The 230,686-nt window shown below is 39.0% G+C and carries 224 protein-coding genes, 1 tRNA gene, 6 pseudogenes, 5 riboswitches and 3 other annotated features (1 of these 239 cut by a window edge); of the genes and pseudogenes, 128 read left to right on the top strand and 103 right to left on the bottom strand.

What is annotated here, in order from left to right; genetic code table 11:
• The 3 genes from glmS to A4245_RS06110 all read left to right on the top strand — a co-directional run.
• Positions 1-1,683, top strand: partial view of a glutamine--fructose-6-phosphate transaminase (isomerizing) gene (glmS, locus tag A4245_RS06115; RefSeq protein ID WP_067726714.1) — the 3' portion only. Its footprint begins 120 nt before the window's first position; the window shows 1,683 of its 1,803 coding nt (coding positions 121-1,803); its start codon lies off the left edge, out of view; the stop codon is at positions 1,681-1,683.
• Between the two features lie 401 nt (positions 1,684-2,084).
• Complete coding sequence (locus A4245_RS20935) at positions 2,085-2,213, top strand: putative holin-like toxin (RefSeq protein WP_407668359.1); 129 nt, start codon at positions 2,085-2,087, stop codon at positions 2,211-2,213.
• Between the two features lie 639 nt (positions 2,214-2,852).
• Positions 2,853-3,866, top strand: coding sequence for a serine hydrolase domain-containing protein (locus tag A4245_RS06110; RefSeq protein WP_067726712.1), 1,014 nt, complete (start codon positions 2,853-2,855; stop codon positions 3,864-3,866).
• A 111-nt stretch (positions 3,867-3,977) separates the two neighbouring features.
• Here the strand turns inward: A4245_RS06110 and A4245_RS06105 are convergent, their stop codons facing one another.
• Positions 3,978-5,813: a LamG-like jellyroll fold domain-containing protein gene (locus A4245_RS06105; protein ID WP_234402359.1), complete on the bottom strand. Its 1,836-nt coding sequence runs from the start codon at positions 5,811-5,813 to the stop codon at positions 3,978-3,980.
• 297 nt (positions 5,814-6,110) lie between these two features.
• Between A4245_RS06105 and A4245_RS06100 the strand changes: the two genes are divergently transcribed.
• Positions 6,111-7,046, top strand: coding sequence for a nucleoside hydrolase (locus A4245_RS06100; protein ID WP_067726710.1), 936 nt, complete (start codon positions 6,111-6,113; stop codon positions 7,044-7,046).
• Positions 7,047-7,127: 81 nt separating this feature from the next.
• On the opposite strand, the gene A4245_RS06095 is transcribed toward A4245_RS06100, so the two are convergent.
• On the bottom strand, positions 7,128-7,475 hold the full coding sequence (locus tag A4245_RS06095; RefSeq protein WP_067726708.1) for a winged helix-turn-helix transcriptional regulator: 348 nt from the start codon (positions 7,473-7,475) through the stop codon (positions 7,128-7,130).
• A 173-nt stretch (positions 7,476-7,648) separates the two neighbouring features.
• On the opposite strand from A4245_RS06095, the gene A4245_RS06090 reads away from it, so the two are divergent.
• On the top strand, positions 7,649-8,707 hold the full coding sequence (locus A4245_RS06090; RefSeq protein ID WP_067726706.1) for an LLM class flavin-dependent oxidoreductase: 1,059 nt from the start codon (positions 7,649-7,651) through the stop codon (positions 8,705-8,707).
• A 12-nt stretch (positions 8,708-8,719) separates the two neighbouring features.
• Positions 8,720-9,286, top strand: a complete 567-nt coding sequence (locus tag A4245_RS06085; RefSeq protein ID WP_067726704.1) for an NADPH-dependent FMN reductase — start codon at positions 8,720-8,722, stop codon at positions 9,284-9,286.
• 266 nt (positions 9,287-9,552) lie between these two features.
• On the opposite strand, the gene A4245_RS06080 is transcribed toward A4245_RS06085, so the two are convergent.
• Positions 9,553-10,278 carry a TspO/MBR family protein gene (locus tag A4245_RS06080; protein ID WP_067726702.1) on the bottom strand — a complete coding sequence of 242 codons (726 nt, stop codon included), beginning with the start codon at positions 10,276-10,278 and terminating at the stop codon, positions 9,553-9,555.
• Between the two features lie 290 nt (positions 10,279-10,568).
• On the opposite strand from A4245_RS06080, the gene A4245_RS06075 reads away from it, so the two are divergent.
• The 4 genes from A4245_RS06075 to arsC all read left to right on the top strand — a co-directional run bounded on the left by A4245_RS06075 (position 10,569) and on the right by arsC (position 13,608).
• The gene (locus tag A4245_RS06075) at positions 10,569-11,414 is read left to right on the top strand and encodes a DUF72 domain-containing protein (protein WP_067726700.1); all 846 of its coding nucleotides are present in this window, start codon (positions 10,569-10,571) and stop codon (positions 11,412-11,414) included.
• Positions 11,415-11,513: 99 nt separating this feature from the next.
• Complete coding sequence (locus A4245_RS06070) at positions 11,514-11,858, top strand: ArsR/SmtB family transcription factor (RefSeq protein WP_067726698.1); 345 nt, start codon at positions 11,514-11,516, stop codon at positions 11,856-11,858.
• Positions 11,859-11,888: 30 nt separating this feature from the next.
• A complete protein-coding gene (locus A4245_RS06065) occupies positions 11,889-13,172 on the top strand; it encodes an arsenic transporter (protein ID WP_067726771.1) in 1,284 nt (427 codons plus the stop codon).
• A 16-nt stretch (positions 13,173-13,188) separates the two neighbouring features.
• Positions 13,189-13,608 carry an arsenate reductase (thioredoxin) gene (gene arsC, locus A4245_RS06060; protein ID WP_067726696.1) on the top strand — a complete coding sequence of 140 codons (420 nt, stop codon included), beginning with the start codon at positions 13,189-13,191 and terminating at the stop codon, positions 13,606-13,608.
• 75 nt (positions 13,609-13,683) lie between these two features.
• On the opposite strand, the gene A4245_RS06055 is transcribed toward arsC, so the two are convergent.
• On the bottom strand, positions 13,684-14,034 hold the full coding sequence (locus A4245_RS06055) for a DnaJ family domain-containing protein (protein WP_067726692.1): 351 nt from the start codon (positions 14,032-14,034) through the stop codon (positions 13,684-13,686).
• Between the two features lie 112 nt (positions 14,035-14,146).
• Positions 14,147-14,569 carry a YugN family protein gene (locus A4245_RS06050; RefSeq protein ID WP_067726690.1) on the bottom strand — a complete coding sequence of 141 codons (423 nt, stop codon included), beginning with the start codon at positions 14,567-14,569 and terminating at the stop codon, positions 14,147-14,149.
• Between the two features lie 321 nt (positions 14,570-14,890).
• Between A4245_RS06050 and A4245_RS06045 the strand changes: the two genes are divergently transcribed.
• Entirely contained in the window at positions 14,891-15,502 is a 612-nt protein-coding gene (locus tag A4245_RS06045) for a class I SAM-dependent methyltransferase (RefSeq protein WP_067726688.1), read from the top strand.
• 61 nt (positions 15,503-15,563) lie between these two features.
• On the opposite strand, the gene A4245_RS06040 is transcribed toward A4245_RS06045, so the two are convergent.
• Positions 15,564-17,060, bottom strand: a complete 1,497-nt coding sequence (locus A4245_RS06040) for a BCCT family transporter (RefSeq protein WP_067726687.1) — start codon at positions 17,058-17,060, stop codon at positions 15,564-15,566.
• Between the two features lie 386 nt (positions 17,061-17,446).
• Complete coding sequence (locus A4245_RS06035; RefSeq protein ID WP_067726685.1) at positions 17,447-18,388, bottom strand: ketopantoate reductase family protein; 942 nt, start codon at positions 18,386-18,388, stop codon at positions 17,447-17,449.
• A 289-nt stretch (positions 18,389-18,677) separates the two neighbouring features.
• Here A4245_RS06035 and A4245_RS06030 point away from each other — a divergent pair, with 289 nt between their 5' ends.
• The 3 genes from A4245_RS06030 to A4245_RS06020 all read left to right on the top strand — a co-directional run bounded on the left by A4245_RS06030 (position 18,678) and on the right by A4245_RS06020 (position 22,219).
• On the top strand, positions 18,678-19,433 hold the full coding sequence (locus A4245_RS06030) for a GNAT family N-acetyltransferase (RefSeq protein WP_234402358.1): 756 nt from the start codon (positions 18,678-18,680) through the stop codon (positions 19,431-19,433).
• Positions 19,434-19,713: 280 nt separating this feature from the next.
• Positions 19,714-20,079 (top strand): ArsR/SmtB family transcription factor, encoded by a 366-nt coding sequence (locus tag A4245_RS06025; protein WP_067726682.1) that lies wholly within the window; start codon positions 19,714-19,716, stop codon positions 20,077-20,079.
• Positions 20,072-22,219 carry a heavy metal translocating P-type ATPase gene (locus A4245_RS06020; protein ID WP_067726680.1) on the top strand — a complete coding sequence of 716 codons (2,148 nt, stop codon included), beginning with the start codon at positions 20,072-20,074 and terminating at the stop codon, positions 22,217-22,219. Before A4245_RS06025 ends, A4245_RS06020 begins: the two co-directional genes overlap by 8 nt.
• A gap of 251 nt (positions 22,220-22,470) precedes the next feature.
• On the opposite strand, the gene pulA is transcribed toward A4245_RS06020, so the two are convergent.
• Positions 22,471-24,633: a type I pullulanase gene (gene pulA, locus A4245_RS06015; RefSeq protein ID WP_067726678.1), complete on the bottom strand. Its 2,163-nt coding sequence runs from the start codon at positions 24,631-24,633 to the stop codon at positions 22,471-22,473.
• A 333-nt stretch (positions 24,634-24,966) separates the two neighbouring features.
• On the opposite strand from pulA, the gene glgB reads away from it, so the two are divergent.
• The 5 genes from glgB (at position 24,967) to A4245_RS05990 (ending at position 33,087) form a co-directional block, all read left to right on the top strand.
• Positions 24,967-26,880, top strand: a complete 1,914-nt coding sequence (gene glgB, locus A4245_RS06010; RefSeq protein ID WP_067726676.1) for a 1,4-alpha-glucan branching protein GlgB — start codon at positions 24,967-24,969, stop codon at positions 26,878-26,880.
• The gene (locus A4245_RS06005; protein ID WP_084268699.1) at positions 26,880-28,034 is read left to right on the top strand and encodes a glucose-1-phosphate adenylyltransferase; all 1,155 of its coding nucleotides are present in this window, start codon (positions 26,880-26,882) and stop codon (positions 28,032-28,034) included. Before glgB ends, A4245_RS06005 begins: the two co-directional genes overlap by 1 nt.
• Positions 28,034-29,140, top strand: a complete 1,107-nt coding sequence (glgD, locus tag A4245_RS06000) for a glucose-1-phosphate adenylyltransferase subunit GlgD (protein ID WP_067726672.1) — start codon at positions 28,034-28,036, stop codon at positions 29,138-29,140. Before A4245_RS06005 ends, glgD begins: the two co-directional genes overlap by 1 nt.
• Before the next feature lie 71 nt (positions 29,141-29,211).
• Positions 29,212-30,642 (top strand): glycogen synthase GlgA, encoded by a 1,431-nt coding sequence (glgA, locus tag A4245_RS05995; protein WP_067726670.1) that lies wholly within the window; start codon positions 29,212-29,214, stop codon positions 30,640-30,642.
• A 36-nt stretch (positions 30,643-30,678) separates the two neighbouring features.
• The gene (locus A4245_RS05990; RefSeq protein ID WP_067726766.1) at positions 30,679-33,087 is read left to right on the top strand and encodes a glycogen/starch/alpha-glucan phosphorylase; all 2,409 of its coding nucleotides are present in this window, start codon (positions 30,679-30,681) and stop codon (positions 33,085-33,087) included.
• 122 nt (positions 33,088-33,209) lie between these two features.
• Here A4245_RS05990 and A4245_RS05985 read toward each other — a convergent pair whose 3' ends face one another.
• The 4 genes from A4245_RS05985 to A4245_RS05970 form a co-directional block, all read right to left on the bottom strand.
• A complete protein-coding gene (locus tag A4245_RS05985; protein ID WP_067726668.1) occupies positions 33,210-34,352 on the bottom strand; it encodes an alpha-hydroxy-acid oxidizing protein in 1,143 nt (380 codons plus the stop codon).
• 426 nt (positions 34,353-34,778) lie between these two features.
• Positions 34,779-35,441, bottom strand: coding sequence for a methionine ABC transporter permease (locus A4245_RS05980; RefSeq protein ID WP_067726666.1), 663 nt, complete (start codon positions 35,439-35,441; stop codon positions 34,779-34,781).
• A 1-nt stretch (position 35,442) separates the two neighbouring features.
• The gene (locus A4245_RS05975) at positions 35,443-36,459 is read right to left on the bottom strand and encodes a methionine ABC transporter ATP-binding protein (RefSeq protein WP_067726664.1); all 1,017 of its coding nucleotides are present in this window, start codon (positions 36,457-36,459) and stop codon (positions 35,443-35,445) included.
• Between the two features lie 343 nt (positions 36,460-36,802).
• A riboswitch (SAM riboswitch) is annotated at positions 36,803-36,911 on the bottom strand.
• 68 nt (positions 36,912-36,979) lie between these two features.
• A complete protein-coding gene (locus A4245_RS05970; protein ID WP_199860652.1) occupies positions 36,980-38,143 on the bottom strand; it encodes a pyridoxal phosphate-dependent aminotransferase in 1,164 nt (387 codons plus the stop codon).
• A 284-nt stretch (positions 38,144-38,427) separates the two neighbouring features.
• Here A4245_RS05970 and brnQ point away from each other — a divergent pair, with 284 nt between their 5' ends.
• Positions 38,428-39,786 (top strand): branched-chain amino acid transport system II carrier protein, encoded by a 1,359-nt coding sequence (gene brnQ / locus A4245_RS05965; RefSeq protein WP_067726660.1) that lies wholly within the window; start codon positions 38,428-38,430, stop codon positions 39,784-39,786.
• Positions 39,787-40,683: 897 nt separating this feature from the next.
• Here brnQ and A4245_RS05960 read toward each other — a convergent pair.
• The 5 genes from A4245_RS05960 to A4245_RS05940 all read right to left on the bottom strand — a co-directional run bounded on the left by A4245_RS05960 (position 40,684) and on the right by A4245_RS05940 (position 44,904).
• Positions 40,684-41,328 (bottom strand): GntR family transcriptional regulator, encoded by a 645-nt coding sequence (locus A4245_RS05960; protein ID WP_067726658.1) that lies wholly within the window; start codon positions 41,326-41,328, stop codon positions 40,684-40,686.
• A gap of 318 nt (positions 41,329-41,646) precedes the next feature.
• The gene (locus A4245_RS05955; RefSeq protein ID WP_067726656.1) at positions 41,647-42,210 is read right to left on the bottom strand and encodes a 5' nucleotidase, NT5C type; all 564 of its coding nucleotides are present in this window, start codon (positions 42,208-42,210) and stop codon (positions 41,647-41,649) included.
• 17 nt (positions 42,211-42,227) lie between these two features.
• Positions 42,228-43,325: a bifunctional diaminohydroxyphosphoribosylaminopyrimidine deaminase/5-amino-6-(5-phosphoribosylamino)uracil reductase RibD gene (gene ribD, locus A4245_RS05950; RefSeq protein WP_067726764.1), complete on the bottom strand. Its 1,098-nt coding sequence runs from the start codon at positions 43,323-43,325 to the stop codon at positions 42,228-42,230.
• Positions 43,318-44,073, bottom strand: coding sequence for a GTP cyclohydrolase II (locus tag A4245_RS05945; protein ID WP_067726654.1), 756 nt, complete (start codon positions 44,071-44,073; stop codon positions 43,318-43,320). The genes ribD and A4245_RS05945 overlap by 8 nt, the downstream gene beginning before the upstream one ends.
• A 243-nt stretch (positions 44,074-44,316) precedes the next feature.
• A complete protein-coding gene (locus A4245_RS05940; RefSeq protein WP_067726652.1) occupies positions 44,317-44,904 on the bottom strand; it encodes a TetR/AcrR family transcriptional regulator in 588 nt (195 codons plus the stop codon).
• Positions 44,905-45,057: 153 nt separating this feature from the next.
• Here A4245_RS05940 and A4245_RS05935 point away from each other — a divergent pair, with 153 nt between their 5' ends.
• Together A4245_RS05935 and A4245_RS05930 are read left to right on the top strand one after the other, a co-directional pair.
• On the top strand, positions 45,058-45,975 hold the full coding sequence (locus A4245_RS05935) for an ABC transporter ATP-binding protein (protein WP_067726650.1): 918 nt from the start codon (positions 45,058-45,060) through the stop codon (positions 45,973-45,975).
• Positions 45,975-47,576 carry an ABC transporter permease gene (locus A4245_RS05930; protein WP_067726648.1) on the top strand — a complete coding sequence of 534 codons (1,602 nt, stop codon included), beginning with the start codon at positions 45,975-45,977 and terminating at the stop codon, positions 47,574-47,576. Before A4245_RS05935 ends, A4245_RS05930 begins: the two co-directional genes overlap by 1 nt.
• Before the next feature lie 107 nt (positions 47,577-47,683).
• On the opposite strand, the gene A4245_RS05925 is transcribed toward A4245_RS05930, so the two are convergent.
• Positions 47,684-49,297 (bottom strand): catalase, encoded by a 1,614-nt coding sequence (locus A4245_RS05925; protein WP_067726646.1) that lies wholly within the window; start codon positions 49,295-49,297, stop codon positions 47,684-47,686.
• A gap of 231 nt (positions 49,298-49,528) precedes the next feature.
• Here A4245_RS05925 and yfkAB point away from each other — a divergent pair, with 231 nt between their 5' ends.
• Entirely contained in the window at positions 49,529-50,656 is a 1,128-nt protein-coding gene (yfkAB, locus tag A4245_RS05920; RefSeq protein WP_067726644.1) for a radical SAM/CxCxxxxC motif protein YfkAB, read from the top strand.
• A 140-nt stretch (positions 50,657-50,796) separates the two neighbouring features.
• Positions 50,797-51,705 (top strand): homoserine O-acetyltransferase MetA, encoded by a 909-nt coding sequence (gene metA / locus A4245_RS05915; protein ID WP_067726642.1) that lies wholly within the window; start codon positions 50,797-50,799, stop codon positions 51,703-51,705.
• A 393-nt stretch (positions 51,706-52,098) separates the two neighbouring features.
• On the opposite strand, the gene A4245_RS05910 is transcribed toward metA, so the two are convergent.
• Positions 52,099-52,887, bottom strand: a complete 789-nt coding sequence (locus tag A4245_RS05910; protein WP_067726640.1) for a DUF3891 family protein — start codon at positions 52,885-52,887, stop codon at positions 52,099-52,101.
• A gap of 111 nt (positions 52,888-52,998) precedes the next feature.
• Entirely contained in the window at positions 52,999-53,484 is a 486-nt protein-coding gene (locus tag A4245_RS05905) for a QueT transporter family protein (protein ID WP_067726638.1), read from the bottom strand.
• Between the two features lie 7 nt (positions 53,485-53,491).
• Positions 53,492-53,536, bottom strand: a riboswitch (PreQ1 riboswitch).
• 165 nt (positions 53,537-53,701) lie between these two features.
• On the opposite strand from A4245_RS05905, the gene A4245_RS05900 reads away from it, so the two are divergent.
• The 3 genes from A4245_RS05900 to A4245_RS05890 all read left to right on the top strand — a co-directional run bounded on the left by A4245_RS05900 (position 53,702) and on the right by A4245_RS05890 (position 56,727).
• The gene (locus A4245_RS05900; RefSeq protein WP_067726636.1) at positions 53,702-54,562 is read left to right on the top strand and encodes a VOC family protein; all 861 of its coding nucleotides are present in this window, start codon (positions 53,702-53,704) and stop codon (positions 54,560-54,562) included.
• A 15-nt stretch (positions 54,563-54,577) separates the two neighbouring features.
• Positions 54,578-55,663: an LLM class flavin-dependent oxidoreductase gene (locus tag A4245_RS05895; RefSeq protein WP_067726634.1), complete on the top strand. Its 1,086-nt coding sequence runs from the start codon at positions 54,578-54,580 to the stop codon at positions 55,661-55,663.
• Positions 55,664-55,773: 110 nt separating this feature from the next.
• Positions 55,774-56,727: a calcium/sodium antiporter gene (locus tag A4245_RS05890; RefSeq protein ID WP_067726632.1), complete on the top strand. Its 954-nt coding sequence runs from the start codon at positions 55,774-55,776 to the stop codon at positions 56,725-56,727.
• Positions 56,728-56,771: 44 nt separating this feature from the next.
• Here the strand turns inward: A4245_RS05890 and A4245_RS05885 are convergent, their stop codons facing one another.
• The 6 genes from A4245_RS05885 to A4245_RS05860 all read right to left on the bottom strand — a co-directional run bounded on the left by A4245_RS05885 (position 56,772) and on the right by A4245_RS05860 (position 61,219).
• Entirely contained in the window at positions 56,772-57,371 is a 600-nt protein-coding gene (locus A4245_RS05885) for an alpha/beta hydrolase (protein ID WP_067726630.1), read from the bottom strand.
• A gap of 20 nt (positions 57,372-57,391) precedes the next feature.
• On the bottom strand, positions 57,392-58,000 hold the full coding sequence (locus A4245_RS05880; RefSeq protein ID WP_067726628.1) for a flavin reductase family protein: 609 nt from the start codon (positions 57,998-58,000) through the stop codon (positions 57,392-57,394).
• Between the two features lie 62 nt (positions 58,001-58,062).
• The gene (locus tag A4245_RS05875) at positions 58,063-58,491 is read right to left on the bottom strand and encodes a MarR family winged helix-turn-helix transcriptional regulator (protein ID WP_067726627.1); all 429 of its coding nucleotides are present in this window, start codon (positions 58,489-58,491) and stop codon (positions 58,063-58,065) included.
• Between the two features lie 201 nt (positions 58,492-58,692).
• Positions 58,693-59,625 carry an aldo/keto reductase gene (locus A4245_RS05870; protein WP_067726625.1) on the bottom strand — a complete coding sequence of 311 codons (933 nt, stop codon included), beginning with the start codon at positions 59,623-59,625 and terminating at the stop codon, positions 58,693-58,695.
• A gap of 104 nt (positions 59,626-59,729) precedes the next feature.
• Positions 59,730-60,491 carry an ABC transporter permease gene (locus tag A4245_RS05865; protein ID WP_067726623.1) on the bottom strand — a complete coding sequence of 254 codons (762 nt, stop codon included), beginning with the start codon at positions 60,489-60,491 and terminating at the stop codon, positions 59,730-59,732.
• Positions 60,488-61,219, bottom strand: a complete 732-nt coding sequence (locus A4245_RS05860) for an ABC transporter ATP-binding protein (RefSeq protein ID WP_067726621.1) — start codon at positions 61,217-61,219, stop codon at positions 60,488-60,490. The genes A4245_RS05865 and A4245_RS05860 overlap by 4 nt, the downstream gene beginning before the upstream one ends.
• Before the next feature lie 284 nt (positions 61,220-61,503).
• On the opposite strand from A4245_RS05860, the gene A4245_RS05855 reads away from it, so the two are divergent.
• The 5 genes from A4245_RS05855 to A4245_RS05835 all read left to right on the top strand — a co-directional run bounded on the left by A4245_RS05855 (position 61,504) and on the right by A4245_RS05835 (position 65,951).
• Positions 61,504-61,836, top strand: coding sequence for a PadR family transcriptional regulator (locus A4245_RS05855; protein WP_067726619.1), 333 nt, complete (start codon positions 61,504-61,506; stop codon positions 61,834-61,836).
• Complete coding sequence (locus tag A4245_RS05850) at positions 61,833-62,462, top strand: HAAS signaling domain-containing protein (protein WP_067726617.1); 630 nt, start codon at positions 61,833-61,835, stop codon at positions 62,460-62,462. The genes A4245_RS05855 and A4245_RS05850 overlap by 4 nt, the downstream gene beginning before the upstream one ends.
• 110 nt (positions 62,463-62,572) lie before the next feature.
• Positions 62,573-64,042: a DUF4153 domain-containing protein gene (locus A4245_RS05845; RefSeq protein ID WP_067726615.1), complete on the top strand. Its 1,470-nt coding sequence runs from the start codon at positions 62,573-62,575 to the stop codon at positions 64,040-64,042.
• 16 nt (positions 64,043-64,058) lie between these two features.
• On the top strand, positions 64,059-64,766 hold the full coding sequence (locus A4245_RS05840; protein WP_067726613.1) for an isoprenyl transferase: 708 nt from the start codon (positions 64,059-64,061) through the stop codon (positions 64,764-64,766).
• A 282-nt stretch (positions 64,767-65,048) separates the two neighbouring features.
• Positions 65,049-65,951, top strand: coding sequence for a macrolide 2'-phosphotransferase (locus A4245_RS05835; RefSeq protein ID WP_067726610.1), 903 nt, complete (start codon positions 65,049-65,051; stop codon positions 65,949-65,951).
• Between the two features lie 184 nt (positions 65,952-66,135).
• On the opposite strand, the gene A4245_RS05830 is transcribed toward A4245_RS05835, so the two are convergent.
• A complete protein-coding gene (locus tag A4245_RS05830; protein WP_067726609.1) occupies positions 66,136-66,588 on the bottom strand; it encodes a YaiI/YqxD family protein in 453 nt (150 codons plus the stop codon).
• A 459-nt stretch (positions 66,589-67,047) separates the two neighbouring features.
• On the bottom strand, positions 67,048-67,326 hold the full coding sequence (locus A4245_RS05825) for a DUF4183 domain-containing protein (protein WP_067726607.1): 279 nt from the start codon (positions 67,324-67,326) through the stop codon (positions 67,048-67,050).
• A 372-nt stretch (positions 67,327-67,698) separates the two neighbouring features.
• Here A4245_RS05825 and A4245_RS05820 point away from each other — a divergent pair, with 372 nt between their 5' ends.
• The 5 genes from A4245_RS05820 (at position 67,699) to A4245_RS05800 (ending at position 72,187) form a co-directional block, all read left to right on the top strand.
• Entirely contained in the window at positions 67,699-68,061 is a 363-nt protein-coding gene (locus A4245_RS05820; protein ID WP_067726605.1) for a DUF4183 domain-containing protein, read from the top strand.
• Between the two features lie 586 nt (positions 68,062-68,647).
• Positions 68,648-68,871: riboswitch (cobalamin riboswitch) on the top strand.
• Between the two features lie 480 nt (positions 68,872-69,351).
• Positions 69,352-69,783 carry an acyl-CoA thioesterase gene (locus tag A4245_RS05815; RefSeq protein ID WP_067726762.1) on the top strand — a complete coding sequence of 144 codons (432 nt, stop codon included), beginning with the start codon at positions 69,352-69,354 and terminating at the stop codon, positions 69,781-69,783.
• A gap of 160 nt (positions 69,784-69,943) precedes the next feature.
• Complete coding sequence (locus tag A4245_RS05810) at positions 69,944-70,237, top strand: DUF3219 family protein (RefSeq protein ID WP_067726602.1); 294 nt, start codon at positions 69,944-69,946, stop codon at positions 70,235-70,237.
• A gap of 125 nt (positions 70,238-70,362) precedes the next feature.
• On the top strand, positions 70,363-70,929 hold the full coding sequence (locus A4245_RS05805; protein WP_067726600.1) for a GNAT family N-acetyltransferase: 567 nt from the start codon (positions 70,363-70,365) through the stop codon (positions 70,927-70,929).
• 61 nt (positions 70,930-70,990) lie between these two features.
• A complete protein-coding gene (locus A4245_RS05800; RefSeq protein WP_067726598.1) occupies positions 70,991-72,187 on the top strand; it encodes a class I SAM-dependent rRNA methyltransferase in 1,197 nt (398 codons plus the stop codon).
• 67 nt (positions 72,188-72,254) lie between these two features.
• Here the strand turns inward: A4245_RS05800 and A4245_RS05795 are convergent, their stop codons facing one another.
• Positions 72,255-73,178: a DsbA family protein gene (locus A4245_RS05795; protein WP_067726596.1), complete on the bottom strand. Its 924-nt coding sequence runs from the start codon at positions 73,176-73,178 to the stop codon at positions 72,255-72,257.
• A gap of 28 nt (positions 73,179-73,206) precedes the next feature.
• Positions 73,207-73,527 carry a winged helix-turn-helix transcriptional regulator gene (locus A4245_RS05790; protein ID WP_067726595.1) on the bottom strand — a complete coding sequence of 107 codons (321 nt, stop codon included), beginning with the start codon at positions 73,525-73,527 and terminating at the stop codon, positions 73,207-73,209.
• A gap of 172 nt (positions 73,528-73,699) precedes the next feature.
• On the opposite strand from A4245_RS05790, the gene argF reads away from it, so the two are divergent.
• Entirely contained in the window at positions 73,700-74,665 is a 966-nt protein-coding gene (gene argF, locus A4245_RS05785; protein WP_067726593.1) for an ornithine carbamoyltransferase, read from the top strand.
• 267 nt (positions 74,666-74,932) lie between these two features.
• Here the strand turns inward: argF and thrB are convergent, their stop codons facing one another.
• Genes thrB through A4245_RS05770 form a run of 3 tightly spaced genes read right to left on the bottom strand, consistent with a single transcriptional unit; the run spans position 74,933 to position 78,170 of the window.
• Positions 74,933-75,814, bottom strand: coding sequence for a homoserine kinase (thrB, locus tag A4245_RS05780; protein WP_067726591.1), 882 nt, complete (start codon positions 75,812-75,814; stop codon positions 74,933-74,935).
• The gene (gene thrC, locus A4245_RS05775) at positions 75,811-76,872 is read right to left on the bottom strand and encodes a threonine synthase (RefSeq protein WP_067726589.1); all 1,062 of its coding nucleotides are present in this window, start codon (positions 76,870-76,872) and stop codon (positions 75,811-75,813) included. Before thrC ends, thrB begins: the two co-directional genes overlap by 4 nt.
• Complete coding sequence (locus tag A4245_RS05770; protein ID WP_067726587.1) at positions 76,869-78,170, bottom strand: homoserine dehydrogenase; 1,302 nt, start codon at positions 78,168-78,170, stop codon at positions 76,869-76,871. Before A4245_RS05770 ends, thrC begins: the two co-directional genes overlap by 4 nt.
• A 196-nt stretch (positions 78,171-78,366) precedes the next feature.
• Between A4245_RS05770 and A4245_RS20320 the strand changes: the two genes are divergently transcribed.
• Complete coding sequence (locus tag A4245_RS20320) at positions 78,367-78,525, top strand: hypothetical protein (protein ID WP_199860650.1); 159 nt, start codon at positions 78,367-78,369, stop codon at positions 78,523-78,525.
• A 62-nt stretch (positions 78,526-78,587) separates the two neighbouring features.
• On the opposite strand, the gene A4245_RS05765 is transcribed toward A4245_RS20320, so the two are convergent.
• Positions 78,588-79,778 carry an MFS transporter gene (locus A4245_RS05765; RefSeq protein WP_067726585.1) on the bottom strand — a complete coding sequence of 397 codons (1,191 nt, stop codon included), beginning with the start codon at positions 79,776-79,778 and terminating at the stop codon, positions 78,588-78,590.
• A gap of 218 nt (positions 79,779-79,996) precedes the next feature.
• Between A4245_RS05765 and A4245_RS05760 the strand changes: the two genes are divergently transcribed.
• Complete coding sequence (locus A4245_RS05760) at positions 79,997-80,815, top strand: squalene/phytoene synthase family protein (RefSeq protein ID WP_067726582.1); 819 nt, start codon at positions 79,997-79,999, stop codon at positions 80,813-80,815.
• A 208-nt stretch (positions 80,816-81,023) separates the two neighbouring features.
• Here A4245_RS05760 and A4245_RS05755 read toward each other — a convergent pair whose 3' ends face one another.
• The 5 genes and pseudogenes from A4245_RS05755 to A4245_RS19620 all read right to left on the bottom strand — a co-directional run.
• Positions 81,024-81,239, bottom strand: a complete 216-nt coding sequence (locus A4245_RS05755) for a hypothetical protein (RefSeq protein WP_067726580.1) — start codon at positions 81,237-81,239, stop codon at positions 81,024-81,026.
• 144 nt (positions 81,240-81,383) lie between these two features.
• Positions 81,384-81,563, bottom strand: a complete 180-nt coding sequence (locus A4245_RS05750) for a hypothetical protein (protein ID WP_067726578.1) — start codon at positions 81,561-81,563, stop codon at positions 81,384-81,386.
• A 137-nt stretch (positions 81,564-81,700) separates the two neighbouring features.
• Complete coding sequence (locus A4245_RS05745) at positions 81,701-82,441, bottom strand: class I SAM-dependent methyltransferase (RefSeq protein WP_067726576.1); 741 nt, start codon at positions 82,439-82,441, stop codon at positions 81,701-81,703.
• Positions 82,442-82,631: 190 nt separating this feature from the next.
• Positions 82,632-82,832 (bottom strand): annotated as a pseudogene (locus A4245_RS19625) (mercury(II) reductase); the annotation flags it as partial.
• A 69-nt stretch (positions 82,833-82,901) separates the two neighbouring features.
• Positions 82,902-82,976 (bottom strand): annotated as a pseudogene (locus tag A4245_RS19620) (MerR family DNA-binding transcriptional regulator); the annotation flags it as partial.
• A 204-nt stretch (positions 82,977-83,180) separates the two neighbouring features.
• Between A4245_RS19620 and A4245_RS05740 the strand changes: the two are divergent.
• Together A4245_RS05740 and A4245_RS05735 are read left to right on the top strand one after the other, a co-directional pair.
• Positions 83,181-83,984, top strand: a complete 804-nt coding sequence (locus A4245_RS05740; protein ID WP_067726574.1) for an STAS domain-containing protein — start codon at positions 83,181-83,183, stop codon at positions 83,982-83,984.
• A 229-nt stretch (positions 83,985-84,213) separates the two neighbouring features.
• Positions 84,214-85,767, top strand: a complete 1,554-nt coding sequence (locus A4245_RS05735) for a BCCT family transporter (protein WP_067726572.1) — start codon at positions 84,214-84,216, stop codon at positions 85,765-85,767.
• A gap of 154 nt (positions 85,768-85,921) precedes the next feature.
• On the opposite strand, the gene A4245_RS05730 is transcribed toward A4245_RS05735, so the two are convergent.
• The 8 genes from A4245_RS05730 to A4245_RS05695 form a co-directional block, all read right to left on the bottom strand.
• Positions 85,922-86,122: a hypothetical protein gene (locus A4245_RS05730; protein WP_067726570.1), complete on the bottom strand. Its 201-nt coding sequence runs from the start codon at positions 86,120-86,122 to the stop codon at positions 85,922-85,924.
• 67 nt (positions 86,123-86,189) lie between these two features.
• Positions 86,190-86,750, bottom strand: coding sequence for a hypothetical protein (locus A4245_RS05725; RefSeq protein ID WP_067726568.1), 561 nt, complete (start codon positions 86,748-86,750; stop codon positions 86,190-86,192).
• A 478-nt stretch (positions 86,751-87,228) separates the two neighbouring features.
• Positions 87,229-87,852 (bottom strand): thiamine phosphate synthase, encoded by a 624-nt coding sequence (gene thiE, locus A4245_RS05720; protein ID WP_067726566.1) that lies wholly within the window; start codon positions 87,850-87,852, stop codon positions 87,229-87,231.
• A gap of 3 nt (positions 87,853-87,855) precedes the next feature.
• Positions 87,856-88,623: a hydroxyethylthiazole kinase gene (gene thiM, locus A4245_RS05715; RefSeq protein WP_067726564.1), complete on the bottom strand. Its 768-nt coding sequence runs from the start codon at positions 88,621-88,623 to the stop codon at positions 87,856-87,858.
• Positions 88,607-89,425, bottom strand: a complete 819-nt coding sequence (gene thiD / locus A4245_RS05710; protein ID WP_067726562.1) for a bifunctional hydroxymethylpyrimidine kinase/phosphomethylpyrimidine kinase — start codon at positions 89,423-89,425, stop codon at positions 88,607-88,609. Before thiD (A4245_RS05710) ends, thiM begins: the two co-directional genes overlap by 17 nt.
• A complete protein-coding gene (gene tenA / locus A4245_RS05705; protein ID WP_067726560.1) occupies positions 89,422-90,105 on the bottom strand; it encodes a thiaminase II in 684 nt (227 codons plus the stop codon). Before tenA ends, thiD (A4245_RS05710) begins: the two co-directional genes overlap by 4 nt.
• 14 nt (positions 90,106-90,119) lie before the next feature.
• Positions 90,120-90,605 (bottom strand): energy coupling factor transporter S component ThiW, encoded by a 486-nt coding sequence (thiW, locus tag A4245_RS05700; protein WP_067726559.1) that lies wholly within the window; start codon positions 90,603-90,605, stop codon positions 90,120-90,122.
• An 84-nt stretch (positions 90,606-90,689) separates the two neighbouring features.
• A riboswitch (TPP riboswitch) is annotated at positions 90,690-90,805 on the bottom strand.
• Positions 90,806-91,180: 375 nt separating this feature from the next.
• Positions 91,181-91,253 (bottom strand) — tRNA-Ala (locus tag A4245_RS05695).
• 371 nt (positions 91,254-91,624) lie between these two features.
• On the opposite strand from A4245_RS05695, the gene A4245_RS05690 reads away from it, so the two are divergent.
• The 3 genes from A4245_RS05690 (at position 91,625) to A4245_RS20755 (ending at position 96,022) form a co-directional block, all read left to right on the top strand.
• The gene (locus tag A4245_RS05690) at positions 91,625-95,347 is read left to right on the top strand and encodes a 5'-nucleotidase C-terminal domain-containing protein (protein WP_067726557.1); all 3,723 of its coding nucleotides are present in this window, start codon (positions 91,625-91,627) and stop codon (positions 95,345-95,347) included.
• A 249-nt stretch (positions 95,348-95,596) separates the two neighbouring features.
• Positions 95,597-95,722 carry a hypothetical protein gene (locus A4245_RS20760; RefSeq protein WP_267886900.1) on the top strand — a complete coding sequence of 42 codons (126 nt, stop codon included), beginning with the start codon at positions 95,597-95,599 and terminating at the stop codon, positions 95,720-95,722.
• Positions 95,723-95,893: 171 nt separating this feature from the next.
• Positions 95,894-96,022, top strand: coding sequence for a hypothetical protein (locus tag A4245_RS20755; protein ID WP_267886899.1), 129 nt, complete (start codon positions 95,894-95,896; stop codon positions 96,020-96,022).
• Positions 96,023-96,741: 719 nt separating this feature from the next.
• On the opposite strand, the gene A4245_RS05685 is transcribed toward A4245_RS20755, so the two are convergent.
• The gene (locus tag A4245_RS05685; protein ID WP_067726554.1) at positions 96,742-97,386 is read right to left on the bottom strand and encodes a GntR family transcriptional regulator; all 645 of its coding nucleotides are present in this window, start codon (positions 97,384-97,386) and stop codon (positions 96,742-96,744) included.
• A 310-nt stretch (positions 97,387-97,696) separates the two neighbouring features.
• On the opposite strand from A4245_RS05685, the gene A4245_RS05680 reads away from it, so the two are divergent.
• From A4245_RS05680 to A4245_RS05625, 11 genes and pseudogenes are all read left to right on the top strand, one after another.
• Positions 97,697-98,386, top strand: coding sequence for a CoA transferase subunit A (locus A4245_RS05680; protein WP_084268697.1), 690 nt, complete (start codon positions 97,697-97,699; stop codon positions 98,384-98,386).
• The gene (locus A4245_RS05675; RefSeq protein ID WP_067726552.1) at positions 98,386-99,057 is read left to right on the top strand and encodes a 3-oxoacid CoA-transferase subunit B; all 672 of its coding nucleotides are present in this window, start codon (positions 98,386-98,388) and stop codon (positions 99,055-99,057) included. The genes A4245_RS05680 and A4245_RS05675 overlap by 1 nt, the downstream gene beginning before the upstream one ends.
• 60 nt (positions 99,058-99,117) lie before the next feature.
• Complete coding sequence (locus A4245_RS05670; RefSeq protein ID WP_067726550.1) at positions 99,118-99,966, top strand: 3-hydroxyacyl-CoA dehydrogenase; 849 nt, start codon at positions 99,118-99,120, stop codon at positions 99,964-99,966.
• A gap of 25 nt (positions 99,967-99,991) precedes the next feature.
• On the top strand, positions 99,992-100,768 hold the full coding sequence (locus A4245_RS05665; RefSeq protein ID WP_067726547.1) for an enoyl-CoA hydratase/isomerase family protein: 777 nt from the start codon (positions 99,992-99,994) through the stop codon (positions 100,766-100,768).
• A 17-nt stretch (positions 100,769-100,785) separates the two neighbouring features.
• Positions 100,786-102,713: pseudogene (locus tag A4245_RS20930) on the top strand (TRAP transporter permease).
• Positions 102,714-102,723: 10 nt separating this feature from the next.
• Positions 102,724-103,710 carry a TAXI family TRAP transporter solute-binding subunit gene (locus tag A4245_RS05650; protein WP_067726541.1) on the top strand — a complete coding sequence of 329 codons (987 nt, stop codon included), beginning with the start codon at positions 102,724-102,726 and terminating at the stop codon, positions 103,708-103,710.
• A gap of 17 nt (positions 103,711-103,727) precedes the next feature.
• Positions 103,728-104,516, top strand: a complete 789-nt coding sequence (locus A4245_RS05645) for an enoyl-CoA hydratase/isomerase family protein (RefSeq protein ID WP_067726539.1) — start codon at positions 103,728-103,730, stop codon at positions 104,514-104,516.
• Positions 104,517-104,540: 24 nt separating this feature from the next.
• Positions 104,541-105,731 carry a thiolase family protein gene (locus A4245_RS05640; protein WP_067726537.1) on the top strand — a complete coding sequence of 397 codons (1,191 nt, stop codon included), beginning with the start codon at positions 104,541-104,543 and terminating at the stop codon, positions 105,729-105,731.
• A 24-nt stretch (positions 105,732-105,755) separates the two neighbouring features.
• Positions 105,756-106,175 (top strand): PaaI family thioesterase, encoded by a 420-nt coding sequence (locus A4245_RS05635; RefSeq protein ID WP_067726535.1) that lies wholly within the window; start codon positions 105,756-105,758, stop codon positions 106,173-106,175.
• Positions 106,176-106,274: 99 nt separating this feature from the next.
• Positions 106,275-107,039 carry an SDR family oxidoreductase gene (locus A4245_RS05630; RefSeq protein WP_067726533.1) on the top strand — a complete coding sequence of 255 codons (765 nt, stop codon included), beginning with the start codon at positions 106,275-106,277 and terminating at the stop codon, positions 107,037-107,039.
• Between the two features lie 210 nt (positions 107,040-107,249).
• Positions 107,250-108,398 carry an acyl-CoA dehydrogenase family protein gene (locus tag A4245_RS05625; protein ID WP_067726531.1) on the top strand — a complete coding sequence of 383 codons (1,149 nt, stop codon included), beginning with the start codon at positions 107,250-107,252 and terminating at the stop codon, positions 108,396-108,398.
• 666 nt (positions 108,399-109,064) lie between these two features.
• On the opposite strand, the gene A4245_RS20560 is transcribed toward A4245_RS05625, so the two are convergent.
• The 3 genes from A4245_RS20560 to A4245_RS05610 form a co-directional block, all read right to left on the bottom strand.
• Complete coding sequence (locus A4245_RS20560; RefSeq protein ID WP_234402362.1) at positions 109,065-109,223, bottom strand: hypothetical protein; 159 nt, start codon at positions 109,221-109,223, stop codon at positions 109,065-109,067.
• A gap of 354 nt (positions 109,224-109,577) precedes the next feature.
• Entirely contained in the window at positions 109,578-110,429 is an 852-nt protein-coding gene (locus A4245_RS05615; RefSeq protein WP_084268694.1) for a 3-hydroxyacyl-CoA dehydrogenase, read from the bottom strand.
• A gap of 343 nt (positions 110,430-110,772) precedes the next feature.
• Positions 110,773-111,327 (bottom strand): OsmC family protein, encoded by a 555-nt coding sequence (locus A4245_RS05610; protein WP_067726525.1) that lies wholly within the window; start codon positions 111,325-111,327, stop codon positions 110,773-110,775.
• A 597-nt stretch (positions 111,328-111,924) separates the two neighbouring features.
• Here A4245_RS05610 and A4245_RS05605 point away from each other — a divergent pair.
• From A4245_RS05605 to A4245_RS05585, 5 genes are all read left to right on the top strand, one after another.
• The gene (locus tag A4245_RS05605; protein ID WP_067726523.1) at positions 111,925-113,115 is read left to right on the top strand and encodes a CaiB/BaiF CoA transferase family protein; all 1,191 of its coding nucleotides are present in this window, start codon (positions 111,925-111,927) and stop codon (positions 113,113-113,115) included.
• A gap of 15 nt (positions 113,116-113,130) precedes the next feature.
• The gene (locus A4245_RS05600) at positions 113,131-113,889 is read left to right on the top strand and encodes an enoyl-CoA hydratase-related protein (RefSeq protein WP_067726521.1); all 759 of its coding nucleotides are present in this window, start codon (positions 113,131-113,133) and stop codon (positions 113,887-113,889) included.
• 188 nt (positions 113,890-114,077) lie between these two features.
• Positions 114,078-115,076: a tripartite tricarboxylate transporter substrate binding protein gene (locus tag A4245_RS05595; RefSeq protein WP_067726519.1), complete on the top strand. Its 999-nt coding sequence runs from the start codon at positions 114,078-114,080 to the stop codon at positions 115,074-115,076.
• An 80-nt stretch (positions 115,077-115,156) separates the two neighbouring features.
• Positions 115,157-115,603 (top strand): tripartite tricarboxylate transporter TctB family protein, encoded by a 447-nt coding sequence (locus tag A4245_RS05590; RefSeq protein ID WP_067726517.1) that lies wholly within the window; start codon positions 115,157-115,159, stop codon positions 115,601-115,603.
• 14 nt (positions 115,604-115,617) lie between these two features.
• Positions 115,618-117,105 carry a tripartite tricarboxylate transporter permease gene (locus tag A4245_RS05585; protein WP_067726515.1) on the top strand — a complete coding sequence of 496 codons (1,488 nt, stop codon included), beginning with the start codon at positions 115,618-115,620 and terminating at the stop codon, positions 117,103-117,105.
• A 443-nt stretch (positions 117,106-117,548) separates the two neighbouring features.
• Here A4245_RS05585 and A4245_RS05580 read toward each other — a convergent pair whose 3' ends face one another.
• Positions 117,549-118,496 carry a LysR family transcriptional regulator gene (locus tag A4245_RS05580; protein WP_067726512.1) on the bottom strand — a complete coding sequence of 316 codons (948 nt, stop codon included), beginning with the start codon at positions 118,494-118,496 and terminating at the stop codon, positions 117,549-117,551.
• Between the two features lie 568 nt (positions 118,497-119,064).
• Between A4245_RS05580 and A4245_RS05575 the strand changes: the two genes are divergently transcribed.
• The 3 genes from A4245_RS05575 (at position 119,065) to istB (ending at position 123,419) form a co-directional block, all read left to right on the top strand.
• Positions 119,065-120,447 (top strand): TRAP transporter large permease subunit, encoded by a 1,383-nt coding sequence (locus tag A4245_RS05575; protein WP_067726511.1) that lies wholly within the window; start codon positions 119,065-119,067, stop codon positions 120,445-120,447.
• Between the two features lie 642 nt (positions 120,448-121,089).
• Positions 121,090-122,658 carry an IS21 family transposase gene (gene istA / locus A4245_RS05570; protein WP_067726509.1) on the top strand — a complete coding sequence of 523 codons (1,569 nt, stop codon included), beginning with the start codon at positions 121,090-121,092 and terminating at the stop codon, positions 122,656-122,658.
• Positions 122,655-123,419: an IS21-like element helper ATPase IstB gene (gene istB, locus A4245_RS05565; RefSeq protein ID WP_067726507.1), complete on the top strand. Its 765-nt coding sequence runs from the start codon at positions 122,655-122,657 to the stop codon at positions 123,417-123,419. The genes istA and istB overlap by 4 nt, the downstream gene beginning before the upstream one ends.
• Before the next feature lie 261 nt (positions 123,420-123,680).
• Here istB and A4245_RS19615 read toward each other — a convergent pair whose 3' ends face one another.
• The 3 genes and pseudogenes from A4245_RS19615 to A4245_RS05555 form a co-directional block, all read right to left on the bottom strand.
• Complete coding sequence (locus tag A4245_RS19615) at positions 123,681-123,944, bottom strand: flavin reductase family protein (RefSeq protein ID WP_324609841.1); 264 nt, start codon at positions 123,942-123,944, stop codon at positions 123,681-123,683.
• A gap of 27 nt (positions 123,945-123,971) precedes the next feature.
• Positions 123,972-124,564: pseudogene (locus tag A4245_RS20555) on the bottom strand (SDR family NAD(P)-dependent oxidoreductase).
• Positions 124,565-124,669: 105 nt separating this feature from the next.
• A pseudogene (locus A4245_RS05555) lies at positions 124,670-125,134 on the bottom strand (SDR family oxidoreductase); the annotation flags it as partial.
• Positions 125,135-125,307: 173 nt separating this feature from the next.
• Here A4245_RS05555 and A4245_RS05550 point away from each other — a divergent pair.
• Together A4245_RS05550 and panF are read left to right on the top strand one after the other, a co-directional pair.
• Positions 125,308-125,586: a YhdT family protein gene (locus A4245_RS05550; RefSeq protein ID WP_067726501.1), complete on the top strand. Its 279-nt coding sequence runs from the start codon at positions 125,308-125,310 to the stop codon at positions 125,584-125,586.
• A 6-nt stretch (positions 125,587-125,592) separates the two neighbouring features.
• On the top strand, positions 125,593-127,035 hold the full coding sequence (gene panF, locus A4245_RS05545; protein WP_067726758.1) for a sodium/pantothenate symporter: 1,443 nt from the start codon (positions 125,593-125,595) through the stop codon (positions 127,033-127,035).
• 726 nt (positions 127,036-127,761) lie between these two features.
• Here panF and A4245_RS05540 read toward each other — a convergent pair.
• From A4245_RS05540 to A4245_RS05515, 7 genes are all read right to left on the bottom strand, one after another.
• Positions 127,762-128,907, bottom strand: a complete 1,146-nt coding sequence (locus tag A4245_RS05540) for a conserved virulence factor C family protein (RefSeq protein ID WP_067726498.1) — start codon at positions 128,905-128,907, stop codon at positions 127,762-127,764.
• Between the two features lie 22 nt (positions 128,908-128,929).
• On the bottom strand, positions 128,930-129,454 hold the full coding sequence (locus tag A4245_RS05535) for a type 1 glutamine amidotransferase domain-containing protein (RefSeq protein ID WP_067726497.1): 525 nt from the start codon (positions 129,452-129,454) through the stop codon (positions 128,930-128,932).
• Between the two features lie 128 nt (positions 129,455-129,582).
• The gene (locus A4245_RS05530; protein ID WP_067726495.1) at positions 129,583-129,828 is read right to left on the bottom strand and encodes a DNA alkylation repair protein; all 246 of its coding nucleotides are present in this window, start codon (positions 129,826-129,828) and stop codon (positions 129,583-129,585) included.
• Positions 129,829-129,942: 114 nt separating this feature from the next.
• The gene (locus A4245_RS05525) at positions 129,943-130,398 is read right to left on the bottom strand and encodes a YueI family protein (RefSeq protein ID WP_067726493.1); all 456 of its coding nucleotides are present in this window, start codon (positions 130,396-130,398) and stop codon (positions 129,943-129,945) included.
• A 120-nt stretch (positions 130,399-130,518) separates the two neighbouring features.
• Positions 130,519-130,689: a YfhD family protein gene (locus tag A4245_RS19600; RefSeq protein ID WP_084268690.1), complete on the bottom strand. Its 171-nt coding sequence runs from the start codon at positions 130,687-130,689 to the stop codon at positions 130,519-130,521.
• Positions 130,690-130,763: 74 nt separating this feature from the next.
• On the bottom strand, positions 130,764-131,558 hold the full coding sequence (locus tag A4245_RS05520; RefSeq protein ID WP_067726492.1) for a TIGR00266 family protein: 795 nt from the start codon (positions 131,556-131,558) through the stop codon (positions 130,764-130,766).
• A gap of 129 nt (positions 131,559-131,687) precedes the next feature.
• Entirely contained in the window at positions 131,688-132,311 is a 624-nt protein-coding gene (locus tag A4245_RS05515; protein WP_067726491.1) for a spore coat protein, read from the bottom strand.
• 155 nt (positions 132,312-132,466) lie between these two features.
• Here A4245_RS05515 and A4245_RS05510 point away from each other — a divergent pair, with 155 nt between their 5' ends.
• The 3 genes from A4245_RS05510 to A4245_RS05500 all read left to right on the top strand — a co-directional run bounded on the left by A4245_RS05510 (position 132,467) and on the right by A4245_RS05500 (position 135,171).
• Positions 132,467-132,736: a hypothetical protein gene (locus A4245_RS05510; protein WP_067726490.1), complete on the top strand. Its 270-nt coding sequence runs from the start codon at positions 132,467-132,469 to the stop codon at positions 132,734-132,736.
• Between the two features lie 3 nt (positions 132,737-132,739).
• Positions 132,740-134,095 (top strand): tripartite tricarboxylate transporter permease, encoded by a 1,356-nt coding sequence (locus A4245_RS05505; protein ID WP_067726489.1) that lies wholly within the window; start codon positions 132,740-132,742, stop codon positions 134,093-134,095.
• Between the two features lie 128 nt (positions 134,096-134,223).
• Positions 134,224-135,171 (top strand): MBL fold metallo-hydrolase, encoded by a 948-nt coding sequence (locus A4245_RS05500; protein WP_067726488.1) that lies wholly within the window; start codon positions 134,224-134,226, stop codon positions 135,169-135,171.
• Between the two features lie 422 nt (positions 135,172-135,593).
• On the opposite strand, the gene A4245_RS05495 is transcribed toward A4245_RS05500, so the two are convergent.
• Positions 135,594-136,355 carry an exodeoxyribonuclease III gene (locus A4245_RS05495; RefSeq protein WP_067726487.1) on the bottom strand — a complete coding sequence of 254 codons (762 nt, stop codon included), beginning with the start codon at positions 136,353-136,355 and terminating at the stop codon, positions 135,594-135,596.
• Between the two features lie 316 nt (positions 136,356-136,671).
• On the opposite strand from A4245_RS05495, the gene A4245_RS05490 reads away from it, so the two are divergent.
• The 4 genes from A4245_RS05490 to A4245_RS05475 are packed head-to-tail and all read left to right on the top strand — an operon-like array spanning position 136,672 to position 139,804.
• A complete protein-coding gene (locus A4245_RS05490) occupies positions 136,672-137,073 on the top strand; it encodes a GntR family transcriptional regulator (protein WP_067726486.1) in 402 nt (133 codons plus the stop codon).
• Positions 137,060-137,749 carry an ABC transporter ATP-binding protein gene (locus tag A4245_RS05485; protein WP_067726484.1) on the top strand — a complete coding sequence of 230 codons (690 nt, stop codon included), beginning with the start codon at positions 137,060-137,062 and terminating at the stop codon, positions 137,747-137,749. The genes A4245_RS05490 and A4245_RS05485 overlap by 14 nt, the downstream gene beginning before the upstream one ends.
• Entirely contained in the window at positions 137,746-138,582 is an 837-nt protein-coding gene (locus tag A4245_RS05480) for a hypothetical protein (protein WP_067726482.1), read from the top strand. Before A4245_RS05485 ends, A4245_RS05480 begins: the two co-directional genes overlap by 4 nt.
• 10 nt (positions 138,583-138,592) lie before the next feature.
• On the top strand, positions 138,593-139,804 hold the full coding sequence (locus A4245_RS05475; protein ID WP_067726480.1) for a Kelch repeat-containing protein: 1,212 nt from the start codon (positions 138,593-138,595) through the stop codon (positions 139,802-139,804).
• A 258-nt stretch (positions 139,805-140,062) separates the two neighbouring features.
• Here the strand turns inward: A4245_RS05475 and A4245_RS05470 are convergent, their stop codons facing one another.
• Positions 140,063-140,398: a thioredoxin family protein gene (locus A4245_RS05470; RefSeq protein WP_067726479.1), complete on the bottom strand. Its 336-nt coding sequence runs from the start codon at positions 140,396-140,398 to the stop codon at positions 140,063-140,065.
• A 128-nt stretch (positions 140,399-140,526) separates the two neighbouring features.
• On the opposite strand from A4245_RS05470, the gene A4245_RS05465 reads away from it, so the two are divergent.
• Positions 140,527-140,742, top strand: coding sequence for a hypothetical protein (locus A4245_RS05465; RefSeq protein WP_067726477.1), 216 nt, complete (start codon positions 140,527-140,529; stop codon positions 140,740-140,742).
• A 376-nt stretch (positions 140,743-141,118) separates the two neighbouring features.
• Here the strand turns inward: A4245_RS05465 and lipA are convergent, their stop codons facing one another.
• The 9 genes from lipA to trpE form a co-directional block, all read right to left on the bottom strand.
• A complete protein-coding gene (gene lipA, locus A4245_RS05460) occupies positions 141,119-142,063 on the bottom strand; it encodes a lipoyl synthase (RefSeq protein WP_067726475.1) in 945 nt (314 codons plus the stop codon).
• Complete coding sequence (locus tag A4245_RS05455) at positions 142,047-142,898, bottom strand: lipoate--protein ligase family protein (protein ID WP_407668356.1); 852 nt, start codon at positions 142,896-142,898, stop codon at positions 142,047-142,049. The genes lipA and A4245_RS05455 overlap by 17 nt, the downstream gene beginning before the upstream one ends.
• Positions 142,899-142,992: 94 nt before the next feature.
• Positions 142,993-143,099: riboswitch (TPP riboswitch) on the bottom strand.
• Between the two features lie 114 nt (positions 143,100-143,213).
• On the bottom strand, positions 143,214-144,005 hold the full coding sequence (gene trpA, locus A4245_RS05450) for a tryptophan synthase subunit alpha (RefSeq protein ID WP_067726471.1): 792 nt from the start codon (positions 144,003-144,005) through the stop codon (positions 143,214-143,216).
• The gene (trpB, locus tag A4245_RS05445; RefSeq protein WP_067726469.1) at positions 144,005-145,204 is read right to left on the bottom strand and encodes a tryptophan synthase subunit beta; all 1,200 of its coding nucleotides are present in this window, start codon (positions 145,202-145,204) and stop codon (positions 144,005-144,007) included. Before trpB ends, trpA begins: the two co-directional genes overlap by 1 nt.
• On the bottom strand, positions 145,201-145,821 hold the full coding sequence (locus A4245_RS05440; RefSeq protein ID WP_067726467.1) for a phosphoribosylanthranilate isomerase: 621 nt from the start codon (positions 145,819-145,821) through the stop codon (positions 145,201-145,203). Before A4245_RS05440 ends, trpB begins: the two co-directional genes overlap by 4 nt.
• A complete protein-coding gene (trpC, locus tag A4245_RS05435) occupies positions 145,822-146,607 on the bottom strand; it encodes an indole-3-glycerol phosphate synthase TrpC (protein WP_067726465.1) in 786 nt (261 codons plus the stop codon). It lies immediately after the preceding gene.
• A complete protein-coding gene (gene trpD, locus A4245_RS05430) occupies positions 146,608-147,633 on the bottom strand; it encodes an anthranilate phosphoribosyltransferase (protein WP_067726463.1) in 1,026 nt (341 codons plus the stop codon).
• Positions 147,617-148,219: an anthranilate synthase component II gene (locus A4245_RS05425; protein WP_067726461.1), complete on the bottom strand. Its 603-nt coding sequence runs from the start codon at positions 148,217-148,219 to the stop codon at positions 147,617-147,619. Before A4245_RS05425 ends, trpD begins: the two co-directional genes overlap by 17 nt.
• Positions 148,203-149,663, bottom strand: a complete 1,461-nt coding sequence (gene trpE / locus A4245_RS05420; RefSeq protein WP_407668362.1) for an anthranilate synthase component I — start codon at positions 149,661-149,663, stop codon at positions 148,203-148,205. Before trpE ends, A4245_RS05425 begins: the two co-directional genes overlap by 17 nt.
• Before the next feature lie 12 nt (positions 149,664-149,675).
• Positions 149,676-149,946 (bottom strand) — a binding site (T-box leader).
• Between the two features lie 39 nt (positions 149,947-149,985).
• Positions 149,986-150,234: a binding site (T-box leader), on the bottom strand.
• Positions 150,235-150,759: 525 nt separating this feature from the next.
• Here trpE and A4245_RS20750 point away from each other — a divergent pair.
• Together A4245_RS20750 and A4245_RS05415 are read left to right on the top strand one after the other, a co-directional pair.
• Positions 150,760-150,891, top strand: a complete 132-nt coding sequence (locus A4245_RS20750; RefSeq protein ID WP_267886898.1) for a hypothetical protein — start codon at positions 150,760-150,762, stop codon at positions 150,889-150,891.
• Between the two features lie 314 nt (positions 150,892-151,205).
• Positions 151,206-151,403, top strand: a complete 198-nt coding sequence (locus tag A4245_RS05415) for an SHOCT domain-containing protein (protein WP_067726457.1) — start codon at positions 151,206-151,208, stop codon at positions 151,401-151,403.
• Between the two features lie 37 nt (positions 151,404-151,440).
• On the opposite strand, the gene A4245_RS05410 is transcribed toward A4245_RS05415, so the two are convergent.
• Positions 151,441-151,989, bottom strand: coding sequence for a nitroreductase family protein (locus tag A4245_RS05410; protein ID WP_067726455.1), 549 nt, complete (start codon positions 151,987-151,989; stop codon positions 151,441-151,443).
• A gap of 222 nt (positions 151,990-152,211) precedes the next feature.
• Here A4245_RS05410 and A4245_RS05405 point away from each other — a divergent pair, with 222 nt between their 5' ends.
• From A4245_RS05405 to A4245_RS05395, 3 genes are all read left to right on the top strand, one after another.
• Entirely contained in the window at positions 152,212-152,916 is a 705-nt protein-coding gene (locus A4245_RS05405) for a metallophosphoesterase (protein WP_067726453.1), read from the top strand.
• Positions 152,917-153,148: 232 nt separating this feature from the next.
• Positions 153,149-153,601, top strand: coding sequence for a DUF2269 domain-containing protein (locus A4245_RS05400; protein WP_084268702.1), 453 nt, complete (start codon positions 153,149-153,151; stop codon positions 153,599-153,601).
• Between the two features lie 220 nt (positions 153,602-153,821).
• Positions 153,822-154,349 (top strand): HD domain-containing protein, encoded by a 528-nt coding sequence (locus tag A4245_RS05395; RefSeq protein ID WP_067726449.1) that lies wholly within the window; start codon positions 153,822-153,824, stop codon positions 154,347-154,349.
• Positions 154,350-154,396: 47 nt separating this feature from the next.
• Here the strand turns inward: A4245_RS05395 and A4245_RS05390 are convergent, their stop codons facing one another.
• Complete coding sequence (locus A4245_RS05390) at positions 154,397-154,939, bottom strand: hypothetical protein (protein ID WP_199860649.1); 543 nt, start codon at positions 154,937-154,939, stop codon at positions 154,397-154,399.
• A gap of 179 nt (positions 154,940-155,118) precedes the next feature.
• The gene (locus tag A4245_RS05385; protein ID WP_067726445.1) at positions 155,119-156,177 is read right to left on the bottom strand and encodes a D-alanyl-D-alanine carboxypeptidase family protein; all 1,059 of its coding nucleotides are present in this window, start codon (positions 156,175-156,177) and stop codon (positions 155,119-155,121) included.
• Between the two features lie 227 nt (positions 156,178-156,404).
• On the opposite strand from A4245_RS05385, the gene A4245_RS05380 reads away from it, so the two are divergent.
• The gene (locus A4245_RS05380; protein ID WP_084268688.1) at positions 156,405-157,607 is read left to right on the top strand and encodes an MFS transporter; all 1,203 of its coding nucleotides are present in this window, start codon (positions 156,405-156,407) and stop codon (positions 157,605-157,607) included.
• 78 nt (positions 157,608-157,685) lie between these two features.
• On the opposite strand, the gene pepT is transcribed toward A4245_RS05380, so the two are convergent.
• Positions 157,686-158,915, bottom strand: a complete 1,230-nt coding sequence (gene pepT / locus A4245_RS05375; RefSeq protein ID WP_067726443.1) for a peptidase T — start codon at positions 158,913-158,915, stop codon at positions 157,686-157,688.
• Between the two features lie 619 nt (positions 158,916-159,534).
• Here pepT and A4245_RS20845 point away from each other — a divergent pair.
• Both A4245_RS20845 and A4245_RS05365 read left to right on the top strand, forming a co-directional pair.
• Complete coding sequence (locus tag A4245_RS20845; protein WP_084268687.1) at positions 159,535-160,878, top strand: GNAT family N-acetyltransferase; 1,344 nt, start codon at positions 159,535-159,537, stop codon at positions 160,876-160,878.
• Position 160,879: 1 nt separating this feature from the next.
• Entirely contained in the window at positions 160,880-161,449 is a 570-nt protein-coding gene (locus A4245_RS05365; protein WP_067726441.1) for a DNA-3-methyladenine glycosylase I, read from the top strand.
• A 359-nt stretch (positions 161,450-161,808) separates the two neighbouring features.
• Here A4245_RS05365 and A4245_RS05360 read toward each other — a convergent pair whose 3' ends face one another.
• From A4245_RS05360 to A4245_RS05350, 3 genes are all read right to left on the bottom strand, one after another.
• Positions 161,809-162,531, bottom strand: coding sequence for an NADPH-dependent F420 reductase (locus tag A4245_RS05360; protein ID WP_067726439.1), 723 nt, complete (start codon positions 162,529-162,531; stop codon positions 161,809-161,811).
• 315 nt (positions 162,532-162,846) lie between these two features.
• A complete protein-coding gene (locus A4245_RS05355) occupies positions 162,847-163,617 on the bottom strand; it encodes an SDR family NAD(P)-dependent oxidoreductase (protein WP_067726437.1) in 771 nt (256 codons plus the stop codon).
• A gap of 116 nt (positions 163,618-163,733) precedes the next feature.
• Positions 163,734-164,492: an SDR family NAD(P)-dependent oxidoreductase gene (locus tag A4245_RS05350; protein ID WP_067726435.1), complete on the bottom strand. Its 759-nt coding sequence runs from the start codon at positions 164,490-164,492 to the stop codon at positions 163,734-163,736.
• A 191-nt stretch (positions 164,493-164,683) separates the two neighbouring features.
• On the opposite strand from A4245_RS05350, the gene A4245_RS05345 reads away from it, so the two are divergent.
• The 5 genes and pseudogenes from A4245_RS05345 to A4245_RS05330 all read left to right on the top strand — a co-directional run bounded on the left by A4245_RS05345 (position 164,684) and on the right by A4245_RS05330 (position 167,482).
• Positions 164,684-165,298 carry a TetR/AcrR family transcriptional regulator gene (locus tag A4245_RS05345; protein WP_067726433.1) on the top strand — a complete coding sequence of 205 codons (615 nt, stop codon included), beginning with the start codon at positions 164,684-164,686 and terminating at the stop codon, positions 165,296-165,298.
• A gap of 225 nt (positions 165,299-165,523) precedes the next feature.
• A pseudogene (locus A4245_RS20540) lies at positions 165,524-165,940 on the top strand (GNAT family N-acetyltransferase).
• A 151-nt stretch (positions 165,941-166,091) separates the two neighbouring features.
• A complete protein-coding gene (locus A4245_RS05340; protein ID WP_067726431.1) occupies positions 166,092-166,433 on the top strand; it encodes a hypothetical protein in 342 nt (113 codons plus the stop codon).
• A gap of 235 nt (positions 166,434-166,668) precedes the next feature.
• Positions 166,669-166,929 (top strand): hypothetical protein, encoded by a 261-nt coding sequence (locus A4245_RS05335; protein ID WP_157087665.1) that lies wholly within the window; start codon positions 166,669-166,671, stop codon positions 166,927-166,929.
• Between the two features lie 76 nt (positions 166,930-167,005).
• Positions 167,006-167,482 (top strand): GNAT family N-acetyltransferase, encoded by a 477-nt coding sequence (locus A4245_RS05330; protein WP_067726427.1) that lies wholly within the window; start codon positions 167,006-167,008, stop codon positions 167,480-167,482.
• A 133-nt stretch (positions 167,483-167,615) separates the two neighbouring features.
• Here the strand turns inward: A4245_RS05330 and A4245_RS05325 are convergent, their stop codons facing one another.
• Positions 167,616-168,155, bottom strand: coding sequence for an HD domain-containing protein (locus tag A4245_RS05325; RefSeq protein WP_084268686.1), 540 nt, complete (start codon positions 168,153-168,155; stop codon positions 167,616-167,618).
• Between the two features lie 169 nt (positions 168,156-168,324).
• Between A4245_RS05325 and fni the strand changes: the two genes are divergently transcribed.
• The 10 genes from fni (at position 168,325) to A4245_RS05275 (ending at position 177,958) form a co-directional block, all read left to right on the top strand.
• Positions 168,325-169,380, top strand: coding sequence for a type 2 isopentenyl-diphosphate Delta-isomerase (fni, locus tag A4245_RS05320; RefSeq protein ID WP_067726424.1), 1,056 nt, complete (start codon positions 168,325-168,327; stop codon positions 169,378-169,380).
• A gap of 103 nt (positions 169,381-169,483) precedes the next feature.
• Positions 169,484-169,939: a DUF2188 domain-containing protein gene (locus A4245_RS05315; RefSeq protein ID WP_067726422.1), complete on the top strand. Its 456-nt coding sequence runs from the start codon at positions 169,484-169,486 to the stop codon at positions 169,937-169,939.
• Between the two features lie 210 nt (positions 169,940-170,149).
• On the top strand, positions 170,150-170,869 hold the full coding sequence (locus A4245_RS05310) for a DsbA family oxidoreductase (protein ID WP_067726420.1): 720 nt from the start codon (positions 170,150-170,152) through the stop codon (positions 170,867-170,869).
• Between the two features lie 458 nt (positions 170,870-171,327).
• Complete coding sequence (locus A4245_RS05305; protein ID WP_067726418.1) at positions 171,328-172,281, top strand: ABC transporter permease; 954 nt, start codon at positions 171,328-171,330, stop codon at positions 172,279-172,281.
• Complete coding sequence (locus tag A4245_RS05300; RefSeq protein ID WP_067726416.1) at positions 172,271-173,221, top strand: iron chelate uptake ABC transporter family permease subunit; 951 nt, start codon at positions 172,271-172,273, stop codon at positions 173,219-173,221. The genes A4245_RS05305 and A4245_RS05300 overlap by 11 nt, the downstream gene beginning before the upstream one ends.
• Positions 173,215-173,970, top strand: coding sequence for an iron ABC transporter ATP-binding protein (locus tag A4245_RS05295; RefSeq protein WP_067726414.1), 756 nt, complete (start codon positions 173,215-173,217; stop codon positions 173,968-173,970). The genes A4245_RS05300 and A4245_RS05295 overlap by 7 nt, the downstream gene beginning before the upstream one ends.
• Before the next feature lie 355 nt (positions 173,971-174,325).
• Positions 174,326-175,279: a siderophore ABC transporter substrate-binding protein gene (locus A4245_RS05290; RefSeq protein ID WP_067726412.1), complete on the top strand. Its 954-nt coding sequence runs from the start codon at positions 174,326-174,328 to the stop codon at positions 175,277-175,279.
• Between the two features lie 234 nt (positions 175,280-175,513).
• The gene (locus tag A4245_RS05285; RefSeq protein WP_067726410.1) at positions 175,514-176,230 is read left to right on the top strand and encodes a SurA N-terminal domain-containing protein; all 717 of its coding nucleotides are present in this window, start codon (positions 175,514-175,516) and stop codon (positions 176,228-176,230) included.
• 421 nt (positions 176,231-176,651) lie between these two features.
• Positions 176,652-177,284: a DapH/DapD/GlmU-related protein gene (locus tag A4245_RS05280; protein WP_067726408.1), complete on the top strand. Its 633-nt coding sequence runs from the start codon at positions 176,652-176,654 to the stop codon at positions 177,282-177,284.
• 125 nt (positions 177,285-177,409) lie between these two features.
• On the top strand, positions 177,410-177,958 hold the full coding sequence (locus A4245_RS05275) for a 5' nucleotidase, NT5C type (protein WP_067726406.1): 549 nt from the start codon (positions 177,410-177,412) through the stop codon (positions 177,956-177,958).
• A 66-nt stretch (positions 177,959-178,024) separates the two neighbouring features.
• Here A4245_RS05275 and hisC read toward each other — a convergent pair whose 3' ends face one another.
• From hisC to hisZ, 9 genes are all read right to left on the bottom strand, one after another.
• Positions 178,025-179,080: a histidinol-phosphate transaminase gene (gene hisC / locus A4245_RS05270; RefSeq protein ID WP_067726404.1), complete on the bottom strand. Its 1,056-nt coding sequence runs from the start codon at positions 179,078-179,080 to the stop codon at positions 178,025-178,027.
• The gene (gene hisIE, locus A4245_RS05265; protein WP_067726402.1) at positions 179,073-179,714 is read right to left on the bottom strand and encodes a bifunctional phosphoribosyl-AMP cyclohydrolase/phosphoribosyl-ATP diphosphatase HisIE; all 642 of its coding nucleotides are present in this window, start codon (positions 179,712-179,714) and stop codon (positions 179,073-179,075) included. Before hisIE ends, hisC begins: the two co-directional genes overlap by 8 nt.
• Positions 179,705-180,475 (bottom strand): imidazole glycerol phosphate synthase subunit HisF, encoded by a 771-nt coding sequence (hisF, locus tag A4245_RS05260; protein ID WP_067726400.1) that lies wholly within the window; start codon positions 180,473-180,475, stop codon positions 179,705-179,707. The genes hisIE and hisF overlap by 10 nt, the downstream gene beginning before the upstream one ends.
• Positions 180,465-181,187, bottom strand: a complete 723-nt coding sequence (hisA, locus tag A4245_RS05255; protein ID WP_067726398.1) for a 1-(5-phosphoribosyl)-5-[(5-phosphoribosylamino)methylideneamino]imidazole-4-carboxamide isomerase — start codon at positions 181,185-181,187, stop codon at positions 180,465-180,467. Before hisA ends, hisF begins: the two co-directional genes overlap by 11 nt.
• Positions 181,184-181,789, bottom strand: a complete 606-nt coding sequence (gene hisH / locus A4245_RS05250) for an imidazole glycerol phosphate synthase subunit HisH (RefSeq protein ID WP_067726396.1) — start codon at positions 181,787-181,789, stop codon at positions 181,184-181,186. Before hisH ends, hisA begins: the two co-directional genes overlap by 4 nt.
• An 83-nt stretch (positions 181,790-181,872) precedes the next feature.
• Positions 181,873-182,457: an imidazoleglycerol-phosphate dehydratase HisB gene (gene hisB / locus A4245_RS05245; protein WP_067726394.1), complete on the bottom strand. Its 585-nt coding sequence runs from the start codon at positions 182,455-182,457 to the stop codon at positions 181,873-181,875.
• Entirely contained in the window at positions 182,450-183,736 is a 1,287-nt protein-coding gene (gene hisD / locus A4245_RS05240) for a histidinol dehydrogenase (RefSeq protein ID WP_067726392.1), read from the bottom strand. Before hisD ends, hisB begins: the two co-directional genes overlap by 8 nt.
• Before the next feature lie 6 nt (positions 183,737-183,742).
• Positions 183,743-184,369, bottom strand: coding sequence for an ATP phosphoribosyltransferase (hisG, locus tag A4245_RS05235; protein ID WP_067726390.1), 627 nt, complete (start codon positions 184,367-184,369; stop codon positions 183,743-183,745).
• Positions 184,370-185,620 (bottom strand): ATP phosphoribosyltransferase regulatory subunit, encoded by a 1,251-nt coding sequence (hisZ, locus tag A4245_RS05230; RefSeq protein WP_067726388.1) that lies wholly within the window; start codon positions 185,618-185,620, stop codon positions 184,370-184,372. It abuts the gene before it with no gap.
• A gap of 112 nt (positions 185,621-185,732) precedes the next feature.
• Here hisZ and A4245_RS05225 point away from each other — a divergent pair, with 112 nt between their 5' ends.
• The 4 genes from A4245_RS05225 (at position 185,733) to murB (ending at position 188,919) form a co-directional block, all read left to right on the top strand.
• Positions 185,733-186,533, top strand: coding sequence for a histidinol-phosphatase HisJ family protein (locus A4245_RS05225; RefSeq protein WP_067726386.1), 801 nt, complete (start codon positions 185,733-185,735; stop codon positions 186,531-186,533).
• A gap of 105 nt (positions 186,534-186,638) precedes the next feature.
• Positions 186,639-187,037 carry a YbaN family protein gene (locus A4245_RS05220; protein ID WP_067726384.1) on the top strand — a complete coding sequence of 133 codons (399 nt, stop codon included), beginning with the start codon at positions 186,639-186,641 and terminating at the stop codon, positions 187,035-187,037.
• A complete protein-coding gene (locus A4245_RS05215; RefSeq protein WP_084268685.1) occupies positions 187,034-187,846 on the top strand; it encodes an alpha/beta fold hydrolase in 813 nt (270 codons plus the stop codon). Before A4245_RS05220 ends, A4245_RS05215 begins: the two co-directional genes overlap by 4 nt.
• Before the next feature lie 170 nt (positions 187,847-188,016).
• Positions 188,017-188,919 (top strand): UDP-N-acetylmuramate dehydrogenase, encoded by a 903-nt coding sequence (gene murB, locus A4245_RS05210; RefSeq protein WP_407668361.1) that lies wholly within the window; start codon positions 188,017-188,019, stop codon positions 188,917-188,919.
• A gap of 177 nt (positions 188,920-189,096) precedes the next feature.
• On the opposite strand, the gene ehuA is transcribed toward murB, so the two are convergent.
• From ehuA to ehuB, 4 genes are all read right to left on the bottom strand, one after another.
• Positions 189,097-189,867 (bottom strand): ectoine/hydroxyectoine ABC transporter ATP-binding protein EhuA, encoded by a 771-nt coding sequence (gene ehuA / locus A4245_RS05205; protein WP_067726380.1) that lies wholly within the window; start codon positions 189,865-189,867, stop codon positions 189,097-189,099.
• Positions 189,867-190,586 (bottom strand): ectoine/hydroxyectoine ABC transporter permease subunit EhuD, encoded by a 720-nt coding sequence (ehuD, locus tag A4245_RS05200; protein ID WP_067726378.1) that lies wholly within the window; start codon positions 190,584-190,586, stop codon positions 189,867-189,869. The genes ehuA and ehuD overlap by 1 nt, the downstream gene beginning before the upstream one ends.
• Positions 190,586-191,245, bottom strand: coding sequence for an amino acid ABC transporter permease (locus A4245_RS05195; RefSeq protein WP_084268701.1), 660 nt, complete (start codon positions 191,243-191,245; stop codon positions 190,586-190,588). The genes ehuD and A4245_RS05195 overlap by 1 nt, the downstream gene beginning before the upstream one ends.
• Positions 191,246-191,420: 175 nt before the next feature.
• Positions 191,421-192,299, bottom strand: a complete 879-nt coding sequence (ehuB, locus tag A4245_RS05190) for an ectoine/hydroxyectoine ABC transporter substrate-binding protein EhuB (protein WP_067726376.1) — start codon at positions 192,297-192,299, stop codon at positions 191,421-191,423.
• 409 nt (positions 192,300-192,708) lie between these two features.
• On the opposite strand from ehuB, the gene ytzI reads away from it, so the two are divergent.
• Positions 192,709-192,873, top strand: a complete 165-nt coding sequence (gene ytzI / locus A4245_RS19585) for a YtzI protein (protein WP_084268684.1) — start codon at positions 192,709-192,711, stop codon at positions 192,871-192,873.
• Positions 192,874-192,919: 46 nt separating this feature from the next.
• On the opposite strand, the gene A4245_RS05185 is transcribed toward ytzI, so the two are convergent.
• Together A4245_RS05185 and A4245_RS05180 are read right to left on the bottom strand one after the other, a co-directional pair.
• Positions 192,920-193,897: a ring-cleaving dioxygenase gene (locus A4245_RS05185; protein WP_067726374.1), complete on the bottom strand. Its 978-nt coding sequence runs from the start codon at positions 193,895-193,897 to the stop codon at positions 192,920-192,922.
• Between the two features lie 92 nt (positions 193,898-193,989).
• Positions 193,990-194,559: a M15 family metallopeptidase gene (locus A4245_RS05180; protein WP_067726372.1), complete on the bottom strand. Its 570-nt coding sequence runs from the start codon at positions 194,557-194,559 to the stop codon at positions 193,990-193,992.
• A gap of 187 nt (positions 194,560-194,746) precedes the next feature.
• On the opposite strand from A4245_RS05180, the gene A4245_RS05175 reads away from it, so the two are divergent.
• From A4245_RS05175 to proS, 8 genes are all read left to right on the top strand, one after another.
• Positions 194,747-196,336 carry an ABC transporter substrate-binding protein gene (locus A4245_RS05175; protein ID WP_067726369.1) on the top strand — a complete coding sequence of 530 codons (1,590 nt, stop codon included), beginning with the start codon at positions 194,747-194,749 and terminating at the stop codon, positions 196,334-196,336.
• 21 nt (positions 196,337-196,357) lie between these two features.
• On the top strand, positions 196,358-197,347 hold the full coding sequence (locus A4245_RS05170) for an ABC transporter permease (RefSeq protein ID WP_067726367.1): 990 nt from the start codon (positions 196,358-196,360) through the stop codon (positions 197,345-197,347).
• A gap of 17 nt (positions 197,348-197,364) precedes the next feature.
• The gene (locus A4245_RS05165; RefSeq protein ID WP_234402356.1) at positions 197,365-198,183 is read left to right on the top strand and encodes an ABC transporter permease; all 819 of its coding nucleotides are present in this window, start codon (positions 197,365-197,367) and stop codon (positions 198,181-198,183) included.
• 16 nt (positions 198,184-198,199) lie between these two features.
• Complete coding sequence (locus A4245_RS19580) at positions 198,200-199,651, top strand: ABC transporter ATP-binding protein (RefSeq protein ID WP_084268683.1); 1,452 nt, start codon at positions 198,200-198,202, stop codon at positions 199,649-199,651.
• A 94-nt stretch (positions 199,652-199,745) separates the two neighbouring features.
• Positions 199,746-200,231, top strand: a complete 486-nt coding sequence (locus A4245_RS05155) for a DUF456 domain-containing protein (protein WP_067726363.1) — start codon at positions 199,746-199,748, stop codon at positions 200,229-200,231.
• Between the two features lie 27 nt (positions 200,232-200,258).
• Complete coding sequence (gene thiD / locus A4245_RS05150; protein ID WP_067726361.1) at positions 200,259-201,089, top strand: bifunctional hydroxymethylpyrimidine kinase/phosphomethylpyrimidine kinase; 831 nt, start codon at positions 200,259-200,261, stop codon at positions 201,087-201,089.
• A 15-nt stretch (positions 201,090-201,104) separates the two neighbouring features.
• On the top strand, positions 201,105-201,656 hold the full coding sequence (locus tag A4245_RS05145; protein ID WP_067726359.1) for a cysteine hydrolase family protein: 552 nt from the start codon (positions 201,105-201,107) through the stop codon (positions 201,654-201,656).
• 108 nt (positions 201,657-201,764) lie between these two features.
• Positions 201,765-201,989, top strand: a binding site (T-box leader).
• An 84-nt stretch (positions 201,990-202,073) separates the two neighbouring features.
• Complete coding sequence (gene proS, locus A4245_RS05140) at positions 202,074-203,513, top strand: proline--tRNA ligase (protein WP_067726357.1); 1,440 nt, start codon at positions 202,074-202,076, stop codon at positions 203,511-203,513.
• 604 nt (positions 203,514-204,117) lie between these two features.
• Here proS and A4245_RS05135 read toward each other — a convergent pair.
• Positions 204,118-204,597 (bottom strand): glutathione peroxidase, encoded by a 480-nt coding sequence (locus A4245_RS05135; protein WP_067726355.1) that lies wholly within the window; start codon positions 204,595-204,597, stop codon positions 204,118-204,120.
• Positions 204,598-204,767: 170 nt separating this feature from the next.
• Here A4245_RS05135 and A4245_RS05130 point away from each other — a divergent pair, with 170 nt between their 5' ends.
• The gene (locus tag A4245_RS05130) at positions 204,768-205,460 is read left to right on the top strand and encodes an N-acetyltransferase (protein WP_067726354.1); all 693 of its coding nucleotides are present in this window, start codon (positions 204,768-204,770) and stop codon (positions 205,458-205,460) included.
• 79 nt (positions 205,461-205,539) lie between these two features.
• Here the strand turns inward: A4245_RS05130 and A4245_RS05125 are convergent, their stop codons facing one another.
• Together A4245_RS05125 and trhO are read right to left on the bottom strand one after the other, a co-directional pair.
• Positions 205,540-205,980, bottom strand: a complete 441-nt coding sequence (locus A4245_RS05125) for a general stress protein (RefSeq protein ID WP_067726352.1) — start codon at positions 205,978-205,980, stop codon at positions 205,540-205,542.
• Positions 205,981-206,193: 213 nt separating this feature from the next.
• A complete protein-coding gene (gene trhO, locus A4245_RS05120; protein WP_067726350.1) occupies positions 206,194-207,165 on the bottom strand; it encodes an oxygen-dependent tRNA uridine(34) hydroxylase TrhO in 972 nt (323 codons plus the stop codon).
• Positions 207,166-207,660: 495 nt separating this feature from the next.
• Between trhO and A4245_RS05115 the strand changes: the two genes are divergently transcribed.
• The 6 genes from A4245_RS05115 (at position 207,661) to A4245_RS05090 (ending at position 210,830) form a co-directional block, all read left to right on the top strand.
• A complete protein-coding gene (locus A4245_RS05115; RefSeq protein WP_067726348.1) occupies positions 207,661-207,864 on the top strand; it encodes a spore coat protein in 204 nt (67 codons plus the stop codon).
• Between the two features lie 123 nt (positions 207,865-207,987).
• Entirely contained in the window at positions 207,988-208,536 is a 549-nt protein-coding gene (locus A4245_RS05110; RefSeq protein WP_067726346.1) for a spore coat protein, read from the top strand.
• Positions 208,537-208,568: 32 nt separating this feature from the next.
• Positions 208,569-209,003, top strand: a complete 435-nt coding sequence (locus A4245_RS05105) for a spore coat protein (protein ID WP_067726344.1) — start codon at positions 208,569-208,571, stop codon at positions 209,001-209,003.
• A gap of 571 nt (positions 209,004-209,574) precedes the next feature.
• Positions 209,575-209,772, top strand: a complete 198-nt coding sequence (locus A4245_RS05100) for a cold shock domain-containing protein (RefSeq protein ID WP_067726342.1) — start codon at positions 209,575-209,577, stop codon at positions 209,770-209,772.
• A gap of 70 nt (positions 209,773-209,842) precedes the next feature.
• Positions 209,843-210,535, top strand: coding sequence for a class I SAM-dependent methyltransferase (locus A4245_RS05095; RefSeq protein WP_067726340.1), 693 nt, complete (start codon positions 209,843-209,845; stop codon positions 210,533-210,535).
• A complete protein-coding gene (locus A4245_RS05090) occupies positions 210,531-210,830 on the top strand; it encodes a hypothetical protein (protein WP_067726748.1) in 300 nt (99 codons plus the stop codon). The genes A4245_RS05095 and A4245_RS05090 overlap by 5 nt, the downstream gene beginning before the upstream one ends.
• A 22-nt stretch (positions 210,831-210,852) precedes the next feature.
• Here A4245_RS05090 and A4245_RS05085 read toward each other — a convergent pair whose 3' ends face one another.
• Positions 210,853-211,731: an NAD(P)-dependent oxidoreductase gene (locus A4245_RS05085; protein ID WP_067726339.1), complete on the bottom strand. Its 879-nt coding sequence runs from the start codon at positions 211,729-211,731 to the stop codon at positions 210,853-210,855.
• Positions 211,732-212,032: 301 nt separating this feature from the next.
• Here A4245_RS05085 and A4245_RS05080 point away from each other — a divergent pair, with 301 nt between their 5' ends.
• Positions 212,033-212,704, top strand: a complete 672-nt coding sequence (locus A4245_RS05080) for a TraR/DksA C4-type zinc finger protein (protein WP_067726336.1) — start codon at positions 212,033-212,035, stop codon at positions 212,702-212,704.
• A 241-nt stretch (positions 212,705-212,945) separates the two neighbouring features.
• On the opposite strand, the gene A4245_RS05075 is transcribed toward A4245_RS05080, so the two are convergent.
• Entirely contained in the window at positions 212,946-214,259 is a 1,314-nt protein-coding gene (locus A4245_RS05075; protein WP_067726334.1) for a S1C family serine protease, read from the bottom strand.
• Between the two features lie 194 nt (positions 214,260-214,453).
• Here A4245_RS05075 and A4245_RS05070 point away from each other — a divergent pair, with 194 nt between their 5' ends.
• The 8 genes from A4245_RS05070 to A4245_RS05030 all read left to right on the top strand — a co-directional run bounded on the left by A4245_RS05070 (position 214,454) and on the right by A4245_RS05030 (position 227,038).
• Positions 214,454-215,140, top strand: coding sequence for a response regulator transcription factor (locus A4245_RS05070; RefSeq protein ID WP_067726332.1), 687 nt, complete (start codon positions 214,454-214,456; stop codon positions 215,138-215,140).
• Positions 215,141-215,142: 2 nt separating this feature from the next.
• Positions 215,143-216,486: a sensor histidine kinase gene (locus tag A4245_RS05065; protein ID WP_067726330.1), complete on the top strand. Its 1,344-nt coding sequence runs from the start codon at positions 215,143-215,145 to the stop codon at positions 216,484-216,486.
• 192 nt (positions 216,487-216,678) lie between these two features.
• Complete coding sequence (typA, locus tag A4245_RS05060; RefSeq protein ID WP_067726328.1) at positions 216,679-218,502, top strand: translational GTPase TypA; 1,824 nt, start codon at positions 216,679-216,681, stop codon at positions 218,500-218,502.
• A gap of 140 nt (positions 218,503-218,642) precedes the next feature.
• A complete protein-coding gene (locus A4245_RS05055; RefSeq protein WP_234402355.1) occupies positions 218,643-219,779 on the top strand; it encodes a PQQ-dependent sugar dehydrogenase in 1,137 nt (378 codons plus the stop codon).
• 1,155 nt (positions 219,780-220,934) lie between these two features.
• Complete coding sequence (treP, locus tag A4245_RS05045; RefSeq protein WP_084268682.1) at positions 220,935-222,878, top strand: PTS system trehalose-specific EIIBC component; 1,944 nt, start codon at positions 220,935-220,937, stop codon at positions 222,876-222,878.
• Positions 222,879-222,908: 30 nt separating this feature from the next.
• The gene (gene treC, locus A4245_RS05040; protein ID WP_067726324.1) at positions 222,909-224,570 is read left to right on the top strand and encodes an alpha,alpha-phosphotrehalase; all 1,662 of its coding nucleotides are present in this window, start codon (positions 222,909-222,911) and stop codon (positions 224,568-224,570) included.
• A 12-nt stretch (positions 224,571-224,582) separates the two neighbouring features.
• Complete coding sequence (gene treR / locus A4245_RS05035; RefSeq protein WP_067726322.1) at positions 224,583-225,299, top strand: trehalose operon repressor; 717 nt, start codon at positions 224,583-224,585, stop codon at positions 225,297-225,299.
• A gap of 50 nt (positions 225,300-225,349) precedes the next feature.
• Positions 225,350-227,038: a glycoside hydrolase family 13 protein gene (locus tag A4245_RS05030; protein WP_067726320.1), complete on the top strand. Its 1,689-nt coding sequence runs from the start codon at positions 225,350-225,352 to the stop codon at positions 227,036-227,038.
• Positions 227,039-227,139: 101 nt separating this feature from the next.
• Here A4245_RS05030 and A4245_RS05025 read toward each other — a convergent pair whose 3' ends face one another.
• Entirely contained in the window at positions 227,140-228,000 is an 861-nt protein-coding gene (locus A4245_RS05025; RefSeq protein WP_067726319.1) for a dimethylarginine dimethylaminohydrolase family protein, read from the bottom strand.
• A 146-nt stretch (positions 228,001-228,146) separates the two neighbouring features.
• Between A4245_RS05025 and A4245_RS05020 the strand changes: the two genes are divergently transcribed.
• On the top strand, positions 228,147-228,878 hold the full coding sequence (locus A4245_RS05020; protein ID WP_067726317.1) for a YqcI/YcgG family protein: 732 nt from the start codon (positions 228,147-228,149) through the stop codon (positions 228,876-228,878).
• A 41-nt stretch (positions 228,879-228,919) separates the two neighbouring features.
• Here A4245_RS05020 and A4245_RS20315 read toward each other — a convergent pair whose 3' ends face one another.
• The gene (locus A4245_RS20315) at positions 228,920-229,096 is read right to left on the bottom strand and encodes a hypothetical protein (protein WP_199860648.1); all 177 of its coding nucleotides are present in this window, start codon (positions 229,094-229,096) and stop codon (positions 228,920-228,922) included.
• A gap of 254 nt (positions 229,097-229,350) precedes the next feature.
• Here A4245_RS20315 and A4245_RS05015 point away from each other — a divergent pair, with 254 nt between their 5' ends.
• Positions 229,351-230,517: a CapA family protein gene (locus A4245_RS05015; protein ID WP_067726315.1), complete on the top strand. Its 1,167-nt coding sequence runs from the start codon at positions 229,351-229,353 to the stop codon at positions 230,515-230,517.
• Positions 230,518-230,686 lie beyond the last annotated feature (169 nt).

The raw sequence follows: 230,686 nt of genomic DNA, 5'->3' as shown, positions 1-230,686 counted from the left end.
GGAGTCAATCTGACAAAAGTAAAGGGTCGTATTGCAGCTCTGCGAGAAAGTGTTGATAAATCTGTACATGCAACAATGGGAATCGGCCACACCCGCTGGGCGACACATGGTGTGCCAAGCATCATTAATGCACATCCTCATCAAAGCGTGTCTGGAAGATTTACGATTGTTCATAATGGTGTTATTGAAAATTACAACGACCTGAAAAAAGAATATCTAAGTGATGTAAATTTCGTTAGTGATACAGATACAGAAGTAATCGTACAGCTGATTGAAAAGCTTTATCAAAAACATCAGGATACAACGGAAGCATTTCGTGAAGTGATGGGTCTATTAAAGGGATCTTATGCAATTGGCCTGATTGATGCGGAAGATCCTGATACGTTGTATGTTTCCAAAAATAAAAGCCCGCTATTAGTAGGCCTAGGCGATGGATTCAACCTAGTTGCAAGTGATGCGATGGCAACGTTGAAGGAAACGGATCAGTATGTGGAAATTTTCGATAAGGAAATTGTACTTGTGAATCGTAATTATGTTGAAGTACAAACACTGGAAGGAACAGCTGTAGAGCGTAAGCCGTACACTGCTGAAATCGATGCGAGTGATACCGAAAAAGGTACGTACCCACACTTTATGCTTAAAGAAATTGATGAACAGCCGATTGTCATGCGTAAAATCATCAATGAATATCAAAATGAGAACAACGAATTGAAGCTTGCTGCGGATATTCGTAAGGCAATGAAAGCAGCAGACCGTATTTATATCATTGCAGCAGGAACAAGCTACCATGCAGGTCTTGTCGGTAAAGAGTTCCTGGAAAAATTAGCAAAAATCCCAGTAGAAGTCCATGTTGCAAGTGAATTTTCATATAATATGCCAATACTGTCAGAAAAACCATTATTTGTGTTCATTTCACAAAGTGGGGAAACTGCTGACAGCAGATCCGTATTGGTGAAAATTAAAAAAATGGGATATCCGGCACTTACAATTACAAATGTGCCAGGATCGACCCTTTCTCGTGAAGCAGATTATACACTGCACTTATATGCAGGACCGGAAATCGCGGTAGCATCAACAAAAGCATATACTGCTCAAATCGCCGTCTTGGCAATTCTGGCAGTCGATACAGCGAACGCAAAGGGTCTTGAGCTGGACTTTGATCCAATGCAAGAGCTTGCAATTGTTGCAAATGCGATGGAAGTATTAACAGATCAGAAAGAGGAATTTGAACAGCTTGCAAGAGATTATTTTGCAACGACACGCAATGCTTTCTTCATTGGCAGAAGCAGCGATTATAATGTTTCCCTTGAAGCGGCACTGAAGCTGAAAGAGATTTCCTATATTCAGGCAGAAGGGTTTGCCGGAGGAGAATTGAAGCATGGTACTATTGCTTTAATTGAAGAAGGGACTCCTGTTATTGCTCTCGCAACACAGGAAAACGTAAACTACTCTATTCGTGGTAACGTACAGGAAGTTGTTGCCCGTGGCGCAAATGCAATGGTTATCAGTCTGAAAGGGCTGGAGCAGGATGACGACGCCTTTGTATTACCACATGTCCATGAATTACTGACACCGCTTGTAAGTGTTATTCCAATGCAATTGCTTTCCTATTATGCAGCATTGCACCGTGGATGTGATGTGGATAAACCACGCAACCTGGCTAAGTCAGTGACAGTTGAATAATATTTTGTTGTGTCATTGAATTAATGTAGCTTTGAAATAAAGTTTGATAAAAACAACCCTTTACGATAGTACGTTCGTATAGGGTTGTTTTTTAAATAGATAAGAAAGTACAAAAAATTGGCTTTACCACAGCGTTTGTCGAACCGACCACTCACGTCCTAAGAAGACCCACGTCAACTAGCATTGTTTAATGTGTCATGAAGAAGAGAAAATCCTAGACCCTGAATTAATTTGAAATTCAAGGTCTGGGATAATGTGCTGATTTCCAATACTAGTTCAATATTTTAAAACTTAATGAGATCTATCCTATCAATCGGAAACCTGATGTAACATGAATTGTTTGTTGGAGACGTTAATTTTGATGAAATGTTATAATGGAAGAACAATAGTTTGATAAACTCATGGGCGGGTTGGCATTCATCTCCGATAGAAAGGAGGTGGTGCCAATGGCAGTATTCGAAGCATTGATGTTAGCTTTAACTTTCGGAATGTTGATTGTAGCTATGCTGTCATTTAACCAAAAAAAATAAGCCCCCCCATTGAGTTGACGGCTCCTGTGGGTGCTTATTTTTTAGACCTATACAGCCAATCCCCCTTGCAGGGAATCATGCTAATGCATCAGATCGTCAGCGCTGTAACGCTGGCGGTCTTTTTATTATTGTATGTTATTACTTTCATTATACCATAAATAATCAGAATTCAAACTATATGCTACCATGACGAGTCTCAGCAAGTAAAGGACAAGTTAACTAAAAGTTGCACATGTCCACAAAACGCATTCTAAAATGGTCAAACTCTTTTATGAAAATTTTATCTGTAAAAAATTGTAGAATCCATTTTGATTGATCTTTTTTCGAAATGGATTCTTTTATTTGCCGTAAAACAACAGTTTAGAGAGTGTTTTAAATCAAATAGAAAAACAAATCTGCATGAGGAGATAAAGTATTAGTTGGTGTTCTATTTAAAGTAACTCATTTTGTTTTTAAAAAGTATCATGTAGTTTATCCTTTATTTTGTATCCATAAAAAATCTTTTGAATAAATACAATTAAACTATCTGTTGTATACTTAAAAGACAATAACCAAATTCTATTATAACTCTGAACTGCTATAATTAAGACCCCATTACTTTCCTGCCTATTCTAAAAATGTCTTTCGAAAGGAGAAAATATGGTTATAGAGAGAAAGTTAAACAGCCAATTTAGCTCTTTAGTATCACAGGTAAAAGAAACTTCTCAAACGGTAGATTGCTCAGGTGCAAGCGTGATGGTTATTCACAACAATAAAATCGTCACGGAGGTTTATTGGGGGAATCATTCAAAAGCTCCTGATGCAAAACCTATTCAGAAAGACTCACAGTTTCATGTAGCTTCTGTTCGAAAAAGCTATATTGGATTTGCGGTTGCATATGCAGTACATTATGGCTACATAGAGTCTATCGACGATGAAGTCACTAAATATCTGTCTGCAGTTAGCACTGATATTTTTAAACAGATAACGATCAGAAACTTGCTAACACATACACACGGTTTAAACACAACAGAGGGAAAACTAATTCGAGAATTTGCACCAGGACAAAGCTGGGCATATCGTGATATAGGCAGTGAGCTATTGTCACAGGTTGTCAAACTGGCTACTGGAAAAACTATTGCTCAAATCCTTAAAGAACAAGTATTTAAACCTTTAGAGTTTAAGGAAACTGGATGGCATGATGAACCAAATGAAAACCTAGTACAAGTTATTAGAGAGCCAGATAATAGATTTTGGTCAACAAGTAAAGGTACGGATGGGAATAAGAAGAATATGTATGTATCTACTAGAGAGCTTGCATATTGGGGATATATCCATTTGAAACAGGGATTTGTAAGTGGAAAACAAGCGATTTCAAAAGACATCCTCAAGATGGCTGCATCCCTTCAGGCACCGAACTTATTGAATAAGGATCTACCTCAAAACGGTTTTTTATGGTTTGTGAAGGACTTGCCTGCAAAGAAAACGGAAATTGGTGAACGTGTACCTAAAGGCTCTTTTCAGATTTTAGGATATACGAATGTTGCCTTATTGGTGATTCCCAAGCATGATATAGTAGCAGTTCGTATGTTGAATAGTTTTGGTTCCACTCCAGGGTATGACTATTTATCGGATATCAGGGAGTTCGGGGATACTGTTATAGAGTGTATTTAATGGGATTTCTTTGAATTTCGCTTTATAATACCCCCTCCTAAGTAGTTTTATAACTTTAAAACGCCCCAGAAAAAATCCAGGGCGTTTTAATCATGCGTTTAATTCCGATTATTATTCACCATAAAAACTGAAACGTTCTTCAAAATTAAAATCAATTTCAAACTGATCATTTTCCGAATTTAAATATTTCACATCGAAATAGGTGCGTTGTGGTTTTGGTAACTTCTCAACCCAAGGAGAATAGGTTTTAAAATTAATTTGATTCTCTTGCTCGTCAAATTCTGCAAAACGCATCCATCCATTTCCTCCAGCAAAGCTGGATTGATAGTCTACAAGTATTTGAATGACGTCATTTCCTGTTGCATTTTGCTTAATGCGCTGCAGTGCACCGTGATGGTGGCCGCTTACTGTCATAAATACTTGGTTATGGTCATCAACCAACTCATCCCAAATAAGATTCCCACGGGCTGTATCCGCTGCTGAATTACCGTCCCCTGAAACGGCAAGTATTTCATGTGATACTAGTATGGTAGGCAAATTAGGATGGTTGTTTAATACCTGTTTTGCCCAATCACTATCTTCTTCAACATGTTTCATATCGACCATCAAAAATAGATAACTATAGTTTCCAGCCTTTATGATACCGTAAGAACTATATCCAGATGGAGAACTTTCTTTAAAATATTCTTTATCAGCAAAGCGTTGCTCACTGTAATAATCCAAGTAAGGGTCATCGATTCCGTAATCGTGGTTGCCAGCAGTAACAAGATAAGGAACCCGATGCCTATCAAGTAAGTCCACACCTTTATCAGAAGCAGTCCATTCATCTAAGCTATTGCTCCTGTCAACCATATCGCCAACAAAAGCTGTCATAGCGATGTGGTGACTATTTTTATTCGTTGCAATCCATTTCATTTGCTCATAAAAGATTTCATCCTGGTAACGAACCGTCTTTTGTGGATCTGGTACAAAAACAAAGTTGTAGTTGTCTTTATCGGTTAATAAAGGGATATCCTCATTGGTTCCATATTCCACATGACTTTCTTGAGGTCCATCAACTAACCAATCTTCCTGATTAAGTGCTTGATCGCTCATTCGAATTTCTTGAATTTTTCCGGCAAATAAGGCATCTATCTCATTTTCCCATTCAGAAGCACCTATATTCCAACCCTTTTCTTGAATCGCGTCAATACCATTCATTACTTCTTCTGTATTACGAAAATCAGTAACACCATTCACATATAACTTTGTATGATTACCATCATTTACTATGGCAACATGATACCAATCTTCTTTACTATCCAATGAGAAAGACCAGTTTGTCTGATTATAATTTAAGTTAGTCGGATGGCTTGTCCATTGCAATTCCTTCAAATTGGAAACAGAAAGTGTGGAAAGAATTTCTTTTTCGCCTTCTGTTTTATTTAAATCTGCAGCTTGTCCTTGCCGAGTTAGAATTCCCATCCAAGAATGTTTTTCAGGCGCAAAGTCTTGAGGCATTTTCATGATAACTTCTATCGTAAATCCATCTTTAAACTTTTCTGAGTTAATGGGAGCATCATCTGTTGTTCTAAAATATCGCCCAACTGGCGCTTGTTTATAGTTTCCAAATTCTATACTTTGGGTAGAATCCTCGTTTGCATAATCATCCTCAGACCATCTAACCATACCTTCAGTTTCCTCAGAGGAAGCATCTCCTACCGTTTCCAGAATTAAATTATTCCCGTTGCCACTAGCATCTTCTATCACCAGATCCCCCGTTTCGATGGAACCTGATTTCACATATTCCTTAGAAAACTTCCAATGTGCTAAAGCTCCTCCAGTTTCACTTGATGCAACATTTTCAACTGATGATGCCTGACTAGTTTGGAGAGGCAACAACATACATAATAGTACAATACTTACAGTGATAGCTACATAGTTTCCTAATCTGTCTTTTTCCAACATTTTTCTCCTCCTTCTCCATCTTTCTGCAAAGTAAAGTATAGAGAAAGAATGTATAGGAAGGATTAATTTAGAAATAATTTTGTATGAATAATTTACGTACAAAATAACCAGGACTTTTTGCGGGGAATCGCAATACTGATAAAGAAAAAAGTTGATGCAAGAGGTTTTCTTTATACCATGCATTATGGCTGAGCATTGCGGGTCATGAAAATTAAAGATAAGAAATTATGAATGAGCTATGAAAATGAAGTATACTAACAAGAGTGTGAATCTACAGCATGAAAGGAAGTGCAGTCAATGGCAACAAAAGTATACCTTAACCATGATGGTGGTGTGGATGATTTAGTTTCGCTGTTCCTGTTATTGCAAATGGAAGATGTGGAGCTGATCGGTGTTGGAGTAATTCCTGCAGATTGTTATTTGGAACCGGCGGTGTCTGCCAGCAGAAAAATTATCGATCGATTTGGTAAGGGGAAGGAAATTGAAGTAGCACCCTCTAATTCACGTGGGAAAAATCCTTTTCCAAAGGACTGGCGAATGCATGCCTTTTTAGTCGATGCCTTGCCGATATTAAATGAATTTTTACCGGTCAAAACGAAAGAGGCAGATTTACCCGCACATCAACATTTGGTCGAATCTTTGCGTAAGAGTGATGAGAAAGTGACCTTATTATTCGTCGGACCGTTAACAGATTTGGCGCGGGCGCTGAAGGAAGCTCCGGATATAGAAGATAAGATTGAAAAACTGGCATGGATGGGTGGTACCTTTTTGGAAAAGGGCAATGTGGAAGAACCCGAGCATGATGGGACCGCTGAGTGGAACGCTTTCTGGGATCCGGAAGCAGTTAAAGTCGTGTGGGACTCCAATATTCGAATTGATTTAGTGGCACTCGAAAGTACAAACATGGTACCTCTTACATTGGATGTCCGTAACAGATGGGCTTCTGAACGAAGAGACTTGGGGATTGATTTCCTTGGTCAATGCTATGCCATGGTTCCACCGCTTGTCCACTTCCAGACAAATTCGACATATTTCCTTTGGGACGTATTGACAACAGCGACGATAGGGAGGGAAGACCTTGTAAAGAAAAAGGAAGTGAGAAGCATCGTTCATGAAGATGGACCAAGTCAAGGGAAAACGGAGAAGTCCGATGATGGACGAGCTGTTCAGCTGGTTTATGAAGCGGACAGGGATCGTTTTTTTAACTATATCACTGATTTAGCGGGACAATAAACGTTAGTTTTTAAAATACAGAACATGTAAGCAGTACTGCTAAAAATCCCTTTAGATTTTTTTGCCTAAAGGGATTTTTAGTTAAAGGCTCTTTTCATTCCTCTTCTTCATTTTATGCAAAGTATGGTTCGTGCCCCATTCGTGCATTGCTTCCAGAATAGGTTCCAAGCTTCTGCCATATTCGGTAATCGAATACTCCACTTTGGGTGGAACCTGGGGATATACAACACGTGCAACAATATCTTCGTCTTCCAGTTCCCGTAATTGTTTTGTCAGCACCTTTTGTGTGATTCCGGGCATGCTGCGTTTAAGCTCACTAAAACGTTTCGTACCTTCTTGCAATAAATGCAGTAAAATAATCGGTTTCCATTTACCGACCAATATACCCAATGCATCCTCTACACGACAAAATTCAGGTATCTTTTCCATTTAACATTCTCCTTAGTATCTTTTTGCATACTAGGTTGCCTTTAAGTGCGTACTTACATAATATCTCATTATATTCTATACTAGCACCAAGAAGATGTTATGGAAAGAAGCAATGGTTGTAACGCAACAAAAAATCAATAATCAAATATAATATAAGTGAGGCTGACAAATATATGGAAAAATATCGTATTGATCCAAGTCAAGGAATGGAATTTGGTCTTTATACACTTGGAGACCACATACCGGATCCCCATACAGGAGAGAGGATTTCCGCAGAGCAGCGCATCCATGAAATCATTGAACTGGCCCAGCTGGCGGAACAGGCCGGGATTGATTTCTTCAGTGTTGGAGAAAGTCATCAGGAATATTTCACTACCCAGGCGCATTCTGTTGTCCTGGCCGCTATTGCTCAAGCAACAGAAAAAATAAAAATAGCCAGTTCTTCAACAATTATTAGTACATCCGATCCTGTACGAGTTTTTGAGGATTTTGCCACCATTGACCTGATTTCAAAAGGGCGGGCGGAACTCATTGCTGGACGTGCTTCACGAATCGGGCTTTTCGATCTGTTAGGCTATAATGTGCGTGACTATGAAGAACTGTTTGAAGAAAAGTTCGAACTGTTGCTGAAGATTGCCAAAGAGGAAGTTGTCAACTGGAGCGGACAGTTCCGTGCACCGTTAAAGAATGCAGAAGTTATTCCTCGTCCAAAAAACGGAACCATTCCAATCTGGCGTGCAGTTGGCGGTCCTCCTGCCAGTGCCATTAAAGCGGGTTATGCAGGGGTTCCAATGTTTATCGCGACTTTGGGCGGGCCTGCTACAAGCTTTAAGTATTCCATTGATGCATATCGTGAGGCCGCAAAGCAAAATGGATTTGACCCATCCGAGCTTCCGATATCAACTGCCGGATTTTTCTATGCTGCGGAAACGACACAACAGGCGCAAAAAGAAATATACCCACATGTTAATCAAGGTTTGCAGCTGATTAACGGAAGAGGCTATCCGAAGCAGCAATTTGCTCAAGGTGCAGATACAAGGGATGTTATGAATGTCGGCAGTACTCAGCAAATCATTGAGAAAATTCTTTACCAGCATGAACAATTTGGACATCAGCGCTATATCGCACAAATGGATTTCGGTGGTGTTCCATTTGATAAATTAAAGAAAAACATTGAGTTGATCGGAACAGAAATTTTACCGGCAATCAAAAAATATACAGCAAAGAACTAGGGAGATGGAAATATGAAAATCGTGGGATTATCTGGTTCGAAGGTCGGTTCGAAAACGAGAACAGCGATGGACTATACAGTTAAGATTATCAAAGATAAGTATCCGGATATTGAGGTGACATTAATCGATTTAGCCGAATATGATGTGCAGTTTAGTGATGGCCGTAACTACCTGGAGTATGAAGGCGACACCGGATATGTTACGAAAACCATTATGGAAGCCGATGCAATAATTATAGGAACCCCTGTATTTCAGGCATCGATACCAGCTACATTGAAAAACATCTTTGACCTGCTGCCCGAGAAGGCATTTTTGGATAAAATTGTCGGCATGTTTGTCACTGCAGGGTCACCAAAGCATTATTTAATGGTCGATCAGCAATTAAAACCGATTCTTTCCTACATGAAGGCCCAACTTGTACAGACATATGTATTTATCGAGGAAAAGGATTTTCATCGGAAAGAAATCGTTAATGATGATGTATTATTCCGTATTGACCGTTTGGTGGAAGATACCGTCGTTTTGACGAAAACATTTACGGAGATTCGTAAAGCTAAAGAAGCTGATTATGGATTTTGATACGCTATGATATTAAGGTATAAGGGGGGATGAGTGCCATACATGGTGCTTGTCCCTTTTTAAACGGGTAAGAAAGTATAAGATTTTGGCAGCATTTAATTCTTACACATAAACGGCCACGGCCAGCTCCAGCGCCTACCCCCCTTGAGGTCTTAAGTAGAAACTACCTGTGGCAAAGAACGCCACTGGTAGTTTCTACTTAAGCTTGTCGGGGGTGATCAAGGCGCTTGCGCTTTTGTTCACGGTCACTCATCCGTCTGTTTTATTTATGAGGTATGTCTTGTCCGAATCCAGTAAAGTACCGATAGAACTGCCAAAAATATCGCTATACTGATTGTGACAATGGCAAGCAGCCATTGATCAGGGAAGTTCATTACAAATATACCGATTATGGCCCAGATGAATACAAGGATAATAACCCAATCCCGCAATAGAAACATTACTGCAAATCCGAGAATGAGAACAATTGCGACAGCCAGATAAGTTAATATCATCTGTACATCCGTGTTGATTTCAATACTTGCTACCAACCAATAAAGTATATTTATTAAGGAAGCCACTGTAATCCAGCCCACATATAATGAAATCGGAGCCAGGAATTTGATGGATTTGTTTTGACTGCGCTGTGCGTGATACAGATATAGAATTGTAAGGAAATGCATGAGTATTATAATCAGGGCAACTCCATCGAGAAGAAAATGCCAGGAAATAATCCATAGAACGTTAAAAAGACAAGTCAGCAGAAATCCCCAATACTGCGAATTGCCCAACTTCTGCATTTTGAGACTGAAACTGAGCAGCCATAAGAAAAGAGCAATATAAATCAGCGTCCATATACTGAATGTATAGCTTGCCGGGGTGAAATAGACCGTATACATATTGGAAATTTCACCTGTTGTGTATCCCTTGAGGGTAAACATATTCGCCATGGCATTTACTGCAATCATGAGGACAAATGCGATGTACATATGGATTTGCTTCATATCTTTCATTTTATCAGCTCCTTATATTTATCAGATATTGTTATCTACCCATAAAGAAAGAAGTATAATCGGTAACGGGGCGCGTAATAAAGAGATTTATCATTTTAAGGAATCGAACAAAAACGATATAATGGAAAGCAACTCGTAGAAATTGATAGATGGTATCCTTCTACAAAGACTTGTTCGGGTTGGGGCTCTGTTAGAGTTGTAAAATAGGAGAACGCACGTATTAATGTACTTGTGAACTACCCTTGATACAGATCGCAATTCTGCACGAATTATTTTCTGGAGGAAATAATATGATTCAAATAGGTTTAACAGGATGGGGGGACCATGATTCTCTGTATCCAGATTATATAAAGCCAAAAGATAAATTAACCGAATACAGCAGTCATTTCCCGGTTGTGGAGGTCGATGCCTCCTTTTATGCCATCCAGCCTGTTCGCAATGCTGAAAAGTGGGTGAAGCAAACACCGGAAAATTTCCGGTTTATCGTAAAAGCTTATCAAGCTATGACGGGACATCAGCGTGGAAATACCCCTTTTGAATCCAAAAAAGAAATGTTCAAGGCGTTCAGGGACTCTTTAAAACCGTACCTGGATGCAAAGAAGCTGGCGATGGTTCTGTTCCAATTCCCACCTTGGTTTGATTGCCGGAAGGAAAATGTAACTTATTTGAGATACTGTAAGAAAATGATGGGGAATATTCCAGTCGCCCTTGAATTCAGGCATCAGTCTTGGTTTGATGCACGTTTTCGCGATGGAACACTTTCTTTTATGAAAGAAGATGGATGGATCCATTCCATTGCAGATGAACCACAGGCCGGAAAGGGATCGATTCCGTTAGTGCCGATTGTGACCAATCCTGATGTGACGTTAATTCGTATGCATGGAAGGAATATTCATGGTTGGAATAAGTCAGGAAATGTTAATTGGCGTGAAGTCCGTTACTTATATAGATATAATCAGCAGGAACTGACAGATTTAAAAAACACCATCACCGAGCTTGCCAAATCGACAAAGGATATTATTGTTTTATTTAACAATAATTCCGGCAAAGAGGCAGCAGTTAATGCGAAGGAGCTCCAAAACATACTAGGTATTGAATATGAAGGTTTGGCTCCAAGGCAGATGGATTTATTTTAGTAGTTGATTTATTAAAGATTTGTAAAAGAAATCTTAGTTGGTTGATTATATAAGCAAATCGTTATATAATTATGAAAGAATAAAAGGTGGTGTTAAGGGATGCTGCAAACTGCGATTGAAATGGATAAAGCAGCGGTAATCTTAAAGTTATTGGGTGATAAAACGAGATTGTCCATGCTGAAAATATTGGATGACAACGACTGTTGTGTTTGCGAATTCGTGGAAATTTTTAAAGCAAGTCAACCATCCATAAGTCAGCACCTTCGTAAATTGAGGGATGTTGGACTGGTTAAGGAAGATCGGAGAGGCCAATGGATATTTTACTCTGTAAACCAAAATAGTGAGTACTATCCATTTATCGGCAAGATTCTCGAGCAATTACCTGATCAGAGTTATAAATTAAAAGAATTGGAAAAACAAGGTACACGAATCACTTGTTGCTAATTGGGGGTAACTATTTTGTCAACAACGCTTATGCTAGCAATTTTAATTTTCTTTGTCACACTTATTTTAGTTATATGGCAGCCTAAAGGATTGTCAATTGGATGGTCTGCCATCGGTGGCGCTCTGGTCGCTCTGGTGGTAGGGGTAGTTGATTTCAGTGATGTTATCGAAGTTACCGATATCGTATGGAACGCAACGCTTGCTTTTGTTGCCATTATTCTTATTTCGTTAATATTAGATGAAATTGGATTGTTTGAATGGGCAGCTTTGCATATGGCAAGAGTTGCGCAAGGTAATGGAATCAAGATGTTTGTCTACATAAGTATTTTGGGTGCGATTGTAGCCGCCTTCTTTGCGAATGATGGGGCTGCACTTATACTGACACCGATTGTACTTGCAATGGTTCGGAATTTAAATTTCTCCGAAAAAATGATTTTCCCATTCATTATGGCGAGTGGGTTTATTGCTGATACAACATCATTACCGTTTGTAGTAAGTAACCTGGTTAATATTGTCTCTGCGGATTTCTTTGGCATTGGTTTTGTGGAATATGCATCGAGAATGATTATTCCAAATCTGTTCGCGCTGACAGCAACAATTGCCGTATTATTGATTTACTTTAGAAAAAGCATTCCGAGGTCCTATGAGGTTTCCAAGTTAAGTCAACCTGTAGATGCAATAAGAGACCCTAAAATGTTTCGTTTATCTTGGTATGTACTCGGCATACTACTTATTGGCTATTTTGTCAGTGAGTTTATTAACTTGCCGGTTTCCATTGTTGCAGGCATTATAGCGATATTCTTCTTGCTGATGGCGAGAAAAAGCAATGCTGTGGACACAAGGGCAGTTATTAAGGGAGCACCATGGAATATTGTATTTTTCTCCCTTGGTATGTATGTCGTTGTTTATGGATTGGGCAATGCGGGGCTTACTAGTGCACTTGCCACCGTTATTCAGGCAGCAGCAGAACAAGGACTTTTCGCAGCGACAATGGCAATGGGATTCATTGCAGCGTTTCTGTCATCGATCATGAATAATATGCCAACAGTTATGATTGACGCCCTGGCCATTGCGGAAACGGATACTTCTGGTGTCATTCGCGAAGCGCTGATTTATGCGAATGTAGTTGGTTCAGACTTAGGACCGAAGATTACGCCAATTGGTTCACTAGCCACATTAGTATGGCTCCATGTCTTATCCAAAAAAGGATTTAAAATTTCATGGGGAACCTATTTTAAAATTGGGATTGTCTTAACTGTTCCGATCCTGTTTATTACACTATTAGGACTCTATTTAACATTAATAATTCTATAAAAGGAGAGATGAATACATGTCTAAAAAAACACTTTACTTTTTATGCACTGGAAATTCCTGCAGAAGCCAAATGGCGGAGGGATGGGCCAAAAAATATCTCGGAGAAGAATGGGAAGTCAGAAGTGCAGGCATTGAAGCACATGGCTTAAATCCCAAAGCTGTAAAAGCGATGGATGAAGCAGGGGTGGATATTTCAGAACAGAAATCGGAAATGATTGATATGGACTATTTGAACAATGCTACATTGGCTGTTACGCTTTGTGGAGATGCTGCAGACAAATGTCCTATGACACCTCCCCACGTAAAACGCGAACATTGGGGATTTGATGATCCGGCAAAAGCAGAAGGCACCGAAGAAGAAGTGTGGGAAGTGTTCAGGCGTGTCCGTGATGAAATTGGCGCCCGGATAAAACAATTTGCAGAAACGGGAAAATAATAAATCACCTTACTGAAATGAGCCGTACACCCTGCGAAGGAATGGATGTACGGCTCATTTGCTTTATAAATTGAATTAAAACAGCTTCCTATAAATCTTCTTTGCATAGGCTGCAAATCTGGAGTTGGTATGCAATTTCCTTTCTTCAATAAACGTATCAAACTGCTTTCTTTTATGTTGATCTCTACTTACATTCCCATCCGTTGCGCTTGTCAGCAAATCATCCTGGGAGATTGAGTCTCTTTTATTTTCAACTTCTTCAGTAATATATCCTGCATTTTTTAATATTCGATAGGCTTGTTTCAGGTCCTGGGGCATACCGGAAAATTCATCTTTTAAATCGAGCGGTTTCCCTTTTCCGGGAAGATTATCGAATTCACCATTTTCGATGGACTCTTTAATCTTTTCTTCAACGAAAATATACATGACACTATCCTCCTTGCCCATATATATAAAAAGAATTACGTCTTAAGGTAACAATTCTTATCAATAAGTATGGGCAAAACTCCGGGGGAAATCAAGAGAATATGGAAATTGGTCAAGACACATTCATCGAAATATATTGCATTACCTGGTCTATGGACCTCTCACCAATTTCTTCCCACTTATTTTTATGTTTTATATTTCCATCCGTATCCAAAGGCTTTTGAAATTGGCTAAATCCTGTAGCTGTAAGGAGCGATGATCCACTTTTGTCCAAACCGACATTAACAACATGTTTGATAACAAAAGGTGTTTGAAACTCGATAACAGCATCGCTATGATCCAGCTGACCGGTAATGACGTGAAAGGGGAGTCGGATATATATTGTCTCGCCTCCTTCGCGTGACAGGATACCATCAAAAAAACCTCTGTCATATTGCCAATTTCCGCATAAGCAATAACCTAAGGACTTCAGACCGGATTGCATTTGGCCAAAGGTTGTTCTTTTTCCCTCAATCTCTGTATGTAGTTCTATCATCCTCTATACACTCCTAAATTAGATTAGTTATTATCCTTCCCAAAAATGGAATATAAATACATTTAAAATAGATGCAAGGGTGCGGTAAAGGATGATAGTAAAAAGGGCTGAGGCATTTAATGGTGGCTCACACCCATTTTCCCATGATATGTTATTTTCTCTTGTTTGGCTGGTTTATAGACAGTTTGCAGCGGGTAGTCAGCTGAGAATGAGTAAGGTCTCCTTCTTGTAAACGCGCGATTATGTTAAAATTGACTTACCATTACAGAATGTGATGGTAATTGATTTTCCGATTCTGAAAAAATTTTAAAGGACGATACGATGAACGAATATAAATTTGATAAATTAATGCACATCCGTACAGGGGCAGAAAAGAAGGTGTCCTATCCGGATTCGGTCCAATACAATCCATATGAACCTACACCGTATGATGCATTGGAAATCCTGTTCCAGCATTATAAATTAGGGGAAAATGATCAAGTAGTTGATTACGGATGTGGTAAAGGTAGGCTGAACTTTTATATCCATTACTTTTTCGGTGTTTCGGCCAAAGGGATAGAAATGGATGAAAACGCCTATCAGAAGGCAATTGATAACCAGCGAAGTTATTTAAAATATACAAACAAAAAAGAGAACACCATTGAATTCTTCTGCTGTCTGGCAGAGGAGTATAGGGTAGAACCAAATGATAATCGTTTCTATTTCTTTAATCCTTTTTCGGTTATCATTTTTAGAAAAGTCATTCATAACATTTTACGCTCTGCAGAAAAAGCTGAAAGGGAAGTGGAATTGATATTGTATTACCCCCATGAAGATTATATTTATTTCCTTGAGAACAATACTTCCTTTGAATTAAAGAAGGAAGTCCCATTACAAGGATTGTATGAGAAAAACCCTGACGAGCGTTTCCTGATTTACCGTTTAGTATTTTAGATGACAGTGTAAAACGCACACATAGGCAATTTAGCCAAAGTGTGCGTTTTAATTAATGGGGTTATTTTTTCCCCCTTGCTATTCTCTTTCTTTCCTGTTGAAGTGCTTTCACCAATGAGAACATCATTAATATTACTACGAACGAAAAGGGGAGCGCTGCAGCAATAATCGTATTTTGCAGTGCTGTCAACCCGCCTACATACAGCAAAATCAAAGCGACTGCAGATTGTGCCACACCCATGATGATTTTTACACCATTTGGGGGTGTCAATGAACCGTGGGTTGTTTGGATTCCAAGTACGAATGTAGCTGAATCTGCGGAAGTAATGAAAAATGTGCTAAGCAGTAATATGGATAAGATAGATAAAATGAATGGGAAAGGTAATTGATCATACATATTAAAGGTAACCAATTCTGTTGAAAATTGGGTTAGGTCAATAACTCCACGCCTTTGAATCTCGCCAGCAGTTGTTCCAAATGTCGCGAACCAAATGGCACTGATGAATGTAGGTATTATCATTACACCAATCATAAATTCCCGAATGGTTCTTCCCCGAGATACACGAGCGATGAACATACCTACAAACGGTGCCCAGGAAATCCACCATGCCCAGTAGAAAATGGTCCACGCATCTACCCAGCCGCGATTATCCCCTTCAAGCGGTGCTGAGCGAAAACTCCATTGTATAAGGTTCTGGATGTACAATCCAAAAGTTTCCGTGAACATATTAAGGATTAGCAGGGTTGGACCTATAAATAGTAAAGAAAAAAATAATAAAATCGCCAGCACCATATTGGTATTCGACAAATATTTAATTCCCTTGCTTAGGCCTGACCAGGATGAAGCTAGAAATAAGACGGTTACCACCGCCACAATAATAAACTGGGAAGCAAAAGTTACATCAACTCCAAAAAGATGATTTAACCCCCCATTAATTTGCATTGCTCCTAACCCAAGGGAGGTTGCAACACCGAATATCGTTGCATATGCTGCAAGCACGTCAATCATAATTCCTAATGGACCCGTCATTCTATCGCCAAATAGTGGCTTTAGCGTCGCTGAAATCAAGCCGCGTTCCCCTTTTCGGAATTGGAAAAAGGCCAATGCGAGAGCAACGACACCATACATAGCCCATCCATGGAAACCCCAGTGGAAATAGGTCAATGAAAGACCTTCCTTAAATGCCAGGTCTGAGCCTTCTTCTGATAGAGGTGCATCTAAAAAACCATGAAATAGAGGCTCGGCAGCACCGTAGAACACAAGGCCAATACCCAGCCCAGCCGAGAATAACATAGCAATCCACGTAGGGGTAGAAAAGTCTGGCCTTTCATTATCTTTTCCCAAGCGAATTTTACCGTAGGGACTGACAATGACAAAAATAGATAGGATGATTAGTGCAACCATCAGCCACATGTAATACCATCCAAAGTTTGACGATATAAAAGCGTTCAGATAGGATGTAGCTTCCTCAAATTGAACTGGCATGAGTGCACCAAGTAATACAAATATAATGACTAGAGCGATTGTGATGTAAAAAACATTAGAAACTTTCTTCAAGTAAATCCCCCCGCTTAGATGTAGTGATACATGTGAGATATATAGTCTCTTAAGTGGATAAAAATGGGAAGCAAAAACTTCCGCAGACAGGATTATGATTTGAATTTTTAATGGAAATTATACTTAAAGAAAGTGGGAGAATAAAAAATTGACATAGGGTTTGCAGGCAGTTAATCCTCCGAGCGAAAACACAAAGAAATGAAAACCATCAAGATTTACTCTTGATAGCCATTAATCTGCCATGGTAAGTGTATCCAGGAATGGACTTAAAATGATCCAAATGACCTGTTCTTTTCAAGGGCCTTCAGATTATACCTTTTGGTGCTGACAACCATTGGGAGATGAAAGGACTCCCAATGATTTAAGTTGCACTTTATATTGGAGCATCATTTTTGAATCGATACTGCTTCTAACTTCGCCATTTTCTCCATAATCAGTATCATTTTATATAACTGGTCGTTAACAGGTGTTGGAATACCGTGTTTTTTTCCAAGTTCACATACTTTACCTGCAAAATATTCAACCTCTGTTTTACGTTTTGCCTCCACATCCTGGAGCATCGATGTCTGACCGTCCGGTGACAGTTTCATTAAGATAGGTCTGTAATGATGCACATCTTCCTCTGTTAAGTTGACTCCGACCCTCTCAGAAATGGCAACAACTTCATACATGGCCTGCTCCATCCAATTATGAAGTGCAGGTATTTCCTGAAAAGATCTATAAGATGCCCGCAACACGGCAGAGGTCTGATTAATCCCTACATTAAACATAAACTTGGCCCAAATTGTGTGCCATATATTTTCTGGTATTTCATAAGGGATTCCTGCCCTTTCCAATAGATCCTTAACCATCAGGACATTTTCGGAAACGGTTTGATTCTTTTCCCCGTAACATATTTTACCGATACTTGAAAAGCGGATTTTATTATTTGTTCTTACTGCGTCAATACCAACACACATACTATAAAGGATATTTGAATTGGCTGTTGCTTCAGAAATCTCCTCTTCACTGGATATACCATTTAACAAGGAAAGAATGATTGTATCCGGACCGATATGATGCCTCATATCTGAAATAGCCTGGGAAAGTTCTGCGTTCTTTACTGCAAAGATAACGAGATCTGCTGGTTCTGCCTCAGTCTGAGGGAGCTTGTAATTAAAATGATATATAGTACCATCTACTTCAAGCCCGGCTGATTGGTATTTGTTGATTCGCTGCTCGTTGGCAACAACTTGTAATGAGTCTCCAAGCAGTGTTTGCAATCTGCTTCCATAGGCTGCACCAATTGCTCCCAAGCCTATTAATGATACATTCTTAATTGTTTTCATAACTAACCTCTCTTATCTTATTTGATGTATTATGTTTAATTATATAAGAAGCGCAATTTTCACACAAATAAAGTAAGATCTAACGTTTAACGGAGTAACTTAGAAAGCCACTAATATCTTCCTTGTCTAAAGGTACGTAGGCCCGCAAAGTGGTTTACGGCCGGCCGTTGGTTGAGGACGTTCCCTAAGTCATGTTCACTCTATGAAACTTGAGTGATAAATAATTACTTAATTCAAAAAAGTTTGGTAAGATATGCTTGGGGAGCAAGCTCCTTAAGGGGGATTACCAGTGAAGATAACATTTGAAAATATCGATATAATGGGACACATTGTAAATGAAAATAATCTGTATAAACATTTTCACTATCCGGAAATGTTAATTCGGCATGACAGTAATTTCATTAAGTTTAAACGGATGCCAACACTGACTGAATTTGAGGAGACCGTTGATTATTTAACAGGTTTTCATAAGAGTAAAGGTCAGAATCACATAAAATTTTACTTGCCTGAAAATAAAAAGCCTTCAACGGAGCTGTCAATTCATTTCAAAGAAAATGAATATGAGATTGGCTTTCTCGAATTATATTCTATTGAGCCCAACCTGTTTCCACATATAGAGAAAAGCCCAGATATCGAAATTGAATCTGTGACAGAAAAAAACCTTGAAACGTTTCTTTCTCTAAAATATGAGCAGGATTTGAAATTCGGTGAAGCGTTCGCAAAGCATAAGAGAAAATTAAGTAAACGTTTGTTTGACGACTCAGGAGTCATGCAAATTATCGCATATTATAAAGGTGAGCCAGCAGGTTCGGTTGATGTAATCATTAAAAAGGAGACGGCTGAAATTGACAGCTTAGATGTGAATGAATCACTTCGCAGAATAGGAATAGGCAGCAGGCTGCAAAAATTCGTGATGGAAGCATTTCATGATAAAACAATAATTCTGGTTGCCGATGGTGAAGATACAGCAAGGGAGATGTATCGTAAACAAAACTACAAATACCATGGATTTAATTATGAGATCCTAAAAATTTTTAATGATTAAGCAAGCCGGATAAACTATGATTTCAGAAACTTAGATTAGATCAAACGTTTATTTGAAAATAATGGCTGCAAATGGCGGATATAGCCTAAAATTCAGGATAGGAAAAGGAAATATAAATGGTTACATGACAATTAAGTCCGGAAAGTAATTAGTAAAAAATAGGGGTTCCAATTCGGAGGAATTCCTTTTTCTTTAAAAATTACTCAAACGATTATTTGATTGTTTGAATATAGTAATATAAAATAATCTTAAAGTTAAAACTAAATTGAGGGTGATTGAATTGGCTAAGGATGTTTGTGAAATAACATGTGTTGATGAAGGAAAAGTGACAGATGTTAAAAATATACTTGAGAAACAAAATCCAATGGAAGTTGCGAAAATATTTAAAGCCTTGTCAGATGAGACAAGGATAAAGATTGCGTACTCACTTTCTATAGAAAATGAACTATGTGTATGTGATATAGCCAATATTATCGGTTCATCTACAGCGACAGCTTCCCATCATTTAAGATTGCTGAAGAATATTGGATTGGCGAAATATCGGAAAGAAGGAAAGCTGGTTTACTATTCTTTGGATGACAATCATGTCAAGGAACTGATTCAAATTGCATTCGCTCATCAAAAGGAGGTGGAAGAAATTGGGTGAACTGGAGAAATGGGAAGATGAAAAAAACGTCTATCGCGTACAGGGATTCTCATGTGCAAATTGTGCAGGTAAATTTGAGAAGAATGTTAAACAAATCCCAGGTGTTCAGGATGCTAAAGTAAATTTTGGCGCTTCAAAGATCTCTGTTTACGGCGCCACCTCAATTGAAGATTTGGAGAAGGCAGGTGCGTTTGAAAACCTAAAAGTAGAGCCTGAAAAAAAACAAAAATCTAATACGGATTCTGAAAAAATAAAATCAAAGGAGTCATTTATAAAGAAACATGGAAATATTCTGTATTCCGTTTTGCTAATTAATATTGGATATCTATCCATGCTCGCAAATGGAGAAGGAAATATTATTACCATTTCCCTGTTTGCTGCAGCGATTGTAATTGGTGGTTACTCGCTTTTCAAGGTTGGTTTGCAGAATTTAATCAGGCTGGATTTTGACATGAAAACACTGATGACTGTAGCTGTTATTGGAGCGGCACTTATTGGGGAGTGGGCAGAAGGGGCAATAGTTGTTATTCTTTTTGCGATCAGTGAGGCACTCGAAAGATTTTCAATGGACCGTGCCAGACAATCAATCCGTTCTTTAATGGATATTGCACCTCATGAGGCGATTGTCAGAAGAAATGGCCAGGAAACGAAAATACACGTGGATGATATTCTAATCGGCGATATTATGATCATTAAACCGGGGCAGAAGATTGCAATGGATGGTATCGTTGTTAATGGATATTCCGCAGTAAACCAAGCAACCATTACAGGTGAATCGGTTCCTGTCGGGAAGGCAATCGATGATGAAGTATTCGCCGGAACACTTAATGAAGAAGGCTTGCTTGAGGTCAGCGTAACTAAATTGGCAGAGGATACGACACTTTCCAAAATTATTCATCTTGTTGAGGAAGCTCAGGCAGAGCGCGCCCCTTCCCAAGCATTTATTGATAAGTTTGCAAAGTATTATACTCCTTTGATTATGATCATTGCAGCATTGGTTGCAATAATTCCTCCACTTGTCTTTGCGGCCAGCTGGGAAACATGGGTTTATCAGGGGTTAGCCGTATTGGTAGTTGGATGTCCATGTGCACTAGTTATTTCCACCCCTGTGTCCATTGTGACAGCGATCGGAAATGCAGCGAAAAATGGGGTGCTTGTTAAAGGCGGCGTTTATCTGGAAGAATTGGGTGCGCTAAAAGCAATTGCCTTTGATAAAACTGGTACACTGACAAAAGGCATTCCGGTTGTCACGGATTTTGAAATAATAAACAACCAGGCTCAGCCGGACCAGGTTTTTTCTACTCTTGCGGCCCTGGAAAATCGTTCACAGCATCCATTGGCATCGGCAATTATTAAAAAGGCTGAACAGGACAATATCAATTATGCCAATATTGTGGTTGAAAATTTTTCTTCGATTACTGGTAAGGGTATTAGAGGGGACATAAATGGAACAACTTATTATATTGGCAGTCCAGGACTCTTTCGTGAACTTGGTGTTGAACACGTTATAGAGGATAAGGTGACCTTATTGCAGGAACAGGGGAAAACTGCGATGGTATTGGGTACTGAAAAAGAAATCATTGCCGTGATAGCAGCAGCAGATGAAGTCCGGGAAACAAGTAAAGAGGTTATTCAAAAGCTGTATCAGCTTGGGATAAAAAAGACAATTATGTTAACGGGTGATAACAACCAAACTGCACAGGCTATAGCACAGTTAGTGGATGTGACAGACGTGGAGTCCGAACTGTTGCCGGAAGGTAAGCTAAACGTTATAAAGAAATTAAGAGCTGACTATGGCCATGTATCCATGATCGGTGATGGTGTCAATGACGCCCCGGCTTTAGCGGCCTCCACAGTCGGAATAGCAATGGGGGGAGCGGGTACGGACACGGCTTTGGAAACTGCAGATGTAGCATTAATGAGCGATGATTTAACGAAACTTCCTTTCGCTGTTAAGTTAAGTCGGAAGGCATTAGCGATTATTAAGCAAAACATCACATTCTCCATTGCCATTAAAGTGATAGCTCTATTACTTGTCATTCCAGGCTGGTTAACCCTTTGGATCGCAATCATAGCCGATATGGGTGCGACCCTGTTGGTGACAGCAAATGGCTTACGACTTCTCAAAGTAAAAGATTAGGAATTGGCATATCAGAATGAAATAGAAATCGGAGAGTACAGCTCCGATTTTCTTTTATGTCCGGCCCCAGCGCCTCCCCTCTTATTAAACAGAAACTATCTGTGGCAAGGCACGCCACAGATAGTTTCTGCTTGGGCAGCAGTACGTGGATCAGTTATATCGACAGGAGTTGTTTGAACAACTCTAAAAGCCATAGGAAAGCCCACTTCCAATTTGGATATTCCTTTGGCAATTAATGAAATGCAGCCAATTTAGAACGCTGTGCCAGTACTTACTACATCTACTTCCTGTGCAGCTGGCTTCCTTGTCTTCTGCAAAACAAGTAGTTCATAGGCATTAATAAATGTAAATTCCCCGGTAATTTCCTGTGCCCCGATTTTTGGAGGGATATTGTTTGTCACCGCTACATTCCACTTTCCTGAGGAAGGGAGGTGAAGATCGAATTTGTTGCTCGTTGGATTAATATAGATGGTAAAATCATTTCTCTCCCCCAATAATGCAAATCCAAATACCGGATGAGGTGCTCCAATAACGTGGAACCTTCTCCGGATTTCCTGTTTTGATGTCATCCGAAAAACATTATATTTTTTCCTTAATGCGATCAGTGCTTTTACAAATTCAATATTGTCTTTTTCCAGCTCACGTTTATTCCAATCCAGTTGATTGATATGATCCCCGGAGATGTAGCTGTTTTCATGCCCTTGCTTGCTTCGGAACCATTCCTGCCCAGCATGGATGAAAGGTACACCTTGGCTCAACAAGACAATTCCGGTAGCCAATTGATGCATTTTTTTTCGTTCCTGCTCATCTATATGCTTATTTGTCAGCTGCAGCCGATCCCATAACGTATGATTATCATGGCATTCAACATAGTTAACGGTCTGGTTTACGTCAGATACGAAGGGATCACCGTATTCTTCCAGTGCAGAACCGGACATCAATTTAGGCATTCTCTCCAGGAAGCGGCCTTCACCATTAATGTAGCCTAAATCTTGGTCATTAAATAGGTTTCCTTTAATGGAATCCCGGAAAAAGTCATTGAAAAAACGAATTCCTTGTAATCGATGGGAATTGAAGCTCGTTGCTTTTACCTCAGAAGGAATTGCTGTCGGTAAATCCCAACCCTCGCCAAGCAGCATGATTGGTGTATCCTCTGTTTTACAGCGGGCTTCAATTTGACGCATTGTCTCGATATCGATTGCTCCCATAAGGTCGAAACGGAACCCGTCTACTTGGTATTCCTGCAGCATAAAGTCTATCGTATCAAGAATGAATTTTCTCGTCATTTTTCTTTCGGTGGCCATATCGTTTCCGACACCGGTTCCGTTACTCAGTTGCCCATTTTGGTGATATCTGAAGTAATATCCAGGTACAAGTTTCTCAAACGGTGATTCTTCCATAATAAATACATGGTTATAAACAACATCAATAATTACGGAAATTCCCTCCCGATGAAAAGCTTGAATCATTGCTTTAAATTCGTTCATTCTCGCCATCGGTTTTTCAGGCAGTACGGAATAACTGCCCTCAGGGACCTGGAAATATAGTGGATCATATCCCCAATTGTACTGTTTCTCCGGTTGGAGTTCATCCACACGGGCAAAGTCGTTAATCGGTAATAACTGTACATGTGTACATCCAAGCTCTTTCAGATACGAGAGGCCTGTGGAGAATCCATTAGGGGTAGCAGTATCTTTTTCTGCAAGTCCAAGAAATTTACCACGGTTCAAAACCCCGCTTTCACGTTGAATGGTTGCATCCCTTACATGCAGTTCATAAATGATTGCATCCTGTAAGTTACTGATGGCAGGACGGTTCCTTGTACTGACTGCCTGATCTGCTCTGGAAAAGTTGACGACAACTCCTTTTTTGCTGTTGGCAAGCATTGATTTTGCATATGGGTCATTTACCAGCTGGGTGACCCCATTTATCGTAATTTCATATTCGTAAGCAAAACCGTGCCAGTCCCCTTCCAAATCGATACGCCAAACCCCTTTTTCAGACTTATCCATCGCATACATTTCTGAATTCAAAACAAGATTTATGGCAGTTGCTGTTGGAGACCAAACGGTAAATATTGTAGAGTCATCGGTACATATTGCTCCAAACTCCATCTCTGGTGCAGCATAATGCTGATCAAACCATTCGGTACGTACAATTGCACGCGGATAAACAGGTATTTCCTGATTACCCCACCGAAGAACTAGCTCTTCTCCAATAGGCAGTTCTTCCTTATTTTCGAGGAGAAATGTACAATCATCCATCTTTTCACGAAAAGAAACCGTAAAGTACTTTTGTTTTTTTTCCAAAAAAAGGACAGGGTCCTCCTTATGGTAAGCAGGTGAGTTATTTATATGATCGATGATGACAGTGAGCAAATGCACGTCATCTATCCAGGCAATATTCTTTTTCATAATGGCTACCCCTCTTCAACTGACGCTTAACTGCTACAGTATATGTTATACCCGCCTTTACGGGTAGTTTACACAAACGATTTAATTTAATTATTTCTTTACCATATTTACCATAATTAAACATAACTATGCTCTAAACCGGATATTATCACAATCGCTTTCAAGGTTCGACAATAAATACTGGATTCCGCAAATAATTGTCGGAGGAATTTTCTGATAACTATGTTGAATTCTTTCATTTTTATATCTATAATAAACTATATTCAAATAAGGGAGTGCGATAGTATATATTTTCTCGGTAACTTGAATATATTTTAAGGAGGGCATCATTTATTGAAATATAACATCTCGGAACAGGATATATATTTATTCCACCAAGGTACGAACTATCAGAGCTATAAAATGCTTGGCTGCCATAAAATGGAATGGGAGGGTGAAAAGGGATACCGATTTGCGGTTTGGGCACCCAATGCACGTGAAGTTCGCCTTGCTGGTGATTTTAATAACTGGAATGGTATTTCCCATCCACTGGAAAAGGTAACCAGTGAAGGAATATGGATCGGCTTTTTTACAGATGTTCCAGGCGATTCCACCTACAAATATGAAATTATGGCTGCAGATCATCGAGTATTGTTAAAAGCAGACCCATATGCACTTCAATCAGAACTTCGACCTAAAACTGCATCGTTGACTCCTACAGAAGATCCCACCTATGAATGGAATGATCAGGAATGGAAGGAAAAGAAAAAAACCTTTCATCCATATTCATCCCCCATATCTATTTATGAAGTACATCTCGGTTCGTGGAAGAAGAAAGACTCAGGGGAATTTTATACATATCTGGAGCTTGCAGATGAACTTGTCCCGTACGTGAAGTCTCTCGGCTATACACATATCGAATTACTGCCTTTGGCTGAACATCCTTTCGATCTTTCATGGGGTTATCAGATAACAGGTTATTATGCTGTTACCTCTCGTTACGGTTCACGTAATGATTTCAAGTATTTCGTTGACCAGTGCCACCGAAATCATATTGGTGTGATAATGGATTGGGTTCCAGGCCACTTTTGCAAGGATGATTTTGCCCTCCGACAGTTTGATGGAGACGCTTTATACGAATATAGAGACCCTCTTAAAGCGGAAAAGAAATCCTGGGGGACATTGGTATTTGATTTTGGCAGGCCAGAGGTTCAGAGTTTCCTTGTATCCAATGCTGTCTTCTGGCTGGAGGAATATCATATTGATGGAATCCGGGTTGATGCCGTAGCAAGTATGCTGTACCTTAATTTTGACAGACAGGATGGGGAGGATAAAATCTATAATTCTTTTGGCGGGGAACAAAATCTTGAAGCATATGCATTTATTCGCAAGTTAAATGAAGTGGTCTTTTCATATCAACCGAATACGCTAATGATGGCCGAGGACAGTTCAGACCTGCCTCTTGTCACAGCACCGACATATTCAGGAGGACTTGGCTTTAATTTTAAATGGAATATGGGCTGGATGAATGACATGTTGAAATATATGGAAGAAGACACTGGTAATCGAAAATGGCACCATAATCTGCTTACCTTCTCATTCATGTATACCTATTCCGAAAATTTTTTGTTACCGCTCTCCCATGACGAGGTTGTTCACGGAAAGAAATCCTTACTGGACAAGATGCCGGGAGACCAATGGCAGCAGTTTGCCAATCTCAGGCTTTTATATGGTTATATGTTTGCCCACCCTGGAAAGAAACTTTTATTTATGGGAGGGGAACTCGCCCAGTACGCAGAGTGGAAGGATAAGGAGCAATTAGACTGGCACTTGCTGGATTATCCACTACACCGGGGAATTTACCATTACATTGGCGAACTGAATCATTTCTATACCGAAAATTCACAACTGTTTGAACTGGATCATGACAACAAAGGTTTTGAATGGATCGATCCTCATCATATCGATCAAAGCATTATTGCCTTCAGAAGGAAGAATAAGCAACCTGACGATGAATTGATAATCGTATGCAATTTTACGCCAAATACTCATTATGAATACAAAGTGGGTGTTCCATTTGCTGGGACATATCGAGAAGTGTTTAACTCTGATTTGGAGGAATTTGGGGGGGCAGGCCAGTTAAATGGCCCTGAACATTCCAGTGTTTCCCAAAAGTGGCATGGATTGCCTCAGCATATAAAAATAACAGTTCCACCGTTAGGCATCACGATCTTCAAATTTAATCAGCTGGATGAGGAGGGTTCATGATGAAAGAATGTGTTGGCATGTTACTAGCAGGAGGAGAAGGTAAGCGCTTAGGTGCGTTAACTCATAACGGAGCAAAGCCGGCGGTGCCATTTGGCGGCAAATATAGAATCATTGACTTTACATTAAGTAATTGCACCAATTCGGGCATCCAAACTTTAGGTGTCTTAACACAATATTCACCCCTTGAATTGAATAAGCATATTGGAAACGGAAAGCCATGGGATATGAATCGACAATACGGCGGGGTGACTGTTCTTTCTCCGTATACGGGTAAAACAGGTGGTGACTGGTATTCGGGTACAGCTGATGCCATTTATCAAAATATCCACTTTATCGATCAATATGATCCGGACTATGTACTGGTCATTTCAGGAGATCATATTTATCAAATGGATTATGAGAAAATGCTTGAACAGCATAAAGAGACGGAGGCAGACGCAACAGTTTCCGTAATTGAAGTCCCTTGGAAAGAAGCATCCAGATTTGGTGTATTGAGTGTATCGGAAAACCACCGAATCTATGAATTTGAAGAAAAGCCCGCAAATCCGCAAAGCAACCTTGCGTCGATGGGCATATATATTTTCACATGGGATAAACTGAAAGCCTATTTATTGGAGGATGCCAATAATAAAGCATCCAGTCATGATTTTGGGAAAGATATCATTCCCTCCATGCTTCAGACTAATTGTAGAATGTTTGCCTATCGTTTTAGTGGCTACTGGAAGGATGTAGGAACACTCCAAAGTTATTGGGAGGCTAATATGGATATTCTCCAAGAAAAGACAGGATCAATCTTGAATGATGAAAATTGGAGAATCTATACAAACGATTCGAACCTTCCACCACAATATGTCAGTCAACATGCTACTGTTACCAATTCTTTAGTAAACTCGGGGTGCTTCATCTACGGGAATGTCGAGAATTCCGTCCTGTTTAAAAATGTGAGAATAGAAAAAGGAAGCACCGTCAGGCAGTCCATCATTCATTCGGAGGCAAGCATTGCAGCAAATTGTATATTGGATCGGGTAATTGTAATGGAAAATACAGTTATTCCAGAAGGCACTATCCTTCAACGAAGTGAAGATGAAGAACCGCTTGTCATTAATGAAGATATATTGGGTGCAATGCTGACGCCTGCAGGGGGTGGAAAATAATGGACAGAATGATGGGACTTATAAACCTGGATCATGAGCACCATGTTTTTAATGAATTGGCCTATTTCCGTAATAATGCTTCGTTGCCATTTGGTGGTCGATACCGAATGATCGATTTTGCCCTTTCCAATATGGTCAATTCAGATATAAACGAAGTTGCGATTTTCGTAAGGAATAAATACCGCTCGCTTTTGGATCATATAGGAACAGGAGAAAACTGGGAGCTTGACCGAAGAAATGGCGGATTGTTTATCCTTCCCCCGGATTGGAATGATCCTTCCGACAGGTCAATTGGAGATCTTCGTTTTTTTCATAATAACCGGGATTACTTCCATCGTGGAAAATCACAATATGTCCTGATTAGTGGCAGCCAATTTATTTCCAATACAGACTATAAAAATGCCTTTAAGTTCCATCTGGAAAGGAAGGCAGATGTTACACTGATCAGCGCTCACGTAGATAAAGTGGAGAGTGAACATTATCCTTATTTCCGGATAGAGGCGGACGAATCGGGATGGGTGATCAATATAACAAATGACCAGAAAAATTCGGAGCTATTTACAGGGGTTTATATTATTAATAAAGCACTGCTCATGGATTTGGTTGACGAATGTATTGCATACAATAAAGATAATTTCTTCGTGTGCGGCATTAAGGAAAAGTTAAAAAATCTAAAGGTGCAAAAATACGATCATGAGGGCTATAGTGCCTTTGTCAATACGATTGAGAGCTTTTACAAACAGAATATGAACCTTTTGCAGGAAGAAAATTATCGCGATTTATTTTTCAATAGAAATTTAGTCCGGACAAAAATATCCAACAATCCACCAGCCAAATATTGTGAAGGATCCTTGGTGAACCATTCCTTGCTGGCAAACGGCTGTGTAGTTGATGGAACAGTTGAAGGAAGTATGCTTTTCCGTGGCGTTAAAGTGAAGTCGGGTGCAACTGTAAAAAATTCCATTATCATGCAAAGGTGTACGATTGAAGAGGGGGTCTATCTGGAGAACGTGATTCTTGATAAGGACGTCCATGTAACCAAAGACCAGATGTTTATTGGGTCTAAAGAAAAACCATATGTTGTAGCCAAAAGGCAAGTTATATAAATCGAATGATACATTCAAAAGATTATTGGTCATCCTGCGTACGCTAATAAATTAAGGAAGGAGAGATATGAATGAATAATATATTATTTGTCGCCTCTGAATGTGCACCATTTATTAAAACAGGGGGGCTTGCAGACGTAGTCGGATCGCTTCCGCAAGCACTTAAACAGTATGAGAAGCAAGAAGTGCGTGTTATTCTGCCACTGTATGATGAAATGGACGAAAATTGGAAGAATAAACTGGAATATATTGGATCATTTGATGTTGAACTTGGCTGGCGCACACAGGAAGCGCATATTTTAACTTTGACATATAATCAGATTATTTATTATTTCATCTCCAACGATTATTACTTTACCAGAAAAGGTATTTATGGTTATTACGATGATGGTGAGAGGTTTGTATTTTTCAGTCAAGCTGTCATTGAAGCGTTAAAGCATCTCGACTTCAAACCGCAGATACTTCATGGACATGACTGGCAGGCGGGGATGGCCATTGCGCTGGCAAATATTTTAAAGCCGATTGACGGGATGAAGACGGTTTTTACTATTCACAATATACAATACCAAGGGGTTATGCCTTTGGATATTTACGAGGATTTCTTCCATATCGGAAGAGAACATATTAGCGGAATGGAATGGAACCGGATGCTTAATTGCCTAAAGAGTGCCCTTTTCCATGCAGATAAAATTACAACAGTCAGCCCAAGCTATGCAGAGGAAATCAAAAATCCCTACTACAGTGAAGGGCTTCATCAAATGCTGGAAAACAGATCGGAAGACTTGGTCGGTGTCATAAATGGAATCGATATACGAGAATATAATCCATCCTCAGACCCATCCCTTTTTGTGAATTATCGCTCTGCACGTTCAAAGAAAAAGGAGAACAGATTAAAGCTGCAGCAAAAGATTGGGCTGCCTTATAAAGAGGAAAGCCCGTTGTATATTATTGTTACCCGTCTTGTCGAACAAAAAGGCTTACACCTTGTCCAACATATAATGGATGAATTCCTGGAGAAGGATGTCCAATTTATTGTATTAGGTACCGGAGATGCTGAATTTGAAGGCTATTTTTCGGCTCTCCAGCATCGTTATCCTGATAAAGCAGCGGCATTAATAACCTTTGATGAAACACTTGCCCGCCAGTTATATGCAAGTGCCGACTTCTTCATTATGCCTTCAAAGTTTGAACCTTGCGGGCTATCACAGCTTATTGCACTGCAATATAAGACCGTGCCCATTGTTAGAGAGACGGGTGGATTGAAAGACACGATTTCCCCTTATAATGTGTTGACGGGTGAGGGGAATGGGTTCAGCTTTGCGAATTATAATGCACATGAGCTTCTGAATGTGCTGGATTATTCTTTGGAAATCTACAACAATCCTGCTGAATGGCAAAAGCTATATAAAAATGTGACAAAAAGCCAGTTCAGTTGGAAAGATTCAGCACATCAATACGTAACAATCTATGAAAGCTTATCAAGAGAATTAGTCTATGGATAAGGGAGGAGTATTTCCTTGACGCAAGTTACAGTCAATATGCTGAAAGAACAGATTCTGAAGAGACTTATTACCGATAAAGGACGCGAAGTTAAGGAAGCAACGTCCAGAGATATTTTTTATGTACTCGCCTCAATTGTAAATGAAGAAGTGAAACAACAATGGTTTCAGACCCGTAAAAAGAGCAAAGACGAGAGATATAAAGAAGTCTATTATTTATCCATGGAATTTTTAATTGGTCGACTGTTGGAAAGCAATCTCTTAAACTGCGGCATGCTCGATGAAGCTAAGGAAGCGTTGGAACAGCTGGGTTTTGACCCTCACGAGGTATTTGAACAGGAGCATGATGCCGGACTGGGGAACGGAGGCCTCGGTAGACTTGCAGCATGCTTCCTCGATTCGTTGGCTTCATTGAACTACCCGGGGCACGGTTTTGGAATCAGATACCGGTATGGTCTCTTTGAACAGAGAATTATTCACGGTAATCAGGTTGAACTTCCAGACTATTGGCTGACAGACCCCTATCCATGGGAAATGAGAAAAGAGGAAGAGTCAGTTGTTATTCAATTCCACGGTGATGTACATATGTTCAAGCGAAATGATGGCACACTTGAATTCGAATACCAAAATACAGATAAAGTAATGGCAGTTCCTTACGATATACCTATAGTGGGATATGAAAACGATACGGTCAATACATTAAGGTTATGGAGTGCGGAATCGATTTTCCAAAATCGTGGCGATACCTTGGAAGAAAATAAGCAATTTTATAGAGATCTGGATCATGAACATTCCATTGAACAAATTTCAGGTTTTTTATATCCGGATGACTCCAGCTATGAGGGAAAGGAACTCCGTCTTAAACAACAGTACTTTCTTGTTTCTGCCAGTATCCAAAATATACTTAAGCATTTTAAGTTGAATCATAAAATGTCCCTAAGCAGATTGGCTGAAAAAGTAGTTATCCAGATAAACGATACCCATCCAAGTCTCGCCATTCCCGAGTTGATGCGAATATTGATGGATGACGAAGGATTCAGCTGGGAAAAAGCCTGGGAAGTGACGACAAGTGTCTTTGCCTATACCAATCACACAACCTTAAGTGAAGCATTGGAAACATGGCCCACAAAAATGATGCAGCATTTACTGCCAAGGATCTTTATGATTATCAATGAAATTAATGAAAGGTTTTGTAAAGGGATTTGGTTGGATGAGGAGGAATTAAGGGAGAAAATTCCGGAGCTTGCAATCATTGCGTATGATCGGGTCCATATGGCAAGATTGGCAATTGTCGGCAGTTTCAGTGTAAATGGTGTTGCACGTATTCACACGGGAATTTTGAAGAAAAAGGAGATGAAAACATTCTATACCCTTTTTCCGGATAAATTCAATAACAAAACAAATGGAATCACCCATCGACGGTGGCTGTTGCAGGCAAATCCCAAATTGGCGAGCTTGGTAACGGATGTTATTGGGCCTCAATGGATTAAACGCCCAAAGAAGCTGATCAGTCTTCTGAAATATTCCAATGACAGTGCATTACTGGAAAGATTCGATCAGGTAAAGCATGAAAATAAGAAACGATTGGCTAACTATATTCATCAGCAAATGGGAATTACAATCGATGAAAAATCGATATTTGATGTACAGATTAAACGGCTTCATGAGTATAAGCGTCAGCTTTTGAATATTTTTCATGTCATCTATCTCTACAATGAATTGAAAGAAAATCCAAATCAGGATATGACACCACGCACCTATATTTTCGGGGCGAAAGCTGCACCGAGCTATCACCTGGCAAAAGAGGTCATTAAATTAATCAATACAGTGGCATCGATTGTGAACTATGATCCAGATGTAAAAGACCGGTTAAAAGTTATTTTTCTGGAAAACTATAATGTCAGTCTCGCGGAAAAGATTATTCCTGCAGCTGATATTAGTGAACAAATCTCAACAGCCAGTAAGGAAGCATCCGGGACAGGGAATATGAAAATGATGATGAATGGGGCCCTGACCCTTGGAACAATGGATGGTGCCAACATAGAAATTCATGATTTAGTCGGCGATCAAAACATGTTTATTTTCGGCTTATCAGCTGAAGAGGTATTGCATTATTATCAGCATGGCGGTTATCATGCAAGGGATATTTATAATACTGACGATCGCGTCAAACGCATTTTGGACCAATTGAATCAAGGGGAATTTGGAATCCATAATATCGAATTTAAAGATATATATTACAATATCCTGTACCATAATGATCCATATTTTGTACTGAAGGACTTTGAAGCTTATCTGGAAACACATGAACTGGCTGAGCGTGCCTACCGTGATCGAATGACCTGGTTGAATATGAGTGTGACAAATATCGCCTACTCCGGGAAATTTTCCAGTGACCAAACGATTCAGGAGTATGCTGCAGATATATGGAAAATAAAACGTGTATAGAAAATAATGCTGTTCCGTTACCGATCGAAAAACATATGTTTACACCAGTAAAAAATGCACCTTTAATTTAGGTGCATTTTTTAGGATATGGGCATCAAAATCTATCTTAATTTAGTAAAGGATCATTCCTTGACTATTTGAATTTCCCTGGTGGCCTTTATATTCACTGCTCCGGATAATGCAAGGGAAACCTTCGTCTCCTGAATGAAATTAGCCAAAACTTTTTCGACACCTTCCTGACCAGCAATGGCCAAGCCATATACATAAGGTCTGCCGTACAGTACTGCATCTGCTCCTAAGGCAAGGGCTTTTACGACATCCGCTCCGCGACGGATTCCACTATCGACCAAGACCGGGACTTGTCCGTTAACTTCTTTAGCAATAGCGGGCAGTGCGTCGATGCTTGAAATTACTCCATCCAATTGACGCCCGCCATGGTTGGATACAATAATTCCATCAATTCCGCTTTCGATTGCAAGCCTGGCATCTTCAGGGTGGAGCACACCTTTTAATAGAATCGGTAAGGACGTTCGCTTCTTCAATTCCTTAACATGCTTCCAGTTTAAAGTGGGATGGTAAATATTATTTAAGATTCCCTGTATGACGGATTCTTCAGATTCATTCTGAAGTGTTGACTGGAAGACTTCATCTGTAATATAGTTCGCTTTTCCATAACCTTCTTTCAACGGAGAGAAGTGATTGCGCATATCTTCTTCCCGCCATCCGAACATAAATGTATCAACAGTCAATACAATTGCTTCATATCCAGCTTTTTCGGCTCGCCTCACCATATTGTAGGAGATGTTTTCGTTATTGGACCAATAAAGCTGGAACCATTTTGGACTGTTTCCGGAAGCTTCAGCAACATCTTCAATGGAGTAGCTGGAAACAGTACTTTGAATAAATGGTATATGATATCTTGCTGCAGCTTTTGCCACTGCAATATCTGCATCCTCGTGTGACAATTTCAACATTCCTACAGGTGCAAGGAGGAAGGGGTGCGGAAATATACGACCAAACAATTCTATACTTGTATCTGCAACTGAAACATCATTTAAGTATTTTGGCACAATAGAATATTTTTTAAAAGAGGACGTGTTTTTTCTAAGTGTTTCTTCACCGCCTGCTCCAGATCTCGTATAGCCAAATGCCGCAGTTGACATATTCTTTTTAGCGGCAGCTTCTAATTCCTCAGCGTTGAATGGAAAAGATTCTGAGGTTACGATACTTTCGATAAATGAATCACTGTTATTTACTGCTGGCAAGAGAATCACACCTTTATGGGAAATTGGTTACCTTTTTAGAAAAAGCTTGGCTGCCTTCTGTATAGTCGGCTGACCTATAGTATTTGAGGACGAGAGCCGAAATGACAACCATCTCAGTTTTCATAATAGTTTGGATCACTTGCTGCAAACAAGCGAAAGCGGACTACCCCCTCGAGGTCGTAAGTAGAAAGTATCTGTGGCAAAAAACGCCACTGATACTTTCTACTTACGCTTGTCGGGGGTGTTCAAGGCGCTTGCGCTTTTGTTCGCAGATAGGAAAGTATAAAACTTCCTATCTGCATAAGTGCAACTAAGGCTGTCACCGAAAGGCTTGGTGACAACCAAGTTTTCTAATGATTTGTAAGGATTATTGCGATATTCCCCTCTATTTTAATGGAAAGCTCATCTGTCATGCCGCCCCACAACTTAGTCTTTTTTCAGTCGCGCTGCGAGTCTGTTTCCTATTGTTTGTATCCCTTGCACGATGATAATCAGAATAAGGACAGTTGCATACATAACATCCACTTCGTATCTTAAATGCCCAAACCGGTATGCCAGATCTCCGACACCACCTGCACCGACAAGTCCGGCCATTGCCGTAGCACCGATTAATCCCACGGTTGCAATGGTCAAACCTAAAACAATGGATGGGCGAGCTTCTCTCAGCATCACGTTCCAAATAATTTGCCTTGTTTTGATTCCCATTGCTTTATATGCTTCAATTACACCATTTTCAACATCTAATAAGGAAGATTCCAGTAATCTGGCGATATATGGTGCTGTGTAAACGACAAGTGGGACAATTACGCCTTTCACTCCTATGGTTGTTCCAACTATAATTTTAGTAAATGGCAAAATAAAGAATAACAAGATGATAAAAGGAATTGACCTTACGATATTGATTAATAAATTTAGTATTTGATAGACAAATTTATTTTCTAATGATTGCCCCGGGCGGGTGAGTACAACTAAAATCCCTAATGGAAAACCAATAATGATAGCGAAAAAGAGAGACACAGTTACCATTTGGAAAGTTTCAATTACGGATTCGCCTATAATAGGCAGCCATTGCTGGATAAACATTTCCATTCTAGTTTCCCTCCAATTCTTCTATACCGACACCTTGATTATCGAGAAACTTCAAGGAGGCATCAATTTGCTCTTTTTCTCCAACCAGATGAATTACCAAGTTCCCTACAATACCATTTTTTAGTTCAATAATATTTGCCGTCAGGATATTGGGCACTACTTGGAATCTCTGGCTTACTTGGGCAAGTAAAGGTTGCCCTGTATTTTCTCCAATAAATGTCAGACGAGTAACAGTACCCTTCAATTTCAATTGAGAGACAAGGGACGGTGATAATTTACGTTGCGAAATTGTGTTTAAAAATTTCTTTGTCGTGTTTTCGCGAGGATTTGTGAAAAGCTGGATGGCTGATCCATGTTCAATAACGTCCCCATGTTCAAGCACATAAACATAGTCGCATATTTTTTGTATAACGTTCATTTCATGTGTAATTAGCAAAATAGTTATCCCAAGTTCTTCATTGATTTTTAATAGAAGTTCCAGTATGGAATCCGTTGTTTCAGGGTCAAGTGCACTTGTCGCCTCATCACTAAGTAATACTTCAGGTTCCTGGGATAATGCTCTTGCGATAGCGACCCGCTGCTTTTGCCCACCTGATAACTGGGCAGGGTAGGTGTCCTGCTTTTCGGATAAATCCACAATCGATAAATATTTCTCTACCCTTTTTTTCACCTCTTGTTTATCATAACCTAAAAGTCTGAGCGGGATGGCTATGTTGTCATACACAGTTGCAGTTTTAAGTAAATTAAAATGTTGAAATATCATCCCGATTTTTTGCCTGGTTTTGCGTAATTTCTCTTGTGGGAGGGAAGTCATTTCAGTACCGTTAATATACACTTTTCCACTTGTCGGTTTTTCCAGTAAATTTACAAGGCGGATCAACGTACTTTTACCTGCACCACTATAACCGATAACGCCGTGGATTTCTCCTTTTTTTACATGGAGATTAACATTATTTACTGCTGTGACATCTCCATTTTTAGAAGGAAACACCTTTGAAATACTTTCCAGTTTAATCATTGTTGTACATTCCTTTCAAAAGGGAATGCTGCTTCAAGAGACAGCATTCTCTTACCTTTATTCAACTAAAACCAATTAAAATTTTTCTTCAATAAATACATTTTTCTCCTCTGATTGATAAGCATTAATAGATTTTCCACAGCTGTTTTCCAATAAAAAATGTATCTTCGCTTAGTAAAGCTCTGGATGTTTCATTTCTGCATGAACTAAGTATGCCCAACCAATAAAACGAATGATAAAATTAGTCCGTATTTATTTCCTGCCTATGTTTATAAATACTTGTGAGGATAATAGAAAAAGCCTCACTTTATAAGAAAGAGAGGCTTGTATTTGCTACAGGCTCCTCTTATCTATCAAAACAAAATGTTTTGCAGGATTTAGCACCATTATGCTTTATGCATAAAGGTTGCCGAGCTTCATCGGGCCAGTCCCTCAGCTACTCATGATAAGAGATCATCTATTTAATTATCAATATTGTTATTAAAACTAACGCAAATAAAAGAATCTGTCAATCCTAACTTTAAAAAACATCTAACTTTTCTATCCGGGATATGGCTTCTATAATCCGTTCTTCATCCACAAGAAGTCCAACCCTTACGTATCCTTCTCCATAAGAACCGAACCCGACACCAGCAGCTACAGCAACATCGGCTTTCTCAAGTAAGTGGTCAGCGAATTCTTCACTTTGAAAACCTTCAGGTACTGGCAGCCATGCGAAAAAGGACCCTTTTGGGGCAGTTACCTCCCATCCTATGCGCTTACACTCGTTAATCAATGTATTACGGCGCCTTTCATATAAGGATACCAGCTCATCTACGCAATCCTGATTTCCTGTTAATGCGATAGTTGCAGCGTGTTGCACGGCCGGGAATATGCTTACAAACAAGTGATCCTGCAGCAGATTAATAGCTTCAATCATTTTTGCGTTTCCAACTGCAAAACCTACACGCCACCCTGCCATATTATACGTTTTGGATAAGGTATACAGTTCAATTCCCACTTCTTTGGCACCTTCAGTCTCCATAAAGCTGATTGGTTTTTCCCCGTCAAAACCAATAGCACCATAGGCAAAGTCATGGACAATGCCTATGTCATGCTTCTTGCCTACACGAACGGTTTCTTCAAAAAATTTAGACGTTGCCACAGCGCCAGTAGGATTATTCGGATAGTTTAAATAAAGTAATTTCGCTTTTTCTTTCTGGTCATTGGTCAACGCTTCATAGTCGGGCAAAAAACCTTTTGCACGGTGTAAAGGCATCGTGTCATAAGTGATATTCGCCAGGGCGGCGCCAGATAAGTAATCGGGATACCCTGGGTCGGGAAGCAATAATAATTCTCCTTCATTCATTAAAGCGAGCGGGAGTTCAACCAAGCCTGCTTTTGTACCGAACAATATCGCGACTTCCAATTCGGGATCGAGTTCGACATTGTATTCCCGTTTGTAGAAATCCGCAGCTGCCTGTTTAAGTTCATTTGTGCCGCGAAAAGGGGAATACTTATGCGTATTTGGATTTTCAACAGCCTCCTGCATTGCTTTCACGATATGTTGTGGTGTAGGCTGGTCCGGGTTTCCTTGCCCCAAATTAATAACATCTCTGCCTTCAGCGATAGCCGCAGCTACCTTTTTCACTAATGTAGCAAAGAATTGAGTAGGTAAATTTTGTAAGCGATTTGAAAAATCCATCATAAAAAACCTCTTTTGCAGTTAAGTAAAATTATTATCTAAATCTTATATTCTTTTAATGTGGATGTCTATAGAAGAAATGATAAGAACTAAATAACTTTGACTAAAATAAGAAAAATCCATCTTTTTACGAAAATTATCTAATAAATGTTCTGTAATATATTGCATTTTATGTTCGGAGGTAGTATTATTATCAACATTGATATATCGCACTATAGCTCTTGGAGAATTCAAAAAATTTAATAATATATATAGGGCTAAGAATAAGAGGGGGGAATTATATCATGAAGAACAAGCTATCATTATCTTCTTATGCAGCAATTGGATTTATGTTGTTCGCATTATTTTTTGGAGCAGGAAACCTGATTTTTCCAGCTCAATTGGGTCAATATTCAGGGGTAAACCTCGGCCCGGCTGCAATTGGATTTCTGATTACGGGAGTAGGACTGCCTTTGCTCGGAATACTGGCGATGGGCTTTTCCGGAAGCAGAAACCTGGAGGATCTGGCTAGTAGAGTTCATCCAATATATGGCATATTTTTTACGGCATTACTCTATCTGACGATTGGACCGTTCTTTGCTGCACCGAGAACGGGAACAGTTGCATTTGAAGTAGGAATTGCACCTTTTGTCAGTGAAGGTTCATTGCAACCGGCACTGCTTATTTTCACAGTTATCTTCTTCGCCATTGCACTTGTTTTCTCACTATATCCGGCTAAAATAGTGGATAATGTAGGGAAATTTTTGGCGCCGGTACTTGTAGTACTGTTGGCAGTTCTGCTGCTTGTCGCTTTGTTTAATCCGATGGGATCCTTGCAATCACCAGAGGAAGCGTATCAGAGTGGTGCGTTTATGACTGGATTTTTAGAAGGTTATAACACTATGGATGCATTGGCTTCCCTTGTGTTCGGTATAATTGTAATCAATGTTATTCGATCAATGGGAATTACGGGAAAAAATGAAATCCTTTCTGCAACAGCAAAATCAGGTTTCATTGCAATTGCACTGCTTGGTATTATTTATGTAGGAATTGCTTACCTTGGTGCAACGAGTACTTCTGCTTTAGGTTTATTTGATACAGGCGGTCCGGTACTTAGTGGCGCTGCGTCCCACTACTTCGGAACATTCGGATCGGTAATGCTTGCTTTAGTGATTATTATAGCTTGTTTGACGACAGCAATTGGATTAATCACAGCGAATGCGGAGTACTTCAATACATTATTTCCAAAATTGAGCTATAAAGTATTAGTTGTGTTTTTCTCAGTATTAACATTTGTCATTGCCAATTTCGGATTGGCCAATATTATCACATTCTCTATACCAGTTTTAATGTTCTTATATCCGCTGGCGATCGTTCTGATGTTACTCACATTTATTTCTCCACTGTTCAATCATGCGAGATTGGTATATGTGACAACTACAGCGGTAACGTTCATCATCGCTGTCTTTGATGGATTAAAAGCATTGTGTGCTTCACTTGGGATTGAATATTTCAACTGGATGAAACCATTCTTGTCCTTCTTTGAAAGTGTTCTTCCATTCTATAATGAAGGGCTAGGCTGGTTGTTGCCGGCAGTCATTGTTATTGTAGTTACTGGGGCAATTGCCAGATGGCAGAATTTAAGTTCTCCACAGGAAGTATAAATTGAAAAAACCGGCTCCCCTCTGTTAAAGAGGAAAGCCGGTTTTTTCATTTGTTTACTCAACTTCCGCACTGATAAATAAGTTCAAAAGTTTGGCTGGTTTTCGGGTTATTGTTGCTTTATAAGCCTCGTATTTTATGTAAACTATGAACAACTATTAGATCTCTAACCTGGTAATGGAAACAAGTAACTTCGGCAACCGCAGCCCGTATACACTTCGCTTTCCACGGGCGGCTGGTGAGCCCCTTCATGCTAGCGCATTTCAGTGTCTCACCTATGCCTTTCCTCCCGTTGGAGTCTCCGTGTATACGGGCTGCTTGTATGGAGTTTTATCAAAAAAATAATTTTGCTCAAGAACAATCAACACGTTTGATTTACTTTCAGTGCATCTAAGCATTTTTAAATAAACGACGTAAATTCATTCGTGATTTTTAAGTATTGGAAGGATAATAATTAGCAGGAATCTTCTAACTAGCTCTGGGAAATACACGGAGACTCCTTGAAAATGCATCCGCATTTTCTGCGTGCGATGTAACGCTGTCGAAGCATTCCTTGTTCTGCGGGAGCAGAGGCATAGGTGAGACAACGCAGCGCTTTAGCGCAAGTTGGCTCACCAGCCGCCTTAGAATGCGCGCAGTGTATTTCCCAGAGCGGTCGCCGTAGTATCTCGCTTCCATTATTCGTGCTAAAGTTCTAACACAATTAGAAGTTACGTCGCATTTTATATCAAATACGACTAGATCCTGACAAAACGAATGCAGAGCGTCCAGAAGTATTCAGGCTGTTTAGACATGACAGTTAATCTGCTATGAACTTAGGCAGTATATCTCCAGATTTCCTAATTATACCAAGGGGAATTTTCCGGTTTTATTCTGCTAAAGCTTTGTTTAGATATTGCTTAAAACTTATTAATGTTCCGTACCCAGTTTTCCTTCATAACAGTTGATAAAGCTTGTACATCCCCGGCCTCCAGTAGGTTGATGATCTCCCAGTGGTCATCGACCGATTTTTCAGTCAATGCAATTGAATTATGGAAAAATTGCCTTCTTACATGTGCCTGTAGCGATTCCAATATTCCGTCTATGTATTTATTATTTGCGGCCGATACTATTATTTTATGGAACTGCTCATCAACTTTTAAAGCGGAATAATAATTCTCAGTTCGGATGGCATCCGAAAAAAGATCATTTGTTTTTTTCAGCTGTTCCAAAATTTCATCTGTCAAATTGGGGATCGCCAATTCTGCAGATAAGGCTTGGATGACGGCTAATGGAGGGAGAAGGTCTTTAATGGAATCCTTTTCCACTTCCGTTACTTGTGTTGCCTTTCCGGGATACATTTTTACAAATCCTTGGGACTCCAGTAATTGTAACGATTCCCGTATGGGTGTTCTGCTGACTCCCAGGGCTTTTGCGAGTTCTGTATCGTTTAGCTTTTCACCTGGCAGTAAAGTACCGTCAATAATCCATTGCTGAAGCTGATTATACGCATTTTCCTTTGCTGATAAACGAATTGGCTTGGAGTGATCAGTTGGTATTGGCAAGACATTCACACCTTCCTGGAAAAATAGTAACTATTGTTAATAAGTATACATGAAAATACGGACTAATGAAATATGTAATATATTGCGGAGGATTTTTGTATTCATCCTTAAAATTAGAAACAACTATTATAAGTTATCGTTTAATATTAAAGTTCCTTTTGTAATTTTTTTACATTCATAAACGCGGTAACATATCTTTTGCCAATGACAACCGTTTTTTTCGGTTAGATAAGTGTAATCCCGCTGTACCAATCTTCCAGGAAAAAGCAAACAGTAAAGAAGGCTATTCCAATAGGTTGGAATAGCCTTCTTATGACCTTATAATATTTCATTTATAAAGTCTGTCCATTCCACAATTCTTGGAATGTCCTTCATGTCTCGATTATAAGCCTGGTCTTTTACATATAATTTAATTGAGCTGTCTGCCAATGTGTGAAGGACAGTGGGTTTATCGTCTACATAATAATCAAGCTGCAGTTTCTGGATGGTATACAGTTTTTCTTCATCACGCATCCCGTAGAAAAAACGTTTATCATTTACTGGAAATCCCCGTTGCTTTAACCATTCCTTTGACCTTTCACCATGTTCTTTTGGTCGGGCTGTAATATAGTAAATTTCGTGGCCCTTTTCTTCAAGTGTCTGCAATGTTTCCACTGCGCCTGGAAATGGGGGGCAGTATGTATAGTAAATCTCCTCAAGGGAGTTATTCCACATTTCCTTTCCTTGTTCCTCAGACATATCAAAAGCTTCATGGATTTCCACGCGCTGGATATTTTTAAATACGTTGATTCCCACATCTCTGTTTAATTTTTTATTATAAATATGGAAAGCATGCTCTCTTAAGTTAATTAATGTATCATCAATATCAAAACCGAATTTCATAAACTTCCCTCATTATCTTAAGAATTGCGATAGCTCGGATATCCGACAAATTTGAAGTCCTGACCGACCCTGCTTATATCTGTATTTGTCAGTTCGATTGCGTCCTTCATCATATCGATTCCTGTGCCTTCAAGGAATGTAGGTGCATCCTTGCCACCGATTAACTTTGGTGCAAAATAAAGCACCACTTTATCTATAAGCCCATGTTCCAGAAAAGAAGCATTAATATTTCCTCCACCTTCAATCAACAGGGAAGAGATGTCTCTTTCACCTAATTGAGAGACCACTTCAACTGGATCGGTATGTTCGCTTCCGCTAGTTTCGATAACGGTAATGTTTAAGGATTCAAGTAACTTTCTTTTTTCTTTATCATAGTTTTGACTGGTAAAAATCAATGTATCTGCCTGCTTGTCCGTAATAACCTGTGCATCTAAAGGGATTTTCAAACTGGAATCCATAATAATGCGGATTGGATGACGGCCATTTGGTATTCTCGTTGTTAATGCAGGGTCATCTTTCAAAACGGTGTTTATCCCTACAAGAATTGCCATATTTTCATTTCTCAGCTGGTGGACATCATGTCTTGCCTCTTCTGAAGTAATCCATTTGCTGTTGAACGTATGGGATGCAACCTTACCATCCAAAGTTACACCGGATTTTAATGTGACGAATGGCTTCTTTTCCACAATAAACTTGTTGAAGACTTCATTTAACTCTATCGATTCGTTCTCCTTAACGCCAGTAATTACTTCAATTCCTGCGTCTCTTAAAATTTTCACACCATTTCCTGCAACAATTGGATTAGGGTCCAGTGTTGCTATGACCACTTTTTTAATCCCAGCCTCTACAATCGCCACAGCACAAGGGCCGGTTCGTCCGTGATGTGAGCATGGTTCCAAGGTTACATAGATTGTCCCGCCTTTTGCCTTCTCTCCAGCCATTTGCAATGCATGAACCTCAGCATGTGGTTCTCCTGCTTTTAAATGTGCACCGACTCCAACAATGCGGTTATGATTGACAATCACGGCACCTACAAGTGGATTAGGATCTGTTTGCCCTTTTACTGCTTGTGCATTTATTAAAGCAAGGTCCATGTAAAAAGCATCGTTAGTCATTGTCACAAGTCCTTTCTTCCTTTAAATGACCTGACTTGATCACTTTCGTTTGCAGATATTTTTCATTGTACTCGGAAACATCTCCCCATAGTGGCGTCCGTCCGGAGACAAGCATGCCGGAATCTTCCAGTGCTTCCAGTTTCTTTGGATTGTTGGTGATTAAGGTTACCGGTTTTGTTCGTAATTGTTTCAGTACGTTAATCGCATCATCGTAGTTTCGGGAGTCATTTACAAACCCGAGACTTTCGTTGGCTTCTACTGTATCATAGCCATTTTCCTGGAGGACATAGGCCATTGCCTTGCTGAACAGGCCGATTCCTCGCCCTTCATGGTTTGCCAGGTAAAACAAGGCGCCCGTACCATGTTCCTTAATTTTTTTCATGGATTCTTTCAGTTGGAAACCACAATCACAACGCTTACTTCCAAATATATCTCCAGTATGGCAAATGGAATGCATGCGTATCAGGGCATCCTCTGCATTCTCGAAATCACCATATACTAAAACACTTGATTGCTGGTATTCGGCCAGGTTGGAGGAAGACAATTTGTCGATAATCTTTTCATAATCCTCAGTTACCTCATCATAATTTAGCCAGCAGTACCACTGGAAGATGGTAGTTTCCCCATATAAGTTAACAGGCAGCTGAATAGGTCCAACTAAATATATCGCACGGTCTTCAGATCTTATCAATTGTATTTTGTTTTTTAATATAGAAAAGACTTTTGATTCCAGATTAATTTGTCCCATCGAATAATCCCCTTTCACTTTCATCTTAGTATAATTAAAAATTGATATATCATCAATTTTATTTTCTCGGAAAAGTGATAATTGTAAAACTCCTGCATACTTTTATGTTGATCGAATTATAAATATGCATTCCTTACATTATTAGTGTAGGCGAAATGTATCGTAAATAAAAGGGGGACTCACATATGGAACAGATGTGGATAGTAAGTGGTAAGATCTGGAACACTTTCTAAAGAGCTCCACTCACTCCTTTTCATTTCCAATAATCCCATAAAATATTAGCTTTGTAATATCTTCTGTCATCGGTAACACCTTTTGATAAATCTCTTTCTTCTGCATTGCTTCCTTTAGCATCTGGATATAAAACAAGATTGCCTCATTTGATATATCATGACGAATATAGCCCTGCTCTCTTCCTACATTGAATAATTCAAGAATTTTTGGAAATATGTCTCTTGCATAGAGTTCCTCAATATAGTTTATACCTGATGAATAATCTTGCATTACATGGTTGTAGAATTCCTCATTTATATGGTTCGCGGCTTCCTTTTTATCGAATATAATTTGCTTTATTTTTTCAGGAAAGGCAATGTCACGATTTAATAGTGCCTCATAGTCTGCCCACACTTTATCTACATAGAATATAAACACTTCATGAACTAAATTATCCTTGCTGCCAAAGTAGTTATAAATCGTGACTTGAGATACATTCGCTTGTTTAGCTATTCCTGCCACAGAAACCCTTTTTATACCATGCTCCATAAAGAGAGATAAGGCGGCATCCATAATATCATTCTTTTTTTGTTCTTTACGTCGCTCGAAACCGTCCATTTCGTTCACCTCATTTATATTCTATTAAAAATTTTGTAATAAGACAATTTAAATAGTTCATAATTTTATTGCAAAAAGATTCTGGTTTATATAATATGAACTATAGAAGGTGTAACATTTCAAAAGTGTTTTTCCAAAATGGGAGGGATATTTGTGAATGTATTAAGAGCAACGAACTTAACAAAGCAGTTTGGAAAGTTTACAGCACTAGATGGCGTGGATCTAGAAGTGAATAAAGGAGAAGTATTCGGATTTATTGGGCCGAATGGTGCCGGTAAATCAACCACTATCCGTATTTTACTCGGTATTTTAAATGCAACGGAGGGAAGGGCAGAGATTTTTGGGAAAGATGTGTGGGGTGATGCGGTGGAAATACATAAACGTGTTGCATATGTTCCTGGTGATATTAATTTATGGCCCAATTTAACAGGCGGTGAAGTGATTGACTTTTTTCTTAACCTTCGAGGCAGCGGTAATCGAAATAGAAGAGAGGAGCTGATCAGCAGATTTAATTTGGACCCAGCAAAAAAATGCAGAACCTATTCAAAGGGGAACAGACAAAAAGTCGCCTTAATAGCCGCTTTTTCCTCTGATGCAGATCTCTATATATTGGATGAACCGACATCTGGACTTGATCCATTAATGGAAAGCATCTTTCAGGAATGTGTTATACAGGCGAAAAATGAGGGGAAAAGTGTGCTGCTTTCCAGTCATATTTTATCAGAGGTCGAAAAACTATGTGATCGGGTTGGAATCATCCGGGAAGGTAAAATGATCGAAACAGGGACACTTAAAGAATTGCGTCATTTAACCCGCACTAATTTTGTTGTCGAGACAAAAGAGCCGATTGTCTCGTTGAATGAATTAAAAGGTGTACATGGAATCCAAAAGGCAGATCAGGCAGTTTCATTTCAAGTGGATACGGAGGAGTTGGATAATGTTTTAAAATTTATTACTTCATACGGAATCATTCGATTGGAAAGTGCACCACCAACCTTGGAGGATTTATTTATGCGTCATTATGAAGGAACGTCTAGAACTTTGGAATCGGGAGCCGGAGGTGCATTATAATGTCTCAGCTGTTTAAAAATGCAGGTAAACTCACCCGCTTTCAATTAAGGCAGGACAGATTTCGGATTCCTGTATGGCTCATCTCGTTATCGGCAGTGACATTCGTGACTGCAATTTCGTTTGTTGACCTATATCAAAATGATGCAGAACGACAAGCTATTGCTGAAACGATGCGTAATCCGGCAATGACAGCGATGGTTGGCCAAGGCTATGGTTTGGACAATTATACGGCTGGGGCAATGATGTCACATCAAATGCTGCTGTTTACTGCAATAATCGTGGCGATAATGAGTATATTGCTTGTTACACGTCATACACGGGCAGATGAAGAGGATGGCCGGACTGAAATAATCCGTTCATTGCCTTCTGGGCGTTTGTCCAATTTAACTTCTACTATCCTTTTAGTAAGCTTTACGAATGTATTGTTGGCATTAATTATAGGATTTGGGAATTATGCCTTAGGTATTGAAAGTATGGATTTGGAAGGATCTATGTTATACGGAGCTGCTTTAGGTGCAACAGGTATTTTTTTCATGGCACTGACAGCAGTATTTGCACAGGTTTCGGAGAGCTCAAGAGGGACGATAGGTCTATCCTTCGCTGTACTGGGCTTGGCATATCTTATTCGTGCCATTGGTGATGTCGGAAATGAAACGTTATCTTGGTTTTCTCCACTTGGGTGGGCTTTGGGGGCGGAGGTTTATGTCAACAATTATTGGTGGCCGATGTTAGTGATGCTGGGCTTTTCGATTCTGCTATGTTTGTTGGCATTCTACTTAAATGCCATGCGCGACTTGGGTTCAGGACTTCTGCCGTCAAGGCCTGGCCGTACACATGCTTCTCTATTTTTGCGTTCTCCATTTGGTCTTGCATTGCGTATCCAGCGGACTGCGATTATTGCTTGGGCAGCAGGGATGTTTGTAATCGGTGTTTCCTATGGCTCCATTTTAGGTGACTTGGAATCCTTTATGGAGGAAATAGAGATAATGGAGCAGATGGTCAACCCGGTAGAGGGATATTCACTGACAGAGCAATTTATAACGATGCTTATGGCGATAATGTCCATGATCAGCACCATACCGGTTATGATGATCATTTTAAAGCTTAAAGGCGAAGAAAATAAGAATCGTACAGAACATGTATATAGCCATGCAGTTTCACGTTCGCGTGTGCTTGGAAGTTACCTCATCCTTTCGGTTGCAGTTAGTTTTATCATGCAGTTTCTCGCTATTTTCGGCCTTTGGGCGGCTGGGTCGGCAGTAATGGATGAAGGTATTTCTTTTGCTGTAATGTTTAATGCTGGAATGGTTTATTTACCCGCTATTTTTGTGCTGATTGGTGCTGCAGTATGTTTTGTCGGAGTTATACCTAAATTATCAGGACTTACTTGGCTTTATTTAATCTATTCCTTTATGGTTGTTTACTTAGGAGATTTGCTTCAATTCCCGGAATGGATGAATAATTTATCTCCGTTTGGTCATATACCACAAATCCCTGTGGAAGAGGTGGACTTCATCCATGTAACGATATTAATAGGCATTGCGATTGGATTAACGGTTGCAGGATTCATTGGGTATAACAGAAGGGATATAACGGGATAGCCTAACATTTCTTCATGAACAGGTTTTTAAGAATCAGCGAGTATGCAACAGTTCAATTGTTTTTTCCGGCATATGATGATAAAAAAGAAGCCTCAATGGGCTTCTTTTTAATATGGGTCAGCGTCATGTCCCTTTTCGACAGCTTCTTTTGTTGCTTCCTCCGCATCATCAGCCCCGAGTGGGTGCATGCTCGATTTGTCCTTCATCATTTTGCTTGCCTCTTGTAATCCTTCACGTAATCTTCGGCCATATTCTTCATCGGCATCCTCTGCGAGCGCTATCATTTTATCCTGAATACGCTGATCACATGTGGAGAGATCGTTAACGAGATTGTTGATTAACTCGTCCTTTTCCCAGTCCTCAAATTCGCGGTAGGTTTGTCCAGCCTGTTTGGTATTGTCATTTCTGTCAATGGATTCACGGACAAGCTTTCCTTCCACATGTGGTGTATGTTCCTTGCCGGTCTGCTCAGCTTCCTTTAGGCCGCCAAGTACGGATGGCTCGTAATTTATATGCGGATTTTGTCCAGGTGCTTTATCATTTTGGTGTCTTAATTGCCCACCTTCCTGGTTTGTTGCAACACGTTTCTTCGCTGCGTTTATTGGTACTTGGAGATAGTTTGCACCTACACGGTAACGCTGTGTATCAGAGTAGGAGAATGTTCTGCCCTGAAGCATTTTATCATCTGAGAAGTCAAGGCCATCAACAAGAACCCCTGTGCCAAATGCGGCCTGTTCGACTTCATTGAAATAGTTTTCAGGGTTTTTGTTCAATACCATTTTTCCTACTGGATGCCAAGGAATCTGGTCTTTTGGCCAGAGCTTTGTATCATCAAGGGGATCGAAGTCCAATTCAGGATGATCGTCGTCACTTAGGATTTGAACAAAAAGCTCCCATTCCGGATAATCTCCGCGTTCGATTGCTTCGTAAAGATCTTCTGTTGCATGGTTAAAGTTTTTGGCCTGAATTTCCTCGGCTTCTTTCATTGTCAGGTTTTTGATGCCCTGTTTAGGTTCCCAGTGGTATTTGACAAGGACAGCTTCTCCTTCACTGTTGACCCATTTGTATGTGTTGACCCCAGAACCCTGCATCATTCGGTAGTTGGCCGGAATTCCCCAAGGGGAGTAAATAAATGTAACCATATGAAAAGACTCAGGGGAATTGGCACAAAAGTCAAAGAAGCGTTCTGAATCCTGAATATTTGTTATCGGGTCTGGCCGGAATGCATGAATCATATCAGGGAATTTCATCGCATCACGGATAAAAAATATTTTTAGATTATTACCGACTAAGTCCCAGTTACCGTCTTCTGTGTAAAATTTTACTGCGAATCCGCGTGGGTCACGTACCGTTTCAGGGGAACCAGCATTGTTTACCACGGTGGAGAAGCGAACAAATACCGGTGTCTGTTTTCCTTTGTCCTGAAAAACTTTAGCCCTTGTATACTTGGAAACTGGTTCGTCACCGACTGTTCCATATGTTTCAAAATAACCATGTGCACCTGCACCACGGGCATGAACAATCCGCTCAGGAACTTTTTCCCTGTCAAAATGACTGATCTTTTCAATAAAATCGTAGTTTTCTAGTGTAGCCGGGCCACGATTCCCGACAGTTCTTATGTTCTGATTATTTGTAACTGGATGTCCCTGCCTTGTCGTTAACGTATCATCATTTTCCAGATTCGTTTGAGAATTATTCTCTTTTGACCGATCTTTTGCCATTTCTTCTCCTCTTTTCTTTTGAGATTTTAGGCTTTAGCCAAATAAAGCCCAACATTATTTATACTTACCCTTATTCAGAAAATTTAATCGGAAATCAAGAAAATAATGGTAATTAATTATTGGATAAACAGCAGGTTATTGAAAAATAAGCAATCATGCTAATTAGATGAGCATAGGTCGATAAAAGTGATAAAATAAGAATCAGGTTCCTAATGAAAAGGAGATTGATTGATGAATATAACGGATAGTTTCCAGGCAATAACACCCAACAATGATCCATGGGAAGCATACATGGATGTAGAACAATATGGGAAGATGACCTTATCTAATATTGAATTTACAACTACATATATGTGCAATATGAGATGTGCTCACTGTGCTGTAGGTTATACTTTGCAGGATATGGATCCGGAGGCACTGCCGATGGAGCTCATTCGGAAAAGACTGGATGAAATTCCAAATCTTCGCACCCTCAGCATCACGGGCGGAGAACCGATGATGAACAAAAAATCAGTAAGGGAATATGTGCTTCCACTGTTAAAATATGCTCATAGCAGGGGAGTAAAGACACAGATTAATTCCAACTTGACACTCCCATATCAACGTTATGAAGAAATTGTTCCCTATCTGGATGTGCTGCATATCTCCCATAACTGGGGTACCGAAGAGGAATTTGCCGAAACGGGATTTGCACTTATGGAAAGGAAACCTTCTGAAGAGAACAGGAAAAAATACTTCCGGCGAATGGTGGAGAACTCCCAGCGTCTTGCTAATGAAGGAGTTATGGTATCTGCTGAAACGATGCTTAATAAACGTACTTTTCCATACCTCGAAAAAATTCATGATCATGTAAATGAGATGGGGTGTGCCAGGCACGAAATTCATCCAATGTATCCCGTTGATTTTGCCAGCAACCTGGAAATACTAAGTCTGGATGAAATGCGCACGGGAATTCAGCGCCTATTGGATCATAGGAATGAAAATATGTGGATGTTGTTTGGTACGCTGCCATTCTATGCTTGCAGTGGTTCAAATGAAGATTTAGAAATTCTGAAACGCCTTTATAAAGAGAAGAATGTGACGGTTAGAAATGATCCGGATGGTCGCTCACGTCTAAATGTTAACATCTTCACCGGTGATATCATTGTAACCGATTTTGCTGATGAGCCATCACTCGGTAACATTCAAACGACATCATTACTGGATTCGTATCAAGCGTGGATGGAAACAAAGACTGCTAAAAGTTTGAACTGTCACTGTCCTGCAGTCAAGTGCTTGGGACCGAATGTGCTTGTTAAGAATGCATATTACCCGGGAGTCGATTTCAGGAAAAGAAGTGCCAGCATAAGTACTTTATAGATATAATACAATTTTTCCATCTTTTTGATTAATCTTTAACAAATTTTAGCTTCCTTCTGCTAAAATGATATTAATCTGAAATCTCAGATTTAGAGAAAAAACTGGTATAATCAGTAAAACATGGAAGGGGGCTTTTGTTAATGCCTATAAGAATACCAGCTAAACTGCCTGCAAAAGAAATTCTTGAACAGGAAAATATTTTTGTGATGGAAGAAGAACGTGCAACTACACAGGATATTCGGCCTCTTAATATATTAATCTTAAATTTAATGCCTGAAAAAGAGAAAACAGAAGCTCAGCTGCTGCGTTTTTTGGGAAATACACCAATACAGGTGAATATATCATTTTTACGACTCACAACCCATGAATCCAAAAACACAAGCAAATATCACTTGGACACTTTTTACAAACCATTTTCCGATGTAAACACAAAAAGATTCGATGGGATGATAATTACAGGTTCTCCTGTTGAACTGCTGTCGTTTGAAGAAGTGGATTATTGGGATGAGTTGAAGGACATCATGGATTGGTCGCAGGAAAATGTGACCTCAACGTTCCATATTTGCTGGGGCGCCCAAGCTGCATTATATCACCGTTACGGCATTGGCAAATACAGATTGCCAGAGAAGTGCTTCGGTGTTTATGAACATGAAGTATTGGCACCGAAAGAAAATCTAGTTCGTGGCTTTGATGATCATTTCCTTGCTCCGCATTCAAGATATACAGATATCGAATTCAAGAAATTAATGAACCACCCCGATCTTCACGTATTGGCTCGTTCGGATCAGGCAGGAGTATTTCTTGCTGCATCCAAGGACGGGAAAAACATTTTTGCAACGGGTCATTTGGAGTACAGTGCAACCACGCTGGCAGAAGAATATCGCCGTGACCGTGAACGGGGAATCGATACAAAGTTGCCGGAAAACTATTTCCCTGATAATGACCCGGAAAAAGCTCCATTATACAGATGGAAAAGCCATTGCAGTCTCATGTTCTCGAATTGGCTGAATTACTATGTATACCAGGCAACTCCATATGAATGGGATTGATTCTAACAGCAGGAAAAAGCTGAGCTTACGTGTAAACCGTAGTTCAGCTTTTTTTGTGTAGGTTGTTTACTGGGACTGCAGTTATTTTCCTCACCAAAAATTAAGTGTTGTTGTTTTGACACAAGATATGTAAACTACGAATTAACTTCCACAGCTCTGAAATGGAAACATGTAACTTCGGCAGCCGCAGCCCGTATACACTTCGCTTTCCGCGGGCGGCTGGTGAGCCCCTTCATGCTAAAGCATTTCAGTGTCTCACCAGCCGCCCGCGAAAAGCGCAGTGTATTTCCCAGAGCGGTCGCCGAAGTAACTTGCTTCCATTATTCGTGCAAAACTCTAACATAAATAATAGTTACGTCGCATTTTAAATCAACTGCGAGTAAACAATAAACCTTATGAAAATAGTCTTTGTTTGCTCTTTGCAGTAAATGTTATTGGGTACTCTTCAAAAGGTGCTTCTTCATAACTATCAATTAACCCTTTTGTCGAAATGGTTTCCTTTGGAATTATCTTCTGTTTCAGGATGACGTTGATTGGTCCATTGAATGGATAGTCATCCAACACGACTGTATTAGCATCATGCCACTTAAGTTGTAATTTTGGTTTACAGAATTCATGGAGGTCTGTATTGGTTGGGATTCCCTTTTTGAAAAAAGAATGTTCAGCGTGTTTTTCTACCCCAGGTTCATTCATGCAGACATACAGGGATAGGTTATCTGCAAGCTGGAGAAGCCCATAATGAAATTCAAACAAACGTTTGTTGAATTTATCCAGCGTATCCACTATTGTTTGTTGCCTCATTTCCTCATATGTTACAAATGCCTGTGCTTCAAGGGAGGTATTGTTCAGTAAAAACCGTTTATAGTGTTCACTGCAAAGCATGGCTGCATAAGGATCCACCTTTTCCACCTCATCAATCCCATGTTTATACAGTATGATTTTAGGCAGGTTTGGAAAGTCAAAAAAGGAAAATGGTCTATTTTCTTTGTCGTTCAGAAAGGGTTGTTTATCAAATTCCTTCCATCCATGATCATGCTGATATGCCGCATACTCGACAGATTGGCGGAGCTCAGAGCCATGGAAATAGTCTTTCTTCCACTGTTTGATTATATCTCCGGAAATCTGCGCGTGGTGATCCTGTTGAATCAATACATAATCATCTTCACGTTCTCTGACAATCATCCAAAGTCATCCTTCCTATCGTTAGAATGTAATCTAAGTATAAGCAAATTTGGCAAAAGGACAAAATAAAAACTTCATCATCCGTTTTATTAAAACGAATGATGAAGCAATTTAAATCAGTTTATTAAATTGTAACCTTTTATTCAAGGCATATATGATAGGGATACCGATTGCCAGTACAGCAAATTCTCCCACAGCTGTTGTAAACCAAGTGAACAGGAATGGAAGCTCCAATGCCAGGTTCAGCTCAAAGGCGACAATAAACATGTTGAATGTGAAAACAAGTGTATTTGCAACAAGCAGTACCCAGATATTTTTAATGTATTTTGCGAGTAATATGATAATTGCCAATGAGATGGCCGAATGGGCTACCCCAAACACTAAATCGTACCAGCCTAAAGGTGAAAATAACAGATTATATAAAAATACACCTAACACAATTCCAAAGAAATAACGTTTATCAAACACGATAAGGTGGTTGAATATTTCTGAAATACGGAATTGAATATTAGTAAAACCAAAGGGTACAATAAGTGCTGATACGGCAATGTACAATGCTGCCAATAAACCATTTATGACAAGTGTTCTTACTTTCATAGTGAATCTCTCCTTAGTTTTTTATCGTGGGATGGTCACGAACCACGTGAAGCAATGCAAATTAATATAATACAAAAACCAGATTTGAGAAAAGCTTTTTCAGTATAGTATACGTCATATAAACAGTTTGACAACCATAATAAAAATTAATATAATACTTACATAAAGTAACTAAGTGTAAACTTGTAATTATAAATTTATTGGAAGGAAGATTAAAATGGAAAAGAAATTTTTTGAGAAGCCGACAATCTATGTTGGTGAGGTTAATATAAATGTTACAAATCTAGAGAAATCCCTAACATTCTATAAGGATTTCATGGGTTTTGAGGTGCTGAAAGCAGAGGAGAGGAAAGTTGTACTGACAGTGGATGGCAATACGCCTTTATTAACTTTGGAACAGCCTGATAATGTCACACCAAAGGCGGCAAGGACGACAGGGCTATATCATTTTGCAATTCTGTTACCTTCTCGAAAAGATTTGTCATCCTTTTTAAAGCATATTATTCAAGCATCAAATGGCCAGATGCGTTTGGGTGCCTCCGATCATTATGTAAGCGAAGCCCTGTATTTTGATGATCCTGATGGAAATGGAATAGAAGTGGCGCATGACAAGGATTCTTCAGAATGGAATTGGAAGGATGGCCAGGTATCGATGGCAACAGTCGCCCTTGATGGAGATGGACTACTTGCTGAAACGGATGAGAGCTGGAAAGGTATGCCCGCCGATACATTAATGGGCCATATTCATCTGCACGTTTCTGATTTGGAATCGGCACGAAAATTTTATGTAGATGGAATCGGTTTCGAGGTAGTCACCGAATTCCCTGGCGCCCTTTTCATTTCGCATAACGGCTATCATCACCATATTGGATTAAACATATGGAATGGAGCTGGTGCACCTGAACCGGAAACAAATAGTGTTGGCTTAAACTGGTTCACACTGAACTTTCCGGATGAAGATACAAGAAGCAAAACAATTGAAAAGCTGAGAGCGATTGGAGCACCAGTGAATGCTGAGAAGGACCATTATGTTACGCAAGACCCTTCAGGAAATAATATTCAGCTAAGAATAAACTAAATGGAGGGAAGATTCATGGAAAGACAGCATAAGAATCCGGCATTTGAAGTTGGCCTCTATACTTTGGGGGATATCCTGACAGATCCACTAACAGGAAAAACAATTTCAGCCAGAAAACGAACGCTTGAAATTATTGAAGCAGCAAAACTCGCGGATGAGGCGGGACTTGATGTATTTGGTGTTGGAGAACACCATCGGCTTGATTATGCGGTATCCTCACCCCAGATGGTTTTATCAGCTATTGCACAGGCAACGGAGAATATAAAGCTTACAACTACGACAACCGTTTTAAATACAGTAGATCCGGTAAGGCTGTTTGAAGATTTTGCAACGCTTGATCTAATCTCTGGTGGGCGTGCTGAAATAATTGCCGGACGTGGAGCATTTGTGGAATCATTTCCGCTTTTCGGTCATGACTTTAATGATTATGATGCATTGTTTGAAGAAAATCTGGAACTCTTAATGAAACTGAATGAAAGCGAAAGAGTAACATGGAATGGGAGATTCAGATCAGCACTGGAAGATGCAGAAGTTGCACCCCGCCCGCTGCAGGAAAAAATTCCTGTTTGGGTCGGAGTTGGAGGAACCCCTTCCAGTGCAGCGAGAGCCGGAAGGTATGGTCTGGGATTAACCATAGCTATGATCGGTGGAACGCATTCCGGGTTTCTTCCATTGATAAATGCCTATCATAATGCCGGACATCTGGCTGGCTTCGATAATCAACTTAAAATCGGTGTGACAGGACATGGGTACATTGCAGAGACAATGGAGAAGGCTAGGAATGAATTTTACCCGTACTATGCCAACTATATGCAAAATATCAGTTTGCAAAGAGGAATGAATGCCAGGCTGAAACGTTCAGATTTTGAACAGATGACAGGGAAAGAAAGTGTTATGTTCATCGGCAGCCCACAGGAAATTATTGAAAAAGTGCTTTATCAGCATGAGCTTTATGGGCATACACGATTTATGCTCCAAACAGATATCGGGGCTATGCCATTTGAAAAAATCGCAAAAACAATTGAACTGCTGGCAACGGAAGTGGCGCCGGTACTGCGTCGTGAAACAGAAAAAAGTACAAAAGAAGCTACCGGAATTTAGATCCGGTAGCTTTTTTAAAACTTTTTTTACCTTTTGTTGAGATTTTTTTGCAATAGAGGGTAAAGTTAAACTAAGCAAGCAAAATATTATATAAAAAGGAAGAAAACATCATGGCGTACATATTATTGATTCTTGGATTTGTTCTATTGATAAAAGGAGCCAATTGGTTTGTTGATGGCTCCTCAAATATCGCAAAGCTGCTCAGAATCTCACCCATCCTAATCGGTCTTACAATTGTCGCATTCGGTACAAGTTCTCCAGAGATTACGGTAAGTATCATCGCCGCTCTTGAAGGAAGTGGGGATGTAGCTCTAGGGAATGTGGTTGGGAGTAATATTTTTAATATAACTCTCGTCGTTGGTTTGGCTGCATTTTTATATCCGCTAGCAGTACAGAATGAAACGGTAAAGAAAGAGATTCCTTTTACATTACTTTCAACCGCTGCATTGCTTATATTAATGGCGGATGTATTTCTTCAAGGAGAAAGGAATAACCTGATTACCCGTGGGGATGGATTGATTTTACTTTTATTCTTTACTATTTTTATGATCTACATTTTTGAAATTGCGCTAAAGGATCGGAAAGCTTCAGAGAAAGAGCCTTTGCCTGAAGGTCTTACATGGGGAAAAAACATTCTGATTTCGTTATTAGGTTTGGCAGCCATTATTTTTGGCGGGGAACTGGTAGTATCCAATGCGACAGAAATAGCCTACTCACTTGGGATGAGTGAAACGTTAGTGGGTCTTACCATTGTAGCAATTGGTACATCGCTTCCAGAACTAGTCACATCCATTTCTGCTGCATTGAAAAAACAAAGTGAAATTGCGCTAGGGAATATAGTTGGCAGCAATATCTTTAATATACTTCTCGTTCTCGGTACTTCATCGGTCATCACACCGCTGGCCTTTGATGGAAAAGTTTTTACGGACTTGTATATGATGGTTATTCTCACGATCATTTTATTGATTTTTTCCAGAACGAATTTCAAAATCGGAAAACGTGAAGGACTTATTCTGGCATTGGCATATGTTGTTTACCTCATCTATGTTATTATCCGAAATTAAAATCCCGATGTGCTACGGATATTTATGTAGCACATCGGGATTATTTAATTTTTATACCACGCTGCTGCCGCTTGCACTTCTGTCATTGTTAATTGGTGACCATGGTTTTCCCAATTAAGTTCCACCTTTGCACCGGCATTCTCCAATAATGTTTTGAGCTCTTCTGACTCCTGTGCAGGACAAATTGGATCATTGGTGCCTGCCCCAATAAATACATTTTTATCTGAGAGATCCGGCAAATCGATTCCTCTTCTGGGTACCATCGGGTGATGCAGCATTGCCCCTTGTAATGCGTCCTTGTAATGGAACATTAAGCTTGCAGCAATATTTGCCCCATTGGAGTAGCCAACTGCAGTGATATGTTTACGGTCAAAATCGTACTTTTCAGCAGCTTCATCCAAAAATTCATTTAACTCTTTTGTTCGGAAGATTAAATCTTCCTCATCAAATACTCCTTCAGCAAGCCTTCTAAAGAAGCGTGGCATGCTATTCTCAAGGACATTACCACGGACGCTCAGAACATTTGCATCCTTATCGATAATCTCTGCTAGCTGCAGAAGATCCTGTTCTGTTCCTCCTGTGCCGTGCAATAATAATAATGTTGGTCTTGATTGATCGTTTCCTTTATTGAAAATATGCTTCATTGTATAATTCCCCTCCCCAGTTATTTAGGTCTTTCCATTGCAAAAATTTCTCCGATTTTAGCATAATTTGTTCCGGCTAATCGGCTGACTGCACCCAGTTTTATTGGATCGATTTTTCCATCATAATAGATTTCCTCATCGATATGAAAACGGACAATTTTGCCGATAATCAGATCGGTACCAACAGAGTCATCCTCTCCCAATTCAATCACCTGTTCCATCGTACACTCCATTCGTACTTTCGCTTCATTTATCCCAGGAACAGAGACGAGTTCACTGTCAACAAGGGATAAGTCGGTCAGCTTTATTTCACTTTCGTTTGGTGATAGGGTGGCAGCTGTTTTGTTGATTTCGGTCACATTACGATCATCTACAATGTGAACTACAAATTCCTTTTTTTCCAGGATGTTTCGTGCTGTATCTTTTTGTTTCCCATCCCTTCGCTGCGCAGAGACAGAAATCATCGGAGGATTGGAAGATACGATATTAAAATAACTGAATGGTGCCGCATTAACTGTTCCATCTTCAGCAAGACTTGTTACAAATGCAATTGGCCTTGGGATGATGCTTCCAATTAATAATTTATAGTTTTCCCGTTCGGTATTACTCTTTGGATCCAATGAAATCATTCGGAACATCCCCTTTGTTAAGAGTGTTGTTAAGTCCTTCTACCGTAATCGGTGATTGGGTTTTAGCGGTCCCCTTTGTTTCCAATCTTTTTGAGCACGTCGATCAGCACCTGTTTGTCCTCTGTGGATACGTCTTCAAAAATTTCTTCAATCACTTTTTGATGCTTAGGAAAAATTTCATCCATTAGCTCTTTTCCCTTATTTGTTAACTGTATATAAACGACACGCCGATCGTCAGGACAATCACTTCTTTCAAGCAGTCCTTTACTTTCCAGTTTATCAATAACATAGGTGATCGATCCTGTGTTGATCAAAACTGCTTCGGATATTTCTCTGATTGTTTGTCTGCCTTTATGGTATAATGCTTCTAGAATAGTGAAATCAGAAGTCCGCATTCCATGGCTGCTAATATCCTTTTTAGTGATTTTCTCCAATGTCTTCGAAGCCTTCATCAGTACGACAAATGCTTTTAATGAAAAATTTTCGCTCACTTTTTTTCCTCCAATCGGGTTTTATATGAATTCACTTATTATGAATTAAATTAGTATTAATTAAATGTAATGGTACAGAATGGTTTCTATGTTGTCAACACATATTGTCTGCTTATTAGAGGGAAATATTTCAATGTGGCTGGTTAAATATGGAAGAATAATATAAGAGCCTGTTCCAAGAAAGGAACAGACTCTTATCTATCAGGAAAATATGCCGCTTATTTCCTGAACTTCAGCAGGACTTAATTCAACATCCAGAGCCTTTAAGTTATTTAACACTTGCCCGGATCGCTTTGCTCCTGGGATAACTACATCAATAGCTTTGCTTGCCAAGTACCATGCGAGTACAACATGAGGTACTTCCGTGTTTTTTGATTCCGCAATGTTTCGCAGTTTTTCAACTTTGGCGAGAGTATTTTCAAATTCCTCCCCTTGCAGATGGGGCATGCCTCTCCGGAAGTCATCAAATGTAGTTTCTTTCGTATACTTTCCGGCTAAAATACCTGAAGCAAAAGGGTAGTATGGAATAAAGGAAATTTTATTTTCAATTGTGTATGGGAAATAGTCATTTTCTGCGTCCCTGTTTATTAGATTATAATGTCCTTGAATCACATCCACATAGCCGTCTTTATTTGCTTCTTGCAATTGTTCCATGGAAAAATTGGAGACACCGACAGCTCTGATTTTTCCCTCATCTTTTAGTTCCTTTAATGCTCCGACCGCTTCATCCTTAGGTGTGCTTTCATCCGGAAAATGGATATAAAACAAATCGATATAGTCTGTTTGCAGTCTCTTTAAGCTTTGCTCGACCGTATGTCTTAGATTAGCGGGGGAGTTATCATGAACAAATTTATCGTTTACTTTCTTCTGTGACCCCTTTGTTGCAAGAATAACTTCATTCCGTTTCCTGGTTTCCTTTAAAACTTCCCCAATTAATTCCTCGGAACGCCCCATCCCATAACCGAAGGCAGTGTCCAAAAAGTTCAGGCCGTTTTCGATCCCTGTGCGGACGAGGTCTTTTCCTGCCGCTTCATCTAGATTAGGATAAAGATTATGACCACCAACAGCGTTAGTTCCAAGACCGATCGGATTTACATGGAGATCAGTGTTTCCCAGCTGTACTTTTTTCGCCATCAAATCGCTCCTTTTCAACTAAACGTATATGGTTCATTTTAGTTATGTTCTACAGGTAAGACAACTAATATATCCTTCGAGACGGCTTCTGCATGTAAATGAAATTACGGTTCCTCTCTGATTTTCAGCATCTGCATTTGCTTGTTAAACAGTGTAGGATAAGACAGGAAACCGAGCATGACACTCGTGACTGAAGCTGTCGTCAGCAGCAGAAACAAAATCAGCAATTGGAATTGAACCGCCTGGACAGGGTCTGCTCCTGCAATGATCTGCCCGCTCATCATGCCCGGAAGCTGGACGAGTCCAATTGTTTTCTGGCTCTCGATTGTCGGAATCATACTCGCTTTAATGGATGTAATCAGGGAAGTGTGAATCGCTTGCTTCGGAGTTCCCCCGAGCGATAAAATCAATTCCGTTTCATCCTGACGTGCTTCAATTTCAGAAGTGAAACGGTTCAGGAAAAGAATGGAAAGCACCATTGAATTTCCTACAACCATTCCACTGATCGGGATGATATATTGGGCAGTGGGCGGGGTTATTTGGAAACCAAGCAAAATACCTTGTGTCAATACTTCAACAAAAACAAACGTACTTATTAGCTTCCAAGTAATTCCCTGAATCGAAGCGCCTTTTTTTCTGGCATTTTGTGTCGCCGCACCGATCATAAGCAATACCATTAGGATGATATATATATAATGCTCAGACTCAAATACAAATGTAAGGATATACCCAACTGCAAGCAATTGTATAATAGAACGAACGGTGGCAATAATCGTATCTTTTTCCAGGCCCAGGTTCAATGTTCTGGATAACAATATGGGAATCAGGACGAAAATGAGCGATAGGGACAATGTTAGAAAACTCATTCGAATTCCCCCTTTACAAAACGTCTGACAATGTCATTTTGAGGGTTGTTGAGCAGAGAGCTGTCCCCAGCTTCAATAAGTTCTCCATTCATTATTACCCATGTATAATCTCCAATTGATAAAGCTTGTTCAAGATTATGTGTGATCCATACGATTGTAACGCTTTTATCTCTGTTCAGCTTCGTAATCAGCTCTTCAACATCTTGTTTGGATACACGGTCCAAACTAGATGTGATTTCATCAAGCAGCAGGATTTTTGGTTTGTTCACCAATGTTCTGGCGATAGATACCTTTTGTCGTTGACCACCGGATAGATCCTTAACATTCCGATATAAAATATCCTCCCCCAAGCTTACGTCTTCCAATAGTTTTTTTGCTTCTTCTTCCGGCAATTGTTCTCCTTTGAGAGTTAGCGGCATGGACAAGTTCTTCATGACAGTGCCACTTAACATTGTCGCACTTTGCAGGGCAAGCCCGACTGTGCGGCGCAGTTCTGTTGGCTCATAGCTGTTGATAGCTTTGCCATCAACGGTGATGTCTCCCGAATCAGGGGAAATCAGCCCATTGCATAACCTGAACAATGTTGTCTTACCAGCTCCGGAAGGGCCTACCAAGGTGGTAATTCTTCCGCTCGGGAAAAAACCTGTTATATCTTTAATGATGGTTAAGTTTTTATCGGAATATGTAACATGGTCAAACTGTAATGCTGCTTTGCTATTGAGTGTCATAGTGTCCTCCCTGTCAGCTTTTTCTAATCATCATTATTTGAATTCTGGTATCGGTATTCTTTATAGAGTTTACCAAATATGTCTAATGCATGTCATAAATAAGCAGTTTTAGAAGGGGGAGCACTCACCTGCTGACGAGACCTTTTCTCAGCCATCTCCACCGCAATGGCCCGTTAATGCCATTGATATGACCTTTTCTAATAATAAAATTTCCAGACCACTTTACATCACCTGTTAATTTAGATATAGTATAGTTACCTAATAATTCTAGGTAGGTGAAAAAAATGTTTAATCGTGAATTGGTGAAAGGAAGTACATCCCTCCTTGTCTTACAGTTATTGAATGAGCGTGATATGTATGGTTATGAGCTCGTAAAAGAAATGGACCGTCGCAGTGATCATAATCTGCAAATGAAAGAAGGCACTCTATATCCTGCCCTTCATAAGATGGAAAAGCAGGAATACATCGAATGCTACTGGCAGAACCAGGAGAAAGGTCCAGCTCGAAAATATTACCGGATCACGGCTCAGGGAAAAGAAATTCTAGCTGAACGTACTTCCGAATGGCATCGCTACGTTCAAGTGATGAACAATTTGATCGGGAGAAATGAGTCATGAGTTTAGCGGAACAATTTCTTCAAGATTTAGATAAAGAGATCGGAAACCATCCGGAAAAGCGGGAAATATTAGCTGAATATGAGCAGCACGTATATGAACTGCTAAATGATGTACCGGTCGATGAAAATGATATATACAAGGAACTGGCCAAAAGAATGGGAACTCCAAGTGAAATTGCTGAAATTTGGCAGCAGGAAGAATCGGTGACACCCAAAAAGACACAGTGGCTGTTTGTGCTGCTGAACATTTCCATTTTTATCGGGGGAATCCTTTTAACACTAAGCTATCATGTTTTTCATTGGGACTGGGCAGAAAGTTTATGGTCAGGATTGACAGATGCGACTTTCATTATAATGCTTGTCTATGCATCATTTTGGGGCCTGTTGGGTTATGAAATAGGCAAAGAATTTGGGCATGGAGGATACAAACTATTAAAAAAAACATTTGTGATTTCACTCTTGCCAAACTTAATTTTAATGTATTTGATTGTATTCAAACTCATCCCTTATGAATGGTTCCAGCCTTTTCTCAGTGTGCCATTTATCATATTATGTATTGCTTTTACAGGAATGCTTTATCCGATCAGCTGGATCGGTTACAGATGGGGAAGGAAGGTTTCCGTATGAAGTGGACTGAGCTTCTCGAGATTCCCTTCAGTCCTAGTGAAAAATATTTTTTTAACTATATACATAGAATTACTAAGTATATAGATTAACAATGCAAAGGTGGAAATAAAATGGAAGCAGTTAGAATGAAACAGAAAGCTGTCTTGTTTTTGTTTGTGTGTTTAGGTTTGGGGGCATTGGCGGAATTAAGTTTCCTGCATGGAAGGATTGGTCTATCATACCTTGTGTTTATGACTGGGTTTTATCTTATTTTTTTTCTGAGATTTCGTCTTTCATATAACCATCGGAGAATAGGCTTACTCTTTATGCTGGCCATATGGATATTGGCAGGAAGTTATTTATTCTACGACAATGTTCTGTTTTATAATCTAAATCTATTTATCCTGCCTTTATTAGTCCTTTTCCATATTGTATTGGTTACAGCTCCGAATAAGCTTAAATGGGCGATGCCAAGCTTTATGAAAATACTTTGGGAAAAGCTGGAGGCGGGAATTAAATATAGTTTCCAATTTTGCGCCGGTTTGTTTGAGAGTCTATTTAAAAATGTGAACATCCAACTAGCACAAACGTTGAAACGAATCTTGGTAGGTCTGGGAATAGGTATTCCATTATTATTGGTTATTACAGGATTATTAATGTCTGCAGATGCGGTTTTTCAGGAGATTGTATTACGCTTGCCGCAAATTATTTTGGAGCTTAATTTTCTGGAGGGAGCATTTCGATTTTTAGTCGTTATCGTCCTGGGATTATTGTTTTTTGGGCTATTCCAAGTGCTGCAGGTAAGGATAAAACCAAAGGAGAATTTCCGTCCTGCCACAAGAACCGAATGGAGCTGGGATAGTATAACGGCGGTAACCACCTTAATTATGCTTAACACTGTCTATGTTTTATTTGCAGTCATTCAGTTCAGATACTTTTTCGGTAATGATCTGCAGAATGGTTTTACCTATGCGGAGTATGCCAGAAGAGGGTTCTTTGAGTTAATGCTCGTTACTATGATTAACTGGAGTCTTATCATGAGCTGCCTGAAATTTGTGCATGCCGGAAGTAAAGGTTTCAAAACGACGTTAAAGATGATGTATTCCTTGTTAATTGTTGTGAGTGGCATTATGCTAATTTCCGCTTATCAGCGTCTGAGCATGTATGAAGCGGCGTTTGGTTTCACGATTGACCGCATTTTAGCACACTCATTCATGATCTTTCTATTGGTGATTTTTGCTTATACATTGATTAAGGTTTGGATTGAGAAGTTAACATTAATGCATTTCTATGTCATCGCGGGATTGATTTTCTATATTGCCTTAAATGCTATTAACATAGAGCAAATCATCGTAGACAACAATATGGAACGCTTTGAAGAGACAGGAGAAATGGATATCTATTATCTGAACTCTCTCTCTTATACGGGTGTTGATGGTTTAATGGAGCTTTACAAGGTAGAACCGGATTATCCAGAGTTAAGAAGGTTATTGCAGCAGAGGCAGCAACAGGTAATGAACGAGCCGGAAATTTCATGGCAATCCTATAATTTTACAAGACAGGAAGTTACCGAGAAGATTAAAGATCTTGACTTAAAATAAAAGGGAGGGATAGCTAATGCATTCATCACCAACACATGTTGCCATAATTATGGATGGAAATGGACGATGGGGCAAAAAAAGAGGATTTAGCCGAAGTAAGGGCCACTATGCTGGTGCACAGGCAATGGAAAAAATCATTGATGCCAGCATCGAATTGGATATCAAAGTCTTGACACTGTATGCATTCTCTTCGGAAAACTGGAGCAGGCCCAAAGATGAAGTCAATTATCTTATGCAATTACCAGTGAGGTTTTTCAAGCAGAAGCTTCCTGAGTTTATGAAAAGAAATATTAAGGTTTTAATTTCCGGCAATACAGCAGCCCTGCCGGAGTCAACAAAAAAAGTGTTCAGCAAGACGGTGGAGGCGACCAAAAATAACAATGGAATTATTGTTAACTTTGCTTTTAATTATGGAGGGAGGGATGATATTTTACAGGCTGTCCATCAAGTGATTGAAGAAGTTCAGAACAAGAAAATAGCTTTGGAAAATGTAAATGAACAGGTGATACAACAATTTCTCTATACAAAAGAACTGCCCGATCCAGATATAGTCATACGCACAGGCGGGGAAAAAAGGGTAAGTAACTTTCTATTATGGCAATGCTCCAAATCACAATTCTATTTCACCGATGTCTATTTCCCCGACTTCACAAAAGAATTACTGCAACAAGCAATAAAGGTGCCTGGCACTTCCCGAAATTTGTCGAATGGGTTGCCAAGGTAATTTAGTGGTATGTAAAGGGCTTTGAGATTAAGATATATGCTGCCAAGATGCGGTGTTGGAATTCTGAAAATCGGGAATGGGTATACAAGCATTTGTGAAAAACCTCTTGCCGCCCTGGAAACTTCTGTGAGGAAAGTGGAATTGCCGACACGAAGTACTTATGTGTGGTGGAACACTTCCTGGAAGAAGCATAGATCTTGAAGGGCCTCACTAAATGGTGGGAGCAAATCAGCAGCTGCTGGAAAAATATCAACAATCTGTAAACAAAGGAAGTGTTTGTAATTGTCTTTATCCCGTGATCAAGTTATTGATATAGCACGGAATCATGGACTGGGCATAAATCTGGATTCGCTGCAGTATAATGATTCCGGACTCGATTTTCAGGTAGTCTTTGCTACCGATGCGGCTGGTGTGCATTGGGTGTTACGTTTTCCAAGACGTAAGGATGTTGTACGTTCAGCAAGAAAGGAAAAAAGGGTTTTGGATTTGGTAGGACCTAAACTCCCTATTGAGGTCCCAAAATGGAGTATCTTCTCAGATGAATTGATTGCTTATAAGCTGTTAACAGGAATCCCGGCAGGAACGATCGACCCGGAAAAAAAGGCTTATGTTTGGGAAATGGATGCAAAAAATGTTCCGGATGATTATCATTCAACGCTTGGTGAAGCGTTGGCTAAATTGCATCAGATCAACCATATTGAAGCAAGGTCAGCAGAGTTGAATGTGCAGACACCGGAAGAAATAAAACGGTCCATGATTGTTAGAATGGAAAAAGTCAAAGCTGAGTTTGGCGTTAGTGGTGAACTATGGGAACGATGGCAAAAGTGGGTGTCGAGTGAGGATTTGTGGCCAAAGCAAACTGTATTTGTACATGGAGACCTGCACCCAGGCCATATATTGATTGATGAAGCGGCTCGTGTCACCGGATTTATTGATTGGACAGAAGCGAAAGTCGATGATCCTGCCAATGACTTCGCAGCCCATTATATGGCTTTTGGTGATCATGCACTAAAACAATTAATAGATGCCTATGGAAGGTCTGGAGGATATATTTGGACCAACATGTTCGAACACATCGTGGAACTAACAGCAGCGTATCCTGTAGCTATAGCAGAATTTGCAATGAAGTCAGATAGAGAAGATATGAAATGGATGGCAAAACAGTCGCTTGGTCTATTGGATTAATATTCTTAGGAGAGGCAACCTTGAAGGGATATTTAATGGAATAGGTTAGTGGATCATTGAAGAAGACAATACACAGTTTATCAGTTAAGAAATGAAATACCCAGTGGCTGAACTGCTGCTGGGTATTTCTATTTCTGTTTAATTTTATTTCCTTAAGTTTACTTGCAAGCTGCAGCAAAAATAATCAGTCAGAAAGCTTCTCGGATAGTATCTTCCTGAAAAGAGCACGAAACTTTTCCTTGTCTTCAAATGTGAATGGCTTTGGTCCCTTCGTACGCTTGCCGCTTTTGCGTGCCATTGCACTTAAATAACGGGTTTGCAAAAGCTGATCAATATTGTCATCGGTATATACAAACCCTTTGTGGTGCAGCACTTCGCATCCCTTCGCCAAACCCAATGATGCCAACCCATAATCCTGTGTCACAATGATATCGGCTTTTTCTGCCAGCTTCATAATACGATAGTCAGCTGCTTCAGCTCCCGTATCTACATAAATGGTTTTTACTCCAGGGGGGTCATCCGTATTGGAAAAATGGGATAGGCTTGTAACCATTATTACTGGTATGTTTGACACTCTAGCCTCGGCCACAATTACTTCCTTAACAGGACAAGCATCCGCATCCACATATATTTTCATTGTAAACCTCCCCCTGATTATCTCAATTGATAGTGATGATAATATCAGGTCTACGTTTTGTCAATATAAATCTTTTATTCCGAAAGAATTAATAATAGAGAGTGCAAAAATGATAAAGTATTCTCAAATCGTGCCTGAATGATTATGATAAACGAGAATATGTACATTTGAAGAAGAGGCCCCTTACCTGTAGGTGCCTGTCATGGGGACAACCAAATTCAGACCGATCATCCGCCAATCAGATATAGAAATCATTCACGAGGCAATCACGCAAAATCCATAACTAAGTATCCGTTAAGTTCCCTCTACCTGCTCATAGGCTTAGCTATTTCCCATATACAACAATCGAGCAATAATGGTGTAATGAAATAAGCCCAATTTCTCTATTTTTATACTTAGGAATTGGGCTTATTAATATTGGAATATCCTTCACGTTATAAATTCAAAACGTTACCCCTTTTAGTTCACAATACATTCTAGCAGGACAGGAACACCAGCATTCTGTAAGTTTCCATCAATAATTGTTAACGTAGTGCCATCAAAAGTTGATTCAGTGTCTAGCTGAAGTATACCATTTAGATAGAGGTTATACGATACAAATGATGTTGGAAAAGCTGTTAGACCAGCATCAGCAGTAGTATCAGCAAAAACAAACGTACGATTATCAACTTCAATTGTACCGTCACCGATGGTCGAAGCGAATCTTTGTGAGTCTATAAAGGGTTTAACAATAGCCATAAAGCCTCACCTCCTTTATTAATAGTAAATGTAAAGATGAAATATTAGTATCAGCATTTTATTCAGGTAAAATATACATTTTTTTCTTCCCTCCTATAAATATAAACGTTAATTATCCCAACCATAAACAAGAGTACTTAGTTATAGACTCGTCATTCTTAACGGTACATATTTCACTTGTTCTCTTTTTCCAAAGCAACTTTCTCCCGTACAAATAAATAAGTGTAGCTTAATCGCATTAAAATCTCATGGGTTTTTAACATTCTTTTTCAACAATATATAGCGGCCTGCGACTTAGGTGTATATCCGCCGTCACGAACAAAAGGCTCCTATCATTAACTATATGAAGTAAGCTGTTAAGGAGGCACATTAATGAAAAACAGAAAAACCCATGTTATTTCTACCACTAAAGTTCATGATTGGGTCAATACCACATCTCATATAAAAATGAACATTAAACTCAATTTTAGAAAGGTATCTAAAGCTGATAATTATATTTACTTTACTTTATCTGATGGAGTCAAATCAGTTTATACGAATGTAGATGAATTAAAAGAGTATGGGGATCGAGGAATTTTAGATCCTGAAACAGTTACTTATATTAATCTTTATGTCAACGGAATTTTACAACCTCAAAATATTTATGAAGTTAAAAAAGGGTTTCTTAAATTTTTATTTGATGTACCATTGAAAAACGTTCCTATTTCCCTCCAATTCATAACTATTTATCAATAATTTTTCAGTTTTCATATCTATTTCTTTCCTATCTTAAAAAATTGGCCTTGAAAGCTTTAAGTCGCATAAATTATATACTGCGTTAATTGGCAATATTTTCCACATAAAGAACTTCTGCACTTTCCCAATTGAACAGATTAACAATGAAGGGTGCTCTGCATTAGGGGGGAGGTTTTATATGAATTAGGACAAAAAATTCCCAAAGTGCTATTACTTTTCCTTTCACCCAGACTATTTACATGCATGCTGTCCGAGGGGGGAGTGCATTCCATATGATTGTCGGTTTGTCATCCCGCTGTTCCCTTATATTGTTTGATGAGTCCGTATTCGAAGGTTTTTAGCGCTTTCAATTGAAGGTAGTATCAACTTACTTGCCTGCCCTTCGTTATCTAATGTGTTATACTGAATAAAATAAATATTATCGCTTTATCCTACATTAACGGACTGTAAGACTTCCCATCAAGTATTTGGAAAGAATTGCAAGTGGGGAATCTACTGTTAATACAAGCCCAATTCCGATTCAAGGGCTTCAGGTCACATTCTTGCTATGCAAAACTCAAGTCAAGGAATGAAAAACCTTCCAATGAGTTAAGTTTCATGTTATGGCGGCCTTCTATTCAAAGTTGAAAAGGGAAGCTGGTGAAAGTCCAGCGCGGTCCCGACACTGTAACGAGGAGAATCCTTCAGGCAGCCACTGTTTTTTATGGAAAAATAAGAAAGCATAGATTTTGGCAGTAATTAACTCTTACACCTAAACAGCCACGTCAAGCTCCGGTTCCTAGAAACTCCTGTCATAAGCAAAGGACATTCCAAGCGCGAAAACCATGCGCTTTCCAGTCCCTTGCTAGCATAGAGTTTCTAAACAGTCACCTACGCTTTTGATCGTCCAGCGAAAGCGGACTACCCCCTCGAGGTCTTAAGAAGAAACTACCTGTAGCAAAGAACGCCTCTGGTAGTTTCTTCTTAAGCTTGTCGGGGGTGATCAAGGCGCTTACGATTTTGTTCACGGAAAGGCAGATAGGATTCGGTGATTCGAAGCCAGGAGACCTGCCATAAGGAAGGACATTTATTCCTACGGGAGATAGGAGGGTGGCCGCGCTAATTTAGATTTATTTTCATTCATCATAATTAGTGACATTCCCGGACATCTTCAATCAGAGAAGGTGTTTTTATTGTATATTAACCAGCCTAGAATCCGCTTATTTCATTCGTGAGAGGTTCAAGAAGGAGAGATTGACATTGGAGAAGATAGCTATAAAAGATACGAAAACAATCCAGACCAGACTGGTAATGCCGCCGGACACTAATCATTTAAATACTATTTTCGGTGGAAAAATACTTGCATATATTGATGAAATTGCTGCCTTAGCCGCAATGAAGCACGCGAATAGTGCAGTAGTCACAGCCTCCATCGATTCGGTTGATTTTCTTTCTTCGGCGAAAGTGGGTGACTCATTAACCTTGGAGGCTTATGTAACGTATACAGGGACAAGTTCCATGGAAGTGTATGTAAAAGTGACCGCACATGATTTAATCAAAAATGAAAAGAAACTTACGACAGAATCATTTCTGACAATGGTTGCAGTAAACGAAAACGGAAAACCTGTTCCAGTACCCGGCGTTTTCCCGGGAAGTGATGAGGAAAAGGTTTTATTTTCTACCGCACCAGCAAGAAAAGAAAATCGTTTAAGACGCAACGCATATAAACAGGAACAATTATAATATTAATGTCTAAAAATGTGTCCGGGTAAACAAATCGGCTGGAAACTGTTAGTATTTAACTTATAGAGGTTGTTCAAAAAGTGGGGTAAAAATGACGCTTCCGAATTTTTTCCCCTTTTTGAACACACACTTACACGAATCATAGTCTGGAGTGATGTAAATGAATATCACCGTAATGATAAATGAGTTAACAATTGATGCCACGGACCTTCATGTTGAATCGGTGAATGTGAATGGAAATGAATTCAAGAAAGTGCGCTTTGATTTTAAAGTGGCAAGTGAGGACTATCACGAGATCACCACATTGCTTTATAAAAATGATTTTAACGTTAAGATTCCCGAAAAAAACATTGAATTTCCTGCTGTCATCAACAATTACTCCACTTCCATCACAAATCTGTATGAGGCAGATGCTGTCGGTGATTTCATACTGGAATTAATTGAAAAGGCCTGACCTCAACCCTATGATGTTTCTTTGCATCATAGGGTTTTGCTTTCTTAAAAAAAATTTTAGGAAGGAATTTGTTATGGTGTTATCGAATTTAATAATAATTCGACATTCTAAAGGGGAGCTTACATATGAATCCGTTTTTACTGGATTTTCCATTTGAGTTTGAGACAGAGCGTTTACTGATAAGGGCACCGAAACCGGGTGATGGAAAAGCGGCAAACGCTGCAATAAAAGCCTCCCTCAATGAGTTACAACCTTGGATGTCCTTTGCTCAGCAAGCACCAAGCGAGGAAGAGACCGAAATAAATATTCGGCAGGCTTACATAAGGTTTTTATCTAGGGAAGGTTTGAGGTTTCATGTCTTTTTGAAGGAAACAGGGGACTTTATTATCTCCACTGGTCTCCATCGAATAGATTGGGACATCAGAAAATTTGAAATAGGGTACTGGGCTGATACACGCTACACAGGGAAAGGTTATGTTACCGAGACAGTCGCCGGTCTGACGGATTTTGCTTTTAATGAACTGAAAGCAAACCGTATCGAAATCCGATGTGATGCCAAAAATATAAAAAGCCGCGCCGTTGCCGAGAGACTGGATTTCGAACTTGAAGGGACTTTAAGACAAGATAGTTTGTCTGCAGATCAAAAGGAATTGAGGGATACCTGCATCTATGCAAAAATCAGAGAGGAATAGTATTGCTTTCGCGTTTGCCAAAAAAATGCGATAATGTAAAAAAACAGGATTGGATGACAATATGACAGAATCAATTGATTTAAAAGTAAAACCGGATTTTATCGGTCATTATAAAAACCACTATCCGTTGATAAACAAGGATGCAGTCATGAATCCAGGAGCTTTGGCGGAGGAAGGGGCCCTCGTCCATCTTGTCGATGGGCAAGGCAACTTTCTTGGGAAAGGCTATCATGGAAAGCAGAACAAGGGACTTGGCTGGGTGCTTTCGTTTAATGAAAAAGAGAAAATTGACGCTGTCTTTTTTAAAAATAAAATTCTGACGGCAATCAATAAGCGTCAATCATATTATAAAGATGAACACACAACTGCATTTCGTCTCTTCAATGGGGAAGGCGATGGGATCGGTGGGCTGACCATCGATTATTTTGATGGTTATTACCTGCTCAGCTGGTATAGTGAAGGAATTTACTCATTTAGGGACAAGGTTATCCGTGTGCTGGATGAGTTAGGTGACTATAAAGGAATATATGAAAAGAAGCGCTTTGATACGAAGGGACAATATATTGACGATGATGACTTTGTAAAGGGGGAGCGCGGTGAGTTTCCTATTCTTATTAAAGAGAATGGGATGAATTATGCCGTTTACTTGAATGATGGAGCAATGGTAGGAATCTTCCTGGATCAGCGAGAGGTCCGAAAGGCTATCCGTGATCAGTATGCAAAGGACAAACATGTGCTGAATACATTTTCATATACTGGTGCATTCTCTGTTGCTGCTTCCCTTGGCGGAGCTGTCAAAACAACCAGTGTCGATCTTGCCAAGCGCAGTAAAAGTAAAACAATCGAACAGTTCAGTGTGAACGGGATTGATTTCGAACAGCAGGATATCATTGTAATGGATGTCTTTGATTACTTCAAATATGCGAAACGGAAAGAATTGAAGTTTGATTTGGTTGTACTCGATCCGCCAAGCTTTGCCCGTTCAAAAAAACATACATTCAGTACGGCAAAAAACTATCCGGATTTGATCAAGGATACACTCGCAATTCTTGAGAAAAACGGAATTATCGTAGCCTCCACAAATAATGCCTCCTTTGGAATGAAAAAATTCAAAGGATTTCTTGACAAAGGCTTTAAGGACATGAAAGTGAAATATAAAATTCTCGAGGAATATTCATTGCCATCTGATTTTCAGGTTGACCGAAACTTTAATCAGGGGAATTATTTGAAGGTAGTTATTTTACAGAAGATAAATTAGCAGAAACCCGCTTTTGAATGAAGCGGGTTTACATATTTTTGGCATCTGCTTACCGTTTATCACTCAATCAAGTTATCGCAAAATAAGTTTCTCCCAGAAGCTCTTTTGATTCATATTTTACATCTGAAAGTTCCTTTTCGACAAAGGTCTCAACATCTTTTTGCTCGATATCATACATGACTTCAATTTCTTTGGAGAATAGCATTTTTTCTTTTCCAAGCAGAATAGGAAGTGTTGGTTGTTGTTTTGGTTGAAGTTCTTCTGTCTCAAGGACCTGTTTTAACCCGTTTATATAGTATTCCAATGAGCGCCCTCCCGTAATTTTTACTCCCTTATTGTCTTCATTTACAAGAATAATTGTAGGAAAACCCCTTACTCCAAGACTTCCGGCAAGTTGCAGATCTTCGTTCAGTAATTGCTTTCCGGCAGGTAATTCGGCTTCTTTGACAATCTTTTCCCCATCCAGGTTTAGATTGTCTACCAGTTTAATCAATACATTCTCATCCGCAATGTTTTCATTGAAGGCAAAGACAGCCTCTCTTGCACGACGCAGAAAAACGGGAGCAAGATTCTCATCGTATTTCTGAATAACTTTAAACACTCGTGATGGTGGATAGGAAGACGCTACTGGATTGTCATGCCATAGGGACCCGTCGATTGGCATCCGTGTTTGTTCTCCTACTTCCCGCCAGTGACCGGCAACATCAGATGGACCGGCGATGCCATTTTTAACATCGGCAAATCCGCCGTCCCATTTCTCGAGCAGTCCACCCATTACAGTATGCACGTTAAAATAATCACCATATTGCTCAAAAAACCTGCGCAGCTGTGGTTCAATAGCCCAGCAGTGGGAACATATCGGGTCTGTCACATAATAGAGATCGACTGACTTCTTTGGTTTGCTGAAATCAATCATTTGCATTCCTTCCTCACCTGCATCACCACAAATACCTGTTTCTGGGTTACAAACCATACGATTGTTATTTACCATTTCACCATTCCCTCTTTCTATTTATTGATTAAATGTCTACTTCCATATTTGTCTGTGCCCATTTTTGAAGGGGCTTAAGACTTTCTGCGAGCGAAATGCCCTTTTCGGTCAATCGATAGGAAATAACTACAGGAGAACCTGTTTCAATGATTTTTTCCACTAGACCAATCTTGGCAAGCTCAGATAGCTTTAAAGAAAGGGCTCGGGGAGTTATCCCGGTCAAATCACGTTTTATTTCTGAAAAATGCGCCTGTTCATTAGCACAAAGTGATAAATAGTGGATAATTTGCCCATTCCATTTTTTCCCTAGAATTTGGAATGAAGCCTCAATATAAGGACAAACTTTCATGCGAAAACACCTCTTGTTAAATATTATATCTGATATAAAAAATATATCAAGTATAAAAATTATACCTTTTATACTTTTTAAAAATTAATGTAAATTTATAAAAAACTATTGTATAATTATACTTTTTAATGCATAATGATTCATACAATCACTTTTAGAGAGGTGTTCATTTATGGTAACGAAGGTAAAAGAAATTGACTTTCAACAACAGGGATTAAAGGGCAGGGACTTTTTGACACTTGCTGATTATACACAAGAAGAAATCAACTACTTAATTGATTTGGCAGATTATATAAAAAAACAGAAACAAGAGGGCAATGCTTTCGAGCCCCTCAAGGGAAAAACCTTAGGAATGATATTCGAGAAATCTTCAACAAGAACGCGTGTCTCTTTTGAGGCAGGTATCTATCAATTGGGTGGTCTGGGAATATTCCTGAGTTCAAAAGATATTCAGATTGGCAGAGGAGAAACGATAGCAGATACTGCTCAAGTGCTTTCTGGTTATTTGGATGGGATTATGATCCGTACTTTTTCCCAGAAAACAGTAGAGGAGCTTGCAGAATTTGCTTCGATTCCAGTAATCAATGGATTGACAGATTTATACCATCCTTGCCAGGTTCTGGCGGATCTGCAGACAATTAAAGAAACAAAAGGAACTCTTAAAGGTGTAAAAGTCGTTTATATCGGTGATGGGAATAATATGGCCCATTCCCTTATGATGGGAGCTGCAATAATGGGAATGGATCTTGTAATTTCTGCGCCAGCTGGGTACCAACCTGATAAGGCAGTTACTGAAAAAGCGATTCAAATAGCCGAGGAGCATCATGCGAAAATCAGTATTGAGGTTGATCCTTCGGTTGCGGTGAAAGATGCCGATGTAATTTATACGGATGTATGGGCTAGTATGGGGCAGGAAGAGGAACAGCTGAAAAGAGAACGGGACTTTGCTGAATATCAGGTAAATGCCACATTATTATCTAAAGCCAAAGACGACGTTACGTTTATGCATTGTTTGCCTGCACATCGTGGAGAAGAAGTATCCGCCGAAGTGATTGATGGAAAACATTCCGTAATTTTTCAGCAGGCAGAAAATCGCCTGCATGCACAAAAAGCACTCATGACTGCATTGATGGGGTAGAATTATATAACTGTTTAAGCCGGCCTAGCCTGGGAAGCCATAATCTAATCGATGGATTTTCATGCTGGGTTAGCAAATAACTGCCGTTAATCATTATCAACGGCAGTTATTTTTTGTATTAAAAATGGACATTAGTAGAGGTGAATCAAGAATAATTGGATTTATCATTTTGTGTTGTTTATCTAAAGGATATGTTAATCTATCATGATTCCGACTAAACAAAAAAACACTTGTAGCTTCAAGTGTTTTTTTAAATACGATTTATTATTATTCTGCAACCAAGCCCTGAACATCTATGTCTAATACTTCTACACGATAGCCAGGCAACTGATCTTTCATCTTTCTTGCAATGGCTTGTCCCTCGCCTTTTGGAACAAGTGAGAGCATTGTTGGTCCGGCTCCACTGATGACCGTCCCATATGCCCCATTATTCTTCGCTTCAGAGCGTATACGGTCATAATTAGGAATAAGTTTGGCACGAAATGGTTCATGAAATTGATCACGTTCCATCATTTTGCCGGCAAGTGCATAGTTTCCGGACAACAATGCAGCGACAACCATATTGCCTATACCACTTGCAATTGCTGCATCATTTCTTGAATAACTGTCAGGTAAAACTTCGCGGGCTTCTTCTGTCTTAAGCTCAACTTCAGGTATATACAAAACTAAATCTACATCCAATGAAGGTATTTGAATCCAATCAATTTCATCTTTGGTTACCGTTGAAATGACCAGACCGCCATATAATGCCGGGGCGATATTATCCGGGTGCCCTTCAATTTCCGTACCATATCGGAGTTTTTGCTCGGAAGTCAAACGAAGACCGCAAGCTTTGTTTGCCAATTCAATACCTGCAAGTATTGCGGAAGCACTGCTGCCAAGTCCACGGGCCAAAGGAATGTCACTCGTTTCGATTACTTTACACTTAGGAAGCTGTTCATTATGGCGTTCTGCCGTTTGTTTTGCTATCTGATAAATGAAATGGTCTTTATGGCTGCAGTTGGAATCGGATGACTGGGAACTGAACTCCCAGTCATCCGATTCTGTTACTTCCAATGTTAAATAAAGATTTACAGCTAATCCCATAGAATCGAATCCCGGTCCGATATTGGCGGAGCTTGCCGGAACGGAAATTTTAAATGGTTTCATTCTTTTACCATCTCTTCAATAAAGCTTATGACAGCTTTTTCATCATTCGGCAGGGAAACGGGGTTAATTTCCATTTGGTCAATAGCAGTCTGCGGATCCTTTAATCCATTACCTGTTAAAACAGCGACAACTTTGCTTCCTTTTTTAATGGTTCCATTGGCGCACTGCTGGATGATCCCTGCAATCGATGCACAAGAGCCTGGTTCGGCGAAAATACCCTCTTTACTTGGCAACATTTTAAATGCATGTAAAATCTCTTCATCAGTAACGGAACCGATCATCCCGCCAGATTCTTCCCTGGCTTTCACAGCAAGACTCCAGCTTGCCGGATTTCCAATGCGTATTGCAGTCGCTACTGTTTCCGGATTATCAATCACTTTATCCTGAACAATTGCTGCTGCACCTTCAGCTTCAAAACCAAACATTTGTGGAAGTCCACTTTGTTTTTGCTCATTATATTCTTTAAAGCCTTTCCAGTAAGCACTGATATTCCCGGCATTTCCAACAGGGATTGCAAGTATGTCTGGTGCTGAGCCCAATTGGTCACAGACTTCGAAGGCAGCTGTTTTTTGGCCTTCCAGACGGTATGGATTCACAGAATTCACCAATGTGACAGGTGTTATCTCGCTTACTTTCTGTACCATTTTCAATGCCTCATCAAAGTTTCCGTCGATTTCTACAATTTCTGCACCATACATCACAGCTTGGGCAAGTTTTCCAAGGGCGACTTTTCCTTTTGGAATAACAATGATTGCCCGTATTCCAGCTCTGGCAGCATATGCGGCTGCAGCGGCAGAAGTGTTCCCTGTTGAAGCGCAGATAACCGATTTGCTTCCTTCTTCGATTGCTTTTGCAACAGCAACGACCATTCCCCTGTCTTTAAAAGAACCGGTTGGGTTAGCGCCTTCCACTTTCCCATATAATTCAATTCCCAATTCCTTTGATAGGTTAGAAAAATGAATTAACGGTGTATTTCCTTCCATCAATGAGAGGGGAGGGGTATTTTCAGTTACAGGTAAATATTGTTCATAATGGTCTAATAGGCCTTGCCAGTTCATGTAACTGCATCTCCTTCGACTTTGTAGTAACTTTTTACTTCCATGACAGCATCAAGCTCATGAAGATTTTCAAGTGCATTGCGGAAGTTTTCAAGTGTTGTATCGTGCGTGATAAAGATAATCTCTGCATATTCGCGCTTTTTGTCAGGTGTTTGCAGAATTCGTTTGAAACTGATGTCCCGCTCATGGAATAGAGAGGAAATCGTCGAGAATACTCCTGCTTCATCTCTTGCAAAGAGTCTCACATAATATTGTGCATGACGTTTTTCCGCAGTTTTCAATGCTTTCTTGAAATGTGGTTCAATCCATTGGTTTCCGGTAACGCCCAGACGGAGATTTTTAATCACAGTAATGAGATCGGAAACGATTGCCGTAGCGGTAGGCAGACTTCCTGCCCCGGGACCGTAGAACATCGTTTCACCGACAGCTTCTCCATACACATAAACGGCATTGAACTCATTTTTGACTGCTGCTAACGGATGACTTTTGGCCAGGAGGGTAGGCTGTACGTTAACCTCCAGCTCATGGTCGTCAAAATTGGCAAATCCAATCAGTTTCATCGTATATCCAAGTTTATCACCATATTGCAGGTCTTCCAATTCAATACCCCTGATTCCTGTTACTTCGACATCCTCAAGATCGACAGAGGTTGAAAAAGCCAGTCTGCCAAGGATAGCCATTTTTCTTGCGGCATCCAGACCGTCCACGTCAGAGGATGGGTCAGCTTCAGCGAAACCGAGTTCCTGCGCCTCTTTCAATGCATCCTCATAACTGACACCTTCACTATCCATTTGCGTTAATATGTAATTTGTTGTTCCGTTTACAATTCCCATTACCTGTTGGATATGATCTGAGGAAAGACCCTCGACAATACCTCTGAGGATTGGGATACCACCGGCAACACTTGCTTCATAGTAAAAGTCGCATTTATTTTGGTTTGCAGCTTCCTGAAGTTCCGGCCCATGCAATGCAACAAGATCCTTATTTGCAGAAACGACATGCTTTTTAGCGGAGAAAGCTTTTAGGATATGCTTCCTTGTCTCGTCAATTCCGCCCATTACCTCGATAATAATATCAATCTCCGGGTCATTTAAAACGTCATCCGGATTGGTTGTCAGAACCGTGCCATTAATTTCCACGTCACGTGCTTTTTCCAGATTGCGAACGAGAACGCTTTTAACTTGAACACTGCAGCCAAGCTGATGTGCAAGTTTATCCTGATGGTTTTCAATTAGCTTAATAACTCCTGAACCAACAACACCTAAGCCTAAAAGTCCTACAGATATTTTATTTTCCAAAAAATCACCTCATATAGCCTTATCAGAAAGACTTCAATTTGTATATTTAATTCATTTAAACATGAAAAACATAGTATGGCAATAGCGAATTTTTGAACAATTACATGAAGCGTTTTCAAAGTGAGAGCGGGATAATGAACAAAAACATGAACGGTACAATAGACTATTATAAATCACGCAATTGGGGGAATCAACAATGAGGGAAGCAGTTTCAGGGGCTGTGTTCATTATATGTCTGGGTCTTGGGTTTACAATCGGTCTATTATTAGGAAATATTGAATTTGGTGGTGCTTTCGGGCTGGGAGCAGGACTGATCAGTATTCTTGTTTTACGGAATTATGAAAAATACAGATGAGAATGGGACCATGGACCAGCTCACTCGAATTGGCCCAAATATGAAGCTATAAGAAAAACCCACTAAAAATCAGTGGATTTTTCTCTCGTCCTTTTCGACAAATTTCGGGAAGTGACAGGCACCCTAATGGATAGGGTTGCGGTGAGGAGGGCGAGAGTGACGATCATTCCTCCTACGAATGCATTTTTCTCAATGCCGACCTGATCGACGACGATACTTCCGACAAATGAACCGACCGCAATACCTAAATGCAGTGATGAATTGTTTAGGCTGATCAAAATATCTGAATTACCTGGAGATGATTCAATCAGATAGCTCTGAATTGGCGGCGTTATAGCCCAGCTCATTGTTCCCCATACGACCATCATAATGAAGAAGAAGGGTATGGAAAATGTAGAAAGTGGTACGGTCAATATGGCGATGATAAAAATGACGATAACTGACAGGATGGTCGGCTTGGAACCGAAATAATCGGAAAAAGTGCCTCCAAGCGCTCCACCACTTACGGCAGCAACACCAAATACAAGGTACACGATACTGACCCACATACCATCAAGTCCCATTGTAACTTTTACAAAAGGAGTCAAATAGGTATAGAGTGTGGAATGACCTGCTAAAACAAGGAAGGTCGTTGCATGGGCCAACAGTATTTTACTACTTTTTAACGTGCTCAGCTGATCCGTAAAGGAAACGGAAACGTTACTCGGACTAATTTTCTTCATAAAGAAGAACACACCAGCTATTGAAAATAATGTTAATACCGAAATGAAAACAAATGGTGCGCGCCATCCAAATGCGTTTCCAAGCATTAAACCAAATGGGATGCCAAGTACAAGTGAGCCGCTGACACCCATGTTCACAATTCCGATAGCACGGCCACGATATTCGGGTGCTACGATTGTTGAAGCCATGGTTACACATAGTACAATCAACAGGGAAGCACTTGCTGCTGAAATGATTCTGCTAATAAATAAAACGCTATATACTGGACTGGTGAAGGCTAGTATATTACTCAGCAGAAAAATAAATAATGTAATTAAGGTCAACCGTTTTCTTTCAATTTTTGCGGTCAAAAATAGTAATATCGGTGAAGCAACAGCGAAAACAAGTGAAAAAACTGTAATTAATATACCAGCCTGCCCCACACTGACATTCAGGTCGATGGCAACCAGATCGAGAATGCCACCTATAATCAACTCGACCATCCCCACGACAAAGGAGACAATCGTTAATAAATATACGCGTTTATCCATATTCCTACGCCTCTCTAATTAAAATCTAACAGTACAATAGTAGACCTAATTCCCGTCTCCGACAAGAAAAAAACGTAATCGCAGTTTATTTTTAGCAAAAAATCGACAATATACGTCAAAAACCGGGAAGTGACAGGCACTAAGATACGAAACGGGAAAAAGGCGGGGGTTTTTGTTATAATTAAATTACCTCAGGAAAGTCTAAAGGAGGAAATTCGTTGAGTAATCAAGCTAAATTGGAAAAAGAAGCCATGCATGTCCTCAAACTAACTAGCAGGACGTTTTATATCCCTATTAAATTGTTGAATTCTTCGTTGAAAAAAACTGTAGGCTCAGCATACCTTTGCATGCGGGCAATTGATGAAATTGAAGATCATGAACAATTGGATTCAAAAGTGAAGCAGCAATTACTGATGGAAACAAGTAATTTATTGAAGACTGATTTTGATTCTGATGCATACGAAAAGCTTATAAAACCTTACCAATCATTGTTGCCAGAAGTTACATTGCGCTTGGGAGACTGGCTCGAATTCTGCCCTTCTGAGATTGTCGGGAAGGTTAAGGAGTCAACCAGTGAGATGGCTGAAGGCATGGCTAAATGGGTGGAAAGGGACTGGGTCGTTCATACGAAAGAAGACTTGGACGAATATACATATTATGTAGCAGGTCTGGTAGGTGTTATGCTGTCTGATATTTGGAAATGGTATGATGGAACAGAAACAGACCGTGAACTGGCAATTGGTTATGGAAGAGGCCTTCAGGCTGTTAATATTCTTCGTAATAAAGATGAAGATGCTGAACGCGGTGTCCGGTTCTTTCCGGATGGATGGACCCGGGAAGACATGTTTGTATATGCTGAAGATAATTTAAACAAAGCTGATCAGTATATGAAACAAATCGACACAAGAAATATTATCTTATTCTGTAAAATCCCATTAGCACTTGCCCATAGAACACTTAAAGCCTTAAAAAGCGGTAAAGAAAAGATGTCCCGTAAAGAGGTTGAAACTACAGTTGATGAAATCATAAATGAGTGAAAATACGTCTATGTACTAGTGACCGGTTCACTTGTGAGGTGCAAAACAGTAAAACGCTTGCTAAATATCACCTGTCACCACATAACTTATACTATTAAATTCATGAAAAAATGGCTCGGAGAATCGAGGAATGTCCAAGCCATTTTTCTTTATAATGTCTGTTGTTAAACTCTTGCACCAAATACCAATAATTCAACTGCGAAGACACTTAATCCTGTTTGTTATTTGATATATTTTCTATTTTTTTTTCTAAATCTTCAATTCTGGATTCCTGTTTCATAAAAACAGTAATAAACACCGCCAGCGGGAATGCAATAAAAATGATTAAAGCCCAACTATTATCCAAGATAAGACCAAGGAAGAAAAACGCTGTAATCCAACAAATAACGACGCAAACCAAAAATGTCCCAATAAATTCTTTCAATCTAAATACCTCATTTCATATTCTTATTCTATTCTAAAGTATATGAATATTCCTGTTGTAACTTCTTATTGAACAACCCGATCCTTTCGTGGAACAAGGATGTGGTTGCCTTATAAAAGGAAAGCACCAGTTAATGCAAAAAAGCTATTCCTCTTCTATCTTTTTTATTGTTATCAGTTTTGACATAACAAAGTGAAGCACTGCAATAGTAAGCAATAGGTCTCTATATGCTTCATCTGTCTTTAGCCAAGATGCAATAATAAAGAAAAATCCAAATGATAATATGAAAAGGGCTAAAACATAATATTCAAGTTTCAGTTCCATTTTAACTTCCCCCCTCTGTTTTTTTCCTATGATACATAATATTGTTATTTTTTGAATCAGAAAAAGACGATTAGTAAAAAAGCCGTTATTAATGGTGAACTCCTTATTGTATTGCACCAGATAGTGAAACGGTTGATTTAACTTAAGCTTCTTGACTTGATAACAATAAAGGATGGTCTTCTTTCTTCATTTACTAACTTAGGCATTTGTACTAATCCAGATGGAATTGCCTGCGGTTCAATAATCTTCTCTAGTATCAATCCATTGTCTATAAGCGTATTCAATAAGGTTGAAATCGTTCGGTGGTATTTAATGACACCATCAATATACCAATGCTGCTCTCTTGTGCCTTCTTCTTGATAGTTGTCTAAAGCCCAATGTAATTTATTTCCCTTGCTATCCTTCACCCAATTTTTCATATCGTTTCGAGCAGTTACAATAGGATGTTCAGTTGAAAATATAAATTCTCCATTTTTATTTAATAAACTTTTGACCTTTACAATCAGTTGTGAATAATCTTCTATATAGTGGACCGCCAAGGAGCTTATAATTAAGTCGAATTTTTGATTATGTAAATCTAAATCTTCTATTGGGGTACATATGTATTCTATTTTCTCATGCCCGTTTTTCTTTTTCGCCTGATCTATCATATTTCTAGAGATATCTACACCCATAACCCTTGATGCACCGTTCACAATACAATACTGTGCAAAATGGCCAGTCCCACATCCTAGATCTAATATAGATTTGTCTTTGAGACTTGAAATCGCTGATTTTATTGCTGGTTGTTCAACAAAATCATTATAGGTTACACCACTTTCACGTAAAGATATATACTCTTTAAAGAAAACAGGATTGTCATAAATATTTTGCTTCAATAGTCTCCCTCCAATTCTTTACAAATTTCCTTCATTGCTCCCTAAATCACTGAATTCAATGCCGCGATTGCTCAACAGTTCCATTCAACACTAACATAATATTCCTAATATTATCAGAAAAAGAATAGACAATCATTAATCTGATTGCCTTGTTCAACTGTTGCACCAGTTTAAGTCATTTTATTCACATTTACCCTGCACAACAAGATAATTTCGAAACATCCTTATCAAATGTAAGAGCAACTAATCTCAATCCTTCTGCCATTTTTAAATAGGGTGCAAGGCTATCTTTTAAATCCTCCACGGTCAATCCAAACTTGACTGCAAGTGTCGCTGCATAAATCACATTACCTGCATTTTCCGATACAATATGAACGCCAAGAATTTTTAACTCGGGCTCTTAAGTCCTTTATCATTGACTCAATACGCTTTAAATCTGCAATTTGTTCTTGAATTTCTATTTCCTTTCGTAATATCTGATCGTCTCTTTATTTACATTGCATTTTTCTGCAAATACACTAATTCTGTAACTCATATTATTCACCTCTCTAATCATAATAAACCGTGTAGCTTAGTACGCGGTCAAGGATAATATTAAATTTCTTCTGTTCATGTGTGTTTTCTGAATGATATCAAATATTCTCATCCCCTTGATGAATCCCTTTTCCAACAATACTTTCATCAATTTTTTAAAATTTGATGTATAATTGAAAAAAGAACTCATTTGGGGTGATACGGTTTGTCGTTAAATATAAACGAAGAAATCAATGAGATTATTGAACACTTAAAGAAAAGAAAACAGCAGTTGGTAAAGGAAGTCTCTGAAGAGTTTAACGAACTGGAAAATATGGAAGAAAATATGGATGAATTATTGACCTTGACTGTAAAAGCTTTTGAAAAGAAGGAAGGAAATGCTGAGGAGCATGCATTAAAGTTTGGCAATAATCTTGGATTGACTTGGTTAGAGGCCAGAGATTTGGATGTAGGCATCAGGCAAGTCTATGAAGTGAGAAGAAGTATATGGAGAAATTTAAAACAAATAATGCTGGAGCTTGAAGTTCATTTGGAAACTTCTCTCATAATTGCAGACATATTCGATGAGATTAATGACAAGATAATACAGGCCTACAGTACTGCGTATATTGCATCTTATAAGGAAAATCTTGATAAAAAAGAGGAAGAGTTTCTTACACTCTCTGCGCCAGTAGTGCCCATTTTGGAGGGAATGGCCATCCTTCCTATAGTTGGAGGGATAGATGAAAGCAGAGCCGAACGATTAATGCGAAATGCTCTATATGAAGCTAATCAGCGTGAATTGGATTATCTTTTTATCGATCTATCTGGTGTTTCTTATATTGATACAATGATTGCCTATCACATCTTTAAAATAGTCGATTCACTGGAATTGATTGGTGTGAAAACGGTGCTATCAGGTATCCGTCCTGAGGTATCCCATACAATGGTGAGTCTTGGTATCGATTTTAAGAAAATAAAAACATACAGCACACTGCAACAAGCTTTGCCTGTATTTATACATCTTTAAAATGTGTTCACGAATTCATTTGTAACATAGGGGGATATTATTTGTAACATTAATGATTAATACTTATAATTGAAAGCTGTGTTATAAAAATGAGCAAGTTGGTGGAGAATCGTCATGTTTATTTGCGATGAAGCAACTCAAATAATTAATTTCCATCCAACGGTCTTTAATGACAAAACGGAACACTAAATTTTAGACACTTGCTCCTGAAAAAATTAGGGGGTAAAGCGTGAATTTGAATCAGAAAAAGCGAATTGATTTGCCGGTATTCATAGTTAGCGGAGGATTTTTACTGGCATTTATTATTCTGTCATTAATTAATAACGAGAGGGTTGGAGAGGTAGTAAACACATTATTTGCCTATTCATCGGACTTATTCGGTGCATATTGGCAGTTGCTTTTGCTTGCTAACTTCTTCATAGGTCTTGGACTTGCTGTATCAAAATATGGGAAGGTAAGACTGGGAAAACAGGAAAAACCGAAATACAGTTACTTTGGCTGGGTTTCCATGATTTTAGTTACATTACTTGCAAGTGGCGGTGTATTCTGGGCTGCTGCTGAACCAATGTATCATTATATGGAGACAGCTCCATTATTTGGCGGCGGGGAATTTAATAATATGAGCGCTGCATTTGCCCAGTCATTCATGCATTGGGGATTTACTGCATGGGCTATATTAGGGACTCTCGCAGTAGTTGTAATGATGTATGTCCATTATGACCGTGGCTTACCGTTGAAGCCAAGAGGGTTACTGTATCCGATATTTGGTGAAAAAATTTACAACAATAGTGTACTTGGTTCAACTGCCGATATTTTTTCCATTATTGCTACGGTTGCTGGTACATTGGGACCGCTGGGCTTTCTGGGACTGCAAATATCTTACGGACTTAATCACTTGTTCAATGTACCGAATACATTGACAGTAAGCATTATTGTTGTAATGGTACTTGCATTGATTGCAGCTGTTTCAGCTGCTACAGGAATAGACCGGGGAATTTACCATTTAAGCAATTGGAATGTTAAATTCACTATTTTATTGGCAGCTATCGTTCTTGTGATAGGACCTACAATGTTCATTATTGATGCATTTGTGGGAGGAACAGGCGTACATTTGCAGAATTTCTTTACCATGAGTATGTACCGAGGAGAAGAGGGGTGGCTATCCTTTTGGACGATCTTTTTCTGGGGATGGTTTATCGGTTATGCGCCTATGCTGATTGTATTTATCAGCAGAATTTCTCGTGGGCGTACCATTCGTGAGTTAATTATTGCAGTTTCTATTGTAGCACCACTTGTTAACAATTTTTGGTTTTCTGTAGTTGGTGGCACAGGAGTGTTTTTCGAAAATAAGAATCCTGGTTCCATATCAAATCCTTTGAATGAAGGTGGCATGCCCGCGGCCGTGATGGCAATTACGGATCAGCTTCCAATGGGGACATTGATGGGGTTAGGTTTTCTGATTGTTTCGATCATATTTGTAGCCACAACTACGGATACAATGTCTTATACGGTCGCAGCTACAATTAACGGTACAGATCATCCCAAACGATGGTTACGCGTTTTTTGGGCATTGATTTTCGGCGCAACAACGATGGTGATTCTTACAATTGGAGAAGACAGTATTACTTCAATACAGAATTCCATCGTCATAACCGCAGTACCGGTATCACTATTATTGTTGCCGCCATTATGGAATGCACCTAGCATAGCTAAGAAAATGGCGTTGGAACAAGGGCTTATCTGGCAACGAGAAATGCGAAAGAAAGAAGATAAGAAATATTAATATTAAAAATGAGCCATCCAGTTTCTTGTTTCAAGTTTAACGCGATTTCCCATAAAAAACACAGGCGTCCCTCTGGCACCTGTGTTTTTAACGTTTTTATGCTGTTGATTGAAATAAATCATTCTAGCCTAACGTGTAGCTCGTATATAAAGCCCTACTTCAAATATTTATTAAACAGCACTTTTAAAGCCAAATAGAGTAAGGCCAAGGCAAAAACGATCACAGCGATAGCTCCTACGGCAACTAAAACATTAATTACTGTTGCCGATAGAAATGTTGCTGCAAGGTTCGTTACAACAATCAAAGCAAAACCTGCCAGAATTGCTGCCAAAAAAACGAAAGCTAACTGATACATACCCATCCCTCCTTTCCTCAGAAAATGAAGAGAAAAGAAGTATCGGTGGTGTTGGTTGAGAATGGTATTAATAACATTGAAAGGACTGGATTCTATCAAGGTCAATACCGAAATACACCCATCTAAAGCCGGTCCATCTGAAGCCGGCTATTGAATTTCTTCCGACGAATGTTGGGTAAAACCAGAATGCATCCCGTCTCAGCCAAATATAGGTAAATCGAAATAAACACCCGCGGATACCACCTGGGTCAACAGCTAAGGCTTGAAAATCTGATTGAGTTGGTGTAAAGCTTGGAGGTGGTGTTGTAGGTGCTCCTGTTTGTTGTCCTCCTCCTGGAAATCCACCAGGTCCACCGGGAAACCCGCCCGGTCCGCCAGGGAATCCACCAGGACCTCCCGGAAACCCGCCCGGTCCACCAGGAAACCCGCCTGGGCTGCCAGGAAACCCGCCTGGGCTGCCAGGAAATCCACCAGGACCTCCCGGAAACCCGCTCGGTCCACCAGGAAACCCGCCTGGACCTCCCGGAAATTGCTGTTGTCCGCCGGTTCCGAATAGTTGACCTAATAAATACCCTGGTAAGCCAAATTGTCGCTCATCATTATCATGTGGTGATTGATGGTAATTCATCTATTAATTTCCTCCCCTACAATCTTATTAGAAAACTTGTCATGCGCCAAGCCTTTTCGGCGTATGCCTTACTTGCTAAAAAATCGTTCCCTTTAATATATGGGGTATTAATCCAGTTGGGTATGGATTTTTACAGAATGGGCGGGAGAAAAATAATATCTTTCTTGTATTAAATCTAAAGTTACACTTCATAGCAATGGGGGATAGGGGATGGTCAGAGTGGAGAATAAGCGAAGTAAACGATTTGACAGGAATGAGTGTACGTACAATTCAACACCGTGACAAGACTGGATTTGCTGACGCTTCACAATGTATGCGTGATGCAAGGGTGTTTTTTGGCGATCAGCAGATGGAAATTTAGAAATCCTTCTATGTAAAAAAAGTGGAAACGGGTTTGGCGACAAAAGAAATTAATCGTACTTGCCTTCAAACCCGTTTCCAAAACGGTTATGGTTATAAAAGATATTTGATTTAATAGTTATAGGCTTACTACGGCTTGTTCAATATCAGGTGCATCCGTGATGGCTGAAATAACAGATACTCCATCTGCCCCAGCTTCAAGTACGTTGGCGGCATTATCTGGCTGTATTCCACCTATTCCTACTATAGGAAGCTCGGGAAAATGTTGTCTTAGTGCAGTAATCCATTCCAAGCCAACTGCAGATTTTGCATCCGATTTTGTATTTGTTGAAAAAACTGGTCCGGCACCAATATAATCAACCAGTTCAATGGGGCTGTTGGCAACTTCATTTCTATTTGATACAGAGAGACCGATGATTTTGTTGGGATACATCCTTCGTAATTCATCTACAGACCGGTCATCTTGTCCGAGATGTATTCCGTCAGCCTCTAAGGGATTAACTAGTTCGATATCATCGTTAACAATGAAAGGAATGTTATGCTCCCTGCAAATGTCCCGTAATTGCTTACCTAATACCAATTTTGCCTTACCAGTTAAAGAACCTTCTCCTTTCTCGCGAAACTGAAAGGCTGTTATTCCGGCCTTGGCTGCTCTTTCCAATATTATTAAAGGATCACGTTTGCAATTTTGGCTGCCCATGATAAAGTATTTACGTAAAATTTGCTTCGTGGATAATGTCATCAGTTATCTCCTCTCAAGCTGATCAATGTTAAGTGAAAGGGCATCGATAAAGCGTGGAATAAAAGTTCCGGGACCAGTCACCTCTTTACTTGAAGCAGCATATTCTGCCGCTAAGCCATAAAATTTTACAGCTGCAAGGGCTTGTTCTTCCACTTTGTCATCAGTCGTAAGACATGCCGTTAGAATGGAACCCAGCAGACATCCTGCACCTGTCACTTTAGTTAAAATAGGATGGCCTGTATCATTACGGATCAAATCGTTTTCTGTGCAAATAATGTCCGTCTTTCCGGTAATTACCGCTGTAGTACCATATACATCCCTGACTTTTCTGGCAATTTCTTCTGTATCTCCATCACCAATAGATTCAACGCCTTTTGTTTCCCATGGAATCTCGACAAGGTGGGCAAGTTCGCCTGCATTCCCCTTAATGGCTGCTGGTTTCACTTTATCTAAAATCTGTTTAACAGCTTTCGTCCGAAATGGAGTTGCTGCTACACCTACCGGATCCAGCACGACAGGTATACCCCTTTCGTTTGCAGTCTTTCCGGCAACGATCATAGCGTTTAAGTCCGGAGCTGTCAATGTGCCTATATTGATTAATACACCATTAGCCAAAGAGGCCATTTCTTGAGCTTCCTCAGTCGCCTTGGCCATGACAGGAGCAGCCCCAAAAGACAAAAGCCCATTTGCCGTAAAATTCATAACGACTTGATTGGTTAAATGATGTATTAACGGAGTTTTTTTTCTGACTTTATTAATTGTTTGATCCATGGTTACCTTCTCCCTCTCGTGTTGCCCAATGGTTAGTCGGACCGTTCCCCGAACCGATGGGAAAGGAATGCTGAATGGCTGCTGTTACAAAATGCTTTGCCCTATCGACCGCATCATATAATGGCAAGCCTTGACTTAAATAGGCAGTAATCGCTGCAGAGTAAGTACATCCAGTGCCATGCGTATTTTTTGTATTGATCCGTTCTGCGGAGAAAGTATGCACTTTTGAACCATCGTATAGAAAATCAATTGCTTCTCCCTGTAAATGACCTCCTTTGACGAGAGCGGCGCCTGCACGATATTTCTCAACAATTAATTCCGCAGCTTGTTTCATATCCTCCACCGTTTCGATCTTTTCCCCAATAAGATATTCAGCTTCAGGGATATTTGGTGTTACAACCGTGGTTAATGGCAAAAGCTGTTCTCGTAAAAAGTCACGTGCGCTTTGTTCTATCAATGGGTCACCGCTAGTCGCCACCATGACAGGGTCCATCACGTAAGGAGCCTTGATCTCGGGTATTTTCCTTGCTGCTATCTTCATCATGTCAATGTTTGCAATCATCCCAGTCTTAAATGCATGGACAGGGATATCTGAAATGACGGAATCAAGCTGCTGCTCAATCATATCAAGCGGAACATGATGAATTGCCTGAACACCAGTTGTATTCTGTGCGACTACGGAGGTTATGACAGACATTCCATAGCTTTTTAACTCCTGAAACGTTTTTAGATCGGCATGGATACCCGCGCCACCGCTTGGGTCTGTGCCGGCAATTGTAAGTGCGCATGATACTTGTTTCATTGATTTGACACCGTCCTTTTTGATGGCCACTCTTCACATGTATAAGCCATTTCCCAGAATGCTAATTCAAGTTGGCAACTTTTGCGGAATGCATCTTTTATTCGCTTTTGTTCTGTCACTGATGCCTCAGCGGCCAAAATATCCAACTGTTTTCGCATTTCCATTGTAGTGCTGTCTGATTTCGCATAAAAGTTAATCCACGTATAGAAAGGGTGGTCAGCGGTCGGGTTAAATTTCTTTACCAATTCCTGACCAATTTCAATATATGTCCATGGACAAGGCAACAATGCGCCTATCGTTTCTGCCAATGTGCCTGTTTGTGCATGGTACATCATATGTTTGACGTAATGGTCGGCAGTTGGGGGAAGTGGGTATCCCTGAAGTTCCTCATAGCCAGCACCAATGTAATCACAGAAATTATGATGTGGATGAATCTCGTCATGTAAAATAAACTGAATGCGTTCATGAAAATAGCGGATATCCTCCCGTTTGGACGATTTTGACAGGGCAACTCCATAAATCTGCATAAAGGCATTTAAATATTCAAAATCAGCCTTCACATAGTGTTCCACTGCTTCATGTGGAAGTTTCCCTTTACCGATACCTTGAACAAATGGATGATCAAATATCATTTGGAAAATATCTTCGTTTTCTTCTCTTAAAACATTTGTAAAAGTCATTGAACAGCCTCCTGTTAAACACGTAGTAGAGTTTCGGTTTTAATTCTTGTAATGATGAACCAGCCTATCAAGCCCCCGGTTATACTACTTGCAAAGAATCCCGGAAGAAAAGCCAATGCACCAACAGAGGTTCCCATAAATACCTGGGCAAAAGGTACGGCGAACAATGATCCGATTATTCCGGATCCGAAAGATTCACCAATGACAGCCGCTGGCTTTTTCCCGACTTTTTTATAAAGATAGCCCGCGAAAAAAGCACCGATCATTCCACCTGGAAAAGCCAATAATGTTCCAAGTCCAAGCATATTCCGAAGCAAGCCAATCATAAAGGCGATTGCTACGGCAGGGCCTGGGCCAAGCATGACAGCAGCCATTACATTGACTGCATGCTGAACAGGATATGCTCTTGCGATACCTGTCGGAAACCACAATAACTGGGCACCGATCGTTCCAATTGCTACAAAAACGGCCATTGTTGTTAACAAACGGGTTCGATTCATAATTTCCTCCTTTTCAATAAAGGAATGCACCAAAAAAGCCAGATCCTTAATGGACCTGGCTTGATAAGCTGAAAATAGAATGGACGTAATGTCCGACTACTTCCCTCCGCTGGTATTAGCCAGATCAGGTCCATAAGAGTCGGAAAGTGTACACATGCTTTCCTCTCAGCCCACACCATTGGGCACCCCTAGTAGTTTTGCGATATGAGATTTGTAGAACTATTGCATTAAGCATATCAAATAAAACCGCTCTTGTCATTGATGATTTCAATAATTTTATAAAGTGCGCCTTGTTATAAATAGACTGGATTGTTAACGGAAAAAAGCCTGGGGAAAGATAGAATCAATTATCTTGCAGACAGGGGATTAATTTTTAAAGCGGGTTTTACAGGGTATTCTGACAGTTAAAGATTAATAAAGGTTTTTAAAAGGTTTATACGAAATTGGACAAACGTTTGATTAAATACTTCAATTGCCACTTTTTGCAGGGATCCATCATTGAGCTGCTGTGTGAAAGGAATAACCTAAAAAAACGCTGTAAACCAATTCCATGGTTTCAGCGTTTTTTCTGTTTATGGAGCATAGCGGGCTCGAACCGCTGACCTCTTCGCTGCCAGCGAAGCGCTCTCCCAGCTGAGCTAATGCCCCGTAACTTTCATTATAGCTGTTTTGATACAACTTTTCAACCTTGATATATTAGATGAATTGTCATAAGTTTTAGCTGTAAACTGCGGAAGTTAGAGTATCAGGGAAAAGGGACAGGTTTATTCTAATACCCTTTTAATCTTGCTTCACTTATACTTTTTCTATCTGAAAAAAAACTACTATAAGCATGTGTTTAGGTATTTTTATCTGTTTTAGGAAATTACTGGGTAATAGGAACTGAATTTACAATATATTTACAAATATTACATAGTATCCATTTTCCTTTTATGCCATATTTAAGTAGGGATTGGTGCGTATTTTGACGTAAAATCTCGTATCAAAACCAAAATACCTTAAACTAAAGGAGGATACCAATGAAGCGTACAGTTTTAAGAAAAACAGTAAGTATGTTCCTAATTGTTGCTTTGGTGTTTTTGAACTTTGCACCTGTATTTTCTTTAACAGCAGCAGCTGAGAGTAATGACGTAACTGCAGAGGATTTATTTATTTCTGAGTATATGGAAGGAAGTTCTCATAACAAGGCGATAGAAATTTATAATGGTACGGGAAGTGAGGTTGAGTTATCAGAGTATTCGTTGGAGCTATACAGTAATGGAGCCTCTTTGGCAAGTCAGACAATGGAGCTTACTGGCACACTACAACATGGTGATGTACTTGTACTGGCAAATAGCGGTGCTGACTCTAAGATACTCGAACAAGCAGATATCCTTAATGATTCTGTGATTAATTTTAATGGAGACGATGCATTTAGTTTATCTAAAAATGACAACGTGATTGACATTCTTGGGGAAATTGGAGAGCAATTGGACCCCGGTGAGGACGTAACTCTAGTACGACAACCATCCATCACAGCGCCTGCTGAAGCGTATGATGAAGGGCAATGGATTGATTATGCGAAAGATACGTTTGCATACTTGGGTAGTCATACGATGGATGGCATTGAGCCGACTGACCCACCAGTGGAACCGGGTGAGCCTGGAGAACCTGGGGACGTGTATTCCATTGATGAAGCCCGTAATTTAAGTGATGGAACAGAAGTTACGGTGGAAGGGGTTGTAACGGCAGATAATGCAGCGATCAGTAATGGTTCGCAGTTCACGGCCTATATTCAGGATGGTACTGGTGGCATTAATCTATTTGCTTACAACCAGGGGGAATTACCTGATCTTACCAAAGGAGATAGAGTACAAGTTGCAGGTGAACTGGATTCCTATAATGGCTTAAAAGAAGTGATTCCAAGTTCTATTGAAATACTGGAAACAGGACAAGCATTGCCAGAACCGACGCAAATTTCACTTGAAGACCTGCAGGATCCTGATGTGGCAGAATCCTATGAGGGGCAGCTCGTTCAGGTGACAGGATTTATCAATAATATTCCAGGCAGCCCGGCCGGCGGTGGGTATAATGTATCCTTGGTCGATGCTGATTTTAATGGAACAATATTGCGTGTAATGGAGAATGCGCTCGACATTAATCAAGTTGAATCTGATTTATGGTATAACATTACAGCAATCGTAAGTCAATATAATGATTACCAGCTGATTCCGACGGAGCAGACTGATTTGCAGGTAGCGGCTGAACAACCGGAACCTCCAACTGCGGCAGGATACTATGAAACTACTGTTGAGAGAGTTACAGATGGAGACACAATCCGGATTGAGACTCCGGTTTTTGGCGAGACGAGAGTACGTTTCCTGAATATGGACACTGCAGAAACCTATGCAGCAAAAAATAATGATCCTGAAAGACAGGAAATAAATGAGAACCAAAAATATTATGGTGATTTGGCGACAGATTATATAAGTGAACTCATCCAGCCGGGAGATGAAATCTATCTGAAAATCGGTGATGAACCGACAGATGATTACGGAAGAATTCTGGCTGAAGTTATTCGTAAAGATGATAATCTGAACATCAATCTGGAAATGGTAGAAGCAGGTTATGCTTCAACATACTTCCTCGCGCCAATTGATGAAGAAGCATATCCGTTGTATCAACAGGCAGTGAAGGAAGCGAAAGATGCGGGATTGGGAATTTGGAATCCGGAAGATCCATTATTGGAGCTGCCGTTTGCATTCCGGGCAAATGATGATCAAAAAGGATTCTTAAGGTATGTTGGAAATTCAGATACGATGGAATATGTGGAACCAAATGATTGGGAAGATGTTCCGGTTGAGAAAAGAATTTTCTTCTCAAGTGCTCAGGAAGCCGAATCGTATGGATATATACCAGTTGAAAATGAAGGAAACCCTGATGAGAATCTGCTTGAATTGCAGATTTTAAGTATGAATGATTTACACGGTAAGATTGATCAGGAGTATAGGTTAGACCCTGATAGTGATGGCAACTCAGATATGTATGGACGTATGGATTATACAACTGCCGCCATTAAAGAAAGGGAGCAGGAAAACCCTGACACATTAATTGTTCACGCGGGTGACATGATTGGAGGAAGTTCGCCTGTATCAGGACTTCTGCAAGATGAGCCGACTGTAGAGATAATGGAAGAGATTGGCTTTGATGTCGGTACTGTCGGAAATCATGAATTTGATGAAGGCGTTGACGAATTACTGCGTATGATAAATGGGGGAGAACACCCAGAAGGTTTGGGTACAGAGGGTTACGATGGGATGAATTTCCCGGTGCTCTGTGCAAACTGTGAATATGAGGATTCTGGTGAAGCATTCTTGCCACCATATGCAATCGAAGAAGTAGATGGCGTGGAAATTGGCTTTATTGGTGTCAATACTGTAGAAACAGTTAATATGGTAATGCCTTCATCCCTTGAGAATGTAGCATTTACAGATGAAGCGGATGCTGTTAATGATGCAGTTGCTGAATTGACTGACCAAGGTGTTGAAGCAATTATCGTTCTTGCCCATATGCCAGCTTATCAATCTGGTGAAACGGCTTCAGGTGCTGCAGCTGATTTGGCATATGCAGTTGATGATGCGGTTGATGTCATATTCGCTGCCCATAACCATGCGGTTAACAACGTAGAGGTTGATAATAAATTGATTGTGCAGGCAGCTGAATATGGTCAGGCATTTGCTGATGTCGATTTGGCAATTGACCGTACAACTGGCGATATCGTGGAAAAAGAAGCTGAAATTGTATTTGTGAAGCAAAGTGATTATACAGCTGACGAAAATGTCGCGGGAATTCTCGCAAAATATGCGGAACAAATTGCGCCAATTATCAATGAAGTAGTTGGGTACAATGCTCAGGATCTTACAGGAAGCTACACAAATGATGGTGATCATGGCCTTGGTAACTTGATAGCGGATGGCATGATTTGGGCCATGGAAGAAGAAGGTATTCAAACGGATTTCGCCATGATGAATGGAGGAGGAATTCGTGATGATTTACTTGCCGGGGAAATTACCTGGGGTGAATTATATAATATTCAGCCATTCGGTAATACATTAATGACAGTTGAAATTACTGGTGCTGACCTATATCCGATCATCAATGAACAGCTGCATCCGGTTTATGGTCCTGATTACAGTATCAGTGGATTCCATTATTCATGGAACAGGGAATTGAACGAAGCAGTAAATATTACATTCCCTGATGGTACGCCAATTGATGAAAATGAAACATATACATTGGTTGTAAACAATTATATGGGAACTTCAGATGGTCCGATCAAAGATCTTGGTCAGAATCCAACAATGGGTCCTGAAGATATCGATGCCACAGTTGCTTTTGTGGAAAGCCTGAACAGCTCAGAAGCGAATCCAATAATTTATGGACCTGAAGGAAGAATCGCGGAAACAGATGAAATACCTGGTGAGGAAGAGCCAGAACCGCAAGTGACAGAGGTTGAGCCAATGCAAAATAATGGTGCTGCTACTGTAGACACAAAGGAACTGGAAGCAGTCGAATATAGTGCACATGTATCGATCACTATTTATAACGAGAAGAAACCGAGATCCTTACTGCTCAATAAAAAACAGGTAGATCTGCTGAAAGACAAAGACACAACATTAACGGTAACAGATCATACTAACTCAGTGACATTTGAAATGGAAGATGTAGAAAGCAAAGTACTGAAGGTTAGTCTGGAAGATTAATAGATAAAGGGTTCAGTTCATTTATGAGCTGGGCCCTTTTACTGTCTTTATTTGGAAGAGAGGGCTTTGAGGGATGTGACGGCGGCTATGTCTGATCACATTATGCTATAAGATAAGATCTTTATTTAGTGCACCTTTAGCATTGCGATTATCTCCATATATATACGAAAAGACAGTTTGTTATGATAGCTGGGTCAACACCGATACTAGCTTCGGTGGGTTCCGGTGAAGGAATGGGGCAGAAAAATAATGCCAAAAGTTAGAATGAAGCGAAAAGCCCTGCAAAAGATGGTTCAAAAAGGAAACAATGGAAATAGCAAAAAGGGGGATCACGAAACAGTTACGATAATCTTTGCCAATAGAGATGTTATATAGGGAATCGGGAGAAAGTAAGAGCAATGCGGGAATACTTGAACAAGGTACAACACATAGACTTCCAACAACAGGAGAATGTCCATCAACCCCAGGCATTCTTAAAAGTCCCAATAATAACAGGAACAGAGTAAGATCTTATCAAATGCCTGCCAATCAGGAGAAAAAACACCTATGGATAAAGCGGTACCCAAGCAGGAGAAACAGAAAGAACATGAAAGCCATAAGTCCGGTGATACACAATATATAGCTAGGGAAATGGTACCGAGCCAATTACTCAATGGGAATCCAACCAGCAATTAAAGGAATAATCGCAAGGAATCCCTGCCAGCATTTGAATAATCGTTACGTTCAGAATGCCCATTCAGATTCTATAAATCAGCAGAAATCCAAATCCAGTTCCTATCAAACTGCTAACAAAAGCATTCGTTCCAAAAAACAAGGGGCTTTGCATCAACGATCGTTTCTGGATTGAAAGAAATAGTGGGAGGAAAGGGATATGTTAAGCGAAATGAAAAAACGCAGGTACAAGCAGCAACTATAGGTATCTAAATTAAATTTATATTGCCTCTCCTTCTCCTTTCCCTCCTGGTGCTTTGCATTATTCTTTCCCCGCTGGATTTTCATTTATATTTGTATACCAGTATATTTATATACAAATTACTTATCTGTAATCAAAATTTGTTTTCTGTCTTGAATAAAATCTTCAATGAATTCCTCTTCTCCATTTTCTAATTGATAATCATTTGAAATTTCTTCAACAGAAAGTGAATACGAATGAGGAGTACAATGAAAAAATAAGAGAGCTGTACGAAGAACTGTCGAACTGTGCGGAAAGAGTATAAGGAAAAAGTTCGAGAGCTTGAATTGAAGGAGAGAGTTATTCGAGAACAAAAGAATCAAAAACAAGAGACATAAGCTAATAAAATCAAAATCAGTGCATAAGCACTGCTCTTTTTACTAACCTAGAATTTAATTAAGTTGGTTCACTCTCTACAATTATACCAATGTATAATTACCATTTACACACTCATTTCTTCTACTATTCTGGTTAATCTTGGAATTACCTTTAATAAATGTTTTCTTGTAATTTGTTCAATTAAATCTGCATCTCGTTTTTTTAACGCATTTAATATGTCCTCATGCTCTTTAATAGATAGTTGCATAGTCTCTTTATTTTGATAATAATTCGGATATCTAGAAGAGAGATCGGTTATTTCATTAATCATTTTAATTAACATTTCGTTATTGCAATATTGGTAAAGTGATTTATGAAAGTAAGTATTCATTTGTAAATATCCTTTGTAATCCTCCTCTTCACAAACTCCTTTTGATTCATCTACTATTAGTTCTAGTTTTTTAATATGGGCATTTGATATGTGGTCAACAGCAAGTCTTGCTGCTAAAGGTTCAAGACTTGAACGAATCTCGAAAATTTGTCGAACCTCATCAGGAGAGAGACTTTTTACAGTAGGCGCAGCGTGGGGGGTTAATGTTAAAAAACCTTCTTGTGCTAGTCTCTGTATAACTTCTCTTACTGGAATTTCACTTACATTGAATTCCCTGGCAATTTGTGCAATTACTAGCCTTGACCCTGGTCGTACGTCTCCTTTTTTGATTTTTTCAAGAAGTTGGAAATAAACCATTTCAGTCTTTGTCATCGCCATTAGAATTTACCTCTCTATATTAGAATAATTTACTTAACTAAACTACAAACCAAAAGCATCTTTACATATTCTGTTCTTAATAAAGTTATTATACTTCTTTTTTTCAATAAAAACAATATGATTACGCTTCCAAATATATCCTTGACAGTAATCATATATGATTATAGAATATAATATATTAAAGTATTAAAATAGTCATACTCTTTAGATGATTGTTTTTTTGAACAAGGGGGGCAGAGTTTTATTGTTGATACGACATTTAAAAATAAAAATAGCTGAAGATAAAAATATAGAAATGGGGGTAAGGTAAGTGAATACTGAGGTAGAGAAAAACATTGCAACGAATGTTCAATTTCTTTCCGCGGGAGAAGCTATAAAAAAAATTCCTGAAAGGGCAACCATTATGGTGGGAGGATTTGGAATAACAGGTATCCCGCAATTCTTGCTGGAAGCTTTAATTGATGAGACCGATGTCCAAGATCTTACTATTATAAGTAATAATATCAACAAAGATACGAATCTCTATCCTTTATTCAAGCAAAATCGTATTAAGAAAGCAATTGGAACTTACTTCACTACTAATAAAGAAGTGGTACAGGCACATAGGGAAGGACGTATAGAGATTGAATTACTTCCACAAGGATCATTTTCAGAAGCTATCCGATTAGGAGGTTCTGGGATTCCTGCTTTCTATACGCCAACTTCAGCTGGTACTGATTTAGCAATAAATAAAGAAACACGTATTTTTAATGGGCGAGAACATGTACTAGAATATTCTTTATTTGCGGATGTGTCCCTCATAAAGGCTTATAAAGCGGATAAGGCTGGAAATCTCATTTATAGGAAATCAGCTCGTAACTTTAATCCAATTATGGCTATGGCTGCCGATCTTACCATTGTTGAAGTCGAGGAAATTGTGGAGATTGGTGAACTTAATCCAGAGTCTATTGTAACACCGTTTGCATTTGTCGATATTGTTGTGCAAAAGGGGGAGATGTAGTGACTCATTCTGTTAAACAATATATTGCTTGGCGTTGCGCCCAAGAATTAAAGTCAGGAATCGTTAACCTTGGAATTGGGATTCCCACTCTAGTAGCAGACTATCTTTCTAGAGGTTCCGTCACCATTCATTCTGAGAATGGAATTCTTGGAGTTGGTCCTGAACCTAGTCCAGAGGAATTTGATATAGACTTGGTGAATGCAGGAAAACAACCAATCACCGTATTGCCACATACATCATATTTTGATAGTTCTTTATCTTTTGCAATGATGCGTGGAGGGCATTTGGATGCTACTGTAATTGGAGCCTTACAAGTATCTGAAAAAGGAGATATTGCTAGTTGGGCTATACCAGGTAAAGATATACTAGGGGTTGGAGGAGCTATGGATTTAGCGATAGGTGCTAAAAGGGTCATAGCTGCAATGACTCATTTAACTCCGAAAGGTGATCCTAAAATTCTCCCACAATGCACATATCCGTTAACTGCTAAGAAAAGAGTGGATACCATTGTCACAGAACATGCTGTATTCAAATTTTATCAAGAGAAACTTTGGCTTGTGGAATTAAATGATGATGTTTCTTTCGAAAAATTAAAAGAAATGACTCCTGCTTCATACGAAATAGCTAAAGATTTAAAAAGGGTTCAAGGGAGGCACACTTTTATTGGTTAGAAAAGTCAAAAAATAAATAATGTTAATGAATTTTTGTTGATAAATGAAAGGAAGGGTATGATGGAAATCAAAAAAATCGCCGTTCTTGGTTCTGGTGTAATGGGGAGAGGGGTTGCTCACGTTACTGCAATGGGGGGATTTGAGACAACTCTCTATGATATTTCAGAGTCCCAGTTAGAGCGCGCAACAAATGAAATTAGAATCAATATGGAAAAAGGGGTTAAGAGAGAGCTTTATAGTAAAGAGGTTAAGGACTTAGCCTTAAGCAATTTGAATAGAACAATTAACTTTGAAGAAGCTGTTTCAGACGCGGACTTTGTCATTGAGGCAGTACCAGAGGATATTAAGTTAAAATGTGAGATTTTTCAAAAGCTAGATGAAATCTGTAAATCTCATGTCATTCTAGCAACCAATACTTCTACTATGAGTCCAACAGAAATCGGGGGAGTCACAAAAAGACCAGACCGTGTCATTGCTATGCATTTCTTCAATCCAGTTTTTAAGATGAAACTAGTTGAAATCATTAGAGGTTTAGAAACAAGCGATGAGACCTATCAGACTACAGAAAAAGTAGCAAAACAAATGGGAAAAGAAACAGTTATGGTCAATGAAGCACCTGGTTTTGTGACTAGCCGCGTAAGTGCATTAGTTGGTAATGAAGCTTTTCGAATGTTAGAGGAAGGGGTAGCTTCCCCGGTAGATATCGATAAAGCTATTAAGCTGGGTCTTAATTATCCAATGGGTCCCTTAGAGTTGGGTGATTTAGTTGGATTAGATACTCGGTTAAAAATCCTAAATTATCTCCATGAAACTTTAGGAGACCGATATCGTCCATCTCCACTCATGATTAAGTATGTGAAAGCGGGAAGACTTGGCCGAAAAGTAGGGAAAGGGGTTTATGACTACTAAAATATGAAATAAAGGGGTTGAGAGAATGAATTTCGAAAACATCATTCTAACTGTTAATGAACATATTGCAACCGTTACCATCAATAGACCAGAAGTAAGGAATGCGTTAAATCAAAGAACTTGGGAAGAACTAGAAAACGCGATTGATCAAATTTCAAATAATGATGAAGTTCTTGTTTGTATTATTACGGGTGCTGGTGAAAAAGCGTTTGTAGCAGGAGCTGATGTTGGCTGGTTAAATAGTAGAATTCCAAATGATATGTTTAAAGGTTCCGCTCAAAACGTATGTAATAAAATCAGTCAGTGCTCAAAACCAGTAATTGCTGCCATTAATGGATATGCATTGGGTGGCGGTTGCGAAATCGCCTTAGCTAGTGATATTCGCTACGCTAGTGATAATGCAAAGTTAGGACAACCTGAAATTAATCTTGGGATTATACCAGGAGCAGGGGGCACACAGAGATTAGCGCAGCTAGTTGGAAGTGGAATTGCGAAAGAACTTATTTTTACTGGAAAACTCATCACAGCTGATGAAGCGAAAGCTATAGGATTAGTGGATAAGGTGGTTAAACAGGAGAAATTAGCGGAAGAGGTCTTAACGTTAGCACAAGACATCGTGTCAAAACCCCCATTGGCTGTCCAAATGGCAAAAAGAGCCATAAATATAGGGTTAGCAACCGATTTAAACACGGGGCTTTCCTATGAGTTAGCAGCACAAGCCGTACTATATGGCACAGAAGATAAGGCCGAAGGAACATCTGCCTTCTTAGAGAAGAGAAAACCTTCATTTTCAGGGAAATAGGAAGGGAGAAATGAAATATGAGTGAAAATGCAACCTATATAGAAAAAGTGACTCAGAAGGAATATAACTTAAAGGGCCTTCCTAAAGTATTAGCTATTGTTATATCCTTAACAGCTATTGCCTTTTCTGTATTTCATTTATACACGGCAGGATTTGGCTCCCTTCCTTCATGGCAGCAAAGAGCTGTTCATGTGAGCTTTGGTTTACTTCTATTATTTATGCTTTTTCCTTTTTCCAAAGTAAAGGGGTTTAAGTTTTATGATTTAATTCCAATCCTTTTAAGCTGCTTCGTATTGTTCTATACGTTATTCGATTACCCTGCAATCGAATATAGGGCTGGCCAGCCTAATATGTTGGATATGATTATTGGAACATTACTGATTGTATTAGTAATTGAAGGCGTGCGTAGAACAAATGGGATTTTAATGTCTATACTTATTTTGTCTTTCCTGTTTTATATATTTCTAGGACCATATTTTCCAGGTTTACTAGGTCACCAAGGTTATAGCTACAAAAAAATGATAGATACCTTATTTATTAGTACATCAGGGATTTTTAGCTCCCCTGTTTATACGAGTTCTACTGTAATCGTGTTGTTTATTGTCTTTGGATCTTTCTTTTTAAAGTCTGGGGCCGGTAAATTTTTCATCGACTTTGCCTTTATCCTAGTTGGAAGAAAACGCGGAGGACCAGCGTTAGCATCCGTTGCATCAAGTGCCATGCTTGGAACGATCACTGGAAATGGTGCTGCCAATGTAGCGATAACAGGAGCCTTTACGATTCCAATGATGAAAAAAATCGGGTACTCTCCAAAATTTGCTGCTGGAGTCGAGTCGGTAGCTTCCCAAGGTGGGCAATTAATGCCACCAATTATGGGAGCTTCTGTCTTTATCATGGCAGAAATGACCGGAATACCATATATAGAGCTTATTGCTTATGCTCTTATCCCTGCCATTCTTTATTTCTTAGTTGCGGGGTCATCGTTTATCTTCAAGCTGGAAAATTGGGGTTGGAAGGGGTTTCTGATGAAGAAATCCCCAGAGTAGCAGAAGTGTTGAAAGGTCTCTATTTCTTTTTGCCTATTGTTTTCATTATAGGATTAATGTTAATGGGGTTTAGTCCTATTAAAGCAGGGTTATATTCCCTCTTTTTGACCATTGGTCTTAGTTATTTGAAGAGAGAAAATTGGATGAGTTGGCGTGATATTCTCGCTTGTCTTGAAAGTGCAGCCAAAAGCTCAATGATTGTTGTCTCAGCTTGTGCGGGTGCCGGTATTATTGTGGGATCGGTTGTATTAACAGGTCTAGGAACACGTTTTTCAAGATTAGCGATTGAAGTATCTGGTGAAAATTTACTGTTACTCCTTATTCTTGTTATGGTAGCTTCAATCATTCTTGGTATGGGGATGTCAACCGTTTCTGCTTATGTCATTCTGGCAGTACTAGCAGCACCAGCTCTGATTGATTTAGGAGTTTCGCCAGTAGCAGCGCATATGTTTGTGTTGTATTATGGCGTAATGTCTGGGCTAACTCCACCAGTGGCGATAACGGCGTATACCGCTGCAGCAATTGCAGGATCACCACCTAATGCAACCGCCTTTACAGCTACAAAAATCGGACTTGGAGGATTTATCGTTCCTTTTATGTTTGTTTACAATGAGTCATTGTTGCTACAAGGAAACACTTCTGACATTGCTTTATCTGTATTCACTTCGATTATCGGAGCATCTGCATTTGTGTTCTTTGTGCAAGGATTCTTAATCAAAAAGATTTCTTTGGTAGAAAGGCTATTGTTCTTAGTAGCATCTATCACTCTTATTATTCCGGGGTTATTAACAGATGTTATTGGAATTGCTTGTTTAGTAACAGGAATACTTTTACAAATATTTACGAGAAATTCTCAAAAAGTAATGGCAGATAGTTTATCTGAAAGAAAATTAGATTGAGGTGGATATTATGACAAAAAATATTTTCATATCTTTAGCCCTGTTATTGAGTGTGTTTTTAGCTTCATGTGGAAGCGAAGGTGCAGGAGGAAGCAGTAATAAAAATATTTCAATTGGTACTGCTCCACTAGGTTCGGGATGGTACAACGTATCTATCACGTTAGCAGATATTTGGATGGACAACATAGATGGATTAAATGTGAATGTGTTAGAAGGCGGCTCTATCGGGAACCTTAGAAGTGTAAATGAAGGTCAAGACATGCACTTAGGATGGGCTTATACTCCAGATTTATTGGATGCAGTCAATCAGCAAGGTGCTTTCGAATCAGAGGAAATATCAAAGGTTAGCACAATTGCATTAAGTTACCCTGTTTATTTAACTTTTGTAACATCAGCAAATAGTGGTATCGAATCAATAGAAGATTTATTGGGTAAAAAAGTCCATGCAGGTGCACAAGGTACGGGTTCAGAATTGGCACTTCAAAGATTGTTAGAGGTTCATGGATTATCTTATGAGAAGATAGAAGAAGCAGGCGGGAAAATTTCGTTTGGAAACTATAATGATGCAGCAACTCAATTACAAGATGGAATTATTGATGTAGCAATCGGTGGAGGAGCACCGGAGATTCCTGCTTTTAAAGAAGTTGAAGCGTTGAATGCTATTAAAATTATCCCAGTAGAACAATCTAAGTTAGAAGAACTTACGGAATTTGGTTATAGAGCAGATCTTCCAATCCCTGCAGGAGTTTATACAGATCAGACTGAAGATATTTCAGCTTTAGCGTACCAAAGTATGATTAATGTCAATAGCGATACTCCTGAGGAAGAAGTCTATGAAATGACTAAATTTATGTGGGAGAATGTTGATACTATTATTAAGGATCATCCATCAAGAGGGGAATACTTTACTCCAGAAATTGCTGTAGAGGGACTAGATAAATCATACTTCCACCCAGGAGCTGTGAAATATTACGAAGAACTTGGCTTGATGGAATAAGTCCATGGAGGAATGCAATGAATTTTAACAAAATTATTTTCCAAGAAATTTCAACTAATACTTGTATGATTACCTTGAACGATGAAAGGTCTTTAAATGCATTGGATTTAGAAATGAGAAGTGAACTTTCAGATGCAATGTCTCGTATCATAAGTGGTTCCTATAATGTGTTAATCCTGAATGGCAACGGCAAGGCCTTTTCTGCTGGAGGAAATATCAATTCAATGACTGGTATTTCCTCAGCCCATGAGGCAAGCAAAAGACTAGATGATTTACATGATTTTATTATGAAACTTCGGGGTTGGAAGGGGATTGTGATTGCTTCAATTCATGGAAACGCTGCAGGGGCAGGTTTAAATCTAGCTTTAAGCTGCGATTATATTATTGCAGAAGAAAATACGAAGCTTACACAAAGCTTTTCAAGAATTGCCCTAGTACCAGACTGTGGCGGATTTTGGCTTTTACCAAGATTAGTTGGACCGATTAAGGCAAAAGAAATGATGCTTCTTGGTAAATCTGTATCAGCTGAAGAGTTTTATGACTTAGGTTTAATCAATGAAATCGTACACTCTGAAGAAAGAATGGAAAAAACTTTGACTATGGCAGAGCATTTTTCAAGTGGACCATCTATTTCCTATCAATATATCAAACAAATGGTTAATGATTCATTTGAGAAGAGTTTTGACCAAACCTTAAAGGAAGAAAAGATTATCCAAGGGATTTGCATGAACTCAGATGATTTCAAAGAAGGAATTGACGCCTTTTTGAATAAGAGAAAACCAGTATTTAATAAACAAAGTAAGTAACTATATAAGGTGGAGGTGTTTTTTGTGGAAAAAGCAGTGATAATTGATGCAATTAGAACCCCTATAGGAAGATATGGAGGGGTTTTAAAAGATGTTCGTCCAGATGACCTCGCAGCACTTGTTATAAAAGAAATTGTTAAACGCAATGATTTTCCAGTTGAGGAGATAGAAGATATCTATATAGGTTGTGCAAACCAAGCAGGTGAAGATAATCGAAATGTGGCAAGAATGGCTTCACTTTTGGCTGGAGTCCCAATATCTGCAGGGGGGGTTACGGTCAATCGTTTATGTGGATCTAGCCTTGAAGCCGTAAATCAAGCAGCTAAAGCCATTATGTGTGGAGAAGGGGATATTTTTATTGCTGGCGGCACAGAAAGTATGACTAGAGCTCCTTTCGTAACATCTAAGCAGACAAAACCGTTCCAAAGAACGGTTGAAACCTATGATACAACAATTGGCTGGAGGTTTATCAATAAGAATTTAGCAGAAATGCACTATCCATATTCCATGATAGAAACTGCTGATAATGTGGCAAAAAAATTTAACATCTCGCGTGAAAGCCAGAATGAATTTGCCTTTAACAGTCAGCAAAAGGCGAAAAAGGCAATGGAAACAGGAAGATTGAAGGATGAAATTGTTTCAGTAACTATATCTAATAAGAAAGAAGAAATTATTGTCAACCAAGACGAACATCCACGTCCTCAAACCACTTTAGAAAAATTGAATTCACTAAAGTCAGTTTATGAGGGTGGTACAGTAACTGCAGGTAATGCAGCTGGAGTAAATGATGGCGCAGCAGCTCTGTTAATCATGAGTGAAAAAAAGGCAAAAGATCTGGGCTTAACCCCTATTGCTTCTATAGAGTCCTTTGCTGTTGCAGGAGTTGATCCTTCTATAATGGGGACTGGACCTATTCCAGCTACAAGAAAGGCTATAGAAAGAGCGGGTATTAAAGTTGGAGATTTAGATTTAATTGAATTGAACGAAGCCTTTGCAGCACAATCACTAGCGTGTATCAAGGAATTGGCTTTGGACATAGAAAAGGTAAATGTAAATGGTGGGTCAATAGCTTTTGGTCATCCATTAGGTGCAAGTGGAGCAAGGATTTTGACCACGCTTCTATATGAAATGAAAAAGCAAGATGCAGAATACGGCTTGGCAACCATGTGTATAGGAGTTGGTCAAGGAATCGCTACAGTTGTAAAAAAATATTAGAGGGTAAGGTAAGGGGAATTAATGTTGGATCTCTATAATAAATCTGATTTACCCATTGAAATAGCTGAAGTAATAAATGAATACGAAAAAGGGCCTCATTGGAAACTGATGGATTTTAAAGTTCAATCAATTGATAAAGGGTCAGTGTCATTAAAATTACCAACTAGAGAGGAATTTAATAATATAAAAGGTACAATACATGGAGGAATTCTTGCAGCACTATTAGATACGACAATGGGAATGACGGCTAAGACTATATTAAAGGGTACACCTATAACTATCCAATTCAATATTCAATTTTTAAAGCCTGGTATAGATGAGCCGTTATATTCTAAATCCAAAGTAATTGATGTTGGAAAAAGTACTTGCTTTTTAGAAGGTCATATCTACAACGAATTAAAGGAACTTATTGCTTATAGTACAGGGACTTTTAAGGTCAACTGATTTTATAACAACACAAAACATATGGGGTTTTTTTAGAATAACTAACGGTTCACACCCTAGTAATCTAAAAAACCCTATTGTTATTAGGAGGGATTTCATATGACGGGAAGATTTGTTGGCAAAGTAGCGTTCATTACTGGTGGTAGTCGTGGTATAGGAAAAGACATCGCCGAAACTTTTGCGGAAGAAGGAGCTAGAGTAGCTATTATTGATATTAATGAAGATGGATTACAGGAATTATCAATAGAGTTTAAGGAAAAGGGATATCAAATTTATACTAAGGAAGCAAATATTGTAAACTACGAAGAAGTGAAAAAAGCGTTGAAGGAGGTTAATTCGAGGTTCGGCTCAATTGATATATTAGTTAATAATGCAGGAATTATTCGTGATAATCTTTTATTTAAAATGACAGAAAATGATTGGCAGCAGGTCATAGATGTACACCTAAAGGGAACGTTTAACACTTCACGTGCAGCCCAAAAGTATATGGTAAAACAAAAATATGGACGAATTATTAACATATCATCAACGTCAGCACTTGGTAATCGTGGTCAATCAAATTATGCAACTGCGAAGGCAGGAATACAAGGTTTTACAAAAACTCTCGCAATAGAATTAGGGAAATATGGAATAACCACAAATTCCGTTGCACCTGGATTTATTGAAACAGAAATGACTAAGGAAACTGCAGAGAGAATCGGTGTCTCATTTGATAAATTTGTAGAATCTAGGATTGTAAATATCCCTGTTGGACGAAGTGGAAAACCCTCTGACGTCTCAAATGCGGTTTCTTTTTTTGCTGATGAGAAATCATCTTTTATTAATGGCCAAATAATTTATGTGGCGGGAGGTCCGAAATCCTAAGTTATTGTAAAGTGCAATTTTTAGTAATTATATTGGAGGAATATCTTATATGATAACAAACGTTTAATAAAATGAAGGTCCCTATACGTTTTATGATATATATATATCAAGAACTTGATAATAGTTTTAGAAAATATTTGATCTAGATAGGGGCCTATTTCTTTTCTATGTTTTGTTTTTTATTAAATGTTTAAAGGGAGACAGGAAATCATGGATTTTAAATTAAATGATGAGATAATCATGCTTAAAAAAAGTATTCAGTCTTTTGTTCAGAATGAAGTTGAGCAGGTTGCGATGCAGATTGAAGAGGAAGATAAAATTCCAGAACGCATTGTTGAAATGTCAAAGGAATTGGGGTTGTTTGGTTTAAGTATCCCTGAAGAATATGGTGGTCTTGGAATTGGCATGGTTGGGAAATGTGCCCTGTATGAAGAAATAGGAGCTACGCATAACGGCTTTACTACATTAATCGGAGCTCATACAGGGATTGGAACAGTTGGAATAGTGGAAATGGGAAACGAAAAACAAAGGAAAAAATATTTACCAGATATGGCTGCAGGGAATAATATTGGTGCCTTTGCTTTAACTGAACCGGAAGCTGGCTCCAATGCAACCAATTTGAAGACAACAGCAGTCAAAAAAGGCGATAAATATATTTTAAACGGGACCAAGCATTATATCTCGAATGCAACCGAAGCAGATATTTTTACAGTTATGGCAGTTACTGATCCTTCGAAAGGCCCAAAGGGGATTAGCTCTTTTATTGTCGAAAAGAATTTCCCTGGATTTCATGTTGGTGCGGTGGAGAAGAAAATGGGTCTACGAGGTTCCCATTCAGCTGAAATTATTTTTGAGGATTGTGAAGTTCCCGCTGAAAATCTTTTAGGAGAAGAAGGTACAGGATACGTAAATGCATTAAAAATCCTTACAAATGGACGTGCAGGTTTAGCAGCAAGAAATTTAGGATCATGCCAAAAACTATTAGATCTTTCTATGTATTATGCGAAGGAAAGAGTACAGTTTAATGTTCCCATCATTAAACATCAAGCAGTAGCCCATATGCTAGCAGAAATGGCAATGGATATTGAAGCGTTAAGATCATTTACATATCGGGTTGCTTGGATGGTCGATCAAGGCCAAAAGCTTATTAAAGAGGCTGCTATGTTAAAGCTCTTTGGCTCAGAAGTTTACAATCGAGTGGCCGATAAAGCGGTACAAATCCATGGGGGGATTGGATATATTGCTGATTATCCGATTGAACGCTTTTATCGTGATGCGAGGATTACACGAATTTACGAAGGAACTTCAGAAATTCAGAAAAATATTATTGCTTCTCAGTTAGAAAAAGAATATAAGTAAGCTAAAATATAGTAAATTAGATTGTTTCAACATCGAACCTCAAGAACTCGACTACTTCAGAAGATCGTTGAAGTAGTGCGCAAAAATATTCAAGCTGTGGCCAATAAAAACCAATTGACTACAGCTTTTTATTTTGCTTTGCATTCTTTTTTTTTTTTTTTCGGGCATTGAACCCTCCAAAAAGAACAGGCTGTCTCTTATGCTTTTATGTAGTGAGATGCGTGTATCTCTTCCTTCTTTGTTCTCCTCAGTATAATGATTGGCTCATGACTTGTGGAAGGGCGTGCGAAAAGGAAACGGAAATCGGTAAAACCAAGTTGGCTAAGCCGGACTAGAAAAGCAAGATACGCTTTTCAAATCCAGCTAAGTCATTGGGTTTCACCCGGTTTCCTACGTGTTTCACCAAAAGCATGTTCAACCCTATGCTTTTCTTGCAAGTCGGCTAAAAATCAAGCCGACCCTTCCCACTGCGTTTTCGCCAACATTCGGTGGTGTTCAAACAAAGAAAGGAAGTGATTTTCATGGAAAAAATCTATGAGATAGTAAAAATCAAGCAAGTTGTTAAAGAGGCAGAATTGAACCAGGTGAATGTGATTCGTTCACCGGAGGATGGAGCTGACGTTTCCAGAAACTACATCGGTGATGATGACCGAGAGGTGTCCATAGTTATCTATAGGCTGAATCTGGCTGACTTTCTGTATTTGGCTCAAGTAAAAGCCTGTTTCCTGCATGTAGACCATAACGGGAATTTAGGATGTAATATGGTGCAGTACTCATATTTTCAGAACTACCTGTAACAATAATATCCGATAACCCCAATTTAATCTGTATATCTAAATTGTTAATTGCCTGTAAGCCTGAACCACGTTGACAGTGAATTATATACTCAGGTAGGCTGCGCGTAACGCAGTAAGCCTAGCCAAATTCGAAGTATCCGCACTTTGCTTTGCCCGCTCTATAATAGCTTCATCAACTGTAACATTAATATTTAACATATTTATTACTTCCCGGATAACAATTTCAGCAAGTGATCGACAGTTACGTTTTTCAATCCCTCTGCTTCAGTGAAGGCTGCATCGATTTACTGAAGCCTATTTGCATCAAGTGAGTTTCTCTTAGGTCGGTTCAATGAAGCCAATAAATGATCTTTTATTTCTCCATTAAAAAATATCTCAAAAGCTAGTCTTCTGTATATTCATAAAATCCCCTGCCGCTTTTCTTCCCAAATCGACCAGCCTTTACATATTTAACTAATAGTGGGCAAGGGCGATATTTTTCCCCTAACGTTTTATACAAATACTCCATATTTCGTAAACGCGTATCTAATCCAACCAAATCAGCAAGTTCAAGGGGGCCCATTGGATGGTTTAACCCCAAATTCATTGCTTTATCAATATCTTCAGCACTCGCCACTCCTTCCATAAGCATATTCATCGCTTCATTTCCTATCAAACAATTCATTCTAGATGTCACAAATCCCGGGAATTCATTTACTTCAACTGCCTCTTTTTTCATTTTTATTGTAAATTCCTTTATAATGGCAACTGTTTCATCTGTTGTCTCTAACCCACGAATAATTTCGATTAACTTCATCTTATGAACAGGATTGAAAAAATGCATAGCAACTACTTTATCAGGTCGAGATGTTTGTGCACCAATTTCTGTTGGACTCATTGTTGATGTGTTTGTTGCAAAAATAGTATCTTTCCCACATATTTTATCTAATCTCTTAAAAATATCTATCTTCAAATCCATTCTTTCAAGTACAGCTTCAATTACAAGATCTGCATTTTTGGATGCTACTTTTAAGTTAGACTGATAGAATAGATTCATTTTTGCTGTCTCGTATTGATCTTCTTTCAAAAAACCTTTTCTAAAACTTGAATCTAACATCATATTAATATCATTTTGGGAGCTCTCTAATACTTCATCGTTTATATCGTTCAAGTAAACTTTATAACCTGAAACCGCCCCAGTATAAGCGATTCCTTTTCCCATAACTCCCGCCCCAATAACTGTTATTTGTTTGATGTTTTAACCTCCTTAAGTAGTTTTTAATCGATGAATTAGGATAAGATATACATATTCCTCTGGGATTTTAATTTCCAAATCTTTTGATAAGTATAGTTGATCCCTGTTAATCATAAAAAATAATTATAATAAAATAGCTTTATTGGTAATTTTTGATGGTACTTAATCATTCAATTAGAGCATTTTTTATTTTCATATATGTTAAAATAAGAGGCTATCACCTAGGGATTGGGTTTTGAGATAGCCTCCACAGTTGATAAAAACCCTTAATTTCTGATTCAATCAAGAGGCTCTTTTTACATTTATATAATTTTATTCTCAAACAAAAGATAATTTTGATAAATTATTTTTCTACAATCAGTTCAGAACGAATATTTACAGGGTTTGCTAACGTTGCTCTATTTGGTGATGTCTCAACTACTTTTTTATGAATTTCCTGGAAATCTTTTTCACTACCATTACCTTTTACTACTATGTTATATTTTATATCTGTCATTCCAATAGGTGAATTAGGGTTAACTTCTAAAAAGCCCCTTAAGTCTAAACCTCCTTCAATATTTATCTCTAATTTTTCAAGTTTAATTCCTTTCACTGATGCACCAACTGTATAACCAACTAACATACATGCACCCAATCCTCCTAATAAATATTCTTGAGGTGTAGGCTTTGAATCTTTTCCAAGTAATTGATTTGGTTCATCAATTTCGAATGAAAAATCTCTAGATAGTTCTTGGTTACCAAGGGTAATTCCCTTAGTAGTGACTCTAGATTTTGTCCCCCCGAGCCATTCCAAATTTACCTTATAATCAATCATAGCATCTTCATCATTTTCACTAATATTGTTTTTGTAATTTTGCAGACCATTAACATCAATTCCATTTAACAGTTCAGTTCTCATAATTAAATCCTCCTTATTGTTTTCATAAGTTGAAAGCTTATAGTGAATCGTTTAATTAGTACTTCAATAATAATAAAAAACATCGCCCCTAAAATCTTTTGTACTTCTTCATCACTAAATATTTTTCCCCACGTTTCTCTACTAATCAAATAAGCTAAATATGCATGCCCCCCTATATAATTGGACACTGATCCCAACTTTGATGTTGTTTCGAGTTTATAAATACCTTGTTTTTTGTATATAAATACAATTATGTCTAATTTGAATAGTCATAATTTAAAGTATTTAATTAAACTCAACTCTAATTTAAATCAAAACACAACGGCTATGTCAAGAAGTTTGTTTAACTTCTATATAGGATATCTTGCGGAAATTGGGTGGGTTTCCTATCACATGAATACCTAAGAGATGGTTGATATTCCCGTTAGTGTAGCCCTCGTTTAATGTCTTGTATTAATATTTTTACTAAAAAAGTCAAGTAACATAAATAATACTTATATATATATAAAAAAAAATGATTTTACATTATTTTATATTATGTTATTATTTTAAATAATATAAAATAATTTTATATTAAGGAAAAAAGGAGAGATTTAAATGAAACCGCTTTCTGGAACGAGGGTATTAGATTTCACTCACTATATCGCTGGACCATATTGTTGCCAAACTCTTGCAGATTATGGTGCGGAAGTGATAAAAGTAGAGCCGTTAGATGGAGAATCCACAAGAAATGCTTGGCCAATGTATGATGATTTCAGTATTTACTTTGCCACGATGAATAGAAATAAGCGTGGACTAGCATTGGATTTAAAATCAGAAGAAGGGAAAAAGATAATACATAAGCTTATAAAATCCGCTGATTTGTTAGTCACAAATTACTCAGGAGGTGTTCCTAAGAAGTTAGGTATAGATTTTGAAACTATTTCAAAAATAAACAAAAAAATTAGTATGGTTCATATCACAGGATTTGGATTATATGGACAGAAAAAGGAAGATAAAGCTTTTGATGGAATCATTCAAGCAATGAGTGGGATTTCCCATTTAACAGGAGAAAAAGATGGCCCACCAATGAAAGCAGGATTGTTTATTGCTGATTTTCTCTCAGGACTACATGGTGCAATTGGAGGTTTGGTAGCTATAAATTCAAGCAGATTAAATGGTAAAGGGGAACTTGTCGATATAAGTATGATGGATTCGATGGTGACTTTGCTAGCCGAAAATTTATCACTTCCATCAGTTTATAATATCAGCCCACATCGTTCAGGTAATAGAAGTAGAAATGTTTTTTCTACTACTTTTAAAAGCAAAGATGGATATATCTATATTGCACCACTGTCAAAGGAAATGTGGAAGGATTTTACAAAAATAGTAGGGCATAGTAAATGGTCTAGTGAAGATTCTCCATATTCACATGTAGATGGAAGGCTTGAACATTATGACTTTTTAGAGGAGGAAATTACAAAGTGGACAATAGAGAAATCAACTGAAGAAATAATTAATTTATTAGAACAAAAAAGAATTCCATGTGGAAAGGTCTTTACTATAGAGGATGTACTAGAAGATGAACACTTAAAAAGTCGTGATATGTTAGTTGATATGGAAATTAATAATCGCAAAATTAAAGTTCCAGGTATTGTAGCCAAGTTTCTAAATAGTGAAAATAACGGGAATATAAGAAGGCCGCCCTTTATAGGTGAGGACACAAAAGAAATTTTGAATGAATTAGGATATTTTAAAGAAGATATTGACAAACTAAAGAGTCAGAATGTTGTGAATGAAAATTATTGAAAAGAGGAAATTTAGATGTTAAAAGAAAATTTTTTAAATGAACTGAAATATTTTAAAGTTAGTTTTGAAAATGATAACAAGATATTGATAGTAACAATAAATCGCCCACCAATAAATGCTTTTATTAAAGAGAGCTATATTGAGCTTATGTCAATTATCAACTATGTTAATTCCAATGAAAGTATTGGAGTAATGATGTTGAAATCAGATGTTAGATTGTTCTCTGCCGGTGCTGATACAAAACGCTTAGATTCCGATAATTTGAAACAAGCGTCCATTAGACGTTCAATTTTAAGGAAAACAATTTCAGAGTTTTATAATTGTTTAGTTCCAGTTATATGTGCTGTTAATGGTGCAGCAGTCGGAGTAGGAGCGGTATTTGCTGCAAGTTCTGATATTATTATTGCTTCTGATAAAGCATTTTTTGCTCTTCCTGAGATTGATGTAGGTTTAGTAGGAGGCGCTAAAGGGATCAGTCGAATATTTCCACCACAGAAAATTAGAACAATGGCTTTGACCGGAAAAAGAATTTATGCAGAAGAAGTATATCGATATGGTGGAATAGAGGAAATTGTACCAGAGGATGAATTGTACGATAAAGCTTTAGAATACGCAAAAACAATTTCTGATAAAGGAGTCTATGCTGTTAGAAAATGGAAAGAGTCCTTTTTGATAACTGAAAATCCTAATTCAATAGATAGCTATATAATGATTGAACAATGTATTAACCAAGAGCTGGTTCCATTTACTTCAAAAGTTTTGGCGAAAGAATAGTTTCTACTATTAATAATTTAATCTATCTATCTATTATGTAGATATCTAGCTTGACAGAACAATCCTTGAAAGGGGGAATAATAAAAAATCTCATTTTTAATATACTAGAAGAGTATTTAGGTGTTAATCGATAGGTTATAAAGCTGTTTGACGGCTTTAAATTACTTTCATTACTAGGAGGCAAATTTATGAAGAAATATTTACTTTTATTATTCATTGTATCACTTGTGTTAGTAGGCTGTGGCTCTGCTGAAGGTAATACAGAAGTAAACGATACATCATCTGATAATGAAGAAGCTATTCAAGATGATTTTCCAACTGATACGATCACATTAATAGTTCCATACGCTCCGGGTGGTAGTACTGACACCTCAACAAGAATTATCGCAGAAGGAGTAAGTAATTATTTACCTAATAATCCAAATGTTATTGTAGAAAATAAACCTGGCGGTTCATCAACTGTAGGGTTAACACAAGTATACAATGCTGAGCCTGATGGATATACATTGGGTATTACAATGGAAACAGGGTTAGCAATTAAAACACATACTGATGAATTACAATATGAAATGGATAGTTTTGAAGAAATTATAAGACTAGTTGCTTCACCTCAACTTTTAATTATAAGAGAAGATGCACCTTGGGAAAATTTCCAAGAGTGGCTAGAATATGTAAAAGAAAACCCAGGTAAATTCAAGTATGCACATTCTGGGAATGGTACAATTGGTCACTTGGCGATGGAAGAACTAGCAGCAGCTGTAGATATTGATATTGTGGGTATTCCTTATGATGGTGGTGGTCCTTCTATGCAAGCTCTACTTTCTGGGGAAGTAGGCGGGACAATAGGAAATCCTTATCAAGTGGATCCAGAATTAAATCGAATTTTAGTAGACACAGGTTCAGAGCCTAGTAATCTGTATGAAGCAACAACTTTAAAAGAAGAAGGAATTGATGTTGGTAATACGCCTTGGATTGGCTTAGTTGGTCCCCCTGATATCCCTGAAAAGAGATTACAAATTATTCATGATGCTTTTAAACAAGTTCTTGAAGATTCAGAGGTTAAGGAGAAATTAATTGAACAAGGTTTACCACCTTATTATGCAGGTGCAGATGAATTCCGAGATGTTATCAAACAGCGCTATGATATTAACGGAAAAATCTTGAAGGAAATTGGCATGGCTGACTAAAAAAGTTAAAAATTATAGAGTAATCCTATGGGGTTACTCTATAATTTAAAAAGTACATTTGTTTGGTGTGGGGGAGTTTGATGAATTCAAAAATTGCAAATAGCATTACTTTAATTTTTATAATGATTTTCGGGTTGGTGTATTGGAATTCTGCAGGAAAATTAAAGGGTAGCCATGATGATACCACTTTAAGTGCTGCATATTTTCCGAAATTATTAGTTATCGTTCTTATTATTTTATGTTTAATTAGCCTTATCCAAACAATTAGAGGTAATTCTGAAAAGATAAATATTGAAAATCTAAAATTAATTGGTTTAACCACATTGTTTATTATCATTTTTATAGCAAGTTGGGGGTACTTTGGCTATTTTTATATTAATACATTTTTATTTGTTTTTATATTAATAACGATGTATAGATTGCCAAATAAAAAAGCTAAATTATTAATTAAGAATGCCGTTACTTCATTATTTATTACAGTAATAATATATGGGGTATTTGACTTAATTTTAAACTTTAGACTGTAAAGTAGGTGAGATAAATGGAACTAGCATTTGATTTTTCGAGTCTCTTTAGTATTGATGTTTTAATAGCATTATTAATAGGTAGTTTTGCAGGTATGATTATTGGAGCAATCCCTGGTTTAGGTGCTGTACTAGCTATCGTTTTAATGTTACCTTTAACCTACACTATGGAACCTCTAGCAGCAATTTTAATGTTATTGGCTACATATCAATGTGCGGAATATGGAGGCTCTATCTCAGCAATTGTGATTGGGATACCGGGTCATCCAGCCTCATTAGTTACTGCAATTGACGGGAATGCATTAGCTAAAAACAGTTCACCAGGGAAAGCATTAGCTTATTCACTATATGCTTCATTCATTGGTGGCGTAGTATCTGCATTACTTCTTATTTTACTCTCTGTACCACTTGTGAATTTTGCGCTAAAAATCTCTGCGCCAGAATATTTTATGATTGGTGTATTAGGTTTGATAGGAGTAAGCGCTTTAAGCACTAAGGATATAAATAAGAGTTTTATTTCAGGTATCTTAGGATTGATGGCTGGTACAGTTGGTATGGACATGTTTACTGGGGAATCAAGGTTCACTTTAGGTCGAATTGAATTGATGGAAGGTATTGGGTTAATAGCCTTATTAGTAGGGATGTTTGCCTTTTCGGAAGTTTTTGATATCATCAGTAAAGATTTAAATAAGAAATATGTAACAGATAAAAAAGGGTTAAAAGTCAAATTAACAACGAAAGAGTTTAAAAAAGTGATTGAACCTATTGGTATAGGTTCGATTGTAGGATCAATCGTTGGCATGTTTCCAGGAATGGGTGCAGGACCTTCATCCTGGTTTGCATATAGTATTGCTAAATCAAGAACAAAGAATCCAAAAACTTTTGGAAAGGGAAATCCTGATGGGATTGTTGCTCCTGAGTCCGCTAATAATGCGACAGTTGGGGGAGCGCTTATTCCATTATTGTCTTTAGGTATTCCAGGATCACCAGCTACTGCCATTATTTTAGGAGCATTTATAATTCACGGTTTACAGCCAGGACCTAAATTATTTACATCAAATCCAGATATAGCTTATGGAATAATGTATGGATTTATTCTAACTACTATTTTCATGCTAGTTATGGGTAAGTTTGTTACCTCTTGGTTTTCTAGGTTATTAACCGTAAGTAATCCAGTATTAATATCAATGGTATTAGTATTTTCTTTAATCGGAGTATATGTTGAACGCAATGCCTATTTTGACTTGTGGTTGGCTCTTATAATAGGTTTAATTACCTTTATATTATATAAATTTAATTATTCTATTGCTTCGTTTATTTTAGCATTTATTTTAAGCGGTATTATTGAGGAAAATCTAAGACGAAGTTTGATGTTATCTGGTGGAAGCTACGATATTTTCTTTACAAGAACCTACTCACTAATTTTATTTATTATTATCGTATTAATTATTTTGTTTTCAATTTGGAATATATTTAAGAAGAAAAAAGAAGCTGGAGAATCGTAATGAAACTAAAACTTAGGTATTCAATGTGTAAGAATTTAATACTTTCGGTTAAATTATAAAAATTGTTATTTGTTAAAAAGATTTCGAGATTGCTTTTAAAATAGAACATGGATTATATAATTAGTGGGATAACGTAGTCGTCAGTAAATCAAATGAACGAACTAGGAGACGCAAATATAGTAAAAGACATCATGCGAAAATATTAAACTTTGTAGAATCTTTTCTTGGGAGAATATCAATATGAAATCTTACAAGAGCCAGGCCATACAAATGGGTATATATTATTTGGAATTCTGATCAAGTTTCTTAATAGATGAAAACCCATTAATTTAAAATATTGAATGAAATATTCATAAAATTTGAGTTGGAAAGAAATTCATTAAGAGAGTTATTAAAGATAAGATTGATAGCATTATTAATAGTAATACTATAATGGAATTTAACTATTTATGTTCTTTAAATGAATAATTTGGTAAATTGTACAGTAATTTAAAATCCATTGATTGAATACGCAATTCATCCATAAATTTTCTAGCCAAAGTTGATAAGTAAATATCTTTTTTGGTAAAAATACCATGTTTTGAATACAAAGTAATATCATCATCCTTTATAGGAATTGGGAATATTTTTCTGCTTAAAACATAAGGATCAGTTTTACAAGATATTTCAGCATAAAAACCAATAGCATTACTTTCCGCTATTATCTTTTTCATGGTTTCTGAATTACCAGAGGAAAATAATATATTAGGTTCACCAAATCTTTCAATTAAATTTCTTATTATGTAGTTTGAAGAATAATTTTTATTAAAAATAACTAGTGGAAATTGTATAGCCTCTTCTAAAGTTATACTTTTTTGATGAACAAGTGGAAAATCACTACCTACATATGCAATAGTTTTATTTGTGAATAATGGATCAAAATTAAGTCCTGGTTCTTCATCTTTTAAATAGCTTAAAGATGCTAGAGCAAGATCAGCCTTATCATTTCGAATTGCATCGATTGCATGTTTTGTTCCATCTTCTAAGACTGTTATTTCTACATCTGGATACCTTTTTTTAAAAACGTTAAGTGTTTTTGGTAAAATAGTTAAAACAAAAGTTGGTATGGAGACAATTGTTAAGGTACCAGTTAATCGATAATCATGTTCAATATTTTGTAGATCTTTTATTTGATTTACTATTGCTCTCGCTTTTTTAATGACTAATTTACCAGTTTCAGTAGGAATTGACCCAAGTCGAGTTCTAACAAATATCTTAACATTTAACTCTTTTTCTAAATTAGCAATTGATTGACTAATGTTTGGTTGTGATGTATAAAGTTTCTCAGCAGCGTTAGAAATAGAACCTGTATCGGCAATCTCAACAAGACGTTGTAATTGTTCAATTCGCATTTATATCATCCTTTTTTATTAATATATAAATTTAGAGTCTTAACATTGATGAAATTTATATAAAACCAATTTATCAAATATGATATTAATAATTATTATATTTCAAACTCTAAAATCAATCAAGGTATATTTTGAAATATCAGATTATAAAAAAGTTTATAATTTTACTGTTTAATACTTTTATTACTAGCTAAGAACCAGGGGTATTTTTTCAGTAACAGCGAGTATCGCCTATATGGACTGATTATTGGGCCTAAATATTATCGTTGGTCAACTAATTATTTTATGTAATAGGAATATTATTTTTCTTACATCTAGTAGATTATTGTGTTAATGGCATTTAATAAATGTAACTTTTGAAATCCAGCATAAATACAACTTTATATGGAGAAGCGGTGATGGGAGGAACTGAATTGCCACAAGACCAACCTTTGCCTTATTGCCTTTCAGCTTTACTATAGAGGCTCCATGTCAAGTTACCTTGGATAGATATTTATACTTCCATATTTATAATACCGATTGCCATTTTCAAATGCCAAATACAATTAATTGAGAGGTGAATGTACCAATGAGTAATTTTAGTATAAGAAAAATATTAGGCGTATTATATTTTATAACTATTATTTTATATATTATTGAGCTTTTTTGGTATTCTAAACAGCTGTACTTAATTATTAGTTCATTTGCATTTATTTTGTTGATTTTTGCTTATTTTTTCACTACTAAGTCAAATAAGATTATAGTGTTTTTACTTTTATTTGCAGGTACTTTGATTTTTATTTACAACAAATTACCATTATCAGAATTCATTTATGGATTCGGTAATAACGTAAATATTATTGCTTTATTTTTGGCTGTTCCTTTTTTAAGTACTATAATTTCAGTTGGTGGTTACTTACAAGCAATTAAACAACAGTTATTGAATCAAACAAATAAATTAAAAAACTTACCCTATATATTATCGGGATTTTTATCAAATTGTTTGTCGATAATATTCAATATTGGCTCTATGCCAATAGTTAATAAAATTGCAGAAGAAAGTTTTAATTCATTTAAAAAGAAGAAATTAGCATTAACTCTAATGAGATCTTCAGCGGCAGTTGCATTTTGGTCTCCGTATTATGTAGGGGTAGGATTAGTGCTGAGTATATATGAATTATCTTGGTTAGATATTGGTTGGATTACAATTTTAATTGCGGTCAGTTATCTTTTAATCAGCTTATTTTTTTTAAAACAATTAAATTTTGTAGATGATATAGAGAATGAAAGAGTGAATAATTCGAATACTATTACTGATAAATCAGCTAGTAATAAAGTTATTTATTTGTTAATTTGGACAGCGGTATTGTTAATAATCAGTTTCTTATTGGATTATTACCTTCCTATTAATATGTTAAACAGCGTCTCGATCGTTTCTATGATATTACCTATTATATGGTCAATATCAATTAAAGTATTTAAAACCTATATGAAACATGTACGGAAATTAATTTTAAATTCATTTGATCAATCGAAAAATGAAATTATTATATTTATAAGTGCTGGCTATTTTGGAGTTGCTCTTTCAAATACCGATGTTGGTCATTCAATTGCTGATATTATTATCAATATCTCTTTTGGATCAATTTATATTATGTCGATAATTTTGGTGTTTTTTACTATGTTATTAAGTTTTTGTGGAATTCATCCAGTTATTGTTGCTATTGGATTAGGAAGTTCATTATCACCTGAACTATTTGGAGTAAATTCAATTTATATGGCTGTTATATTATTAATATCTATGGGTCTAGGATATAATATATCACCATTCTCGGCTATTACATTAATGACATCTAATTTAACTGGTGTTTCTCCAATCAATATAGTGAAGATTAATTCAGTATACATTCTTTTATCTGCTTTTATTTTACCGCTTCTTTTATATCTAGTATTTATATTTCTCTATAAATAACAAGCAGATTACAGGAGTCATGCCGATTGCCTAGAACTTCATTTTATACGTACGACGAAAAAATTGGATATCATTAAGTCAACAGATTCTTCTTCTAAAAATAAAATTGAAACCGCTATTGTTCGGATTTGAAAGAGAATTAGGATTATGAAAGCAGGAAAACTACTCTCCTAACACATAATAGTAACATGCCTCATGAGAAAACAAATTATAATAATTTTAGACGATTTAAGAAAAAAGGAGCATGTTTGACTAAGAAAACAAAAAGTGTCTGGGAATTAATATTCCTTGACACTTTTTTCATAAAAGAATTAAAATAATGATAATTTATGAGGGAAGAAACGGAAGAAATACATTAAAAAAGTGTCAAGGAAGTGAAAGTGGCTTTTGAGGTGTTTTTTCACCTTTTTGGGTTCTTATTTATACATATCGTAATAATAAAATTAATTAAAACAGTCGGAAAATATATCTTATGTGTTGAGCACTTATAAATAACATTCTGATTGTGACTGCTAAACTAGAATAGACAGTTTTTGCTAGATAAAAAGAAACACTTATTTACCAAATATACTAATAAAAATTAAGTACCTTTCATTGTAAAATGTTTATATGTAAAACATACATCAGTGGAGGTAGCAAAAGGTGGATAAGTGGGAAATGTATATGGAAATACATCAGTTAATTAAAAAAGGTTTTAGTAAGACGAAGGTTGCAGAAAAACTAGGAATCTCAAGATCAACCGTTCATCGTTATCTAAAAAGGAAACCTTCGGATATGTCTGAGTGGGTAGATTCTCTTCAGTCGAGAAGTAAGAAATTAGATCCTTATAAAGAACTAATTTTATCCTGGTTGAGAGAGCATCCAGATATGTCAGCTGCACAAGTAGAAGACTGGTTAAAAGAGAAGTATGAAGATTTAAAAGTAGGTGAAAGTACGGTTCGCTCCTATGTTAGAGAGCTTCGAGAGGAATATAAAATAAAGAAAGAAACTTCACCACGAATATACGAAGCTATACCTGATTCACCTATGGGTGAGCAAATACAAGTTGATTTTGGTCATACCAAACAGAAGGCAGTCGATAATAAGGAAGTAAAATTAAACTTTATAGCTTTTGTGTTATCTAATTCAAGATACAAGTATAAAGAATGGTTAGATAGACCATTTACTACCCAAGACGTCATAAAAGCACATGAAAATGCATTTAGGTGGTTTGGGGGGATTCCAAGTGAATTAGTATATGACCAAGATAGTTTAATAGTTGTCAGTGAGAATGGTGGGGATTTAATTTTAACGCAAGAATTTCAACAATATAAAGAATCTAGGAACCTAACCCTTCGGGTTTGCCGTAAGGCGGATCCAGAGAGTAAAGGAAAAATTGAAAATGTAGTTGGTTTTATTAAACATAACTTCGCTAAACATCGAGTTTTTTATAACATTGATTCTTGGAACGAACAAGGTTGGGAATGGCTCAATAGAACTGGCAACTATAAAATACATAATACAACAAAAAAGAGACCGGTCGATGTGTTTTCCCTGGAAAGACAACACTTACGACCAGTCACCAAAAATCTAGATATAAAATATAACTATGAAAATAGTATATCAAGATGTGTCCATAAGGACAATACTATTCGTTATTTATCTAATCGTTATTCCCTTCCATTGGGGACGTTTGGCAAACATGAAATTGTCTGCATAAAGGCAACCGAAGAAAAGGAATTAATTATCTATATCCCTGAAACAGGTGAAATCGTCGCAAAACATAACATCCCTGACGGGAAGGGTTTGTTGATTAAAGATAGAAATCATAGTCGAGATAGAACAAAAGGTATTGATGTATTCATGGGTACAGTTGCCCAACAATTTGATGACAGTGAGATAGCTTATGATTATTTACAAACAGTAAAAGGAAAATATCCTCGATATGTTAGGGATCAGCTCCAAATGATATTAAAAGAGACAAAAGTAAATAACAGGGAAATTCTATCGGCAGCATTGAATGAGTGTATAAAAAGGAGCCTTTATGGTGCAACAGATTTTAGCGATGTCGTTTCTTATTTAAAACGACACCGACAAGTTGAAGACACAGTGAATGATACCGCTGAGAATGTAACACAAATTAAAGGAGTTTCTGGCTGGGTGATGGAGACGGAGGCTCAAAAAAGAGAAGTGGATGCCTATACTGCAATATTGGAAGGTGAACCAATATGATGCAGCTAAATCAATTACAAGAATTAATGAAGACATTACGTTTAACAGAAACAGCAAATCACCTTCCAACATTAATTAGAGAAGCTGAGCAAAAGGATTCGTCCTTTACTCAGTTCCTCTTAGATGTAGCAAAATACGAACAGATTCGAAGAGAAGAAAAGCAATTGGAGAAGCGTTTTAAATGGGCTACCTTTCCTTTTCACAAAACATTAGATGAATTTAACTTAAAGGAACAGAAATCATTAAGCACCAAACAGTTAAACAGATTGAAAGATTTAACGTGGATAGAACAGTTACACAATATCATTCTATTAGGGCCGCCAGGCAGTGGTAAAACCCATATTTCAGTCGGCCTGGGCATAGAAGCATTAAATCAAGGATATAAGGTTATCTTTACTACCATCGGAGACCTTGTTCATGTATTAAAAACAGAGGAAATCACTCGTAAATCTCAGACAAGAATGAAAAGAATACGAGATGCAGATTTAGTCATTATTGATGATTTGATGTTCATGGCAATGAATCAACAAGAAGCTAATATGTTTTTTCATTTGATCAATGATTTATATAATCAATCATCCATCATTTTAACATCAAATAAAGCACCTAAAGAATGGGGAGAATTATTAGGTGACCAAGCAATTACAACAGCGATATTAGATAGAATTTTACATCGAGTTGAAATCATTCATTTAAATGAAGATAGTTATCGAATGAAACATAGATCGACCATATTTGGGCAAGAAAGTGTTTCAAATTAATGAGCATAAATTGTGTCTTTTTACTTGACGGTCACACTGATCTTGTTTGAAAACCGATCTTTGGTAGTAAAATTTGTAAAGTATATGTAGATTACAAAAAAATTTTAATCACCCTTTTTTAGATTACTTCGATTCTTGATAAGGATAAAACTCTGCTGGAACATATCCTAAATTCCGTCTATAATAAAGCATAGGATCTTTTTAGTTCTTCTTAATATTTAATACCCCCCCCCCCGATTAAAATAGTATGATCTCCTACTACTATTTTTTGGTAGTTTGGCATTCCAATACGGCATATGCTCCGTCTAAGATAGGTAACTGAAGATTGGAATATTCCCACTTAGACATACTAAAACGATCCGCCCTTTTTGTTGAGAATAAATTACAAAGTTGTTTTTGATCTCCAGACAAAATATGAACAGCAAATTTCTCTCCGTTAACAAAGGCATCTAGGGAGGATACCCTGTGATCTATAGACCAGAGTATTAATAATGGATTTATAGAAACGGATGCAAAAGAGTTCACTGTTAAACCAACGGGTTCCCTTCTTGATCAATCGTAGTCAAAATTGTAACCCCAGTTGGATAGTTTGCCATTACTTCTTTCGTTTGGATTAGCTAACAGTTCTTCAGTCATTGGAGTTCTCACAATCCCAGGATGGATACAATTAACTCTTACTCCCAACGGAGCAAATTCGACGGCTGCCGTCTTTGTTAGCATTCTAACGGCTCCTTTCGAGCATGGTATGATGCTGCGGCCCCACTTCCCACTAACGCCCAAATCGATGAATTATTTACTATAGACCCACTCTTACTATCTTTCAAAAGATTGATAGAAAACTTCATTCCTAGAAAAACACTTTTAGCATTTACATCAATAATTTCATCCCACTCATTTTCATTTAACTCTTGAATAGGCTTTCTTCCTGGAGTTCCAGCATTATTTACTAAAATATCTAATCTTCCATACTCTCTCTATATATAAACAATCGTTTTTTTCCAGTCATCCGCCCTAGAAACATTCATTTGTATAAAACTTGCTATTCCTCCTTCTTCATCAACAAGCTTTTCGGCAGTTTCCTTCCCTTTTTCACTTAGATCTTCTAATATTACTATGGCCCCATGTTTCAATAATACCCTTGCCATTGCTTCCCCTTGCCCCTTAGCAGCTCCAGTAATTAGGGCTTTTTTCCCTTCTAATCTACTCACTAAATAGTCCTCCTATACATATATTGTTACTTAATAATTGGATTAAAAACCATATATCGTCATACCGTCATCTACTAGAATGGTTTGTCCTGTGACATAGTTGGATGTCTCTGAGCAAAGAAATACAGTAGGGCCAACAACTTCCTCTAGTTTTCCAATACGTCTTAAGGGGGTACGATCTAAAATTGATTTCAAGTATTCCTCATCCTTTAAATATTTTTCAGTTAAAGATGTAGATACGTACCATGGTCCGATGGCATTAACGTGAATATTGTACTTGGCCCATTCGAGAGCTAGATTCTTGGTCATTTGAATTACCGCTGCTTTTGTAGCACCATAAGCGACCCTAGTATTTAAGGCTGTATGACCTGCTACAGAAGAAACATTAATGATTTTCCCAAATCCTTGTTTTTTCATAATTTCCCCAGCTACTTTAGACATTTTAAATACCGCTGTTAAATTTAGATTTATAATTATTTCCCAATCCTCAGCTCTAATTTCCAGAGCATGATGCAAGTCTCGTAGATCCAAGAGAGTTAATCAAGGCATCATACTCAATGCATTTTAGTTGACTCCCACTCTTTATATACTTGTTTACATTTATAACTAAATTACACTATATTGGAACTATACGACAAAGGAAGTACATAACGAATTTTTGTGGATGGGGGAGGTTTTGTATGAATAAGCATGACATAAATCAGGATGATTACCGATTTAAAATAGCGAACAGAGAAGCACTCATCGGAGTAGGATTAGTACTTTTTAATTTTGTCTGGTGGTATGGATTTGCATATGGATTAGGCAGTAGGGATATATCCGAATATTCCTATATATTTGGATTGCCGGCTTGGTTTTTTTACAGTTGTGTCTTAGGCTTTATCGTTATGGTTGTCTTGATTTCTATTGTAATGAAGTTATTTTTTACTGATATGCTATTAGAAGATGAGGAGAATTAAATGGGTATGAATTGGCAAGCGATTTTACCGTTATTACTATTTTTGATCATTATTTTTGCAGTTGGAATATGGGCTGGTAGGTATGTTAAAGCGACGAACTCCTTCCTGCATGAATATTTCCTGGGTGGAAGAAGCTTAGGTGGATTTGTACTTGCGATGACGATGGTAACCACCTATGGAAGTGCCAGCAGTTTTTTGAGCGGTCCTGGTACCGCCTATAATCAGGGGCTTGGATGGGTATTGTTATCGATGTCCCAATTGGCAACGGGCTATTTTGTGTTAATGATTTTGGGAAAGAAGTTTGCTATTGTCACTCGTAAATACAAAGCTGTTACCATTGTTGATTTTTTGAAGGAACGCTATCAGTCAAAATGGGTTGTGATTTTGTCTGCTGCTAGTATTCTATTATTTCTTTTTTCGGCAATGTCCGCTCAATGGATTGGTGGCGGCCGTTTGATAGAGTCATTAACAGGTTTTTCCTATATATCATCTTTATTTATTTTTTCAATATCTGTACTCGTGTATGTTGTTATCGGAGGATTCCGAGCTGTAGCTTTGACGGATACACTTCAGGGGATTGTAATGTTGTTCGGTACTTTAATATTATTGGTTGCTGTTATTATCGCTGGTGGTGGTATACCATCTATCATTGCTGACCTTGCAGCTGAAAATCCCAATTTGATTACACCGTTTGGAGCAAACGGCGACTTGACTCCAAGTTATGTTTCATCCTTCTGGGTGCTGGTTGGTGTAGGCGTGGTGGCACTTCCTCAAATAGCTGTCAGGGCAATGTCATATAAAAACTCCAAATCCATGCATAAAGGGATTATTATAAGTACCATTGTTGTCGGTTTCATTATGCTGAACATGCATCTGATTGGTGTTTTTGCAAGGCCCGTAATGCCTGGTGTAGAGGTCGGGGATACGGTGATGCCGCTCGTTGCCCAGCAGGTACTGCCGAACTGGCTTGCGGGAATCATACTTGCTGCACCGATGGCAGCCATCATGACAACTGTAAATTCACTGCTGTTATTGGTCAGCTCGACCATTGTGAAGGATATCTATCTAAATTACATCGAGCCTGAAGCCGGAGAAAGCCGGGTAAGGGGCCTGAGTATGTGGATTACAGGAATACTGGGAGTAGTAGTCATTGTCATGTCACTGAATCCACCAGACTTGATCATTTGGCTGAACCTATTTTCAATGGGAGGACTTGAATCGGCATTTATCTGGCCAATCGTGATGGGTCTTTATTGGAGTAAGGGTAATAAACACGGGGCAATTGCATCGATGCTCACTGGTGTTTCCAGTTATGTACTTTTTGAATACTTTTATCCGCAGCCATTTGGTATGCATTCTGTAGTAACGTCGATCACATTGGCATTTGTTGCATATGTTGGATTTAGTTTGGCTTCTCAGAAAAGCATTGCTGCAATAGCAGGGAAATAATGAGGAAAGGAATCATTTCTTAATTGAAATGGTTCCTTTTGCATTTTCCTCTTTTCGTAAGTTTGAATGCCTTATTATCATCAGAGTTGATATAAAATGCGAAGTAACATCAATGTTGAGTCTCTAACCTGGTAATGGAAGTAATTTACTTCGGCAACCGCAGCGTATACACTTCGCTTTCCGCGGGCGGCTGGTGAGCCCCTTCATGCTAGCGCATTTCAGTGTCTCACCTATGCCTTTCCGCCCGCTGGAGTCTACGTGTATACGGGCTGCTGATATGGAGTTTTTACAAGAATTCTACGCAAGAAAGATCAATACATTTCATTTACTTTCAGTGCATTAGGTATTTTTCTAACAAGAGATTTCTCAGTCATCATTAGCTGTTGAAAGTACAGTAAATGCCAGCAATCTTCTATCCAGCTCGGGGAAATACACGGAGACTCCTTGAAAATGCGTCCGCATTTTCTACGTGCGATGTAACGCTGTCGAAGCATTCCTTGTTCTGCGGGAAGAGAGGCATCGGTGAGACAACGTAGCGCTTTAGCGCCAGTTGGCCTCACCAGCCGCCCGCGAAAAGCGCAGTGTATTTCCCCGAGCGGTAGCCGAAGCTCACTATTTTAGTTCGCACTTTACATAGAGTATGCAATAACAACATACTAGAAAACGGTCATATGGGAAAAATGAAGGTTAGTCCCATAAAGAAAGCTGATATGAGTTCAAACTCAATCAGCTTCTGTTTGTGGCCTGTGTCATCTGGTGCCAGACTGAACCTTTTGCTTCTTCTCCACCTTTAATTCGTTCCAAAGCAAGCTTTATCTGCATCCGAACCTCGAATTCCGGATCGTCAGCTGCAGCCTCCAATGCCGGAATTGCTGTTTCATCACCTGCTTCAAATAAAAACATAGCTGCTCTCCATCGTACGATACGGCTGGAGTCAGACAACGATTCAATCATCTGTGGCATCGCTTCTTTAAATCCTAGATCGGAAATACAATCGCCAGCAGTTCGTCTGACATTTACTGCCTTATCTTTTAATGCTTTATATAAATAAGGAAGGACTTCAGACTCTTCAATCATCCCCAGATAGGCAGTTGCCAGCCTTCTGATGGATGATTTTTCATCGTCTAATGCTTTGTCAAGCAATGGTAAATCGCTAAAATCGGGATCTAGCCGGTCAAGGGCTGCGTAGCGTACTTTCCAATCAGGATGGTCGAGAGTTTCCAGTGAAATACTGCTCCTACCGTCAGTTGCTTTGTCTTCATTTGTTTCTCCAGGTTGCTCAAATGCCATTTTAACCAGATTGTTTAATCGTTCTTTATCATAGCTTGCAGATAATTCCTCAATCACATCGGAGCCAATTTCCTCCATCGAGCCATACCTTGGATGCTGCTCCACCCATTTCCTGTCCATAATCACATTGGGGGAGGAAGGGGAAGCTTCCATAGCAGCATTTGTAAATTGTTCAGGGAGACCAAAGCGCTTTTCTTCCGTGCCATCATCCAATTTGACCTGCATCGGTATTCCGCGAAACATCTGCACGAATACTTTAACCTCACCAAACGAGTCATCTGGCTGGTGGTTAACTGCTGCTGTCTGGTCTTGCGTATCCTCTTCTGTACCCAAGACTTCACGAACCTTTGGTAACAGTTCTTCCCATGGGGTCTTCGGATTCCGGGCTAGTGCAATGAAATCAACAACCCGATATATATTTTTGACCCCCTCAATAGAAAAAAGCTGTTTTACATACATTGGTGCATTTTCCAGGTCATCCTTCTCGTTAAAATTATAGGTCTCACCAGCAGGCAATTCCTCATTCAAGTTTATTTTCATGGAATGCGGACTTGGTGTTGGTTCAATCGATACAATTTTCATCGTCTCTCCCTCCGTACCTCATCTATTCGTTTGCAAGCTTATCAGCAAAAGCTTTCATATAAGGCGGGAGATCTGGTGGGCGGCGGCTTGATACAATATGGCCGTCAACTACAACCGCTTCATCGCTCCAAGTTGCACCGGCATTGGTCATATCATCTTTTATGCCTGGTGTACTTGTTACCTTTTTCCCCTGTAAAATGTCCGCAGAGATAAGTACCCAGCCTGCGTGGCAAATTTGTCCGATTGGCTTCTTCGCTTCATCCATGGAACGGATAAATTCAATTACTTCAGGATAACGTCTCAGTTTGTCCGGTGCCCATCCCCCTGGAACCAGTATTGCATCATAATCCGCTGCATTGATATCCTTGAATGCATATGCTGATTCGGCGGGAACCCCATATTTTCCGATGTATTTCTTATTTGCTTCGTTTCCTACTAAATCGACTTGTGCACCTTCTTCCTGAAGACGTAAAATCGGATACCATAGTTCCAGATCTTCAAAGTCATTTTCAACAAGTGCAATAACCTTTTTATCTTGCAGTCGCATGCAGATCCCTCCATAAATTTGATATATTCAGTGTAACAGAGGGGAGGACAGATTTCGATTAAGATGCTGTGGGAATATATATAAGCATTTATCGATTGCGGGAATCTTCTGGAAATGAAGTAGCACCCCTAACCATTGAATTCTGCAAAACGTATAAAAGTATGCTCATCCTCTACAAGACCACAGGAAGCACATTGAATTTTGTATTTTGGACCCTTATAGAGATGATGAAAAACTTCCACATTTTCATTTGTATATTCATTAATCATTTCACCGGTTTGAGCATTGAGTTTTACCGGCTTGGCAACTTGTTCAATGATATTAAACCGAGAGCGATTTGTTTTGCAATTGGGACATCGATAAGGTTGAGTCATGATAAACACCTCCACGTTTAGTATTCCAAAAAATCTGAGGCATTATGATATATTTTCAACTTATACGACAAGAAAAAATCTTCCTTCTCTTGATGATAGAGGAGGAAGACCTGATTATGATCCAAACCATTTTTTAACCCTGTTTAAAAAGGTAGGCTGATGATCCTGTTCTGGGGTTGTTTCTTGTCCCTTATTCGGTTGTTCATCCTCAATAAAGATAATTTCTTTATCGATAGCATGCTCATAAGTTAGAACTGCCCCAATATCGGTATCTTTCTCATTGTTGGTGACAGTCGTGTAAGGGATATTGTATTTGTTTGCCAGCGCTTTTTCTGCCTTCAAAAACCGATAGGCAACATGCCCGTTAATAAGCAATCTGGCCTCGGGGTTTTCTTTTATTGCTTCTTCCAATTTTCTGATTCCGGAATCGGTCATAACTTGTCCGATCGTAAGGGCGAGGACAACTCGTTCTCTGAGCGTACCAAGAAATTGAATCCGTTCTTGTTCCTTAGGCAAACGTGTTCCATATAAACCTTCTGTCAAATAATCATCAACATTTTTCTTGCTCATTGATTATTCACCCTTTAATGTTAGATTACCCTTAATGTACAATATTGTTAATCGAGATACCAATATTTAATTAAAGAATGCGATTCAATCCTTCCACGGAATGAATCGCATCTTATTGAACTATCTTTTATGTGCACGTTTGTCTGCAGCCCGACTTCTTGCCTGTGCTTCCTTATCCTCGGCATCAGCAAATTCTTCTGAGAATTCGACATCGATACCGTCACTTTTTTGATTTTTTGGAGTTTGCGCCAAAAAATTGTTTTTTCTCTTGTTATGATCATCTCTACCCATGTTAATCACCTCTTTTTCAGAAGGGTTTCATGGTTAGTATGTTCAACTAATCCTCTTTATTGCATGTAAAGATTTTACTTTCGGTCGCCTCCCAAAATATCGAATAAACCACCAGCTATACTTCCTTCACCTTTTGATCCGCCACGTTCCGGTGCTGCAGCAAAAATTCTGCTTGCAAGCCTGCTGAATGGGAGAGATTGAATCCAAACGGTCCCTGGTCCTTTTAAAGTAGCGAAAAATAAGCCTTCACCACCAAATAATGCGGTCTTGATCCCACCTATATATTCGATGTTATAGTCGACATTTCCAGTCATTGCCACGAGACATCCAGTATCCACTTTAAGCGCCTCACCGGCTTCCAATACTTTATGGTGAATTGTCCCTCCCGCATGAATGAAGGCCATTCCGTCGCCCTCCAGCTTTTGCATAATGAAACCCTCACCACCGAAAAATCCCGTCCCTATTCTTTTCTGAAATTCGATACCAACTGACACCCCTTTTGCTGCAGCAAGGAAGGCGTCCTTTTGACAAATTAACTTGCCTTCTATTTCACTTAAATCCATTGGTATAATTTTTCCCGGGTATGGGGAAGCAAATGAGACATGTTTTTTACCGATACCATCATTAGTGAAGGTGGTAATAAATAAACTTTCCCCGGTTATCACTCTTTTTCCGGCACCAATTAATTTTCCGATGAATCCATTTTGGTTATCTGATCCGTCACCAAATATTGTTTCCATACGAATGTGTTCATCCATCATCATTAAACTTCCTGCCTCAGCGATAACCGTCTCCTGGGGGTCAAGCTCAACCTCTACAAATTGCATGTCGTCACCGTATAGCTTGTAGTCGATTTCGTGGTTATTCATTCCTATACTTCCCTTCTTCTTTAATACATAATTATTACGTTGAAGGTCAAAAGAAGGATTCATATATTTTTTAGAAAATAAGAAAGCTCTCAAATCAATAAAAAGATTTGAGAGCCCATCTTTATTGGCCTAATGCGGCATTGTATTTTGGATAGGTGAGAAGCTGTTCATATAGGTTTGCATATCCTCTGGCTTTAATTGTGGCACCTGATAATACTGATGTTTATTTTGGTATAAAAAGACCTCATAAGCCATCTCGATAATATGTGGTACGCTGTCAGCGAACACTCTTCTCAACACAGGGTTTGTTGTTTCCAATGCAGTCATTGTAAAAGCGGATGCAGATGATTTTAAGTTACCCATCATAAATCCTGAGATACTTTGATCATTCAGCTCGTTAACTGATTGGGCAGGTGTCTTCGGTTGGGTTGGCTTCATTCCATAAAGTACATTGTTGCTTTGTGCCATATTGTAGGTTTGTGTTTTTACTGTTGGTTCCTTGCCTGTTTTTAACGTCTCTACTACTGTATTATACGTTTGGGACATATATGCTTTATGTTTCTGAAGCATTGTTTTCAATTCAGGATCTTGTATATGCGGTTCATAAAGCAACGTTTGTTCGATGCTTCCCACAAGTCCAGAAAGTGCTTCATGTGCATCAAACATTTCATGTCCGCCATGGCTCTCTTGAGCAGCCATTTGGGCAGAACTCTGCTGGTTTTGGTTTTGCGGTTGTTCGTTAAGCAATATCATAACCTCCTTTAATTAGTCACTGATATTTTTTACGAAACGACATAAGTTATTCAACATAAATTTAATGGCAGCTTTATACTTTTTGCCCTTCCTACTAAAAAACGTTATAATTTTAACATTAAACAGCTAAAATACCTCAATGAAGGAGTCCTGTCATGGATGAGAAAAGTACTATAAACAAAGATAGCGAAAATATAGAGCGGGGCAATAATATCGAAGTTTGGGAAGATGTTGTCAATATTAAAGATTTACTCTTAAGCATACTTATTTGTGCAAGCGCTGCAATGGGAGGATATTTAATTGCTCCGGATGATCCGCAGAAACCATTGCTGTATGGATTGGTTGGGGTAGTAATTGGCTTTCTGGTCAGCAGTATGATCATCAAGCCAAAACGAACACTTAGATTTGAAGATGAGGAGAAATAGAAAATGGATTTATCATTAATAATGGAATTAATAGCAATCTCCATCTTTGGTGCGGTACTATATACGATAATTGGTATAGCGCCAGGAACCGATGAGACAGCAGTGCTAATGCCCGTCACACTAATCCTGGTGTTATCTGGGCTGCAGCCTATTTCAGTTTTGGCTTTTTTTATATCGTCTATTGTAGCAAAGAAATTGACCGATTCAATACCAGTTGCCATTGCAGGTATTCCTGGGGGAGTTTTATCTGCTCCGATGGTCGAGCATGCCATGGTTCTGAAAAACCGGGGTTTGCCTGATGTCAGTATTCGAAAAATGGCATCAGGATCAGTAATTGGAACGCTTATAGCTGTACCTCTCAGTTTATTTCTTGCAAATTTACTAATCCCTTTTGGTGAAACCATTTCAAAGTACTCGAATGAAATATTTTTTGGCGGAGCGGTATTCTTGGCGCTCATGACGAAAAACAGATGGCTGGCACTGCTTTCCATCGTTCCATTTGCATTGCTTATTCAAGGATTGCGCCATCTGTATTGGGGGACAGGAGCCGTTCCGGAAGATACAACCGTGTTTACCTCCTTTTTCCTTGGTATTACAGTAGGACCTATTATACTGAAATTGCTAGAATTACTGAATAAAGAAATTCGAAGTAATCTGCCAAGAAGGACAACAAACGATATTGTTTTAAAACAGCAAGAAAAGGTGAAGGGGTTTCCAAACCCATTTAAAATTTTGGACAAAAAAGAGACAGGATCCGCTGCTTTCTCATCAGTACTCGGAGTATTTACATTCTTTATGAGTCCGGCGGGAATGACAATTTTCCTTGGAGAGGTGATCTCCAGCAGAATTAAGGACCCTATTAAAAAAGCGACCAGAGCAATTTCCAGCATGGATGGGGTGACGAATGCAGCCTATATTTCGGGTATATTAATTCCTTTAATCGCTATTGGTGCTCCATTATCACCAACCGCATTAGGACCAGGAATGGCGCTGTTTAATGCACCTCCTGTATTTACGGAAGATCATAATCTTCACCATATTCTTTCGATGGGTGATTTTATTGTTGCTACTGTTATTGGTGCGGTGATAGCAATTAGTTTGACTTATTTTGTAACCGTGAAATACTCGCAGCAAATATGTACTTTCGTCTTTAAGTATATACCTCATGAAGCATTGCTTGGCGTATTTTTGGCATTGGTTATCATGCTGGCATACATGGATGCAGGTTTGATCAATATCGGTGGGGTTATCCTGATTGGTTTGGTCGCCGGAGTTTTACATAGATGGGGCGTAAATTACGGCATACAGTTTATGGTTCTGTATGCAGCACCATGGATTGTTGGCAATCTGGTTTTCTAATTATTTTATTCGCATTAACTTATTCCATTACTAATGGTTTTCCAAAAATATTATGATTGGCTGTTTTAAATTATGCTATGATGTATTTATAATAAGTTTAACTATTTCGAAAAATGGGAGGTTAAAAAATGCGTAAAAAAGACCCCATTCGATTGGACAGCCGGATACATTTAATCGATGGATTTGATCTTGATGTATCAAATCGGACCGGAACCTATGTGATTAAAGAAGACAATCTGACATTGATAGAGACTGGTCCAAGTCCATCGATTAAATATATCAAGGCTGGCTTATCTGACCTTGGGCATTCATTAGATGAGGTTAAGTATATTATCCTTACCCATATACATTTAGACCATGCTGGCGGGGCCGGACTGTTAATCAGGGAGTGCCCGAATGCTGAGATTATAGTTCATCCTAGAGGTAAAAGACATCTGGTTGATCCGAAAAAACTGGCAGCAGGTGCAAGAGCGGTATATGGTGAAAGCTTCTCTGAGCTATTCGACCCGATTTTGCCGATTGCCGAGGATCGGTTACTGATCAAAGGGGAAGGAGATACATTGGAAATTGGTCAGAATTGTATTCTTGAATTTTGGGATACACCTGGGCATGCTAAACATCACTTGGGAATTTATGACCCTGTAAGTAATGGGATGTTCACTGGTGATACTGCAGGGGTCCGCTATGAACAGCTCGTGCCAGATGGGGTGGATTTAATATTACCTTCCACCTCTCCAAACCATTTCAATCCAAATGATATGGAAACATCCATTGATCGTTTCCGCAAGAAAAACCTAGACCGAATCTATTACGGTCATTTTGGAATGACGGAAAATCCGGACCAGGCCCTGAACCAGGTATCTGGCTGGCTTGAAGTCTTTATGGAGGTTGGAGAGCAAGCCGTGATAGAAGGCAGAGGATATGATACTGTTTCCCAGCGTTTGCTTGAAAGAATTCGGTTGCATCTCAGGGAAAAAGGGATAGATGATGACCACGAAGTATATATTCTCATTAATCTTGACTTACAGGTAGGTTCTTTAGGGATTATTGACTACTTCAAGAAATTGAAGCATTAGTTTAGAAAATATACTCGAAGAAATATAGTAAGGAGAGATTTTTACTTCTTAAGAAAAGCCGGGCATTCGCCCGGCTTTATTCATAAAATAAGAAAGTATAAATTTTGGCAGCAATTAACTTTTACACATAAACAGCCACGTCCAGCTCCAACGCCCAGGGACTAGCGAGACTTCCTTCGCCTCCGTACGATAAAGAAGACTTGCCGACTGGCTTTGCCAGAGGGCTTAGTCGCACTTATACCCTTGTGGTGAAAGTCAACATCGACTCTCTCCGTTCGTCGTGTTTCCTTTATCTCCTACGTAGGAATGTTCGACAAGTCGAACCACCCCATAGTGCGGGGCGCAGTCCGTAGGTCCCTTAACGGGCGCTTGCGCTTTTGTTCATGATTGTCTAGAGAATTATAAAAAGATAGGGGTGCTGACTACTCCATCTCTTCCATTTCAAGCACGATCGGACAATGATCACTTCCCATAACGAGTGAGTGTACCTGGGAATCCTTTAAGAAAGGTACCAGTCTCTCTGATACGATGAAATAGTCAATCCTCCACCCGATATTTCGCTCACGTATTGTTTTCATATAGGACCACCAGGAATAAATCCCTTCTTTATCAGGATAAAAATGCCTGAGGCTGTCCACAAATCCTGAGTCCAGCAAACGAGTCATTTTACCTCTTTCTTCAGTCGTAAACCCGGAGTTACCATGATTTGTTTTGTGATTTTTCAAATCTATCTCTTGATGGGCAACATTCAGATCCCCGCAGTAGATGACTGGTTTTACAGCATCCAATTCTCTTAGATAAGTATATAATTCATCCTCCCATTCCAGGCGGTATTCCAATCTCGTTAAGTCTCTTTTGGAGTTTGGTGTATATACATTAACAAGGAAATATTCGTCAAACTCCAGTGTAATGATCCTTCCTTCTTCCTGGAAATCCTCCTGTCCTAATCCGTATTTCACACTGAGCGGTTTCTTCTTCGTAAACACTGCTGTACCTGAATAACCTTTCTTTTGGGCATAGTTCCAGCATTGGTGATATCCATCGAGGTCCATATCAATTTGCCCTTTTTGTAATTTCGATTCCTGAATACAGAAAATATCTGCATCGATTTCGTGAAAATAATCAAGAAATCCCTTTTTTACACAAGCTCGGATTCCGTTTACATTCCAGGATACAAGTTTCATAGATGATTTTATTTCCTTTCTATATATAGTTCTGTTTGTCCATTTTAACATATGGAAAGGTAAGGGTCCTCCATAAATAAACCGGTAACTGGTGATTATTGGTGAATTTGTCGGATTACTGTATTATTTTCATTTCCCGGGAAATATATTGTCGAATTATATATTTCTTGAAATTCTATTGACTTTAAGGTGTATTAACTGCATAATACATATCAGATGGAGCGTATTACGCGTTTAATACACTCTTATATGTTTGGTGTATTAAGTATATAATACACAAATGGTTATGTCTTAGGAAAATATAGGAGCGTGTGCCATGAAAGTTAATTTAAATAAAAGAGAGCCTGTGTATGTGCAGGTTGTCCGCCATTTTAAGGAACAGATCGCTGCAGGCAATTATGAGCCTGGTCAGGAAATTCCATCCAGAAGGGAATTGGCGAATCAGTTAAAAATCAATCCAAATACCGCACAGCGGGCATACAAGGAAATGGAGGAACAGGGTTTGATATTTACCGAGGGAAATAACCCAAGCAGGATTACGAAAGATGGAAAAGTAATTGGAACCGTCCGTGAGGAACTTATTATCCAGGCAGTGGATGCTTTTATTACATCAATAAGGCCTATCAACATTCCTGTCGATGACTTGGTAGGATTGATTAAAGAGAAGTATACAGAGATTGAAAGAAATACAAGGGGGGATAGCAATGATCGAAGTTAAAGAACTAACGAAGAAGTTTGGACGCAAAACAGTATTGAATGGTGTTTCGTTTACTGCTGAGAAGGGACAGATTACCTGTCTGATTGGAATCAATGGAGTTGGTAAAACGACGATAATGAATGCGATTATGGCACTGACACCGATAAATGGTGGAGAAATATTGATAAATGGAGAAAAAATCCATAAGCACAGCTATGAAAAGATTACCTTCATTCCAGATGCAATAACGATGCTTCCCCAAATGAAAATATCAGAGACAATGCAATTCATGGCTGATTTCTATGATTGCTGGAATCAAAAACGGGCAGATGAGATACTTCAATTTTTTAAGTTGAGAGAAGACAATCGTCTTTCCGAATTGTCCAAAGGAAATACAGCAAAAGTAAATCTCATGCTTGGACTTGCAATGGATGTTGATTTCCTGTTGATGGATGAGCCTTTTTCCGGAATCGATATTTTCAGTCGCGAACAAATCGCCGATGTCTTCTCAAGCCATCTCGTTGAAGACCGAGGAGTTCTTATTACAACACATGAAATTAATGATATCGAGCATCTAATCGATAAGGCCGTACTGCTGAATAACGGTATCGTTTCTAAAGAGTTCAATACAGAAGAGATCCGTGAAAATGAAGGGAAATCTGTAGTTGATATGATGAGAGAGGTGTATCAGGGATGAACAGGTATTTTAAACTCGTTAACTTTGAGTTCAACCGTTTCTTAAAAATTTACCTTGTACTAATCGGGATAACGATTATTTCGCAAATTATCGGTGTCATCGTGAAATCTAATCAGTACCTTAATATGGCCAACGACCAAATCCAAGGTGGTTCAATGTCAAGCAGTGAATTTATAAATCAGTATGGACCGATATCTCTTTATGAAATCATACAAACGTTATGGTTTTTAGGACCGATTGCTCTTTGTATTGTATCACTGATTATTTATGTTTTTTTTATCTGGTACAGGGATTGGCTCGGTAAGAACACGTTTGTATACCGGTTGTTCATGTTGCCAACGGCCCGTATTAATATTTACTTTGCAAAAGCAACAACTGTATTCCTGATGGTGCTTGGATTGATCGCATTACAATTATTATTGCTTCCTGTTGAGGCTTGGATTTTACAATGGATAGTGCCATTCGATTTTAGAATAGATATGTCCATCCGTGAAATTACCGGAATCTTCCACTATTTTGCTATCCTGTTTCCGAATACAATCGTCCAATTTATCATCCATTATGGAATTGGTTTTATGGCAGTATTTGTTGTGTTTACAGCTATTTTATTTGAGCGGAGCTATCGATGGAAGGGAATCTTGTTTGGGATAATATATGGTGTGCTGGCATTGCTGCTGTTTTTCGCGCCTGTATTGCTGCAAGCTACGATTCTATATGAATTTTTTTATCCGATTGAGCTATTAGTGCTCCAAATGATTACAGGTCTCACTGTAATTGCAGGGTCGATATGGATGAGCAATTATCTGTTGAATAAAAAAATAAGGATATGGTAGGGGGATTAAAATGAAACGCTATTGGAAGTTAATTTCTATTGTACTGATTATCGTTCTTGTAATTGGAACGTTTTACATACAATCCAGTATGGCAGCAAGTAATTATCCGGAATTTGTTATTGAAACAGTAAGCGGCAATCAAGAAGAAGTAGAGCAACTTTCCCTGCTGGCTAATTATCGGAATGGGATGATATATGATAATGTAACGATTACTGAAAATGGAGCGGAATATGTAAGTGAGGGTTCCTTTTTAGAGCAATTGGAGGGTTCTTATGCGAACGCTGAGATAAAGCGATTGCAAGAGGATTACCGTCATTTTATGAGGGGTAAAACCGGGTCACCCCGTTTGTTTTTTGAGGATCAGAGTAAAGTGGCATACGCTGATTTAAGTATGGAAACGTTAAACAATAGGTACAAGCCAAGTGATTTTTCATTTGATATTAGCGTTTTAGACAAGGATTCCGACAAGAATACATCTTTTGAATTACCTTTACCAGAAAGGGAAAGTTATAATTTTGTTTCCATGGAAGGTGTCTACATTGTTGGTGGTGAGATGAAGCTTATTACACATAATTCCAAGGGGCGGGCAGGAAGCGTCGAAATCCATGTGTACAGTATAAATATAGATACAGAGGAGATCGTTGGAGATGAAGTCATTTTAAAATCTGAGGAAATAAACGATAATAGTTTCCTGGAGATAAGGAAGGAAAATGCCAATGGGAATTTAGATAGTAATCGTAATGTGTTATTTGAATACGAAACTTTTGAGGAAGTAAAGATAAATGAGTGGGAATCATATCTTGAGCCCACAGAGAAGGATTTTATAGTATATAATTTGGAAACGAATGAGCGGGAAGTGCTGAATTTGCCTGAGGAGATCCGGGATAGTGCCAATGCTGTCTTTGTAAGTGATGAAAAGATTTACTTTGCACAAGAGGCAGACGGAAAACCAGAAATACTCATCTATGATTTTGATACAGAAAGAATTGAAGCAAAACAATCGTTTTCAATTCAAAGTCCAGTATCTGAATTGGTTTTCAACATAAAGAACGACAAATTATATATTACAAGTTCTTATATGAATATGAGAACGAAAGCAACTATTTTGATACTGGATTTGAAAACAGGAGAAACATTGTATGAAGGCTTCATAAAAATGGAAAACCCTCGTACAGAACAAATGGACTATGAGCTATATATTCGTGGCACAGAGATAGAGTAAGGGGCATACGTTACGAGTTATTTAGTAAACTTAGGATTCTCTCTTATTATAGAGATGGCTTTTAAGAAGAACTTTCCGGATGGACTTCAATTCTCTTTCTTTCCGGTAACGATCGTTCTGATATCTGTTGAAAAGCCGTTTGTTTGTTACGATTGTATCTGGAATTAGCCCTGCAAAAAGAGCAATCCAGATTTATGTTATTAAAAGCTATTAGACGTGAGGTATAGAAGTGAAATAATGTATGTGGTTGGATGCCTATTATCCAACCACATTTTCATATATCTTCTTTATTTTCTCTTCAAACAGATCCATATGCACCATCCGTGCTTCACGTACATATTCTTTCCCTTCCACAAAAAGCAATAAAACAGGGACGGTGAAAATGGAGAAGCGCCCAGCTACTTCTTCTACGGCTTCAGCATCGATATGTCCCAGTTTGATTTTGGGGTATTTTTCCATTAATGCTTGAACTTGTGGCAACAATCCATGGCACACACTGCAATTCGGTCTGGAAATATAGAGAAAGGATAGTTTATTTGCTTTGATAAAATCATCCACTGATTGAATGGATGATAGTTCTTTAAATTCCCTCATTTTTTACCTCCGAGGCGATATGTCTACCTTTCCAGTATAACAAGAAAGGGCACCTTAATCATAAATGATGTTTATAACTTGATCAGAAAGGATAAAGGAACTAAAACAAGACAATTGAGGTGAACGTAATGAGTAATCAGGATAAACAATCACCAAACAAAGAAAACACAAAATGGAATGAGGAAGATAGGACAAATCTTGATAAGTTTGAAAATCAAAAGTTTGCAGATGATATTCCTATGGAAGACTTAAAGATTGAAATGAAAGATGAAAAGAAGAAAACAAAAACGAAAGACGATTCACAAAGTGAACGGAAGTTTAAAAATAAAGAGGATGATCAATAACTTCAGGGTCCTTAAGTGCAGATTGCTTAAGGATTTTTTGCTGACTTTAAAAAAATGGTCGTTTACAGTAGTTAAAGTGACGAGACAAGACATCTTGCTGATACATATACATAAAGTATAAATCTAGACAAGATTAGTCATAGATTTAGTCCAACAACCCATGATAAGGGGAAGCCGACTAGCATTGACTTCTCCTCTTTTTTTCGATAATAAATAAAAGAAATGCTTGCCCGGTAATATTGGTCGTGTGTAATGCAGGTTAAATAATCCATTATTTCCAGAAAACGAGCTGAATCACCCGGTTTTGAATAAACCCATAATGGAAGAAAAGGACCCAAGCAGGTTGCTTGGATCCGTGAAAATTGGAAAGCTTAAGTTAAAATTTAAAATTAACTTCTTTATCCTCTTGTGACTCGACACCCTTCATATAGTCAATTCTTTTTTGGGCAGAAGATTGGCTGACCTGCTCATCTGCATGATAGGACGAGCGTACAAGTGGACCTGATTCACAATGGGAAAAACCTTTTTCCAAAGCAATTCTTTTTAACTCTTCGAATTCATCCGGATGATAGTAACGTTCCACATTTAAATGCTTTTTCGTTGGTTGCAGATATTGACCGATCGTTATAATATCGACATCATGTGCCAATAGATCGTCCATCGTTTCCAGGATTTCCTCTTTTGTTTCGCCGAGCCCCAACATGATACTTGACTTTGTAGGAATTTTCGGTGCAATTTCTTTTACACGCTTAAGAAGCTGCAGCGACCTGTCATATTTTGCGATTGCCCGGACACGTTTTGTCAATCGACGAACCGTCTCAATATTATGATTGAAGATATCTGGCTCACTGTCCATCAGTGTATGTAAACTTTCATAATCACCTTTCATATCCGATGGAAGGATTTCTATGGTGCAGCCTGGGCGTTGGGCACGAATGGCCCGTACTGTATTGGCAAAAACTGCTGCTCCGCCGTCAGCTAAATCATCACGGGCAACTGCAGTCACTACAACATGTTTTAGTCCCATAATTTCAACTGAGTCAGCAACACGCTTTGGTTCTCCCCAGTCGAGTTCGTTCGGAAGACCAGTTTTGACCGCACAGAACCTGCATCCGCGTGTACAAGTATCACCTAGTATCATAAATGTAGCGGTTTTTCGTTCACTCCAGCACTCATAGATATTTGGACATTTTGCTTCTTCACAAACTGTATTCAGTCGCTTGTCACGCATGAGATGCTTTAGTTTTTTGTACGAATCATTTGTAGTAATTTTTGTTTTTAACCATTCCGGTTTACGAATGTGTTCAGCCTGTTTTGTCAACGATAGCACGCTCCTTGTTTTGGTTTATATTCCATGCATCCGATTCATATTTTGCTTTCGCTAATGCCTTCACTTCATCCCAATCATCTTTTGATAATTCCAAAGGATGGAGCTCGATATCCAGTCCTCTCTTGAAGCCGTCTTCAAAAGCCTTCGTCAGCGTTTCGTAATTGTGCTTTTTAGTAGTAAGCTGGTCCATTGTAATCGCTTTCTTTGAAAAGGAAGTTCGTTTTCTTTCCCTCATTTTTTCGGAAGGGAACTGGAATAAATCAAATAACATCGTGGTGTCCATGCTGATTGGAAGGGACCCATGCTGCAGCAATACACCTTTTTTTCTGGTTTGGGCATTGCCGGACAGCTTTTTCCCGTCCACCACCATTTCGTAAAAAGCAGGTTTTTCAAAGCATATAGGTGTTCGTTCTTTATCAGCCCGCTTTTCGACAATCGCATACTCTGCGGGAATGCCTAAATTTTTGTACCCTTCCAGCACACCTTTTGATAGAACATAGTACGCTTCCTGCACCGTTAAAGGAATGTCAGGATCATTTTCCGAAATAACCAAACTGTATGTCAGTTCGTTATCATGCAGTACAGCACTGCCACCAGTCAAGCGGCGGACAAACTGACAGTTATGGTTCTGCAGCGCCTCGAAGTCTATTTTCTTCTCCACCTTTTGAAAGTATCCGATAGATAAACTCGGTTCCTTCCATCCATAGAATCTTAGAGTGGGCGGGATTTTCCCTTCACTCTGCCAATTGATCAGACATTCATCAAATGCCATATTGATTGCGGCATCATTGAAACCAGTATCAATAAAAGCCCATTGTCTTCTCAACCTATTCACCTCCATTTGAATTGCATTTATTCACTAAAAAAGACTGCAGAATTTAGAAGACTGCAGTCTTTTGGTGAAGTGAAAATCAAAAATATACACATTGACTGCACATTCCCTACGATAGTATTATCCATTTCAGGTCCAAAGGGTCAACACTAAAATGTAGTGTTTCTCAGCTTAACAGCTCCCCTAGTGCTTATTTTTTAAATTGTTTACTATTTAATCTTACTTCCAATTGTTTGAAATGTAAAGATAAGTGTGATAATTAACGAAAAATATTATTTATTTAACAGCATATCAATGTGCTCAGTACGCTTAACTGCTGACTTCGGCTAATATACTGCCTTCAATTAAACGGTGGATTTCCTGTAAACGCCCTTCATGTAAAAGCTGGACAATTTTACTTCCTACAATTACCCCATCGCAATGATTACTGAGTGCATGCGCCTGTTCCGTAGTTGATACACCGAATCCTGCTAAGACAGGAACTTCAGCATGCTCTTTAAGTTCTTTCAGATAGGATTGCACTTTATCATCATGAGAAGTACGGGCACCAGTTGTACCATTAACAGCTACTGCATACAGGAAGCCTTCCGATCTTTTTGCCAGTTCTGTTAAACGTTGTTTTGGACTTGTCATTGCGGCAAGCCTTACAAATGCTATTTCATGATTACTTAATGGCTGGGAAATGATGTGCTCTTCCTCCATTGGCAAGTCAGGTATAATAACACCGTCGACACCTGCATTTGTACAGTCCTTTGCAAATCTATCAACCCCATAAACGAAGACAGGATTTAAATATGTCATTACAATAATTGGGATGGTGCGGTTTGCTTTGAATGCTTGTAATGTCTCTAATACCTTTGCTAAAGTAGTGCCATTGTCCAAGGCACGAATACCGGCTTCCTGAATGATTGGACCATCTGCAACCGGATCTGAGAAGGGGATACCCACCTCTATTGCCGATGCGCCGCATTCCTGTAAGAAATTAATTCTTTCCTCCAGAATATCGAGTCCGCCATCACCTGCCATAATGTAAGGGACAAATATATTTTCACCGGACTTTATTTTTTCCTGCAACGTTTCTTCCAGCATCGCTTTGCCCATTATAGTTTCCCTCCAATCCGTTCTTTCACTTGTTCTACATCTTTATCTCCGCGCCCTGAAAGACAGATGACAATTGTTTCCTCGGGTGACATCTCCTTTGCCAGCTTCATGGCGTATGCCACTGCATGGGAGCTTTCCAATGCAGGGATAATTCCTTCTTTTCTTGATAAAAATTGAAAAGCTTCAAGGGCCTCATCGTCCGTAATCGATGTATAGGTAACACGATTCGCTTCGTGGAGATGGCTATGCTCCGGACCGACACCAGGGTAGTCCAGTCCTGCCGAGATAGAGAAGGCCTCTTCAATTTGCCCGTCGTGATCCTGCAGCAGATAGGTTAATGTACCATGTAATACACCAACATTTCCTCCGGTTAATGTGGCGGCATGCTGGTTTGTTTCAATGCCTGCTCCACCAGCTTCCACTCCAAATAATTTGACGTCCGTATCTTCTATAAATGGATAAAACATTCCCATTGCATTACTTCCGCCACCAACACAGGCAATAACAGCTTCTGGAAGTTTTCCGCTCTGGTCAACAATTTGTCTTCTTGTTTCAGAGCCAATGACGGACTGCAGATCGCGAACGATTTTTGGGAAAGGATGTGGCCCTACAACAGAACCGATAATATAATGTGTGTCCTCGACATGATTGACCCAGTAACGTAATGCTTCATTGACTGCATCTTTCAGTGTGCCACTGCCTTGGGAGACACTTTTAACTTCAGCTCCCAATAGTTCCATCCGGAAGACATTCAGTTTTTGACGGCGAATATCCTCTTCACCCATAAAGACGATACATTCAAGACCGAGCAGTGCACAGACGGTTGCTGTAGCAACACCATGCTGACCTGCACCTGTTTCTGCAACAACTTTTTTCTTGCCCATCCGAACCGTTAGCAGTGCTTGGCCGATAGTGTTATTGATTTTATGTGCCCCTGTATGATTCAGGTCCTCCCGTTTCAAGTAAACTTGAGCCCCGCCAAGACTTTTCGTCATTTGTTCTGCGAAGTACAATGGTGTTTCACGTCCGATATATTGCTTTAAATAATAGTTTAAATCATTAATGAAGCCGGGATCCTTTATTGCTGCTTCGTATGCTTCTTCAAGCTCGAGTACTGCGGGCATGAGTAGTTCGGGAACAAATCTTCCTCCAAAATCTCCATATTTTCCGCTCTTGTCTGGCATCGTATAAGCTGTCATGAAACATCATCCTTCCTTGTGTGCTTCGCATTTGCGATAAACCGATTAATTTTGTTTATGTCTTTTTTTCCGTCCGTTTCAACTCCACTTGAAACATCGACACCCGCGGGAGCCACTTTACTAATCCCATCTTTGACATTTTCAGGCGTCAGTCCACCGGCAAGTATAATTTTACTTCTGTCCAAATGGAGCGTATCCAATAAACTCCAATCAAATGCAATTCCATTGCCACCGCGGCTCTTTTTGCTTGGGGTATCCAACAAACAGTAATTGCATGGATATTTTTTCAGGTTTTGAAGAGCTTTCTCCGTAGCAGGAAATGCTTTGATAATTTCATATGGCAATTGCTCAGCTACTTCGGAAGGTTCATCTCCGTGTAATTGAATCACATCAAGTCCCACAATCTCTGCTGTGTGTTTCATATTTTCAAGGCTTTCATTGACGAAGACGCCGACCTTCTTAACGGAAGCGGGAATGGATGCGGCAATTGCAGCTGCATCTTCTGGTGCAATTTTGCGCTTGCTTTCTGCAAAGAGGAATCCTATAAAATCTGCACCAGCTTCGACTGCAGTATCAGCGGCTTCCTGAGTTGTTATTCCACAAATCTTCACTAGCATTTATTTTGCCCCCTTCACAGGTAACTTTATTTGAAATTGTTGAAAGGTTTGTTCCACATTTTCCGCACGCATCAGCGTTTCGCCAACAAGGACAGCAGCTGCGCCTGCATTTGCAGCCTGTTGCACATCTTGATTTGTCTTCATTCCACTTTCGCTGATCAGAATGGTTTCGGGATTTTTGACCATAGCGGCAAGCTTCTCGGTTGTCTGCAGATCAACTTCAAATGTCTTTAAGTTACGATTATTGATTCCGATGATTTCTGGGTTCACTTCCAGAGCTCGCGTCATTTCCTCTTCATTATGAACTTCGATGATAACTTCCAAATCCAGCTCTGTTGCATAGTGATAGAGTTTTTTAAATTGTTCATCGGAAAGTGCAGCAACGATAAGCAGAATAATATTGGCACCCGCAGCCTTGGCGTGATCTATCTGAATCGAGTCGATAATAAAGTCCTTACATAAAATTGGAAGATTAACTGCCCTTCTGACAGCTTGCAAATCTTTCAGGGAACCATTAAAGAAGGATTTGTCAGTCAATACAGATATGGCTGCGGCCCCTGATTCCTCATATTGCTTTGCCTGCTTAACAGGATCGACATCCATATCGATCGCTCCTTTGGAAGGGGAGGAGCGTTTGATTTCAGCAATAATGCTCATATTGGAAGAAGAAGCAACAGTGCTTTTCAGTGTTGGAACGGATTTCTCATTTCCTTTTAATAATGGAACATTGATTAATTGAACAATTTCATATGCCTTTTCAGTTAAAATTTTATCTAGGATTGTCATTTAATACACCTCGCTTGGAATTTTGCTGCTATAGTCAACCAGACGTTCTAATCTCTCTAATGCTGCACCGGAGAGGATGCTTTCTCGTGCCAGCTCAATCCCTTCCTTGATGGAAGCGGCCTTGCCGTTTGTGAAGATACCAAGTCCAGCATTCAACAATACAGTATCGAAATAGGCGCCTTGTTTTCCCTTTAGAACAGAAAGAAGGATTTCGGCATTTTCTTTCGGATCGCCCCCACGGATTTGCTCCAATGTATATACTGGCAGCCCGACCTCTTCCGGGGTTAAGGTGATAGGATGGAGCTTCCCGTTTTCCAGGATGATCAGGTGATTCTCTCCTGCGAGTGAAGCTTCATCCATGGAACCCGCACCGGTAACAACTACAGCACGGCGTCTTCCCAGTTTATTCAATGCTTCTGCAATCATTGGAAGCATTTCTTTACGGTATACACCAACTAATTGTGTATCCAGTTCAATCGGGTTTGTCAGCGGGCCGATGGCGTTAAAAATGGTAGGTAATCCGAGATTTTTCCTTACGATTGTAAAAGGCTTCAATGCTTCATGTACGTGCGGTGCGAATAGAAAGGCGATTTTATTCTCGAGTAGTATTTCTTCTACATGTTCTTTCTTAAAAGAAAGGGAAACACCTAAATGCTCAAGCACATCTGCACTGCCGGTTTTACTGGAGATGCTCCGGTTACCATGCTTGGCAACGGTTAGGCCAGCTCCGGCCATGACAAATGCAGAAGTAGTGCTGATATTAAAGCTGTAAGATTGATCTCCACCTGTACCGCAGTTATCGATTGCATCCGGTATAGGACTCGTATGGAAAGAGGATTTTCCGCGGATGACATCCACAAGCCCTGCAATCTCATCTGCTGTTTCTCCCTTTGCCTGCAGCGCAGTAAGCAGCGCAGCGATTTCAGATTCGGTAACTTCATCTGTAAAGCAGTAGTTGGCTGCTTCCCTCATTTCCTCCACCGTTAAATTTCCGCCATGGATTACCTTTTTAAGATACTGTTTCATTGCTTGAAATCCCCTTTCTGATATCGGATAAGAAATTCTGTATGATTTGTTTGCCGGATACTGTACCAATTGATTCAGGATGGAACTGGAGCCCATACAATGGATATTTTCGGTGCTTGACAGCCATGATCTCATCGTCGTCGATGGAATATGCAACAACTTCCAAATCATCAGGCAATGTGTCATGTTCAATAACGAAAGAATGGTAACGCATGACTTCTGCAGGATTCTGCAAGTATTGGAAAGTTCCAGAGTCATTATGTTCAACAAGAGAAGTTTTTCCATGCTTGATTTGCTTCGCTGGTCTGACTTTGCCTCCAAGAGCCTCTCCAATCACCTGATGTCCAAGACAAATTCCCAATATCGGGAGGGATTGATAAAAGTGCTGAACCGTTTCGATACAAATTCCAGCTTTATCGGGTAGTCCTGGTCCAGGAGAGATAATGATTGCCTCCGGATTCAATTGTTCAATCTCCTGTAGAGTGATTTTGTCATTTCTTACCACCATTACTTCTACATCGTGCTCGGTAAAGTATTGGTAAAGGTTATAAGTGAACGAGTCATAGTTATCAATTAATAGCATCAAGTTCCTGCACCTCCATAAGCGATTTGGCTTTATTCAATGTTTCCTTATATTCATTTTCAGGGACAGAATCAAAAACGATTCCAGCACCAGCCTGCAAGTGGGCAATATTATTTTTTATGACCAGGGATCTTATTGTAAGGGCGATGTTCAGATCATGGTTGAAATTGATATAGCCAATACCGCCGCCATATGCACCGCGCTTTTTTTCTTCCAGATCATTAATAATTTGCATTGCCCTGATTTTAGGTGCACCTGATACGGTTCCTGCAGGAAGACATGATATCAATGCATCGATGCCTGATAAATTTTGCTTCATTTTCCCTTTGACTTCCGAAACGATATGCATAACATGCTGGTATTTTTCCACTTTCATGTAGGTTGGAATGGTTATGCTGCTGCTCTCACATACGCGCCCCAAGTCATTTCTGCTAAGGTCAACGAGCATTCGATGTTCCGCAATTTCCTTCTCGTCCGATAGCAGTTCTTTCATAAGTGCTTCATCTTCCACGTTGTTCTTGCCTCGGGGCCTTGTTCCGGCGATTGGATTCGTAACAATTTCTCTCCCTGTAGTTTGAACTAAACTCTCCGGGGAGGCACCAAGAATAAGGTGATCCTCGAAATCAATATAAAACATATAAGGGGAGGGATTTGCTTTTCGCAGCTTTTGATAAAAAGAAAAAGGGAAACTAGGGTGCCCATTCGTCTTTGCAGTCATTCGCTGGGACAGCACGACCTGGAAAATATCACCTTGCTTTATATGCTCCTTGGCTATTTTTACTTTTTCTTTAAAGCCTTCCACTGTTGTTTCCGGTTCAAATTGGATGCTTTCGAAATCAGTATCGTCAGGATGATCACCGACCAGTAACACTTCTTTCAATCCCTCTGTTCTAGCGTTCAGTACTTCTTCAGGTTGATCATCTACATTGATGGCTATTAAATATATGCTGTTATTGGTATGGTCGAAAACAATCACATCTTTATAGATCATGAAATGAATATCCGGCATATCAAGATCGTCTGGTAACGGGCTTCCAATATTCTCAAATTGACGAATGGAATCGTAGCCGATATAGCCCACCGCTCCTCCGAAAAAGGGGAGAGGCAGATCGGTTTCGATTATTGGTAAATGGTGCTGAAGTAGATGGAGAGCATTTATTTCTTTTATTTCTTCACTTTGCGTTTGGTGATTTATGATGGTTGTTTGGCTATCATGACCGATAATCTCCTCATAGGGATTCATGCCGAGAAAGGAATATTTTCCTTTCTGTTCATGCTGAAACGTGCTTTCCAGCAAGAACTTTTTTCTCCCGTTTAAATTTTTGAGTACTTGGATAGGGGTTAACGCTTGAGCATCCACTTTTTTAAAACTGTATGGTTTATTTGTTGTTGCCATGTAGTTCACACCTTTCATTTTAAAAACAAAAAAGTCCTCTTTAAACACAATTTAATTGTGTTTAAAGAGGACGTATGTGACCGCGGTGCCACCTCACTTGAAAAGCATACGCTTTTCATCTTTCAGATACGGGATTGTATCATGTGCAAAGATTAATCCTTATATCTATTCCTTATAACGGTGGAAACCCGTGCTTCCCTACTTAAGCATCTTCAGGCTTGTTAAGGAAACCTCTCATAAGGCCATTCAACAATTATCCGTGTACTGGTTCCCACCAACACCAGCTCTCTGTAACACTTTCCAATTGCTTACTATTCTTACTCAACGATTTATTATTAATTCTTTTACGGGAATACAAAAAGGCCCCACATCCGAAAAGGACGAGGGACCGTGGTACCACCTTTATTAGCTGAAAACAGCTCACTTTAGCAATATCAAGCTGAACGCTCAATATTCGTCTCGTATAACGATGAGACCTGTTCGCCAAAGCCTACTGCATTAATTACATGGTTCGGTTTGGTAGCTCAGAAGTCCATTCATTTATTGGGGTCACACTGGTTTGCAGCACCACCAGCTCTCTTTAGTGTCCTGATAAACTACTAATCTTCATCATAGCCTGGATCGATTAAGTTATTGAATACAATATTAGAATATGCAGGAATGAATGTCAAGGTGTTTTTAAAAAATAATTCCGACAACTTATTCTATCAGCTAAACTCCAAAGCTCTTTTCGTTTATTTTGTCGCTTTTATTATCGTAGTTGAGGTAAAGTGCCAAGTAACATCTATGTTGAGTCTCTAACCTGGTAATGGAAGCATGTTACTCCGGCAACCGCAGCCCGTATACACTCCGCTTTCCGCGGGCGGCTGGTGAGCCCCTTCATGCTAGCGCATTTCAGTGTCTCACCTATGCCTTTCCTCCCGCTGGAGTCTACGTGTATACGGGCTGCTGATATGGAGTTTTCACAAAAAAATTCTGCACAAGAAAGATCAATACAATTGATTTACTTCCAGTGCATCAGGAATATTTCCAATAAACGTCATAACTTCTTCCGTAAGCATTAGCTAATTCAAGGATAGTAATTTGCATCAATCCTCTAACCAGCTCTGGGAAATACACGGAGACTTCGGCGGGAGCAGAGGCATCGGTGAGACAACGCAGCGCTTTAGCGCAAGTTGGCTCACCAGCCGCCCGCGAAAAGCGCAGTGTATTTCCCAGAGCGGTTGCCGAAGTACTTGCTTCCATTATCAGCTACAGATTTATCGTAAATAGAAGTTAAGACGCAGTTTACACAAAATGCGAGGTTTATAATGCATTAAATATTGGAAAACAGCTTTATCTTTAACAAATTAGCAAGGGGGGTGTTAGAAGACGTTTTAAGCTTAGCCCTGTTAAATGTTTGAACTTATTTTGTTGACGTATGAGTTGAGTAATTATTTGATTTTTACCATCCGGCTGTATGGAGGTTGAGGAGTCTGCTGCTTTAACAGCTGATCGCCCTATTTGGAAGAAACAGCATTAAAAGTAGAAACAGATTTCCAATGGAGATTAAAGTAGTCAGAAGCGGGAATATTAATCTATGAGGTGATGTAAATGCCAGTAGAGTTAATTGTCAGATTGGTTCTGTCACTTGTTATTCTAATCGTTCTGATTGTTATTTTAAGTAAATTCAGGTCTAGAAAGAGACCGGCAGATGGTAGAGACTCTCTAACCATAATGAAAGAAAGAATGGAAAAAGGGGAAATTACGGAAGAAGAGTATATCGAAGCCAAGAAAAGGCGGGGAAAATAATATGGGTGGCTAGATTTCCCGGCCGCCCATTTATTATTTAAGCCTTAAATAAGGTAAATTTTTCTTTAACGGGTATTCTTTCTTTTACTTCTGGTTGTTCATCGAAATATCCAAGATGCAGGAATCCGATTATTTTTTCGTTTTCGCCGACATCCAGCAATTCTTTCACCTTTGGATCATAAATGTGGGGATTCGTTTTCCACACGACACCGAGATTTTTTTCCCAGGCCAGCAGCCAAAAGTTCTGTATCATGGATGAAGTTGCACCATAGTTTTCTTCCCACTGCTTTGGAAGTTCAGGTTCTTCCATAATGACCACCAGTATTGCGCTTGGTTCGTTAAGGTAATCTTCCCTGTTCTGCTGTCTTTCTTCCGGATAAGTTGACGCCACCTTTTTGGCGAATGCAGCTTTTTGATCTGCACCGACGAATATAAACCTCCACGGTTGTCTCATCCCGTGGTTTGGAGCCCAGATGGCATCATCCAATATTTCAAGAACCTTTTCTTCTGTAACTTCTTTATCATTATATCCTTTTTTTATTGCACGTCTTTCTCTGATGATTCTTGCCAGTTCAGATTTATACATAACTAAATACCCCTATATCTAAATTTAATTGATAACAGTTTTCAATTAAATTGTATAGGATTAAACTAAAAAATGCAATCTGTTTAAGTAAAGGAATTAGCTTCTTAATACAACTTTACAAGCAGATTTTTCAAGGATAAACTAAGTTCATAACTTTTGATAGATTAATATGATGTCATTTCATTATATATTGAAAAAGCGATACGAAAAAGGAGCCAAACGATGAGAACCTTTTATATTTGTGATATTCATGGGGATTTTAAATCATTTCAAAAACTAATCAATCATGTTAAATTTGCTCCGGTAAGTGACAGGCTGATCATAGGTGGAGATATGATTAACCGTGGTCCGGAAAGCGCGGAAATGCTGCAATGGGCTAAAGAACATACGGAAAAATTTCCCGATAGGATACATATTTTAACTGGGAATCACGAAGAAATGATGATTTGGTTTATGAACGAGCTGTCTCCGATGTGGATGGAATTTGGTGGAGACGACACAATAAGAAGCTTTAAGAAGGTTTTTGGATCTGAAAAAGGATGGAATGCTGCCGAGGAGTATGCAGCATGGCTGGAAAAACTTCCACTTATTTATGAAGATGAATTCGCAATTTATGCACATGCCGGTGTGAACATTGGAGATGACAAAGAAAACCAGCCGCGAGATATTGTTTGGGTTAATCAAAAAGATCTGTTGGAGATCGATGAAGAACTTCTGAAAGCATGGACCGGTGGAAAATATATCTACCGTGGTCATAATCCGTATCATACAGTTCATGTCAAGGGGCAATTCATCCAATGTGATTTAGGTAATGGGACATTCGATGAAAATGCAGCGGCACTTGCATTAGTCGATGTACAAAAGGGCTGTTATTATCGTTGTTCAAAGACCGGTGAAGTTACAGAGCATTTAATTGAGGGCTTTTAAAAAATATTATTTTTCGGTGAAAAAAACAGAATCTTAGCGTTCTGTTTTTTCGTTTTTTTGACAGAAAGCATAAAGCTGATTATCTGTATCAGTACAACAGCCACAAGCCTTGTGGATTGGCGAATGCCATTTATTCTTTAGAAAAATACCTCTTTAAAGTGATTATTATCACAATCGACCGATTGAAAAATGTATATGATGGTATATAGAACAATCTTAGGAGGGGTTTATGGTGTCGTTTTATGAGCTGCTTTTATTTATTCATATATTTTCTGCAATACTGGGAATGGGTCCAGGGTTTGTTATGATTTTAACAGTAAAAAATTCCAATAATATGACAGAGCTTAGACATGCCTACAAAATTCGTAACCGGCTCCATATTTTTACGATGGTGGGTGGGACATTATTGCTCATAACGGGTGTTTGGATGGGGGTTCTTCATACATACCTCTTTACACAAGGATGGTATTGGCTGAGCCTGGCTCTGTTTCTTATAGCTTTGGCATGTGGTCCATTTGTACTGGCTCCGAGATCCAGGCTGATCAAAGCACTTTTGAATGAGCATAAAGGAGAAGAAATTCCGGAAAGCTATGCGAAACTTGCAAACAAGCTTTTCTTTTTTGAACGAATCGAAAATGGAATATTTCTAGTGATCATCGCACTGATGATTCTAAAACCATTTTGAAATCAATCATCTAGACAATGCATTGCATTTAGACATATGTTTAAATAATTTGAAAATAGGTAACTGTTGTGTATATGTAAAAACTATGCTATAGTCATTTAAATTTTACCTTAACGGAAGTTCAAACCGATTAGAGCAAGATTCAATCAAACATGAATCTGGAAGACAGGAATACTGGACGGAAATAAAAATTTCAATTTATGGAAAGGGGAGAGTTGACATGAGAAAGGTCACATTAGAACAGGTTTTCACCCACCCAATTACACAGAAATATTTAAAAAGATCTGGTGTTGCACACGCGATTGCTGTAGCGGAATATGCATATATATTTTCCAGACGTTTTGATGTGAACCCGGACCATGCGACCAAAGCTGCGTTACTTCATGATATTGGCCACTATACATGGTATCGGGACGGGGAGTGGGATTATCAGCTCTATAAGGAAAACGATATTCACGCAATTAAGGGTGCAAGCAGAGCACATAAGCTGCTTATACGAATTGGGGAAGAACGTCAGGCGGCAAAGGAAATCGCGGTTGCCGTTTTACTTCATACGGACTCTTATTTGCCAAAAGGGGAGCTGAAATTAAAGCCGTTGCAGCAAGTTGTTACAATGGCAGATGAAGCCGACGAAGAAAACGGCGGAAATCATCATTATAAAGAGATTGAAGAACATGTCGCGCTCGAGCGGATTCGTGCACTTGATTCACAGATTGACCTAGCATTGTCTGAGCAAATCCGCTATTAGGGCAACGTACAGCAATTTTCTGTAAATATTCACGCGAATGGTATTTCTTATTCTTTCTCTCCCTCTTCCTCTTCTGATTGCGCATTAATCTGTGGGTCGTTTCGCCTAAAGTCACTGCGTTTCCCGTACCGTATCAAATCATAAACCACTCTCCCGTTGCTTGGCTGTCCATCTGGATAGTACAATGGAATGGCATCAAAAAGTAAAAAATAAAAGGCATAAAAAACAAATTGATTCCAAAATGTTTCATATTCAAGCAAGTCATTAGCCAATAGACCATTAATAAATAATGCCACAAATAAATTGGCAAGAATAGGAGAAGCGTAAATGATGATATGGGCAAATTTTGAATCTCTTTCCAGGGATTCATAGTGACACCAGCTGTACATGAAATAAAATCTTCTTACCTCAAATATCCAGAACTTAAAGAAATAGGGACCTGAACCAATGGTTATGGTCGCTTCCTTTACACCAAATAATTTCCCTGCAACCAAATAGCCCATTTCCCTTATGAGAGATACAATGGGCAAAATAATAAATATAGACATTGTCAATTTTAAAAAATCGAGTAAACCGAACATATTTAACACCAGCTTCCCCACAAAAAGTATGAAAAGAGTTAAATCTTACTTCTATTGTGCCGTATCCCAACTTAGTAGGACACGAACTTTCTTTTCCGCTTTTGTGTTTTACATACAGACGATTACCCGCTTTTTTATAAAAATAATCATAAAAAAACCTGCTCGTATGGAACAGGATCAATTGTTTTCTATTCTGTTTCTCCTAAATATTCTTCCAATGTGATACCTTGAGCGGTAATTTCCTTTGCGGCCTTTTCACCGACATATCGCAGATGCCAAGGTTCATACATGTATTTTGTTATTTCCTCTTTTCCTTCTGGGAAGCGGACGATAAATCCAAATTCAGCTGCATTTTCCTGAATCCATTGCCCTTCTTTAGTATTCTCGAATTCTGTCACTAATTCAAAGTCAACTTCCGGACTTGTCACATCCATACTCAGTCCAGTTTGGTGCTCGCTTTCACCGGGTCGGGCGCTGAATGTATTTGCTTCTTCTTCCCCATGTTTGAGAGCATTGGATGCGAAAATTGCATCCTGTCTATCAAAAGAACGATAACCAGAAATGGCAAATAGCTCAAGACCGAATTTTTCAGCTGCTGCAAATAAATCTTCCAATGATTTTGCCGCGGCTTCCCGCATTTGTTTTTTCGGAGTATCTTCTGAAAATGGGAATGGGACATTCGGTATCACAAGGTCTTCCGGTATATAATCTGCCGGCAGAGCATGTTCTTTATTTATGAGTGCCAGCTGTTCATACGGATTTGCAATAACCTCCGTACCAGAACTTGTAAAAGCAGGCTCTGCTGTTTGCGGCAACCCAGCACCGGCAACGACTTCCACATCATTGTCTATTGCTTCATCCAATGCGATTTTTGTTTGCTCATCATAGAGACCGGATACAAGCAGGGAATCGTGCTGTAATTGAAAATCTGTAATTGCCCACGTAGTTGCTTCATCATATTCACCGTTCTCATTCAATTCATACCCAATATGATTTAATGCGTTTTGCAATTGCAGGACCTGCTCCCCTTTATCCAACTTCTGCAGGGAATCTGCAGGAAGGTCCACAGCTTGTTCCTCCTGTTTATTGCCAGGTTCTTCTATTGTATCTTTTTCAGGGGGAGTACTGTCGGTATTAGAAGGTGCTTCTTCTGGTTGTTTTGTCTGATCAAATATAGAGCATGCAGACATTAAAGTTAATATAGTTGCTATCATAAAGATAATAGGTAATTTATTCTTCTTGAACATCGTTTCTCTCTCCTTGTAAATCCGCCATATGATAGTTATTCTATGATTTTATAGACAATGGCAGAAGTAAAGCATTTATTCATTTTCTCATATATCCATGCACAATAATAGTATTGTTGTGAAATGCAATCCATTCCGAAACATTAGAAAATTTAAACACCAGAGATGCTGCTTCGGTATGAATGATCCCTGTTTATCATATCCATGGAAACAAGGGGGGAGTCGACATGTCTTTAGAAGAAGATAAACAACAAACAAAACGAAATGACCTTGTTGTCACCATTTTACTTTTTTGCTGTGCTTTATTCATTGTATCAAGCGTCTACGTTACTACACCATTAACAAGTGATTTTTCTAAGATTTATCAAGTTACACCGACAGCTGCAGCGTGGCCAACAAGTATATTTTCAGTATTTTATGCGCTTGGTTTTTTACTATTTGGACCACTTTCAGACAGGCTGGGCCGAAAACAGATTATATTATTCGGACTGTGTACCCTGACACTTGTTACGATGGCGATCGGTTTGGTGGAATCATTTCAATTGTTTCTATTACTGCGTGGATTACAGGGGTTTATGGCAGCCACATTTGCTCCTTCAGCCTTGGCCTATGTATATGATGTGTTTCCCGAGATGAAAATACCTACAGTAATCGGATTTATCAGTTTTGGTTTCGTAACTGCTGGAATTTTTGGTCAGGTGTTGGCAGGAATTGTTAATCAAACGTTTGATTGGCAAATGGTTTTTATTGTTTTTGGAGGGATTTACTTAGGTTGTTCGTTATCCGTATACTTCCTTCTTCCGAAAGGTATCAATAGCAAAAGGGAAATGTTGGTTAAAGACTATTTTAAAAAGGTGAAACAGATTTTTACAACAAAAGATTTATTATTGACCTACCTTATTACTAGTATGCTGCTTCTAACGTTTATTGGTATGTACACAGTTCTTGGAGAGTATTTAAGTAGTTCACCATTTTATTTATCAGAGAAAGGGATACTCATTATTCGTGCAGTAGGTATTATAGGCATGATGATTTCCCCTTTTACCGGTTATTTTATAAGACAGTTTGGACTCATACATGTATTTCGGACGGGAATGCTCTTTAGTGTACTTGGTTTGATTGCAGTAGGAGCCACACAGAACCTTTTTATTATAGCTGTGTTGACTATATTCTTTGTTGCCGGCATATCGATAACGTTCCCTTCCATTATGATACTCGTGGGAAATCTTGGGGGTGAGGATCGTGCTGTTGCTGCATCCTTTTACACCTTCATCCTGTTTATAGGTGCAACTTTGGGACCAATAGTTGCTACACAGTTTATGCAGGTTGTAAGCTATTTTACCACGCTTGTGCTCCTTGCCCTCTTATTGGCAATTGGTTTAATGGCTTCCTTTTTTATCAACATAAAGAGTGGATCCAGATCCGCATAAATTTAGATATAGGTTTTTCCGCATGCAGCAAGCAACAAGATCCTCGCTGATTGAAATTTCACTTATTATAGATAGCAATTATTTTGCTTCAAATAACTTACAGATTTCCACAATTACTTTAGATGCTTTTTCCATGTTATCGACGGAAATATATTCAAATTTTCCATGGAAATTCTCTCCACCTGTAAATATATTCGGTGTCGGCAGTCCCATATAGGATAACTGTGATCCGTCTGTCCCGCCACGGATAGGTTCCACAATTGGATCGATATCCAAGTTTTTCATGGCCTGACTGGCAATCTCTACAATCTCCTTAACAGGTTCAATTTTTTCACGCATGTTGTAATATTGGTCTGCCATATCCAGTTCTGCGGATGCGTTACCATAGACATCTTTCATCTCCTGTACAAATGTCTTCACCGTATTTTTCCGTTCCTCGAATTTATGCCTATCATGGTCACGGATGATGTAATAGACCGTTGTCTTTTCCACATCACCACTGATGGAAATAAGATGGTAAAAGCCTTCATAGTGTTCTGTATGTTCCGGTGACTCCTCTGCAGGGAATTTATTGATGAATTCGGCAGCCAGTTTGCCTGAATTGACCATTTTATTTTTAGCTATTCCAGGGTGAACGCTGTTTCCTTTAAATGTTACCTTCGCCGCTGCCGCATTAAAACTTTCGTATTGTAATTCACCGAGTGGTCCACCATCGATGGTATAAGCATAACTGGCATCAAAGCGCTGGACATCGAATTTATGTGGTCCGCGTCCGATTTCCTCATCTGGAGTAAAGGCCACACGGATTCTGCCATGTTTTATCTCAGGGTGTTGAATCAGATAGTTCATGGCAGTCATAATTTCCGCGACACCAGCTTTATTGTCGGCCCCGAGCAATGTGGTTCCGTCGGTGGTTATCAACGTGTGCCCTTTATAGCTCGGGAGCTCCGGAAACGCTTTGGCAGACAAAACTACATCTAAGTCTTTATTCAGTGTTAGGTCATTACCATCAAAATTTTCGATTATTTGCGGCTTCACATTTTTCCCGGTAAAGTCTGTTGCAGTATCTACGTGTGCCAGGAATCCAATCGTAGGAATTTCTCTATCGGTATTCGCAGGTAGGGTGGCCATTAAATAGCCATTTTCATCAGACTCCACATCTTCCATGCCGATTTCTTTCAGTTCTTTAGCCAATACGTTGATAAGATCCAGCTGGCCAGGAGTTGAAGGTGTCGACGGAGAATCTTCGTTGGATTGCGTATCGATTTTTACATACGTTGTAAAGCGTTCGATCAGTTCTTCTCTCATGGTTATTTCGCTCCCTTTAAATTTAGAAAATTATTATTAATGCCGCATTTTGTGTAAACTGCGAAGTAACTGCCTATTTGCGATAAATTTATAGCTTATAATGGAAGCAACTAACTTCGGCTACCGCTCTGGGAAATACCCTGCGCTTTTCGCGGGCGGCTGGTGAGCCAACTTGCGCTAAAGCGCTGCGTTGTCTCACCGATGCCTCTGCTCCCGCAGAAGTCTCCGTGTATTTCCCAGAGCTGGTTGTAGATTTATGGCAAAAAATTCCATTCTTAAGAGCGATTAATTCTGATTACACAACTTCACTAGTCCGGGTGAGCGGCGGGCGGTGACTCCTGCGGGAAAAGCACGTGTCCGAAGACCAGAAGAGTGGTTTTCTCTTCGGGGCTGAGGCCGTGCCCGCGGAAAGCATCCGCCCAGAGCGATCTCGGACGGCGACAAGCGCACTTATCTCCAAGAATAAACTTAATTTACTTCGCAGTTTCTATCAACTGCGACGAACGAGGTTTGATTTAGCAGTATTTTACCACAATGAATAACGAAAAACGAAATAATTGGAAAGGATTCTGATTCTTTTTGTCGAAAGTATATTAAAGTGCCAAATAGGAGTGGGAAAATGATCAGAGAAGCGGTAATGGAGGATGGGGAAGAACTTGCGTTGCTTATCCATGAAGTGGAGTCGGAAAGTCCATATATGCTGTATGAAGCAGGGGAGAGAGATTTATCGCCGGAAAACCAATCGAAAATAATTGATAAACTGTCCCAAGAGGAAAATTCGGCAGCTTTTCTTGCAGAAAGAGAAGGGCGATTAGTCGGTTATCTTTTTGCTGTTGGAGGGAATGCAAGAAAGAATAAGCATAGTGTCCACATCGTCATTGGCATACGAAAGAACTACCGGGGATTAGGTGTTGGGACGGAATTGTTTAAGAAAATGGAAGATTGGGCTTCTAAACAGAAGATCCATCGATTAGAATTGACTGTGATAGAAGAAAATCTGGCAGGTGTAAAATTATATAAGAAGTCTGGTTTTGAAATAGAAGGGAAGAAAAGAGATTCCTTGTACATGAATGGTAGATTTGTAGATGAATATTATATGAGCAAATTATGGAGGGATAAAATGACAAATCTAATCAGTGTTCAGCGTCTGAAGAATCGACTGGCAAATAATCAGAATAACACCGCGATCATAGATTTAAGGTTTCAACTTGATGATCCTGACGCAGGGAGACGTATGTATCTGAAAGACCATTTACCTGGAGCCGTATATATGGATTTGAATAAAGATCTATCCGGAAAGGTGGAGAAACATGGGGGGAGCCATCCGCTTCCCGACTGGACACAGTTTACAGCAAAGATTGGAAATATAGGAATCGATAATCAAACGACAGTCGTAATTTATGATCAGGGCAATGAAATGTTTGCTGCAAGGTTATGGTGGCTGCTGGAGACAATCGGTCATGACAATGTGTATATTCTAGAAGGTGGATATAATCGCTGGGTGGAGGAAGGTAATGAAGTGACAGATGAAATTCCTTCCTTAGAAGCAAAAGAATTCAAGGCCGAAATTGCTGGCGACAGATTTGTAAAGATGCAGGATGTTAAGGAAAAGATGGAAACGAATGACGCTGTTTTAATTGATTCCCGAGCAAGAGAACGATACTTGGGAGAGTGGGAGCCATTATACAGCAAAGCTGGTCATATTCCGGGTGCTAAAAATTACTTTTGGAAAGATGTATTCAGTGAAGATGGTATATGGAAAAAAGGGGAGGTATTAGAGGAACACTTCTCGAATCTTTCCAAAAAAGATGAGATCATCGTTTCCTGTGGCTCTGGTATTTCTGCCTGCCCGAATATCCTTGCATTAAAAATGGCTGGGTTTAAGAATGTGAAGCTGTATCCGGGAAGCTTCAGTGACTGGATTTCATATGATGAAAATGAAGTGGAACTAGAGGAGAACTAGAATGGAGAAAAAACGCTGTAAATGGGTTACGTCTGATAAGGTCTATATAAATTATCATGATAATGAGTGGGGAAGACCGATTCATGATGATAACAAATTATTTGAGATGCTTTCACTGGAAGGTGCCCAGGCAGGTTTAAGCTGGATTACCATATTAAAACGACGAGAGAATTACCGAAAGGCATTTGATTATTTCGATCCAAAAAAGATTAGTGAATACAAGGAAGATAAAATAGATGAGCTGCAGCATAATGAGGGCATTGTCAGAAATAAAAGCAAAATAAAATCAGTTATTACAAATGCGGGTGCTTTCTTACGAGTTCAGGATGAGTTCGGAACCTTTGATCAATATATATGGCAATTTGTTGGAGGCTCTCCAATTAAAAACAATTGGGCTGCACATAAAGATATACCTGCAAATACACCCGAATCTGAACAAATGAGCAAGGACTTGAAAAAACGGGGGTTTAAGTTTGTAGGGCCAACTATTTGCTATGCATTTATGCAAGCGACTGGTATGGTAAATGACCATACAAAGGAATGTTTTTTGTATCATGAAAAGATAGATTGACGCGCATTTATAGTAAAGGATATCACCTTATAAGTAAGTAGTTCAGTCATTGGGGAGAGAACCCACAAAGCATTATAAATAAAGTGCTAAATCACTAGAGTTTAGCACTTTATTTGTTATTAATTTCCCGAGATAATTGTAAGGCAATTTAAAATTTAATATGAAATATGTTTTAGTGAGTATACGAGTTTGTAAAAAAATAAACTTAAACTGGCAGTTTAGTGTAACAAGAGTACAACTTTTCACGGTGATGAAAAGTTGTTAACCACATCTAAATATTTTGATTCCAAATTTTCCTGTGTCTTCTATGGTGATTTAAAATTAAATACCAGAGCAATAATCAATATGGAATTCCTAAATTATGAATTATATGTTTCTCTGTTTAGATTCACAATATCTTTATGTGACAATCCAGCTGAAAACTTCTCTATTACTTTGTCCCGTAGGAAGGGGGCTTTTTCTGTATCTGCCTTATTCAATGCTTTAGTTAGTTCTTCTTTTGTTAGTTCTGTGCAATATGCAGGAGTTCCTGGCTGTTGTCTCCAAGAATCAGTTAAAGAGCCACTATCCACTGCATCGAAGCCTAGCTCATTTACTAAGTCCATGATTATATGTTTTTCTGATAGGTCATTACCAGCAATTGTCATGGCAATGCGACCACTAGTCCCTTCGGGGGTTCCTTTATTTTCTAAAGTATAAGCTAATAGATTGCTGAAGGCTTTAATGATAGGTCTACCTAATTGATTTGAAACCCAAACGCTTTCAACCATTCCGTTCTCAATTTCTTCAATTTTATTGTCTCTAAAAGGATAATAATTGGAAGTGTCTACAACGATTATTTCCTCCCCAGCTTTCTCTACAATGTTGCGAATGCTTGGCATTACATGAAGAGGGATAGATATTATAAGAACATCAATATTTGTTATTACATCTTCTACACTCACAGGTGTTCCAGCAATCTCTTTTCCTTCTAAACGTTCAATTTCTCGAGCATCTGCAATTTTAACATTATGTCCATTTTTAACTAATTTTTTAGAAATAATTGTACCTATTGGTCCTGCACCTATAATTCCAAATCTCATTATTGTTCCTCCTAAATATAATTTTGTTGGATTAGGATTCAATGACTAAATGCATAGAAGATTTAGATTACATCTAAAAGGGGGCCTACTCAGACGATTTTGTGCATTGTTTTAAAAACTAAGTACCTAAATTATACCAGCAAGGCTGGTTTTTTGTAGATCAATCTCCTGTCTTAAAAACCAAATACATGCGGGAAAGGAGAAATTCTTTTTCCTCATCCGCATGTATTTATTTATTGGAATGTTAATCTTAAGTGAACAAGAAAATACAAAACAGCCTTTAAAAAATCAAATTATTAATAGTTTAGTAATTAATTACTTTGTTGAGGTGGCTCCTCCATCTACTACAAATTCACTTCCCGTAGCAAACTTAGACTCATCAGATGCTAAAAACAACACCATATATGCAAGGTCTTTAGGATCACCTAGATGCGGTGGAAGCGGGAAATTGGCTTCTATTGTTTCTCTCAATTCAGGATTATCTTTCAACGAGCTTTCTACCATCGGGGTACTAATTACACCTGGATGTACAGAGTTCACACGAATATTATCTTTTGCCAGTACTTTTGCAGCATGCTTTGTCATCGACCGAACAGCACCTTTAGAAGCACTGTAGGCTACATCATATCCATCAGGAGCACCACCAACAATGGCACCGATTGATGACATGTTAATGATTGATCCCTTACCGTTTTCCTGCATTTTAGGAATAACAGTTTGCATACCTAGAAATACACTAGTTGCGTTTATTGCCAAAACTTTATTCCACTCTTCTAGTGTTGCTTCCTTAACACTTTTTCCTATCTGAATAGCAGCATTATTTACTAACACATCGATCTTACCGTGTTTTTTAACAGTCTCATCAATAGCACTTTTCCATTCAGCAGGAGATGACACATCTAGTTTTAAAGCAAGTGCATCCCCGCCCTTAGCATTAATTTCATTTACTCCTTCTTGTAGAAGTTCAAATTGTATGTCTGCCGCTACCACCTTTGCACCTTCTTCAGCAAACGTTTGGGCCATAGTTAAACCCATTCCACCTGCAGCACCTGTAATGATTGCTACTTTACCATCTAATCTAGCCATTCTATTTCCTCCTAGAAAAATAGTTCTAATTCGTTTAGAAAAATATACTCTTTCTTTTAAGACATCTTTAATCCAAGCAAATCTTATTTACATTTTTTTCGAATTCATAATGTTAATTATTTATTTATAGTAGCTCTTGCTCCGTCAACTACATAGTCTGCTCCACTTACATAACTAGCTTTATCAGATGCTAAAAATGCAACTACTTCGGAAACTTCTTTTGGATCTGCGAAACGTTTCATTGGAAGCAGATTTTGAGACACGTCATCAATCTGTTCTTTAGTTAGTGCAGCTTCAGCCATTGGCGTGAGTATTGCTCCTGGAAGAACAGCATTGATTCTAATATTTTTATCAGCAAATTCATATGCTGCTTGTTTTGTAAGACCTCTGATTGCAAATTTTGAAGCAGTATAAGCTGGATTAACTGTAATATCATGTCTCAATCCAGCAAGTGAAGAGATATTTATAATAGACCCTTTATTATTTTCAACCATTGTAGGTAAGACTGCTCTCATGCCATAAAATATTCCATTCTGATTAATATCAATTATTTTTTTATACAAGCCTTCTTCTATATCTAAAAGTCCAGTTATCGCACCTGCAAGTCCTGCATTATTCACTAAAATATCAATAGTACCAAATGTATCTTTAGTCTTTTGTACTACCGTGTCCCAACTAATAGGATTTGTAACATCTAACTCTACAAAAATAGCCTTATCTTCCCCGATGTCTCTTGCTACTTTTTCTCCATTTTCTGCATCAAGATCTCCGATTACAACTTTTGCACCTTCTTCAGCAAGCTTTCTTGTATGAAATTCCCCCATACCTTTCGCCCCGCCAGTAATAATCGCTACTTTTCCATCTAATAGTCCCATTATTATTCCTCCTATATGTCCCTTCCGTATTTTAAAGAAGTTAAATTTTTTAAGAGCGCTTTCATTTATATGATAGAGTTTCTCGACTTAACACTCAATAAGCAGGTATAATGAATATGTTGAATACTCAACAAAGTGATTAGGTTTGTTTATTATAAGGCTTGATAAACGGGACAAAAGGATGATTTATATTGAATAATCCAAATCGACAAATGAGAAAGAAACAATTAACAAAGACGTTCCTAAAAAATGCTTTTATAGATCTCATTTTAGAAAACAATAATGTGCACTCTATCACAATTAGCGAAATTACCGATCGGGCGGATTTTAATAGAGGTACTTTCTATATCCATTACCAAGATAAAATCGATCTCTTGGAAGAGTTATACCAAGATGCTATCGAAGGCATACATCAGTCTATTAAAAAACCATACAGAAATAAGGCCAAGGTGTTTTTGAATGGGGTTATACCTTCCAATAAGCTCCTATTTGAGCATATCGAAAAGCATAAAAAGTTGTTTAAAGCCCTAGATCGTATAGAGAATAATCCGGATATATATAAGCGGCTCGAGCTATTTTTATGGAATTTATTTAGTAAAGAGATTTATATTGAACGAGAAACTGATGCTAAGGAAACAAGGTACGATATCTTTCTTAGCTTTCAAGTCCACGCTACAGTTGGTGTCATAAAGTATTGGATTAAAAAGGATTTTATTTTCTCTACAAGTATTATGAGCGAACAATTAACATCTTTTTATTCGGATAAAGTAATTGCGATGAATTTCAAGAATCAAAACCTTGATTGATAGTTTTTTTTCTACACTTGAATGTAAAGATTCTAATTTCTACTTTTTACGCTCTCATAAGGTCTCCTGCATTAAATAATAAATATCAAATTTCCTTCCGAGGCTTTACATGGAGTGGTGGGAAGAGCTAAAGAAGGAAGTTTTTGGATTTTTTGTTAAATAATTGGTACGCGGGTGAAGCTATGAAGTAGGTTAGAAAAAGCAACAAATAATGATGCTTAAAGTATTTTTGATATTCAAGTTAAATCTTTTATGTCGCTGCTGGATAAGTATAAAGATTATAGAACCAATCCTGCAAATGAAACGATTGAGAGAGTGATAACGAGAATAAATAATCCTAATGGTGGTTTTTATAAGATATTAGGTGACAACAAATTTGTAGGTGCTATCTGTGTTATTTGGAAAGAAGAAGTACAGTTATGGATAAGCCCAATGTTTATTCTACCTTATTATTAAGGAAAAGGAATAGCTCAGAAGGCTATAACTATAGTTGAAGAAATGTTCTCTCAGGAGTGAATTAGCTACAATATTAGAGGAAGAACGAAATTGTTACTTATATGAAAAGATGGGCTATACCAGAACAGGATTAGCAAGAAGTTAAACGATAATGCAACCCTTGTTTTTTATAAAAAGGTTTGTTAGGAGGAATTTCTTAGTTAAACAAACGGGTGCAATAGTTAAACAAGGTAATAATTAAAAGATTTATTTTTTCACTGTAGTTTTTGAATATTATGTTATTATGGTTTTGGAGTTATTTTACTTCACGTCAGGATGATGGAGGGGTAATTTTCTGGTGAGTTATATTAGCGGATTTGCAGGGATTATGATATCAATTTTAATGTTTGTATTATTTGTAGTCGGACTCTGGAATAGTAAAATTCATTCTTTTAAGCCTGGAGTATATTTTTTTCTGCTTTTAATAATTCACGAAGTTTATTCATGGATTGCACCACCTTTAATCCGATATTATATTGATACGATTTTAATTGAGAATAAGAAAAACCCAATGCTGGGAATGACTTACGGAGAATTAGTAGCGTTCTTATCACTCATTCCAAAAATGATTGTTTTGGTTGCGTTTATTTGCTTAATCTTTGGTTTACGCACGCTCTTTAAGCCAATACCTCCGAAATAGAATTGTAAGATTTCCTCCCTAAACGATCTATTGCTTAACGAAAGAAGCGTTTAGGCAACTTCTAATAATTATTGTGCTAAATGGTGAGATTGATCGAGAAGAACTATTTTAACCTTTTTATATTTAATTAGTAGATTAGTTAAAAAGTATTATTAAACTTGAGTTGGACAATTGACTAGATTGCTGAAGAATTTGATTATGTTAAATTTCAATTTTCAAGGAGGTATTATTGGAATTGAAAAAGAGAGATGATTACTTTAAAGCCGACTTTTTAAAAAAGACACAACTGCCAGTTACGGAAACGGAAGAAATGGCATTTCAACTTGGGTTTAATGGCTGGGCAGGGATATTCGGGGGGATATTTTTCCACATTATCAATTTCTTCAGCAAAGGAAATAAGCAACAAAAGAAAATTGACAGCAGGCTACGAAAATACAATTTCAGAAAAATAAATGAGCACGAAATTCTCTTGTATTTACGTCAGTTGAATTATTGAGCTGTGCTGGTGCTTTAACATAATAAGGTGAAAACGCAGTAGAGCTAAGAGTAAATAACCAGAGGAGGAATAGAAAATGGGAAAAATGGATTCCATAGAGTTAAAACATTTTTCCAATGAGCACATGGATCTGTTAAGTTCTTTTCAACTTCCGGAAGAACAAGGAAAGTTTACCTCTTTGCCAATAAATTTTATTGAAGTAACAGAGGGGCAGCATCGTATTGTTATACTTAATGATAACGAACCTGTTGGCTTCTTTTTATTACACTCAACTGACCGGGTGAAAGAGTACTCAGATAACCAGAACGCTATGCTGTTAACCTCGTTATCAATAAACCACGCGAAACAGGGAAAAGGTTATGCAAAACAAGCTATGGATATACTCAAGAAGTTTGTATCAGATGATTTTCCTAATTGTAACGAAATTGTTTTAGCTGTTAATCACAAAAATATTGCTGCACAGAAATTATATGAAAAAGTTGGTTTTCAAGATACAGGCAGGAGAAAAACGGGACCTGTTGGTGAACAGTTCATAATGAATTTAATGCTGTAAGGTACATAAAAAACGGTGCGTCAACTTAAGAAAGAAGTATCATCCATACGGCAGATGTTAAAGGTTAGCCAAGGTGCCCATACAGCAGGGTACATTACTTCATGCACAATGAACGAAATACGCAGTGAAAAGTCTAACCGAATACTCTCTGCACAACTTCCTCATATTCTCTGAAATAGTCGGGGATATCTTTTTCCTTTAGTCCAGCATACATGTTTTTTACGATGGATTGGTTGTACCATAATTGCTGATCATATCCGGCATTGAAATTCTTCCAAATGGCTTCCCCTTGCTGTTTCATATCCTGTTCAAGTCCAATCAGATTGTCCAGCTTATCTGCTATAATCAAATATTTAATCTCTTTTTCGACATTTTTTAACGTGTCAATTGTATGCTGTTTTCGCTCCTGCCAGGACTTTGATTTATCCTCTGTATGAGCTGCTACAATATGCGCAACATCATGACCAAATTCCCTTTTTATATCATCTATTTCAACGTCTGTATCCTCTGCGACATCATGCAGATACCCAGCGCTGACCAATTCATCGCTAAATCCTTCATTTTCAAGCCTTTCAGCTACACGAATGGGGTGGGAGATATAAGGGGCGTTTGAATTTTTCCTCTTTTGCCCTTCATGAGCCCTGATCGCAAATGCTTTTGCTTTAGCTTTCACTATTCATTACCTCCTTTTTTTCAATATATAACATAAAAAAAGCTGCAGGCTCCACAATTATTAACTTAAATATAACACATAATAAACAAGAGCTCTCTCTTTCATTTCCGAAACGAAACAAGTAGACTATAAGGTAACGATATTTTAAACATAGTGGAGGTACCACCATATGGAAAAAGGAATTAATCAGCGAAAAACCGAGCATATTCGCCTTTGCTTAACCGGTAACGTTGAAGGTGTGAATAAATCAACAGGGCTTGAAGGGATTAACTTTATACATAATGCATTACCGGAAATAAATTTTGACGATATTACGCTAGAAACAAGCTTTTTGGATAAAAAACTAAAAGCGCCTTTTTTGGTCAGTTCAATGACTGGTGGATCAGAGCTTGCAACCACCATTAATCAAAACCTCGCGATAGCCGCGGAAGAGAAGGGCTGGGCTTTAGCAATCGGATCAACACGTGCCTTTCTGGAAAGTGATCAGCATAAGGAATCATTTCTGATCCGAAAACAGGCCCCGACAGCACCAGTCATCGTAAATATTGGAGCAGTGCAATTCAACTATGGATACGGTCCGGAAGAATGCCAGCGAATTATAGATAAAACAGGTGCAGATTCAATTGTGCTCCATTTGAATAGCTTACAGGAAGCGGTTCAGGATGGTGGAGATTTGAACTTTGAAGATCTTTTGCCTAAAATTGAGCAGGTTTGTAAAACATTGGATGCGCCAGTGGGAGTTAAGGAAGTTGGTTTTGGTATTGATGGGTCGGTTGCCGAAAAATTATACAATGCTGGAATCTCCTATATTGATGTTGCTGGAGCAGGCGGGACATCATGGAGTCAGGTGGAAAAGCTGCGTTCGCGCGATCCGTTAAAAAAAGCTGCTGCCGAAGCATTTAATAATTGGGGTATCCCTACAAAAGACTGTATTGTTTCCGTTCGAGGCAAGCTTCCAGATGCTCCTCTTGTTGCCAGTGGTGGAATGAAAACGGGTGTCGATGCAGCAAAAGCGATCACTATTGGAGCTGACATCGTAGGCTATGCCCGCCAGTTGCTGAAGGCGGCTACAGTATCAAAGGATGACGTTATTCAAACGATGGCACAGATTGAACTCGAATTAAAAATGACGATGTTTGGAATCGGTGTTAAAAACCTGGATGAATTAAAGAATACAAAGCGTGTCAGCGTAATGGGACAATCTTTATTGGAAGAAAACAGCTAAAGCCAATTGTGGCCTTAGCTGTCTTTTTATTTGAAAGGAATATTAGGGTTTTACAGTCTGAAACACGGGTACTAGTAAAGTAAAAGGCGAGGAGAGATATCTAATGCCATGGACTATGGACGATTATCCATCTTCAATGAAAAATTTAAATGAAGTTACAAAAAAGAAAGCAATCGATATTGCCAATGCAATGGTTGATGAAGGCTATGAAGAAGGGCGTGCAATTCCAATAGCTATTGAACAAGCAAAGGAATGGCGTGAAAATGCTTCACAAGATGAAGTTAATGATTATAAACAGCACGGTAAACCCACCCAGCGTTCGAAAGAAGGGAAAAAGTATGAAAGCAACCCTGAACGGATGGAAGAAGGAGAAGAAGTAGTCGCCCATGCGAATGGCTGGGCAGTTAAATCAAGTGGCTCCCAACGTGCCAGCGAAGTTTTCGATAACAAAGATGAAGCGATAAAGCGTGCCAGGGAAATCGCCAAAAATAAAGGAACCTCATTAACCATTTACAAGCAGGATGGCTCGGTACAGGATGAACAATCATATAATCAATAAATGGAGGAAGACTACTATGAGGGTAGTCTTTTTTTGATGGGGAGAGAAGGTGCTATGCATTGGATATTCTAGGCGCCAAATCCATGTGCTTTCGGTCCTTTACTCATGCTTACGTTTCTGAAGATTGACCTTGGCTTTTTAAGCACATTATTTTCCGTCATGTTTGTCCTATGCTACAATATTTTAAGAAAAGAGAGGTGTTTTTTTTTGATGAAAATTGAAGTTTGGTCAGATTTTGTATGTCCGTTCTGTTACATTGGAAAAAGAAGATTGGAAAGTGCGATGGAAAAGTTTCCGCACCGTGAAAATATAACAATAGAATATAAAAGTTATCAGCTTGATCCGACTGCAAAGCATATACCTGGAAAAGATTTTTATGAAACTTTTTCTGAGCTTAAAGGGATGCCGCTCGATCAGGTTAAAGCAATGAATCAGCAAGTTGGACAGCAGGCAGCCAGTGTAGGATTAACGTACAATTTTGATGATATGAAATATGCAAATACCTTTGATGCGCATCGTGTGGCAAAGTATGCTGAGGAGAATGGCAAGGGGAAAGAAATTACCGAGAGATTTCTCCATGCGTATTTCACTGAATCCGAGCTTATGAGTGACCGTGAAACCTTAACCAGACTTGCAGGTGAAGTAGGTCTTGATAAAGAAAAGGTTCACGAAGTAGTCAATTCGGATAAATACAGAAATAGAGTAAATGAAGATATCGATGTTGCACGACAAATTGGCGTGCAGGGAGTGCCTTTCTTTGTGTTCAATGAGAAATATGCCATATCAGGAGCCCAGCCAGAAGAAGTGTTTTTGGAAGTGTTTGAGAAGGTTTGGGAAGAAGAGAAGGAAAAGCCGGTATTGCAATCACTAAACCCGAAAAAGTCAGAAACGTCCTATTGCACGGATGATGGCTGTGATGTAAATAATTAATTAATGATAAAACATACCGTATGAGAATACACTTGCGGTATGTTTTTTTTGAGGATAGAAAGTATAAAATTTTGGCAGCAATTAATTCTTACACATAAACGGCCACGTCCAGCTACGGTTCCTAGAAACTCCTGTCATAAGCAATGGACATTCCAAGCGCGAAGACCATGCGCTTTCCAGTCCCTTGCTTATACATGCGTTTCTGAACAGTCACCTCCGCTTTTGTTCCTTCCATTATTAATTAAAAACAAGCTTGTTTGTATTGACGGTTACTATAAATCTGTTATACTGAAATTGAAAGTCTAATTGATAATGAATATCATTCTTATTTAAATTTATTTAAAGATAATAGTCATTATTAATAACACTATACAACCTTGGGGATACACGAAAATTTCTGATGCAGCTTCCTTACTCAATCAGAAGCCGCAGCAGTTTTTGGAAGAGAAGGGCAGTCTATGAAGATAAGGTATTTAGTATTAGCACTAGTTGTTCTATCTATAGCATCGGTTTTTATAGGTGTTTCTGAAGTAACACCTAAAGACATATTTAGCCTCACAGAAGCTCAGCAGCAGGTGTTGTTCGTGAGTAGAATTCCACGACTTTTCAGTATCATAATTGCAGGAATGAGCATGAGTATTGTTGGTTTGATCATGCAGCAGCTAAGCAGGAATAAGTTTGTTTCACCTACAACAGCAGGTACTTTGGATGCTGCAAGGCTGGGAATCCTTGTTTCGATGATGGTCTTTACAGCTGCAAGTCCATTTCAGAAAATGCTTGTATCTTTTGCGTTTGCCCTGTTAGGCACAATTGTCTTCATGAAAATCCTTTCGAAAATTAAATTCAAGGATGCAATCTTCATTCCCTTAATTGGGTTAATGTTCGGGAATATCATCAGTTCCATATCCACATTTTTCGCTTATCAGAATGACCTTATCCAGAATATGGCATCCTGGATGCAGGGAGACTTCTCGATGATCATGAGCGGAAATTATGAGCTAATGTTTGTAAGTGTGCCGATCCTGATTCTGGCATATATTTATGCCAATAAGTTTACGATTGCAGGTATGGGTGAAGATTTTTCGAAAAATCTTGGTCTCAATTACCGGCAAGTAGTCAATCTTGGCCTGATTATCAGTGCTTTGGTTACTGCGTCAGTAGTACTTTCAGTTGGAGTAATACCATTTCTTGGCTTGATCATACCAAACATAGTTACCATCTATCAGGGAGACCATTTGAAGAAGTCATTAATACATACGGCATTGCTAGGTGCAGTATTTGTATTGTTTTGCGATATCATCGGCAGAGTCATCATTTATCCTTATGAAATTCCAATCAGCTTGACCGTTGGGGTTATAGGTAGTGGAATTTTCATCTATCTATTACTAAGGAGAAAAAAATATGGGTTATAAAAGCAAAACAATCATTCTCGCCGTAGTCGCATTCTTACTAGCATTGTTATATATCTTTTATGATTTAAGCGGAAATATCGAATATATTTTACCGAGACGATCTATTAAGGTCTTTGCCATCATTCTTACTGGTGGGGCCATTGCATTTGCAACTGTCGTCTTCATGACAATCACCAACAATAGAATCCTGACACCAAGTGTACTTGGACTTGATTCCCTATATATGCTGATTCAAACATTTATTGTTTTCATCTTTGGTGCCAATACGCTTGCCATGATGAGCGGTGAAATAAACTATCTTATTTCCATCGGTTTCATGGTTCTGTTCTCATTATTGCTTTACCAGTTCCTGTTTAGAGGGGAAAAGAACAATATCTATTTTCTGCTTTTGATCGGGATGATCCTTGGGACATTTTTTGGAAGTTTTACAGATTTCATGCAGGTGCTCATCGACCCGAATGAATTCATGATTGCGCAGGATCGAATGTTCGCCAGCATCAATAACGTAAATACAGATTTGGTTTATCTGTCAGTTATTATAATCGCTTTGGTAATGGCATACTTCATGCGTTTTTATAAATACCTTGATGTAATAGCTTTAGGAAAAGACGAGGCAATAAATCTGGGTGTTCCTTACGATTATGTAGTAAAGCGGTTATTGATCATTGTGGCAGTACTTATATCTGTATCTACAGCGCTGATTGGGCCGATTACTTTTCTTGGACTGCTCGTTGTGAATCTGGCATATGAATTGATGAAGACCTACCGCCATTTCTATATTATACTAAGCTCGGTTTTCATAAGTATGATAGCTTTACTGGGTGGTCAATTCATCGTAGAAAAAGTATTCACCTTCAATACGACAATCAGTGTTATTATTAATTTTATCGGTGGCATTTACTTTATATTTCTTTTGTTAAAGGAGAATAAAAAATGGTAGATTTGAAGAATGTTTTTAAAACCTACAATAAAAAGAAAGTGATTGAGGATGTTTCACTAGAAATAGAAAAAGGAACGATTACTTCTTTTATTGGCCCAAACGGTGCAGGTAAAAGTACGCTAATCTCCATGATCAGCCGTTTGATAGCAAAAGATAATGGTGCCATTACAATTGATGGCCAGGACATTATGCAAACAAAAAACAATGAATTGGCAAAAAAGATTTCCATTTTAAAACAGTCCAATGCAATCAATCTAAAATTGACCATTCGTGAACTGGTTTCGTTTGGTCGATTCCCTTATTCGCAAGGGAAATTGACAGAAGAAGACCAGTCTAAAATTGATGAAGCGATTGACTATATGGAACTGCGTGAAATACAGGATAAGTACCTGGATGAATTGAGTGGAGGACAGCGTCAGCGTGCACATATTGCAATGGTTATAGCTCAGGACACCGAGTATATTTTACTTGATGAGCCGCTGAATAATCTTGATATGCGTCATTCCGTACAAATCATGAAAACGCTCCGTAAGCTTGTTAACGAAATGGGTAAAACCATTCTTCTCGTTATTCATGATATTAATTTTGCATCATGCTATTCCGACCATATTGTCGCCCTGAAGGATGGAAAAATTGTCAAACAGGGTCGCACATGTGATGTGATCGATAAATGTGTGCTTAAAGATATCTATGATATGGATATTGACATCAAGGAAATTGATGACAGACGTATTTGTGTTTATTTCTAATAACGATGAAGCATGATATGTGCGGTATGAGAGATATGCTGTAGATCAACAAAATAAAAGCAAAAAAAAGCCCCTTCTCATGGAAAAAAGAAAAGACAAACCATGATGAAGGAGCGACACCTAACTACAGTTTACCCTATCTGTTTGATTTGGTAAATGGTTTTGCCTATTAAATATAAATTCCTGCTTGTTTCGAGTGCTCAGGCAAGACAGGGCCAACATAGAGAACAGCTCATTTGCTGAAAAAATTGCTATTCTTTTGTTGAAATATAGCGGGTCCAGATTACTGTACATAAATAGGCCTCATTCGTTGTTTTTAATAATAAATATTTTAACAAAAAGGGAGAAGATCAAAATGAAGAAATTATATCTGATACTCGTAATGAGTACATTGGTTCTATTTATCGCGGCTTGCGGATCCGATTCTAATGATGATGCCGTAAACGCGAACGAAAATGGAGAAAGTAACGAAACGGTTACTGTATCCCATGAGCTTGGTGAAACAGAAGTACCGAAAAATCCTGAAAACATTGTTGTTTTTGATTTTGGTATACTAGATACATTGGATAAACTTGGCGTTGAAGTAACAGGGGTTGCCCAATCAGGAACGATTCCGTCGTACTTGGAAAAATATGCAAGTGGTGAGTACGAAAATATTGGTAGCCTAAAAGAACCTGATTTCGAAAAAATCGCATCGATTGATCCAGATGTCATTATCATTTCCGATCGTCAGGCATCATTATATGATCAGCTTGAAGAAATTGCACCAACGATCCATCTCGGTGTAGATGTAACCAACTATATGGAGTCCTTTAAAGAAAACATGGCTGTTGTAGGTGAGCTGTTCGATGCTCAGGAAGAAATTGAAGCTGAATTGGCAGCAATTGAGGAATCAATAGCAACAGTGAATGAAAAAGCAACTGCTTCTGAGAAACAGGCGCTGATTATTCTGGCAAACGATGATAAAATCAGTGCATTTGGCCCGAGTTCGCGTTTTGGTTTGATTCATGACATTCTAGGTGTTCCCTCTGTTGATTACTCAATTGAAGCATCCACTCATGGAATGAATGTTACATTCGAATACGTAATGGAACAGGACCCTGAACTATTGTATGTAATCGACAGAAGTGCAGTTGTTGGTGGAGACACTTCAGCAGAGCAGCTGGTCGAAAATCAACTGGTTGAGAATACACAAGCATATAAAAATGACAATATCGTTTATTTGGACCCTGATTTTTGGTATCTTTCAGGCGGCGGATTAGTATCTGTTGCAGAAATGATCAAAGAAATCGATTCCAGTTTGAACTAACCAGAAACGCAGCTGGCATATGAGCCGGTTGCGTTTTTTAATGCCTGCATTTCCTGCTATAAATATTGGCAAAAGTAAGTAAATACCTGTCTGAATTGTTAAGCAAATGTAATAACCTTGTCGAGGTCGATGAGGGCAAGGGTTTTGTTGATATTCCTATGTTTTAATACTTGATATGAAGTGTGGATATATGTTTGAATGGAGGAAGACTTTATAGAAATGAGGGACATGTATATGAAAAAGCTCTTAATGCTGGTAACAACACTTACTTTAGCAATCACATTGGCAGCCTGCAACAATGATGAAGCTGAGGAAAATGAAAATACAGAAGAAAATGACAATGAAAATGCCCAGGAACAAGTTCAACAGGAACTTGAAATAACGGAAGAGGAAAAGCTGGAAGATGATGCTTCAGTCGCAGTCGTTAATGGGGAAGAGATTCAGGGAAAAGATTATAATCCAATTTACAGCCAGGTTAAATCAACGATGTATCAATATGGACAAGATGTTAGTGACACGGATATGATTAAAAACCAAACCGTGGATATCCTTATCGAACAAACGTTAATTAAGCAGGATGCAGAAAATGAAGGAATTGAAGTTACGGAAGAAGAGGCCGAAGAAGAATTAAACGGGATTAAAGAAGCCAGCAGTCAAGAAGAGTTTGACGCCCTGCTGGAACAGTTTAATATGACAGAAGAAGATTTTAAAAGACAGCTTATGGATGACATGATTACAATGAAGTATGTGGAACAATTTGAAGCAGAAGTATCGGACGAAGAGGTCCAGGAATATTATGACCAGCTGAAAGAGCAAAACGAAGAAGTTGGAGAATTGGAAGAAGTGGAAGATCAAATTAGAGAAATACTTGTTAATGAAAAAGAAAGTGAACAATTACGTGTAAAAGTGGAAGAATTAAAAGAAAACGGTGAAGTGGAAACTGTCATTTAAGTTCATTTAAGCCAAGAAAGCATCGCTCAATTATGTTGAGTGATGCTTTTTTAAAAGGAGAAGAGGGCTCCCTATGCTTCTTTCTTTATATACTTCCGTTGGTTATAAAGCGTTCGCGATTGTATAGATAATAATCCTTTAAGATCTTTTTGATACTGTCGTAATTCTCTGAAATGATGGCGTCATATATAAGTGAATTTGTTCGATTTGCCGAATAATGCTTTTCATGTGGATTTAATTTCCAATTTACAATTGCTATCCCTTTAATCTTTCATAACTTTAAATTTTTTTAAGGATAAGAATAAAGTGAGTTTACAATCTGAACTTCATAACAAGTTATACTTGAATTAAACATTACTGTTGCGCTTGTATTAATTTTAAATTTTTGAGCGAAGCGAGTACAAGGAGAAGCTGACATGCCATGCAGCATATCCATCAACCTGGAAGGAAAAAGGAACTTTCAAGCAAACCCAGTATTCACGAAACAAGTCATATTTTGGATAGCCAAGCAGGAGAATGGGTTTCAATCGGTCCTGCTAACAAGATTGTAGAATCTATAATTGGTGACTATACATATACGATGGATGATGTCACGATTAATTATAGTACGATTGGTAAATTTACTTCCATCGCTTCCCACGTCTGTATAAATCCAACGGACCACCCTATGAACCGAGTAACACAGCATCATATGACATATCGCAGGGCTGATTACGGGCTGGCACATCTCGATGATGTTGAAATTTTCAATTGGCGTCGCTCTAATAGAGTAACAATCGGACATGACGTTTGGATTGGTCACGAGGCTACCGTAATGAAAGGCGTTACTATTGGTCATGGAGCGGTAATTGGTTCAGGTGCAATAGTAACAAAGGATGTTGAGCCCTATGCGGTAGTGGTAGGGGTTCCGGCCAAGCCAATTAAACAACGGTTTTCAAGTAACATAATTGATAAGTTACTTGAAATCTCCTGGTGGGATTGGTCACGAAAGGAATTGAATGAACGTTATCACGAAATGAACGATATTGTCTCATTTGTCAAAAAATACACCTGATCATATCTTACGGTCAAGCGCATCCCTCATAATGTGGAGTATCATTAAAAAGCAAGATTTTAAAAAAGGGGTGGAAGCAAGAGAACAATTTGGTTCCAACTTCATAAGAATAGGGGTATACATGTATGAATAGGAAAAGTATTGCGATTGATATGGATGAGGTTCTTGCAGACACCTTTAAAAAAATAATGAAAACTGCGAATGAAATATGTGATCTTTCATTGTCTGAGGTGGATGTTAAAGGAAATAGAATGTGGGATTTCATAAATAAAGAACAGGCAAAGGAATTGAGAACAGCGGTTAACAGCCCAGGATTTTTCCGGGATTTGGAAGTGATTGATTCAGCTGTGGATGCAGTTAAAGAGCTCTCGGAACACTACGACATTTATATTGCTACAGCTGCCATGGAGGTACCGAATTCTTTTCATGATAAATATGAATGGTTAATGGAGCATTTCCCCTTCCTGGATCCCAGATATTTTATATTTTGCGGAAATAAGAAAGTTGTCCATGCAGATTATCTGATTGATGATACAGTTAGTCAGTTAGATGCGTTTACAGGAGAAGGTATTCTATTTAAAGCCAATCATAACGAAAACATAGTAACTGACTACATCCAAGTGGACAGCTGGAACGAAGTATTGGCACTGTTCAGCAGTTTACGGGCGGTATAAGGGAACACTAAGGCATTCGCCAAAGAATATGGCGAATGCCTTAGTTTCCTAACATGTTCTGTTTCGTTAAATTATAGAATCCAGTGTATCGAAGAATAATTGCATTTGGTCATCTGTGCCGATTGTGATCCGGATATAATTATCAATCGATTTTTTGCTGAAATGTCTTACGAGAACGCCTTTTTCCTTTAACGAGGAATACAGGTGACCCGCTTCCTGTTCAGGATGCTTGGCGAAAATGAAATTTGCTTGTGACGGCAATACGGTAAATCCGCGTTTTTTCATCTCTGTAATTGTCCATTCCCTTGTCTGGATAATCTTTTCTGTTGTAGCTTTGAAATATGCTTCATCTTTTATGGCCGCTTCAGCACCGGCAAGGGCCAACCTATCCAGCGTATACGAGTTGAACGAGTCTTTAATACGGACTAATCCTTCAATCAGCTCAGGCTGTCCTAAAGCAAGTCCTACCCGCAGTCCTGCGAGTGATCTGGATTTGGACATCGTCTGAATAACGAGCAGATTTTCATAAGAATCAATTAAAGAAACTGCTGAAGCCTCTGCAAAGTCCACGTATGCTTCATCCACTATTACAATCTGGTCCGGGTTATTGTCCAAAATTTCCTTTACTGAATCAAGTCCCAAATAAATGCTAGTCGGTGCATTCGGATTAGGGAAAATAACTCCACCCTCTGCGTGAAAGAAATCTTTAACTGGAATTGAAAAATCATCATTCAGTGGAATTTCCTCAGCTGGGATGTTGAACAGTTTCGAATAGACCGGATAAAAACTATAGGAAATAGCAGGGTATCGAATTCGCTTGTCATTATCGAAGAACGCCATAAATGTAAAAGCGAGAATTTCATCAGAACCGTTTCCGACAAAGACGTTTTTCTTCGATAGTTGATAAAAAGATGCAATCTCTTCCTTCAGGCTATCAGCTGTTGGTGAAGGATAGAGATTTAGTCTCCGATCTGTTTCCTTTTTTATCTCCTCTATAACGTTTGGAGATGGTGGGTATGGATTTTCATTCGTATTCAGTTTGATGATGTCCGATTGGTTAATCTGCTCGCCCGGAACGTAAGGAACACATTGTTTTGCCGTCTTGCTCCAAAATTTACTCACGATTTTGGCCTTCCTTTTTGATATGTCTTTTCTTCAGTTCATCTTTTACATCCGTTATCGTTACACCCATTAGTTCCATTAAAACAAGGGTGTGATAGGTGAGGTCAGATATTTCACTCGTTAATTCTTCTTTATCATTATTTTTTGCACCGATCACTACTTCTGTTGTCTCTTCCCCAATTTTTTTCAGGATTTTATCAATCCCTTTCTCGAAAAGATAGGAGGTATATGCACCTTCGACTGGGTTTTCACGTCTGTCCCTTATTCGCGCGACTACTTGATGAACGATATCATGTGAAGGTGCCTCGTTTGTATAAAGCTCATTGTGAAAACAGGTTTCTTCTCCAGTATGGCACGCTGGACCAGCCGGTTCAACTTGTACCAATAGTGCATCGGCATCACAATCGAAAGATATTTTTTTAACTTGCTGCTTATTTCCGGAGGTCTCTCCCTTATTCCAGAGTTCCTGACGCTTTCTTGAAAAGAACCATGTTTCATTTGTCTGGATGGTTTTCAGTAGAGATTCGCTATTCATATATGCCAGTGTTAATACGCTGCCTGTTTTTGCATCCTGAATGATTGCAGGGATAAGTCCGTCTTCATTAAATGAGAGCTGTTCGATGTTTAGTTCCATTCGTTGTCCCTCCTGACAATGATGTCTTCTTCCTGAAGATATTTCTTTAACTGTTGTATATTAATCTCACCATAGTGAAAAACGGAAGCTGCAAGAGCTGCGTCTGCACCTTCTTTTAACACTGTGCTGAAGTGTTCCTGTGTTCCGGCTCCGCCACTTGCAACAACTGGAATATTGACTGTCTCGGCAATTATTTTGGTTAATGCAAGATTATAGCCATTTTTTTCTCCATCTGAATCCATTGCATTGATTACAAGTTCACCGGCACCGAGCTGTTCGCCTTTTTTCGCCCATTCAATCGCATCGATTCCGGTGTCATTGCGACCGCCTCTTGTAAATACATTCCATCTCTTTGGTGCAACTTCTTTTGCATCAATGGATAGTACAATACACTGACTGCCAAACTTCAGAGCAGAATCTGTTATCAACTGGGGATTATCGACTGCAGCACTATTTATAGACACCTTATCGGCTCCAGAACGAAGTACTTTATGAATATCCTCTACTGTGCGGATCCCTCCGCCAACAGTGAATGGGATTGCGATTTCTTTTGCGACATTTTCAACTACATCAAGGAAAATATCACGTTCTTCATTTGATGCAGTGATATCATAGAAAACAAGTTCATCCGCACCAGCTTCATTGTATCTTTTTGCTAGTTCTACCGGGGCTGCAACATCGCGTATGTTCTGAAACTTTTTTCCTTTTACGACACGGCCTTTATCGACATCGAGACAGGGGACAATTCGTTTAGCGAGCATTTTGATCACCTTCTATAAGTTTTTCGAATTCCATCGTGCCGTCGTACAATGCTTTTCCGATAATTGCACCATACATATTCAGGGACTTCAGTCTCTCAATGTCTTCCTCTGTTGAAACACCACCAGAAGCAATAACAGACATTTTCGTTGATTCATTGATTGCTTGAAGCTCCTCGAAATTGGGTCCCTGCAGCATGCCATCTTTTAGAATATCCGTGTAGACAATCGTTTTAACCCCAATGGATTCTAGCTCTTTTACAAGGTCAATCGCTTTTACTTTACTGGTTTCCGTCCAACCATCTGTCGCTACATAACCACCTCGTGCATCGATGGAGACTGCGATTTTTGCTCCGTATTTATCCACCGCATCTTTTAAAAACACTTTGTTGTTAATTGCAGCTGTGCCAATGATGACTCGTGAAACTCCTGCTGAAAGGTAATCCTCGATGATTTCCATGGAACGAATTCCACCGCCCACCTGAACCGGGATATTGGTCTGCTGAGCGATTTTCTTAATGGATTTACGATTTAAGGAGTCGCCGGTTTTTGCGCCATCGAGGTCTACAGTATGTATGAATACCGCTCCTTTTTCCTCCCATTGGGAAGCCATTGCCGTTGGAGAATCTCCATAGACTTTTTCTTTATTATAATCACCCTGTGTAAGGCGGACACATTTCCCACCACGAATATCGATTGCTGGAAACAGGATCATGAAATCATCTCCCCGTAGTTTTTTAGTAATTTTATTCCGATATCACCGCTTTTTTCCGGGTGAAATTGCATGCCTGTAATGTTCCCTTGTTGAACGATCGCCGGAACTACCCCGCCATACTGTGTGCTGCCGACAAGTGAATCTTCTTCAAGCGAACCAACAGCATAGGAATGGACGAAGTAAACATATACATCATTAGGCAAACCATTCATTAACGGGTTTTCTTTGTGCTTTGTGATTGTATTCCATCCCATGTGTGGAACCTTGACGGTATCTTTGATTTTACTTACATTTCCTTTAAGTAAACCTAAGCCTTCCCAGTCACCGTCTTCGTAGCTCTTTTCATAAAATAGCTGCATTCCAAGGCAGATACCAAGAATCGGTTTCCCGCCAGCTGCTTCCTGTTGTAATACCTTAGTCAAACCTAAGCCATTAATGGCATCCATGGCATCTTTAAAAGCTCCTACACCGGGAAGAATAATGGAATCTGAATCTCTGATTACTTGTGGATCGGTAGTTAATACTGATTTCTTATTCAATTTATCGAGTGCAAACTGCAGGCTTTTTATATTTCCTGCACCATAATCAATGATTGCGATCATCAGGTATCTTCCTTTCGCTTTAGACAATATATAGTATTCTTTTAGCGGTTTTCCTCCGCATACGTGCAATTAATTCAAGTTGCTTATAGACTTCCCTTTGTTGAAGGAATCCCTTTTATACGGGGATTTTTTTGTGTTGCCTCATCCAGTGCACGTCCAAAGCCCTTAAAGATTGATTCAATCATATGATGGGTATTTTTCCCGTAAGCAAGATTGATATGGAGGGTTACCTTTGCATTGCTTACAAAAGCCTGGAAAAACTCCTCCACAAGCTCTGTATCGAAGTTTCCAACTTTATCCTTTAAACCCTCAATATTGTAGACAAAGTAGGGGCGGCCACTGATATCCAATGAAATAGTGGATAGTGCTTCATCCATTGGAGTTGTGACATTTGCATACCTTGTAATGCCTTCTTTGTTGCCTAATGCTTCCTGGAATGTCTGTCCAAGGGCAATACCGATATCCTCCACCGAATGATGCTGATCGACGTTCAGGTCTCCATCACATGCCACACGTAAATCAAATAAACCATGCTTTGTCATCAAAGTAAGCATATGGTCGAAAAAACCGACTCCTGTATCAATGGATGATCTTCCTGTTCCATCAATTGTGAGATCCAAAGCAATGGAAGTTTCGTTCGTTTTTCTTTCTATTTTTGCCTTACGCATTTCGATCATCCTTTCTGATGCGAATGGAATTTGCATGTGCAGTCAAGCCTTCAACATTTGCGATTTTGATGATTTCATCTGCTGCATATTGAATCGCTTCTTTTGAATAGCTGATGATACTGGATTTTTTCATGAAATCATAGACACCAAGCGGGGATGCGAATTTTGCCGTACCATTTGTCGGTAATGTATGGTTCGGTCCCGCAAAATAGTCACCAAGTGGTTCGGGAGAATAGTTTCCAAGGAATATGGCTCCGGCGTTTTGAATATATTGGACGTTTTCACCAGGTTTTTCAATCATCAGCTGTAAATGTTCTGGCGCTATCTCATTTACGATTTCAAATGCCTCGTTTAGGTCTGAAGCTAAAATGATTTTACCGTTTTGATTAATGGATTGTTCGATGATCCTTTTGCGTTCAAGGGAGGCTGTTTGTTTCTCTATTTCCGCTTTAATCAGATTAGCCATCTTTTCGCTTGTTGTAATGCAAATCGCGCTTGCGGATTCATCATGCTCTGCCTGTGACAATAAATCTGCTGCCACATAGCCTGGTGGAGCGGTAGCATCTGCAACAATACAGATTTCACTCGGTCCGGCAATCATGTCGATGGCAACATCGCCATAAACCCATTTTTTTGCCCGGGCAACGAAGGCATTTCCGGGACCGACAATTTTAGAGACCTTGTCAATTGTTTCCGTTCCATATGCCAAAGCGGCAATTGCCTGTGCTCCCCCGACCTTATAGATTGTTGTGACACCAACTTCTGCTGCGGCAACAAGCACATATGGATTGATTTTTCCTTCTGTATTCGGTGGGGTAGTAATTGCGATTTTCTCGACACCAGCAATTTTGGCCGGTATGACATTCATCAGTACAGAGGATGGGTATGCAGCCTTTCCTCCGGGGATATAGACCCCGACCTTATCCAAAGGAGTAACCTTTTGTCCGAGCATTATTCCGGGTTCTTTATCCATGAACCAGGACTGTTCTTTTTGTTCGATATGAAAAGATTCGATATTTCCTTTTGCCTTACGTAATGCAGTAAGAAATTCTTCGTCGACAAGCTTGTGGGCTTCAGCGAATTCGGACTCTGAAACGGTTAATGCTGTTAATGCTGCCCGGTCGAATTTTTCTGTATAGTTAAATAGTGCTTCGTCACCGTTTTTACGAACCGTTTTAATTATTTCCAACACCGCACTGTCAAGCTCCTGCTCGTTGCTTAGTAAGGCGGTCTGATCCTGCACTTCATTTGCAAATTGCTTTGCTGTCAGTATTTTCATTCTTCATCACTCCAACGCGGATTTTAATTGACTGATTAGTTGCTGTACTTCTGCTGACTTTGTCGCAAAGCTTGCTTTGTTCACAATCAGCCTCGTACTGATATTTTCAATGTCTTCGATTACGGACAGCCCATTTTCCTTCAAAGTGTTTCCCGTTTCCACGATATCGACAATATAATCTGCCAAACCGATTAATGGAGCCAATTCTACGGAACCGTTCAGTTTGACAACTTCAATCGATTGGCCCTTTTTTGCAAAATGTTTTTTGGCGATGTTTGGGTACTTGGTTGCTATTATAAGCTGCTGATTCTGCTCCGGCATTTGTTCCTTTTTTCCAGCAACAGCAAATTTGCATTTTCCGATTTTTAAGTCGAGAAGCTCGTAAATATCTGCCTTTGATTCAAGGATATTATCTTTCCCGACAATGCCAATATCGGCAGCACCCTTTTCCACGTATGTCGGTACATCCATTGCCTTGACAAATATAAGTTTGATGGACCGATCATCATTGTAAAAGACGAGCTTTCTGCTTTTTTCATGAAAATCATGAAACTGTATACCTGTTTTCACCAATAGGTCAATCGTGCTCTTTGCTGGTCGCCCCTTGGCCAATGCAAGTGTAATAGGTTGCAATTATAAGTCCCCCTTTGTGTCCTTAAGCAATGATAAAATATCCTTCGTATCAGAAAAATTATGCTTTCCGTCCTTGTTGATCAGTACATTCTGTTCTTCGTCATAGTTTACTATAGTCCTAGAAGGCAGCGGCTTCATACTGCTGGACTCCTTTGAAAAAGTTAGGACCTGATAATTTTGCCTTCGTAATTCATAGGCTGTGGTCAAGGCTTCTTTTTGTTTTTCCTTCATGTAATAAATGATAATATCAACCGTCTGACTATCAGGTTCTGCCAAGCCTTGCTGCTGAATGGCCTGGAGCAGATAATCAACCTCAAATGCAAACCCAATTGCTGGCATCTCGGCCTCAAACTGCTCTCCCAGATTATCGTATCTTCCACCCATCAATACGGGCTGACCGAATCTATCTACAAAACCTTGGAAGATAACTCCAGTGTAATAATTCATATTGTTGATTAGTCCAAGGTTAAAAACAACATAATCATCTGCTCCATAGTCCTTCAACACTTCATATACATCAATCAAGTTGTGAAGAATGCGTTGCATCTTATCGCTGCGGACAATTTTTTCTGCCTGCTGGATTACACTGGCAGGTTCACCATACAGCATTGGAATGGACTGGATAGCCATTTTAAGATCATTTTCTATAGGCATGTTTTCTAAAAGCAATTCAATTTCCGCTAAGTTTTTTGACTGAATTAAAGTCTGCAGCAGTTCCAGTTCCTGTTTGGATAATGCAGCCTGCTGAATCAGTTCCTTAAAGAAACCTGCATGGCCGATTTCGATTTTAAAATTCTCAAATCCCATATCTTCCAGTGTGTGTATCGCAAGCATAATAACCTCTGAATCCACCTCGGGAGTATTCTCGCCGAAAAACTCTACGCCAGCTTGGGTACTCTCTTTCTGGTTAGGCAATTCGACCGATTGGCGAAATACGTCCAATACATAGAACAGTCTCTGATTAAAGGGATTGGAATTGTGATTGGCTGCTGTTATTCTTGTTATAGGAATCGTTACATCAGGGCGGAGAACGAGTACTTTTCCGGTAGTATCGATTACCTTAATCATGTCATCTTTATTTACAGTTCCGATGATATTGGAGTACATATCATAATGTTCAAATGTTGAGGTTCGTACTTGCTTATATCCGTAAGTAGTAAAGCGATTTTTTAATGTTGATATCAACTCATCTCTCATTTGAAAGTCTTCCACATTTTTATTTCTGTTCATTTCCGTAACATCTCTATGCATATATAAAACTCCTTTTTCATAGCTTTATTACTTTACCGCTTTAACTAACTAAAGTTATATAGTATTATAAATATAAATCAGAAGAAAGTCAACCGAAAGGGGATAGGAATAAATGTTTGATTATCATGTACACAGCAAGTTTTCGGCAGATTGCAAGACGGATATGGAAACAACGATCGAAAAAGGAATACAAATCGGACTCGAGGAAATTTGTTTTACGGAACACATCGATTACGATTACCCGGACAAAGACTGGGTTTTTGAATTTGATTTAAATCAATATGATAGAAAGATAAAGGAAATGCAGCAGCAATATGCAGGTCAGATTCGAATTAAAAAGGGTGTAGAGATTGGGGTCCAGCCACATCTGGCTGCAAAACACAATGCTTTAATGAAAGAAGAGTCTTTTGACTTTGTTATTTGTTCCATGCATGCTACGGAAGGAAAAGATCTGCACTCAGGAGAATTTTTTAAAGACAGGACAGTAGACGAAGCATATGAAATCTATTATAAGGAATTTTATGAGTGCATAAAGGAATTTAAAGCGTTTAGTATTCTGGGACATATTGATCTGGTGAAGCGGTATACAAAAGAGAAGAGCAAGAAAAACTTTTACGATATTATTGGAGAGATCTTCAAGGAGATCATCCCTGCAGGAAAGGGAATTGAATTGAATACATCGGGTTTCAGGTATGGCCTTGAAAATGGTATGCCAAGTAAGGATATACTGAAGCTTTATAAAGAATATGGCGGTGAAATCATTACCCTTGGTTCGGATTCCCATGTGGAAACAACGCTTGCATACCAATTTAGGGAATCCTTGGAATTGTTGCAGTCCATTGGTTTTAACTATATCGCATCTTTTGAGGAGCAAGAGCCTGTTTTTCATAAAATAGAAACGATATTGAAATAAATGGCAGGCGATAAGAATTTTATATGAACTTTTTTGCAGAACCCACTATAGAAGGGGGAGCAAATGATATAATAAAGGTAAATTAATTTCCTGAGCTGGTGAAGTATGAAAGCTATCAAAAAAGTGTTTTTAATTATTATAGGCTCTATTTCATTGAGGTTGGGAGCAGTAGGTATATTTTTGCCGTTATTGCCGACAACACCCTTGCTTCTCCTTTCCGCTGCCTGTTATATAAGAAGTTCAGAAAAGCTATATAACTGGTTGATAGCCAATAAGTATTTTGGAATGTATATTCTGAACTACAGGCAGGGAAAAGGGATTCCTTTAAGCGCAAAAATAATCGGAGTGACCTTGCTTTGGTTTTCCATGCTTTATACAATAATTTTTGTGATACCAATAATGATTGTGAAGGTACTGCTGTTTTTAACAGGCTGTTTTTTTACATGGTTCATTATTAAGCAAAAAACATTGCGAAATAATATAAAAATGAGGGAAAGTCCTTGAGAAATAAACGAATGAGAATGGTTACAGCAGCAGGGATGCTATTATTTGGAATGATCATTATCCTGAACTTGCCGAACAAAACAAAATCGGAGCTGTACCTTGGTGAACCAACTGTTTTTATCCATGGTTATAAAGGTACTGCTAATTCCTTTGGTTTCATGCTGAACAGGTTTGAGAAGAAATATGGCTGGGGTAATAAAGGCCTGATCTACCGTGTATCCAAGGAAGGCCAAATTCGGGATTTCAACATGAGTAAAGGAAAGCATGCACCGGCCTTTGTACAAATCATCCTGGAAAATAACCGGGCAAGTTTTGCTGACAGTACCGAATGGATTTCCAACGTCCTCAAACATATGAAGGAAAAATACTACATCGATTCAGTCAATCTTGTGGGCCATTCCATGGGCGGAATAATTTCCGTAAAATATGCGATGGACTATGATGGAAAAGATTATCCGCGTGTGAATAAGATAATTGCGATAGGCAGTCCGTTTGATGGCATATACAGTGAGGAATACTTTCATATACATCAAGATGCCGCAGCGATGGATTTAAAACCAGGATCGCTTGCGCTTCAACTATTGAAGGAAGGTACATTCCCAGCTGATATTGAAGTATTGAGCATTGGCAGCACAGGAGACGTGATTGCACTCCCAGAAAGTGTCCAGGCCCTACGAACAATTATACCGAATGGAAATTTACAGGAAATTATAATTGAGAATGAAAAATTAGGACATAGTGCCTTGCACGAAAATAAAGAAGTAGACAAAATGATACATTCTTTTTTGTGGCAAGATGATGGGCTATAACTTACAATAGATAAGGACTGATTATAATCGATATCCCTGTCTGTAACGGGGTATATTCGTAATCTCATGCGATGAGAGGGATAATAAAAACCCGATTTGTCAGTTGATCGGATTTCTGGATTTCTAAAGATAAATTTAAAGGAATGATATGAGTGACAATAAATCATCATATGTACGATAAATTAATACAAATAACATCTAAGAGTAATGTGATGGTGAATGAGCTCCTGAAAAATCATACGTATACCCGTTTAGGCGGGAAGGCCGATTTTTATGTAACCCCTGAAACTTACGAACAAGTACAGGAAGTTATAAGGCTTGCCAATCAGGAGAATATTGCTTTTACGATGCTTGGAAATGGATCCAATCTAATCGTTAAAGATGGTGGGATTCGCGGTATAGTAATGAACCTCCAAAAATTATCGGATATTAAAACAGTGGGCAATACGATTATTGCTCAAAGTGGAGCACGAATTATCGATACTTCCCGTGAAGCATTGAAAGAGGAGCTGACCGGATTGGAATTTGCCTGCGGAATTCCCGGTTCTGTAGGCGGGGCGCTGTTTATGAATGCAGGAGCCTATGGCGGGGAGATTAAGGATGTCCTGACGAGCACTGTAGTCGTTGACCGTGAAGGTGAAATCCTGACATTAACTGCTGATCAGCTGGATTTGGCTTATCGCACTAGCAACATCCCTGAAAATGGCTATATTGTTCTGGAGGCTACTTTTACTCTTGAAGCTGGCGAATATGATGCAATAAAGGAAGTCATGGATGATTTGACAAATCGTCGGGAAACGAAGCAGCCGCTCGAGTACCCATCATGTGGAAGTGTATTTAAGCGTCCGCCTGGCCATTTTGCAGGGAAACTGATACAGGACAGTGAGCTGCAGGGAATGCAAATCGGTGGGGCTCAGGTTTCCCTTAAGCATGCAGGATTTATCGTGAATAAAGATGATGCTACTGCAAAAGAGTATATCGACCTCATCAAATATGTTCAGAAAACCGTGAAAGAAAAGTTTGACGTAAAACTTGAGCGTGAAGTAAAAATAATCGGTGAGGAACTGGCATAACTTCTAAAGTCGTGAACATCTGGAATGTTCACGGCTTTTCTTTTTAGAAAAACTTGGTTGCCACCAAGCTTTTCGGTGACAGCCTTAGTTGCACTTATGCAGATAGGAAAGTTTTATACTTTCCTACTTGCAAAAAAAGCACTCCCGTCCAGCGGGAGTGCAGATGTATAGTATGATCTATCTTCTGAATCGATGCAGGAATCCTTGCAATCTTTCATTGGTAGAGTGCTCGATAACCTGGCTTGCAGTTCCCTGCTCAGCAATAACACCCTCGTCTAGGAACAGAACTTTATCTGCTATATCAAGGGCAAAGTCCATTTCATGTGTAACGAGGACCATTGCCATATCATCGTGTTTTGCAATATCACGGATAACTTCAAGAACCTCTCCGACCAATTCCGGGTCCAGTGCAGATGTCACCTCATCAAACAACATGATTTTTGGACGCATGACCAGTGCACGGGCCATCGCTACACGCTGCTTTTGCCCTCCTGAAAGCTGACTTGGGTAATTATTCAGTTTATCACCAAGTCCAACCCTGTCAAGCATTTGGATAGCACGTTCACGCACTTCTTCTTTGTTTTCCTTTTTGACGTGAATGGGTGCTGTCATACAGTTTTCCAGAATGGTCATATGCGGAAATAAGTTGAAGTGCTGGAACACCATTCCGATATCTCCGCGAACCTGTCTCAAATGTTTTTCGTTTGCTTTGACCATTTTCCCTTTCTTTTCCATCTTCCAAAGGTTTGTGCTATCGACAATAATATCTCCTGATGTAGGCTCTTCAAGGGTCATAAGCATACGGATGATTGTAGTCTTCCCTGAACCACTGGGTCCGATGACGGCTACTTTTTCAGCTGGTTTTATATCCAGGTTGATCCCTTTTAAAACTTTGATGTCTCCAAAGGATTTGTGGACATCCTGGAATTTTACGATTGGTTCAGACATTACATCACTGCTCCTTTTTGATCGCTTTTGACAGCTGCATTTTTATCAAAGCGTGTATTCATTTTCACTTCCAATTTCTTGATCAGGACTGCAGAAGGATAGCTTAGTACAAGGAAGATAATCCCCACTATTGTCAAGGGTTCCAAGTAAGCCCAGTTCTGTGCCCCATAAGTGTTTGCCATAAGCATTATACCAGCGACCCCTATTGTTGATGCAAGAGGAACTTCCTTAAACATAATGATAAAGTAGTTTCCAAGCATAGGGATGGTAGGAGGGATAGCCTGTGGTAAGATTATTTTCTTCCATTTATCAAGCGTCGTAAAGTTTAATGCTCTGGAAGCCTCCCATTGCCCTTTGTCAACACTTTCAATGCCAGAACGATAGATTTCACCTACATATGTGCTGAAATGGATACCAAGGCCAAGCACGGCGCTTGCAAAAGGGTTTAAGGCAAATCCGACTCCGGGTATCATCGGCCACGCATAGTAAATGAAAAATAGCTGAACAAGAGGGGGGGTGGAGCGAATAAATTCCATTGTCCATGTAACAATCCAGTTAAATGCTTTGTTAGGAACTCTGCGTAGAAATGTCCATACGAACCCGAAAGTGAGCGCAAATAAATAACAAGTGATCGTAAGACCTACCGTTATTCCCAATCCTTGTAAGACGAAGGGAAGGGCATCAAAAAATGTGTCCCAGCTCCAGTAAGTAAAATTCATTAGCTAGCCACCCCTTTTTTGGAAATAGTTTCACCTTTTCTTGTCAGCCAAATCAATGGAAGGGCAAGAATAAAGTAGAATACAAGGACTAATAAGTAAACAAGTGGTGCTTGAGATAAATTGGTACTTCTTATAATATCTCCATAATATAGAATGTCGGTCATTCCAATTAGTGATACTAAGGACGTACCCTTTAACATTTGAATGGTATAATTACTGAATTCCGGAAGCATCATCCGTACTGCCTGAGGAAAGATAATCAGCCGCATTCGTTGAAAGCTGGACATGTTAAGTGCTGTTGCAGCCTCTGTCTGTCCTTTTGCAACAGAAAGAATGGAACCACGTACGACCTCTGAAAGGTAGGCTCCATAATTCAAGCCTATCGCTATGACACCTATCCACCAGTTGGACCCAAGTTGAATGCCGAATAGCATTGGTATAGCATAATAGAGCCAGAATAACTGAACGATGAGGGAAGTTCCACGGAACACCTCAACATATAGACCAGTGAATTTACGAATGAAAGTATTTTTAGAAAGGCGGCTTAGCCCAGCAATAAAAGCCATCAGATAGGCAAATATAGCTGAAGCGAGCAGTACACTTACTGTGACGCTCAATCCTCTCGCAAGTTGCGGGGCAATATCAATGATTGCATTAATCGTAACCACTCCTTTGTTTTTTATTAATCAACTGAATGATTGGTCAAGATACTATGTAAATATTTGAAAGTTGCTTTTACGCTGACCTGAAAAAAATTAGGTCCAGTCCCCTGGGCGAGGGAACCGGACCCTATGGAGTCTTTACTTCATGTAAGTTTAGCTTCTAAGAACTTGATTAAATTTCACCATTGCAAAGTTGCTCTGTCGTCACTTCACCTACAGGAACGAAATTACTCTCTCCACTGAATCCATTTGCTTCCAACAGTTCAGCAACTGTTCCGTCTTCTTTTAATTCTGCAAGTTTTTCATTATAGGCATCACGCAATTCAGTATTCTCCAGACTGAATGCTGCTCCCCCATAACTTGGTACCCCTTCAACATCCGGTTGTTCAAATGACTCAACAAATTCCAGTGCGTCTGTATCAGCTGACTCTAAAGCCATCTTGACTGTCATTTCCGTGCCAGTTGTTGCATCGGCACGACCTGATTGAACAGCAGAAAATGTTGCCGGAATATCTGACGCCGTCTGGATTTGATCTTCACTGACGCCTTCTGATTTTAGAAACTCAATTTCGGTTGCACCTTCCATTACAACTACAGTAACGTCCGGATTATCAGCAATATCTTCATAGCTTTCTAACCCTAAGGGGTTCCCGGCTTCTACGATAAGTCCTTCACCATATTGCATCGTTGGTTCGCTGAACGCGGCATTTTCGCAACGATCCGGATTGATGGCCATCCCTGCAGTAATAACATCGAACTGTCCAGCTTGAACTCCTGGAATTAATTGGGCCCAGTCCGATAACTGAGAATTCATATTTTCAATACCAAGCTCTTCAAATACCGCTCCTGCAATATCTACTGATGCTCCTTTAAGTTCCCCATTTTCTTCATATGCATATGGTGCTTCATTGGCAAAACCAATTGTAACTGTTCCTGCTTCCTGTAATTGTTCCAAACTGCTACCGGCATTCGCAGTATCCTCATCTGATCCGCAAGCAGCCAGAAAAACTAGCATAGACCCGAAAAGCACTGTAACTAATAATTTTTTCAAAATTAAATGACCTCCCTGTATAGTGTAAAGAGATTTATGTTCTTCCTTTTGGTGACTTTTTACTAGGTATATATCACCTTGTATAGGTGAAAAAAAGAGAATGGAAGAAATGGGGTTTTCCAACATTCATAGATATAATGTTATAGATTAATAACTTTTCCATCAAACATTGTATTTTTCGATAATTTGTAATTTACTTTGAAATTTAGCGTTGATAGTATGTATGCTTACAGATACAGAAACATACTTGTAAATGGTGCTGTTTCCTCCCAAATACTTTCAGTCGAAGAATAAGCGGCAGGGTTCAACAAAAGTTTACATTTCCAATTGAAATGGCACTGTTTCTGGTTTAATCTGTATATTAAAGAGATGAAGCTTTTCATGGCATAATGAAGTGAGGTTTTAAACAATGGGCGCATATATAGCAGTGGGAATTGTATCCGTGGCGATCGTTGGACTTGTTGTAGGCCTTTCACTTGCCACCTTGTCTAAAGGCTATGGATACAAGCATTCGATTGACCCCTTGCCTGCTGGCAAGAAGGAAGAAGATTTGGAAGAAAAGAATAAAAAATAGGAAATCATCTTATTTTGTTACCAAAAGTAAAACAAGATCGCACATTTCAGTGCGATCTTGTTGTATCTAACGGCTTAATGGCAGTCTCAATTTTTTTGCGCTGGTTTTCCAAGTATGGAGGCAATGCCAATGACTCTCCAAGCTGTTCAAAGTCTTCATCGGTGGCAAACCCCGGTCCATCTGTCGCAAGTTCAAATAAAATCCCATTAGGATCTCTGAAATAAAGGGATCTGAAGTAAAAACGTTCGACCATGCCGGAATTGGGCAGCTGGATTTCTTCCAATCGATCCTTCCATATTGTCAGCTCCTCTTTATCTTCCACACGAAGGGCAACATGGTGGACACTTCCTCTTCCAGGTCTTTCCTGTGGCAGGTCTTTTCTGACTTCAAGATGCACTTCTGCACCTGTCCCACCCTCGCCTGTTGAAAATACGAGTATGTCGGGCTGGTCATCAACGTCAGAAGGATAACTGCCAATCTGTTCAAAGGTTAGCAGGTTGGTTAATATATTTATTGTCGGTTCAGGCTTCCGTACAGTCAATTTGGCTGGGCCAAGGCCGATAATACCTTTATCAGTTGGGACAGTGCTATGCTCCCATACCTTCCCACCTGGAACCCCTTTATTATTTTCATCGGATATAAGTGTTAAACGTTGTTTTTCATGGTCACGGAAATGGATTACCTTCCGTGCCCCTTGCTTCGTTATACCATCATGATCAACATTATATTCAGTAAAACGTTGTTGCCAATATTCCAATGCCGCATCATTTGGCACACGCAGGGAGGTAGCTGAAATACTGCCGACGCCCGGATACGTCGTTCCGGCATTTGGGATTTCGAAGAACGTTAAATCGGTACCGGGATTTCCTGCTTCATCGGCGTAAAACAAGTGATACATAGATGTGTCATCCTGATTAACGGTTTTCTTCACTAGACGCATACCTAAAACTTCGGTATAAAAATGAAGGTTATCTTTAGCATTTGCCGTAATGGCAGATACATGATGAATTCCTTTTATCTCCATGGATTTTCCTCCTAAGATTAGAAAATATCTTTAATTAAACATAAATTAAGTATAGCTTTATTTTTGTACCTTGTCCAAATTCAGTGATTTATTTATGATGACGGAATATTTTCGGGAGGTCTGAACCCTTTTTGAAGTTGATGGATACTTAGATCAAAGGTCATTTGCAGGTGAGGGTAATCTTTGAAGCTCCCCCAGTCTCCGCCCCATTCAAATCCTAAGTCCTTTGCAATTTCAGCAACCTCGAACCAGTCGGATTCTCCATTTCCGTTACCATCATAGTGAATGTCCCAGATTATTTCACCAGCATCGTTTTTCAATGCATAATCTATTGCCAGACCATAATTATGATACGATTCTCCACCCCTTGCATTTGTTACGATATTTCCATTACGGGACCTGCCCTGTTCATAGAGCTGATCCTGTCTTTCAATAGAGCGGGTTTCATCCGTGATTACGATATCTATATTTCTTTCCTCTGCCATTTCAACCAGAATGTTTTTGTTCTCTTCGACGATTGGATGGAGTTCTGCAGGAATGGATGCGTCCTCACCTAAGTATATATATCTGTTATCCTGGAGCTTGTTATATAGAAAGAATAAAAGTATTAAAAACAAAATAATAATCATCCATGTTGCTACTATGTTGCCAAAGCCTTTCATGCAGTAGTGTTCCCCTTTTAAAAATGTTACCTTAATCATAACAGATTTTTTTCCTGATGAATTGCTTTTAGCTGCGTATAAAAAAACAAATTTGGATAGTAAGATGTGTTATGCAATATTGCAGTATGATTTAAGAGGATTTACAATGTAATGAGCGGTTAATTAACAGAGAGGGACTTTGACACAGATGAAGATAAAAAAATTAACTTTCATGACTATACTTATATTTGTCGCATTACTTGCAGGTTGTAGGGGAGAGTCGGACAATTCTTCCCCTAAAAAAGATGATGAGCTTATTCTCGCTATTGGGGGAGAACCTGATGAAGGCTTTGATCCTACCACGGGATGGGGACGCTATGGGTCACCGCTTTTTCAGAGCACACTGCTGACTTATGATAAAGATTTCAACATTCAATATGATTTAGCCACTGACTATGCAGTAAGTGCGGATGGTCTGAAGTGGACGGTAGAACTCAGAAAGGATGCGACCTTCTCAGATGGAGAAGCGCTTACTGCTGATGATGTCATTTTTACATTCGAAACGGCAAAATCAAGTGGATCGATTATAGACCTTAGCAATTTGGAGGATCTACATAAGGTGGATGAATATACGGTTGAATTCAACTTAAAAGAACCAGAATCAACATTCATCTACCTGCTCGTATCTACAGGGATTGTGCCAGAACATGCTTACGGTGAAAACTACAATGAAAATCCGATTGGGTCGGGGCCTTATCAATTGGTGCAATGGGATAAAGGACAGCAAATAATTGTGGAGGAAAACCCCAATTATTACGGTGATAAACCTTATTTTAAAAAGATGACTTTTTTATTCCTTTCTGAAGATGCCGCATTTGCAGCCGCAAAAGCTGGTGAAGCGGATGTTGTTTCCATACAACCGGCTTTCGCTGATGAAGAAGTAGCTGGAATGAAGCTGATACAATTGGAAAGCGTTGATAATAGAGGGATTATGTTTCCCTTCGAACAAGCAGGGGGAGAAACAGAGGAAGGGGCCCCTATAGGCAATGATGTCACAGCCGATATTGCTATCCGGAAAGCAATCAATGTTGGGGTGGATCGCCAAAAATTGGTTGGTGGAGTGCTGGAAGGTTTTGGCACACCGGCATATACCGTAGCAGACAATTTGCCTTGGTGGAATCCGGAAACGACAATAGATGATAATAATTTGCAACAGGCAAGGAAAATACTGGAGGATTCCGGCTGGCTGGAGAATGAGGATGGCATACGGGAAAAAAACGGATTAAGTGCGGCATTTACGTTGCTCTATCCTGCAGGTGATCAGATTCGGCAATCCTTATCAATCACCTTTGCAGAAATGATGAGGCCACTCGGCATCCATGTTATTCCGGAAGGGAAAAGCTGGAATGACTTGGAATACTTAATGTATTCAAACCCGGTCATGATGGGCTGGGGAAGTCATGATCCGCTTGAAATCTATAATTTATACAGCAGCGAAACGAGAGGGGTTGGGTATTATAATGCCAACTATTACTCCAATCCATCAGTTGACGATTATTTAAATAAAGCATTACGGGCGACTTCCGAATCGGAAGCAAATAGCTACTGGAAAAAAGCACAATGGGACGGCGAAACAGGATTTTCTGCTCAAGGAGATGCACCGTGGGCATGGCTTGTCAACCTGGATCATCTGTATTTGATTGACGAAAATTTGGAAATTGGCGAACAAAAAATCCAGCCGCATGGACATGGATGGCCAGTTACCGACTTTATTGAACAATGGCATTGGAGAGAGTAGTAGGATGGAAAGAGGGTAAACATGCACTATCGACAATTGGCACTTTACATCATTAGAAAATCAATCAAATTGGCAACATTGCTAATAGCGGTCAGCATAATTTCCTTCACATTGATTAGTTATTCACCTTTGGATCCTGTGCAGTCATATATAGGTGCTGATATGACTAGAGTAAGTCCGGAGCAGAGGGAAGCCATCACGGAATATTGGGGGTTAAACGAACCAAAAGTCCAGCAATTTTTTAACTGGGGCAAAAATGTACTCCGAGGTGATTTGGGTACTTCCTTGTTGTATCGGAGCCCGGTATCCGAAACGATTGCGGAACGCTTCCTTGCATCCTTGGCATTGATGGCGTCAGCCTGGGTGCTTTCAGGGGTATTTGGCTTTTTACTGGGGATTATCTCAGGTATGAAAGAAGGCACATGGGTTGATCGCCTAATAAAAGGATATTGCTTTACACTCGCCTCCACTCCGGCGTTTTGGATGGGGTTATTGTTAGTCATGCTGTTTTCTGTACGGCTCGGTTGGTTTCCGATAGGTCTAGGGACACCTGCTGGCGTACGTGCTGAGGACGTATCGTTTCTTGAACGTGTAAGGCATCTTGTCTTGCCGGCGTTGACTTTAAGCATTACAGGGGTTGCAAATGTAGCACTGCATACAAGACAAAAGTTAATTGAAGTGCTGCAAAGTGATTATGTGCGCTTCGCCAAAGCAAAAGGGGAACATGGTTTTATTTTGGTATGGCGGCATGGATTAAGAAACATATCACTGCCTGCTGTTTCCTTGCATTTCGCTTCATTTGGTGAACTTTTTGGCGGAGCCGTACTCGCAGAACAAGTATTTTCTTATCCGGGTCTCGGTCAGGCAGTCGTCCAGGCGGGACTAAGCGGGGATGTGCCGCTATTATTGGGTATCGTATTATTCAGTACGATATTTGTATTTACAGGGAATTTGATTGCGGATCTGCTGTACAAGATTATCGACCCTCGCATTAGAAAGGGGCCTATTTAATGAGGGGGAAGATTCCTATGCTTAATCTAAGACAACGAACGGCAGTGATTATTATTCTGGCAATCGTCTTGCTTTCAGTCATCATGCTGAATGGGATATTTATGGATAATGACAGGCTTACAGTCAATTTAGATAGTAAGAATAATGCCCCATCACTGAATCATCTCTTTGGAACCGACTGGCTGGGAAGGGATATGCTGGCACGTACCTTGAAGGGGCTTACAATGAGTATGGGAGTAGGTCTGCTTGCGGCTTTTCTAAGTGCATGGATCGCTTTAATGCTGAGTTTATTGGCCTCCTTGAATAAAACATTTGATTACATGGTTACATGGCTTATTGATTTAATTTTAAGTGTTCCACATATTGTCTTATTAATTATGATTTCTTTTGCTTTTGGTGGAGGTTTCAATGGTGTCGTAGTCGGCCTGGCTCTTACCCATTGGCCGAGTTTAGCGCGACTGTTGCGATCGGAAGTGCTGCAAATAAAATCAGCAGAATACGTGGGGGTATCTCAACAGCTGGGTAAATCCAAACTTTGGATTTTAAGACACCATATAATTCCTCATTTAGCCCCTCAGCTATTTGTCGGATTTATTCTGTTGTTTCCCCATGTAATTTTGCATGAAGCTGCAATAACGTTTCTCGGGTTTGGGTTATCTACCGATCAGCCTGCAATTGGTGTGATATTATCCGAATCGATGCGCTATTTATCAACCGGCTTGTGGTGGCTGGCGTTTTTCCCGGGACTATCATTATTGCTAATGGTGGCACTGTTTGATTTATTAGGAAAAAATATCCATAAATTAGGAGGCCCATTTCAGGGTCAGAGAGGATAAGGGGAGCTGGTACGGAATGAAAAACAGTAAAGGAAACGAACCATTGCTTGAAGTTAAAAATCTTTCCCTCTCCTTTATTCAATATAAGAAAGGATTACGTGAAACAAAACTTCAAGTGGTCCGAGACCTGAACATGACGATACACAAAGGAGAAATTGTCGCAGTAATAGGTGCAAGTGGTTCAGGAAAGAGTTTGCTCGCAAATGCTGTATTAGGCATACTTCCTGACCACGCACTGCTTGACGGGACTTTAAATTATAAAGGGGAGGCACTCACTTCTGATCGCCAGCGTCAATTACGAGGAAATCAAATTTCACTTATTCCCCAATCGGTCAATGCGCTCGATCCATTAATGAAAACAGGAAAACAAGTGCAATCCGTTATTCGAAAGGGAAATAAAAAAAAAGCCCAGCAGTCTATTTTTGCTGAAGTAGGGTTACCAATCGGAACGGCCGAGAAATATCCATTTGAATTATCAGGAGGTATGGCAAGGCGCGTTTTGGCATCCACTGCAATGGCGAGCGGTGCTGACCTGATCATTGCTGATGAACCAACCCCTGGATTGGATCCGAAAGTTCTTAACGAGACAGTCGGATATATGAAACAACTGGCTTTGGATGGAAAAGGAATTATGTTCATTACCCATGACATTGAAACTGCACTTAAAATCGCTGACAGAGTGGTTGTATTTAAGGAGGGTAAAACTGTAGAGATTGCGGATGCAAATAATTTTACTGGGAATGGTGAGAAGCTAAAGCATTCCTTTACGAAACAATTATGGAATGCCATGCCACAGAATGCATTTATCGAAGGAGTTAATTTGCAGGGGAGGCTTCCGGAATCAATAGAAACAGATGGGCAAGGACTTAAGGTAGAACGGATCAGTTACCATTATGGAAAAAATCCTTATCTTTTTAGAGACTTGGAACTGTACGTAAAGCCTGGCGAGGCAGTAGGTTTGCATGGTTATAGCGGATCTGGGAAGTCAACGATGGCTCAAATCATCGCCGGTTATTTGAAATCGGAAACTGGCAGGATATCAGTGAATGGTAAAACAGCTTCTGGCAGCAAAAATCCAGTGCAGTTGGTTTGGCAGCACCCAGAGAAAGTAATTAATCCCAGATGGCAAATGTCTAAAGTGTTGAGGGAAGCAGGAATGACGGATAATGGTCTGCTTGGCGAATTAGGCATCAGACAAGAGTGGCTGTCTCGCTGGCCAAGTGAGTTATCTGGTGGTGAATTACAGCGGTTCTGTGTGGCACGTGCGCTTCATAAGGACACCAAATATATTATTGCCGATGAGATGACAACAATGCTTGACCCGATAACACAGGCACATCTTTGGCAAACGATCTTACGCCTTGCAGATGAGAGAAATATTGGTGTTCTTGCGATAAGTCATGATTATGATTTGTTAAAACGAGTAAGCAATCGTATGATAAACTTTAATCATATTACGAATGTATAAGGCGAGTACTGCTCTTTAATCAAAGTTTACGATATACTTGTTAATCGATAGGCAGTCGCAGAAATTTTAAAGAGGAATGATTGGAGGAGACTTTATGCTGGATGTTATCATCTGGATAATTATTGCTGCACTATTTATTTTAAGTTTCGTTGGAGTGATTTTTCCGATCGTTCCTTCCGTTCTTGTATTATGGGGCGGTTTTTTACTATATCAATTTGTTCTGGATGGGAACGAACTGAATACGTTATTCTGGATGGTCATGATCTTATTCACAGTCCTGCTGTTTGCGGCTGATATAATTGCGAACAGTTACTTTGTGAAGCGATATGGTGGAAGTAAATGGGGAGAACGAGGTGCTGCGGTAGCAGTCATCGTCGGTTCATTTATAACACCTCCGTTCGGTATTATTTACGTGCCTTTCATCGTCGTATTTATCATCGAAACGATTCAGAGGAGGACGTTAAAGGAAGCTTTCCGAGCATCATTAGGTTCTTTATTTGGATTTTTAGGTGGCAGTTTTGCTAAGATCGTTATACAGCTTATTATGATTATATGGTTTTTTATGTTGGTGTGGTTTTAAAAAAATGCAGAGAAAGGATCTTCCTAGATGAATTATCCGTCAAGAGTAATGACCATTGCTGGATCGGCAGCTGGAGGAAGTGCAGGGATTCAGGCAGATTTGAAAACTTTTCAAGAATTGGATGTCTATGGGATGAGCATTGTAACTGCAATTGTTGGCAGACATCCTGATACGGGAAAAAATGTCCATTCCCAAACAATTGAAGCAATTGAAGCACAATTTGATACGGCAATAAAGCAAGTAGGTGTGGACGGTCTGAAAACAGGAATGTTATTTTCAGAAAAAGTCATTGAAACAGTTGGGGGATTGATAAGGAATTCTGGCATTAAAACGGTTGTTGTCGACCCGGTAATGATTGGTAAGATGAATTCGAAGCTTCTGAAGGATGACGCAATCGAAGCATTAAAACACCAACTTATTCCTATGGCAACCATCATCACTCCAAATGTGCCTGAGGCTTCTATGCTCTTAGATGGCAGAGAAATTGACTCTATCGATGATTTGCAGCAGGCAGCGGTAGAATTGCATCGACTTGGTCCGAAATATGTACTGGTAAAAGGCGGCAGGCTGGCAGGACCGGCAATTGATGTATTATATGACGGCAGGAAACTGACTGCTTTTGAAGCACCCCGAATCGATACGGTTAACACAAGCGGGGCAGGATGTACATATTCGGCTGCAATCGCAGCATATTTAACAAAAGGGAAGCCTGTCACTGAAGCGGTACATCTGGCTAAAAGCTTTGTAACAACAGCAATCGCACATGGATTTTCCTATACAGATATCGTTGGGCCAACATATCATGCTGCAGAGAGGAAAAATGGGGAAGCACATCGTATAATAGTAAAAACGATATGAAATGAGGGGATGGACATGGTAAAACGAGCATTAATCAATGTAGACTATACGTATGATTTTGTGGCAGAAAAAGGTGCACTCACTTGTGGAGAACCCGGACAGGCTATTGAAGACAAGGTAGTGGAGCTGACAAAAGAATTCGAATCAGCTGGTGATTATGTTGTTTTTGCTATTGATGCGCACGAGGAAGGGGACCAGCTTCATCCAGAATCAAAACTTTTTCCGCCACATAATATTGTGGGAACTTCCGGTCGTGATTTGTATGGCAAGCTAGCCGACGTCTATGAAAATATCAAGCAACAAGAAAATGTTTATTACTTCGATAAAACGCGTTACAGTGCTTTCGCAGGTACTGATTTGGAAATCAGACTGCGTGAACGAAGCATTGATGAAGTTCATATTATTGGAGTGTGCACAGACATTTGCGTGCTGCATACAGCAGTGGATGCTTATAATAAGGGATTCCAGATTGTTATACATAAAGATGCAGTGGCTAGTTTCAATCAAGCCGGGCATGATTGGGCTCTTGGGCATTTTGTTCATTCATTGGGGGCAAAAGTATTATAATTGGAGGGCTGGAAAATGTCTGCGGAACAGGTGCCATGTTAAACTCATGTTAAGCCAGATTTGTTGGCCCTTGACTTTACAAATTCATCACTATATATTAAGAACATATACGAAACATTGACGAGGATTAGTACAATTTGTCTGTCTTTCAAAGAGAGGAAATGTTTGCTGTGAGTTTCCAAAGACATCAATTGGAACCTGCCTCCTGAGTTCGCCATCGGAAAGGCATCATGCCGTAAGATGTGCGCGGTTCATAACCGTTATCAAGTAAAGTGTGCAAGGGATAATATCTCCTGCAAACAAGGGTGGTACCACCAGACCTCGGTCCCTTTTCGGATGGAGGATTTTTTTGTGCCCAAACAGCGGTTGCTAACAAAATTACTACGAAATAACTAATAATAAAATGAGGTGTTCATTTTGGGTAAGAAGAATAAACAATTTGTTGAAAAAATTACTGCGATGGAAGATGACTTCGCACAATGGTATACAGATGTCGTAAAGCAGGCGGACTTGGTTGATTATGGTCAGGTTCGTGGAACGATGATCATTAAGCCATACGGTTATGCTATCTGGGAAAATATTAAAGACGAACTGGACCGTAAAATCAAACAGACAGGCCACTCCAATGTTGCCTTCCCGATGTTTATTCCTGAAAGTCTTCTGCAAAAGGAGAAAGATCATGTGGTAGGCTTTGCACCGGAAGTTGCCTGGGTTACACACGGCGGGGAAGAGGAGCTGGTTGAACGCATAGCAGTCCGTCCTACATCAGAAGTTCTTTTCTGTGACTATTATTCCAAAAACATTCATTCGTATCGTGATTTGCCAAAGCTGTATAATCAATGGGCAAATGTTGTTCGCTGGGAAAAGACAACACGTCCGTTTCTGCGTTCTTCTGAGTTCCACTGGCAGGAAGGGCATACAGCACATGCGACAGATAAGGATGCATCTGAAGAAACTGATAGAATGCTTGAAGTATATGCTTCTCTTGTAGAAGATTATCTGGCAATCCCAGTGCTGAAAGGTCGAAAAACAGAGAAAGAAAAGTTTGCAGGTGCAAAATACACGTTAACAATCGAAAGCTTAATGCATGATGGAAAGGCGCTGCAATCAGGTACTTCCCATCATTTCGGTTCTGGCTTTGCAGAAGCATTTGACATTACTTACCTGGATGAGAATGGGGAGAGCCAGTTTGTTCACCAAACATCATGGGGCCTCTCTACACGCATTATGGGTGCATTGATCATGGTGCATGGCGATAACCGCGGTTTAGTGGTACCACCACGTATTGCACCAACACAGGCAATGATTGTTCCGATTGCCCAGCATAAAGAGGGTGTATTGGATAAAGCATATGCTCTGCGCGATCAGTTGAAGGACTTAGTACGGGTTGATATTGATGGAAGTGACAAGATGCCTGGCTGGAAATTCAATGAATATGAAATGAAAGGGATTCCTGTTCGTATTGAAATGGGCCCTAAAGATATTGAAAAAGAGCAGGTTGTACTTGTTCGCCGTGATACTGGGGAAAAAGAATTTGTATCATTGAGCGAGCTTGAAGAACGCTTACCGGTATTGCTGGATGAAATTCAATCCAACCTATATGCGAAAGCTTTGGAACATCGGAATGAAATGACCTCCACTGCAACGAATATGGTAGAGCTTAAACAAACGCTTGATCAAAAAGGCGGATTCATTAAAGCAATGTGGTGCGGCGATTTGGCTTGTGAAGAGAAAATTAAGGAAGATACTACTGCGACATCGCGTTGTATACCATTTGAACAGGAGACCGTTGCAGAGACATGCGTATGCTGCGGCAAGGAAGCAAAGGAAATGGTTTACTGGGCAAAAGCATATTAATGACCATGGCTGTTTTCTAAAAGATCGGGATTTCGTTTACTCGTCAAACCTTAAAAATGTTGTTTTAGACGCAAAATAGGTAAACTGCGAAGTAACTTATATATTTAATATATGTGCTTCTGCTGCCGTCCGGGATCGCTACGGACAGTCGCTTTCCGCGGGCACGGCCTCAGCCCCGAAGAGAAAACCACTCTTCTGGTCTTCGGACACGTGCTTTCCCGCAGGAGTCACCACCCGCCGCTCACTCGGACTGGTATAGCTGTGTATTGCTAGTTTAGCTATCGCACAGGTTATAATTGGCAGTATGCGCTAATCAGCTCGGGGAAATACACGGAGACTCCAACGGGAGGAAAGGCATAGGTGAGACACTGAAATGCGCTAGCATGAAGGGGCTCACCAGCCGCCCGTGGAAAGCGCAGTGTATTTCCCCGAGCGGTAGCCGAAGTAATTTGCTTCCATTATTAGCTATAGATCTATCGCAAATAGCAGTTACTTCGCATTTTATATCAACTGTGAAACTAAATAAAAAAAACATACGAAAAGTGCTATTATTCTCTACCGTAGTGAAAATAATTCCCCTCCATAAATCAATGGAGGGGAATTATTATGCATTCAGTAATTTCTCAATATCTCTTTCAAGATTTTCCGGCTTTTTCTGAGGAGCAAACCGATCCACGACATTACCTTCTTTATCCACTAAAAACTTTGTGAAGTTCCATTTGATCTGGCCGCCAAGCAAGCCCTTTTTTTCGGAAGTAAGGTGTTTGAACAGCGGATGTGCATTTTCACCATTTACATCGACTTTACTGAACATGGGAAAAGTAACTCCATAGTTCCTTTGGCAAAAACTGGATATCTCTGAATCTGAACCCGGCTCCTGATTTCCAAATTGGTTGCTTGGAAATCCCAATATTTCAAACCCTTGATCATGATATTGATCATATAGCTTTTGTAATCCCTCTAGTTGTGGAGTAAATCCGCACTCACTTGCAGTATTGACGACAAGCAATGTTTTCCCCTGATACTCTCTAAGGGGTTTTTCTTCACCCTCGATCGTTATTGCGGTAAAATCATAAACAGTCATATGTAGCGCCTCCCTTCTTATAGAAAAGTATAGCAACCAGAGGATTTCTAAGTCAAAATATAAAGAATGTCGATACTGCTACCGGCATCATGAAGTACAATAGGAAGGTATGGCCCCAGAACTTTAAAGCAATACAGGGGCAACAGCATACATTCAGAAAGGATCGTTGGATGGGTACTTATATAACAACAGGAAAACTAGGTAATGGCCAGGAATTTTCCGTTCGATACCTGAACTTGAATGATATAGATGAAGTGATGAACCTGCAAAACAAGGTTGTAAAAGCTCTTCCTGAACCGGATGTTCTACAACCGCTTACTAAAGGAGAGTACGCAAAGATATTAAATAATAAGGACATGGTGATTGGTGTGTTCGTAAGTAAGAAGCTGATCGCTTTTCGGGCGATGCTCGCTCCGGAGAACGATGATGAGGGGTTGGGAGCGGATATTGGGTTACGTGTGGAGGAGTTTCCTTCCATCATCTATTCTGAAATCTCAAATGTCGATCCGGATTTTCGTGGAAATGGTTTACAGACGTATATGGGAAAAATACTTATAAGTAACATTGACAGAAAAAAGTATAAGTATGTACTGGCAACAGTAGCTCCGTTTAACATAGCAAGTTTAAAAGATAAGTTCTCTCTTGGTATGGAGATTGCTGAATTAAAGGAAAAGTTCGGTGGGAAACTCCGCTACTTATTTGTGAAGGAACTGACAGCAGAAAACCCTTCTCCATTCGCCAGCGGTACCGAAAATATCAACATGAGTGCTATGGAGCAGCAAAAAATGCTATTGAACGAAGGATACCGCGGAACAGCAATGGAATATAGAAATAATGATTGGTATTTGCGATTTGAAAAATAGAAAGTCAAATTTAAATTTATAGAAACATTCCTTATAAGAACAAAGACTGCCGTTTAGGCAGTCTTTGTTTTCTGTATTCCTATAAAGGTCTTTTTAGATCTTCGTCAAGGTTGGTCGATACTTCTGGATTATGATGAAAAGCGCTATCTGAACTTGAAGTGCCAATTAACTCATCTGCAATTAAAAATAGATTAAATTGTTCTCCGGTGCTGGTATATTTCTCAGCTTCTTCCTTGTCTACACCGTATTTAACTAATTGTTCATACGGCGTCACATCTAAAGTGCCTTCATCTTTGAATACCTTTTTAATTTTATCCCAAAATGAAGCATCCTCTGTTACATAAGGGCCTTTTTCAATATTAACGTCTGTAAAACTTTCCAGATCACCTTTTTTTATATTACTTTTACGGTCAGCAAGAATTGTAAGATCTGTTGTGGTATAGCCGGCAAGTTTAAATTCACCTATTGCCTGTATAGCTTCTTCTTCTGATTTATATGCTCCAATGATATGTTTAGCCATTTTATACTTACCTCCTAAAGAGTTCGAAATTGACTCATGTAAAACATATTCCCCGCTAATCCTTTTTGAAACATCTTCCAATAGTGTTAGAAAACTTGGTTGTCACCAAGCCTTTCTGTGACAGCTTAGTTGCACTTATGCAGATAGGAAGTTTTATATTATCTGCCAAGAAAAAAAACGACCCGTAAATATAGTCGTTTTCTCTTCATTATATTAAGCTTCCTGCTTCATGCTCTCTCCTAGAAGTGCCAGTCTTTCTTCAACTTCCTCAGCAGAAAGATTGTGTTCTTTCACATACATGTTGCGAGGGCTCACACGACAGTTGTGTGTGCAGCCGCGCAAATATTTATGCTCATTTTCTTCAGAACATAAAATTTGTTTGTTGCATTCAGGGTTTGCACAATTTATATATCTTTCACAAGGTTGTCCATCAAAATAATCAACGCCTACTACAACGTGTTCTTTTTGATTGACTGGAACAGCGATGCGCTCATCGAATACGTACAATTGTCCATCCCATAGATCTCCTTGAACTTCAGGATCTTTTCCGTAGGTGACGATTCCGCCGTGCAGCTGTCCTACATCTTCAAAGCCTTCCTTTACAAGCCACCCAGAGAATTTCTCACAGCGAATGCCGCCAGTACAGTAGGTCAATACTTTTTTACCTTCGAGCAGTTCCTTGTTCTCACGGACCCATTCAGGTAGGTCGCGGAAGGTTTTAATGTCTGGTCTAACCGCGCCACGAAAATGTCCCAAATCATACTCATAATCATTACGGGCATCCAGCACGACCGTGTTTTCATCCTGCATGGCTTCGAAAAATTCTTTTGGATCCAAATATTTACCAGTAGTTTCATGAGGATTGACATCATCTTCCAGACGAAGTGTGACCAATTCTTTACGTGGACGAACATGCATTTTCTTGAATGCATGACCATCATGGGCATCTACTTTAAATACCATATCTGCAAAGCGTGGATCATTATGCATTGCATCCATATATTTTTGGGTTTGTTCAATGGTTCCGGAAACAGTCCCGTTGATTCCTTCCTTGGCTACCAAAATCCGCCCTTTTAGATCTAAGTCTTTGCAAAACTGGAGATGTTCAGCTGCAAAGCCCTCGGGATCTTCAATATGCACATAGTTATAATACAATAAAACTTGATAATTCTTATTGCTTTCCATTTTTATTACCACCTGTTCATTTATATTTGCAAGATACAAATGTCGGTGTCGATATTTGGTTTTAAACATCTTGCAAAAGATATTATAACAGCGAATCGAAATTAATTCAAAGTGAAGATTATGGTTACATATGACTTCCAGCTTATTTACAGAACTAGCCCCCGATTTAATCATCGCATTTTATTTTGTAACCGGTAGAACTCTTTTAATAGAAAAAAGGTGGAGGGACTTAATCTCCACTTTGTTGACTAAATAATAACCCTAAGCCCTATAAAAAATTTCGTTCTGTTTATCTTATGTAATTAAATTTATTTGGCACCATTCATATACCCAGATATATCAAGGCATGAAGCGTTGGGAGGAATTCACTGAAAAATAGTCATTTTCAGCCCATTTCAGAAATATCGACAGTAGCATACATAGACAACAGCATAGTCACTTCATGACGGCTAACCATAATATAAATTATATTTAAAGAAAGAAGGTGAAGTGAACATGAGTGATGCATCCAAACCAATGGTCCCTGAAAAAGTAGTGGAATTAGCGGTTGATAGTATATTTAAAAAAAACGGAATTAAACCTGAAGAGCTGAAAAAGAACTTAACAGATGAGCAGAAAAAAGTGCTTAGAGAAATGGTAGAGGATCTAAAGAAACAGGTGGACCAATTCAATAGCAGAAATAATGAAACAAGTGAATAAAACTGAAGGAAAACACCTCTTGATAGGTGTTTTCTTTATTTTTCATGGCACTAGTGCATCTGTACAATCTTCTGGTTGTAAAAACCATAAATTATCCTATAACCACAAGAAAGGAGTGTCAATATGGCAGTTTATAGAATTTCAAGGGCCCCTTATGGCTACAGTCGTAAAAATAAACATTTTTATTTAGATAGCGAAGGTCGTCACAAGTGCAGCTGCGGCAATAATTGCAGCGGGAAATGCAAACATGGATTAAGCAGTAAACCAGAATTCAATTACAAATTAGATAATAACAATGATGAAACAGTTTCCCAAGAGGGGAGCGAATATGCATTTATGGATCAAGAGTCAGCCGAGCTGATTTGGGTGAAAGAATCCTGTGATATCGTGATTAATACCACGGATACACAAGCAGGAGTATCACTTCAAGCGGGATTACAACTGGCAATTGCGCTGGTTCTTAGAATTACAATTGGAGATACTGATCGAAGTGAAGCAGTATCACAAGAGTTAATGCAACAATTTGATATGACGCAGTCTAACAAACAGAAAATCTATATCTATAATACAAAAGATGCCAATATTACAACTACGGATACAGACCTAGCAATCAATATTCAAGTTTTGCTGCAGCTACTAGTTGCGTTAACAGTTATAGTCGATATCTTATAAAACAAAAATAATGATGAAAAGAGGTGTGTAGAATGACAAAGCAGCTTAAAGAATGGCGAGCTTTAGACCATTGTGATACTGATAGCGATGATAACGCAGTTGTTGAACAAGAGGCTGTTCAGCACGATTCCATTAAGCAAGTATCAAATGAATGGATTATAATAAAGGATTCTGAAGGTATTGATGTTACTACAACAGATACGCAAGCAGCAGTTTCTTTGCAGCTTGGTATTCAGGTTGCAATTGCCGTAGTTCTTAGTATAACCATTGGAGATTCTGACCAGGCAAAGCATGTCATGCAAGATTTCAACCAAGTCTCCAAAACAAGACAAAGCAATCGTCAGAAAACGATTATAGAAGGCTCCAGAAATGTTGAAATCACTACAACTGACACGGATATAGCAGTTAATATCCAATTATTAGTACAGATTCTTGTAGCTATCGTCGCCAGCTTGGATATTCTCTAATAAGTTAATGTAATGATTATTAGAAAGGTAAGAAATGTCAGGGAGATATAAATTATCTGCATAAAGCAGGCAGTGTCCTTTCCCGCTTATTTTTGCGGTCTATTTATCCTAAAAAGAATCGTCTTCGTTAGGCGATATTATCTTAAAAAACTAAAGTCAATTTAAACAGTATACCCAAGCTAATGATTATTTGTAATTTTCACTCAAAAAAATGAGTACAGTATTTATAAAATCATCCCCACCTGAAAATGCAGGCGGGGAGATTTTGTTTAAGCGTATTTGGGGTTCAGCCACAGGCTAGGCGAATCCCAAAGTGTTTACTTCAGATTAGCCCTCTTTTACCATACATGAAAATATCCCTTCTTTTAGCTCCTTTTATTTAGGTGAAAATCAATTAGTTTTTACCATAAATTAATATAGAAACGCTTGCATTTTATTTTAAAAAAAGATAAAGTTAAACTAGCAAAAGGAAATTGAAGTTGAATAATACTTTACGATCTCTTGTTCAAGATGGTGGAAAGTATTTATGATTCAATTACTTTGCACGATATTGTATAAGGAGGTCATTTAAATGACTGGTAAAGTAAAATGGTTTAATGCAGAAAAAGGTTTCGGTTTTATCGAGCGCGAAGATGGAGATGACGTATTCGTACACTTCTCAGCAATCCAGGCTGAAGGTTTCAAAACGCTTGAAGAAGGTCAAGAAGTTGAATTTGAAATCGTTGAAGGTAACCGTGGACCACAGGCTGCTAACGTAACTCGCCTGTAATATATAATAATTATAAAGACTTGTCTCTTATCGGGATAAGTCTTTTTTTGGTTAAGAAAAGGGGGATTCCATGTCATCATTCAATTGGAAATCAGAATCTGCATCGGAATGGGATAACAGGGCAGCCTTTTGGAATAAAAAAAGCAGGGATATGTGGGATAATGGAAGCAGAAAAGATATTGTGCCACTGTTGTCCAGCCATTTAAAACAGGGAAGCAAAGTGCTTGATATTGGGTGTGGAGACGGCTATGGCACCACTAAACTATATCAAAGTGGTTTCCAGGTTACCGGGATCGATTTATCCGAGGAAATGATTCGTTTGGCAAACACCAGAAGGAAAGAAAGGAATATTTCCTTTATGCAGGGGGATGTAAACGAAATTCCTTTTGAGGATAATTATTTTGATGCAGTTATGGCCATCAATGTACTGGAATGGGTGGAAAACCCACTGCAGGCAATCAATGAATTAAAACGTGTGGTAAAAGATGGTGGAATTATTTGTGCAGGAGTACTTGGTCCAACAGCTGGTCCAAGGGAAAACAGTTATGGACGGCTGGTTGGTGAAAAGGCAATCTGCAATACGATGATGCCTTGGGAGTTCCGTAAGCTTGCTGCAGATCTTGGGCTGGGATATGCAGATGGTTTTGGTGTTTATAAAGAAGGTGCAAAAGCAGTAAATATGGAAAGTCTCCCTACTAAATTAAAACAGGCTTTAACATTTATGTGGGTGTTCTTATTGAAGAAAGCAGGTGAATCAGATTAATAAAAATGAAATGGAAAAGCAAGTGATTGAAAGCTATCAAAAAGATGAACGGATGATGATTCTAATTTTTTCGCAGTGGTGCATCAATAATGGGTTAGACCCCGAGAAACTTTATGTAGAGGCATATCCACATCAGGAAAAAAATAATACGATGACAGAAGTGCTCGAATTGACAGTACCTGCACATGAGTCCGAAGAGATTCCTGACCAGACTGTCTTAAATGTGTTACAGCTCTTTGGCAATGACGATTTGGCTTTTGTTGTCCAGGAATACATAGAAAAGCAGGAGAAATGAAAATCCCCGCTTTTCGTAGTTGTCAGCCCTGCTCAAAAAGCTTAATCAGAGCCTGTGTACCGCTATCTTCCTCACCTTTTGCCGCGAGTTCTTTGTATAATTTTAGTGACAGGGATAAGCCTGGAGTGGTCAACCCAAGTTCTTCTGCTGATTCAATGGCTATGGTCATATCCTTAATAAAATGTTTCACATAGAAACCGGGTGCAAAATCGCCCTGAAGCATACGGGGAGCAAGCTTGGTAAGCGAGAAACTTGCTGCCGCGCCGGTTGTGATGCTTTGCAGAACACGCTCAGGATCGAGACCGGCTTTTTTTGCATACATTATTGATTCACAGACCCCAATCATATTGGAGGCGATGGTAATTTGATTTGCCATTTTTGTATGCTGCCCAGCACCAGCTTTACCTTGGAGGAGAATATTTTCTCCGATTACTTCAAAAAGAGGGAGGAGGTTTGCGAACGCTTCTTCGTCCCCGCCGACCATTATGGCAAGTTTACCGCTTTTGGCACCGATATCACCACCGGAAACTGGAGCATCTAAAGCAAAGATACCCTTATCTCTAGCCTTCCTATAAATTTGTTTTGCCAGTGATGGCTTGGACGTTGTCATGTCCACAGTATAGGATCCGGCTTTTGCATTTTCCAGAATGCCATTTTCTCCATAATAAACTTCTTCCACATCTGACGGATACCCAACCATTGTAATAATTACATTGGAAGTGGCTGCAACTTCGGCTGCTGTCTCCATCCATTCAGCACCATTGTCAAGCAACTCTTGTGATTTCTCCTTTGTACGTGTGTAGACATTAACGGAATATCCTGCATTCATCAGGTTTCGAGCCATACTTTTCCCCATAACGCCTGTACCAACGAATCCAACTGTAGTCTCTGTCGAAAGCATCAATGCGATTCTCCTTTTATCCTTGATATATATTCTTAATTCTACAAACGTGCGACAATTTCCTGCAATTTCAATTAATATTTAGTCGAAGGGTGGAAAGCATGGCATGATCATGAAAATTCAAGCTTAAGACTGCCTCGAAGATTTTTATTCAGCTTTTGCTTTCAGTCGGATACGTATCTGAAGGATGACATTACCCTTTTTGACATGATTTGGGAAGGCTAATCAGGAATCAATACAAAGCTTTTACACATAGTATAGATAGCACGCAACTTTCGGTAATATATAGAGGAGGACATCCATGATTACTAAAGAGCAACTATCAAAATGCAAAGCTGATTTATCGCAAAGGCAAACGGAATTAATTGACCATATAAAGGACCACTTTGGTATGAAATATGAATTTGCTCAAGAAACGGTGAGTGAGTTATCAAATTATGATAACCATCCGGGAGACACCGGGACAGAGCTCTTTGAGAGAGAAAAGGATCTCGCACTGAATGAACATGCCGAAAATGAATTGGAAGAAATTAATGAAGCATTACATGCGATCGAAGAAGGGACTTACGGGATATGCACTACTTGTGGAGCGGATATACCTTATGAACGTTTGGCAGCAGTTCCGACTACAGATAAATGTATAGAACACGCCAAAAATAATACGTTCGATAACCAGCGAACAATTGAGGAAGAAGTGTTCAGCCCTAACATAAATCCAAATGAAGTCAAAGATGAAGAACAGGTTAGCTATGATGCCGAGGATACGTGGCAGGAAGTGAGCAGGTATGGAACTTCAGAAACCCAGTCAGATTTATATGGAGACAAAGATCATTATAACGAAATGTTTTCAAACAGTGATGATCGTGTTGGTTCTGTTGAGGATGTGGAAAACTTCCTGGCAGCGGATATTCATGGGAAATTCAGTGGGGTAACTCCAAATCATAATAAGTATGAGGAAGAAGAAACGGAATGAATGAAAGAGGCTGTGACAAGAGTGGCTTAGTTATAGTAAAATCCGAACTATGATTCAGGATTCTTTAGTTGGGATTCGAATTAGTTCGGCTTTTTTCTTTTACATGTTTTTGTCCAAAAAATACAGATTACATCGACATCATTCACCTTATTCCTTTTAAAATTTCAAAAAATAATGTGCCATTAAAAACAAAAAAAGAAGGGGATTTCCCTTCTTTTACAATTTGGTTAAAGCAGTACATTTATTGCGCTTGTCGGTTTAATTCCTCCAACACCAGTGTAGTTGTATGCTGCTCGCCATCACGGATATATTCTACTTCGATATTATCGCCGATACTTGTTTCAGAATACAAGTATTTTCGAAGTTCCAGAATAGTTGTTACCTCCTGGCCATTGATTTTAGTGATGACATCGAATTGCTGCAGTCCTGCATCGTCAGCAGGTGACCCTTGTTGCACATTGGCTATGACCATTCCACCTTCCACATCATCCGGGAGATTGATTTCATAGCGGTATTGTGGTGGTACCTGATTCAGGGATGCAGTGCTGATACCGATCAATGGACGTGAAACTTCGCCTTCCGTTTCAAGCTGTTCCATTATAGGAAGGGCCGAATCAATTGGAATTGCAAATCCGATACCTTCAACAGTACTCTGGGCAATTTTCATGGAATTGATGCCGATAACTTCTCCGGCCGTGTTTACGAGGGCCCCTCCACTGTTACCTGGGTTAATTGCAGCATCTGTCTGCAGAACCTCTGTTACCCAGTCAGCTTGACCATCACTGTTCGTATCCACATTAACGGAGCGATTTATGCCGCTGATAATCCCTTTTGTTACTGTGTTGGCAAATTCCAACCCTAAAGGATTCCCTATGGCAAGGACCGTTTCACCGACCTGTAAATCTTCGGATGATCCTAAATTGGCAACCTTATCTATTTTTTCTCCATCAATTTGTAATACTGCCAAATCAGTCAAAGCATCTTCCCCTAAAACTGTGGCTGGAATCCGTTCCTCTTCATTTAAAACAATTTCCACTTCCTCGGCACCGTCCACGACATGCTGATTTGTAACGATATATGCCTTTCCGTCTTCCTTCTTATAAATGATTCCAGATCCAGTCCCGGCTTCTTGGCTTCCTGTCCAGACACTTTGCTGCTGAAGGTTTACTACTCCAACTACCGTTTCGGCCACTTCGTTGATATCTGTGGAAACATCGGCTTCTTCTGCAGCCAGCGTTTGTACAGCAGTTGGAGAAGAATCATTATTTGCGGATTCATTGTTATTCTCACTAGTTTCATTAAGTGGAATTATATTAGAGATGAACAGGAAGGCAACAATTAGAGCGGAAACTGCACCTCCGATCACCCCGCCGAAAATACCGCTCTTCCAGTTATTTTTGCCTTTTGTTGTGCTTCTTTGTTCTGTTTGTGTCTCGTGATGCGGACTGTTTTCTTGCTCGCTCGCTTCGGCATTCTCTATTTCAGATTCTTCTGTATCATTAGGTCGTTCGAAATTATCATATGATCCTGTCTCTTTCTGTTCTCGATAATCCATGAGTAAATCACCTCGATATTTATTGTATAACTTTATTTTATATAGGTATGAAGGAATTGGTTTGGGATAAATGTGGAAAAAATGTGTAATCGCGCGTATTGGTGTAAAGATTTGATAAGATATGTAAAAATGGGAATATACACGGACGATATAGACAGATTGGAACAATATTACGTGAAAAAGGTGACTGTATAATGAATTATCATATTGGGTTGGTTGAAGATGACAGCAATATTCAAAATATCGTATCAGCATACTTAAAAAAAGAAGGTTATGAAATCACCATTATGGACTCTGCCGAAAAAGGTTGGGAGCTGTGGGAGAATGACCCACCGGATATGTGGATCCTTGATATCATGCTTCCAGGTATGGATGGCTATGAATTTTGCAAAAAAATCCGAAACGAGAGTGAAGTGCCAATTATCATCATTTCCGCTAAAGATGAAGAGATTGATAAGATTCTTGGACTTGAGCTCGGTGGAGATGATTACCTTACAAAACCTTTCAGTCCGAGGGAATTGATTGCCCGTGTCAAAAGGCTGTTCAGGAGGACTTTGATTAACAACAAGGTGAATGAAGAGGACGAAGACAGATTAAAAGTCGATCACCTTTTAATATACAAAAATGACCGTCGGATATTTTTCGATGGTAAGGAATATGAAGTGACCACGAAGGAATATGATATGCTGCTCCTATTGGCGGAAAATCCGAACCGGGCCTTTTCAAGAGAAGAATTATTAATGAAAATCTGGGGAAATGATTATTTCGGAAGTGATCGCGCAGTGGATGACTTAATTAAGAGGATAAGAAAAAAAATGGGCAATATTCCGCTCGAAACCGTATGGGGTTTCGGATATCGTCTGCGTAAAGAAGAGGAATAAGTATGAAGCTACAATCACAGCTGAATGCAGCATTTACAACATTATTGCTGATTATTTTGACTGCTGCCAGCCTTGTTATCTATTCCCTTATTCTCGACCTGCTGATCCAGGACGAGCAGCGGCAGTTAAGAGAGACGGGAGAGCTTCTGGTAAGCTTCCTGAATGAACAATATGGAACAGTGAGTGATTTAAGGCAATTTAATGACTTCTTGCAGGAACAGGACTTGCAGCTATTTATGTATGACAGAAACCAAAATGCTGTTCTTTTTTCTACGATGTCGATGTCTGTTGTGAATGAATTTTTCCAGCAGAATGACTTTTCTGCCACAAATGAAACACTTTGGCAATTTGGAAATGATAAATTCGTCACCTCGCGAATTTTATTCTTTCCGGAAATTTCCGGACTGGAGTTAATCCTGTTGACGCCTTTAGGTGATCTGGAGGTAGTCCAGCAAAACTTCTTCATCAGGTTATTTCTTGTGTTCCTTATCGGGGCGGCAGCAGCTGTTCTGCTTAGTTATTTTTTGACAAACAAATTAGTTACTCCGTTGTCTGAGTTAAAGGTTCAAGTGAAAAAGGTGGAAAAAAGGCAATTTGATGATATGGAACGTGTGAAAGCAACCGGTGAAATTAAAGAAGTAGAGCAAAGTGTGTATGATATGGCACAGGAACTGCAACGATACATGAAATCGCAACAAACATTTTTCCAAAATGCAAGTCATGAACTAAAGACACCGTTAATGACAATTCAAGGTTATGCAGAAGGAATTAAAGATGGAATCTTCGATGAGAAGGAAAGTGAAAAAGGCCTTGATGTAATGGTAACAGAAGTGAAACGGTTAAAAGGCATAATTAATGAAATGATACTGCTGGCCAAATTGGACAGTGAACCTTCAGCTGCAGAACCTGTCGAGCTGGATGTAAAAGAATTGATAGACAAAGTAGTCGATCGGGCAATTCCTTTAATCAATGAAAAAGGGATTAACTTTCAGCATATTGTGGAAAATAATATTAAAATCGTTGCCGATGAGGAAAAATTACTAAGAGCCGTACTCAATGTTGTCTTCAATGGAATCAGACATGCAAACTCAGTCGTAAGGATTGAAGTAAACAGAAAAAGAGATCAGGTGGAAATACTGGTTGAAGATGACGGTGAAGGGATTGCACAGGAAGAAGCAAATCAAATATTTCATCGGTTTGTAAAGGGGAAAAATGGCGAAACTGGTTTAGGCCTGGCTATCGCCAGGGCTATCATTGAGCAATCAAATGGAACTATTTCTGTAGGCAAGTCGGAACTTGGTGGGGCAAAATTCATTATCCTTTTGGGGTCAGGCAATGAAAAGTAATTGGTTTAGCAGGAAGGATGCATAAAATTTTTCTTCCTGTATAACCAGCAGAGCATTCGTGTAAAAGCTTGGTGAATGATAAGTTTTACTTAAAATTTTAACAATTTTAAGTAAAACTTCTTTCAAACGGAAATAATTATGTTATAATTGTCAAGTTAATCATCCTGTAAATAATAGAGGGGCGTACTTTTTATGCAATTAAGAGAAGACATTCGCAATATCGCAATTATTGCTCACGTTGACCATGGAAAAACAACACTTGTGGATCAGCTGTTAAAATACTCCGGAACTTTTCGTGAAAACGAACACGTTGATGAACGTGCCATGGACTCTGGTGATATTGAACGTGAACGTGGAATTACAATTTTAGCAAAAAATACTGCTGTTAAATATCAAGATACTACAATTAATATTCTGGATACGCCTGGACATGCCGATTTCGGCGGTGAAGTTGAGCGTATTATGAAAATGGTTGATGGTGTTGCACTTGTGGTTGATGCCTACGAAGGAACAATGCCGCAAACTCGTTTCGTGCTGAAGAAAGCATTGGAACAAAAGCTCATACCCATCGTCGTACTGAACAAAATCGATCGTCCGAATGCGAGACCAACTGAGGTTATCGACGAAGTTCTCGATTTATTCATCGAACTGGGGGCAGATGATGAGCAATTGGAATTCCCGGTTGTATATGCGTCTGCATTAAATGGAACTTCAAGCTTAGAGCCGGAAGATCAGCAGGAGACGATGGATCCAGTATTTACTACCATCATGGAACATATCCCTGCACCTGCCAATACTAGCACTGAACCGCTGCAGTTCCAGGTGACACTGCTGGATTATAACGACTATGTCGGGCGTATCGGTGTCGGACGTGTTGTCAGAGGCTCTATTAAGGTTGGACAGCAAGTAGTTCTCCTGAAAGAAGATGGAACACAAAAATCCTTCCGTGTTACCAAATTATTTGGTTTCATCGGATTGAAGCGTATTGAAATTGAAGAAGCAGCGTCAGGGGATATCGTGGCGATTTCCGGTATGGAAGACATCAATGTCGGAGATACCATCTGTCCCGTTGACCATCCGGAAGCATTGCCATGGTTAAGAATTGATGAACCGACATTGCAAATGACTTTCCTTGTTAACAATAGCCCATTTGCCGGACGTGAAGGAAAATACATCACTTCCCGTAAAATTGAGGAGCGTTTATTGAAGCAATTGGAAACGGACGTAAGTTTACGTGTCGATCCAACCGATTCACCGGATGCCTGGACAGTATCAGGACGTGGAGAGCTCCATTTATCTATTCTTATTGAGAATATGCGCCGTGAAGGATATGAAATACAGCTTTCAAAACCACAGGTTATCATTAAAGAAATTGATGGTGTTAAATGTGAACCGGTTGAACGCGTACAGGTTGATGTTCCTGAAGAATATACTGGAGCCGTAATGGAATCACTTGGAGAAAGAAAAGGTGAGATGCTTGATATGGTTAACCATGGTAATGGACAGGTTCGTATCGAGTTCAAGGTCCCATCACGCGGACTACTGGGATATTCAACTGAATTCATGTCACAAACCCGTGGTTACGGAATTTTAAACCATACATTTGATGCCTATGAGCCTTTAATTAAAGGCCAGGTTGGTGGAAGACGTGAAGGTGTACTTGTTGCACAGGAAAACGGCAAAGCTTCCACATATGGAATTATGGGACTTGAAGACCGTGGGATTATTTTTGTAAACCCAGGTACAGAAGTTTATGCGGGAATGATAGTTGGCGAGCATAATCGTGAAAATGATTTAACGGTAAACGTCACAAAGGAGAAACATTTGACTAATGTTCGTTCCGCAAATAAAGACCAAACGTCAACAATCCGTAAAACGCGTGAGATGTCATTGGAAGAAGCACTGGAATATTTAAACGAAGATGAGTACTGTGAGGTTACTCCGGAATCCATTCGTTTACGTAAGAAAATCCTGAATAAAAATGAACGTGAAAGAGCTGCGAAAAAGAAGATATAATACGTTTAAAACATCTGACAGCAAAGGCATATTAATGATGCTTTTGCTGTTTCTTTATTTACGGGCACCCTTTGCAGTCTCATTTTTGCTTTTGAGTAAACTTCAAACGGGTAAAAGATAGTGTCGGAAATTAATGGGAGGTGTTTCCTATTCGCAATCACGAATTTTTGATTGTCATCGTTAGCTTATTACTATTTTTGGCAGCTTGTGAAGAAGATCAACCGGCTTCTGAACGTGCCACTTCCGGTCAAGAAGATACTGAAAACGAGCATGAAGAAAACCAAGATACGGAAGCGGTAAATCAGCCAGTACCTGATGAAGAAAGGGAAATAATTGCTCAAAACCTGGAAGAGCCGTGGGAAATCGCAAAAGTCAACGATACTTTCTATATTAGTGAGCGAACTGGGTCAATCGTGACTGTTAAAGGAGAGAACCAAAACAGAAAGCCTGTCCAATTTGACGAAAACCTGGCAGAACAACCGGAATCTGGTCTCCTTGGAATTGCAATTCCTGACGACTTCAAGGAGTCGAACAGAGCATATGCATACTATTCTTATCAACGGGATAATGAAAATTACCAACGGATTGTTACCATTGAGGAGACGGGCGATCAGTGGGAGGAAACCTCCATACTCCTTGATGAAATTCCTGGTGGTACGTATCACCATGGTGGCAGAATTGAAATCAGTCCCGACGGTAAATTATTCATTACAATTGGAGATGCTTCCATTCCTGATTCAGCCCAGGATCTGGACAGTTTGGCCGGTAAGATATTACGCATGAACCTCGATGGAACAATCCCAGACGATAATCCATTTGAAGATTCTTACGTATATTCCTATGGGCACCGTAATCCACAGGGCCTTGCATGGACTCCTGATGGCGAACTGTACGCAACAGAGCATGGGGATCAGGCGCTTGATGAGATTAACCATCTTACTGCAGGAAGCAATTACGGATGGCCAGTTATTGAAGGAGACGAAACGGCTGATGGAATGGAGTCACCCCTGATCCATTCTGGTGAAGAGACCTGGGCACCCTCTGGAATGACATATCATGAAGGAAACTTTTATTTTGCCTCATTGCGCGGGGAAGGTTTGCGTATGTTTGATCCTATAAATAAAACGCAGGATCTTATTGTATCAGATGTCGGAAGGGTACGGGATGCAATGGCAGTAGAGAATGGCGTATATATCATTACAAATAATACAGATGGCCGTGGTAATCCTTCTGATGAGGATGATCAGCTTATTTTCATTCCTATTCCAGATAGTTAGATACATTTACTCGACGTTAGCATAGTGGAATTGGAAGCTATGTTTTGGTGGATAAGAAGGACTGAAGATATTCTGCATAATGGCTTTGGATTAACAGTTTTAGTCAACAGTCAGGACTCCAAGACCCTTTCGTTCATTTTGCTGCTTTTTATCATCGCATTTGATATAAAGTGAGACGTAACCACTATTTGTGGAATCTATACACTGGTAATGGAAGCATGTTACTTCGGCTACAGCAGCCCGTACACACTCCGCTTTCCGCGGGCGGCTGGTGAGCCCTCCTCGTGCTACCGCACTGCGGGGTCTCACCTATGCCTTTCCTCCCGCTGGAGTCTACGTGTATACGGGCTGCTGGTATGGAATTTTCACAAAAAATTCTGCTCAAGAAAGTTCAATATATTTGATTTACTTTCAATGCTTCATATATGTTTAAAACAAAAGATTCCTCCGTCTTCATTAGCTGTTGCAAATACAGTAAATGCCAGCAACCTTCTATCCAGCTCGGGGAAATACACGGAGACTCCTACGGGAAGAGAGGCATAGGTGAGACACTGAAATGCGTAGCATGAAGGGGCTCACCAGCCGCCCGTGGAAAGCGCAGTGTATTTCCCCGAGCGGTCGCCGAGGCAACTTGTTTCCATTATTAGCTACAGGTCTATCGCAAATAGCAGTTACGTCGCAGTTTACATAAACTGTGAAGATTTTGACAAAAATTTTAAAAATAGACTTTAGAAACAGCCTTATTTTTACTGCACTTAGCAAGGTGATTATTAAAGACATTCTAAGATTAGCCTAAGTTAAGTGATTGAGGTTGTTTCATTGGTTTGAAAGTTGAACCATGAATATATAGACGTGTAAGCCTTTTGTCAGCAAATCTGATAAGAGGTTTTTTTATGGAAAAGTATAAATTCATGACATCAAATGATTCATTCATGAATGGGAAGGCTTGCATACATTTGCCATGGAAGGTTTAAGTGTTAGGTGGTTGAGGGAAAGGTAAATAGAATATAAACAGGTTACTGGATAAAGATAGCAACAAAATTTCAATGTAAGCATTTGCAAATATTATTCATAAAAGTTATACTATAAAACGTAACATGTATATACAAGTTCAAAATGATGATAGATATTCAAATTATATGGGGAGGTTTACCGATGGCAAATCAAGATGCAGGAACAAACGAAGTACTGCTCTACGCACCACTGACAGGTAAAGTCACACCGCTTGAGAATGTGCCGGATCCAACATTCTCAGGAAAAATGATGGGAGACGGCATTGCAATAGAGCCGACAGACGGGGAAGTAGTTTCACCAATCGATGGAGAGGTTACATTGACCTTCCCGACAAAACATGCAGTTGGGCTTAAAAGCGAGAACGGTGTGGAAGTATTGATTCATATTGGTCTCGAAACCGTAAACATGGAAGGTGAAGGCTTTGAGCTGCATGTCAAACAAGGAGAACGAGTAAAAGTTGGCGATCGTTTAGTAACGTTTGACTTACAACTGATCAAAGAGAAGGCTGCCAGCCATATTACACCGGTCATACTCACAAATGGAGATGTACTAAGTTCCATAGAGAAAACAAGTGATGACACTGTAATTGCAGGAGAATCAAATTTATTACGGCTGGCTCTGAAGGAAGAGGAAACAGCTGAAAATCAGACAACGCAAGATAAAGGAAATAAGGAAAAACCTCAAGGCATGGAATACAGTGAGGAAGCAGAGCAGATTGTTGCCGCTGTTGGCGGTCTGGAAAACATTGATGCCGCAACCCACTGTGTAACCCGACTTCGCTTTGCGCTTGTCGACGAAGACATTGTCGATAAAGATGCATTGGAAAACTTGAAAGTTGTCAAAGGAACCTTCTCGGCGAATGGTCAATATCAAGTCGTTATCGGACAAGGGACCGTCGATAAGGTTTACAAAGCAATGGTTCACGAAACGGGAATAGAAGAAGCTTCAAAAGATGACGTAAAAGCTGCGGGAGGCAAAAAACAGAATGCACTTCAGCGAGCGATTAAGACACTGGCAGATATTTTTATTCCGATTTTACCGGCGATTGTTACAGCAGGTTTGCTGTTAGGGCTTAATAATATATTAGTAAACCCGATATTTACGGACGAATCAATTATCGAAATGTATCCGTCATGGGCGGGCGTAGCTGATATGATTAACGTCATTGCCAATACGGCCTTTACCTTCCTGCCGGCATTGATTGGCTGGTCGGCAGTAAAACGGTTCGGTGGTAATCCGTTACTCGGTATTGTACTCGGTTTGATACTCGTACACCCGTCGTTAATGCCAGCCAGTGAATTTGCTCTGGCTGCAGTTGAAGGGAATGCGCCTACTTGGAATCTATTTGGGCTCGAAGTAAACATGATGGGCTATCAGGGGCAAGTATTGCCTGTATTAGTAGCGGCATGGGTATTGGCAAAAATTGAAATTTGGCTGAAAAAACGAGTGATTGATTCCCTGCAGCTATTGGTAGTTGCGCCAATTGCATTATTGGTTACAGGTTTTCTTGCATTTATTCTGATCGGACCAGTTACATTTACAATCGGTAACTGGATAACAGATGGTTTAGTATCCATTTTCCAAGCAGCACCAATCATCGGTGGACTGATCTATGGTTCACTTTATGCACCATTGGTTATAACAGGGATGCACCATACATTCCTTGCTGTTGATTTACAATTAATTGGAAGTACGGGAACGACATTCTTATGGCCTATCGTTGCACTATCTAATATTGCTCAAGGTTCTGCAGTATTTGCAATTTTCTTGGCAGCCAAAGATGAAAAACTGAAAGGCTTGGCTGGTACTTCCGGTATTTCCGCTTGGCTGGGCGTCACGGAGCCGGCAATGTTCGGGGTCAACTTACAATATAGATATCCATTCTTTGCAGCGCTTATCGGTACTGCAATTGCGGGAGCCTTTATCACCGTTGCTAACGTACAGGCTTCATCCATCGGAGTTGGCGGTATTCCGGCATTTTTATCTATCGATAGCGGCATGGTATCCTTCTTCCTGGGAATGTTAATCGTTATCGCAGTACCATTTATCATTACGTTTATTATTGCAAAACGCAAAATAAAATAATACACAACAACTAGATGAAGGAGTGAAAACATGAGTGAAGCATGGTGGAAAAAATCAGTAGTATATCAAATTTACCCAAAAAGTTTTCACGATACAACAGGCAGTGGAACAGGTGATATCCAAGGGATCATCTCAAAATTGGATTATATTAAGAAACTTGGTGTCGACGTTATTTGGTTGACACCGGTATATCAGTCCCCTCAAAAAGATAATGGCTATGATATCAGCGACTATTATTCCATCGAACCGGCATATGGCACGATGGAGGATTTTCAGGAATTATTGGATGAAACACACAAGCGTGATATGAAACTCATCATGGACCTTGTGATTAACCACACTTCCACGGAGCATGAATGGTTCAAACAGGCGGCATCTTCAAGAGACAATGAATTCCGTGATTTTTATATTTGGAAAGATGCCGAGGGCGAAGAAGAGCCGAATAACTGGCAATCGAAATTCGGTGGTTCCGCATGGCAATTCGATGAGAAAACAGACCAATATTATCTCCATCTATTTGATCGGACCCAGGCAGATTTAAACTGGGAAAATGAAGATTTGCGTGAAAAACTATTTGAAATGATGCGTTTCTGGGCAGAAAAGGGGATTGATGGTTTCAGGCTGGATGTCATCAACCTTATTTCTAAAAATCAGGATTTCCCAAATGATGACAGCGGGGACGGCCGTAAGTTTTACACAGATGGCCCCCGTATCCATGAATATTTACATGAAATGAATCAGGAAGTTTTTTCAAAACACAATATGCTCACAGTTGGCGAAATGTCTTCTACCACCCTGGAAAATTGCATTTTATATACAAGGCCGGAAAGTCAGGAACTTGCAATGACATTCCAGTTTCATCATCTGAAAGTCGATTACCCAAACGGTGAGAAATGGACAAAAGCGCCGTTTGACTTTGTGGAGTTGAAGAGAATTCTTTCCGACTGGCAGGTGGGCATGCATGAAGGGGATGGCTGGAACGCACTGTTCTGGTGTAATCATGATCAGCCGCGTGCAGTATCCCGTTTCGGCGATGATCAAAATTATCATTCCGAATCAGCAAAAATGCTTGCAACAACGATTCATATGATGAAGGGTACACCATATATTTATCAGGGTGAGGAAATTGGAATGACAAATCCAAACTTTTCATCCATTGAAGAATATCGCGACGTAGAATCATTGAATGCCTATAAAGCATTACAGCATGAAGGAAAAACAGAGGAAGAAATCATTGGTATCCTGCAGCAAAAATCCCGTGACAATGCACGTACACCAATGCAATGGTCAAATGAAGAACATGCTGGATTTACAACTGGAACACCTTGGATTGCAACTGCAGATAACTATCCTGAAATTAATGCAGAAAAGATGGTAAATGAGCCCGATTCCATCTTTTATCACTATCAGCAGTTAATCGAATTACGTAAAAAATATGATATTATTACCTATGGGGACTATCAATTACTTTTTGAAGATGATCCTCAAATCTTTGCATATACGAGAAACTGGAACGGGGAAAAGTTGATTGTTATCAATAATTTCTATGGTGAAGAAGTGACGGTTGATCTACAGCTGGAGAAAAATATCATCAATCCTGAAATCCTGTTGTCCAACTACCCTGATTCTCCTGAAACGTTGGAGCAATTACACTTAAGACCTTACGAATCCATTGTCTATTATGTGAAATAATGAGGTATGAAGATGCAAAAGAAATATTTGACCATATATGAGGATTTGGTAAAACAGATACAGTCCAACGTGTGGCCGCCATCTAGTATGCTGCCATCAGAGAATGAGCTAACATCTCACTATCATACGTCGAGGGAAACAATCAGAAAAGCACTGAACCTTTTGTCGCAGAATGGATATATACAAAAAGTCCGCGGCAAAGGGTCCGTCGTGCTCGATATCCATAAGTTTTCGTTTCCGGTATCTGGTATTGAAAGCTATACAGAACTGGCAGAAAAACTACAGTTGGAAACCAGGACAATCGTTCATACACTCGACTATCTGGAAGCAGATAATGATATTGCAAAAATTCTCAGAATAGATCCATCCGATTCTGTATGGACCGTTGAACGGATCAGGGAAATATCCGGTGAAAAAATAATATTGGATAAAGATTATTTCAATGAAATGTATGTGCCGCTGCTCTCCGAAGAAATTTGCGGGCAATCCATTTATGAGCATATCGAAAATAATTTGGGTCTTGTGATTGGTTTTGCCCAAAAAGAAATAGTTGTGGAAGAACCAACGGAAGAAGACCGGGAGTTATTGGATTTGGAAGGATTTTCAAATGTGGTGGTAATCAGAAGTCAGGTTTATTTGGATGATGCCAGTTTGTTTCAATTCACCGAATCGAGACACAGACCGGACAAATTCCGGTTTGTTGACTTCGCCAGAAGAGTGAAGAAATAAAACTACCGCTACTTTTAGTGAGCAGTGTTCTTCATATGGGAGGTATTTTGATGGAAAAAGCCTGGTGGAAAGAGAGTGTGGTTTACCAAATTTATCCCCGAAGCTTCAATGACAGCAACGGGGATGGAATTGGAGATATTCAGGGGATTATCGAAAAGCTGGATTACTTAAAAGAATTGGGTATAGACGTTATTTGGCTATCTCCGGTATATGAATCCCCAAATGATGATAACGGCTATGATATATCAGATTATTATGCCATTATGGATGACTTTGGAACGATGGGCGATTGGGAAGAATTGCTCGAACAAGCGCATAGACGTGGAATGAAATTAATTATGGATCTGGTCGTAAATCATTCCTCTGATGAACATGAATGGTTTAGGGAAGCCAGAAAGTCCAAAGACAACCCTTATAGGGATTACTATATTTGGCGTGAAGGCAAAAATGGCAGGGAGCCTAATAACTGGAAGTCTTCATTTGGTGGTTCTGCTTGGGAATATGATGACCATACAGATGAATACTATTTGCATGTATTCAGTAAAAAGCAACCGGATTTGAACTGGGAAAACCCACAACTCCGGCAGGAAATTTATAAAATGATGAAATGGTGGCTGGACAAAGGCATCGATGGTTTCCGTATGGATGTCATTAATTTTATCTCTAAAGTACCTGGATTGCCCGACGGTCCTGAAAAAGCAGGGGAAAGATATGTATCCGGAAGTAAATTATTCAGGAATGGTCCGCGAATCCATGAATTTCTGCAGGAAATGAACAAGGAAGTTCTTTCAAAATATGATGTGATGACTGTTGGCGAAATGCCAGGTGTTGATGTGGAAGAAGCAAAGAGATATACAGATCACACAAGGCAGGAATTGCAGATGGTCTTTACGTTTGAACATATGGATCTGGATTCCGGAAACAATGGGAAGTGGGATTTGAAGCCACTTGCACTGACAGACCTAAAAGAGAATATAACAAAATGGCAAGCCGGTTTACACGATATCGGCTGGAATAGCCTATACTTGAACAATCATGATCAGCCTCGAATTGTTTCCAGATTTGGAGATGATAAGGAGTTTCGTGTGGAGTCGGCGAAAATGCTGGGAACCTTTCTCCATATGCTCCAAGGCACTCCATATATTTACCAGGGAGAAGAAATTGGGATGACCAATATTCGCTTCGAATCTATTGAAGATTATCAGGATATTGAAATACGTAATCTTTATCGTGAGAAAGTGATGGAAGGTAATGAAGACCATGAGAGAGTCATGGAGTCTATTTATGTAAAGGGAAGAGATAATGCCAGAACTCCGTTTCAATGGGATGAAAGTACTTCTGCAGGATTTACGACTGGAAAACCATGGATAAAAGTGAATCCGAACTATAGAGAGATTAATGCGAAGCAAGCTGTTGAAGATGAGAATTCTATTTATCATTATTATCGCAGATTAATTCAGTTGCGGAAACAGCATTCAATTATTGTCTATGGTGACTACCAATTGTTATTGCCCGAACATGATAAAATTTATGCATACATGCGTTCCTTGGAAAACGAGAAGTTACTGGTTATAACGAACTTCAGTAAGGAAGCAGTCCACTTCCATCTGCCCGAGAATGTTGAGTTTGAAGCACAAGAGCTGATGATAGGAAACTATATGAATGAAGTGGATGAAAGCGACAATGCTCGTTCATTTACATTAAAACCATATGAAGCAAGAGTATATAAAGGTATTTAAACAAGCATTAGCTGACCACAGTCGGCTAATGCTTTACTTTCATGCAAAAGGTCAATGCATCTGAAACATATGGATTTGAGTTTGGCAAATGCCAAGTTTTCCTAATCTCTGATCAAGGGCAGGGTGCAGCAGCGGTAAGAGCCGCCTGACTTTATGATTTCTGAAAAAGGAACTTCAATTACTGTAAATCCTGCTTGTGTCAATTCGTGATTTAAGCGTTTGTTTTCTGGTAAACTAATCAGTTTCTTGTTCCCGATTGGAAGGACGTTCGGCCCCATTTGGAATTGCTCATCTTCTGTCACTTCTATCAGATTATAGGAAGCTTTCAATAGCTTATATGAACCCTCATCCATTGCGGGAGAATAGATTAATGCAGTGTCTTCACTGATGACATTGAATATGCAATCAAGATGCAGAATATCCTTCCTCATAAAAATCGGTGTCACTGTATGGTCTGGCAGCTCTTTTTCAAGAAGGTCAATTGCGGTAGGTGAGGTTCGATCGCTTTGGCCAATCCATACCTTATTGTTATCAACGAGAACATCTCCACCTTCTATAGAGGGCGTGGCAAATTTATAATATGGAATCTGTTTGTTCTCTAACCAATCGGTCAACACACTTTCTTCCTGCCTGCGAATATCTTTTTTCATGAATGATACAAAAAATCTATCGCCAATCGTAAAACCGATATCCCGTGTGAAAACCTGCTCATTCAGCTGTTTCTTGGCCTCTAAGGATATTACATGTGAACCTTCCGATTGAAGCGTATGTATAAGATGGTTATGCTGTTCCACTGCTTTTTCTATATTGATATTTTCATTTAAATAATGCCGTTGTGTCACATTGATTACTTCTTTTATTTTCATATAATGCGGGGGAACAACAATGACTTGCTTCAGTGGATCATATTCATTCCGGCAATTAACTCTAGGAGTAATTTCCTTTTGTATGGCAGTGTTCATATACTTGTCCTCCAATACATAATCTAAATGAGTTTACCCTATATAACATTTTATAAACATTATTGCGCATTAGTTTGAAAAAATCCACTGCGGGTAATTTTAACTAATATAGGAATTAAAAGAAAAGCCAACGTGGAGGAAAATATATGAATAAGACAGCAGCTTATTTACTTACGAAAGAGGATATGGAAAACAACCAAGATTTACTGCCCGAATGGGTCAATGAGGAATACAGCAACTTTGTGAATGTCGTAACCAATAAAACTTTCCCATGCTATTTTGGAATGTCTGGTCAAAAAAGAGGAGAGCTAAGGTATGGTTATATTTCACACGATGACTGGAGTAACCTTCCATTGATGCTCGAGGACTTTAATAGATTGTTCGATAATCAGGAAAAGATCGTTCGTCACGGTTTCTTTCTATTTGTCGAACCTGAAAAGGAAGAAAAATCCTTGGAGTATTACCGGGAATATTTCTGGAATGTTCTTCAATACCTGCATGATAATGATCAATACGAGTGGCCATCGGATTATCCGAAAGATCCGGATCATTATTTATGGAATTTTTGCTTTGCGAAAGAGCCTTATTTTGCTTTCGGAAATGCTCCTGCCTATAAACAAAGGAAAACAAGAGACTTAGGTAACAGCCTTGTCATCGGGTTTCAACCGAGGAGAATCTTTGAAGGCTTAAAAGGAACGGAGAAAAACGGGGTCATGTCACGTGAAAAGGTCAGGGAAAGAGTGGAAAAATGGGATGGCTTGCCGAAGCATCCCAATATCAGCCATTACGGGGACAAGGATCATCGCGAATGGAAGCAATTCTTTATCGGAGATGATGTTAAGCCGATTGAAGGTAAATGTCCATTTCATCCACATTAAATAAAAAACGGAGTAACTGTCTTAGGCAGTTTCTCCGTTTTTTATTTTTTGCCCTTCTTTTCATTAGGAATATATTTGGAATAGTACGCTGCAAACAATAACAGGACAATTGCCAGTCCCCAGGAAACAATCCCGCTCCAATAAAAATCCAAGCTGATTCCGATTAATATAATGACCAAACTTAATCCGATCAGTATATAAGTTAAATTACGTTTCACACATAACTCCCCCATCATAGCAGGCAAATTGCAAAATGATACTTTCCAAACATGTGTCCACACGTATTATTATGTACCTTTACCCAGTGTTATTATAACAAACTAAATAATGAATAACATGCTTAACGAAGTGATTTAAGTTGTGGATAATATGAATTATAATTTAGAAAAATTTGTAAAAATTTTATACTATTTGTCGATATTCTTCTTATTAATGATATGATGTAATAAAAACGACTTAAGGAGAAATACCTATGAAATGGGGGGAATCAGCCTGTTTAATTCTTTATCTTTTTATCTCCATATTGCTGGCTGCTTGTGGAAGTGAAATAGAAGAAATGAACAGCAGCAAGGAAAGTATCTCACTGAAGCAGGTGAGCATTCAAATGAAAGACCACAAAATAATTGAACAGGAAATAACATTATCGGCAATTGGAGATATACTGATTCATAGTCCTGTATACAATGATGCCAAGGTGGAAGATAGCTATAATTTTTTACCTATGATGGAAGATGTAAAGACCTACTTGAGCAGTGCGACAGTTACAATTGCAAACCAGGAAACAATGATTGGTGGAGCTTCATTGGGCTTATCCGCATATCCGTCTTTTAATAGCCCTCACGAAGTGGGAGATGCTTTAAAGAATACTGGTATAGATGTTGTTACCCTTGCCAATAATCATACATTGGATCGTGGAGAGACAGCAATCCAAAGTGCTATCAGCCATTGGGAAACAATTGATATGATGTATACAGGTGCATTTAAAGATAAACACGACAGGGATACTCTCCGTATCTATGAAACTGATGAAGGAATTGCTGTCGCATTCTTATCCTATACGTATGGTACAAATGGTATCCCAGTACCAGAAGGCAAGGATCATTTAGTAAACGTAATCGATAAAAAGAGGATTGCTGAAGAAATATCAATGGCAAAGGAACAGGCAGACGCGATTGTACTCAGCCTTCATTTCGGCAATGAATATGAACGCATGCCAAATGAAAAACAGAAGGAGATTGTTCAGTTCGCAGCAGATCAGGGAGTACATGCAGTGCTGGGTCACCACCCTCATGTTTTGCAGCCGACGGAATGGGTAACCGGCGAGGATGGAAATAATACCTTCGTTGCCTATTCGTTAGGAAACTTCCTATCGAACCAACAGGATTTGTATCAGCGAATAGGTGGGATTGTTACATTTTCGATAAAGAAAACGTTATCGGGAACCGATGAGCTGATCGAAGTCCATTCACCGAAATTTATGCCTACATATGTAAATTTCCGTTCCGATTGGTCTGAATATAAGGTTTTGCCAATGTATACGCTAACGAACAGCGAACTTGCAGAAGCGGAAAAACATTATAGTGAAATAAAGAATCACCTGTCACAATGGATGCCAGAATTAGAGTTTGTGGAGAAATAGAAGCCAGACTGGTTTTAGGAATTTTTACCGCTATAAAAGACTCGCATTCTGTGTAAACTGCGACGTAACTGCCTATTTGCGATAAATTTATAGCTGATAATGGAAGCAAGTAACTTCGGCGACCGCTCTGGGAAATACACTGCGCTTTTGGTGTGACCCCCAATAGTTG

The organism is Oceanobacillus damuensis, assembly GCF_001618145.1.
GTDB classification, from domain to species: domain Bacteria; phylum Bacillota; class Bacilli; order Bacillales; family Amphibacillaceae; genus Oceanobacillus; species Oceanobacillus damuensis.
This window is presented reverse-complemented; position numbering and strand designations above follow the sequence as displayed.

Bases quoted from the DNA above. Each gene is read 5' to 3' on its own strand.
- A4245_RS20935 (WP_407668359.1), top strand. From the start codon at position 2,085: ATGGGCGGGTTGGCATTCATCTCCGATAGAAAGGAGGTGGTGCCAATG.
- A4245_RS06110 (WP_067726712.1), top strand. From the start codon at position 2,853: ATGGTTATAGAGAGAAAGTTAAACAGCCAATTTAGCTCTTTAGTATCA.
- A4245_RS06105 (WP_234402359.1), bottom strand. From the start codon at position 5,813: ATGTTGGAAAAAGACAGATTAGGAAACTATGTAGCTATCACTGTAAGT.
- A4245_RS06100 (WP_067726710.1), top strand. From the start codon at position 6,111: ATGGCAACAAAAGTATACCTTAACCATGATGGTGGTGTGGATGATTTA.
- A4245_RS06095 (WP_067726708.1), bottom strand. From the start codon at position 7,475: ATGGAAAAGATACCTGAATTTTGTCGTGTAGAGGATGCATTGGGTATA.
- A4245_RS06090 (WP_067726706.1), top strand. From the start codon at position 7,649: ATGGAAAAATATCGTATTGATCCAAGTCAAGGAATGGAATTTGGTCTT.
- A4245_RS06085 (WP_067726704.1), top strand. From the start codon at position 8,720: ATGAAAATCGTGGGATTATCTGGTTCGAAGGTCGGTTCGAAAACGAGA.
- A4245_RS06080 (WP_067726702.1), bottom strand. From the start codon at position 10,278: ATGAAAGATATGAAGCAAATCCATATGTACATCGCATTTGTCCTCATG.
- A4245_RS06075 (WP_067726700.1), top strand. From the start codon at position 10,569: ATGATTCAAATAGGTTTAACAGGATGGGGGGACCATGATTCTCTGTAT.
- A4245_RS06070 (WP_067726698.1), top strand. From the start codon at position 11,514: ATGCTGCAAACTGCGATTGAAATGGATAAAGCAGCGGTAATCTTAAAG.
- A4245_RS06065 (WP_067726771.1), top strand. From the start codon at position 11,889: ATGCTAGCAATTTTAATTTTCTTTGTCACACTTATTTTAGTTATATGG.
- arsC (WP_067726696.1), top strand. From the start codon at position 13,189: ATGTCTAAAAAAACACTTTACTTTTTATGCACTGGAAATTCCTGCAGA.
- A4245_RS06055 (WP_067726692.1), bottom strand. From the start codon at position 14,034: ATGTATATTTTCGTTGAAGAAAAGATTAAAGAGTCCATCGAAAATGGT.
- A4245_RS06050 (WP_067726690.1), bottom strand. From the start codon at position 14,569: ATGATAGAACTACATACAGAGATTGAGGGAAAAAGAACAACCTTTGGC.
- A4245_RS06045 (WP_067726688.1), top strand. From the start codon at position 14,891: ATGAACGAATATAAATTTGATAAATTAATGCACATCCGTACAGGGGCA.
- A4245_RS06035 (WP_067726685.1), bottom strand. From the start codon at position 18,388: ATGAAAACAATTAAGAATGTATCATTAATAGGCTTGGGAGCAATTGGT.
- pulA (WP_067726678.1), bottom strand. From the start codon at position 24,633: ATGAAAAAGAATATTGCCTGGATAGATGACGTGCATTTGCTCACTGTC.
- A4245_RS06005 (WP_084268699.1), top strand. From the start codon at position 26,880: ATGAAAGAATGTGTTGGCATGTTACTAGCAGGAGGAGAAGGTAAGCGC.
- glgD (WP_067726672.1), top strand. From the start codon at position 28,034: ATGGACAGAATGATGGGACTTATAAACCTGGATCATGAGCACCATGTT.
- glgA (WP_067726670.1), top strand. From the start codon at position 29,212: ATGAATAATATATTATTTGTCGCCTCTGAATGTGCACCATTTATTAAA.
- A4245_RS05990 (WP_067726766.1), top strand. From the start codon at position 30,679: ATGCTGAAAGAACAGATTCTGAAGAGACTTATTACCGATAAAGGACGC.
- A4245_RS05980 (WP_067726666.1), bottom strand. From the start codon at position 35,441: ATGGAAATGTTTATCCAGCAATGGCTGCCTATTATAGGCGAATCCGTA.
- A4245_RS05975 (WP_067726664.1), bottom strand. From the start codon at position 36,459: ATGATTAAACTGGAAAGTATTTCAAAGGTGTTTCCTTCTAAAAATGGA.
- A4245_RS05970 (WP_199860652.1), bottom strand. From the start codon at position 38,143: ATGGATTTTTCAAATCGCTTACAAAATTTACCTACTCAATTCTTTGCT.
- brnQ (WP_067726660.1), top strand. From the start codon at position 38,428: ATGAAGAACAAGCTATCATTATCTTCTTATGCAGCAATTGGATTTATG.
- A4245_RS05955 (WP_067726656.1), bottom strand. From the start codon at position 42,210: ATGAAATTCGGTTTTGATATTGATGATACATTAATTAACTTAAGAGAG.
- ribD (WP_067726764.1), bottom strand. From the start codon at position 43,325: ATGACTAACGATGCTTTTTACATGGACCTTGCTTTAATAAATGCACAA.
- A4245_RS05945 (WP_067726654.1), bottom strand. From the start codon at position 44,073: ATGGGACAAATTAATCTGGAATCAAAAGTCTTTTCTATATTAAAAAAC.
- A4245_RS05940 (WP_067726652.1), bottom strand. From the start codon at position 44,904: ATGGACGGTTTCGAGCGACGTAAAGAACAAAAAAAGAATGATATTATG.
- A4245_RS05930 (WP_067726648.1), top strand. From the start codon at position 45,975: ATGTCTCAGCTGTTTAAAAATGCAGGTAAACTCACCCGCTTTCAATTA.
- A4245_RS05925 (WP_067726646.1), bottom strand. From the start codon at position 49,297: ATGGCAAAAGATCGGTCAAAAGAGAATAATTCTCAAACGAATCTGGAA.
- yfkAB (WP_067726644.1), top strand. From the start codon at position 49,529: ATGAATATAACGGATAGTTTCCAGGCAATAACACCCAACAATGATCCA.
- metA (WP_067726642.1), top strand. From the start codon at position 50,797: ATGCCTATAAGAATACCAGCTAAACTGCCTGCAAAAGAAATTCTTGAA.
- A4245_RS05910 (WP_067726640.1), bottom strand. From the start codon at position 52,887: ATGATTGTCAGAGAACGTGAAGATGATTATGTATTGATTCAACAGGAT.
- A4245_RS05905 (WP_067726638.1), bottom strand. From the start codon at position 53,484: ATGAAAGTAAGAACACTTGTCATAAATGGTTTATTGGCAGCATTGTAC.
- A4245_RS05900 (WP_067726636.1), top strand. From the start codon at position 53,702: ATGGAAAAGAAATTTTTTGAGAAGCCGACAATCTATGTTGGTGAGGTT.
- A4245_RS05895 (WP_067726634.1), top strand. From the start codon at position 54,578: ATGGAAAGACAGCATAAGAATCCGGCATTTGAAGTTGGCCTCTATACT.
- A4245_RS05890 (WP_067726632.1), top strand. From the start codon at position 55,774: ATGGCGTACATATTATTGATTCTTGGATTTGTTCTATTGATAAAAGGA.
- A4245_RS05885 (WP_067726630.1), bottom strand. From the start codon at position 57,371: ATGAAGCATATTTTCAATAAAGGAAACGATCAATCAAGACCAACATTA.
- A4245_RS05880 (WP_067726628.1), bottom strand. From the start codon at position 58,000: ATGATTTCATTGGATCCAAAGAGTAATACCGAACGGGAAAACTATAAA.
- A4245_RS05870 (WP_067726625.1), bottom strand. From the start codon at position 59,625: ATGGCGAAAAAAGTACAGCTGGGAAACACTGATCTCCATGTAAATCCG.
- A4245_RS05865 (WP_067726623.1), bottom strand. From the start codon at position 60,491: ATGAGTTTTCTAACATTGTCCCTATCGCTCATTTTCGTCCTGATTCCC.
- A4245_RS05860 (WP_067726621.1), bottom strand. From the start codon at position 61,219: ATGACACTCAATAGCAAAGCAGCATTACAGTTTGACCATGTTACATAT.
- A4245_RS05855 (WP_067726619.1), top strand. From the start codon at position 61,504: ATGTTTAATCGTGAATTGGTGAAAGGAAGTACATCCCTCCTTGTCTTA.
- A4245_RS05850 (WP_067726617.1), top strand. From the start codon at position 61,833: ATGAGTTTAGCGGAACAATTTCTTCAAGATTTAGATAAAGAGATCGGA.
- A4245_RS05845 (WP_067726615.1), top strand. From the start codon at position 62,573: ATGGAAGCAGTTAGAATGAAACAGAAAGCTGTCTTGTTTTTGTTTGTG.
- A4245_RS05840 (WP_067726613.1), top strand. From the start codon at position 64,059: ATGCATTCATCACCAACACATGTTGCCATAATTATGGATGGAAATGGA.
- A4245_RS05830 (WP_067726609.1), bottom strand. From the start codon at position 66,588: ATGAAAATATATGTGGATGCGGATGCTTGTCCTGTTAAGGAAGTAATT.
- A4245_RS05825 (WP_067726607.1), bottom strand. From the start codon at position 67,326: ATGGCTATTGTTAAACCCTTTATAGACTCACAAAGATTCGCTTCGACC.
- A4245_RS05820 (WP_067726605.1), top strand. From the start codon at position 67,699: ATGAAAAACAGAAAAACCCATGTTATTTCTACCACTAAAGTTCATGAT.
- A4245_RS05815 (WP_067726762.1), top strand. From the start codon at position 69,352: ATGCCGCCGGACACTAATCATTTAAATACTATTTTCGGTGGAAAAATA.
- A4245_RS05810 (WP_067726602.1), top strand. From the start codon at position 69,944: ATGAATATCACCGTAATGATAAATGAGTTAACAATTGATGCCACGGAC.
- A4245_RS05805 (WP_067726600.1), top strand. From the start codon at position 70,363: ATGAATCCGTTTTTACTGGATTTTCCATTTGAGTTTGAGACAGAGCGT.
- A4245_RS05800 (WP_067726598.1), top strand. From the start codon at position 70,991: ATGACAGAATCAATTGATTTAAAAGTAAAACCGGATTTTATCGGTCAT.
- A4245_RS05795 (WP_067726596.1), bottom strand. From the start codon at position 73,178: ATGGTAAATAACAATCGTATGGTTTGTAACCCAGAAACAGGTATTTGT.
- A4245_RS05790 (WP_067726595.1), bottom strand. From the start codon at position 73,527: ATGAAAGTTTGTCCTTATATTGAGGCTTCATTCCAAATTCTAGGGAAA.
- argF (WP_067726593.1), top strand. From the start codon at position 73,700: ATGGTAACGAAGGTAAAAGAAATTGACTTTCAACAACAGGGATTAAAG.
- thrB (WP_067726591.1), bottom strand. From the start codon at position 75,814: ATGAAACCATTTAAAATTTCCGTTCCGGCAAGCTCCGCCAATATCGGA.
- thrC (WP_067726589.1), bottom strand. From the start codon at position 76,872: ATGAACTGGCAAGGCCTATTAGACCATTATGAACAATATTTACCTGTA.
- A4245_RS20320 (WP_199860650.1), top strand. From the start codon at position 78,367: ATGAGGGAAGCAGTTTCAGGGGCTGTGTTCATTATATGTCTGGGTCTT.
- A4245_RS05765 (WP_067726585.1), bottom strand. From the start codon at position 79,778: ATGGATAAACGCGTATATTTATTAACGATTGTCTCCTTTGTCGTGGGG.
- A4245_RS05750 (WP_067726578.1), bottom strand. From the start codon at position 81,563: ATGGAACTGAAACTTGAATATTATGTTTTAGCCCTTTTCATATTATCA.
- A4245_RS05730 (WP_067726570.1), bottom strand. From the start codon at position 86,122: ATGTATCAGTTAGCTTTCGTTTTTTTGGCAGCAATTCTGGCAGGTTTT.
- A4245_RS05725 (WP_067726568.1), bottom strand. From the start codon at position 86,750: ATGAATTACCATCAATCACCACATGATAATGATGAGCGACAATTTGGC.
- thiE (WP_067726566.1), bottom strand. From the start codon at position 87,852: ATGACATTATCCACGAAGCAAATTTTACGTAAATACTTTATCATGGGC.
- thiM (WP_067726564.1), bottom strand. From the start codon at position 88,623: ATGGATCAAACAATTAATAAAGTCAGAAAAAAAACTCCGTTAATACAT.
- thiD (WP_067726562.1), bottom strand. From the start codon at position 89,425: ATGAAACAAGTATCATGCGCACTTACAATTGCCGGCACAGACCCAAGC.
- tenA (WP_067726560.1), bottom strand. From the start codon at position 90,105: ATGACTTTTACAAATGTTTTAAGAGAAGAAAACGAAGATATTTTCCAA.
- thiW (WP_067726559.1), bottom strand. From the start codon at position 90,605: ATGAATCGAACCCGTTTGTTAACAACAATGGCCGTTTTTGTAGCAATT.
- A4245_RS05690 (WP_067726557.1), top strand. From the start codon at position 91,625: ATGAAGCGTACAGTTTTAAGAAAAACAGTAAGTATGTTCCTAATTGTT.
- A4245_RS20760 (WP_267886900.1), top strand. From the start codon at position 95,597: ATGCCAAAAGTTAGAATGAAGCGAAAAGCCCTGCAAAAGATGGTTCAA.
- A4245_RS20755 (WP_267886899.1), top strand. From the start codon at position 95,894: ATGGATAAAGCGGTACCCAAGCAGGAGAAACAGAAAGAACATGAAAGC.
- A4245_RS05685 (WP_067726554.1), bottom strand. From the start codon at position 97,386: ATGGCGATGACAAAGACTGAAATGGTTTATTTCCAACTTCTTGAAAAA.
- A4245_RS05670 (WP_067726550.1), top strand. From the start codon at position 99,118: ATGGAAATCAAAAAAATCGCCGTTCTTGGTTCTGGTGTAATGGGGAGA.
- A4245_RS05665 (WP_067726547.1), top strand. From the start codon at position 99,992: ATGAATTTCGAAAACATCATTCTAACTGTTAATGAACATATTGCAACC.
- A4245_RS05650 (WP_067726541.1), top strand. From the start codon at position 102,724: ATGACAAAAAATATTTTCATATCTTTAGCCCTGTTATTGAGTGTGTTT.
- A4245_RS05645 (WP_067726539.1), top strand. From the start codon at position 103,728: ATGAATTTTAACAAAATTATTTTCCAAGAAATTTCAACTAATACTTGT.
- A4245_RS05630 (WP_067726533.1), top strand. From the start codon at position 106,275: ATGACGGGAAGATTTGTTGGCAAAGTAGCGTTCATTACTGGTGGTAGT.
- A4245_RS05625 (WP_067726531.1), top strand. From the start codon at position 107,250: ATGGATTTTAAATTAAATGATGAGATAATCATGCTTAAAAAAAGTATT.
- A4245_RS05610 (WP_067726525.1), bottom strand. From the start codon at position 111,327: ATGAGAACTGAACTGTTAAATGGAATTGATGTTAATGGTCTGCAAAAT.
- A4245_RS05605 (WP_067726523.1), top strand. From the start codon at position 111,925: ATGAAACCGCTTTCTGGAACGAGGGTATTAGATTTCACTCACTATATC.
- A4245_RS05600 (WP_067726521.1), top strand. From the start codon at position 113,131: ATGTTAAAAGAAAATTTTTTAAATGAACTGAAATATTTTAAAGTTAGT.
- A4245_RS05595 (WP_067726519.1), top strand. From the start codon at position 114,078: ATGAAGAAATATTTACTTTTATTATTCATTGTATCACTTGTGTTAGTA.
- A4245_RS05590 (WP_067726517.1), top strand. From the start codon at position 115,157: ATGAATTCAAAAATTGCAAATAGCATTACTTTAATTTTTATAATGATT.
- A4245_RS05585 (WP_067726515.1), top strand. From the start codon at position 115,618: ATGGAACTAGCATTTGATTTTTCGAGTCTCTTTAGTATTGATGTTTTA.
- A4245_RS05580 (WP_067726512.1), bottom strand. From the start codon at position 118,496: ATGCGAATTGAACAATTACAACGTCTTGTTGAGATTGCCGATACAGGT.
- A4245_RS05575 (WP_067726511.1), top strand. From the start codon at position 119,065: ATGAGTAATTTTAGTATAAGAAAAATATTAGGCGTATTATATTTTATA.
- istB (WP_067726507.1), top strand. From the start codon at position 122,655: ATGATGCAGCTAAATCAATTACAAGAATTAATGAAGACATTACGTTTA.
- A4245_RS05550 (WP_067726501.1), top strand. From the start codon at position 125,308: ATGAATAAGCATGACATAAATCAGGATGATTACCGATTTAAAATAGCG.
- panF (WP_067726758.1), top strand. From the start codon at position 125,593: ATGAATTGGCAAGCGATTTTACCGTTATTACTATTTTTGATCATTATT.
- A4245_RS05540 (WP_067726498.1), bottom strand. From the start codon at position 128,907: ATGAAAATTGTATCGATTGAACCAACACCAAGTCCGCATTCCATGAAA.
- A4245_RS05535 (WP_067726497.1), bottom strand. From the start codon at position 129,454: ATGCGACTGCAAGATAAAAAGGTTATTGCACTTGTTGAAAATGACTTT.
- A4245_RS05530 (WP_067726495.1), bottom strand. From the start codon at position 129,828: ATGACTCAACCTTATCGATGTCCCAATTGCAAAACAAATCGCTCTCGG.
- A4245_RS05525 (WP_067726493.1), bottom strand. From the start codon at position 130,398: ATGAGCAAGAAAAATGTTGATGATTATTTGACAGAAGGTTTATATGGA.
- A4245_RS19600 (WP_084268690.1), bottom strand. From the start codon at position 130,689: ATGGGTAGAGATGATCATAACAAGAGAAAAAACAATTTTTTGGCGCAA.
- A4245_RS05520 (WP_067726492.1), bottom strand. From the start codon at position 131,558: ATGAATAACCACGAAATCGACTACAAGCTATACGGTGACGACATGCAA.
- A4245_RS05515 (WP_067726491.1), bottom strand. From the start codon at position 132,311: ATGATATTGCTTAACGAACAACCGCAAAACCAAAACCAGCAGAGTTCT.
- A4245_RS05510 (WP_067726490.1), top strand. From the start codon at position 132,467: ATGGATGAGAAAAGTACTATAAACAAAGATAGCGAAAATATAGAGCGG.
- A4245_RS05505 (WP_067726489.1), top strand. From the start codon at position 132,740: ATGGATTTATCATTAATAATGGAATTAATAGCAATCTCCATCTTTGGT.
- A4245_RS05500 (WP_067726488.1), top strand. From the start codon at position 134,224: ATGCGTAAAAAAGACCCCATTCGATTGGACAGCCGGATACATTTAATC.
- A4245_RS05495 (WP_067726487.1), bottom strand. From the start codon at position 136,355: ATGAAACTTGTATCCTGGAATGTAAACGGAATCCGAGCTTGTGTAAAA.
- A4245_RS05490 (WP_067726486.1), top strand. From the start codon at position 136,672: ATGAAAGTTAATTTAAATAAAAGAGAGCCTGTGTATGTGCAGGTTGTC.
- A4245_RS05485 (WP_067726484.1), top strand. From the start codon at position 137,060: ATGATCGAAGTTAAAGAACTAACGAAGAAGTTTGGACGCAAAACAGTA.
- A4245_RS05480 (WP_067726482.1), top strand. From the start codon at position 137,746: ATGAACAGGTATTTTAAACTCGTTAACTTTGAGTTCAACCGTTTCTTA.
- A4245_RS05475 (WP_067726480.1), top strand. From the start codon at position 138,593: ATGAAACGCTATTGGAAGTTAATTTCTATTGTACTGATTATCGTTCTT.
- A4245_RS05470 (WP_067726479.1), bottom strand. From the start codon at position 140,398: ATGAGGGAATTTAAAGAACTATCATCCATTCAATCAGTGGATGATTTT.
- A4245_RS05465 (WP_067726477.1), top strand. From the start codon at position 140,527: ATGAGTAATCAGGATAAACAATCACCAAACAAAGAAAACACAAAATGG.
- trpA (WP_067726471.1), bottom strand. From the start codon at position 144,005: ATGGGCAAAGCGATGCTGGAAGAAACGTTGCAGGAAAAAATAAAGTCC.
- trpB (WP_067726469.1), bottom strand. From the start codon at position 145,204: ATGACAGCTTATACGATGCCAGACAAGAGCGGAAAATATGGAGATTTT.
- A4245_RS05440 (WP_067726467.1), bottom strand. From the start codon at position 145,821: ATGCTAGTGAAGATTTGTGGAATAACAACTCAGGAAGCCGCTGATACT.
- trpC (WP_067726465.1), bottom strand. From the start codon at position 146,607: ATGACAATCCTAGATAAAATTTTAACTGAAAAGGCATATGAAATTGTT.
- trpD (WP_067726463.1), bottom strand. From the start codon at position 147,633: ATGAAACAGTATCTTAAAAAGGTAATCCATGGCGGAAATTTAACGGTG.
- A4245_RS05415 (WP_067726457.1), top strand. From the start codon at position 151,206: ATGCCAGTAGAGTTAATTGTCAGATTGGTTCTGTCACTTGTTATTCTA.
- A4245_RS05410 (WP_067726455.1), bottom strand. From the start codon at position 151,989: ATGTATAAATCTGAACTGGCAAGAATCATCAGAGAAAGACGTGCAATA.
- A4245_RS05405 (WP_067726453.1), top strand. From the start codon at position 152,212: ATGAGAACCTTTTATATTTGTGATATTCATGGGGATTTTAAATCATTT.
- A4245_RS05395 (WP_067726449.1), top strand. From the start codon at position 153,822: ATGAGAAAGGTCACATTAGAACAGGTTTTCACCCACCCAATTACACAG.
- A4245_RS05385 (WP_067726445.1), bottom strand. From the start codon at position 156,177: ATGTTCAAGAAGAATAAATTACCTATTATCTTTATGATAGCAACTATA.
- A4245_RS05380 (WP_084268688.1), top strand. From the start codon at position 156,405: ATGTCTTTAGAAGAAGATAAACAACAAACAAAACGAAATGACCTTGTT.
- pepT (WP_067726443.1), bottom strand. From the start codon at position 158,915: ATGAGAGAAGAACTGATCGAACGCTTTACAACGTATGTAAAAATCGAT.
- A4245_RS20845 (WP_084268687.1), top strand. From the start codon at position 159,535: ATGATCAGAGAAGCGGTAATGGAGGATGGGGAAGAACTTGCGTTGCTT.
- A4245_RS05365 (WP_067726441.1), top strand. From the start codon at position 160,880: ATGGAGAAAAAACGCTGTAAATGGGTTACGTCTGATAAGGTCTATATA.
- A4245_RS05360 (WP_067726439.1), bottom strand. From the start codon at position 162,531: ATGAGATTTGGAATTATAGGTGCAGGACCAATAGGTACAATTATTTCT.
- A4245_RS05355 (WP_067726437.1), bottom strand. From the start codon at position 163,617: ATGGCTAGATTAGATGGTAAAGTAGCAATCATTACAGGTGCTGCAGGT.
- A4245_RS05350 (WP_067726435.1), bottom strand. From the start codon at position 164,492: ATGGGACTATTAGATGGAAAAGTAGCGATTATTACTGGCGGGGCGAAA.
- A4245_RS05330 (WP_067726427.1), top strand. From the start codon at position 167,006: ATGGGAAAAATGGATTCCATAGAGTTAAAACATTTTTCCAATGAGCAC.
- fni (WP_067726424.1), top strand. From the start codon at position 168,325: ATGGAAAAAGGAATTAATCAGCGAAAAACCGAGCATATTCGCCTTTGC.
- A4245_RS05315 (WP_067726422.1), top strand. From the start codon at position 169,484: ATGCCATGGACTATGGACGATTATCCATCTTCAATGAAAAATTTAAAT.
- A4245_RS05310 (WP_067726420.1), top strand. From the start codon at position 170,150: ATGAAAATTGAAGTTTGGTCAGATTTTGTATGTCCGTTCTGTTACATT.
- A4245_RS05305 (WP_067726418.1), top strand. From the start codon at position 171,328: ATGAAGATAAGGTATTTAGTATTAGCACTAGTTGTTCTATCTATAGCA.
- A4245_RS05300 (WP_067726416.1), top strand. From the start codon at position 172,271: ATGGGTTATAAAAGCAAAACAATCATTCTCGCCGTAGTCGCATTCTTA.
- A4245_RS05295 (WP_067726414.1), top strand. From the start codon at position 173,215: ATGGTAGATTTGAAGAATGTTTTTAAAACCTACAATAAAAAGAAAGTG.
- A4245_RS05290 (WP_067726412.1), top strand. From the start codon at position 174,326: ATGAAGAAATTATATCTGATACTCGTAATGAGTACATTGGTTCTATTT.
- A4245_RS05285 (WP_067726410.1), top strand. From the start codon at position 175,514: ATGAAAAAGCTCTTAATGCTGGTAACAACACTTACTTTAGCAATCACA.
- A4245_RS05280 (WP_067726408.1), top strand. From the start codon at position 176,652: ATGCAGCATATCCATCAACCTGGAAGGAAAAAGGAACTTTCAAGCAAA.
- A4245_RS05275 (WP_067726406.1), top strand. From the start codon at position 177,410: ATGAATAGGAAAAGTATTGCGATTGATATGGATGAGGTTCTTGCAGAC.
- hisIE (WP_067726402.1), bottom strand. From the start codon at position 179,714: ATGGAACTAAACATCGAACAGCTCTCATTTAATGAAGACGGACTTATC.
- hisF (WP_067726400.1), bottom strand. From the start codon at position 180,475: ATGCTCGCTAAACGAATTGTCCCCTGTCTCGATGTCGATAAAGGCCGT.
- hisA (WP_067726398.1), bottom strand. From the start codon at position 181,187: ATGATCCTGTTTCCAGCAATCGATATTCGTGGTGGGAAATGTGTCCGC.
- hisH (WP_067726396.1), bottom strand. From the start codon at position 181,789: ATGATCGCAATCATTGATTATGGTGCAGGAAATATAAAAAGCCTGCAG.
- hisB (WP_067726394.1), bottom strand. From the start codon at position 182,457: ATGCGTAAGGCAAAAATAGAAAGAAAAACGAACGAAACTTCCATTGCT.
- hisD (WP_067726392.1), bottom strand. From the start codon at position 183,736: ATGAAAATACTGACAGCAAAGCAATTTGCAAATGAAGTGCAGGATCAG.
- hisZ (WP_067726388.1), bottom strand. From the start codon at position 185,620: ATGCATAGAGATGTTACGGAAATGAACAGAAATAAAAATGTGGAAGAC.
- A4245_RS05225 (WP_067726386.1), top strand. From the start codon at position 185,733: ATGTTTGATTATCATGTACACAGCAAGTTTTCGGCAGATTGCAAGACG.
- A4245_RS05220 (WP_067726384.1), top strand. From the start codon at position 186,639: ATGAAAGCTATCAAAAAAGTGTTTTTAATTATTATAGGCTCTATTTCA.
- murB (WP_407668361.1), top strand. From the start codon at position 188,017: ATGTACGATAAATTAATACAAATAACATCTAAGAGTAATGTGATGGTG.
- ehuA (WP_067726380.1), bottom strand. From the start codon at position 189,867: ATGTCTGAACCAATCGTAAAATTCCAGGATGTCCACAAATCCTTTGGA.
- ehuD (WP_067726378.1), bottom strand. From the start codon at position 190,586: ATGAATTTTACTTACTGGAGCTGGGACACATTTTTTGATGCCCTTCCC.
- ytzI (WP_084268684.1), top strand. From the start codon at position 192,709: ATGGGCGCATATATAGCAGTGGGAATTGTATCCGTGGCGATCGTTGGA.
- A4245_RS05185 (WP_067726374.1), bottom strand. From the start codon at position 193,897: ATGGAGATAAAAGGAATTCATCATGTATCTGCCATTACGGCAAATGCT.
- A4245_RS05180 (WP_067726372.1), bottom strand. From the start codon at position 194,559: ATGAAAGGCTTTGGCAACATAGTAGCAACATGGATGATTATTATTTTG.
- A4245_RS05175 (WP_067726369.1), top strand. From the start codon at position 194,747: ATGAAGATAAAAAAATTAACTTTCATGACTATACTTATATTTGTCGCA.
- A4245_RS05170 (WP_067726367.1), top strand. From the start codon at position 196,358: ATGCACTATCGACAATTGGCACTTTACATCATTAGAAAATCAATCAAA.
- A4245_RS05165 (WP_234402356.1), top strand. From the start codon at position 197,365: ATGCTTAATCTAAGACAACGAACGGCAGTGATTATTATTCTGGCAATC.
- A4245_RS19580 (WP_084268683.1), top strand. From the start codon at position 198,200: ATGAAAAACAGTAAAGGAAACGAACCATTGCTTGAAGTTAAAAATCTT.
- A4245_RS05155 (WP_067726363.1), top strand. From the start codon at position 199,746: ATGCTGGATGTTATCATCTGGATAATTATTGCTGCACTATTTATTTTA.
- thiD (WP_067726361.1), top strand. From the start codon at position 200,259: ATGAATTATCCGTCAAGAGTAATGACCATTGCTGGATCGGCAGCTGGA.
- A4245_RS05145 (WP_067726359.1), top strand. From the start codon at position 201,105: ATGGTAAAACGAGCATTAATCAATGTAGACTATACGTATGATTTTGTG.
- A4245_RS05135 (WP_067726355.1), bottom strand. From the start codon at position 204,597: ATGACTGTTTATGATTTTACCGCAATAACGATCGAGGGTGAAGAAAAA.
- A4245_RS05130 (WP_067726354.1), top strand. From the start codon at position 204,768: ATGGGTACTTATATAACAACAGGAAAACTAGGTAATGGCCAGGAATTT.
- A4245_RS05125 (WP_067726352.1), bottom strand. From the start codon at position 205,980: ATGGCTAAACATATCATTGGAGCATATAAATCAGAAGAAGAAGCTATA.
- trhO (WP_067726350.1), bottom strand. From the start codon at position 207,165: ATGGAAAGCAATAAGAATTATCAAGTTTTATTGTATTATAACTATGTG.
- A4245_RS05115 (WP_067726348.1), top strand. From the start codon at position 207,661: ATGAGTGATGCATCCAAACCAATGGTCCCTGAAAAAGTAGTGGAATTA.
- A4245_RS05110 (WP_067726346.1), top strand. From the start codon at position 207,988: ATGGCAGTTTATAGAATTTCAAGGGCCCCTTATGGCTACAGTCGTAAA.
- A4245_RS05105 (WP_067726344.1), top strand. From the start codon at position 208,569: ATGACAAAGCAGCTTAAAGAATGGCGAGCTTTAGACCATTGTGATACT.
- A4245_RS05100 (WP_067726342.1), top strand. From the start codon at position 209,575: ATGACTGGTAAAGTAAAATGGTTTAATGCAGAAAAAGGTTTCGGTTTT.
- A4245_RS05095 (WP_067726340.1), top strand. From the start codon at position 209,843: ATGTCATCATTCAATTGGAAATCAGAATCTGCATCGGAATGGGATAAC.
- A4245_RS05085 (WP_067726339.1), bottom strand. From the start codon at position 211,731: ATGCTTTCGACAGAGACTACAGTTGGATTCGTTGGTACAGGCGTTATG.
- A4245_RS05080 (WP_067726336.1), top strand. From the start codon at position 212,033: ATGATTACTAAAGAGCAACTATCAAAATGCAAAGCTGATTTATCGCAA.
- A4245_RS05075 (WP_067726334.1), bottom strand. From the start codon at position 214,259: ATGGATTATCGAGAACAGAAAGAGACAGGATCATATGATAATTTCGAA.
- A4245_RS05070 (WP_067726332.1), top strand. From the start codon at position 214,454: ATGAATTATCATATTGGGTTGGTTGAAGATGACAGCAATATTCAAAAT.
- A4245_RS05065 (WP_067726330.1), top strand. From the start codon at position 215,143: ATGAAGCTACAATCACAGCTGAATGCAGCATTTACAACATTATTGCTG.
- typA (WP_067726328.1), top strand. From the start codon at position 216,679: ATGCAATTAAGAGAAGACATTCGCAATATCGCAATTATTGCTCACGTT.
- treP (WP_084268682.1), top strand. From the start codon at position 220,935: ATGGCAAATCAAGATGCAGGAACAAACGAAGTACTGCTCTACGCACCA.
- treC (WP_067726324.1), top strand. From the start codon at position 222,909: ATGAGTGAAGCATGGTGGAAAAAATCAGTAGTATATCAAATTTACCCA.
- treR (WP_067726322.1), top strand. From the start codon at position 224,583: ATGCAAAAGAAATATTTGACCATATATGAGGATTTGGTAAAACAGATA.
- A4245_RS05030 (WP_067726320.1), top strand. From the start codon at position 225,350: ATGGAAAAAGCCTGGTGGAAAGAGAGTGTGGTTTACCAAATTTATCCC.
- A4245_RS05025 (WP_067726319.1), bottom strand. From the start codon at position 228,000: ATGAACACTGCCATACAAAAGGAAATTACTCCTAGAGTTAATTGCCGG.
- A4245_RS05020 (WP_067726317.1), top strand. From the start codon at position 228,147: ATGAATAAGACAGCAGCTTATTTACTTACGAAAGAGGATATGGAAAAC.
- A4245_RS05015 (WP_067726315.1), top strand. From the start codon at position 229,351: ATGAAATGGGGGGAATCAGCCTGTTTAATTCTTTATCTTTTTATCTCC.